Annotated in this window: 223 protein-coding genes, 1 tRNA gene and 1 riboswitch (2 of these 225 cut by a window edge); of the genes, 122 read left to right on the top strand and 102 right to left on the bottom strand. The window is 66.8% G+C overall.

Annotation, left to right across the window (positions count from 1 at the left end; translation table 11 throughout):
- The 3 genes in view from U1703_RS07075 to U1703_RS07065 are tightly spaced (at most 12 nt apart) and all read right to left on the bottom strand, a layout consistent with a single transcriptional unit that may run on beyond the window.
- On the bottom strand, positions 1-264 hold the 5' portion of the coding sequence (locus U1703_RS07075; RefSeq protein ID WP_332785116.1) for a hypothetical protein. 66 nt of this gene lie to the left of the window's left edge; 264 of the gene's 330 nt are visible here — the first part of the coding sequence; its start codon is at positions 262-264; its stop codon lies off the left edge, out of view.
- A 12-nt stretch (positions 265-276) separates the two neighbouring features.
- Positions 277-1,200, bottom strand: coding sequence for a transglutaminase family protein (locus U1703_RS07070; RefSeq protein WP_332785143.1), 924 nt, complete (start codon positions 1,198-1,200; stop codon positions 277-279).
- 11 nt (positions 1,201-1,211) lie between these two features.
- Positions 1,212-3,668: a circularly permuted type 2 ATP-grasp protein gene (locus U1703_RS07065; RefSeq protein ID WP_332785115.1), complete on the bottom strand. Its 2,457-nt coding sequence runs from the start codon at positions 3,666-3,668 to the stop codon at positions 1,212-1,214.
- Between the two features lie 164 nt (positions 3,669-3,832).
- Between U1703_RS07065 and pdxH the strand changes: the two genes are divergently transcribed.
- The 3 genes from pdxH to U1703_RS07050 are packed head-to-tail and all read left to right on the top strand — an operon-like array spanning position 3,833 to position 6,164.
- On the top strand, positions 3,833-4,414 hold the full coding sequence (pdxH, locus tag U1703_RS07060) for a pyridoxamine 5'-phosphate oxidase (protein ID WP_332785114.1): 582 nt from the start codon (positions 3,833-3,835) through the stop codon (positions 4,412-4,414).
- Entirely contained in the window at positions 4,411-5,361 is a 951-nt protein-coding gene (locus U1703_RS07055) for a cation diffusion facilitator family transporter (protein WP_320453314.1), read from the top strand. Before pdxH ends, U1703_RS07055 begins: the two co-directional genes overlap by 4 nt.
- Positions 5,361-6,164: a PhzF family phenazine biosynthesis protein gene (locus U1703_RS07050; RefSeq protein WP_332785113.1), complete on the top strand. Its 804-nt coding sequence runs from the start codon at positions 5,361-5,363 to the stop codon at positions 6,162-6,164. Before U1703_RS07055 ends, U1703_RS07050 begins: the two co-directional genes overlap by 1 nt.
- A gap of 193 nt (positions 6,165-6,357) precedes the next feature.
- On the opposite strand, the gene U1703_RS07045 is transcribed toward U1703_RS07050, so the two are convergent.
- Positions 6,358-9,744 carry a chromosome segregation SMC family protein gene (locus U1703_RS07045; protein ID WP_332785112.1) on the bottom strand — a complete coding sequence of 1,129 codons (3,387 nt, stop codon included), beginning with the start codon at positions 9,742-9,744 and terminating at the stop codon, positions 6,358-6,360.
- Positions 9,745-9,890: 146 nt separating this feature from the next.
- Between U1703_RS07045 and U1703_RS07040 the strand changes: the two genes are divergently transcribed.
- Entirely contained in the window at positions 9,891-10,127 is a 237-nt protein-coding gene (locus tag U1703_RS07040; protein WP_332785111.1) for a hypothetical protein, read from the top strand.
- 55 nt (positions 10,128-10,182) lie between these two features.
- On the opposite strand, the gene U1703_RS07035 is transcribed toward U1703_RS07040, so the two are convergent.
- Positions 10,183-11,460, bottom strand: a complete 1,278-nt coding sequence (locus U1703_RS07035) for an NAD(P)/FAD-dependent oxidoreductase (protein WP_332785110.1) — start codon at positions 11,458-11,460, stop codon at positions 10,183-10,185.
- Positions 11,461-11,493: 33 nt separating this feature from the next.
- On the opposite strand from U1703_RS07035, the gene U1703_RS07030 reads away from it, so the two are divergent.
- Complete coding sequence (locus tag U1703_RS07030; RefSeq protein WP_332785109.1) at positions 11,494-12,507, top strand: 4-hydroxyproline epimerase; 1,014 nt, start codon at positions 11,494-11,496, stop codon at positions 12,505-12,507.
- 231 nt (positions 12,508-12,738) lie between these two features.
- Here U1703_RS07030 and U1703_RS07025 read toward each other — a convergent pair whose 3' ends face one another.
- The 3 genes from U1703_RS07025 to U1703_RS07015 form a co-directional block, all read right to left on the bottom strand.
- Positions 12,739-13,935 carry a M24 family metallopeptidase gene (locus U1703_RS07025; RefSeq protein ID WP_332785108.1) on the bottom strand — a complete coding sequence of 399 codons (1,197 nt, stop codon included), beginning with the start codon at positions 13,933-13,935 and terminating at the stop codon, positions 12,739-12,741.
- Positions 13,936-13,987: 52 nt separating this feature from the next.
- Positions 13,988-17,317 (bottom strand): class I SAM-dependent DNA methyltransferase, encoded by a 3,330-nt coding sequence (locus U1703_RS07020; protein WP_332785107.1) that lies wholly within the window; start codon positions 17,315-17,317, stop codon positions 13,988-13,990.
- A 212-nt stretch (positions 17,318-17,529) separates the two neighbouring features.
- A complete protein-coding gene (locus U1703_RS07015) occupies positions 17,530-19,035 on the bottom strand; it encodes a S10 family peptidase (RefSeq protein WP_332785106.1) in 1,506 nt (501 codons plus the stop codon).
- A 149-nt stretch (positions 19,036-19,184) separates the two neighbouring features.
- On the opposite strand from U1703_RS07015, the gene uvrA reads away from it, so the two are divergent.
- From uvrA to U1703_RS07000, 3 genes are all read left to right on the top strand, one after another.
- Positions 19,185-22,085, top strand: a complete 2,901-nt coding sequence (uvrA, locus tag U1703_RS07010; protein ID WP_332785105.1) for an excinuclease ABC subunit UvrA — start codon at positions 19,185-19,187, stop codon at positions 22,083-22,085.
- Positions 22,086-22,359: 274 nt separating this feature from the next.
- Complete coding sequence (locus U1703_RS07005) at positions 22,360-22,770, top strand: glycine zipper 2TM domain-containing protein (protein WP_320453323.1); 411 nt, start codon at positions 22,360-22,362, stop codon at positions 22,768-22,770.
- 247 nt (positions 22,771-23,017) lie between these two features.
- On the top strand, positions 23,018-23,341 hold the full coding sequence (locus U1703_RS07000) for a hypothetical protein (RefSeq protein WP_320453324.1): 324 nt from the start codon (positions 23,018-23,020) through the stop codon (positions 23,339-23,341).
- Here the strand turns inward: U1703_RS07000 and U1703_RS06995 are convergent.
- The 13 genes from U1703_RS06995 to U1703_RS06935 all read right to left on the bottom strand — a co-directional run bounded on the left by U1703_RS06995 (position 23,329) and on the right by U1703_RS06935 (position 37,847).
- Complete coding sequence (locus U1703_RS06995; RefSeq protein ID WP_332785104.1) at positions 23,329-24,396, bottom strand: cell wall hydrolase; 1,068 nt, start codon at positions 24,394-24,396, stop codon at positions 23,329-23,331. The genes U1703_RS07000 and U1703_RS06995 overlap by 13 nt on opposite strands.
- Positions 24,397-24,570: 174 nt before the next feature.
- On the bottom strand, positions 24,571-27,411 hold the full coding sequence (locus U1703_RS06990) for a M16 family metallopeptidase (protein ID WP_332785103.1): 2,841 nt from the start codon (positions 27,409-27,411) through the stop codon (positions 24,571-24,573).
- Between the two features lie 25 nt (positions 27,412-27,436).
- Positions 27,437-27,649, bottom strand: coding sequence for a hypothetical protein (locus U1703_RS06985; protein ID WP_320453327.1), 213 nt, complete (start codon positions 27,647-27,649; stop codon positions 27,437-27,439).
- A gap of 22 nt (positions 27,650-27,671) precedes the next feature.
- Positions 27,672-28,802, bottom strand: a complete 1,131-nt coding sequence (gene tgt, locus U1703_RS06980) for a tRNA guanosine(34) transglycosylase Tgt (protein WP_332785102.1) — start codon at positions 28,800-28,802, stop codon at positions 27,672-27,674.
- Positions 28,799-29,296, bottom strand: a complete 498-nt coding sequence (locus U1703_RS06975; protein WP_332785101.1) for an EF-hand domain-containing protein — start codon at positions 29,294-29,296, stop codon at positions 28,799-28,801. Before U1703_RS06975 ends, tgt begins: the two co-directional genes overlap by 4 nt.
- Entirely contained in the window at positions 29,293-30,330 is a 1,038-nt protein-coding gene (queA, locus tag U1703_RS06970) for a tRNA preQ1(34) S-adenosylmethionine ribosyltransferase-isomerase QueA (RefSeq protein WP_332785100.1), read from the bottom strand. The genes U1703_RS06975 and queA overlap by 4 nt, the downstream gene beginning before the upstream one ends.
- Positions 30,327-31,070, bottom strand: a complete 744-nt coding sequence (locus U1703_RS06965; RefSeq protein WP_443025771.1) for a peptidylprolyl isomerase — start codon at positions 31,068-31,070, stop codon at positions 30,327-30,329. Before U1703_RS06965 ends, queA begins: the two co-directional genes overlap by 4 nt.
- Positions 31,071-31,308: 238 nt before the next feature.
- Positions 31,309-31,812 (bottom strand): pantetheine-phosphate adenylyltransferase, encoded by a 504-nt coding sequence (gene coaD, locus U1703_RS06960; RefSeq protein ID WP_332785099.1) that lies wholly within the window; start codon positions 31,810-31,812, stop codon positions 31,309-31,311.
- Positions 31,809-32,708 carry a polyprenyl synthetase family protein gene (locus U1703_RS06955; RefSeq protein ID WP_332785098.1) on the bottom strand — a complete coding sequence of 300 codons (900 nt, stop codon included), beginning with the start codon at positions 32,706-32,708 and terminating at the stop codon, positions 31,809-31,811. Before U1703_RS06955 ends, coaD begins: the two co-directional genes overlap by 4 nt.
- Positions 32,709-32,711: 3 nt before the next feature.
- Positions 32,712-32,951: an exodeoxyribonuclease VII small subunit gene (locus U1703_RS06950; protein ID WP_294204664.1), complete on the bottom strand. Its 240-nt coding sequence runs from the start codon at positions 32,949-32,951 to the stop codon at positions 32,712-32,714.
- 147 nt (positions 32,952-33,098) lie between these two features.
- The gene (locus U1703_RS06945) at positions 33,099-34,991 is read right to left on the bottom strand and encodes a sensor domain-containing diguanylate cyclase (RefSeq protein ID WP_332785097.1); all 1,893 of its coding nucleotides are present in this window, start codon (positions 34,989-34,991) and stop codon (positions 33,099-33,101) included.
- Between the two features lie 146 nt (positions 34,992-35,137).
- Positions 35,138-37,456: an ATP-dependent Clp protease ATP-binding subunit ClpA gene (gene clpA / locus U1703_RS06940; RefSeq protein ID WP_332785096.1), complete on the bottom strand. Its 2,319-nt coding sequence runs from the start codon at positions 37,454-37,456 to the stop codon at positions 35,138-35,140.
- Between the two features lie 196 nt (positions 37,457-37,652).
- Complete coding sequence (locus tag U1703_RS06935) at positions 37,653-37,847, bottom strand: DUF1192 domain-containing protein (protein ID WP_332785141.1); 195 nt, start codon at positions 37,845-37,847, stop codon at positions 37,653-37,655.
- A gap of 106 nt (positions 37,848-37,953) precedes the next feature.
- Between U1703_RS06935 and U1703_RS06930 the strand changes: the two genes are divergently transcribed.
- From U1703_RS06930 to U1703_RS06915, 4 genes are all read left to right on the top strand, one after another.
- Positions 37,954-38,958 (top strand): NAD(P)H-quinone oxidoreductase, encoded by a 1,005-nt coding sequence (locus tag U1703_RS06930; RefSeq protein ID WP_332785095.1) that lies wholly within the window; start codon positions 37,954-37,956, stop codon positions 38,956-38,958.
- A gap of 103 nt (positions 38,959-39,061) precedes the next feature.
- Positions 39,062-39,772: a hypothetical protein gene (locus U1703_RS06925; RefSeq protein WP_332785094.1), complete on the top strand. Its 711-nt coding sequence runs from the start codon at positions 39,062-39,064 to the stop codon at positions 39,770-39,772.
- A 186-nt stretch (positions 39,773-39,958) separates the two neighbouring features.
- Entirely contained in the window at positions 39,959-40,636 is a 678-nt protein-coding gene (locus tag U1703_RS06920; RefSeq protein WP_332785093.1) for a DUF1013 domain-containing protein, read from the top strand.
- 115 nt (positions 40,637-40,751) lie between these two features.
- On the top strand, positions 40,752-41,072 hold the full coding sequence (locus U1703_RS06915) for a hypothetical protein (RefSeq protein WP_332785092.1): 321 nt from the start codon (positions 40,752-40,754) through the stop codon (positions 41,070-41,072).
- A gap of 95 nt (positions 41,073-41,167) precedes the next feature.
- Here the strand turns inward: U1703_RS06915 and U1703_RS06910 are convergent.
- Positions 41,168-41,243: transfer RNA gene (locus tag U1703_RS06910), tRNA-Trp, on the bottom strand.
- Between the two features lie 307 nt (positions 41,244-41,550).
- Here U1703_RS06910 and rpsL point away from each other — a divergent pair.
- The 28 genes from rpsL to U1703_RS06770 all read left to right on the top strand — a co-directional run bounded on the left by rpsL (position 41,551) and on the right by U1703_RS06770 (position 60,216).
- Positions 41,551-41,922, top strand: coding sequence for a 30S ribosomal protein S12 (gene rpsL / locus U1703_RS06905; protein WP_058716507.1), 372 nt, complete (start codon positions 41,551-41,553; stop codon positions 41,920-41,922).
- Positions 41,923-41,988: 66 nt separating this feature from the next.
- Positions 41,989-42,459 carry a 30S ribosomal protein S7 gene (rpsG, locus tag U1703_RS06900; protein ID WP_320453338.1) on the top strand — a complete coding sequence of 157 codons (471 nt, stop codon included), beginning with the start codon at positions 41,989-41,991 and terminating at the stop codon, positions 42,457-42,459.
- Between the two features lie 147 nt (positions 42,460-42,606).
- On the top strand, positions 42,607-44,682 hold the full coding sequence (fusA, locus tag U1703_RS06895) for an elongation factor G (RefSeq protein WP_320453339.1): 2,076 nt from the start codon (positions 42,607-42,609) through the stop codon (positions 44,680-44,682).
- A gap of 134 nt (positions 44,683-44,816) precedes the next feature.
- Positions 44,817-46,007, top strand: a complete 1,191-nt coding sequence (gene tuf / locus U1703_RS06890; protein WP_320453340.1) for an elongation factor Tu — start codon at positions 44,817-44,819, stop codon at positions 46,005-46,007.
- 598 nt (positions 46,008-46,605) lie between these two features.
- Positions 46,606-46,914, top strand: coding sequence for a 30S ribosomal protein S10 (gene rpsJ, locus U1703_RS06885; protein ID WP_007406109.1), 309 nt, complete (start codon positions 46,606-46,608; stop codon positions 46,912-46,914).
- 283 nt (positions 46,915-47,197) lie between these two features.
- Positions 47,198-47,932, top strand: coding sequence for a 50S ribosomal protein L3 (rplC, locus tag U1703_RS06880; protein ID WP_320453341.1), 735 nt, complete (start codon positions 47,198-47,200; stop codon positions 47,930-47,932).
- Positions 47,933-47,935: 3 nt separating this feature from the next.
- Positions 47,936-48,562, top strand: a complete 627-nt coding sequence (gene rplD, locus U1703_RS06875; RefSeq protein WP_320453342.1) for a 50S ribosomal protein L4 — start codon at positions 47,936-47,938, stop codon at positions 48,560-48,562.
- On the top strand, positions 48,555-48,866 hold the full coding sequence (locus U1703_RS06870; protein ID WP_320453343.1) for a 50S ribosomal protein L23: 312 nt from the start codon (positions 48,555-48,557) through the stop codon (positions 48,864-48,866). The genes rplD and U1703_RS06870 overlap by 8 nt, the downstream gene beginning before the upstream one ends.
- Positions 48,867-48,870: 4 nt before the next feature.
- The gene (rplB, locus tag U1703_RS06865; protein ID WP_320453344.1) at positions 48,871-49,722 is read left to right on the top strand and encodes a 50S ribosomal protein L2; all 852 of its coding nucleotides are present in this window, start codon (positions 48,871-48,873) and stop codon (positions 49,720-49,722) included.
- 6 nt (positions 49,723-49,728) lie between these two features.
- The gene (rpsS, locus tag U1703_RS06860; protein WP_320453345.1) at positions 49,729-50,007 is read left to right on the top strand and encodes a 30S ribosomal protein S19; all 279 of its coding nucleotides are present in this window, start codon (positions 49,729-49,731) and stop codon (positions 50,005-50,007) included.
- On the top strand, positions 50,007-50,384 hold the full coding sequence (rplV, locus tag U1703_RS06855; protein ID WP_230481236.1) for a 50S ribosomal protein L22: 378 nt from the start codon (positions 50,007-50,009) through the stop codon (positions 50,382-50,384). The genes rpsS and rplV overlap by 1 nt, the downstream gene beginning before the upstream one ends.
- Positions 50,384-51,094: a 30S ribosomal protein S3 gene (rpsC, locus tag U1703_RS06850; protein WP_042491175.1), complete on the top strand. Its 711-nt coding sequence runs from the start codon at positions 50,384-50,386 to the stop codon at positions 51,092-51,094. The genes rplV and rpsC overlap by 1 nt, the downstream gene beginning before the upstream one ends.
- Positions 51,095-51,106: 12 nt before the next feature.
- Positions 51,107-51,541 (top strand): 50S ribosomal protein L16, encoded by a 435-nt coding sequence (rplP, locus tag U1703_RS06845; protein ID WP_007406071.1) that lies wholly within the window; start codon positions 51,107-51,109, stop codon positions 51,539-51,541.
- Positions 51,541-51,741, top strand: a complete 201-nt coding sequence (gene rpmC, locus U1703_RS06840; RefSeq protein WP_267435509.1) for a 50S ribosomal protein L29 — start codon at positions 51,541-51,543, stop codon at positions 51,739-51,741. The genes rplP and rpmC overlap by 1 nt, the downstream gene beginning before the upstream one ends.
- A 12-nt stretch (positions 51,742-51,753) precedes the next feature.
- Entirely contained in the window at positions 51,754-52,026 is a 273-nt protein-coding gene (gene rpsQ / locus U1703_RS06835) for a 30S ribosomal protein S17 (protein WP_294235109.1), read from the top strand.
- Between the two features lie 233 nt (positions 52,027-52,259).
- A complete protein-coding gene (gene rplN / locus U1703_RS06830; RefSeq protein WP_007406105.1) occupies positions 52,260-52,628 on the top strand; it encodes a 50S ribosomal protein L14 in 369 nt (122 codons plus the stop codon).
- Entirely contained in the window at positions 52,628-52,945 is a 318-nt protein-coding gene (gene rplX, locus U1703_RS06825; protein WP_332785091.1) for a 50S ribosomal protein L24, read from the top strand. Before rplN ends, rplX begins: the two co-directional genes overlap by 1 nt.
- Positions 52,938-53,519 (top strand): 50S ribosomal protein L5, encoded by a 582-nt coding sequence (rplE, locus tag U1703_RS06820; protein ID WP_058716513.1) that lies wholly within the window; start codon positions 52,938-52,940, stop codon positions 53,517-53,519. The genes rplX and rplE overlap by 8 nt, the downstream gene beginning before the upstream one ends.
- Positions 53,520-53,576: 57 nt before the next feature.
- A complete protein-coding gene (rpsN, locus tag U1703_RS06815) occupies positions 53,577-53,882 on the top strand; it encodes a 30S ribosomal protein S14 (protein ID WP_042491166.1) in 306 nt (101 codons plus the stop codon).
- A gap of 12 nt (positions 53,883-53,894) precedes the next feature.
- Positions 53,895-54,290, top strand: coding sequence for a 30S ribosomal protein S8 (rpsH, locus tag U1703_RS06810; protein WP_320453348.1), 396 nt, complete (start codon positions 53,895-53,897; stop codon positions 54,288-54,290).
- Positions 54,290-54,823, top strand: a complete 534-nt coding sequence (gene rplF / locus U1703_RS06805) for a 50S ribosomal protein L6 (RefSeq protein WP_320453349.1) — start codon at positions 54,290-54,292, stop codon at positions 54,821-54,823. Before rpsH ends, rplF begins: the two co-directional genes overlap by 1 nt.
- On the top strand, positions 54,823-55,179 hold the full coding sequence (gene rplR, locus U1703_RS06800) for a 50S ribosomal protein L18 (RefSeq protein WP_056430739.1): 357 nt from the start codon (positions 54,823-54,825) through the stop codon (positions 55,177-55,179). The genes rplF and rplR overlap by 1 nt, the downstream gene beginning before the upstream one ends.
- A gap of 1 nt (position 55,180) precedes the next feature.
- Positions 55,181-55,900: a 30S ribosomal protein S5 gene (gene rpsE, locus U1703_RS06795; RefSeq protein ID WP_320453350.1), complete on the top strand. Its 720-nt coding sequence runs from the start codon at positions 55,181-55,183 to the stop codon at positions 55,898-55,900.
- Between the two features lie 6 nt (positions 55,901-55,906).
- Complete coding sequence (gene rpmD / locus U1703_RS06790) at positions 55,907-56,083, top strand: 50S ribosomal protein L30 (RefSeq protein WP_307103004.1); 177 nt, start codon at positions 55,907-55,909, stop codon at positions 56,081-56,083.
- A 149-nt stretch (positions 56,084-56,232) separates the two neighbouring features.
- A complete protein-coding gene (rplO, locus tag U1703_RS06785) occupies positions 56,233-56,763 on the top strand; it encodes a 50S ribosomal protein L15 (protein ID WP_332785090.1) in 531 nt (176 codons plus the stop codon).
- A gap of 156 nt (positions 56,764-56,919) precedes the next feature.
- The gene (gene secY / locus U1703_RS06780) at positions 56,920-58,284 is read left to right on the top strand and encodes a preprotein translocase subunit SecY (RefSeq protein ID WP_320453352.1); all 1,365 of its coding nucleotides are present in this window, start codon (positions 56,920-56,922) and stop codon (positions 58,282-58,284) included.
- Positions 58,285-58,328: 44 nt separating this feature from the next.
- A complete protein-coding gene (locus U1703_RS06775; RefSeq protein WP_320453510.1) occupies positions 58,329-58,976 on the top strand; it encodes an adenylate kinase in 648 nt (215 codons plus the stop codon).
- A 361-nt stretch (positions 58,977-59,337) separates the two neighbouring features.
- Positions 59,338-60,216 carry a tyrosine recombinase XerC gene (locus tag U1703_RS06770; protein ID WP_320453353.1) on the top strand — a complete coding sequence of 293 codons (879 nt, stop codon included), beginning with the start codon at positions 59,338-59,340 and terminating at the stop codon, positions 60,214-60,216.
- 4 nt (positions 60,217-60,220) lie between these two features.
- Here U1703_RS06770 and U1703_RS06765 read toward each other — a convergent pair whose 3' ends face one another.
- Positions 60,221-60,826, bottom strand: a complete 606-nt coding sequence (locus U1703_RS06765; protein WP_332785089.1) for a DedA family protein — start codon at positions 60,824-60,826, stop codon at positions 60,221-60,223.
- A gap of 127 nt (positions 60,827-60,953) precedes the next feature.
- Here U1703_RS06765 and lepB point away from each other — a divergent pair, with 127 nt between their 5' ends.
- Together lepB and rnc are read left to right on the top strand one after the other, a co-directional pair.
- Complete coding sequence (gene lepB / locus U1703_RS06760) at positions 60,954-61,748, top strand: signal peptidase I (protein WP_332785088.1); 795 nt, start codon at positions 60,954-60,956, stop codon at positions 61,746-61,748.
- Positions 61,745-62,410, top strand: coding sequence for a ribonuclease III (rnc, locus tag U1703_RS06755; protein ID WP_320453356.1), 666 nt, complete (start codon positions 61,745-61,747; stop codon positions 62,408-62,410). Before lepB ends, rnc begins: the two co-directional genes overlap by 4 nt.
- A 138-nt stretch (positions 62,411-62,548) precedes the next feature.
- On the opposite strand, the gene U1703_RS06750 is transcribed toward rnc, so the two are convergent.
- The gene (locus tag U1703_RS06750) at positions 62,549-62,767 is read right to left on the bottom strand and encodes a hypothetical protein (protein WP_320453357.1); all 219 of its coding nucleotides are present in this window, start codon (positions 62,765-62,767) and stop codon (positions 62,549-62,551) included.
- Positions 62,768-62,903: 136 nt separating this feature from the next.
- Here U1703_RS06750 and era point away from each other — a divergent pair, with 136 nt between their 5' ends.
- On the top strand, positions 62,904-63,800 hold the full coding sequence (gene era / locus U1703_RS06745) for a GTPase Era (protein ID WP_320453358.1): 897 nt from the start codon (positions 62,904-62,906) through the stop codon (positions 63,798-63,800).
- A gap of 132 nt (positions 63,801-63,932) precedes the next feature.
- On the opposite strand, the gene queG is transcribed toward era, so the two are convergent.
- Entirely contained in the window at positions 63,933-64,982 is a 1,050-nt protein-coding gene (queG, locus tag U1703_RS06740) for a tRNA epoxyqueuosine(34) reductase QueG (RefSeq protein ID WP_332785087.1), read from the bottom strand.
- Positions 64,983-65,040: 58 nt separating this feature from the next.
- Between queG and U1703_RS06735 the strand changes: the two genes are divergently transcribed.
- The 3 genes from U1703_RS06735 (at position 65,041) to msrB (ending at position 67,767) form a co-directional block, all read left to right on the top strand.
- Complete coding sequence (locus U1703_RS06735; protein WP_332785140.1) at positions 65,041-65,961, top strand: ABC transporter ATP-binding protein; 921 nt, start codon at positions 65,041-65,043, stop codon at positions 65,959-65,961.
- Entirely contained in the window at positions 65,958-67,184 is a 1,227-nt protein-coding gene (locus U1703_RS06730) for an ABC transporter permease (RefSeq protein ID WP_320453360.1), read from the top strand. The genes U1703_RS06735 and U1703_RS06730 overlap by 4 nt, the downstream gene beginning before the upstream one ends.
- 85 nt (positions 67,185-67,269) lie before the next feature.
- Positions 67,270-67,767, top strand: coding sequence for a peptide-methionine (R)-S-oxide reductase MsrB (gene msrB / locus U1703_RS06725; RefSeq protein ID WP_332785086.1), 498 nt, complete (start codon positions 67,270-67,272; stop codon positions 67,765-67,767).
- A 169-nt stretch (positions 67,768-67,936) separates the two neighbouring features.
- Here msrB and U1703_RS06720 read toward each other — a convergent pair whose 3' ends face one another.
- The gene (locus U1703_RS06720; RefSeq protein WP_320453512.1) at positions 67,937-68,449 is read right to left on the bottom strand and encodes a CHAP domain-containing protein; all 513 of its coding nucleotides are present in this window, start codon (positions 68,447-68,449) and stop codon (positions 67,937-67,939) included.
- 207 nt (positions 68,450-68,656) lie between these two features.
- Positions 68,657-70,513, bottom strand: coding sequence for a M1 family metallopeptidase (locus U1703_RS06715; protein WP_332785085.1), 1,857 nt, complete (start codon positions 70,511-70,513; stop codon positions 68,657-68,659).
- A 98-nt stretch (positions 70,514-70,611) separates the two neighbouring features.
- Here U1703_RS06715 and U1703_RS06710 point away from each other — a divergent pair, with 98 nt between their 5' ends.
- A complete protein-coding gene (locus U1703_RS06710; RefSeq protein WP_332785084.1) occupies positions 70,612-71,019 on the top strand; it encodes an HIRAN domain-containing protein in 408 nt (135 codons plus the stop codon).
- Between the two features lie 93 nt (positions 71,020-71,112).
- Here the strand turns inward: U1703_RS06710 and U1703_RS06705 are convergent, their stop codons facing one another.
- The 3 genes from U1703_RS06705 to U1703_RS06695 form a co-directional block, all read right to left on the bottom strand.
- A complete protein-coding gene (locus U1703_RS06705) occupies positions 71,113-71,349 on the bottom strand; it encodes a hypothetical protein (protein ID WP_332785083.1) in 237 nt (78 codons plus the stop codon).
- Positions 71,350-71,702: 353 nt separating this feature from the next.
- On the bottom strand, positions 71,703-72,080 hold the full coding sequence (locus U1703_RS06700; protein WP_332785082.1) for a hypothetical protein: 378 nt from the start codon (positions 72,078-72,080) through the stop codon (positions 71,703-71,705).
- A complete protein-coding gene (locus tag U1703_RS06695) occupies positions 72,077-72,754 on the bottom strand; it encodes an EI24 domain-containing protein (RefSeq protein WP_332785081.1) in 678 nt (225 codons plus the stop codon). The genes U1703_RS06700 and U1703_RS06695 overlap by 4 nt, the downstream gene beginning before the upstream one ends.
- Before the next feature lie 143 nt (positions 72,755-72,897).
- Here U1703_RS06695 and U1703_RS06690 point away from each other — a divergent pair, with 143 nt between their 5' ends.
- Complete coding sequence (locus U1703_RS06690; RefSeq protein ID WP_332785080.1) at positions 72,898-73,890, top strand: adenosine kinase; 993 nt, start codon at positions 72,898-72,900, stop codon at positions 73,888-73,890.
- A gap of 129 nt (positions 73,891-74,019) precedes the next feature.
- On the opposite strand, the gene U1703_RS06685 is transcribed toward U1703_RS06690, so the two are convergent.
- The 8 genes from U1703_RS06685 to hisB all read right to left on the bottom strand — a co-directional run bounded on the left by U1703_RS06685 (position 74,020) and on the right by hisB (position 79,724).
- The gene (locus U1703_RS06685; RefSeq protein ID WP_320453366.1) at positions 74,020-75,558 is read right to left on the bottom strand and encodes an amino acid permease; all 1,539 of its coding nucleotides are present in this window, start codon (positions 75,556-75,558) and stop codon (positions 74,020-74,022) included.
- Positions 75,559-75,764: 206 nt separating this feature from the next.
- Positions 75,765-76,142 carry a histidine triad nucleotide-binding protein gene (locus U1703_RS06680; protein WP_320453367.1) on the bottom strand — a complete coding sequence of 126 codons (378 nt, stop codon included), beginning with the start codon at positions 76,140-76,142 and terminating at the stop codon, positions 75,765-75,767.
- An 18-nt stretch (positions 76,143-76,160) separates the two neighbouring features.
- Positions 76,161-76,475, bottom strand: coding sequence for a phosphoribosyl-ATP diphosphatase (locus U1703_RS06675; RefSeq protein ID WP_058752128.1), 315 nt, complete (start codon positions 76,473-76,475; stop codon positions 76,161-76,163).
- A 32-nt stretch (positions 76,476-76,507) separates the two neighbouring features.
- Positions 76,508-76,663, bottom strand: a complete 156-nt coding sequence (locus tag U1703_RS06670) for a hypothetical protein (RefSeq protein ID WP_332785079.1) — start codon at positions 76,661-76,663, stop codon at positions 76,508-76,510.
- 382 nt (positions 76,664-77,045) lie between these two features.
- The gene (hisF, locus tag U1703_RS06665; RefSeq protein ID WP_332785078.1) at positions 77,046-77,807 is read right to left on the bottom strand and encodes an imidazole glycerol phosphate synthase subunit HisF; all 762 of its coding nucleotides are present in this window, start codon (positions 77,805-77,807) and stop codon (positions 77,046-77,048) included.
- Positions 77,804-78,538, bottom strand: a complete 735-nt coding sequence (gene hisA / locus U1703_RS06660) for a 1-(5-phosphoribosyl)-5-[(5-phosphoribosylamino)methylideneamino]imidazole-4-carboxamide isomerase (RefSeq protein WP_320453370.1) — start codon at positions 78,536-78,538, stop codon at positions 77,804-77,806. The genes hisF and hisA overlap by 4 nt, the downstream gene beginning before the upstream one ends.
- Entirely contained in the window at positions 78,535-79,140 is a 606-nt protein-coding gene (hisH, locus tag U1703_RS06655; protein WP_332785077.1) for an imidazole glycerol phosphate synthase subunit HisH, read from the bottom strand. The genes hisA and hisH overlap by 4 nt, the downstream gene beginning before the upstream one ends.
- Entirely contained in the window at positions 79,137-79,724 is a 588-nt protein-coding gene (hisB, locus tag U1703_RS06650) for an imidazoleglycerol-phosphate dehydratase HisB (protein ID WP_320453372.1), read from the bottom strand. Before hisB ends, hisH begins: the two co-directional genes overlap by 4 nt.
- Positions 79,725-79,795: 71 nt before the next feature.
- Here hisB and U1703_RS06645 point away from each other — a divergent pair, with 71 nt between their 5' ends.
- Complete coding sequence (locus U1703_RS06645) at positions 79,796-80,281, top strand: SspB family protein (RefSeq protein ID WP_042486441.1); 486 nt, start codon at positions 79,796-79,798, stop codon at positions 80,279-80,281.
- 203 nt (positions 80,282-80,484) lie between these two features.
- Here U1703_RS06645 and U1703_RS06640 read toward each other — a convergent pair whose 3' ends face one another.
- The 3 genes from U1703_RS06640 to U1703_RS06630 all read right to left on the bottom strand — a co-directional run bounded on the left by U1703_RS06640 (position 80,485) and on the right by U1703_RS06630 (position 82,784).
- Positions 80,485-81,594 carry an RluA family pseudouridine synthase gene (locus U1703_RS06640; RefSeq protein ID WP_320453373.1) on the bottom strand — a complete coding sequence of 370 codons (1,110 nt, stop codon included), beginning with the start codon at positions 81,592-81,594 and terminating at the stop codon, positions 80,485-80,487.
- Positions 81,591-81,965: a fluoride efflux transporter CrcB gene (gene crcB / locus U1703_RS06635; RefSeq protein ID WP_320453374.1), complete on the bottom strand. Its 375-nt coding sequence runs from the start codon at positions 81,963-81,965 to the stop codon at positions 81,591-81,593. Before crcB ends, U1703_RS06640 begins: the two co-directional genes overlap by 4 nt.
- Before the next feature lie 99 nt (positions 81,966-82,064).
- Positions 82,065-82,784: a hypothetical protein gene (locus U1703_RS06630; protein ID WP_332785076.1), complete on the bottom strand. Its 720-nt coding sequence runs from the start codon at positions 82,782-82,784 to the stop codon at positions 82,065-82,067.
- Positions 82,785-82,943: 159 nt separating this feature from the next.
- On the opposite strand from U1703_RS06630, the gene U1703_RS06625 reads away from it, so the two are divergent.
- Positions 82,944-83,165, top strand: coding sequence for a hypothetical protein (locus tag U1703_RS06625; RefSeq protein WP_320453514.1), 222 nt, complete (start codon positions 82,944-82,946; stop codon positions 83,163-83,165).
- A gap of 82 nt (positions 83,166-83,247) precedes the next feature.
- On the opposite strand, the gene U1703_RS06620 is transcribed toward U1703_RS06625, so the two are convergent.
- Positions 83,248-83,811: a glycine zipper 2TM domain-containing protein gene (locus U1703_RS06620; RefSeq protein ID WP_332785075.1), complete on the bottom strand. Its 564-nt coding sequence runs from the start codon at positions 83,809-83,811 to the stop codon at positions 83,248-83,250.
- Between the two features lie 187 nt (positions 83,812-83,998).
- Entirely contained in the window at positions 83,999-84,307 is a 309-nt protein-coding gene (locus tag U1703_RS06615) for a glycine zipper 2TM domain-containing protein (protein ID WP_230481270.1), read from the bottom strand.
- 136 nt (positions 84,308-84,443) lie between these two features.
- Between U1703_RS06615 and U1703_RS06610 the strand changes: the two genes are divergently transcribed.
- On the top strand, positions 84,444-85,082 hold the full coding sequence (locus U1703_RS06610; protein ID WP_332785074.1) for a trimeric intracellular cation channel family protein: 639 nt from the start codon (positions 84,444-84,446) through the stop codon (positions 85,080-85,082).
- 117 nt (positions 85,083-85,199) lie between these two features.
- Here the strand turns inward: U1703_RS06610 and fumC are convergent, their stop codons facing one another.
- The gene (fumC, locus tag U1703_RS06605) at positions 85,200-86,591 is read right to left on the bottom strand and encodes a class II fumarate hydratase (RefSeq protein ID WP_332785073.1); all 1,392 of its coding nucleotides are present in this window, start codon (positions 86,589-86,591) and stop codon (positions 85,200-85,202) included.
- Between the two features lie 109 nt (positions 86,592-86,700).
- A complete protein-coding gene (locus U1703_RS06600) occupies positions 86,701-87,105 on the bottom strand; it encodes a glycine zipper 2TM domain-containing protein (RefSeq protein ID WP_332785072.1) in 405 nt (134 codons plus the stop codon).
- 166 nt (positions 87,106-87,271) lie between these two features.
- On the opposite strand from U1703_RS06600, the gene U1703_RS06595 reads away from it, so the two are divergent.
- From U1703_RS06595 to U1703_RS06585, 3 genes are read left to right on the top strand one after another with little or no spacing between them, the layout of a single operon-like run.
- Positions 87,272-87,937, top strand: coding sequence for an HAD-IA family hydrolase (locus U1703_RS06595; RefSeq protein ID WP_332785071.1), 666 nt, complete (start codon positions 87,272-87,274; stop codon positions 87,935-87,937).
- Entirely contained in the window at positions 87,934-88,152 is a 219-nt protein-coding gene (locus tag U1703_RS06590) for a hypothetical protein (RefSeq protein WP_332785070.1), read from the top strand. The genes U1703_RS06595 and U1703_RS06590 overlap by 4 nt, the downstream gene beginning before the upstream one ends.
- Entirely contained in the window at positions 88,149-88,832 is a 684-nt protein-coding gene (locus tag U1703_RS06585) for an ATP12 family chaperone protein (RefSeq protein ID WP_332785069.1), read from the top strand. Before U1703_RS06590 ends, U1703_RS06585 begins: the two co-directional genes overlap by 4 nt.
- A 185-nt stretch (positions 88,833-89,017) precedes the next feature.
- On the opposite strand, the gene gmk is transcribed toward U1703_RS06585, so the two are convergent.
- From gmk to rsmI, 8 genes are all read right to left on the bottom strand, one after another.
- Positions 89,018-89,677 carry a guanylate kinase gene (gene gmk / locus U1703_RS06580; RefSeq protein ID WP_332785068.1) on the bottom strand — a complete coding sequence of 220 codons (660 nt, stop codon included), beginning with the start codon at positions 89,675-89,677 and terminating at the stop codon, positions 89,018-89,020.
- Positions 89,678-89,757: 80 nt separating this feature from the next.
- Positions 89,758-89,967, bottom strand: coding sequence for a hypothetical protein (locus U1703_RS06575; protein WP_332785067.1), 210 nt, complete (start codon positions 89,965-89,967; stop codon positions 89,758-89,760).
- Positions 89,964-90,173, bottom strand: a complete 210-nt coding sequence (locus U1703_RS06570; protein WP_332785066.1) for a hypothetical protein — start codon at positions 90,171-90,173, stop codon at positions 89,964-89,966. The genes U1703_RS06575 and U1703_RS06570 overlap by 4 nt, the downstream gene beginning before the upstream one ends.
- A 206-nt stretch (positions 90,174-90,379) precedes the next feature.
- Positions 90,380-91,354 (bottom strand): glutathione synthase, encoded by a 975-nt coding sequence (gene gshB / locus U1703_RS06565; RefSeq protein ID WP_332785065.1) that lies wholly within the window; start codon positions 91,352-91,354, stop codon positions 90,380-90,382.
- 62 nt (positions 91,355-91,416) lie between these two features.
- Positions 91,417-91,779, bottom strand: coding sequence for a YraN family protein (locus U1703_RS06560; RefSeq protein ID WP_332785064.1), 363 nt, complete (start codon positions 91,777-91,779; stop codon positions 91,417-91,419).
- 3 nt (positions 91,780-91,782) lie between these two features.
- Positions 91,783-92,184, bottom strand: a complete 402-nt coding sequence (locus U1703_RS06555; RefSeq protein WP_332785139.1) for a hypothetical protein — start codon at positions 92,182-92,184, stop codon at positions 91,783-91,785.
- Between the two features lie 348 nt (positions 92,185-92,532).
- The gene (locus U1703_RS06550; RefSeq protein WP_332785063.1) at positions 92,533-92,901 is read right to left on the bottom strand and encodes an STAS/SEC14 domain-containing protein; all 369 of its coding nucleotides are present in this window, start codon (positions 92,899-92,901) and stop codon (positions 92,533-92,535) included.
- 48 nt (positions 92,902-92,949) lie between these two features.
- The gene (gene rsmI / locus U1703_RS06545) at positions 92,950-93,834 is read right to left on the bottom strand and encodes a 16S rRNA (cytidine(1402)-2'-O)-methyltransferase (protein WP_332785062.1); all 885 of its coding nucleotides are present in this window, start codon (positions 93,832-93,834) and stop codon (positions 92,950-92,952) included.
- On the opposite strand from rsmI, the gene U1703_RS06540 reads away from it, so the two are divergent.
- Positions 93,833-95,065: a penicillin-binding protein activator gene (locus tag U1703_RS06540; RefSeq protein WP_332785061.1), complete on the top strand. Its 1,233-nt coding sequence runs from the start codon at positions 93,833-93,835 to the stop codon at positions 95,063-95,065. The two genes, rsmI and U1703_RS06540, sit on opposite strands and share 2 nt — an antisense overlap.
- A gap of 257 nt (positions 95,066-95,322) precedes the next feature.
- Here the strand turns inward: U1703_RS06540 and hemW are convergent, their stop codons facing one another.
- On the bottom strand, positions 95,323-96,477 hold the full coding sequence (gene hemW, locus U1703_RS06535; RefSeq protein WP_332785060.1) for a radical SAM family heme chaperone HemW: 1,155 nt from the start codon (positions 96,475-96,477) through the stop codon (positions 95,323-95,325).
- Here hemW and U1703_RS06530 point away from each other — a divergent pair.
- Both U1703_RS06530 and U1703_RS06525 read left to right on the top strand, forming a co-directional pair.
- On the top strand, positions 96,476-97,093 hold the full coding sequence (locus U1703_RS06530) for a CAP domain-containing protein (protein ID WP_332785059.1): 618 nt from the start codon (positions 96,476-96,478) through the stop codon (positions 97,091-97,093). The genes hemW and U1703_RS06530 overlap by 2 nt on opposite strands.
- 32 nt (positions 97,094-97,125) lie before the next feature.
- The gene (locus tag U1703_RS06525; protein WP_332785058.1) at positions 97,126-97,512 is read left to right on the top strand and encodes a hypothetical protein; all 387 of its coding nucleotides are present in this window, start codon (positions 97,126-97,128) and stop codon (positions 97,510-97,512) included.
- A 138-nt stretch (positions 97,513-97,650) separates the two neighbouring features.
- On the opposite strand, the gene rdgB is transcribed toward U1703_RS06525, so the two are convergent.
- A complete protein-coding gene (rdgB, locus tag U1703_RS06520; RefSeq protein WP_320453395.1) occupies positions 97,651-98,277 on the bottom strand; it encodes an RdgB/HAM1 family non-canonical purine NTP pyrophosphatase in 627 nt (208 codons plus the stop codon).
- On the bottom strand, positions 98,274-98,990 hold the full coding sequence (rph, locus tag U1703_RS06515; RefSeq protein WP_320453396.1) for a ribonuclease PH: 717 nt from the start codon (positions 98,988-98,990) through the stop codon (positions 98,274-98,276). Before rph ends, rdgB begins: the two co-directional genes overlap by 4 nt.
- A 292-nt stretch (positions 98,991-99,282) precedes the next feature.
- On the opposite strand from rph, the gene hrcA reads away from it, so the two are divergent.
- Entirely contained in the window at positions 99,283-100,323 is a 1,041-nt protein-coding gene (gene hrcA / locus U1703_RS06510) for a heat-inducible transcriptional repressor HrcA (protein ID WP_332785057.1), read from the top strand.
- 12 nt (positions 100,324-100,335) lie between these two features.
- Positions 100,336-100,878 (top strand): nucleotide exchange factor GrpE, encoded by a 543-nt coding sequence (grpE, locus tag U1703_RS06505; RefSeq protein WP_320453398.1) that lies wholly within the window; start codon positions 100,336-100,338, stop codon positions 100,876-100,878.
- 51 nt (positions 100,879-100,929) lie between these two features.
- Here grpE and U1703_RS06500 read toward each other — a convergent pair whose 3' ends face one another.
- From U1703_RS06500 to U1703_RS06485, 4 genes are all read right to left on the bottom strand, one after another.
- Positions 100,930-101,583, bottom strand: coding sequence for a flagellin (locus tag U1703_RS06500; protein ID WP_332785056.1), 654 nt, complete (start codon positions 101,581-101,583; stop codon positions 100,930-100,932).
- A 102-nt stretch (positions 101,584-101,685) separates the two neighbouring features.
- Positions 101,686-102,456: a flagellin N-terminal helical domain-containing protein gene (locus U1703_RS06495; protein ID WP_332785055.1), complete on the bottom strand. Its 771-nt coding sequence runs from the start codon at positions 102,454-102,456 to the stop codon at positions 101,686-101,688.
- Between the two features lie 141 nt (positions 102,457-102,597).
- Positions 102,598-103,056: a vgr related protein gene (locus tag U1703_RS06490; protein ID WP_332785054.1), complete on the bottom strand. Its 459-nt coding sequence runs from the start codon at positions 103,054-103,056 to the stop codon at positions 102,598-102,600.
- A gap of 11 nt (positions 103,057-103,067) precedes the next feature.
- Positions 103,068-103,472, bottom strand: coding sequence for a copper chaperone PCu(A)C (locus U1703_RS06485; protein WP_332785053.1), 405 nt, complete (start codon positions 103,470-103,472; stop codon positions 103,068-103,070).
- Positions 103,473-103,684: 212 nt separating this feature from the next.
- Here U1703_RS06485 and dnaK point away from each other — a divergent pair, with 212 nt between their 5' ends.
- From dnaK to U1703_RS06465, 4 genes are all read left to right on the top strand, one after another.
- Complete coding sequence (gene dnaK, locus U1703_RS06480) at positions 103,685-105,583, top strand: molecular chaperone DnaK (protein ID WP_332785052.1); 1,899 nt, start codon at positions 103,685-103,687, stop codon at positions 105,581-105,583.
- A 173-nt stretch (positions 105,584-105,756) separates the two neighbouring features.
- A complete protein-coding gene (gene dnaJ, locus U1703_RS06475; RefSeq protein WP_320453403.1) occupies positions 105,757-106,890 on the top strand; it encodes a molecular chaperone DnaJ in 1,134 nt (377 codons plus the stop codon).
- Between the two features lie 130 nt (positions 106,891-107,020).
- Positions 107,021-107,839: a hypothetical protein gene (locus U1703_RS06470; RefSeq protein ID WP_332785051.1), complete on the top strand. Its 819-nt coding sequence runs from the start codon at positions 107,021-107,023 to the stop codon at positions 107,837-107,839.
- An 87-nt stretch (positions 107,840-107,926) separates the two neighbouring features.
- Positions 107,927-108,439, top strand: a complete 513-nt coding sequence (locus U1703_RS06465) for a thioredoxin family protein (protein ID WP_332785050.1) — start codon at positions 107,927-107,929, stop codon at positions 108,437-108,439.
- 186 nt (positions 108,440-108,625) lie between these two features.
- Here the strand turns inward: U1703_RS06465 and purB are convergent, their stop codons facing one another.
- Positions 108,626-109,942 carry an adenylosuccinate lyase gene (purB, locus tag U1703_RS06460; protein WP_320453405.1) on the bottom strand — a complete coding sequence of 439 codons (1,317 nt, stop codon included), beginning with the start codon at positions 109,940-109,942 and terminating at the stop codon, positions 108,626-108,628.
- A gap of 244 nt (positions 109,943-110,186) precedes the next feature.
- Here purB and U1703_RS06455 point away from each other — a divergent pair, with 244 nt between their 5' ends.
- Positions 110,187-110,615 carry an EF-hand domain-containing protein gene (locus U1703_RS06455; protein ID WP_332785049.1) on the top strand — a complete coding sequence of 143 codons (429 nt, stop codon included), beginning with the start codon at positions 110,187-110,189 and terminating at the stop codon, positions 110,613-110,615.
- A 333-nt stretch (positions 110,616-110,948) separates the two neighbouring features.
- Here U1703_RS06455 and U1703_RS06450 read toward each other — a convergent pair whose 3' ends face one another.
- Positions 110,949-111,596, bottom strand: coding sequence for a 50S ribosomal protein L25/general stress protein Ctc (locus U1703_RS06450; RefSeq protein WP_332785048.1), 648 nt, complete (start codon positions 111,594-111,596; stop codon positions 110,949-110,951).
- Positions 111,597-111,772: 176 nt separating this feature from the next.
- On the opposite strand from U1703_RS06450, the gene U1703_RS06445 reads away from it, so the two are divergent.
- Entirely contained in the window at positions 111,773-112,906 is a 1,134-nt protein-coding gene (locus U1703_RS06445; protein WP_332785047.1) for a hypothetical protein, read from the top strand.
- A gap of 63 nt (positions 112,907-112,969) precedes the next feature.
- Here the strand turns inward: U1703_RS06445 and U1703_RS06440 are convergent, their stop codons facing one another.
- From U1703_RS06440 to U1703_RS06420, 5 genes are all read right to left on the bottom strand, one after another.
- The gene (locus tag U1703_RS06440; RefSeq protein ID WP_443025769.1) at positions 112,970-113,851 is read right to left on the bottom strand and encodes a TraB/GumN family protein; all 882 of its coding nucleotides are present in this window, start codon (positions 113,849-113,851) and stop codon (positions 112,970-112,972) included.
- An 80-nt stretch (positions 113,852-113,931) separates the two neighbouring features.
- Positions 113,932-114,297, bottom strand: coding sequence for a hypothetical protein (locus tag U1703_RS06435; protein WP_320453410.1), 366 nt, complete (start codon positions 114,295-114,297; stop codon positions 113,932-113,934).
- Positions 114,298-114,386: 89 nt separating this feature from the next.
- On the bottom strand, positions 114,387-114,578 hold the full coding sequence (locus U1703_RS06430) for a hypothetical protein (RefSeq protein ID WP_332785045.1): 192 nt from the start codon (positions 114,576-114,578) through the stop codon (positions 114,387-114,389).
- Entirely contained in the window at positions 114,575-115,024 is a 450-nt protein-coding gene (locus tag U1703_RS06425) for a hypothetical protein (RefSeq protein WP_332785044.1), read from the bottom strand. The genes U1703_RS06430 and U1703_RS06425 overlap by 4 nt, the downstream gene beginning before the upstream one ends.
- Positions 115,002-115,205, bottom strand: a complete 204-nt coding sequence (locus U1703_RS06420; protein WP_320453413.1) for a helix-turn-helix transcriptional regulator — start codon at positions 115,203-115,205, stop codon at positions 115,002-115,004. The genes U1703_RS06425 and U1703_RS06420 overlap by 23 nt, the downstream gene beginning before the upstream one ends.
- A 258-nt stretch (positions 115,206-115,463) precedes the next feature.
- Here U1703_RS06420 and U1703_RS06415 point away from each other — a divergent pair, with 258 nt between their 5' ends.
- The 3 genes from U1703_RS06415 (at position 115,464) to ppdK (ending at position 121,346) form a co-directional block, all read left to right on the top strand.
- Complete coding sequence (locus tag U1703_RS06415; RefSeq protein ID WP_332785043.1) at positions 115,464-116,303, top strand: glycine--tRNA ligase subunit alpha; 840 nt, start codon at positions 115,464-115,466, stop codon at positions 116,301-116,303.
- Entirely contained in the window at positions 116,303-118,561 is a 2,259-nt protein-coding gene (gene glyS / locus U1703_RS06410) for a glycine--tRNA ligase subunit beta (protein ID WP_332785138.1), read from the top strand. The genes U1703_RS06415 and glyS overlap by 1 nt, the downstream gene beginning before the upstream one ends.
- 124 nt (positions 118,562-118,685) lie before the next feature.
- The gene (gene ppdK, locus U1703_RS06405; protein WP_332785042.1) at positions 118,686-121,346 is read left to right on the top strand and encodes a pyruvate, phosphate dikinase; all 2,661 of its coding nucleotides are present in this window, start codon (positions 118,686-118,688) and stop codon (positions 121,344-121,346) included.
- A gap of 263 nt (positions 121,347-121,609) precedes the next feature.
- Here ppdK and U1703_RS06400 read toward each other — a convergent pair whose 3' ends face one another.
- The 8 genes from U1703_RS06400 to U1703_RS06365 form a co-directional block, all read right to left on the bottom strand.
- Positions 121,610-121,975, bottom strand: coding sequence for a hypothetical protein (locus U1703_RS06400; RefSeq protein ID WP_332785041.1), 366 nt, complete (start codon positions 121,973-121,975; stop codon positions 121,610-121,612).
- 79 nt (positions 121,976-122,054) lie between these two features.
- Positions 122,055-123,059 (bottom strand): type II secretion system F family protein, encoded by a 1,005-nt coding sequence (locus U1703_RS06395; protein ID WP_332785040.1) that lies wholly within the window; start codon positions 123,057-123,059, stop codon positions 122,055-122,057.
- A complete protein-coding gene (locus U1703_RS06390) occupies positions 123,060-124,043 on the bottom strand; it encodes a type II secretion system F family protein (RefSeq protein WP_332785039.1) in 984 nt (327 codons plus the stop codon).
- A gap of 5 nt (positions 124,044-124,048) precedes the next feature.
- Positions 124,049-125,314: a pilus assembly protein CpaE gene (locus tag U1703_RS06385; protein ID WP_332785038.1), complete on the bottom strand. Its 1,266-nt coding sequence runs from the start codon at positions 125,312-125,314 to the stop codon at positions 124,049-124,051.
- Positions 125,311-125,970, bottom strand: a complete 660-nt coding sequence (locus U1703_RS06380) for a CpaD family pilus assembly protein (protein ID WP_332785037.1) — start codon at positions 125,968-125,970, stop codon at positions 125,311-125,313. Before U1703_RS06380 ends, U1703_RS06385 begins: the two co-directional genes overlap by 4 nt.
- Positions 125,971-126,020: 50 nt before the next feature.
- Positions 126,021-127,565, bottom strand: coding sequence for a type II and III secretion system protein family protein (locus tag U1703_RS06375; RefSeq protein ID WP_332785036.1), 1,545 nt, complete (start codon positions 127,563-127,565; stop codon positions 126,021-126,023).
- Between the two features lie 2 nt (positions 127,566-127,567).
- Positions 127,568-128,566: a Flp pilus assembly protein CpaB gene (cpaB, locus tag U1703_RS06370; protein ID WP_332785035.1), complete on the bottom strand. Its 999-nt coding sequence runs from the start codon at positions 128,564-128,566 to the stop codon at positions 127,568-127,570.
- Positions 128,567-128,618: 52 nt separating this feature from the next.
- On the bottom strand, positions 128,619-129,125 hold the full coding sequence (locus U1703_RS06365) for an A24 family peptidase (RefSeq protein WP_332785034.1): 507 nt from the start codon (positions 129,123-129,125) through the stop codon (positions 128,619-128,621).
- A 50-nt stretch (positions 129,126-129,175) separates the two neighbouring features.
- Here U1703_RS06365 and U1703_RS06360 point away from each other — a divergent pair, with 50 nt between their 5' ends.
- The 3 genes from U1703_RS06360 to U1703_RS06350 are packed head-to-tail and all read left to right on the top strand — an operon-like array spanning position 129,176 to position 131,780.
- On the top strand, positions 129,176-130,111 hold the full coding sequence (locus tag U1703_RS06360) for an alpha/beta fold hydrolase (RefSeq protein WP_332785033.1): 936 nt from the start codon (positions 129,176-129,178) through the stop codon (positions 130,109-130,111).
- Entirely contained in the window at positions 130,108-131,190 is a 1,083-nt protein-coding gene (locus U1703_RS06355) for an NAD(P)/FAD-dependent oxidoreductase (protein ID WP_332785032.1), read from the top strand. The genes U1703_RS06360 and U1703_RS06355 overlap by 4 nt, the downstream gene beginning before the upstream one ends.
- 59 nt (positions 131,191-131,249) lie before the next feature.
- The gene (locus U1703_RS06350; RefSeq protein WP_332785031.1) at positions 131,250-131,780 is read left to right on the top strand and encodes a hypothetical protein; all 531 of its coding nucleotides are present in this window, start codon (positions 131,250-131,252) and stop codon (positions 131,778-131,780) included.
- A 20-nt stretch (positions 131,781-131,800) separates the two neighbouring features.
- Here the strand turns inward: U1703_RS06350 and rnhA are convergent, their stop codons facing one another.
- From rnhA to ispH, 3 genes are read right to left on the bottom strand one after another with little or no spacing between them, the layout of a single operon-like run.
- A complete protein-coding gene (rnhA, locus tag U1703_RS06345) occupies positions 131,801-132,238 on the bottom strand; it encodes a ribonuclease HI (protein ID WP_320453427.1) in 438 nt (145 codons plus the stop codon).
- Positions 132,235-133,188, bottom strand: coding sequence for a homoserine kinase (gene thrB / locus U1703_RS06340; RefSeq protein ID WP_332785030.1), 954 nt, complete (start codon positions 133,186-133,188; stop codon positions 132,235-132,237). The genes rnhA and thrB overlap by 4 nt, the downstream gene beginning before the upstream one ends.
- A gap of 3 nt (positions 133,189-133,191) precedes the next feature.
- A complete protein-coding gene (ispH, locus tag U1703_RS06335) occupies positions 133,192-134,148 on the bottom strand; it encodes a 4-hydroxy-3-methylbut-2-enyl diphosphate reductase (protein WP_320453429.1) in 957 nt (318 codons plus the stop codon).
- Positions 134,149-134,275: 127 nt separating this feature from the next.
- Here ispH and U1703_RS06330 point away from each other — a divergent pair, with 127 nt between their 5' ends.
- The 5 genes from U1703_RS06330 (at position 134,276) to gcvPB (ending at position 140,105) form a co-directional block, all read left to right on the top strand.
- The gene (locus tag U1703_RS06330) at positions 134,276-134,926 is read left to right on the top strand and encodes a hypothetical protein (protein ID WP_332785029.1); all 651 of its coding nucleotides are present in this window, start codon (positions 134,276-134,278) and stop codon (positions 134,924-134,926) included.
- Between the two features lie 237 nt (positions 134,927-135,163).
- Positions 135,164-135,272, top strand: a riboswitch (glycine riboswitch).
- 163 nt (positions 135,273-135,435) lie between these two features.
- Positions 135,436-136,611 (top strand): glycine cleavage system aminomethyltransferase GcvT, encoded by a 1,176-nt coding sequence (gcvT, locus tag U1703_RS06325; RefSeq protein ID WP_332785028.1) that lies wholly within the window; start codon positions 135,436-135,438, stop codon positions 136,609-136,611.
- Positions 136,612-136,613: 2 nt separating this feature from the next.
- A complete protein-coding gene (gene gcvH, locus U1703_RS06320; RefSeq protein WP_320453432.1) occupies positions 136,614-136,985 on the top strand; it encodes a glycine cleavage system protein GcvH in 372 nt (123 codons plus the stop codon).
- Positions 136,986-137,193: 208 nt separating this feature from the next.
- Positions 137,194-138,552 (top strand): aminomethyl-transferring glycine dehydrogenase subunit GcvPA, encoded by a 1,359-nt coding sequence (gcvPA, locus tag U1703_RS06315; protein WP_320453433.1) that lies wholly within the window; start codon positions 137,194-137,196, stop codon positions 138,550-138,552.
- Positions 138,549-140,105, top strand: a complete 1,557-nt coding sequence (gene gcvPB / locus U1703_RS06310; protein ID WP_332785027.1) for an aminomethyl-transferring glycine dehydrogenase subunit GcvPB — start codon at positions 138,549-138,551, stop codon at positions 140,103-140,105. Before gcvPA ends, gcvPB begins: the two co-directional genes overlap by 4 nt.
- Positions 140,106-140,178: 73 nt before the next feature.
- On the opposite strand, the gene U1703_RS06305 is transcribed toward gcvPB, so the two are convergent.
- Positions 140,179-140,436, bottom strand: coding sequence for a SemiSWEET family transporter (locus tag U1703_RS06305; protein WP_320453435.1), 258 nt, complete (start codon positions 140,434-140,436; stop codon positions 140,179-140,181).
- A gap of 103 nt (positions 140,437-140,539) precedes the next feature.
- On the opposite strand from U1703_RS06305, the gene bluB reads away from it, so the two are divergent.
- Entirely contained in the window at positions 140,540-141,163 is a 624-nt protein-coding gene (gene bluB / locus U1703_RS06300) for a 5,6-dimethylbenzimidazole synthase (protein WP_332785026.1), read from the top strand.
- Positions 141,164-141,201: 38 nt separating this feature from the next.
- Here the strand turns inward: bluB and U1703_RS06295 are convergent, their stop codons facing one another.
- The gene (locus tag U1703_RS06295; RefSeq protein WP_320453437.1) at positions 141,202-142,098 is read right to left on the bottom strand and encodes a DMT family transporter; all 897 of its coding nucleotides are present in this window, start codon (positions 142,096-142,098) and stop codon (positions 141,202-141,204) included.
- A 92-nt stretch (positions 142,099-142,190) separates the two neighbouring features.
- Between U1703_RS06295 and proS the strand changes: the two genes are divergently transcribed.
- The gene (gene proS, locus U1703_RS06290; protein ID WP_332785025.1) at positions 142,191-143,723 is read left to right on the top strand and encodes a proline--tRNA ligase; all 1,533 of its coding nucleotides are present in this window, start codon (positions 142,191-142,193) and stop codon (positions 143,721-143,723) included.
- 113 nt (positions 143,724-143,836) lie between these two features.
- Here proS and U1703_RS06285 read toward each other — a convergent pair whose 3' ends face one another.
- Both U1703_RS06285 and rnr read right to left on the bottom strand, forming a co-directional pair.
- Complete coding sequence (locus U1703_RS06285; protein ID WP_332785024.1) at positions 143,837-144,805, bottom strand: glutathione S-transferase family protein; 969 nt, start codon at positions 144,803-144,805, stop codon at positions 143,837-143,839.
- Positions 144,806-144,981: 176 nt separating this feature from the next.
- Positions 144,982-147,180: a ribonuclease R gene (rnr, locus tag U1703_RS06280; protein ID WP_332785023.1), complete on the bottom strand. Its 2,199-nt coding sequence runs from the start codon at positions 147,178-147,180 to the stop codon at positions 144,982-144,984.
- 232 nt (positions 147,181-147,412) lie between these two features.
- On the opposite strand from rnr, the gene U1703_RS06275 reads away from it, so the two are divergent.
- Positions 147,413-149,908: a family 20 glycosylhydrolase gene (locus tag U1703_RS06275; RefSeq protein ID WP_332785022.1), complete on the top strand. Its 2,496-nt coding sequence runs from the start codon at positions 147,413-147,415 to the stop codon at positions 149,906-149,908.
- Here U1703_RS06275 and U1703_RS06270 read toward each other — a convergent pair.
- Both U1703_RS06270 and U1703_RS06265 read right to left on the bottom strand, forming a co-directional pair.
- Complete coding sequence (locus U1703_RS06270) at positions 149,892-151,832, bottom strand: glycoside hydrolase family 84 protein (protein ID WP_332785021.1); 1,941 nt, start codon at positions 151,830-151,832, stop codon at positions 149,892-149,894. The genes U1703_RS06275 and U1703_RS06270 overlap by 17 nt on opposite strands.
- Positions 151,833-152,065: 233 nt before the next feature.
- Entirely contained in the window at positions 152,066-153,859 is a 1,794-nt protein-coding gene (locus tag U1703_RS06265) for an ABC transporter transmembrane domain-containing protein (RefSeq protein ID WP_320453443.1), read from the bottom strand.
- A 225-nt stretch (positions 153,860-154,084) separates the two neighbouring features.
- On the opposite strand from U1703_RS06265, the gene U1703_RS06260 reads away from it, so the two are divergent.
- Positions 154,085-155,302 (top strand): polyhydroxyalkanoate depolymerase, encoded by a 1,218-nt coding sequence (locus U1703_RS06260; protein ID WP_320453444.1) that lies wholly within the window; start codon positions 154,085-154,087, stop codon positions 155,300-155,302.
- Between the two features lie 185 nt (positions 155,303-155,487).
- Here the strand turns inward: U1703_RS06260 and U1703_RS06255 are convergent, their stop codons facing one another.
- Entirely contained in the window at positions 155,488-155,967 is a 480-nt protein-coding gene (locus tag U1703_RS06255) for a pyridoxamine 5'-phosphate oxidase family protein (RefSeq protein WP_332785020.1), read from the bottom strand.
- A gap of 579 nt (positions 155,968-156,546) precedes the next feature.
- On the opposite strand from U1703_RS06255, the gene U1703_RS06250 reads away from it, so the two are divergent.
- Both U1703_RS06250 and U1703_RS06245 read left to right on the top strand, forming a co-directional pair.
- The gene (locus U1703_RS06250) at positions 156,547-159,477 is read left to right on the top strand and encodes an L-glutamate gamma-semialdehyde dehydrogenase (protein ID WP_332785019.1); all 2,931 of its coding nucleotides are present in this window, start codon (positions 156,547-156,549) and stop codon (positions 159,475-159,477) included.
- A gap of 48 nt (positions 159,478-159,525) precedes the next feature.
- Entirely contained in the window at positions 159,526-160,518 is a 993-nt protein-coding gene (locus U1703_RS06245; RefSeq protein ID WP_332785018.1) for a DUF2167 domain-containing protein, read from the top strand.
- Here the strand turns inward: U1703_RS06245 and U1703_RS06240 are convergent.
- A complete protein-coding gene (locus U1703_RS06240; RefSeq protein WP_332785017.1) occupies positions 160,500-161,672 on the bottom strand; it encodes a mechanosensitive ion channel family protein in 1,173 nt (390 codons plus the stop codon). The two genes, U1703_RS06245 and U1703_RS06240, sit on opposite strands and share 19 nt — an antisense overlap.
- Before the next feature lie 25 nt (positions 161,673-161,697).
- Positions 161,698-162,699, bottom strand: a complete 1,002-nt coding sequence (locus U1703_RS06235; RefSeq protein ID WP_332785016.1) for a DNA topoisomerase IB — start codon at positions 162,697-162,699, stop codon at positions 161,698-161,700.
- A 121-nt stretch (positions 162,700-162,820) separates the two neighbouring features.
- Here U1703_RS06235 and U1703_RS06230 point away from each other — a divergent pair, with 121 nt between their 5' ends.
- Both U1703_RS06230 and U1703_RS06225 read left to right on the top strand, forming a co-directional pair.
- The gene (locus U1703_RS06230) at positions 162,821-163,393 is read left to right on the top strand and encodes a type 1 glutamine amidotransferase domain-containing protein (RefSeq protein WP_320453449.1); all 573 of its coding nucleotides are present in this window, start codon (positions 162,821-162,823) and stop codon (positions 163,391-163,393) included.
- Positions 163,394-163,486: 93 nt separating this feature from the next.
- On the top strand, positions 163,487-164,413 hold the full coding sequence (locus tag U1703_RS06225; protein ID WP_332785015.1) for a right-handed parallel beta-helix repeat-containing protein: 927 nt from the start codon (positions 163,487-163,489) through the stop codon (positions 164,411-164,413).
- Here the strand turns inward: U1703_RS06225 and U1703_RS06220 are convergent.
- Both U1703_RS06220 and U1703_RS06215 read right to left on the bottom strand, forming a co-directional pair.
- On the bottom strand, positions 164,388-165,767 hold the full coding sequence (locus U1703_RS06220; protein ID WP_332785137.1) for a putative O-glycosylation ligase, exosortase A system-associated: 1,380 nt from the start codon (positions 165,765-165,767) through the stop codon (positions 164,388-164,390). The two genes, U1703_RS06225 and U1703_RS06220, sit on opposite strands and share 26 nt — an antisense overlap.
- Positions 165,760-165,912: a hypothetical protein gene (locus U1703_RS06215; RefSeq protein WP_332785014.1), complete on the bottom strand. Its 153-nt coding sequence runs from the start codon at positions 165,910-165,912 to the stop codon at positions 165,760-165,762. The genes U1703_RS06220 and U1703_RS06215 overlap by 8 nt, the downstream gene beginning before the upstream one ends.
- A 98-nt stretch (positions 165,913-166,010) precedes the next feature.
- Here U1703_RS06215 and U1703_RS06210 point away from each other — a divergent pair, with 98 nt between their 5' ends.
- Both U1703_RS06210 and U1703_RS06205 read left to right on the top strand, forming a co-directional pair.
- On the top strand, positions 166,011-167,234 hold the full coding sequence (locus tag U1703_RS06210; RefSeq protein WP_332785013.1) for a TIGR04063 family PEP-CTERM/XrtA system glycosyltransferase: 1,224 nt from the start codon (positions 166,011-166,013) through the stop codon (positions 167,232-167,234).
- The gene (locus U1703_RS06205; protein WP_332785012.1) at positions 167,231-167,911 is read left to right on the top strand and encodes a hypothetical protein; all 681 of its coding nucleotides are present in this window, start codon (positions 167,231-167,233) and stop codon (positions 167,909-167,911) included. The genes U1703_RS06210 and U1703_RS06205 overlap by 4 nt, the downstream gene beginning before the upstream one ends.
- A gap of 213 nt (positions 167,912-168,124) precedes the next feature.
- Here U1703_RS06205 and acnA read toward each other — a convergent pair whose 3' ends face one another.
- Positions 168,125-170,812: an aconitate hydratase AcnA gene (acnA, locus tag U1703_RS06200; protein WP_332785011.1), complete on the bottom strand. Its 2,688-nt coding sequence runs from the start codon at positions 170,810-170,812 to the stop codon at positions 168,125-168,127.
- 379 nt (positions 170,813-171,191) lie between these two features.
- Between acnA and U1703_RS06195 the strand changes: the two genes are divergently transcribed.
- The 6 genes from U1703_RS06195 (at position 171,192) to U1703_RS06170 (ending at position 173,915) form a co-directional block, all read left to right on the top strand.
- Positions 171,192-171,389, top strand: coding sequence for a hypothetical protein (locus tag U1703_RS06195; RefSeq protein ID WP_320453455.1), 198 nt, complete (start codon positions 171,192-171,194; stop codon positions 171,387-171,389).
- Positions 171,390-171,528: 139 nt separating this feature from the next.
- The gene (locus U1703_RS06190) at positions 171,529-172,089 is read left to right on the top strand and encodes a helix-turn-helix domain-containing protein (protein ID WP_332785010.1); all 561 of its coding nucleotides are present in this window, start codon (positions 171,529-171,531) and stop codon (positions 172,087-172,089) included.
- 47 nt (positions 172,090-172,136) lie between these two features.
- Positions 172,137-172,484, top strand: a complete 348-nt coding sequence (locus U1703_RS06185; RefSeq protein WP_320453457.1) for a hypothetical protein — start codon at positions 172,137-172,139, stop codon at positions 172,482-172,484.
- Positions 172,485-172,615: 131 nt separating this feature from the next.
- Positions 172,616-172,996 carry a hypothetical protein gene (locus tag U1703_RS06180; RefSeq protein WP_332785009.1) on the top strand — a complete coding sequence of 127 codons (381 nt, stop codon included), beginning with the start codon at positions 172,616-172,618 and terminating at the stop codon, positions 172,994-172,996.
- Positions 172,993-173,463 carry a hypothetical protein gene (locus U1703_RS06175; RefSeq protein WP_332785008.1) on the top strand — a complete coding sequence of 157 codons (471 nt, stop codon included), beginning with the start codon at positions 172,993-172,995 and terminating at the stop codon, positions 173,461-173,463. The genes U1703_RS06180 and U1703_RS06175 overlap by 4 nt, the downstream gene beginning before the upstream one ends.
- A gap of 83 nt (positions 173,464-173,546) precedes the next feature.
- Positions 173,547-173,915, top strand: coding sequence for a phasin family protein (locus U1703_RS06170; RefSeq protein ID WP_320453460.1), 369 nt, complete (start codon positions 173,547-173,549; stop codon positions 173,913-173,915).
- A gap of 315 nt (positions 173,916-174,230) precedes the next feature.
- Here the strand turns inward: U1703_RS06170 and U1703_RS06165 are convergent, their stop codons facing one another.
- From U1703_RS06165 to U1703_RS06155, 3 genes are read right to left on the bottom strand one after another with little or no spacing between them, the layout of a single operon-like run.
- Entirely contained in the window at positions 174,231-175,805 is a 1,575-nt protein-coding gene (locus U1703_RS06165; RefSeq protein WP_332785007.1) for an efflux transporter outer membrane subunit, read from the bottom strand.
- A complete protein-coding gene (locus tag U1703_RS06160; protein ID WP_332785006.1) occupies positions 175,805-179,032 on the bottom strand; it encodes an efflux RND transporter permease subunit in 3,228 nt (1,075 codons plus the stop codon). The genes U1703_RS06165 and U1703_RS06160 overlap by 1 nt, the downstream gene beginning before the upstream one ends.
- A gap of 7 nt (positions 179,033-179,039) precedes the next feature.
- Positions 179,040-180,227 (bottom strand): efflux RND transporter periplasmic adaptor subunit, encoded by a 1,188-nt coding sequence (locus U1703_RS06155; protein WP_332785005.1) that lies wholly within the window; start codon positions 180,225-180,227, stop codon positions 179,040-179,042.
- Between the two features lie 276 nt (positions 180,228-180,503).
- On the opposite strand from U1703_RS06155, the gene rpiA reads away from it, so the two are divergent.
- From rpiA to U1703_RS06120, 7 genes are all read left to right on the top strand, one after another.
- The gene (rpiA, locus tag U1703_RS06150; RefSeq protein WP_332785004.1) at positions 180,504-181,175 is read left to right on the top strand and encodes a ribose-5-phosphate isomerase RpiA; all 672 of its coding nucleotides are present in this window, start codon (positions 180,504-180,506) and stop codon (positions 181,173-181,175) included.
- 73 nt (positions 181,176-181,248) lie between these two features.
- Entirely contained in the window at positions 181,249-183,336 is a 2,088-nt protein-coding gene (tkt, locus tag U1703_RS06145; protein ID WP_332785003.1) for a transketolase, read from the top strand.
- The gene (gene tal, locus U1703_RS06140) at positions 183,336-184,457 is read left to right on the top strand and encodes a transaldolase (protein WP_320453466.1); all 1,122 of its coding nucleotides are present in this window, start codon (positions 183,336-183,338) and stop codon (positions 184,455-184,457) included. Before tkt ends, tal begins: the two co-directional genes overlap by 1 nt.
- 75 nt (positions 184,458-184,532) lie before the next feature.
- Positions 184,533-185,531 carry a phosphogluconate dehydrogenase (NAD(+)-dependent, decarboxylating) gene (gene gnd / locus U1703_RS06135; protein WP_332785002.1) on the top strand — a complete coding sequence of 333 codons (999 nt, stop codon included), beginning with the start codon at positions 184,533-184,535 and terminating at the stop codon, positions 185,529-185,531.
- Complete coding sequence (locus tag U1703_RS06130; protein ID WP_332785001.1) at positions 185,528-186,361, top strand: Cof-type HAD-IIB family hydrolase; 834 nt, start codon at positions 185,528-185,530, stop codon at positions 186,359-186,361. Before gnd ends, U1703_RS06130 begins: the two co-directional genes overlap by 4 nt.
- The gene (locus U1703_RS06125; RefSeq protein WP_320453469.1) at positions 186,358-187,104 is read left to right on the top strand and encodes an HAD-IIB family hydrolase; all 747 of its coding nucleotides are present in this window, start codon (positions 186,358-186,360) and stop codon (positions 187,102-187,104) included. Before U1703_RS06130 ends, U1703_RS06125 begins: the two co-directional genes overlap by 4 nt.
- 53 nt (positions 187,105-187,157) lie before the next feature.
- Entirely contained in the window at positions 187,158-187,610 is a 453-nt protein-coding gene (locus U1703_RS06120; RefSeq protein ID WP_332785000.1) for a biliverdin-producing heme oxygenase, read from the top strand.
- Between the two features lie 154 nt (positions 187,611-187,764).
- Here the strand turns inward: U1703_RS06120 and U1703_RS06115 are convergent, their stop codons facing one another.
- Entirely contained in the window at positions 187,765-189,918 is a 2,154-nt protein-coding gene (locus U1703_RS06115; RefSeq protein ID WP_332784999.1) for a histidine kinase dimerization/phosphoacceptor domain -containing protein, read from the bottom strand.
- Between the two features lie 201 nt (positions 189,919-190,119).
- Between U1703_RS06115 and U1703_RS06110 the strand changes: the two genes are divergently transcribed.
- The 5 genes from U1703_RS06110 (at position 190,120) to U1703_RS06090 (ending at position 195,610) form a co-directional block, all read left to right on the top strand.
- A complete protein-coding gene (locus U1703_RS06110) occupies positions 190,120-191,301 on the top strand; it encodes an acyl-CoA dehydrogenase family protein (protein WP_332784998.1) in 1,182 nt (393 codons plus the stop codon).
- A gap of 133 nt (positions 191,302-191,434) precedes the next feature.
- Positions 191,435-193,033: a carboxyl transferase domain-containing protein gene (locus tag U1703_RS06105; RefSeq protein ID WP_443025768.1), complete on the top strand. Its 1,599-nt coding sequence runs from the start codon at positions 191,435-191,437 to the stop codon at positions 193,031-193,033.
- A 5-nt stretch (positions 193,034-193,038) separates the two neighbouring features.
- Positions 193,039-193,311, top strand: coding sequence for a barstar family protein (locus tag U1703_RS06100; RefSeq protein WP_320453474.1), 273 nt, complete (start codon positions 193,039-193,041; stop codon positions 193,309-193,311).
- Positions 193,311-195,164 (top strand): acetyl/propionyl/methylcrotonyl-CoA carboxylase subunit alpha, encoded by a 1,854-nt coding sequence (locus U1703_RS06095; protein WP_332784996.1) that lies wholly within the window; start codon positions 193,311-193,313, stop codon positions 195,162-195,164. The genes U1703_RS06100 and U1703_RS06095 overlap by 1 nt, the downstream gene beginning before the upstream one ends.
- Entirely contained in the window at positions 195,161-195,610 is a 450-nt protein-coding gene (locus tag U1703_RS06090) for a MaoC family dehydratase (protein ID WP_320453476.1), read from the top strand. The genes U1703_RS06095 and U1703_RS06090 overlap by 4 nt, the downstream gene beginning before the upstream one ends.
- 101 nt (positions 195,611-195,711) lie before the next feature.
- Here U1703_RS06090 and U1703_RS06085 read toward each other — a convergent pair whose 3' ends face one another.
- Positions 195,712-197,769, bottom strand: coding sequence for a TonB-dependent receptor (locus U1703_RS06085; RefSeq protein ID WP_332784995.1), 2,058 nt, complete (start codon positions 197,767-197,769; stop codon positions 195,712-195,714).
- Positions 197,770-198,085: 316 nt separating this feature from the next.
- Between U1703_RS06085 and ccmC the strand changes: the two genes are divergently transcribed.
- From ccmC to U1703_RS06055, 6 genes are all read left to right on the top strand, one after another.
- Positions 198,086-198,811: a heme ABC transporter permease CcmC gene (ccmC, locus tag U1703_RS06080; RefSeq protein ID WP_332784994.1), complete on the top strand. Its 726-nt coding sequence runs from the start codon at positions 198,086-198,088 to the stop codon at positions 198,809-198,811.
- A gap of 97 nt (positions 198,812-198,908) precedes the next feature.
- Positions 198,909-199,343, top strand: coding sequence for a cytochrome c maturation protein CcmE (gene ccmE / locus U1703_RS06075; protein ID WP_332784993.1), 435 nt, complete (start codon positions 198,909-198,911; stop codon positions 199,341-199,343).
- Positions 199,340-201,274, top strand: coding sequence for a heme lyase CcmF/NrfE family subunit (locus U1703_RS06070; RefSeq protein ID WP_332784992.1), 1,935 nt, complete (start codon positions 199,340-199,342; stop codon positions 201,272-201,274). Before ccmE ends, U1703_RS06070 begins: the two co-directional genes overlap by 4 nt.
- The gene (locus tag U1703_RS06065; RefSeq protein WP_332784991.1) at positions 201,271-201,813 is read left to right on the top strand and encodes a redoxin family protein; all 543 of its coding nucleotides are present in this window, start codon (positions 201,271-201,273) and stop codon (positions 201,811-201,813) included. The genes U1703_RS06070 and U1703_RS06065 overlap by 4 nt, the downstream gene beginning before the upstream one ends.
- The gene (locus U1703_RS06060) at positions 201,810-202,187 is read left to right on the top strand and encodes a cytochrome c-type biogenesis protein (RefSeq protein WP_332784990.1); all 378 of its coding nucleotides are present in this window, start codon (positions 201,810-201,812) and stop codon (positions 202,185-202,187) included. The genes U1703_RS06065 and U1703_RS06060 overlap by 4 nt, the downstream gene beginning before the upstream one ends.
- Positions 202,151-202,813 (top strand): tetratricopeptide repeat protein, encoded by a 663-nt coding sequence (locus U1703_RS06055; protein WP_332784989.1) that lies wholly within the window; start codon positions 202,151-202,153, stop codon positions 202,811-202,813. Before U1703_RS06060 ends, U1703_RS06055 begins: the two co-directional genes overlap by 37 nt.
- Positions 202,814-202,817: 4 nt before the next feature.
- Here U1703_RS06055 and U1703_RS06050 read toward each other — a convergent pair whose 3' ends face one another.
- Together U1703_RS06050 and ald are read right to left on the bottom strand one after the other, a co-directional pair.
- Positions 202,818-203,030, bottom strand: coding sequence for a DUF3072 domain-containing protein (locus tag U1703_RS06050; RefSeq protein WP_320453484.1), 213 nt, complete (start codon positions 203,028-203,030; stop codon positions 202,818-202,820).
- A 231-nt stretch (positions 203,031-203,261) separates the two neighbouring features.
- Entirely contained in the window at positions 203,262-204,368 is a 1,107-nt protein-coding gene (ald, locus tag U1703_RS06045; protein ID WP_332784988.1) for an alanine dehydrogenase, read from the bottom strand.
- A gap of 126 nt (positions 204,369-204,494) precedes the next feature.
- Between ald and U1703_RS06040 the strand changes: the two genes are divergently transcribed.
- From U1703_RS06040 to U1703_RS06030, 3 genes are all read left to right on the top strand, one after another.
- Complete coding sequence (locus U1703_RS06040) at positions 204,495-204,938, top strand: Lrp/AsnC family transcriptional regulator (protein WP_320453486.1); 444 nt, start codon at positions 204,495-204,497, stop codon at positions 204,936-204,938.
- Positions 204,939-205,116: 178 nt separating this feature from the next.
- On the top strand, positions 205,117-206,790 hold the full coding sequence (locus U1703_RS06035; RefSeq protein ID WP_332784987.1) for an amidohydrolase: 1,674 nt from the start codon (positions 205,117-205,119) through the stop codon (positions 206,788-206,790).
- Between the two features lies 1 nt (position 206,791).
- Complete coding sequence (locus U1703_RS06030; RefSeq protein ID WP_332784986.1) at positions 206,792-207,748, top strand: hypothetical protein; 957 nt, start codon at positions 206,792-206,794, stop codon at positions 207,746-207,748.
- A gap of 404 nt (positions 207,749-208,152) precedes the next feature.
- Here the strand turns inward: U1703_RS06030 and ctrA are convergent, their stop codons facing one another.
- The 3 genes from ctrA to U1703_RS06015 form a co-directional block, all read right to left on the bottom strand.
- Positions 208,153-208,854 carry a response regulator transcription factor CtrA gene (gene ctrA / locus U1703_RS06025; RefSeq protein ID WP_320453519.1) on the bottom strand — a complete coding sequence of 234 codons (702 nt, stop codon included), beginning with the start codon at positions 208,852-208,854 and terminating at the stop codon, positions 208,153-208,155.
- 99 nt (positions 208,855-208,953) lie between these two features.
- Complete coding sequence (locus U1703_RS06020) at positions 208,954-210,048, bottom strand: AI-2E family transporter (protein WP_332784985.1); 1,095 nt, start codon at positions 210,046-210,048, stop codon at positions 208,954-208,956.
- The gene (locus tag U1703_RS06015) at positions 210,045-210,968 is read right to left on the bottom strand and encodes a LysR family transcriptional regulator (protein WP_332784984.1); all 924 of its coding nucleotides are present in this window, start codon (positions 210,966-210,968) and stop codon (positions 210,045-210,047) included. Before U1703_RS06015 ends, U1703_RS06020 begins: the two co-directional genes overlap by 4 nt.
- 141 nt (positions 210,969-211,109) lie before the next feature.
- On the opposite strand from U1703_RS06015, the gene U1703_RS06010 reads away from it, so the two are divergent.
- A complete protein-coding gene (locus U1703_RS06010; protein WP_332784983.1) occupies positions 211,110-211,844 on the top strand; it encodes a pirin family protein in 735 nt (244 codons plus the stop codon).
- Between the two features lie 30 nt (positions 211,845-211,874).
- The gene (gene wrbA, locus U1703_RS06005) at positions 211,875-212,477 is read left to right on the top strand and encodes an NAD(P)H:quinone oxidoreductase (RefSeq protein WP_320453492.1); all 603 of its coding nucleotides are present in this window, start codon (positions 211,875-211,877) and stop codon (positions 212,475-212,477) included.
- A 155-nt stretch (positions 212,478-212,632) separates the two neighbouring features.
- Here the strand turns inward: wrbA and U1703_RS06000 are convergent, their stop codons facing one another.
- Positions 212,633-213,415, bottom strand: a complete 783-nt coding sequence (locus tag U1703_RS06000) for a M15 family metallopeptidase (protein WP_320453493.1) — start codon at positions 213,413-213,415, stop codon at positions 212,633-212,635.
- Positions 213,416-213,464: 49 nt separating this feature from the next.
- On the opposite strand from U1703_RS06000, the gene U1703_RS05995 reads away from it, so the two are divergent.
- Together U1703_RS05995 and arfB are read left to right on the top strand one after the other, a co-directional pair.
- Positions 213,465-214,106, top strand: coding sequence for an RluA family pseudouridine synthase (locus tag U1703_RS05995; RefSeq protein ID WP_332784982.1), 642 nt, complete (start codon positions 213,465-213,467; stop codon positions 214,104-214,106).
- A 13-nt stretch (positions 214,107-214,119) separates the two neighbouring features.
- Entirely contained in the window at positions 214,120-214,545 is a 426-nt protein-coding gene (gene arfB, locus U1703_RS05990; protein WP_320453495.1) for an alternative ribosome rescue aminoacyl-tRNA hydrolase ArfB, read from the top strand.
- 236 nt (positions 214,546-214,781) lie between these two features.
- Here arfB and U1703_RS05985 read toward each other — a convergent pair whose 3' ends face one another.
- On the bottom strand, positions 214,782-215,159 hold the full coding sequence (locus U1703_RS05985) for a hypothetical protein (RefSeq protein WP_332784981.1): 378 nt from the start codon (positions 215,157-215,159) through the stop codon (positions 214,782-214,784).
- Between the two features lie 124 nt (positions 215,160-215,283).
- Between U1703_RS05985 and U1703_RS05980 the strand changes: the two genes are divergently transcribed.
- From U1703_RS05980 to U1703_RS05960, 5 genes are all read left to right on the top strand, one after another.
- Entirely contained in the window at positions 215,284-216,246 is a 963-nt protein-coding gene (locus tag U1703_RS05980; RefSeq protein ID WP_332784980.1) for an ArsR/SmtB family transcription factor, read from the top strand.
- Complete coding sequence (metF, locus tag U1703_RS05975) at positions 216,243-217,184, top strand: methylenetetrahydrofolate reductase (protein ID WP_332784979.1); 942 nt, start codon at positions 216,243-216,245, stop codon at positions 217,182-217,184. Before U1703_RS05980 ends, metF begins: the two co-directional genes overlap by 4 nt.
- A 247-nt stretch (positions 217,185-217,431) precedes the next feature.
- Positions 217,432-218,478, top strand: a complete 1,047-nt coding sequence (locus tag U1703_RS05970) for a homocysteine S-methyltransferase family protein (protein WP_332784978.1) — start codon at positions 217,432-217,434, stop codon at positions 218,476-218,478.
- 142 nt (positions 218,479-218,620) lie between these two features.
- Positions 218,621-221,221, top strand: coding sequence for a methionine synthase (metH, locus tag U1703_RS05965; protein ID WP_332784977.1), 2,601 nt, complete (start codon positions 218,621-218,623; stop codon positions 221,219-221,221).
- 435 nt (positions 221,222-221,656) lie between these two features.
- Positions 221,657-221,882, top strand: the start of a protein-coding gene (locus tag U1703_RS05960; RefSeq protein WP_332784976.1) for an EAL domain-containing protein. It continues 728 nt past the right edge of the window; the window shows 226 of its 954 coding nt (coding positions 1-226); its start codon is at positions 221,657-221,659; the stop codon falls past the right edge of the window.

Raw genomic sequence — 221,882 nt, 5'->3', positions numbered from 1 at the left:
CAAGGCCCACAGGACGGCGAAGAGCGCGATGTCATAGCTTCCACCGCGTCTCAGCAGGCTTGGACTGTGATAGAGTTTCTCGATCATGCAGCTGCGGCCGTGACAGCGGAAACCAAATGCATCCGGCCACCCCGTCTTCGCCGACAGCCAGATTTCCAAGCCCCCAAGAGTGGCGATCAGTGTCACCACCGCGATGGCGGCAATCCAGAAAAGGCGCGGTCCAGCGGTCGTGTGATGTCGTTTCAGATCGGAATAGCGTCCCATTTACACTGCCTGCTATGGCGCGGTCGTGGCAATGGGCGTGCCCGTGATGGGTGCAAGCTCCTCGACCGGCGCGACGTCGACGCTGACCTCCATCTTCTGCGCGCCCGAGCCCAGGACGACGCCGTCGACCGGCGCGATTTCGGCATAATCGCGGCCGACCGCGACGATGATATGGTCGCCCGCCATCCAGATGCCGTTGGTGGGATCGACCCCGACCCAGCCATGGTCCGGCCCGCACCAGATCAGCACCCAGGCATGGGTCGCATCCGCGCCGACCAGCCGCGCCTGGCCCGGCGGCGGCAGGGTGCGGATATAGCCCGAGGCATAGGCCGCCGGGATGCCCGCCGCGCGCAGGCCGGTGATCATGATCTGGGCAAAGTCCTGACAGACGCCGCGCCGCTGGCGAAAGGCCTCGGCCGGGGGCGTGTCGACCAGGGTCGCGGTGGGATCGAAGGCGAATTCGCGCTGGATTCGGCCCGCAAGCGCGAACCCGGCCTCCAGCGCGCCGCGCTCCGGCGACAGGTCGGCGGCGCACCACTGCGCGATGGCGGGGTCGAGCGGGATCAGGGGCGAGGGGAAGATATAGTTGGCGGGCCCCGCCGCCGACAGGTCGCGGCTGGTGCGGGCGAGCGCCGACACCTCCGCCAGCGTCGGGTCGCCGGGGGAGGGCATCGGCACCGGCCGGTCGACGACCATGCGCGCGCGGCTCTCGATCGTCAGGCTGCGCACCGGGCGGTCGACCACCAGCCTCGTGACATGCGCCAGCCCCGCCTCGGCATGGGCGGCGCGGGTGCGGCCGACCGGCTCGACGATCAGGTCGTAGGTTTCCAGCGTCTGGCCGGGCCAGTCGATCGGTTTCAATCGCAGGTTGCAGCGCGCATATTTGACCTGCGCACCGTAATCGAAACGGGTGATGTGGCGGATGTCGTAGATCATGCGTCCGCCGATCATGCCAGCGTCAGCCCGCCGGCGCGCAGGGGCTCGGCCCCTTGCAGGAAATATCGCCGCGCAATGGCTTCGGACAACAGGCCCAGCCGCCGTTCGACATCGCCCAGCGTGTCGACGTCGAGCGTGCGGGCATCCTGCGTCTCGACCGCGGCGCGGATCGCGATGGCCAGCGCCTGTTGCGGCTCGGCCATGTCGTCATCGGACAGGACGGGCAGGCGCGACAGGCAATCGGCGATGCGCGCAGTCTGATAGGCCAGTGCGCGCGGATTGTTCGAATCGAGCGCGACCAGATCGACCACGGCGACGCGCGCCAGGCCGGTGGGATAGCGCTGGCGATAGCTGATCTGGCTGTTGGCGAGGTCGAGCAGGGTGGACAAATCGTCCGCCGATGCCCCGGCCATGCCGAACAGCCGCGTCGCGCGCGCCACCGCCATCGCCCGTTCGACCCGGCGACCCAGGTCGTGGAAGCGCCAGGCGGTGGTCCGGACCATATGTTCGGCCGACAATCCGGCGATGGCGGCATAGCGGCGCTGGAGCGACCCCGCCCGGTCGAGCATCCCGACATGGCTGGGGAAGGGCGCCTCGAGCAATCGCACCATGTCGGCGGACAGGCGGTCGCGTGAGCCTTCGCTGATCCCGCGCGCCAGCCGATTGATCCGCGCGACCGAGTGCCAGCGCTCATCCTCCATCGCGGTGCGCGCGAACTGGGTGAGGGCGGCGCGGTGCAGGCTGTCGGGATGCGGCGCCGCGCCACCGCCGGTGATCAGGCCGACCAGCCGCCCGACGGTACGCGGGTCCAGCGCCGCGCCGCCATCCACGTCGATCGAATTGCCCAGCATCACCCGGATCGCGGCAAGCAACGCCTCGCCCCGCTCCATATAGCGGCCGAGCCAGAAGAAATTGTCCGCCACCCGGCTCGGCAGCGTCCCCGGATTGCGCCGGACGTGCAGCGAGTCGGGCGCGGCGAGCAGCGACATCGGCGCCACCGGCTCGGGCCCATGGATACACACATCAGCGGACCACAGGCCCTCGCCGATCATCGCGGCGGTCGCCTCCGGATGGTCGCCGATCCGGCCGAAGCCGCCGGGCATGACCGTCCAGCGCCCCTCGCCGTCGCGCGCCGCGAAGACGCGCAGGGTAAAGGGGCGCGGCGCCAGCTGGTCGCCGATGACCACCGGCATGGTCGACAGGCGCACCATCTCCTGCCCGACATAGTCCTGCGGGCGCTTGGCCATGTCATCAAGCAGGGCGGCGCGCTCGTCGGGCGACAGGCTCGCCCCCGGACGCGTGCCATCGGGCAAGCCGAGTGGCCTGGGGCCGAAGGCCGGGGCGATCAGCAGCGAGTCGAGATGCTCGGTCACATGCGTCGCCTGGTGTGCGCCGCCGCACCACCAGGTCGCGATATTGGGCAGCTTCAGCGGCTCTCCCGCCAGAGCCTGCGCGAGCGCGGGCAGGAAGGCGGAGAAGGCGGCGCTTTCCAGCACGCCCGCACCGGGTGCGTTGGCGATCACCACCTGCCCCTCGACATAGGCGTCGATCAGGCCGGGCACGCCGATCTGCGAATGGCTGTCGAACGCCAGCGGGTCGAGCATCCGGGGATCGACCCGCCGCCACAGTGCGTCGATCCGCTTCAGACCTGCGACGGTGCGGACATAGACCTGCCCCTCGATCGCGGCGAGGTCGGCGCCCTCGACCAGCAACAGGCCCAGATAGCGGGCGAGATGCGCCTGTTCGGGATAGCTGGGGTTGAACCGCCCCGGCGTCAGCAGGCCGATGCGTGGATCGGCGCGGCGGCACTGGGCCGCCAGCCCGGCGCGGAAGGCGGCGAAGAAGGGAGCGTGCCGCTGCACGTTCAGCCGGTTCTGCAGCCCGCCCAGGGTGCGGCTGACCGCCAGGCGGTTCTCCAGCGCATAGCCCGCCCCCGCCGGGGTGCGCAGATGATCGGCCAGCACCCGCCACTCGCCATCGGGACCTCGCGCCAGGTCGAAGGCGACGAAGCTCAGGTGATGGCCGCCCGGCGGCCGGACCCCGACCATCGGCCGCAGGAAATAGGGGCTGCCGGTCGCGAGCGCGGCGGGGATCAGCCCGTCGGCCACCAGCCGTCCGGGGCCGTAGAGATCGGCGAGGATCGTCTCCAGCAGGGCGGCACGCTGGATCACCCCGGCCTCGATCCCCGCCCATTCGCTGGTGTCGATCAGCAGCGGGACCGGGGAGACGGGCCAAGGCCGCTCGTCGGTTTCGCCGATGATGCGAAAGCCGGTGCCGATATCGGCGGCATGACGCTGTACCCGCTCGCGCGCATGGGCCAGGTTGCTGGCGACCGCCGCCAGTTCCTCCAGCATGGCGGTCCAGGCGGGGTCGTTCGATCCCGCCAGCACGTCCGCCCCGGCAGCGGCAGCGCGATAGGCGTCGATCCAGGCGGCGGCCTGCGCGGGGCTGTCCTCGGAGGGGTCCATCGCGTGCGAAAATCGCCGCATCGGCGCAAGGTTGCAACAGGCGATTGGTGATAGGGCCGATAGGCGACGGAAAAAGCGTCGGTTGCCAACCGCGAGGGACAGACGAGTCAGCGTTTCCGTTCCCGACATTGGTTTTCGCCAGGCACAGGCGTATGGGCGGGCGCATGGCTGACGATCCCTTTGCCCTGTTCGATGCGTGGCTTTCCGAGGCGCGCGAAAGTGAAGTCAATGATTTCAACGCGATGGCGCTGGCGACGGTCGGTGCCGGGGGCCAACCCTCGGTGCGTATGGTCCTGCTGAAGGGCCATGATCCGCGCGGCTTCGTGTTCTACACCAATCGCGAGAGTCGCAAGGCGCAGGAACTGGGCGCGGACAGCAAGGCCGCGCTGCTGTTCCATTGGAAATCGCTGCGCCGCCAGGTCCGTATCGAAGGCCCGGTCAGCTGCGTCGATGACGCCGAGTCGGACGCCTATTTCGCCAGCCGCGGCCGCGACTCCCAACTCGGTGCCTGGGCCTCGGACCAGTCGCGCCCGCTCGCCGACCGTGAGACGTTCGAGACGCGGTTCGAGGAGATGCGCGCCCGCTTCGAGGGCGGCGACGTGCCGCGCCCGCCGCATTGGGGCGGATATCGCGTGACGCCGCAGGCCATCGAGTTCTGGCTCGACCGCGAACACCGGCTGCACGAACGCCGCGTCTTCACCCGCACCAACGAAGGCGGCTGGAACGAAGGATTGCTGTTCCCGTGACCCAGGACGAACGCAAGAAGGTCATTCCGCTGGCCACCAAGGCGGCGCTGGCCAGCGTCGCGATGGCGCTGTTCCTGCTGGCGCTGAAGGGTTTTGCCGCGTGGCGGACGGGCTCGGTCGCGATGCTGGGGTCGCTGGCCGACACCGCGCTCGACCTGCTCGCCAGCCTTGTGACGCTGTACGGCGTCCGGCTGGCCGCGACTCCGGCGGACCATGACCATCGCTTCGGCCATGGCAAGGCGGAGGCGCTGGCGGCGCTGTTCCAGGTCGCGCTGATCACCGCATCGGCGGCGGGCATCGCCTGGCGCGCGGTGATGGCGCTGGGCGCGGACAACCCGACCAGCGATGCCGAGTTCGGCATCGGCGTATCGGTGATCGCGATTGCCGCGACGATGGTCCTGCTCGCCTATCAGCGCAGCGTCATCCGGCAGACGGGATCGGTCGCGATCCTGGCGGACAATGTCCATTACCAGTCGGACGTGCTGCTGAACGGTTCGGTGATCATCGCGATGGTGTTGGACCAGTATTTCGGCTGGCACGGCGCGGACCCGATCTTCGGCATCGCCATCGCGCTGTGGCTGGCCTGGGGCGCGTTCCAGGCGTCGTCGACCGCGATCGACCAGCTGATGGACAAGGAATGGTCCGACGATCAGCGCGCCGCATTCCTGGACGTCGCCGCACGCCAGCCGGGGCTGATGGGCATCCACGACTTCCGCACCCGTCGTTCGGGCAGTCAGGACTTCGCGCAGTTTCATATGGAGGTCGACCGCAACATGACGGTCGCCGCCGCGCATGACGTGGTCGAGGGGGTCGAGCGCGCGTTGCGCCGTGCCTTCCCCAAGGTCGAGGTGCTGATCCATCTCGATCCCGAAGGCCATGTCGATACCGACAATCCGCTGGTCGAGGCGGACGTGACCCCGCACTGGTTCGGCAAGCGGGTCTATTGATGCGCATCCCCTTCACCCAGGTCGACGCCTTTGCCGATACCGCGTTCGGCGGCAATCCGGCGGCGGTGATGATGCTGTCGGCATGGCCGGATGACGCGACGCTGCTGGCCATCGCGCAGGAGAACAACCTGTCGGAAACCGCCTTTCTGGTGGCGTCGGACGGCGGTGAGGCGGATTTCGAACTGCGCTGGTTCACACCGGGCGACGAGGTCGAGATGTGCGGCCACGCCACGCTGGCCAGCGGGCATGTCGTGCTGTCGTCTGATACGGTGCGTCAGCGGGTACGGTTCGCGACGCGCCATGCCGGGGTGCTGGAGGTCGCGCGCGACGGGCTGGGCTACAGCCTGACGCTGCCGGAACGTACGCCGTCGATCGAGCCCCTGCCGGGGGTGGCAGAGGCGCTGGGCGTGGACGGCGTGGTCGAGACGCTGCGCCACCCGGCGGGCTATGCCGTGGTCGTCGTGGATGCCGCCGATACGGTGCGGGGCTGCACGCCCGACTTCGCGGCCCTGGCGAAGGCGGGGCGCTATGTCGTGATCCTGACCGCGCGCGGCGGGGCGGGTGAGGCGGATGTGGTCAGCCGCGTCTTCGTGCCCGCCTTCGCGATCGACGAGGACCCGGTGACCGGCGCGGCGCATGCGGTGCTGACGCCGTACTGGACGAAGGAACTGGGCCGCGAGACCTTCGTGGCGGAGCAGGCGAGTGCGCGGGGCGGGCGGTTGACCTGTCGGCTGGACGGTGACCGGGTTGTGCTTGGTGGCGGCTGCGTGACGGTGATCGAGGGGACGTTCCTGCTGCCGTAAGGGCAGGGTGGGTTTTGACGTCGATCAGGCTAAACGCAGGTTTTGAGAATACCGCCGTTCCCCGGCGAAGGCCGGGGCCCAGGCTCCACCAAGTCCGTGGCGCGCCAGCCGATGCGGGGGAGGCCAAAGGCGCAGCGCTTTCGATAGCGCATGGCAACTGGACCCCGGCCTTCGCCGGGGTGGTTGAATAGGGCTACTCCGCCGCGAGCAACGTCTCCGCCGCCTGCAGGTCCACCGACACCAGGCGGCTGACCCCGCGTTCGATCATCGTCACGCCGAACAGCCGGTGCATCCGGCTCATCGTCACCGCATTGTGCGTCACGATCAGATAGCGCGTATCCGTCTCGCGCGTCATCCGGTCGAGCAGCCCGCAGAACCGGTCGATATTGGCATCGTCCAGCGGCGCATCGACCTCGTCCAGTACGCAAATCGGCGCCGGGTTGGTCAGGAACAGCCCGAAGATCAGCGCCACCGCGGTCAGCGCCTGTTCGCCCCCCGACAACAGGGTCAGCGACTGGAGTCGCTTGCCCGGCGGCTGTGCCATGATCTCCAGCCCCGCCTCCAGCGGATCGTCCGAATCGATCAGCGCCAGATGCGCCGAGCCGCCATCGAACAATGTCGCGAACAAAGTCTGGAAATGCCCGTTCACCGCCTCGAACGCCGCGAGCAGCCGCTGCCGCCCCTCGCGGTTGAGCAGCCCGATCGAACCGCGCAGCCGCGCCACCGCCTGGATCAGGTCCTCGCGCTCGGCGGCACTGGCCGCGCCGCTGGCCTCCAGCTCGGCCAGTTCCTGTTCGGCGACGAGGTTGACCGGGCCGATCCGTTCGCGATCGGCGGACAGCTTGTCATGCGCCGCCGCCTCGGCCTGCGGCGTTCCGACGCCCGCGCTTTCGAAGCCCAGCTTTTCGGGCAGCACCGGTGCGGGGCAGGCAAAGCGCTCGCCCGAGACGCGGCCCAGCTCGACACGGCGTAGCTCATGATTTTCGACCCGCGCCAGCGCACCCGCCCGCGTCTCGCGGGCCGCCGACAGCAGCGCATTGGCCCCGGCATGCGCGGCCTCCGCCGCGCGCAGGGCGCGTTCGGCTTCGGCTTCCTCGCCTTGCGTCCGCTCCGCCCCCGTCTTGGCGGTGTCGTGCGCCGCGGCGAGCGTGGCGATCTCCTCGGCCAGTTGCGCGGGTCGGTCGGCCAGCGTGGCGGCGTCGTCGTCCAGCGTCGCGGCGCGGGCGTCCATCTCGGCGATGCGCCCCGCCGCCTGGCCCGCCCGCTGGTTCCAACTTTCCACCTCGGCCATTGCAGCGGACAGGCGGTCGCGGGTCTGCGTCAGGCTGCGCTCCAGCGTCGTCCGTTCCGAACGCGCCAATGCCACGGCCGAGCGTGCAAGCTGCGTCTCGGTCTGCAACCGGGCGGTCTCCGCTGCGCTTTCGCGTCCATCGGGCAGCGCCGCCAGCGCATCGGCCGCGCGGGCGCATTCGGCCTGCGCCTCGTCCATCTCGGCGGCGATCCGCTCGGCGCGGGTGGCGAGGTCGGCGCGCTGGCCCGACAAGCGCTCGATCACCGCCTGCGCGCGGTCCTCGGCGCGCTGGGCATCGCGTAAGGCCGCGTCGGCGGTGGCATGCAGCGTGCGTGCGCTGGCGGCGGCGGCGCGGGCGCGGGCGATGCGATCCTCGATCACCGCGCGCGCTTCGGTCGCCGTCTGGACCGCCGCCTCCGCGCCCGCGCGCTCCGCCTCCAGCGCGGCCAGCCGGTTGCGCCGCTCCATCCGCTCGGCCGCCGCCGCGCCGCCGCCCTCGCCGATATAACCGTCCCAGCGCCGCAGCCGCCCCTCGCGCGTCACCAGCCGCTGGCCGACGCTGAGATGCTGGCCGGAATCGGCCTCGACCAGGAAGATCTGCGACAGGCGGCGGGCGAGGACCGGGGGCGCGCTGATCCGCTCGCCCAGCCGCAGCGTGCCGACCGGCGGGGCGGGATCATCGGGGGCCACGTCCGATCCGTGCCAGTCGGCCAGCGGCGTATCCAGCTCGTCACCCAGCGCCGCCGCCAGCGCGCGTTCGAACCCCGGTTCGGCCTGCACCTCGTCCAGCAAGCGGTCGCCGCCCTTGCGTGCCGTCGCGCGGGTCAGCGTCGCCGCCTCCGCCTCCAACGCGGCCAGCGCGGCGATGGCGCGGGCGCGCGCTCCCTCTGCGGCGTCGCGCTCGGCGGTGGCGGTCAGCTCGCTTTCCTCGGCCCAGCCGAGCGCGGCGTGGGCCTTGTCCGCATCGATGCGTGCGGCGGCCTGAACCGCGACGGCGGCTTCGCGGGCGGCCTCCTGCTCGGCCATGTCGGGCAGCGCCTCGATCGCGGCGGCGACCACGCGGGCATCGCGTTCGGCGCGCGCATGGCGGCCCTGCGCGGCGGCCAGCCCGGCCTCGGCGATGCGGCGCTCGGCGGCTTCGGCGGCCTGGGCCGACAGGGCGCGGGCGAGGGCGACCTCGGCATCGCGGTTCTTGCTCTCCGCCTCGGCCAGCAGCGCGTCGAGCCGGGGCATGGCCTGGGTCGCATGGGCGATGCGCGCGTCCAGGTCTTCGCATTCCTCGCCCAGGCGACGGATCGCGGCGGCGGCGTCGTGCGCCAGCGAATCTTCGCGCGCCCGGTCCTCGGCCAGCCGGGTGCGGGTGGTTTCCAGCTCCTCGATCCGGCGTTGCAGGCCGTGGCGGCGATCGCGCGCGCGGGACAGGGCATGCCCCGCCTCGCTGAGCGCATCGCGTGCGGCCAGCGCGGCGGTGCGGGTGCGGGTGGCGAGCAGCGCCGCTTCCTCCTGGCCCTGCGCGGCGATGCGTTCGGCGGCGGTGGTGTGGGCGACCTGCGCCTCGGCCGCTTCCGCTTCCGCCTTGGCGGTGGCGGCGGCCCCGGCGGCGTCGCGCCAGCGGGCGAAGATCATCCGCGCCTCGGCCAGGCGGATCTGTTCGGAGATCAGGCGGTATCGCTCCGCCGCCCGCGCCTGTCGCCGCAGGGTCGCGATACGCGCGTCCTGATCGGCGATCGCCTCGTCCAGCCGGGTCAGGTTGGTCTCGGTCGCGCGCAGTTTCGCCTCGGCGTCGCGGCGGCGGACGTGCAACCCGGCGATCCCGGCCGCCTCTTCCAGCATCGCGCGACGCTCGGCGGGCTTGGCGGCGATGACCGCGCCGATCCGGTTCTGGCTGACGAGCGCAGGCGAATGCGCGCCGGTCGCGGCATCGGCGAACAGCAGGGCCACGTCCTTGGCCCGCACGTCGCGCCCGTCGATCCGGTATGCGGATCCCGCGCCGCGTTCGATCCGGCGGACGATTTCGGTCTCGTCGCCTTCGCGTTCGGCCAGGATCGTGACTTCGGCAAAGTCGCGCGGCGGGCGGGTGGCGGTCCCGGCGAAGATCACGTCTTCCATGCCTGCGCCGCGCATCGACCGCGCGCTATTCTCGCCCATCGTCCAGCGCAGCGCCTCGAGCAGGTTCGACTTGCCGCAGCCATTGGGCCCGACAACACCGGTCAGCCCCGGCTCGATGACCAGATCGGCCGGATCGACGAAGCTCTTGAAACCTGAAATGCGAAGCCGCTTGATCTGCACGGACCCGGTCGCCGCTCCCCCGATGCGCTGTGGTTAACCGATAGCGGATGGGGGCGGGATGTCGAGGGGGAGGCTATCGACCGGGGGTCATCATGCGCTGACGTTCGCAGCATCTTATGATAGGATAGGTGTAAAGGGGCGCATGAATGCGGCAGGATATCTTAGCGGCTGGCGGTTTACTGTTAGTAAGCGCCTTTATTCTCATTCCAGCGTGGCTGAATGATGAAGTGCCCTGTAATCTGCCCATCAAGCCAATTACAAGAGATGGTCGGCCGTTCTTGTTTTGGTGGAATGTTGGACTTGGTGCGGTTGCCGGGGGCGTCGCTATGGCAATTCTAGTTTTTGTGGCGCTGCGTGTGCTTTGGGAGGCAGTGGTAACGTAGGCTCACAATTTCTTCTTCAAGAATGTTTTAAACGCAGCGTGTTAGCGGGGCGGGTTCAGGCAAATCTCGCTAGACCAAAAGCCTCTAGAGGCACGGACCGTGTGCCGCCATCCAGCAGCGCCGCCACCAACTCCCCCGTGATCGGCGCGAGGGTCAGCCCCAGATGGTTGTGCCCGAAGGCATAGGACACGCCCGTCGTCCCCGGCACCCGGCCGATTGCGGGCAGGTAATCCGGTAACGTCGGTCGCGCGCCCATCCAGGGCTTCGCATCCTCGCCGATCGGCAGGCCCAGCACGGCGATGTGGTGGCGCAGGCGGTTCCACTTGGCGGGGTCGGGCTTGGCTTCGGCGCGGGCGAACTCGACGATGCTGGCGGCGCGCAGGCCACCGGCGAAGCGGGTGACGATCATCGAGCGGTCCTCGAACACCACCGGGGGCAGGTCGGCGGGCCAGTCGACCTCGGGCCCGGTCTGGAGGTGATAGCCGCGTTCGGCGATGATCGGGGCCTTCAGGCCGAAGGGGCGGAGCAGCGCAGCGCTCGCCACGCCTGCCGTCACGACGATCTGGTCGGCGGTCAGGCGGCGGTCGTCCGAAAGGCGAACTTCGCCATCGCCGACCGCCTCTACCCGCGCGACGAGGCGGGTGCCGCCATCGGCCAGGAAACGCGCCGTTGAGGTTTCGGCGAGGCGGGTCGGGTCGGCGATCTGGCCGCTGCCCTCAAAGCGGATGCCGCCCGCGATGGGGGCGCGGACGCGGGTGCGCCAGTCTTGCAGTTCCGCCTCGGCCAGCGGGCGGAAGCGCGCGGTGCCGGTGTCCGCCGCCTGCCAGTTGGCGAGACCGCGCGCGGCGCTCTCGGGGGTTTCCCACAGGACGACATGGCCATGCGGGCGCAACAGCTCGGGCGCGCCGAGTGCGGCGACGTGGCGCTCCCATGCTGGCATGGCCTGGGCGAGCAGCCCGGCCAGCGCTCGATGCGCGCGTCCGTAGCGGGCGGGGCGGGCGGCCTTCAACAGGCGCAGCGAAAAGGGCAGCCAAGTCGCGATCTCACGCGGCGGCAGGGCCAGCGCGCCGCCGCGAAAGAACAGCCGCTTCGCGAACCCGCGCACCATCGCGGGCGAGGCGATCGGTTCGGCCTGTTCGGTCGCGATGTGGCCCGCATTGCCCCAGGACGCGGCACGCGGTGTGTCCTCCGCCTCGACCAGTGTGACCGTCCAGCCCTTGCGCTGGAGCGCCAGCGCGGTGGTCGTTCCCACCACGCCGCCACCGACGACGATGGCGCTGCGATGATCCGAGGCTGAGGCGTGATTTTCCATCTTGGGCATGAGCCCGGTCATATCGTATACGGATTTTACAGCAAGGGAATCCCGATGACGTCACCCACGATCCGCCATACCTTTTTCTGCATCGACGGCCATACCGCGGGCAATCCCGTCCGGCTGGTGGCGGGCGGCGCGCCGCTGCTGCGCGGGGCCAGCATGGCCGAGCGGCGGCTGGATTTCCTGGAGCGGTTCGACTGGATTCGCACCGGCCTGTGCTTCGAGCCGCGTGGGCATGACATGATGTCGGGCGGCTTCCTCTATCCGCCCTGCGAGCCCGACAGCGACGCGGCGATCCTGTTCATCGAGACCAGCGGCTGCCTGCCCATGTGCGGGCATGGCACGATCGGCATGATCACTTTCGGCCTGGAAAACGGCCTGATCACACCGCGCGAGCCCGGCAAGCTGAAGGTCGAGGTGCCCGCCGGCACCATCCATATCGAATATGAGAAGGAAGGGGCGAAGGTTACCGCCGTCCGCATCCGCAACGTCCCCGCCTATCTGGCGGCCGAGGGCATCCGGATCGATGTGCCGGGCTTCGGTCCGCTGACCCTGGATGTCGCCTATGGCGGCAACTATTACGCCATCGTCGAGCCGCAGGGGGCCTATACCGGGCTGGACGATCTGGGCGCGTCGAAGCTGGTCGAGCTGAGCCGCACGATCCGCGAGCTGGTGCGCGAACAGTTCGAGCCGGTCCACCCGCTCGAACCCTCGATCCGGGGGGTCAGCCATGTGCTGTGGGCGGACAAGCCTTCGGCCGAGGATGCCGATGGCCGCAACGCGGTCTTCTATGGCGAGCGGGCGATCGACCGTTCCCCATGCGGCACTGGCACCTCGGCGCGGCTCGCCCATCTGGCGGCCAAGGGGCGGTTGAGCGTCGGCGATCGCTTCGTCCACGAAAGCTATATCCGCAGCCGCTTCATCGGCCGGGTCGAGGAAGCGACCGAACTGGGCGGGCAGGCGGCGATCGTGCCGTCGATCCAGGGCTCGGCGGTGTCGACCAGCTACAACACGATCTGGATCGACCGCGAGGACCCGTTCTGGGCCGGGTTCACGGTGGTATAAGGCCGTCGTTCACGCGGAGACGCGAAGAAGAAGAGGTTCGCGCGGAGGCGCGGAGACGCGGAGGTGGGGGGACTCGCCGCGCCAGCGGCCTTGCACTCTCGGCCCGTTGACGATTCCAAAGCGCTGCCGCGCGGGTCAAAATCTCCGCGCCTCCGCGCCTCCGCGCGAACAAAAACCTTCGCGGCTTCGCGTCTTCGCATGAACCACCCCGGCGTCGGCCGGGGCGATCCTTCATCCCAGATCGTCGATCGCGGGCTGGGGCTGGGTGAACCAGGCCGCCCCGCTCTCGGTCACGTGGAAGTGATCCTCCAGCCGGACGCCGAAACGGTCGGGCACGACGATCATCGGCTCGTTGGAAAAGCACATGCCCGGCGCGAGTGGGGTCTTGTCGCCGCGCACCAGATAGGCGGGCTCGTGGATCGACAGGCCGATGCCGTGCCCGGTGCGATGCGGCAGGCCGGGCAGGCGAAAATCGGGGCCGAGACCGGAGCGCTCCAGGACCGCGCGCGCGGCATAATCCACCGTTTCGCACGGCGCGCCGGGCCGCACGGCGGCGAAGGCGGCTGCTTGCGCCTCCTTCTCGATATCCCAGATGCGGCGCACCTCGTCGCCGACCTCGCCAAACGCATAGGTGCGGGTGATATCGCTGTGATAGCCATCGACCAGCGTGCCGGTATCGACCAGCACCACGTCGCCGTCGCGCAGCACATCGTCCTGCGGCAGGCCATGCGGGAAGGCGGTCGAGCGGCCGAACTGCACCGCGCAGAAATAATTACCGGTCGACGCCCCCAGCGCACGGTGCGCCTGGTCGATGAAGCGGATGACGTCGGAGGCACGAATGCCCTCGTGCAGGATACGCGCGGCGCGGCGGTGGACCTCCAGCGTCATGTCCATCGCCTGTTGCATCAGCGCGATCTCGGCGGGCGACTTGATCGCGCGGCAGCCATCGACGACGGGCGCGCCGCTGACCAGCGTCACCCCCGGTGCCGCCTCGCGGATGCGGTCGACGAACAGGAAGGCCAGCGCCGGATCGATCGCCAGCGTCTTCGCAGCCCCCAGCGCATCCGCGACCAGCGCGGAGGGACTTTCATCCTCTTCCCACAGGCGGATATCGGTGGCGGAGATACTCAGGCTCGCCTCGAACGAGCCCAGTTCGAAGGCCGGGCAGATGAAGATCGGGTCGCCGCTTACCGGCAGCAGCATCGCGACCAGCCGTTCGGTCGCGCCCCAGGCGACGCCGGTGAAGTAACGGAGACTCGCCCCCGCGCCGATCAGGATCGCGTCTGCGCCCGCCTGCGCCATCAGTTCGCGGGCGCGGTCCATGCGGCGGGCGCGCTCTTGCGGGGTGATGACGGGGGCGGGGTTCGCCCAGGGCGACAGACTCGCCAGTTCGCGCTCCGCCGTCGATCCGCCGATCATCCCTGCCATGTCACTCGCTCCATTTCGTATACGTTTGGAGCGTCTAGCGCGGTTATCGCCCTCACGCCACCCGGCGCAGGCGATAGCCCTCGGGCCCCTGCGCGACATAACCCAGCCGCACCGCGCCCGCCAACGCGGCGGCGACCGCGCGTTCGACTTGGCGGCCTTGCGCGAAATGCTGGGCGATGGCGGTGGCGGACAGGCTGTGGTCGGTGCCGAGCAGGGCGAAGATGCTCGCGATCCGCCCGCCCAGATCGCGCGGGAAGGCGGGCTTGGCCAAGGCGGGCTCGGCCAGCGGCAGAGCGCGTTCGGCGGGGGTAAGCGGCGTCGCGCCCGCGCGGCGGCTCTGGAAGTCGGGGCGGAGCCATTGGACCCGGCCGCCGCGTTCCTCGGCCCGGCGCGCGGCGTTGAGCGCGACCAGCCGCTCGACCATCTCCGGCGCGGTGACGGTCGCGGGCCAGCCATAAGCGGCGATGACGGCGGCGTCGATCTGGTCGTGTAGCCGCGCGATCAGGTCGACCGATGCGGCGCGGCGCAGGTCCTCGTCCTCATGGGACAGAGACTCGCCCGCGATCAGCTTGGCGCGCAGATTGTAGAGGCCGGTCAGGGTCAGGTCCGGCACCGCCGCAAGGATGCGCTTGCGGGTGGCGTCGAGTTCCTCCGCCAGTTCGGCGATGGTCGAGCGAAGGGTTTCATCCAGTTCCGGAAATGCGAAGGGATCGAAACTCGTCGTCTTCACATAAACGGCCGGTTGGTCATAAACGCCCAGCATCCCCGCATTCGCCAGATACCAAGCCTCATGAACCGAGGAATGGAGAATGCCGAGTATCCAGGCGTCGGATGCGGCAATGCAGATCAGCTTGTTGTCGGGCAGCGTATCAGCGCTGAGGAACTGAAACAGGCGGTGCTTGGCTGTCTCCACCGTCGCAATATAGCGGGACAGTCCTTCCAGCGCGGGGCGGAGTTCCGTTCGGGGTTTTCCCAAGATCCACCACCTGTCCAGATAAGCCGCAGCATCGGCAGTGGGGGATTTTGCAAATTGTGCTTGTCGGCTGACACGGACAGTGCGCAGCAGATGGCCGTACACTTCGGGAAAGCGTTGCCGCACCTCGGCTTCGGACAGGCCGAGCAGGTCGATGACCATCGCCCCGCGGGTCCGGGCGGTCAGGTCGCGGCCATGGCAATAGGGGCGGATATGCTTTTCCAGTCCTTCGCGGCTTCCCAGACCGAGCAGCGTCGCCTCCGCCGGTGACACGATGAAGCCGGCACCGTGCAGTGACACTCCGCGCGAACACAGCCAGGCATTGGCGAGCAGCGGTTCCGCGCTGCCGACATTGGCGCCCACCGACAAATCCGCATTGATCCGCCCGATCGCCTCGACGAAGCGGATCGCGGGCGTGTCGCTGTCCAGCCCGCTTTCGCCCGCGATGCGCAACCGCCGCCCCTCGACCTTGCCGCGCGCGACCACCGTCATCGCGATCCGCACCATCGCCGCATCGGGCGTCGCCTTGGTCCAGGGATGATCGGGAATCGCCAGCAGGATCGACAGCGGCACCGGCCCCTCGATCGCGCGCGCGATGACGCGGCGACCGAAGGTCTGGGTGATCGAGTTGGTGGTGACGAAGCCGAAGCGGATCAGCGGAGATCCCTTCGCCGCCAGCGCCTGCGCCGCCCGGTCCCACCAATAAAGGACATAATCGGCGGCGCGCGGCATCTTCGGATAGGCGCGCCACAGCATCTCGGCCATGCCCTCGGGCAGCCGTCCGCGCAGGTCCTTGCCGCCGATGAAGGGCGGATTGCCGACGATGAACTCCGCCTCGGGCCAGGGGGCCTTCGTGCCCGAAGGGGTAAGCAGCGCATCCTGCGTGACGATCGACTGGACATCCTCCAGCACCGGGTCGGACACCTGCCCGCCATTGCGCAACTGCCAGCGAATATAGCCCAGCCACAGCACGAGCTGCGCAATGGCGGCGGCGCGGGCATTGACCTCGATCCCGTGGAAATTGCGCGGGTGCACCGTCTCGGTATCGAGGTGCAGGATCTCCTCGCCCGACAATTCGGCCAGCACCTCCAGCACCTCGCCCTCCAGCCGCTTCATCAGCTCCAGCGTGACGTAGAGGAAATTGCCGGTGCCGCAGGCAGGATCGAGCACCCGCGTCGTCGCCAGCCGCCGGTGAAAGGCGCGTACCCGCTGCACGGCGGCGCGGGGATTGTCGGTGCGCTCATTCTCCATCGCGCTCAGCACGTGCGCCCAGTCGTCACGCAACGGCTCCATCACGGTCGCGGTCACCAGCCGTTCGACATAGGCGCGCGGAGTATAATGCGCGCCCAGCCGCCGCCGCTGGTCCGGGTCGAGCGCCTGTTCCAGCAGCGTGCCGAAGATCGCGGGTTCGACATCGCGCCAGTCGCGCCGCGCGGCGGCAAGCAACTCGCCGATCTCCTCGCGGTTGAGGGGCAGCGCGTCGGCGGTGTGGAACAGGCCGCCATTAAACCGCCGGACGGCGCAGCGAAGCACATTGGCCTCGCCGCCCCGGTCCATCGAATGCCACAGATCCTCGATCCACGGCACGAAGGCATCGGGCCGCTCGCGCGCGTCGGACAGCAGGGTGACGAAGCCGCCCGCCGGGAGCAGCCCGCTATGTTCGGCGAACATGGTGAACAGGCAGCGCATCAGGAACAGCGCGACGCCCTCCGGGTCATGGCCGCGTTCTTCCAGCAGCTTGGAGATGCTGGCGAGGCGCGTCGCCACGTCGCGGGTGACGGCGGCGGCATGACGCGTGGGGTCGAGCGAGAGCGGCGCTTCCCAGATCGCCGCCAGCCTTTGCCGCACCGCTTCCTGGCGAAGATCGTCCAGCGTGATTCGAAAGCGGGCGCGATCGGGGAACTGCTTGTAATGTTTGCCCTGGCCCGAAAAGTCGGCGAACAGCTCGATCACCCGGCCGACATCGACCACGATCAGGAAGGGTGGCCAGCCATGCTCGACCGGCAGGGCGCGGGCATATTGCTCGGCCTGTTCGCGGGCGCGGCGCATCAGCACGTCCCATTGCCGCGAACGGGGTGCCGGGCCCGGTTCGTCGGGCAACAGGCCGGGCAGGAAGGGCGGCAATTTGGCGCGGGGGCCTTCGCGACTCTGCTTGGCCTCCAGCACGAAACAGCCGCGCTTGTAGAGGTCGATCCGCCCGCGCCGGTCCTCCTCCTCGCCGGGCAGGACGACGGCGCGCTCGAAGACATAGTCGTTGCGGGTGCTGGTGGCGTGGGCGGGATCGGGCGGGGCGACGCCGATGATCGCGCACAGCTCGGTCAGGAACAGCGCATAGTTGGCGCGCTCGGCCCCGCCTTCGCACGCCTGCCAGCGCCGGATAAACGCCTCGATCGCTGCCGCGGTCGCCATAAGTTGAAATCCTCCCGATGGCGATCATCGGGAGGATTTCGAAGGTGGGAAGGGAAGTTCCAATCCAGTTCGGTTCAGTCCCTGTTTCCGTTCCGCCTGAGCGAAGTCGAAGGTCAAGGAAAATGCCTTGCCAAGATCAGATCAGCGGGCGTGCGCTTCGACTTCGCTCAGCGTGAACGGCTGTTAGGATGCCTCCGTAATGGAGGCACAACTTATCCCCCATACATCGCCATCGCATCCCGCCGGAATGCCGCACCACTATCGGTCCGGCTATAGAACATATGTCCGCCCGGATAGACGTTCAACTTAACCCGCTGTGCTACCCCGTAGCTCGGCATCTGGTCGACGATCAGTCGCGAGGCGAAATAGGGACAGGACAGGTCGTCCCAGCCATGCACGATCATCACCTTCATCTTCGGATCGTTGGCGATCGCCTTGCGCAGGTCGGTGACGGGGGTGTCGTCGGGCTTGCCGCGATCCCAGGCGCTGTTCACGCTGTACGACAGCGCATGATAGCGCGCGTCGGTCTTCCAGCCGACCTCGCGCGTGACGAAATCCACCATCGCGCTGGTCGTCGGCGCGATCAGCGAGTCGAGCAGCGGGTCGTTGGAGCGCTGCTGCGACGACCAGGGGAAGGGGTCGAAGGCGGTGACGTTGGAGTCGTAGATGCTGCCGATGGTCGAATCGTTGCGGTGAATCTCACGCAGATAGGTCCGCGTATCGACCCGCCCGCCCAGCTTCCGGACCAGCGCGGGGTCGAGCCCGGTCAGCTCGCTGACGCGCGTCACGATGCGGTCCACGGCCTGGGTGTCCGACCGACCGCGCATCAGGTCGCGCAGGTAATCGCCACGCGCATAGGCCTCGACCCCCGCCATCGCCTCGGGGGTCAGCTTGCCCTGCCGCTCCAGCTGCGCGGCGGCCATCGAGGGCAGGTCGATCATCCAGGGCAGCGGCGACAGCGCGGTCGCGTCGTCGCCCGAGGCGGGGTCGAGATAGGGGGACACCATCACGAGGCCGTTCACGCCCACGCCGATCTGGGACTGCAATTCATAGGCGATACGGGGCGCCCGGTAGCCGCCATAGCTTTCGCCCATGATGTATTTGGGCGAGCGCAACCGCCCTTCCTTGACCAGCCAGTCATAGACGACCTTGGACAGATATTTGATATCCGGGTCGTTGGCGTAGAAGGCCTTCTTCGTCTCGGCCTCATCCACCAGGCTGCGGCTGAAGCCCGTGCCGACGGGGTCGATGAAGACCAGGTCGGTAAAGTCCAGCCAGCTATTGGGATTGTCGGTGGCGATCGGCGCGTCCGATGGGGCATCGCCCTGCGCGCCGAACGGCACCCGCTTCGGGCCGACCGCACCCATGTTCAGATAGACCGAAGCCGCCCCCGGTCCGCCGTTGAAGGCGAAGGTGACAGGCCGCCGGACATCGCCGCCGGGCACGGTATAGGCGGTATAGACGACCTGGCCGATCTCCTTGCCCTTGTCGTCGCGCACCGCGATCTTGCCCACGGTCGCCTTGTAGCTGACGACCCGGCCGCCGATCCGCGCGCTCTGCGTGATCGTCTTGTCCGCGGGCAGGGGCGGCAGCTTGGCGTCGTCGTCCTTTTTCTCGGTGGTGGTCGTGGTTTCGGTCTTTTCGGCCTTCTGGGCCAGCACGGGCGTGGCGGCGGCGGTCAGCAGCAACAGGGCGGTCAGGTGCAGGGTCTTGGGCACGTTTGGAATTTCCCCCTTCGGATAAGGCGTCGTGACGGATCATGATCCCATGTCCCGCGTTCCCGCAAGCCATCCCCCCTCGAAACACGCCGAACCGCTCCCTATCTCGCCTCTGGCCTTCCTCCCGGAACAGAAGTAGAACTAGCCCCATGCTGACCAAGATTTCCGTCCGCGGCGCGCGCGAGCACAATCTCAAGGATGTCGATATCGACATTCCCCGTGACACGCTGACGGTGATCACCGGCCTGTCCGGCTCGGGCAAGTCCAGCCTCGCGTTCGACACCATCTATGCCGAGGGGCAGCGGCGCTACGTCGAATCGCTGTCGGCCTATGCGCGCCAGTTCCTGGAGATGATGCAGAAGCCGGACGTCGACCATATCGAGGGGCTGTCGCCCGCCATCTCGATCGAGCAGAAGACGACCAGCCGCAATCCGCGCTCGACCGTGGCGACCGTCACGGAAATCTACGACTATATGCGCCTGCTCTGGGCGCGGGTGGGCATTCCCTACAGCCCGGCCACCGGAGAGCCGATCGCGGCGCAGACGGTCAGCCAGATGGTCGACCGGGTGATGACGCTGCCCGAGGGGACGCGCCTCTACCTGCTCGCCCCCGTCGTGCGCGGCCGCAAGGGCGAATATCGCAAGGAAATGGCCGAGTGGCAGAAGGCGGGCTTCACCCGCGTTCGCATCGACGGCCAACTCCATGAGATTGACGAGGCACCTGCGCTCGACAAGAAGTTCAAGCACGACATCGAGGTGGTGGTCGATCGCCTGGTCGTGCGCGAGGATATCGCGACCCGCCTGGCCGACAGTTTCGAGACCGCGCTGAAGCTGGCCGATGGCCTGGCCTATGTCGATCCCGCTGATTCGGTCGAACCCGCCACGCCCAAATCCGCGGTGCTGGGCAACAACGCGCCTGAAGGCCGCATCGTCTTTTCCGAGAAATTCGCCTGCCCGATTTCCGGCTTCACCATTTCCGAGATCGAGCCGCGCCTGTTCTCGTTCAACGCGCCGCAGGGGGCGTGCCCGGCCTGTGACGGGCTGGGCGAAAAGCTGATCTTCGACGAAGACCTGGTCGTCCCCAACCACGAACTGTCGATCAAGAAGGGCGCGGTCGTGCCCTGGGCCAAGTCCAATCCGCCCAGCCCCTATTATATGCAGGTGCTGGGCAGCCTGGCGCGCGAGTTCGGCTTCTCGCTGGAAACGCCGTGGAAGGATCTGGACGCCTCGGTGCACCAGGTGATTCTGCACGGCACCAAGGGCAAGGCGGTCACGCTGACCTTCGTCGACGGCAAGAAGTCGTATGACGTGAAAAAGCCGTTCGAGGGCGTGATCGGCAACCTGAACCGCCGGATGCTCCAGACCGAGAGCGCCTGGATGCGCGAGGAACTGGCCAACTACCAGTCGTCGCAGCCTTGCGAGGTCTGCCACGGCGCGCGGTTGAAGCCAGAGGCGCTGGCGGTGAAGATCGCGATGCAGGACATCAGCTATGCCACGCATCTGTCGGTGGTCGATGCGCTGGCCTTCTTCACCGGGCTCCCCGAGCATCTGACCGACCAGCAGCGCGCCATCGCCCAGCCGATCCTGAAGGAAATCGTCGAGCGGCTGGGTTTCCTGAACAATGTCGGGCTGGATTACCTGAATCTCGACCGGACCAGCGGCACCCTGTCGGGCGGCGAGAGCCAGCGCATCCGGCTGGCGTCGCAGATCGGATCGGGCCTGTCGGGTGTGCTGTACGTCCTCGACGAACCGTCGATCGGCTTGCACCAGCGTGACAACGACATGCTGCTCGCCACGCTGCGGCGGCTGCGCGACCTGGGCAACACCGTGCTGGTGGTCGAGCATGACGAGGATGCGATCCGCACCGCCGATTATGTCATCGACATGGGGCCGGGCGCGGGCGTGCATGGCGGAAAGATCGTCGCGCACGGCACGCTCAAGCAGTTGCTCAAGTCCAAGACCAGCGTGACCGCCGATTATCTGAACGGCACGCGCGAGGTCGCGGTCCCGACCAAGCGGCGCAAGGGATCGGGCAAGAAGCTGACCGTGCACAAGGCGACGGCCAACAACCTGCAGGGCGTGACCGCCAGCATTCCGCTCGGCACCTTCACCTGCATCACCGGCGTGTCGGGTTCGGGCAAGTCGAGCTTCACCATCGACACCCTCTATGCCGCCGCCGCGCGGTCGCTGAACGGCGCGCGCATCCTGGCGGGCAAGCATGAGAAGATCACCGGGCTCGACCATCTCGACAAGGTGATCGATATCGATCAGTCGCCGATCGGTCGCACGCCGAGGTCCAACCCGGCGACCTATACCGGCGCCTTCACGCAGATTCGCGACTGGTTCGCCGGGCTGCCCGAGGCGCAGGCGCGCGGCTACAAGCCCGGCCGCTTCAGCTTCAACGTGAAGGGTGGCCGGTGCGAGGCGTGCCAGGGCGACGGCGTGCTCAAGATCGAGATGCACTTCCTCCCCGACGTCTATGTCACCTGCGACGTGTGCCACGGCGCGCGCTATAATCGCGAGACGCTGGAGGTGAAGTTCAAGGGGCACTCGATCGCCGACGTGCTCGACATGACCGTCGAGGATGCCGCCGAGTTCTTCCAGGCGGTGCCGCCGATCCGCGACAAGATGGCGATGCTGGTCGAGGTGGGGCTGGGTTACGTCAAGGTCGGCCAGCAGGCGACGACCCTGTCGGGTGGCGAGGCGCAGCGGGTGAAACTGGCCAAGGAATTGTCGCGCCGGGCGACGGGAAACACGCTCTATATCCTGGACGAACCGACGACGGGGCTCCACTTCGAGGATGTGCGCAAATTGCTCGAAGTGCTCCATGCTTTGGTGGAGCAGGGCAATACCGTGGTGGTGATCGAGCATAATCTCGATGTTATCAAGACCGCCGACTGGATCGTCGATCTGGGCCCCGAAGGCGGCGTCAAGGGCGGCGAGATCGTCGCGGTCGGCACGCCCGAAGTGGTCGCGGCGGAACCGCGCAGCTTTACGGGCAAGTATCTGAAGCCATTGCTCGAGAAGCGGCAGGCGCAGGCGGCGGAGTGATGCTGGCCCTCTTCGACATCTGACAAACCATCTCGGCGAACGCTGGGATCCAGTTGGATAGGCGTCGGCGTGTCACGTTGATCGCGTTGCAACTGGACCCCGGCCTTCGACTTCGGGTGCGAGGCCAAGGGGGCTCCATCGGCATCGAGCGACGTCGAGGTGCACGTTCCGGCCCCGAACTTGGCACCCCCCATTCCCCGTAACCCACTTAACGTATCGCAACTTTTCCCCGCGCCGCGCGCTTCTGCCCGCATCACCCACAAGGGAGGATGAAATGCGTGCACTGACCCTCGGCCTGGTTGCGGCCGCGACGCTGGTTTCCGGATGTTCGACCTATGGTGGCGGTTTTGGCGGCGGCTATGGCGGCCCACGCTACGCCTATGACTATAACCGGCCCGACCCGGCCTATGGCGGCTATTACGCCGACCGATATTATGTCGACAACCAGCGCTATCGCGAGCGTCGCCTGAGCCGCAACGACCGTGTCTATGTCGGCCAGGACGGCCGTTATTATTGCCGCCGCAACGATGGCACGACCGGCCTGATCGTCGGCGGCATCGCGGGCGGTGCACTGGGCGCGGCGATCACTTCGGGCGGTTCGCAGACGCTGGGCACGCTGCTCGGCGCGGCGGGCGGTGCTTTGGCGGGTCGTGCCATCGAGCGGGACAACGTGCGCTGCCGCTGACGCGTATGCGGCACATTGGCTGATAAAGGGCCGGTCGGTCGCCTCCCATTCGGATGCGGCGGACCGGCCCTTTTGCGTATCGGGGTGAGCCCGTGGACGATGGCCGGGTGCGCGAAGATGAACGAACCCGCCTGACTTGCGACACTTGGTGACACTTTCGTCATGTTGCTGGGATGGCTTTGGGATGGGGCGCCCCCATATTGCGGATCGGGCCAGTTTTTGCCCGCTTATCAATGGGAGTAACATCATGAAGGCCATGATTCTTGCCGGCCTGGGGATCGCCACCATCGCCGTTCCGACGGTTGCCGATGCGCAGCGCTGGACCCCGATCGCCCAGCGCCAGGGCCAGCTGAATGCCCGGATTGACCAGGGTATCCGCTCGGGCGCGCTCAACCGGCGCGAGGCGGTTCGCCTGCGTTCGCAGCTTCGCGACCTGAGCCAGATGGAGTATCGCTATCGTCGTTCGGGCGGCCGCCTGGACGTGCGCGAGCAGCGCGACCTCGATCGCCGCTATGACGTGCTGAGCCGTCAGGTCCGCTTCGAGAAGAACGACCGCAACTACCGCCGCTGATCTGTTGCGACGGCCGCGCCCGGATCGATCGGGCGCGGTCCCGTCGGCCGGTCGATCGGACGGCCGCTATCCTTCCATTTGTCGAGGATCTGCCCCGATTGCGCGAGCTTTTCGGTGATGCCCGTGGTGCCGGTCGGTGCCACGGGCGTCGTCATTTGGGCGGCTCGCCGCGCGGTGGGCGACGGAGATGCCGCCGGGGCCTGGCCGGGCAGGGGAGGGACGGGCAGGCTGTTCGATACGGGCGGCAACGTCTCGGGACTGGCGGCCAAGGTCGGCTGAGGCACTGCGGCCGGAGGGGGCGGCATTTCTCCACCGGCATAGACGCGGTTCATCGCGGCCGCCGTTCCCCAATAGCCCTTCCACCGGTGGAACAGATGCGCGCCGACCATGTCGGTCATCACCATCGCCCGGTTCCAGGCCGGGGCGACGGCATAGGTGTGGTAATGGGTGGCGAGCCCGACCGGCGCGAAGACGCTGCCCGATAGGGCCGCCGCCGCGATCCGCGCGGCGCGCGACCACCCCGATGCGGCAGGCGTACGCGACAGGGCGCCGTCACACACGAAGCTGAACTGGCAATGCGCGCGCTCGACGCCCTGATAGACGACGCCGCACACCGTCGCCGGGAAGGCAGGGTGGCGGGTCCGGTTCAGCACGACCTGCGCCACGGCGCGCTGTCCATCGACGCTTTCACCGCTTGCCTCGTAATAGAGCGCTGCGGTCAGGCACTGCATGGCGCGCGCCTTGTCGATCGCGGTCGCACGACCCCAGCGGAATGGCGGTGCCGCGACGACGCCACTATCGCTCAGCACCGCGCCCGGCGGGATAGGCAGGTCGGGGAGGGCGACCGTTCCGGTGCTGCCGTCGCTCGCGGGAAAGACCTGTGGCGCGGGGGGGGCTGCGGCGGGCGACGGTGACGTCGCGGTTGCGACGGGGCGGTCGCCACCCTGCACCTTTGGTCGCTCCCCTCGCGCGACCAGCACCAGGCCGAACGCCAGCATCAGGCCGACCAGCAGCAGCCAGCCCTGCACCATCCGCCTTACCGTTCGCTTGGCCACTCGCAAGGCGTGGGATTCCCCTGATCGTCAATATTCGCCGCAAGCCCTATACCCGACAAGGTTAAGGATTGTGCGTATCGGCCGGGCGGCATCGCCGTTCTCCGCCTGGGGCAAGCCTCTGACGGCAACACCCCTCCACCTGTCTCGACGGGGTAGATGGAGGGGTTGCCAGGATCAGCGCAGCTTGGCCGAGTCCAGATTGACGGCGGCCGCCGGGATCACCTCGACATTGGGATGCGTCGTCTTCAGTGCGGGCAGGAACTGCTTGGCATCGCCGACGATGATGATGCTCGCCGCCTTGGGATCGAGCAGCGCGGCAGAGGCGGACTGGACCGCCGCCGGGTCGACCGCCTGGACGCGCGGGATGTAGCGGCCCAGTTCGTCGAGCGGCACGCCCTGCAGCGTATAGCCCGCCAGGATATCGGCGATGCCGTCGGTCGTCTCGATCGTCCGGCCGAACCCACCGACCAGCACCGCCTGGCGCGTCGCCAGTTCGTCCTGCGGCACGGGCGTGGAGCCCAGCCTGGACATCTCGGCATCGATCAGCCCGACGACTTCGGCGGCCGAGGGGTTCTTGGTCTGGGTGCGTGCCGAGATCATGCCGATGTCACGGCCCGCCTGTACCCCGCTGCCCGCGCCATAGGCCAGCCCGCGCTTGATGCGGATTTCCTGGTTCAGGCGCGACGAGAAGCCGCCGCCGAGCACGGTGTTGGCGACCGCCAGCGGATAATAGCGGTCATCGGCGCGGCGGATACCCGAGCGCGCGACGACGACGCCCGCCTGTCCGGCATCGGGCATATCGACGACGATGACGCGCGGCGCGGGGAAGGCGGGTTCGGCGGGCTTTGCGGCATTGGCCGTAGCGCCGGTCACGCGCCAGCCGCCCAGGTGGCGTTCGGCCAGGGCGCGCGCCTGGGCCGGGGTGACGTCGCCGACGAACACCAGCGTCGCCTGACCCGGCTTCCAGCTGCGCGCATAGGCGGCGGTCAGGTCGGCGCGGCTCAGCGCCTTCAGCGAGGCGGGCGTGCCCGACAGCGGCTGGCCATAGGCGCGCGTGCCGTACACGACACGGTCGGCGACCATCGCGGAGAGCTGGGCGGGGTTCTTCATCGCCACGTTCAGGCCGTCGATCGACTGAGTCCGGGCGCGGTCGATCTCGGCCTGCGCAAAGGCCGGGTGGGTTGCCACATCGGCCAGGATCGTCATCGCGGTATCGGCCTGCGCCGAGGGGACCGTCATGTCGATTGTCGCACCGTCGTCCGAGGCCCCGGCCGCGATCGATCCGCCCAGGCTTTCGACCGCGCGCGCGATCTCGGTCGCCGAGCGGGTCGTGGTGCCCTTGGTCATCAACTCGGCTGACAGGCTGCTTGCGCCCGCCTTGCCCGCCGGATCGGTCGCCGCGCCGCCCAGCGCGACCAGCGAAGCGGTGACGAGCGGCAGTTCGTGGCGCTCGACCGTCACGACGCGTAGGCCGTTGGCCAGGGTGGCGACGACCGGCTTTGGCAGGGTGGGGGCGATGGCGGGGCCGGGCGCGGGCGGCAGGATGCGCTGCCCTTCGGCGGCGGGGGTGACCACCGCGATATCGGCGGGCGGCGTCAGCGCGGCGACCTGCACCGTCGGCGCGATCTCGATCGGCATGACGCGAACATTGGCGGGGCGATCCGATTCGGGAAGATAGCGGATCGTCGCGCTCTGTTCGTCCTTGAGATAGGCGCGCGCGACACGCTGGATATCCGCCGTCGTGACCGTCTGAACGGCCGCGATCTGGCGATCGGCGGCGCTGGGGTCCCCGTCGACGATCACGCCGTTGGCGATCAGGTTCGCCCGGCCCTCGGCGGTTTCGCGCTGCTTCAGCGCGGCGGTCAGCAATTCGTTCTTCGCCTCGGCCAGTTCGGCGGCGGAGACGGGGGCGTCGCGCAGACGGGCGATCTCCTTCTTCAACGCCGCCTCACCCTCGGCGACCGGCTTGCCGCCCGCCATCATCGCATAGACGGCAAGGTTGCCGGTCGACTGCTTGGTGTCGAGGAAGGTCGAGGCCGACTGGGCGAGTTGGTCGCGGTACACCAGATCCTCGTACAGCCGCGAGCTTTCGCCCGCCGACAGGATGGCGTTCAGCACCATCAGCGCGGGCGTGTCGGCGCTGCGCTCGGGCGGGATGTGATAGCTGATCAGGACGGCGGGAAGCGGGACATTCGCCTCATAGACGCTGCGGGTGACCGCCTCGGTCCGCGGCGGTTCCTGCACGGTCACGCGCGGGATCGGATTGGCGGGGCGCTTGATGCCGGCGAAATACTGGTCGACCCAGCGGTCGAGCTGCGCGGGATCGAAATTGCCCGACACGACCAGCACGGCATTGTCGGGCCGGTAATAGGTGGCGTGGAAGGCGCGGACGTCATCGATCCCCGCCGATTCCAGTTCCTCCAGGCTACCGATGCCGGGGCGCGCGTAGGGGTGCACCGAATAGGCGAGCTTGGGGTAATAGATGGAGAACAGCTTGCCATAGGGCTGGGCGAGCGTGCGCTGGCGCAGTTCCTCCTTCACCACGTCGCGCTCGCTGGCGAAGCTCTTGGGCTCGACGACCAGCGCGGCCATGCGGTCCGCCTCGGCGAAGAGCAGGCGTTGCAGGTGATTGGCGGGCACCACCTCGAAATAATTGGTATAGTCGTCGGCGGTCGAGGCGTTGTTATAGCCGCCGACATCCTCGGTCAGGCGATCCATCTGTTCGGGGACGAGGTTGCGCGTCGCCTTGAACATCAGATGCTCGAACATGTGGGCAAAGCCTGAGCGGCCCTTGGGATCGTCCTTCGACCCGACATCATACCAGACCTGGACCGAGACGTTGGGCGTCGCGGTGTCGCGAATGGCATAGACGCGCAGGCCGTTGGGCAGGGTGCGCGTCGTGAACGCGATGGGCTTCACGCTTTCCGTGCGCGCCGGGCTTGGCGCGGTTTGCGCCCCGGCCAGCGAGGGAAGGGCGGCGACGCCGAGCAGGAGCGCGGCACGGAAAAGGCGCATGAAGATCCTCGTTATTGGAGACGGATTATTTGGACTTGTTGCGCGTGCCGTACAACACGGCGGCCGCGATCGCGGCCGAACCGATGCCGACACCCAGGCCGATCTTGCCCATCGGCCAGTTGCGCGTCTTTTCCTTGATCGAATCGGCGGTGGCTTCGGCGGCGGCCACGGCGTGATCCTTGGCCTCCTTGGCGGCGGCGAGGATCTCGTTGGGGGCGTCTTCGATACGATCGGTCATGTTACTCTCCTACTCGACCTGGTTAATCCCGGGCAGCGTAGCGCGCCCGGAAGTCGTCCGCAAAGGCCGTGAGGCGTCCCTCGGAAATCGCGGCGCGCAGATCGGCCATCATCTGCTGGTAGAACCAGATATTATGCTCGGTCATCAGCATCGCGCCCAGGATTTCCCCGGCACGGACCAGATGATGCAGATAGGCGCGGTTCCAGGTCGAACACACCGGGCAGCCACAAGCGGGGTCGAGCGGCCCCTGATCCTCGGCAAAGCGCGCATTGCGGATGTTGATCGGGCCCGCCCGCGTGAAGGCCTGTCCCGTCCGCCCCGAGCGGGTCGGAAGCACGCAGTCGAACATATCGACCCCGCGCTCGACCGCGCCCACGATATCGGTCGGCTTGCCCACACCCATCAGGTAGCGGGGCTTGCTGGCAGGAAGCTGGCCCGGCGCGAAGTCGAGGCAGCCGAACATCGCTTCCTGCCCCTCACCGACCGCCAGGCCGCCGATCGCGTAACCGTCGAAGCCGATATCGATCAGCGCGTCCGCCGACGCCTTGCGGAACCCCTCGTCCAGTGCACCCTGCTGAATGCCGAAGATCGCATTGTCCTCGGCATGTTGCCCGCCCGCGTCAAAGGCATCGCGGCTGCGCCTGGCCCAGCGCATCGAGCGTTCCATCGCGCTGGCCTGCACCTCGCGGGTCGAGGTGGTGGGCACCAGTTCGTCGAACGCCATGACGATGTTGGAGCCGAGCAGCCGCTGGATCTCGATCGAGCGTTCGGGGCTGAGCAGATGGCGGGTGCCGTCGAGATGGCTCTTGAACGCGACCCCATCCTCGGACCGCTTGGTCAGCTCGGCCAGGCTCATCACCTGATAGCCGCCGGAGTCGGTCAGGATCGGCCGGTCCCAGCCCATGAAGCCGTGCAGGCCGCCCAGCCGGTTCACCCGCTCCGCGCCGGGGCGCAGCATCAGGTGATAGGTATTGCCCAGGATGATGTCCGCCCCGCTGGCGCGCACGTCGCCGGGCTTCATCGCCTTGACGGTGGCGGCGGTGCCGACGGGCATGAAGGCGGGGGTGCGGATCTCGCCGCGCTTCATGGTGATGGTGCCGGTCCGGGCGCGGCCGTCGGTGGCGTGGATGGCGAAGGAGAAGCGGGCGGTCATTTTCTTCTGTCTCGGGGCGCGAGCGGGCCGGTGGGGCCATTGGCGTCGGCGGGAATGGTGCGGATGGTCAGCGCTTCGGCGCGGCTGATCGCGCCGTCATGGTCGCGGTCGAAGCGGGAGAACAGGCGCGAGAAATGCGCCTGCAACTCGGGCAGGGTGATGCGGTTGTCATTGTCCTTGTCGACATCGAACGGGCTGGGCAGCGCGTTGCGGTCGCCCAGCCAGCGTTCGGCCCAGTCGGCGAACTGGAGATAGCCGATCGAACCCCGATGCGCGGTGTCGATGGCGTCGTAGGATCGCTTGACCCCCGCCTCCATCTCCTCGCGCGTGGTCTTGCCGTCGCCGTCCGCGTCGAAGGCGGCGATCATCATCGCCACCGGCTCGACGACCATGGTGGCGGGCGTCTGTGCAAAGGGGGCGGGGCGGGCGGTGACCGTCACCGTCTGGTCGCTACCCGGCGTCGCCGCCTGGAGCAGCAGCGCCAGCCACATCATGCGGTACGTTCCGGCAGCAGCAACGAGGCATCGCCATAGGAATAGAAGCGATAGTCGTTCGCGATGGCATGGGCATAACCCGCCTGCATCCGATCGAGTCCCATCAGTGCGGAAACCAGCATGAACAAAGTCGAGCGCGGCAGGTGGAAATTGGTCATCAGCCCGTCGATGCCGCGAAAGCGATAGCCCGGCGTGATGAAGATCGCCGTATCGCCCTCGAACGGACGGATCACGCCGTCCTCTCCGGCCGCGCTCTCGATCAGGCGCAGCGAGGTGGTGCCGACCGCGATCACCCGGCCGCCACGCGCCTTGACGGCATTCAGCCGGTCGGCGGTGGCGGCGTCGATGCGGCCCCATTCGGCGTGCATCTTGTGGTCGACAGTGTCCTCTGCCTTGACCGGCAGGAAGGTGCCCGCGCCGACATGCAGGGTCAGCGTGGCATGCTCGATCCCGGCCGCCGCCAGCGATTCCAGCAGGCCCGGCGTGAAGTGCAGCGCCGCCGTGGGCGCGGCGACCGCGCCTGGCTCGTTGGCGAACATCGTCTGATAGTCGTCGGCGTCCTGCTCGGTGATGCCGCGCTTCTGGGCGATATAGGGGGGCAGGGGCATGGTGCCCGCCCGCTCCAGCAGCAACTCGACGGGCTCGTCCCCTGCGAAATCCAGCGCGAAGCTGCCATCCTCGGCCCTGTCGCGCGCGGTCGCGCTGACATCAGAGCCGAAATCGATGACGTCGCCGTCACGCAGCCGCTTGGCATTGCGGATGAAGGCGCGCCAGCGGCGCGTGCCCTCGCGCTTGTGCAGCGTCGCGCCGATCTTCGCCTCGCCGCGGATACCCTCGAGCTGGGCGGGGATCACGCGGGTGTCGTTGAAGACCAGCAGGTCCCCGGGGCGCAGGCACGCGGGCAGGTCGCTCACCCGCGCATCGCGGGTGGCGGCCTCTTCCAGAACCAGCATCCGCGCCGAATCGCGCGGGGATGCCGGGTACAGCGCAATCCGCTCGGGCGGCAGCGCGAAGTCGAAAAGATCTACGTTCACTTGGTGGCCGTTGCCGCCTTCTTGGCCGGGGTGGCCTTGGGTGCGGGGTGGCGCGCGGGAAGCGGCTTGGCCGCCGCACCCGGCAACGTCACCGGTGCGCCCAGGCTGGGCGCCGCCACGGGGGCGGGGACGAAGGCGGGGGGATTATCCGCCGCGACATAGGCGTGAATGATCTTGCTCGGGTTCGCGGGCGGCTCGCCACGTTCGATCTTGTCGACATATTGCATGCCGTCGATCACCCGGCCGAAGACCGTGTATTTCTTGTCGAGCGCGAAGCGCGGCTGGAAGACGATGTAGAACTGGCTGTTCGCGCTGTTGGGATCGTCGGCGCGCGCGGCGGCGACCGATCCGCGAACATGCGGCAGATAGTTGAACTCGGCCGGGATGTTGGGCAGCGACGAACCGCCGGTGCCGTCGCCCTTGGGATCGCCGCCCTGCGCCATGAAGCCGTCGATCACGCGGTGAAAGGCCAGGCCGTCATAGAAATGCTGACGGGTCAGCGTCTTGACTCGCTCGACCATCTTGGGCGCAACATCGGGACGCAGCCAGATCGTCACCCGCCCGCCGGTCGACAGGTCCAGCACCCACAGATTCTCCTTGTCGGTGATCGGTGGCGGCGGCAGCCGGTCCGCCACATTGGTCTCCAGCACCTGCGCCGCCTTGGCGGGGGTGCTGAACTTGGGTAGCACTTCGGCCTGTTTCTGCGCCTGCGCCGGAACGGCGATCGGGCTGGCCATCATCACGGCAAGAGCGGCGAGAACGCGCATCATTTCTCTACGACTAGGGGAAGAATGGGGAGGCTGTAGAGCATATCGCCCCTTGCGCCAATCTGAACCTTTGCGGCCATTATTATCCTCCCCGGCACGGGGAGGGGGACCATGCGCAGCATGGTGGAGGGGGCCGTGCGGCGAAGGCTGACCTATATGCCCCCCCCTCCGTCAGGGCTTCGCCCTGCCACCTCCCCGCGAGCGGGGAGGATCAGCTGCCCTTGCGGCCGATCTTTTCCACGCGGGCGGCGACATCCTGGCAGACGGACGGGGTGACGAACTTGGCGATGTTGCCGCCGTACATCGCGATTTCCTTGACCAGGCGGCTGGCGATGGGTTGCAGCGCGACGTCGGCCATCAGGAAGACGGTTTCGACCCGCGGATTGATCTGCTGGTTCATGCCCGCCATCTGATATTCATATTCGAAGTCGGCGACCGCGCGCAGGCCCCGGACGATGACCTTCGCGCCCTCGCGCTCGGCGAAATCCATCAACAGCGAATCGAAGGCGACGACATGAATCTCGCCCGCCACACCGGCGACCTCGCGCCGGACCATCGCCATGCGCTCTTCAAGGGTGAACATGGGCGATTTGGATGGATTGGTGGTGACGCCGATCACCAGCCGATCGACCAGCTTCGCGCCGCGCCGGATGATGTCCATATGGCCCAGCGTCACGGGATCGAAGGTGCCGGGATAGACGCCGATGCGGGTCACCGGTCGCGCTCCACCACATAGGCGGCGATGGCGCGCAGAAGATCGGCCTCGGGGCCATAGGCGCGCAGATGCTCGATCGCCTGCGCGACCAGCATCCGGCATTGTTCGCGGGCGCGCTCGACGCCCAGCAGGCTGAGGAAGGTCGCCTTGCCCGCATCCTCGTCCTTGCGCAGCTTCTTGCCCGCCGTCGCTTCGTCGCCCTCGGCGTCGAGCAGGTCGTCGGCAATCTGAAAGGCCAGGCCCAGATCATGGGCATAGCCGCGCAGGTGGGTGCGGCCCTCGGGCGGGACGCGGCCCAGGATCGCCCCCGCCTCGACCGCGGCGCAGATCAGCGCGCCGGTCTTCATCTGCTGAAGCCGGGTGACGGTGGCCAGATCGAACACCTGCCGCTCAGCCTCCAGGTCCATCTGCTGCCCGCCCGCCATGCCGCTGGGGCCGGAGGCGCGCGCGAGGTCGAGGATCAGCTCGGAGCGGACGAAGGGATCGGCATGGGTCGCGGGATCGGCCAGGATCTCGAACGCCAGCGCGTGCAGGCAGTCGCCCGCCAGGATCGCCGTCGCCTCGTCGAACGCCTTGTGCACGGTCGGCTTGCCGCGCCGCATATCGTCATCGTCCATCGCGGGCAGATCGTCATGGATCAGCGAATAGACGTGGATCGCCTCCAGCGCGGTCGCGACCCAGCCCGCCGTGTCGCGGTCGACCGCGAACAGACGGGCGGTGGCGAAGACGAGGAGCGGGCGCAGCCGCTTGCCGCCGCCAATCGCGGCGTGGCGCATCGCGGCATAGAGCGACGCGCGCGGATCGCCGGGATCGGCGAGCAACTGGGCAAAGCGGCGGTCGATGTCCTCGGCGACTTCGGCGAGGGCATCGGGCAGCGCGGCGGCGGTCAGCGTCACGCCTCAGCCTGCCTGAAACGGGCGGGTGCCAGCGGCCTTGCCCTCGGTATCGAGGCGGATCGCCTCGATCCGGGCCTGGGCGGCGTCGAGCCGTTCGGCGCAGCGCTGGCGCAGACGGTCGCCGCGCTCGTACAGGCGGATCGACTCGTCCAGCGTCGCTTCACCGCTTTCCAGGCGGCCGACGATGCGTTCCAGTTCCTTGAGAGCGTCCTCGAACGTCAGTTCTTCGATGGGCGTATCCATGACGTCGCTATGCGGCACACCCGCGACCCGCGCAAGGCGGCTCGCGCTTATCGCAGCCGGTTGACCGTCCAGGTGTAGAGAAACGAAACACCGAAAAGCCCCAGATCGACCGCCGCCTGCACGCGGTGGGGCGATCGGTCGCCCAGGTCATGCGTAATCAGGCGGATATCCGCGGTCGGATGGCGACACGCGAGCGCGATCAGCGCCAGCGTCAATCCCGCCATCATGATCCGTCGTTCGCGCAAACGCCCTTCTCCCCCGCCTGACAATACGCCTGGCGCGCGATGTCGGCAAGAGTGGCGCGGCCCCGCCCAGGCCGGGCGTCAGGCCGGGTGGCGGCATGGGAATGGTCGTGCCCCGGCAATGGCGGTCGCGGCCGCTCTTCTTGGCGGTGTACAGTGCCTGGTCGGTTTCGCGGTAGAGGTTGCGCCAGTCCGCCTCGTCGAGCATCGGTCCGGTGCACAGCCCCAGGCTGGCGGTGACCTTCAGCCCGGAGGGGTAGGTCGCGGCACGCAAATGGGCCAACAGCGTCTCGGGATCAGGTGCGCGCTCGGCATCGGCGAGCAGCGCGAACTCCTCGCCCCCGACGCGCGCGATCAATATGTCGGGGCCGACCGCTTCGCCCAGCGTGCGGGCGAAGATGCGCAGCACCTCGTCGCCGCCATCATGACCCAGCGTGTCGTTGATGCGCTTGAAATGGTCGATATCGGCCAGGATAAGCATCTGCGGCCCGCTGCGTCCGATCGCCTGATCCAGGAAGGCGCGGCGATTATAGAGTTCGGTCAGCGGATCGGTATCGGCCAGCCGCCGGGCGACGCGCTCGTCGGCGCGGGCCAGGTCGCGTTCGCGGCTGAGCAGATAGATGCGGTACGCCACGCCCAGGCTGGCGATCAGCGCCTCCAGGCCCATCGACAGCACGGTCGACTGGTCGATCCAGGGCCGCCACGCGATGATGTGCATGGCATGGAGCACGCGGAACATGCCCAGCGCGATCGGTATGCTCCAGGCGATGGCGAAGGCCCACAGGAAATTGCTCCGCAGCCGCGACGCGCGGACCAGCACCACGATCAGGAAGGCGAGCAGTATCAGGAAACCCATGACCACCGCCTGGTCGAGCGGTATGATCCAGCGCGGCGCGAGGATCGCGAAGGCGATGTTGGGCAACGCGATCAGGGCAAAGGTGACCGCCGCCAGCCTGTCCAGCCACCCCTCGAACACCTTGCGCTCGAAGAAGTGGCGCGAAAATATGACCAGGGTCAGCGCGATCGCACCCAGCATGATCGCGTTCAGCCGATGCCGCTCGTTATTGTCGAGCCAGGGCAGCCACTGGCCGATCATCCCGGACGACGACAGGGTGTAGCCGGTGATGACGAACAGCAGCAGGCAATAGACGGGCTGGAGCGGCTGGCGCAAAGCGGGCCACAGCGCGATATTGTACACCGCCAGGCCGATGACCACGCCGATGATGACGCCGTAGACCAGCCCCAGCGAGGATTCGACCGCCAGCATGTCGGCACGGATGCCGATCCGCGCACCGCGCACGACGCCGCGCATATTGGCCGCCCCGTGCGCCTCCCACAGCACCCTGACCGGCTGCGTCCCCTCGCGCGGCAGCGGAACAGCGATCATCGCGCCCAGCAGCAGATACGGCGCGGTCGTCGCGCTGGTGAAGGCGACGGTGCGGATGCCGCCATCGGCATACAGGATGTGCAGGGCCGTCGCATCCTGCCACGTACTGGCGAAGCTGACCGCCAGCCGGTCGCGCAGATCGCGGGATAGTCTGGGCAGGGGTTCGGACACCACCCAGTAATCGCCGACGCCGTAACGCGACTGGTCGTGGGTGCAGTCGAAGCCCCGCGGGCGGGTCAGCTGGATACGGGCGTCGTCGCCGGGCTGAATTCGGCGGATACAGGTCGATAGCGGCTCGCCAGCCTGCGCATGCGCCTCCGCCAACGGCCACAGGACCGTCAGCAGCGCGAGCAGCAACGCGCCTATGGTGATCGCCCCCGGCCCCTTCATATGTCCCATCTGACGGCCCAAGGCCCCAAAATACGGTTAACGGCCTATAGTATAAATCAGCTGTTACGCCCAGCCCGACCGGCGAGGGACATGAAAAAGGCCGGGTGTCGCCACCCGGCCCCATTTCGATTGCCGTCGATCCGGTCGCCCGGATCGGTCCGTCATGCTCAGTCCGCGTCGACCGAGGCGGGCTTGCCGCCCTTCTTGCGCGGCTTCTTGGGCGCGGCGGGCTCGATCGCGAAGGACAGCGCGCCGTCCTTCATCTTCACCGTCACCTCGCCGCCATGGACCAGCTTGCCGAACAGCAGTTCCTCGGCCAGCGGCTGCTTGATCTTCTCCTGGATCAGGCGGCCCATCGGACGCGCACCATAGAGGCGGTCATAGCCCTTTTCGGTGAGCCAGCTCTTCGCCGCCTCGTCCAGACTGATATGGACATGCCGGTCGGCCAGCTGGAGTTCGAGCTGGAGGATGAACTTGTCCACCACCCGCGCCACGACTTCGGGCGGCAGGTAGCCGAAGGGCACGATCGCATCCAGGCGGTTGCGGAATTCCGGCGTGAACATCTTCTGCACGGCCTGCTCATCCTCACCCTCGCGGGTGAGGTTGCCGAACCCGACCGTCTCGCGCGCCATGTCGGCGGCGCCCGCATTGGTCGTCATGATGATGATCGTGTTGCGGAAATCGACCGTCTTGCCGTGGTGATCGGTCAGCTTCCCATTGTCCATCACCTGCAACAGGATGTTGAACAGGTCGGGATGCGCCTTCTCGATCTCGTCGAGCAGCAGCACCGAATGCGGATTCTGGTCGACCGCATCGGTCAGCAGACCGCCCTGGTCATAACCGACATAGCCCGGAGGGGCACCGATCAGACGGCTGACCGAGTGACGCTCCATATATTCGGACATGTCGAACCGCTGGAGCGGGATGCCCAGGATCGTCGCGAGCTGGCGCGCAACCTCCGTCTTGCCGACGCCGGTGGGGCCGGTGAACAGATAGTTGCCGATCGGCTTGTCGGGATCGCGCAGCCCCGCCCGGCTCAACTTGATGGCCGAGGACAGGTTCTCAATCGCCGCATTCTGGCCGAACACCACGCGCTTGAGGTCCGTCTCCAGCATTTCGAGCTGCTGGCGGTCGTCGGTCGACACGCTTTTCGGCGGGATGCGCGCCATGGTGGCGATCACGGCCTCGATCTCCTTGGGCGTGATCGTCTTCTTGCGCTTGCTGACCGGGACCAGCATCTGCATCGCGCCGACCTCGTCGATCACGTCGATCGCCTTGTCGGGCAGCTTGCGGTCGTTGATGTAGCGCGCCGACAGCTCGACCGCCGACTTGATCGCATCGGGCGTGTACTTGACCTGATGGTGATTCTCGAACGCCGAGCGCAGACCGGCGAGGATCTTGATCGTGTCCTCGATCGTCGGCTCGTTCACGTCGATCTTCTGGAACCGGCGCAGCAGCGCGCGGTCCTTTTCGAAATGGTTGCGGAACTCCTTATAGGTGGTCGAGCCGATGCAGCGGATCGTGCCGCCCGACAGCGCGGGCTTGAGCAGGTTCGAGGCGTCCATCGCCCCGCCGCTGGTCGCGCCCGCGCCGATGACGGTGTGGATCTCGTCGATGAAGAGCACCGCATGCGGCAGCTTCTCCAGCTCGTTGACGACCGCCTTCAGACGCTCCTCGAAGTCGCCGCGATAGCGGGTGCCCGCCAGCAGCGCGCCCATGTCGAGCGAATAGATGACGGCCGGCTTCAGCACCTCGGGCACATCGCCCTCGATGATCTTGCGCGCCAGGCCCTCGGCGATGGCGGTCTTGCCGACGCCGGGATCGCCGACATAGAGCGGGTTGTTCTTCGACCGGCGGCACAGGATCTGGACGGTGCGGTCCACCTCGGGCCCGCGCCCGATCAGCGGATCGACCTTGCCTGCCTTGGCCTTTTCATTGAGGTCGACGGTGAATTGCTTGAGCGCGCTCTCGCCCTTGCCCTTTTCGGCGGGCTTGGCGGGCTTTTCCTCCTCTACGCCCTTGGGCGGGGTCGCATCGGCGGCTGCGGCACCCTTGCCGACGCCGTGGCTGATGAAGCTGACGGCGTCCAAGCGGCTCATATCCTGCTGCTGCAGGAAATAGACGGCATAGGATTCGCGTTCGGAAAACAGCGCGACCAGCACGTTCGCGCCGGTCACCTCGTCGCGGCCCGACGACTGGACGTGCAGGATCGCACGCTGGACGACGCGCTGGAACCCGCTGGTGGGGGAGGGGTCGGTCGCCGCCTCGACCTTCAGCGCGTCGAGCTCGGTGTCGAGATACTGAGCGACCGTCGCCTTCAGCTCGCCCAGGTCGACATGGCACGCTTCCATGACCTTCGAGGCATGGTCGTCGTCGATCAGCGCGAGGAGCAGGTGCTCCAGCGTGGCATATTCATGGCGCCGCACGGTCGCGGCTTCCAGCGCCTTGTGGAGCGTGGTCTCGAGCGCGGGGGCGAAAGATGGCATCTACGATACTCCTGACGAGGCGCTTGGGACTGGCGCTTCGTTTCGACCAATGTCGGGATGGTGGGGCCCGGCATCAAGCGGGGGTAACGCACGGCCGCTGAACAAAGCGTATCGTGCGCAAAAGGAAAAGATCGCGGCACGGCGCGGCAGGCGATCGGCGAAGCGGCGATGGCACGCCCGGCCGGTCGCGTCGCCCTCACCGCCTGAAAAGCGCGTCGGCGCTGGCGCGGTGGAGCGAGGCCCGCTCGATATGGCGGCGGGTGCGATCGATCTCGCCCTGCAGCGCCGCGATCCGCACCTCAAGCTCGGCGATCGACAGCGGATCCAAGTCGACGCGGGTCAGCGCCGTCAGGCTATCCGGGGTGCGGAGGGGGGAATCATCCTGGTCCATCACGGGATGCAGCGTTGACCCCAACGCCGCCGATGTCAATAACGGTACGGAACAGGCCAGGGCAAAGGGGCGGTAATTGGTGCACGCCGATAGCGATGTGAGGACAATGACCGACATTCCCGTCAGGATGACCGCGATCGACCCGGAAACGGCGGGCGGTCCAGAGGTTCTGGTGCCGGTCGAACGCCCGACGCCGACGCCGGGCGAGGGTGAGGTGCTGGTCCGCGTGGCCGCCGCCGGGGTCAACCGACCCGACGTCATGCAGCGCCAGGGCCTCTACCCGCCGCCGCCGGGCGCACCGTCCATTCCTGGGCTGGAGATTGCGGGCGAGGTTGTTGCGGTCGGCGCGGGCGTCGGCCCGGAAATGCTGGGCCAGCCGGTCTGCGCGCTGATCGGCGGCGGCGGCTATGCGCAATATGCGATCGCGGTCGCCGACCACTGCCTGCCCGTGCCGCATGGCCTGTCGATGGTGCAGGCCGCCGCTATCCCCGAGACGCTGTTCACCGTGTGGACCAACGTGTTCGAGCGCGCCTATGCCCGCGAAGGCGAGACGCTGCTCGTGCATGGCGGGACCAGCGGCATCGGCACCACGGCGATCGCACTCGGCGCGATCTTCGGGTTGACGGTGATCGTGACCGCGGGCTCGGACGAGAAATGCGTGGCGGCCGAAAAGCTGGGCGCGGCCAGGGCGATCAATTACCGGGCGCAGGATTTCGTCGAGGCGGTGAAGGACTTCACCGGCGGCAAGGGGGTCGACATCGTGCTCGACATGGTCGGCGGCGACTATCTGCCGCGCAACCTCCAGTGCCTGGCGGAGGATGGTCGCCACGTGTCGATCGCGGTGCAGCGCGGGGCCAAGGCCGAGATCCCGATCTGGGAAATCATGCGCCGCCGCCTGATCCTGACTGGCTCGACGCTGCGCGGGCGTGACCGTGCCTTCAAGGCGATGGTCGCCGACGAGCTGTCGCGGATCGTCTGGCCGCATGTCGAGGAGGGGCGGCTGCGCCCGGTGATCGACCGCAGCTTCCCATTTGCGCAGGTCGCCGAGGCGCATCGGCGGATGGAGGCGGGCGACCATGTCGGCAAGATCGTCCTGACCTTCGACACCTGATCCCCCGCACCCCGCTTTCCCGCGACGGACTTGATCCCGCTGCAAAAGATTGCAACGGATCGAACGACCGGATGGGTCGTTTTTCGGCGCGGAATTGGGGGGTATGTCGAGCATGCAGGTTGGTGGTCGGCTGGCGATCGCAATTCTGGTCGGGACGGCGGCAGGCATGGCCGTCACGCCGGTGCAGGCCCAATCCGCCCGCGACATCCTGACTCAGGCCTCCTTTGCCGACGGCGACGAAGCCAGTGCGTTGCGGCGCGTGACAAGCGCCTATAACGCGGCGCAGGCGGTCTTGCGGAGGTCGCCCGACGATCGCGAGGCGCTGTTGATGCGCGCAACCGCGCTCGGCTACCGCGCCAAGCTGACCGGCAATCGCAGCGACGCTGTATCGGCGCGCCGCCAGTTCGAGGCGCTGGTCGCGCAGAATCCGCGCGATGCCGAGGCGACGCTGGCGTTGGGTGCCTGGCATATCGGCGGGGTCAAGAAACTGGGGGCGATCATGGGCCGCGCGGCAATCGGGGCACAGCGGGGCGTGGGGCTCTCCGCGCTCGACCGGGCGGTGGCGCTGGGCGGCGACCGGGCGCTGTTCCCCGGTCTGGCGGCGCTGCTCCGGCTGGAGGTCGATCCCCGCGATCCGCGCGGGCGGACCCTGGTCGAGGCGGCGGCACGGGCGGGCGTGTCGAGCCCCATCGACCGGATCATGCAGCATGCGGCGGTGGCGATCCTCACCCCGCTGCGTGCCGGCGATACCCAGGCGACCCGCAGGCTGGCCTCGCAACTGCTGCCGTTCGGGCGATTCGACGACGATAATTGAGTCCGTGGCGGGCGCGACACCGGCCGGGGTGCCACTGGACGGCGTGGTAATGCCACTCTATGGGGCAATGTTCAGGCAGTCTGTGTCGCCGCACCTTGCTCTTGAGGGTGGTTTTCACTAGATTTGACCCCATGACGGCCGCTCCGCGAGGGGCGGCCCTTTTATTTTCCGACTGGAGTGATCCCCGTGGCCCAGCCGCTCATGCCCCATGCGACCGCTTCCTGGCTGGTCGACAACACGTCGCTCTCGTTCGAGCAGATCGCGGATTTCTGCGGCCTCCATATCCTGGAAGTCCAGGCGATCGCCGACGACACGGCAGCGACCAAGCTGACGGGTCGCGATCCCGTGCGCGCCCACGAACTGGCGCAGACCGAGATCGAGAAGGCGCAGGCCAATCCCGATTATCGCATGAAGATGATCAAGGGCCCCGAGCAGGTCCGCCGCACCAAGGGCCCGCGCTACACGCCGGTCAGCAAGCGCCAGGATAAGCCGGACGGCATCGCCTGGATCATCCGCAACCATCCGGAAATCTCGGACGGGGCGATCTCGAACCTGATCGGCACCACCCGCACGACGATCGCGGCGATCCGCGACCGCAGCCACTGGAACATCGCCAACATCACCCCGAAGGACCCGGTGACGCTGGGCCTGACCACCCAGCGCGAGTTGGACTCGGCGGTGGCCAAGGCGGCCAAGGCGACCGGCGGCAATGCGGAGGCGCAGCCGACCGACACGCGCCTGGAGGGCGATCGCGAGGCGCTGCTCGCATCGCTGCGCGCCGAGCGCGACCAGCAGAGCCGCGACGTCGACTCGGTCAGCCACAATGGCGACATGATCGATCCGCACTCGCTGTTCCGCAGCTGATCGACGGGCCCAGGCCCGGTGAAGGGGGCGTCCACCGACCGGGAGGGCGCCCCTTTTGCGTTGGGGGGAACGGCGGCTGGCCCATGCCGTTGAGCCTGATCGAAGGAGATCATCCATGACCGATCAGGAAAAGCGCAACCTCCAGTCCGTCGCCTCCAATCGCGGCGACAGCGGCGAAGTCTATGACCGCGCGGACGAGCGTGCGCTGGGGCGGGCGCTGCCTTCGGGGCGTGTCGCGCCCGAAGCCCCGGCGCCCGGTAACGGCAACGCCGGCACCGATCTGCCCGAAGACAGTGGCAAGCGCGCCTATGTCGATCCGAAGACTGGGGAAGTGCATGGCAGCGGGGCAGGGGCCGGTGGCGGAAACCCCGGTGACGAGATCGACGAGGTGGACCTCGCCACCCCGCCGGGCGTGGGTCCGCGCCCGGTGAACTAACGCCATTCCTCCCCTAGCAGGGGGGGGCGGATGCACACACGGAGGCGCAAACACCACCTAAGCGATGTCGCCAAATCCAACGATGTCATGAAAAGTGGCAGGAGTGCACGGACTCGAACCGTGGGCCCTCGGTTTTGGAGACCGATGCTCTACCAACTGAGCTACACTCCTGCGAGGCGGCCGCCACTAGCCCGACTGGCGGGACGAGGCAAGGGGCAAGTTTCGGTTTTTCGTATCGCGCCGGAAAACAGGTCCGGGGCCGGTTCTCCGGCGCGACATTGACCGCCGGGCGACTCCGGCGTATAGGCCGCCGCTGCACGAAGGCGATTTCTCGAGATTCGGGACTTATCCGTCGGGCAAGCTTGAACATTGCTGGATGCGAATGAGGGCCGGGCGAAAGCCGCGATGGCCCCTTTTTGTATTCCGAAGTGCTGTGATGGCTCCAGCAAAGTAACCTCATGGAAAGGTGAAGGCTTCAATGCCGACGATCAACCAGCTGGTCCGCAAGGGCCGCGAACTGCAGAAGGCCAAGTCCAAGGTCCCTGCAATGGAGCAGAACCCGCAGAAGCGCGGCGTTTGCACCCGTGTCTACACGACGACCCCGAAGAAGCCGAACTCGGCACTTCGCAAGGTGGCCAAGGTTCGCCTGACCAACCAGCGCGAAGTCATTTCGTACATCCCGGGCGAAGGCCACAACCTGCAGGAGCACTCGGTCGTGCTCATCCGCGGCGGTCGTGTGCGCGATCTTCCCGGCGTGCGCTACCACGTGCTGCGCGGCGTCCTCGACACGCAGGGCGTGAAGGATCGCAAGCAGTCCCGCTCGAAGTACGGCGCCAAGCGTCCGAAGTAAGCCGGTCGGGCCTGTTCGCAGGCTCCTCGACCATCCAAGGCTGAAGTTTTGTAAGGAAATACGAGAATGGCTCGTCGTCGTCGTCCCGAAAAGCGGGAAATTCTGCCGGACCCCAAGTTCGGAGATGAGGTCCTGTCGAAGTTCATGAATTCGGTCATGCTGGACGGTAAGAAGTCCGTCGCCGAATCCATCGTGTACGGTGCTCTGGAAACCGTCGAGACGCGCGCCAAGCGCGATCCGATCGGCGTGTTCCACGATGCGCTGAACAACATCAAGCCGGGCATCGAAGTCCGTTCGCGCCGCGTCGGCGGTGCGACCTACCAGGTTCCGGTCGAAGTCCGTCCGGAGCGTGCCCAGGCTCTGGCCATCCGTTGGCTGATCGGCGCGTCGCGCGCCCGTTCGGAGAACACGATGGCCGCGCGTCTGTCGGGCGAGCTGATGGATGCCGCGAACAACCGCGGCAACGCGGTCAAGAAGCGCGAAGATACGCACCGCATGGCGGAAGCGAATCGCGCCTTCTCGCACTACCGCTGGTAATGGTCTTGCGGCGGACCGGAATTATTTCCGGTCTGCCGCAACCTTTTCAGGGTGCGGTGCCGGCGGTCTTCCGCTGGTCACGCAAACAGCCTATATAAGGGGGAGCCGGGCCAACCGGCTCCCCCCTACGCTTGAGGAAGATCGATCATGGCCCGCAGCCATCCGCTCGAGAAGTATCGCAACATCGGCATCATGGCGCACATCGATGCCGGCAAGACGACCACCACCGAGCGCATTCTTTATTACACCGGCAAGTCCTACAAGATCGGCGAAGTGCACGAAGGCACCGCCACCATGGACTGGATGGAGCAGGAGCAGGAGCGCGGCATCACCATCACGTCGGCCGCGACGACCTGTTTCTGGAACGACAACCGCATCAACATCATCGACACCCCCGGGCACGTCGACTTCACCATCGAGGTGGAGCGTTCGCTCCGCGTGCTCGACGGCGCGGTCGCCTGCTTCGACGGCGTGGCGGGTGTTGAGCCGCAATCGGAAACCGTGTGGCGTCAGGCCGACAAGTACGGCGTGCCGCGCATGTGCTTCGTCAACAAGCTCGACCGCACCGGCGCCGACTTCTATTTCTGCGTGAACTCGATCATCGAGCGCCTGGGCGCGCGTCCGGCGGTCCTGTATCTGCCGATCGGCATCGAGGGCGGCTTCAAGGGTCTGGTCGACCTGGTCGAGAACCGCGCGATCATCTGGCTCGAAGAGTCGCTGGGCGCGAAGTTCGAATATCAGGACATCCCGGACGACATGGCCGAAAAGGCCGCGAAGTACCGCAGCGAGCTGATCGAAATGGCCGTCGAACAGGACGATGCCATGATGGAAGCGTATCTCGAAGGCAACGAGCCGTCGGTCGCTGACCTGAAGAAGCTGATCCGCAAGGGTACGCTCGAAATGGCGTTCGTCCCCGTGGTCTGCGGCTCGGCGTTCAAGAACAAGGGCGTGCAGCCTCTGCTCGACGCGGTCATCGACTATCTGCCGTCGCCGCTCGACGTTCCGGCCATCAAGGGCGTGAAGCTCGACGGCGAGACGCCGGACGAGCGTCCTTCGTCGGACACCGAGCCCTTCTCGGCGCTGGCGTTCAAGATCATGAACGATCCGTTCGTCGGCTCGCTCACCTTCGCGCGCATCTACTCGGGCAAGCTCGAGACGTCGTCGCAGGTCCTGAACTCGGTGAAGGACAAGAAGGAAAAGATCGGTCGTATGCTGCTGATGCATGCGAACAGCCGTGAGGACATCCAGGAAGCCTATGCCGGCGACATCGTCGCTCTGGCGGGCCTGAAGGACACGACGACCGGCGACACGCTCTGCGCGCAGTCGGCCCCGATCATCCTGGAGCGCATGGAATTCCCCGAGCCCGTGATCGAGCTGTCGGTGGAGCCGAAGACCAAGGCCGACCAGGAGAAGATGGGCGTCGCGCTCAATCGTCTCGCACGCGAGGACCCCTCGTTCCGCGTGACCTCGGACGCCGAATCGGGCCAGACCATCATCAAGGGCATGGGCGAGCTCCATCTCGAGATCCTGGTCGACCGCATGAAGCGCGAGTTCAAGGTCGAGGCGAACGTCGGTGCGCCGCAGGTGGCGTATCGCGAATACCTCAAGAAGCCGGTCGACATCGACTACACGCACAAGAAGCAGTCGGGCGGCACCGGCCAGTTCGGCCGCGTGAAGGTCAAGCTGACCCCGGGCGAGCGTGGTTCGGGCTTCGTCTTCAAGGACGAGATCAAGGGCGGTAACATTCCGAAGGAATATATCCCCGCGATCGAGAAGGGCTTCCGTGAAACCGCGGAAACCGGTTCGCTGGTCGGCTTCCCGATCATCGACTTCGAAGTCCTGCTGTATGACGGCGCGTACCACGACGTCGACTCGTCGGCGCTGGCGTTCGAAATCTGTGCCCGCGGCGCGATGCGCGAAGCGGCCCAGAAGTCGGGCATCACGCTGCTCGAGCCGGTCATGAAGGTCGAAGTCGTGACCCCGGAAGACTATCTGGGCGACGTCATCGGCGACATGAACAGCCGTCGTGGCCAGATCCAGGGCACCGACACGCGCGGCAACGCGCAGACGGTCGAGGCGATGGTCCCGCTGGCCAACATGTTCGGCTATGTGAATGCGCTCCGCTCGTTCACCCAGGGTCGTGCACAATACTCGATGCAGTTCTCGCACTATGACGAAGTGCCGCAGAATGTTGCGGACGAGGTCAAGGCGAAGATGGCCTAAGCATCCCCCGCGCCTCCGGGCAGCCGGAGGCGCGGGAAGACGCTAGGGGCTGGCAATCGCTTCAAACACCCGCTATGGGGCCGCGTTCGCGTGGCCTCGGATGCGGCACCGAATTCGATTCAGAAGGTAGGAAAATGGCAAAGGCAAAATTCGAGCGGAACAAGCCGCACCTCAACATCGGCACCATCGGTCACGTCGACCATGGCAAGACCTCGCTGACCGCCGCGATCACCAAGGTTCTGGCCGAGACCACCGGCGGCACCGCTGTCGACTTCGCGAACATCGACAAGGCTCCGGAAGAGCGTGAGCGCGGCATCACCATCTCGACCGCGCACGTCGAGTATGAGACGACGAACCGCCACTATGCGCACGTCGACTGCCCCGGCCACGCCGACTATGTGAAGAACATGATCACCGGCGCGGCGCAGATGGACGGCGCGATCCTCGTCGTTTCGTCGACCGACGGCCCGATGCCGCAGACCCGCGAGCACATCCTGCTCGCGCGCCAGGTCGGCGTGCCCGCGATGGTCGTGTTCATGAACAAGGTTGACCTGGTCGACGACGAGGAAATCCTCGAGCTGGTCGAGCTGGAAATCCGCGAGCTGCTCAGCTCGTACGAATTCCCGGGCGACGACATCCCCGTCGTCAAGGGTTCGGCGACCTGCGCCTTGTCGGGTTCGAACGACAAGTTCGGCAAGGAAGCCGTTCTCGAGCTGATGAAGCAGGTCGACGAATACATCCCGCAGCCGGAGCGTCCGCTGGACAAGCCGTTCATGATGCCGATCGAAGACGTGTTCTCGATCTCGGGTCGTGGTACGGTCGTGACCGGCCGCGTCGAGACCGGCATCGTCAAGGTTGGCGAAGAAGTCGAGATCGTCGGCATCAACGACACCCGCAAGACCACGGTCACCGGCGTCGAAATGTTCCGCAAGCTGCTCGACTCGGGCCAGGCTGGCGACAACATCGGCGCGCTGATCCGCGGCGTTGCCCGTGACGACGTCGAGCGCGGCCAGGTGCTCTGCAAGCCGGGTTCGATCAAGCCGCACACCGACTTCAAGTCGGAAGTGTACGTCCTGTCGAAGGAAGAAGGCGGCCGTCACACCCCGTTCTTCGCGAACTACCGTCCGCAGTTCTACTTCCGTACGACCGACGTGACCGGCACCGTCGAGCTGCCTGAGGGCACCGAGATGGTCATGCCCGGCGACAACGTCGCTCTGGGTGTGAAGCTGATCGCTCCGATCGCCATGGACATCGGTCAGCGCTTCACGATCCGCGAAGGCGGCCGTACCGTCGGCGCTGGCGTCGTCAGCTCGATCGACAAGTAAGTCTCGGGCGAAAGCCTGAAACTGCTTAGGAAAGGGCCGCTCCCGGCGACGGGGGCGGCCTTTTTCGTTTTGGGGCTGGGAAGGGCTGTCCTCACCCTTCCGGCGCTAAAGCGTCTCCCTCCCTCTTCCACCGGGAGAGGGAAGGGGGCCGCCCGCCAGCGGCGGGTGGGAAGGGTGAGGGCGGTGCTTGGCTCAAACCTCCGTTCGCATCGAGCGAAGTCGAAGTGCACGCCCGGCAGCCCGACCAGGGCATGGCCTTCGACTTGCTCAGGCTGAACGGCGGGTGGGATTCAAGATGTTTCGGGACGGGTTCCATCCCTCCCGACAAAAACCCGCCGCCACCCCCTTGCGGCACTCCGGGCATATGCGTATAGGCACACGCCTTGAGGGAATCGGCTGGCACCGGAAACACCGGAGTCGGCCTTTTGCTTTTAGTGAGGGCAGGGGTGGTTCGCCGCTCTTGCCGTAACCCAGAGTTTGTTTCGGCCCAGGGTCGCCTTCACGGCGGACGGTCGAGTGCCCGGTCGGATCGCCGATCGCACTCCTCGTCCATCGTGATGGAAACCGGACGGCCCGCTCTTTCGCATCGGTAGGGATCATGGACAGCAACATCCGCATTCGTCTGAAGGCGTTCGACCATCGCGTGCTCGATCAGGCGACCGGCGACATCGCCGACACCGCGCGCCGTACCGGCGCTCTTATCCGCGGTCCGATCCCGCTTCCGACGCGCATCGAGAAGTTCACGGTCAACCGTGGTCCGCATATCGACAAGAAGTCGCGCGAGCAGTTCGAGGTCCGCACCTACAAGCGGATGCTCGACATCGTGCAGCCGACCCCGCAGACCGTCGATGCGCTGATGAAGCTCGACCTCGCCGCAGGTGTTGATGTCGAGATCAAGCTGGCGTAAGAGAGCCAGCATTCCCGTGGTCGACGATTCCGTCCCACGGGATTTTGGCGTTTCCCGGCTCTGAAGCTGCCGGAAAACGCGCCGAGGTCGCTCCCGCGATCCGGCACTCTTAGGGATACCGCCCGGTGGTTTCGCGCAAGCGAGATGGTGCCGGGGCAGCGTCCCCCGTCTGACCGGTTCGCCGGTCGCCAGCCCGGGACGGGGGCTCGTTTCGCTTTAATCGGGCTGGATATGCCCCCCTTGAATGGTTCTTGGGGGCCTCTGTCGAGGAAGGAACAGGATCATGCGTACCGGCGTGATCGCGAAGAAGCTGGGGATGACCCGCCTGTTCCAGGACGATGGTCGGCACGTGCCGGTCACCGTCCTGGCGCTTGAAGGCGTACAGGTCGTCGCTCGCCGCGAGATGGATCGTGACGGCTATACCGCCGTCCAGCTTGGTGCAGGTGTCGCCAAGACCAAGAATGTTGCCAAGCCGCAGCGTGGCCACTTCGGCAAGGCCGAAGTCGAGCCCAAGCAGGTGATGGTCGAGTTCCGCGTGAACGAAGACGGCCTGCTGGACGTCGGCGCGGAAATCTCCGCCGACCACTTCGTCCCCGGCCAGTATGTCGATATCCAGGGTCGTACCCAGGGTAAGGGCTTTGCCGGTGCGATGAAGCGCTGGAACTTCGGTGGTCTGCGCGCGACCCACGGCGTCTCGGTCTCGCACCGTTCGCATGGTTCGACCGGTAACCGTCAGGATCCGGGCCGCGTCTTCAAGAACAAGAAGATGGCCGGTCACATGGGTGACAAGAACCGCACGCAGCAGAACCTGGAAATCGTGTCGACCGACGTCGAGCGCGGCCTGATCTTCGTCAAGGGCTCGGTGCCCGGCTCGAAGGGTGGCTGGCTGATCGTCAAGGACGCGGTCAAGGTTTCGCGCCATGCGGACGCCCCGTTCCCCGCCAGCATCAAGGCGGCCGCCAACAACAATGCTTCTGCCGAGCCTGCTCCGGAAGCCACCGAGAGCCAGGAGGGCTAAGTCGTGAAGGTCAAGGTTCAATCCTTCGCCGGCACCGATGCGGCGGATATCGAGCTCAACGACGAGGTCTTCGGCCTCGATCCGCGCGCCGACATCCTGCACCGCGTAGTGACCTGGCAGCTGGAAAAGCGTCGCGCGACCGCGCGCGGCACCCGTGAGCGCGCCGATGTCGCGCGTTCGGGCAAGAAGCTCGGTCGCCAGAAGGGCGGCGGTGTCGCTCGTCACGGCGATCGTCGGGCCCCCGTCTTCATCGGCGGTGGTAAGGCGCACGGCGCCCGCGTCCGCGACTTCAATCCGGGTCTGAACAAGAAGGTTCGTGCCCTGGGTCTGAAGATGGCGCTGTCGAGCCATGCCAAGGCCGGTTCGCTGATCGTGATGAACGATCTGGCGGTCGCTGGTAACAAGACGAAGACGCTGCAGGGCGATCTGGTGAAGCTCGGCTTCGGCAAGACCGCGCTGGTCATCGATGGCGACGCCGTCGAGACGTCGTTCGCACTGGCCGCAGGCAACCTGAAGGAAATCAACATCCTTCCGGCCGCTGGCGCCAATGTCTACGACATTCTGAAGCATGACACCCTGGTGCTGACGCGCTCGGCTGTCGAAAAGCTGGAGGCCCGTTTCCATGGCTAAGCAGCAGAAGGCGATCGATCCGCGTCATTACGACGTGATCGTGGCGCCGCACATCACCGAGAAGGCGACGCTCCTCAGCGAGCACAACGCCGTGGTGTTCAAGGTCGCTTCGGGCGCTACCAAGCCCGAGATCAAGGCGGCCGTCGAGGCTCTGTTCGACGTGAACGTCACCGGCGTGAACACGATCGTCCAGAAGGGCAAGACGAAGCGTTGGAAGGGTGCGCCCTATCAGCGTTCGGATATGAAGAAGGCGATCGTCACCCTCAAGGACGGTCAGTCCATTGACGTGACGACGGGGGTCTGAGGCGATGGCACTCAAGCATTATAACCCGACGAGCCCGGCCCGCCGCGGCCTGATCCTCGTCGACCGTTCGGCGCTGTGGAAGGGTGGGCCCGTCAAGGCCCTCACCGAAGGCAAGCGCAAGACCGGTGGCCGCAACAACAAGGGCCATGTGACCAGCCGCGGTATCGCGGGCGGCCACAAGCAGCGCTATCGTTTCATCGACTTCAAGCGTCGCCAGTGGGACGTCGAGGGCACCGTGGAGCGGATCGAATATGATCCCAACCGCACCGCCTTCATCGCGCTGATCAACTACGGCGCCGATGCCGAAGGCAAGGACAACGTTGCCTACATCATCGCGCCGCAGCGTCTGGCCGTCGGTGACAAGGTCATCGCGGGCAAGAAGACCGACGTGAAGCCGGGCAACGCGATGGAGCTGGGCCAGATGCCCGTCGGTACCATCGTCCACAACGTCGAGATGAAGCCCGGCAAGGGCGGTCAGATCGCACGTTCGGCCGGCACCTATGTGCAGGTCGTGGGCCGCGACAAGGGCATGGTCATCGTCCGCCTGAACTCGGGCGAGCAGCGCTACATCCATGCCAACTGCATGGCGACGGTCGGTGCCGTGTCGAACCCCGACAACGGCAACACCAACCTGGCGAAGGCTGGTCGCAACCGCTGGAAGGGCCATCGTCCGCTTACCCGCGGTGTGGCGAAGAACCCGGTCGACCACCCGCACGGCGGTGGTGAAGGCCGGACCTCGGGCGGCCGTCATCCGGTCACCCCGTGGGGCAAGCCGACCAAGGGTGCACGCACTCGTCACAACAAGGCGACGGACAAGATGATCATCCGTAGCCGTCACGCCAAGAAGAAGGGCTAACACGCAATGGCTCGTTCCGTTTGGAAGGGTCCTTTCGTGGACCTCCATCTCCTGAAGAAGGCCGAAGTGGCTCAGGACGCCGGCAGCCGCGCAGGTCCGATCAAGACCTGGTCGCGCCGCTCGACCATCCTGCCGTCGTTCGTCGGCCTGACCTTCAACGTCTACAACGGTCGCAAGTTCGTTCCCGTCTCGGTGAACGAGGACATGGTCGGCATGAAGCTCGGTGAATTCGCGCCCACGCGCTACTTCCCCGGCCACGCTGCCGACAAGAAGGGTAAGCGCTGATGTCCAAGCCCGCATCCCCCCGCAAGGTCGGTGACAAGGAAGCGCTGTCGGTCGGCACGCAGATCCGCGGTTCGGCGCAGAAGCTGAACCTGGTCGCGGGCCTGATCCGCGGCAAGAAGGTCGGCGACGCGATGAACATCCTCGCCTTCTCGACGAAGGCGATGGCCGTCGACGCGCGCAAGGTGCTCGCCTCGGCGATCGCCAATGCCGAGAACAACCACAACCTCGACGTCGACGCCCTCGTCGTCGCCGAGGCGTCGGTCGGCAAGTCGATCACGATGAAGCGTTTCGCGACGCGCGGTCGTGGCAAGTCGACCCGCATCCTGAAGCCGTTTTCTCGGCTCCGCATCGTCGTCCGCGAGCAGGAAGAAGCATAATGGGTCAGAAGAGCAATCCGATCGGCCTGCGTCTCCAGATCAACCGTACCTGGGACAGCCGCTGGTTCGCCGAAGGCCATGACTATGGCCGCCTGCTGCTGGAGGATCTGAAGATCCGCCAGTTCATCATGAAGACGCTGCCCCAGGCCGCGATCTCGAAGGTCGTCATCGAGCGTCCGGCCAAGCTGTGCCGCATCTCGATCTTCGCGGCGCGTCCGGGCGTGATCATCGGCAAGAAGGGCGCCGACATCGAGAAGCTTCGCAAGAAGCTTGGCGCGATGACCTCGTCCGACGTGTCGCTGAACATCGTCGAGATCCGCAAGCCCGAAATCGACGCCAAGCTCGTCGCACAGGGCGTCGCCGACCAGCTCGAGCGTCGTATCGCATTCCGTCGCGCCATGAAGCGTGCGGTGCAGTCGGCTCTCCGCCTGGGCGCGGAAGGCATCCGCATCACCTGCGGCGGCCGTCTGGGCGGCGCGGAAATCGCGCGTACCGAATGGTATCGTGAAGGCCGCGTTCCGTTGCACACGCTGCGTGCGAACGTCGACTATGCCGAAGCGCAGGCGCACACCGCTTATGGCGTGTGCGGCGTGAAGGTGTGGATCTTCAAGGGCGAGATCCTGGGCCATGACCCCATGGCGCAGGACCGGCTGATGATGGAGGCCCAGACCTCCGGCGTGCGCCCGGCGCGCGACGATCATCGCCGCTAAGGAACATAGAACATGCTGCAACCAAAGCGCACCAAGTTCCGCAAGGCCTTCAAGGGCCGCATCCACGGCGATGCGAAGGGCGGCACGAGCCTGAACTTCGGTTCCTATGGCCTTAAGGCCATGGAGCCGGAGCGGATCACCGCTCGCCAGATCGAGGCGGCTCGCCGCGCGATCACGCGTCACATCAAGCGCCAGGGTCGTCTCTGGATCCGCATCTTCCCGGACGTGCCCGTCTCGTCGAAGCCTGCCGAAGTCCGCATGGGCTCGGGTAAGGGTTCGCCGGAATTCTGGGCCGCCCGTGTGAAGCCGGGTCGCATCCTGTTCGAACTCGACGGTGTCGACGGCCCGCTGGCCGCCGAGGCATTCGAGCGCGCAGCGATGAAGCTGCCCATCAAGACCAAGGTCGTCGCCCGTCTGGGTGACACCTCGCACCTCGGAGGCGAGTAATGGCCAAGACTGAATATACCGGCCAGAGCGACGACCAGCTCGTCGAGGCGCTGGGCAACCTGAAGCGTGAGCAGTTCAACCTGCGCTTCCAGGCGGCCACTAGCCAGCTCGAAAAGCCCAGCCGGGTCAAGGAAGTCCGTCGCGACATCGCACGGATCAAGACCATTCAGGCGCAGCGCTCCGCTGCGGCTGCCAAGTAAGGACCGAGACACATGCCCAAGCGCGTGCTGACCGGGGTGATTGTCTCGGACAAGACCGACAAGACGGTCGTCGTCAATGTGGAGCGGAAGGTTAAGCACCCCCTCTACGGCAAGATCATCCGTCGGTCGAAGAAGTACCACGCCCATGACGAGGCGAACGAGTACAAGGCCGGTGAGACGGTGCGGATCGAAGAGACCGCCCCGATCTCGAAGCTGAAGACCTGGAAGGTCGTCGAGCGGGTCGATACCCACCTGACGCCCGAGCGGGCCTCGGCCGAAGGCTAAAAGCCTCTGATCTTCGACCCCGCCCCTTCGCTACGGAGGGGCGGGGTTCGGATTGAAGGCTGCCCTTCGGGGCAAATGAGCGGATTGGTCGAAGGGCATGGCGACTCGCTTGCCTTTCGCACCAGGAGTGGCTATGGGGCCTCTCCCCCTGGCGCGGTCCTCCGCGCCGGGGGTCGTTTTTTAAGGCGGGGTCGGGTCGGTATCCACCCCAGAAGAGAGAAGGAAGCGGATCCATGATCCAGATGCAGTCCAATCTCGACGTCGCGGACAACAGCGGCGCGAAGCGGGTGCAGTGCATCAAGGTGCTGGGCGGCTCGAAGCGCCGTACCGCATCGGTCGGCGATATCATCGTCGTCAGCGTCAAGGAAGCGCAGCCTCGTGGCCGCGTGAAGAAGGGCGACGTTCACCGCGCGGTGATCGTGCGTACCGCCAAGGACATCCGTCGTGCCGACGGTTCGGTGATCCGTTTCGACGGTAACGCCGCCGTGCTGGTCAACAAGAACGAGGAGCCGATCGGCACCCGTATCTTTGGCCCGGTCGTGCGTGAGCTTCGCGGCAAGAAGCACATGAAGATCATCTCGCTGGCTCCGGAGGTGCTGTAATGGCCGCCGCCAAGATCAAGAAGGGCGATCGCGTCATCGTCCTGTCCGGCAAGGACAAGGGCAAGACCGGCACCGTGTCGGTGTCGATGCCCAAGGACGGCAAGGTCGTCGTCGACGGCATCAACGTCGCGACCCGTCACCGCAAGCCGACCCAGGCGAACCCGCAGGGTGGCCTGGAGCGTACGGCAGCGCCGCTGCACGTCTCGAAGGTTGCGCACGTGACCGCCGATGGCAAGCCGACCCGCGTTCGTTTCGAGATGCAGGATGGCAAGAAGGTCCGCGTGGCCGTCAAGACCGGGGAGAAGATCGATGGCTGATTACAAGCCCCGCATGAAGGCTATCTACGAGGATAGCATCATCAAGGCGATGACCGAGAAGTTCGGTTACAAGAACGTCAACGAGATCCCCCGGATCGAGAAGATCGTGCTCAACATGGGCGTGGGCGAAGCGACGCAGGACAAGAAGCGCGTCGACCAGGCTGCTTCCGAGATGGAGCTGATCGCGGGTCAGAAGCCCGTCATCACCAAGGCGAAGAAGTCGATCGCGCAGTTCAAGCTGCGTGAAGGCATGCCGATCGGTGTGAAGGTCACGCTGCGTCGCGAGCGCATGTACGAGTTTCTGGATCGCTTCATCACGATCGCGCTGCCGCGCGTTCGCGACTTTCGCGGCCTGAACCCGAAGTCCTTCGACGGTCGCGGCAACTATGCCTGCGGCATCAAGGAACAGATCATCTTCCCCGAAATCAACTATGACCGCATCGACAAGGTGCGCGGCATGGATGTGATCGTGACCACCTCGGCGAAGACCGACGACGAAGCGCGCGAGCTGCTGCGTCTGTTCGGCTTCCCGTTCCCCAAGGAAGACGCTGCCGACGAGAAGAAGGCAGCGTAACCGGACTGCCCCCTCTCCACGCCGGGGAGGGGGTCCTTACAGAAAGAGCTTAAGTCCATGGCGAAACTGAGTTCAATCAATAAGAACGAGAAGCGTCGTGCTCTCGTCAAGAAGTATGCGGGCAAGTACGCGAAGCTGAAGGCGATCGCGAACGACCAGAGCCTCGATGAGACCGAGCGTCTGATCGCGCGCCTGAAGATGGCCGAGATCCCCCGTAACGGCAACCCGACCCGTATCCGCAATCGCTGCGAGATCACCGGTCGTCCGCGTGCGTATTACCGCAAGTTCCGTCTCGCTCGCGTCATGCTGCGTGAACTGGCCAACAAGGGCCAGATCCCCGGCGTCACGAAGTCGAGCTGGTAAGGACCATTTGAGATGGCAGTGACCGATCCCCTGGGTGACTTGCTCACCCGCATCCGCAACGGCCAGCGCGCGCGCAAGGACTCCGTCCTGACGCCTGCGTCGAAGCTGCGCGTCCGCGTGCTCGACGTGCTTCAGCGCGAAGGCTATATCCGTGGTTACAGCGAAGAGCAGATGGGCCCCGCGGCCGGCATCCGCATCGAGCTGAAGTATTTCGAGGGCCAGCCTGCGATCAAGCATGTTGCGCGCATCTCGAAGCCTGGCCGCCGTATCTATTCGGGCGCGCAGGAGCTTCCGCGCGTTCGCAACGGCCTGGGCATCACCATCGTGTCGACGCCGCGTGGCGTTCTGTCGGACGCCGAAGCGCGCGAGCAGAATGTCGGCGGCGAAGTCCTGGCGGAGGTGTTCTGATGAGCCGCATCGGTAAGAAGGCGGTCCCGGTTCCGGCCGGCGTCACCGCAACCATCGCCGACAAGGTGCTGAGCGTGAAGGGTCCCAAGGGTACCCTGACCATGCCGCTCGCCGACGAGATCACCTATGACGTCCAGTCGGACGCCATTGCGGTGCAGCCTGCCAACGCCACGAAGCGCGCTCGCGCGTTCTGGGGCATGCAGCGCACCATGGTGCAGAACCTCGTCACCGGCGTGACCGCGGGCTTCTCGAAGAAGCTGGTCATCACCGGCGTCGGCTACCGCGCCGCGGCCCAGGGCAAGAACCTGAAGCTGCAGCTCGGCTACAGCCACGACGTCAACATCGAGGTGCCGGAAGGCATCGAGGTGAAGACGCCGGACGCCACCACCGTCGAAATCAGCGGCGCGGACAAGCAGAAGGTCGGCCAGCTGGCCGCCGAGATCCGCCGCTGGCGCAAGCCCGAGCCGTATAAGGGCAAGGGCATCAAGTACGACGGCGAGTTCATCTTCCGCAAGGAAGGGAAGAAGAAGTAATGACCAAGGGTCTCTCTCTTTTCGAGAAGCGCCGTCGGCGCAACCGTACCGCGCTGCGTGCGCGTGCGGGCACCCGTCCGCGCCTGTCGGTGCATCGCTCGGGCAAGCACATCTATGCCCAGGTGATCGACGACGAGGCAGGTCGTACCGTGGCTTCGGCCTCGACGCTGGAAAAGGACGCACGCGGCCAGTCGGGCGCGAACGTCGCAGCAGCGACCGAAGTCGGCAAGCGCGTGGCCGAGATGGCCAAGGCCGCCGGCGTCACGCAGGTCGTTTTCGACCGTGGCGGCTTCCTGTTCCACGGTCGCGTCAAGGCGCTGGCCGAGGCGGCACGCGAAGCGGGATTGGAGTTCTAATATGGCTGACGAGAACAACGTAGCCGTTGCCGGTGCCGAAGGCGCCGCGCAGGACGCGACCCAGGGTCGTGGTCCCCGGGGCGGCCGTGGCCGTGGTCCGGGCGGCGGTGATCGCGGCCGCGGTGGCCGTGACGGCAACCGTGGTCGTCGCGACGATCGTCGCGGTGGCACCGAGGAGCAGGGCGAAGAGCTGATCGAAAAGCTCGTCCACATCAACCGCGTCTCGAAGACCGTGAAGGGTGGTAAGCGTTTCGGCTTCGCCGCGCTCGTCGTGGTCGGTGATGGCAAGGGACGTGCGGGCTTCGGTCATGGCAAGGCACGCGAAGTGCCGGAAGCCATCTCGAAGGCGACGGCCGCCGCCAAGAAGGCGATGGTCCGCGTTCCGCTGAAGGACGGTCGCACGCTGCATCATGATGGCAACGGCCATTTCGGTGCGGGTCGCGTGACGCTGCGTTCGGCGCCGCAGGGCACCGGCATCATCGCCGGCGGTCCGATGCGTGCGATCTTCGAGTCGCTCGGCGTTGCCGACGTGGTGACCAAGTCGGTCGGCACCTCGAACCCGTACAACATGATCCGTGCCACTTTCGAAGCGCTGGGCGACCAGTCCTCGCCGAAGGCGGTGGCGCAGCGTCGTGGCAAGAAGATCGCCGACCTTCTGGGTCGCGGTCACGGTGCCACCCAGCAGACTGCCGAGGCGGAAGCCGCGGCCGTCGTGGAGTAAGCGACCATGGCTACCATCAAGATCAAGCAGACCGGTTCGCCGATCCGCCGTACCAAGGACCAGCGCGCGACCCTCGTCGGCCTGGGCCTGAACAAGATGCACAAGGTCGCCGAGCTTCAGGACAGCCCTGAAGTCCGCGGTATGATCCGCAAGGTGCAGCACATGGTTCAGGTGGTGGACTGAGCCCTGTCGTCACGACAGACTCACATCCGTCACATTGAAGAGTGACAAACACGGGGAAGGGGGCTATGCGGCCCCCTTCCTTTTATCCAGCGGTCGTGATTCTGCGGAGTGACGGCCATGCGCGAAACAAGCGAAAGCGAGTGCAAATCATGAAGCTGAACGAACTTTTCGACAACCAGGGTGCCCGCAAGTCCAAGATCCGCGTCGGTCGTGGTATCGGTTCGGGCAAGGGCAAGACCGGTGGTCGCGGCGTCAAGGGCCAGAAGAGCCGTGAAGGCGTGTCCATCGCGGGCTTCGAGGGCGGTCAGATGCCGCTCCACATGCGCCTGCCGAAGCGTGGCTTCAACAACATCTTCGCCAAGGACTATGCCGAGGTGAACCTGGGCGCGATCCAGAAGGCGATCGACTCGGGCAAGCTGAAGGCCGAGGGCACGATCGACCACGCCGCGCTGAAGGCCGCCGGCCTGGCCCGTGGCGGCAAGGACGGCGTTCGTCTGCTCGGCAAGGGTGAGCTGACCGCCAAGCTGTCGTTCGTCGTGCAGGGCGTGTCGGCTTCGGCACGCGAAGCCGTGGAGAAGACCGGTGGTTCGGTCGACGTGCCGCACGTCGTGCCCGCCGCCGAGAAGGCCGCTGCGAAGAAGGGCAAGACCCGCGCCGCGAAGCTCGCCGCCAAGGCCTGAATCGGATAATTCCGCCGCTGTCGCGGGCAAAACGCCATGACGACAGCGGCGGATTTTTCATCCGGGTTAGACAAGCGCGTCTTCGCGCCTATATGAGCGGCGGGGCGGTTAAAAACGCATCCCGCCGTTTTTCGTTTCCAGGATAACGCAACAGCTATGGCATCCGCAGCCGACCAGATGGCGCAAAGCATCAGCCTGGCGAAATTCGCCAAGGCCACCGACCTCAAGAAGCGGCTGTGGTTCACGATCGGCGCGCTGATCGTCTTCCGCCTGCTCAGCTATGTTCCGCTGCCGGGCGTCGACCCGACCGCGCTGGGCCTGCTGAGCCAGAAGACCACGGGCGGCGTGCTCGACTTCTTCAATACCTTCTCGGGCGGTTCGCTCAGCCGCATGTCGCTGATCGCGCTTGGCGTGATGCCGTACATCACGGCGTCGATCGTCGTGCAGCTCGCGACCTCGCTCAGCCCGCAGCTCGCCGCCATCAAGAAGGAAGGCGAGAGCGGTCGCAAGAAGCTGAACCAGTATACTCGCTACGGCACGGTGTTGCTGACCGCGATCCAGGGATATTTCATCGCCGCGGGCCTCGAGACGCTGGGTGCCAGCCAGGGCATCCAGGCGGTGATCGAACCGGGCATGACCTTCCGCATCGCGGCGGTCATCTCGCTGATCGGCGGTACGATGTTCCTGATGTGGCTGGGTGAGCAGATCACCAGCCGCGGCATCGGCAACGGCGTGTCGCTCATCATCATGGCGGGCATCGTCGCCCACCTGCCGACCACGCTGATCAACCTGCTGGAAGGCGGCCGGTCGGGCAGCATCGACCCGATGCGCCTGATCCTGATCATTCTGGCGGTCGTCGTCCTCGTCCTGTTCATCTGCTTCATGGAGCGCGCCCAGCGCCGCATCCTGATCCAGTATCCCAAGCGTGCGACGCAGCGGGGCATGCAGGCCGATCGCAGCCACCTGCCGCTGAAGATCAACACCGCGGGCGTGATCCCTCCGATCTTCGCCTCGTCGCTGTTGCTGATGCCGCTGACCATCTCGCAGTTCGCCGGACAGCGCGTGGCGGGCGAGAGCCGCTGGGGCGACTTCATCATCAGCCTGAACCAGTATCTGCAGCACGGCAGCCCCGTGTACATGCTGCTCTACGGCGCGGGCATCATCTTCTTCTCGTTCTTCTACACCGCGGTTGTCTTCAACCCGGAAGAGACGGCGGACAATCTAAAGCGCTATGGCGGCTTCATCCCCGGCATCCGTCCGGGCAAGAACACCGAGACCTATCTGGATTATGTGCTGACCCGTATCACGGTCATCGGCGCCGGCTATCTGACGATCATCTGTCTGTTGCCGGAATATCTGGTCTCGGCGCTTCAGATCCCCTTCTACCTGGGCGGCACCAGCCTGCTGATCGTCGTCAACGTGACGATGGACACGGTAACCCAGATCCAGAGCCATTTGCTGGCGCATCAATATGGCGATCTGATCAAGAAGGCGAAGCTGAAGGGCGGTCGCCTGCGCTGAGGCGCGGGCGGATTACAGGGTAAAGAGGGGAGAGTGACGTGGGCGTGAACATCATCCTGCTGGGTCCGCCGGGCGCGGGCAAGGGAACCCAGGCGCAGCGGCTGGTGGCCAATCGCGGCATGGTGCAGCTGTCGACCGGCGACATGCTGCGCGCGGCGGTCAAGGCGGGCAGCCCCGTCGGGCTCCAGGCCAAGGCGGTGATGGACGCGGGCGAGCTGGTGTCGGACGCCATCGTCTCTGCGCTGATCGGCGAGCGGCTGGACCAGGCGGATGCGGAAGGCGGCGCGATCTTCGACGGCTATCCCCGTACCGCGGCCCAGGCCGAAGCGCTGGACGTGCTGCTGGCCGAGCGTGGCAAGTCGCTGGATCATGTGATCGAACTGGCGGTCGACGAAGAGGCGCTGGTCGAACGCATCACCGGCCGCTTCACCTGTGCGTCGTGCGGTGCCGGCTATCATGACAGCTTCAAGCCGACCCAGGTCGAGGGCGTCTGTGACGTCTGCGGCTCGACCGAGTTCAAGCGGCGTCCCGACGACAATGCCGAGACGGTGCGGACGCGCATGGCCGAATATCGCGCCAAGACCGCGCCGATCCTGCCGATCTATGAAGCGCGCGGCATCGTGACGCGGGTCGACGGCATGGCGGCTATGGACGCGGTGGGTGCCGAGATCGATTCGATCCTGGATCGCTGATCCGGGGCTTTCCGGATGACGGGAGGGGCGTTGCCGGGCGGCAGCGCCCCTTTTTCGTTGGGGCTGCTGACCGTTTTTCGCCTGAGTGCCTTCGCGGGTTATGGTCATGTCCGGGAAAAATGGGGAGTTCGACGAGCGCTGGTCTCGGTGAGACATCTTTCCCTCCCCCAGCCCCTCCCGCCTGCGGGAGGGGAGCGGACTGCGGCGGGTGTTGGACTTGCTCGAGGGGGTGCGTTGATCTTTCCGTCGCTCCGTTCAGCCTGACCGAAGTCGAAGGCCACGTGACAGCCTTTGGCGCGGTTCGGGTAATCGACAAGCGCTGCCTCTCGCGCTCGGCCCTTGCGTCGCCTAGACCGCTGGCATGACCGCCCTGATCGCCGACTATTACCGCCACCTCACCGTCGACCTGCGAAGGTCGGACCATACCGTCCGGGCTTATGTCACGACGGCCGAGCGGTTGTGCGGTTTCCTGAGCGAGCATTGGGGGCAGGCGGTGGATCAGGCCGCGCTGGCGCGGATCACGGCCGCCGACCTGCGCGCTTATCTGGCGCGGCGTCGGGGGGAGGGGCTGGCCGCTGCCTCGGCCGCACGCGAGTTGTCGGCGGTGCGGACCTTCCTCCATTGGACCGGGGTCGAGCCGCCCGCGCTGAAAGGGCCCCGTCGCAAGCGCAGCATCCCGCGTCCCCAGTCGCCCGCCGACATCATGGCGCTGGGCGAAGAGGTGGCGGAGGCGGCCGCCGAACCGTGGATCGCGGCGCGAGACTGGGCGGTGTTGCTGCTGCTCTATGGCGCGGGCCTGCGCATCGGCGAGGCGGTGGCGCTGCACGCCGATATCATGCCGCTGGGCGAGACGATCCGGGTGACCGGCAAGCGGGGCAAGACGCGGATCGTGCCGCTGCTCCCCGAATTGCGCGCGGCGATCGAGGCCTATGCGGCGCAGACGCCCTATCCGCTGCCGTCCGACGAGCCGCTGTTCCGGGGAGCGAAGGGCGGGCCGCTGTCGCCCGCGATCATCCGGCGTGCGGTGCAGGGTGCGCGGGAGCGGCTGGGGCTGGGCGGGCGGACCACGCCCCATGCGCTGCGGCACAGCTTCGCCACGCATTTGCTGGGGCGCGGGGCGGACCTGCGCCAGCTTCAGGAACTGCTCGGCCATGCCAGCCTGAGCTCGACGCAAATCTATACGGCGGTCGATGCCGCGCATCTGCTCGACGTGTACCGGACTGCGCATCCACGGGCGTGACGCGTTATCGCTCGCCGTGCGGCTTCCAGCGGATCACGCGCCATAGGTAACCGATCACGATCGCCACCGTCATGACGATGGCCGCCGGGCCGACATACCGGTTGATCGCTTCGAAATTGGCGCCCAGCCACAGCCCGGCATAGGCCAGGATCACGTTCCAGATGGTGCTTCCCGCAAAGGTCCAGATCAGGAACCTGGCCAGCGGCATCCGGGTGATCCCGGCGGGGAGAGAGATCAACGTGCGGAAGGCGGGCATGAAGCGGAAGACGAAGACGACCCACCCGCCATGCCGGACGAAGAACAGGTGCAGCCGCTCGACATCGCGCCACTCCATCGTCAGCCAGCGGCCATGCTTGTCGATGAAGGGCCGGAACCGCTCGTAACCGATATAGCGCCCGACCGCGTACCAGGCGTAATTGCCCGCCGTCGTGCCCGCCGTGCCCCACAGGATCAGCGGCACCATCTCCATCTGTCCACGCGCGACGGCCATGCCGCCCAGGCCCATGATGACCTCGGACGGAATGGGAGGGACGATGTTTTCCAGCGCCATCAGGAGGAAGATGCCGAAATAGCCGCCCCAGGCGATCAGGTTCACGATGAAATCGGTCATGCGTGCAGGGATGTACCGATAAGGGGGAAGGGCGGTTCCCCTAACCCCGCTTGGGCGACGACGAAAGGGCTGGTTGGCATGTCGCGCCCCTTGACGGCGGGTGCCGCTTTGCGCGAACCCGCTGGGCATGGCCGATACCTCCCCAAAGTCGGAGACAAAGGACACGCTGCGCTTCTTCCTGAAGCTGGCGCTGTTCGTCTTCATCCTGCGCAGCTTCATCGTGACGTCGTTCGTCATCCCGTCGGAATCGATGCTGCCGCGTCTGTTGATCGGCGACTATCTGTTCGTGACGAAGTGGAATTACGGCTATTCGCGCTGGTCGCTGCCGTTCGGCGTCCCGCTGTTGCCGGGCCGTATCCTGGGGCGCGACCCGACGCGCGGGGACGTGGTGGTGTTCCGCTCGCCCGGACCGGACGATCATGACGTCATCAAGCGCGTGATCGGCCTGCCCGGCGATACCATCCAGGTGACGAACGGCCAGGTCATCCTGAACGGCCGCCCGATTCCCAAGCAGCGGATCGCCGATTTCGTCCTGCCGCTGACGCCGAATTTCGGTTTCAAGGAATGCGGGCCGTTCGTCGACACGGTCGATGGCAAGCCCGTGTGCCGCTATCCCCGGTTCCGCGAGACGCTGCCGAACGGCAAGGCGTATGAGGTTCTGGACCAGGGCAATTTCCCCGATCGCGACGACACGGTACTGTACACCGTGCCCGCAGGGCATGTCTTCCTGATGGGCGACAATCGCGACGACTCGGCCGACAGCCGCTTCGCGCCGCCGGAGGGCATGGGCATGATCCCGATGAACCGGCTGGAGGGACGTGCCGCGATCACCTTCTTCTCAACCGATGGGTCGGCGGAGTGGATCAAGCCGTGGACCTGGGTGTCCGCCGCGCGCTGGAACCGGATCGGAGAAGGGTTTTGAGCCCGGTCGACACGTGGCTGGCAGGCGTGTTCGGCCGTGCGCCCGGCGACCCGACGCCGTTCCACCGCGCGCTGACCCATGGCAGCCAGGCGGCCGAGAATTACGAGCGGCTGGAATTTCTGGGTGACCGGGTGCTCGGCCTCGTCATGGCCGAATGGCTGTGGGAACAGTTCCCGGCCGAGCCCGAGGGGCAGTTGTCGCGCCGTCTCAACACGTTGGTGACCGGTGCGGTGTGCGCCGATGTCGCGCGCGACCTGGGCGTGCGCGATCATCTGCGCCTGGGCAAGCAGGCGCGTGACGACGGCGCGTCGGACAGCGACAATGTGCTGGGCGACGTGATGGAGGCGCTGATCGGGGCCTGGTATCGCGAGGCGGGGCTGGACGCTGCACGCACCTTCATCCGCAAGGCCTGGGGTGACCGGGTGCACGCGCAGGGTAAGGCGCCGCAACATCCCAAGTCCGCGCTTCAGGAATGGGCCGCCGCGCACAATCGCAAGGCACCGGAATATGTGGTGACCGATCGTTCGGGGCCGCATCACGCGCCGCGCTTTACCGTGACGGTACGGATCGGGCGGACGGCGGAGGCAAGTGCGTCGGGGGCCAACAAGCAGGAGGCCGAGACGGCGGCTGCCAAGGCGTTGCTGGTGAAGTTGAAGGCCTGAGGGAAGGGGCTGGGCGTGGGCTTCGACTTCGCGCAGCCTGAACGGGGGTAGGATTGGACGGCTATGACAACGGCCGTTCGGCCTGAGCGGAGTCGAAGGCCAAGGGAAAGCCTCGCCCCGCTCAGGCCGAACCCGGGATCAGCGCTTGGCGGCGGCCGCTTCCTTCTTGGCCTGCGCCTTGGCCCGGTGGTGGCCGATCGCACAGCCCGCGGCTGCGCCCAGCACCGCATGGCCCTTGCCGACGAAATGTCCGCCGACGCCGCCGACCGCCGCACCCTTCAGGCAGCCCTTGGCCGAGGCCGGGCCGGCAACCGTCAACAGCGCAGCCGCCGACAATGCGGTGAGAAGGGTCTTCATGGCATCTCTCCTTGCTCGGATATCGTGGATGAAAAATGCGCGCCCGGGCTTGGCCGTTCCGTGATCGGACCATTACATTGTGTCCATGTTGGCTGGCCGTTGCGGGAAGGGGGCAGGACCTGTACCGCTGGTCGCCATGACTGAACAACGTTGCGGCCTTGTGGCCGTCGTCGGCGCGCCCAATGCCGGCAAATCCACCCTCGTCAATGCACTGGTCGGCCAGAAGGTCGCGATCGTCAGCCCGAAGGCGCAGACGACCCGGGCCAAGCTGCTCGGTGTCGCGATCGAGGGGGATGCCCAGATCCTGCTGGTCGACACGCCGGGCATCTTCGAGCCCAAGCGCCGCCTGGACCGCGCGATGGTCGCCGCCGCGTGGGAAGGCGCGGAGGGTGCCGACATCCTGGCGCTGGTCGTCGACGGCAAGGGCGGGATCGGTCCCAAGATCACCGCCATCGCCCAGTCGATCGCACATCGGCCCGAACCCAAATACCTGATCCTCAACAAGGTCGACATCGCCGACAAGGCGCGGCTGCTGACCCATGCCGAAAAGCTGAACGAGGTCGTGAAGTTCGACGAGACCTGGTTCGTCTCGGCCCAGACCGGCGATGGCCTACCCGAGCTGAAGGCGCATTTCGCCAAGCTGATGCCCGTGGGGCCGTGGCATTATCCCGAGGACCAGGTGTCCGACGCCACCGAACGCGCGCTCGCCGCCGAGGTGACGCGCGAGCAGCTCTATCTCCAGCTCCATGCCGAGCTGCCCTATGCCAGCGCGGTCGAGACGGAATCCTACAAGGAACGCGAGGACGGATCGGTCGAGATCCACCAGCAGATACTGGTCGAACGCCCGACCCAGCGCGCCATCGTGCTGGGCAAGAACGGCGTGCGGATCAAGGAGATCGGCGCGCGCGCGCGGGCGCAGCTGTCCGAACTGCTGGGGCACAAGGTTCACCTGTACCTGCATGTGAAGGTGAAGCCGGGCTGGGACGAGGATCGCTCGGTCTACAAGGATATCGGGTTGGATTGGGTGGATTGATGTTTTGGGGGTGGTGCTCGGTGAGACACCGGGGCCCTCCCCCATCCCAGTTTCAGGTAAACGATGCCCCGCATCGTTTAGGTCATGCCGGGGGCATGACCGACCTGAAACTCGCCTGCGGGAGGGCCGGGACTAGGCGACCATCCCGCCCAGCCGCCCCAAAGCCCACTCCACCGCCTCCACCACCACCGGATCCGGGTCACCCAGCAACCCGCGCAACACCGGCACCAACTCCGCCGCCCCGCTATTCCCCGCCGCGATCGCCGCATTGCGCATCATGCGGTTCCGCCCGATCCGCTTGATCGGCGACCCCGAAAACACCTGTCGAAACGTCGCATCGTCGAGCGACAGCAAATCCCCCAGCTCCGGCGCGGTCAGCTCGGCACGGGGATGGAACGCCATGTTCGCCTGCGCGGCGGCCGCGAACTTGTTCCAGGGGCACACCGCCAGGCAATCGTCGCAGCCATAGATGCGGTTGCCGATGGCCACCCGGAACTCCTCCGGAATGGGCCCCGCATGTTCGATCGTCAGGTATGAGATGCACCGCCGCGCATCCAGTTGATAGGGCGCGGGAAACGCATCGGTCGGGCAGGCCCGCTGGCACGCATCGCACCGGCCGCAGGTGTCGCGCGCCACGGCATCGGGTTCCAGCTCCAGCGTGGTATAGATCGCCCCCAGGAACAGCCAGCTGCCATGGTCGCGGCTGACCAGATTGGTGTGCTTGCCCTGCCAGCCCAGTCCCGCCGCCTCGGCCAGCGGCTTTTCCATGACCGGCGCGGTATCGACGAAGACCTTGAGGTCGCACCCCGCTTCCTGCGCCAGCCAGCGCCCCAGCGCCTTGAGCTGACGCTTCACGACGTCATGATAATCCGCCCCCTGCGCATAGACCGAGATGCGGCCGATCCGCCCGTGATCGGCCAGCCGCATCGGATCCTCCGCGGGCGCATAGCTGACCCCCAGCGAGATGATGCTCTTCACCTCGGGCCAGAGACTTGCCGGGCTCTGCCGCTGGTGCGCGCGGTCGGCCATCCAGATCATCGATCCGTGCCGCCCCTCGGCCAGCCATTGGTGGAGCCGCGCGGTCGTCTTGGGCGCGGCATCGGCATGGGTGATGCCGACCGCGGCAAAGCCCAGTTCGGCCGCCTTCGCCTTGATCCGGGTTTCCAGCTTGTCTTGCGCCACATCCGCCCGCTACCACAGGGGATTAGGGAGGGACAATCGCGTGGATCATAACGGGCGAGTGGATCATCGCTGGGCGGTCAGCGCCTCGGGCCTCGCCAAGCGATTCGGAGACCGGCGCGTCGTCGACGGCGTGGATATCGCGGTGCCCGCGGGCGCGGTGTACGGGGTTCTCGGCCCCAATGGTGCGGGCAAGACGACGACATTGCGGATGCTGCTGGGCATCATCGAGCCGGACGAGGGGCAACGCAGCCTGCTGGGTTATGCCCATCCCCGCGATGCCAGCGATCTGGTCGGCTATCTGCCCGAGGAGCGCGGTCTCTATCCGGCGATGAAGGCGCGCGAGGCGATCGCCTTCATGGGCTCGCTGCGTGGTCTCGACTGGAAGACCGGGCGGGTCCGCGCGGGCGAACTGCTCGAACAGGCCGGGCTCGGCCATGCCGCCGACAGCAAGATCCGCAAATTGTCCAAGGGCATGGCGCAGCTCGTCCAACTGCTCGGCTCGGTCGTGCATCGGCCGAAGCTGCTGGTGCTGGACGAGCCTTTTTCCGGGCTCGACCCGGTCAACCAGGAACGGCTCGAGGCGCTGATCCTGGGCGAGCGCGACCGGGGGGCGACGATCCTGTTCTCCACCCATGTCATGGCCCATGCCGAACGTCTGTGCGACCGGCTGGCCATCATCGCCGGGGGACGCCGCCGGTTCGAGGGGACGGTGGACGAGGCGCGCGGCACGTTGACCGCCCGCGTGCGCTATCGGCCGCGCGACCCGGACCGGGTGACGCCCGAACTGCTGCCCGCCGATGCGGTGCGCGAGGGTGGGGACTGGCGTTTCCCGATGCCCGACGAGGGGATCGAGCCGGTGCTCGGTCGCTTGCTGGCGGCGGGAGCGGGCATCCTGAACCTGTCGATCGAGCGGCCCAGCCTGCACGAAGCCTTTGTCCGTATCGTCGGCGAACAGCCGCAGCAGGAGATCGCGGCATGAGCCCGACCCGCCGTCTGATACGTCAGACCATGACGATCGCGCGCCGCGATTTCATCGCCACCGTCTTCACCCCGATCTTCCTGTTGTTCCTGTTCGCGCCGCTGATCATGGTGGCGTTCAGCACCATTGGCGCGATGGGCGCGGCGCAGGCGGCGGACCATGGCACCGACCGGGTGCGGATCGTCGCGATCGTGCCGGGCACGGCGGCCACCGCCTTCGTCGCCGCCGATCGCGAGGCCCGCACCATCTTTCGCCGCGACGAGGAACCGCCGGAGCTGGTGACCCTGGCCCCGTCGCGCGATCCGGCGGCACAGGCGCGGGCGGCGTTCGAATCGCGTGATTATGACGCGACCGCCGTCCTTTATGGTCCGCTCGATCGACCGACCATCCTCTACGGCGCACGGGGTGCCCGTGCGGCGGATTATCTGGTGGTGCTGGCCGGTGATGCGCTGTCGGCCGAACGGCTGGGCGGGGCTTTGCCCAAGGTCACGCCGCAGAAACTGTCTTTCTCGCGCCAGCGGGCGACGCTGGGCGGGCAGAACCAGACCGCCTTCCTGGCGGTGTTCGGCGTGTTCTTCCTGACCCTGTTCCTGGCGGGGCAGGTCGTCGGCACCATGGCGGAGGAACGGTCGAACAAGGTGATCGAGGTGCTGGCCGCCGCCGTACCGCTGGAGGCGGTGTTCCTGGGCAAGCTGCTCGGCATGTTCGGCGTCGCGGTGCTGTTCATTGGTTTCTGGGGCACGGTGCTTGGCCAGGTGACGAGCGTGCTGCCGCCCGCCTTTGCCGGGATGGTCGGCGAATTGTCGCCCGCCATCGGCCTGCCGATGTTCACCGTGTTGTTCGTCACCTATTTCACCATGGCCTATCTGTTGCTCGGCTCGGTGTTCCTGACGATCGGTGCACAGGCCTCGACAATGCGGGAGATCCAGATGCTCTCGCTGCCCATCACCATCGTGCAGGTGGGCATGTTTACCCTGACCCTGAGCGGCCTGTCGCAGCCGGGTAGCTGGCTGGCGCTGGTGGCCGAGATATTCCCGCTCTCGTCGCCCTTTGCGATGGCGGGGGTGGCGGCGGCCAGCGATACCTTGTGGCCCCATGCGGTGGCGCTGGCCTGGCAGGCGTTGTGGGTGGCGCTGTTCGTGACGCTGGGCGCGCGGCTGTTCCGGCGCGGGGTGCTGCAATCGGGGAGCACACGGCCCTTCTGGCGGCGCAAGGGGGCGTAACACGCTATTCCTCCCCAAGCCTTGCTTGGGGAGGATTGAGAGTTGGGGCCTTATCTGGCTGGCATGGCCTTCCTATCTTCCACCTATGACCGCATCGCCTTCCGATCGCCGCGCTTTTCTCTCGCTGATGGGGCTTGGTGCCCTGGGCGCGGGGCTGTCCGCCTGCGGGCGTGAGGCGGAAGCGGCGGAGCGCTTTCCCATTGCGATGAGCGATGCGGCATGGAAGGCGAAGCTCGGCCCGGCGGCCTATGATGTCCTGCGCAAGGAAGCGACCGAGCGACCCTATTCCAGCCCGCTCAACAGCGAGCATCGCAGCGGCATCTTCGCGTGCAAGGGCTGCGCGCAACCGCTGTTTTCGTCCAAGACCAAGTTCGAGAGCGGCACCGGCTGGCCCAGCTTCTGGGCACCGCTGCCCCGTGCGGTGGGCACGCATAGTGACCGTTCGTTGATGATGGAGCGGGTTGAGGTGCATTGCAGCCGCTGTGGCGGGCATCTCGGCCATGTCTTCGACGATGGGCCCAAGCCGACGGGCAAGCGCTACTGCATGAACGGCGTGGCGATGACGTTCCGGGCGGGCGGGTAGGTTTTTCGTGGCCTTCGACTACGCTCAGGCTGAACGGAGTTTGGGGATTATGGGCGGAGCGGCATCGTTTGCCGCCAGTCCGAACCGTCGTTCACGCTGAGCGAAGTCGAAGCGCACGTTCCGCGCTATGGGCTGGGCGCTCTCGATCCCGCCGGGAAAAACGCGAAACTTACTGGATCGGCGCTGCGAAGGTCAGGACGCCCGAGACGCGGCCGCTGTCGCGCGAGGCGATCTGGGTGGCGGGCAGGTCGGCGACGCCGCTCTTGTGGCCCGAATAGATGAAACCCTTGGTCGGATAGGCCGAAGTGCCCAGGCCGCCATTGGGACCGTACCAGACCTTGACCATCGACCAGTCGTTGTTCGGCGAGACGTCGACGGCGCGGACGTCGCGCTCGATACCGCCGCGGCGCGACCAGTTGGCGTGGGTCAGGAGCACTTCGCGGTCGCTGACGACCTTGCTGACCATCGCGACATGGCCGACGCGCATCCGGTGGGTGGCGTCGAAGGCGAGGACCGAGCCTTCCTGTGGGGTGTGGCCACGCTCGTATCGACCCTCGGCCTGGCCCCACCAGGTGTTGGCGTTGCCGTGAAGATCGATGCCCGAGACTTCGCGGGCATAGGGTGCGCACTGCCAGAACTGGGCGGCAGCGGGAGCGGCCATCATCAGGCCGCACGATGCCATCAGCGCGAATCGCACTGCAAATGCCTTGAACTTCACGGTGACCCCCCGGTCGGAATGTCGGTGTGAGTGTCGATTAACCGGGGCTAAACGAGATGGAAAGGTGGCCGGGAACCATATCCGGTGAACGGTGTTGCGGCGGCGGTGACCCGAAAAATCGGCGGCGAAACGAGTTTTTCGTTCCTCGTTTCGCCGCCGACAGGGCTCGGCTTATCGTCCGAGCAGGCGATCCACCGTTACCTGCGTCACCGAATGATAGCCGGGCCGCGCCTTGTCATAGATTCGCCTGGCCAGCGCCTGGCCCCATTCGCCCTGTCCCTGAAGCTGCTGGAATAGCGGCGCGACGAACTTGCGGCGTCCCTGCGATGTCAGGAATTGCTCGGCCGACGCTTCGGCGGGCGGATAGCGATTGGCGAGCGCCAGGCGCAGCCAGGCGAAGCGGATCTCGCTATTGCCCGTCTCGTTCCAATGGAACCGCCCGTCGAGTGTGGCTAAGCGTTCGGCGGACAACTGGCGGGGCAGCTGGTCGAGGAAGCGGACATATTCCTGCGTCGTCACCTTGTCCGGCACTGCCGAGACGGGGCCACCGGCGGCGAACGCCTTGGCCGCCGCATCGATCGCGGGGAAGGCGTCGGAGCGGATATGGACCGCATTGGCGGGGATGCCGGGCTGATAGACCCATTGGTCGACGCCGATCCTCGCCTCCTCGCCAGGTTTCAGCAAATTCTTGCGCAGGTCGGCCAGGAAGCCCGCGCTGGTCTGCGGTTGGAAGGCGTGACGATCGAAATAGCCGCGCAGGTAAGCGTCCCAGCGGGCGCGGCCGACGACCGATTCTATCGTGCGCAGGAACGTCGCGCCCTTGTCATAGGCGATCTGCGTCATGCCGTCGTCGGGATCGCGCTTCGCATCCAGATCGAGGTGCAGCTTGGTGTCGGGGGACTGCGGACCACCGGCTTCCTTCACCGCGTTCTGCATGTCCGTCCAGGCGAGATCGGCCTCCATCGCGGCGCGGCGCTTGCCGTACATCGACTCCATGATCCGGTTCTCGAAATAGCTGGTAAAGCCTTCGTTGAGCCAGAAATCGTCCCAGGTCGCATTGGTGACGAGGTTGCCCGACCAGCTATGCGCCAGTTCATGCGCGATCAGGCTGACGAGACTGCGGTCGCCCGCCAGGACGGTCGGCGTGGCGAAGGTGAGCATGGGGTTTTCCATGCCGCCGAACGGAAAGCTGGGCGGCAGGACCAGCACGTCGTAGCGGCCCCAGCGATAGGGGCCGTACAGCCCCTCGGCCGCGGTCACGAACGTGTCGAGCCCGGCAAATTCCCACGCCGATTTGTCGAGCATGGCGGGCTCGGTCCAGATGCCGGTATGCGCGCTGAGCGGCTTGAACTTCAGGTCGCCGATGGCGAGCGCGATCAGATAGGGGGCTACGGCTTTGTCCATGCGATAGCTGGCGGTGTGGCGGCCATCCGCGCAGGGCGTCTCGCCGGTCCGCTCGCCACTCATGACGACGGTCAGTGCGCAGGGGGCGTTGACGGTCGCGTCCCAGGTCTGGCGGATGCCGGGGGAGTCCTGGGTCGGAATCCAGCTGCGGTTGAGGATCGCCTCACCCTGGCTGAACAGATAGGGCTGTTTCTTGCCCGCCGTCTGTTCGGGCGACAGCCATTGCAGCGCCTTGGCACCGGGCGCGGATGCATAGGCGATCTTGACCGTGCGATTGCCGTTCAGCGTGATGGTCAGCGGCGCGCCATGCACCTTGTCGGCGGCACCGACCATATAGGGCAGGGGGCGGTTCTGCGCGTCGGTCACGGTGACGATGCGCAGACCATTATCGTCGACGACTAACTGCTTGGCGTCGGGCCTGGCATCGACCGACAGGGTCGCGATCCCGCGCATTACATGGGTGTCGAAATCGGTATAGAGGTTCAGCGAGACATGCGTGACCCGCGCCTCCAGCGGACGGGCATGGCTGTGTACGTCGCGCGCATCGGGGCTGGTCAGGATCGGTGCGACGACAGGCGCAGGGGATTGGGCGGCAAGCAGCATCGCCAGGGAAGCCAGGGACATGGGCACTCCGAATGGGACAGGATGATTGCACCATAGCCGGATTGCGGGCGAATGGGAGGGCTCTGGAACGGCCCGGCCGTCATCACCAATTAGAGCAGATGGACGAGATGACATTGGCGGTGGTCGGGATAGACTTTTCCAACGACGACAGGGCGCGGAGCAATCGGCGGTTCGAACTGCTGGCGTCGGCGGCAGGCGATCCGGTCAGCCTGCGTCTCGAACCGCGCAATCGGCACGATCCCAATGCGGTCGCGGTGTTCAGCGCGCGCGACGTGCAGGTCGGTTATCTCTCGGCCGAGCGCGCGCCGATGGTCGGCGCACGGATCCGGCGCGGGGACGCGGTCACGGCGATCCATCAGGGGATCAGGGGATCGGTCGCCTATATCCGGGTCCGCTTCGGTGGAGGTATGCCCACCTTGCCGGAGATGGTCGAGGCGCGATCGGAGCCGGTCGCGCCGGAGGAAGACTTTCATCCCGATCCCGATGGACCCGAATGGGGCGCATGAACGGGGCAACAAAAAAGGGAGCCGAAATCGGCTCCCTTTCCCTCCGCCGGAGCGGTGAAAGTCCGGGCGGGGAGAGGCCCCCGCCCGCGACGATCAGTTGCTGTCCGCGTTGTCGTCCTTGACGATCGCGACAACACCGATGGCAACGACGCCAGCAGCGATGATCGCTGCCAGGATGCCACCGCCGGCGAGCTTGTTGCCCTTGGCGGTCGGAGCCGACGCGCGGACCGACTTCGAAACCGACAGGCTGGCAGCCGGGTTGGTCGGAGCAGCGGCAACCGGAGCAGCAACCAGAGCCGTAGCGGCGACGGCAGACAGGAACTTCATCATACTCATTCTCCCATGGCGAACGACCGCCAAGACGCGGCGTTGTTCGTCGTCCCACTAGCGCATACGCACGTGCTCGTAAATTTGTTCCTGCGCTGCACCATTTTTTTTGAAGCGACCGGGAACATTTTGCCACAGTCGGATTGTGTTAACCAATGCGTCAGCAGCCGCGCCCGTATCTATCGGCCGACCGCCCCGACCTCACCTGGATGCATCGCGCCTGTTCATTTCGACAGGCCGAACGGCGGGGGCGATGGTCGGGAACGTGCCCAGGCCCGCCACACCCGCGATCGCGGCGAGCGTGCTAACGACCATCAATCCCGCGGCGAAAAAGGCGATCCAAAGATCGCCACGTATCAGCGCCCGCCGTCGCGCCTGGTCAGGGCCGCGACACAGCTTGCCCGGTCGATCGCGCTGCCATCGGGCTCACGCGCGTCGATATAGGTCACGCGCGGCTCGGCCCCGTCCTTGGGGTAGAGATAGGCGTCGAGGACGCAGAAGCTGCCCAGGAACTGCAGCTTGCGCGCGGTGCCCTCCCGCACATCGGCATCGGGCGTGCCGAACAGTTTGGTCAGCGCGGCCGCATCCTGGCCGATGACACGTTCCAGTCCGACATTTGTATAGGGGACGGGCACCGGGGCCATGCCGCCGCGCACCGGGGCGGCGGTCTGCGGCACGGTACAGCCGCCGACGATGAGCAAGGGGATCAGGGCAAGCGCCGGAATGCGGATCACGCCTGTCGTCTCCTGTGAAAATAATGGGTCGCCATGCTGGCTCCCAGGACGGGGGCCAGCAGATTGAGCACCGGAACCACGAACAGGGCCGCCGCGGCAAGCCCCAACAGGAAGCGCGACGGACCGGTCGCCTTGCGCCAGCGTCGCATCGCCGCACCGTCCATGTGCCGCGCCGCGACCATGTCGCCCAGATCGCGCGACAACAACCACGCATTGACCAGCAGGAACGCCGCCGCCGTACCCACGCCGGTGACCAGCAGGGCGATATAGAGTGGCAGCAGGATCAGGTTGACCGCGACGACTCGCAATGCCGAGCCCAGTCCCATCGCCATGCCCCGGACGAAGGGCACCGGCCGGGCCTTGGCGAGGGCATCGGGATAGTGGCGCGCCTCGACCGCCGCGACGATATCGTCGGCGAAGACGCCGACCACCGCCACCGCCACGGCGCGAAACGCCAGCCACAGCGCCAGGAGCTCGACCACCAGCGTCAGCGCCGCCGACCATTCGCCCGCCTGCGCGCCCAGCCACTGGGTCAGCGCGGCGCGCACCGCCCACCACAGCCCGGCACCCGCCGCGGCGAACAGCGCGAAGGTGACGGCCAGCGAGCGAAGCAGCACCCGTCGGATCGCAGGATCGCCGAGCTGGCCGATCGACAGGAAAAAGGCGTGGAACATGGTCCACGGGATGACGCCGGGCGGGCGGCAAAGTCAATGCGCCGGGAAGGGGTGCGACAGGGGGCTCCGAAGGCCAGCTTGCGCGGGGGATGCGCCCTGACTAGGGCGGCGACATCACAGCTATTTTTCCCGGAGCCCCTTCCTTGACCAACCCCACTTACGACGTGGTGGCGATCGGCAATGCCATCGTCGACATCCTGAGTTCCGCCGAGGACGATTTCATCGCCGAGCAGGGCATGACGAAGGGCGCGATGCAACTCGTCTTCTCGACCGAAGAGGCCGACGCGCTCTATGCCAAGATGGGTCCGGGACGCGAGATTTCCGGGGGCTCGGCCGCCAACACGCTGGCGGGCATGGCCGCGCTGGGCGGCAAGACCGCGTTCATCGGCCAGGTCGCCGACGACCAGCTGGGCGACGTCTTCGCGCACGACATCCGTGCGGCGGGCGTCAAGTTCGACACGCCGTCGCGTCCCGGCCAGCCGACCACCGCGCGCTGCATGATCTTCGTCAGCCCCGATGGCCAGCGCACGATGAACACCTTCCTGGGGGCGTCGCACTATCTGCCCGCCGAAGCGCTCGACAAGGCGCTGATCGCCGATGCGGCGTATCTGTATATCGAGGGCTATCTCTGGGATCCCGAAGAGCCGCGCGCCGCGATGCGTGCCGCCATCGACGTTGCCCGCGCGGCGGGTCGCAAGATCGCCTTCACCGCCTCGGCCGAGTTCGTGATCGACCGTCACCGCGCGGACTTCCACGCGCTGATCGAGGGCGGCATGATCGACGTGATCTTCGCCAACGAAACCGAGATCGTCGCGCTGACCGAAACGGCCGATGTCGAGGCCGCCATCGCCTCGCTGAAGGACAAGGTCGAGACGCTGGTCGTCACGCTGGCCGAAAAGGGCGCGCTGGCGCAGCAGGGCGATGTGCGCGTGACGGTGCCTGCCCAGCCGGTCGACAAGGTCGTCGACACCACGGGTGCGGGCGACCTGTTCGCGGCGGGCTTCCTCTATGGCCAGACGCATGGCCAGGACCTGAAGGGCTCGCTGACCCTGGGCGCGGCGTGCGCGGCGGAAATCATCAGCCACTTCGGCGCACGGCCCCAGGTCGACCTGAAGGCGCTGGCCGCCAGCCTCTGAACGTCGATCCTCCCCAGGCGCCGCTTGGGGAGGGGGACCATCCCAAGGATGGTGGAGGGGCAGGGCCCCAGACGAAAAGGCCCGGAGGATCGCTCCTCCGGGCCTTTTCTCGTGCCTTGCGTCGGTCGATCAGCGATCGAGCGGCTTGGCGACTTCCGGCTGCATCGCGGGATCGTCGACCACGTCGATGATGCCACGCCCGACATAGCTGCGGCGACGGCTATAGCCGAAATAGATGACCAGGCCGATCGCGCCCCACACCGGCAGGACCAGGATCGAGCCCCAGTCGAGCGAGAGGAACAGATACAGGCAGCCGACGATCGCGAGCGGCGCGACGATCCACACCAGCGGGGTGCGGAAGGGGCGACGACGATCCGGATCGGTCCGACGCAGCACCAGCACCGATACGGCCACCATCAGGAAGGCGAACAGCGTGCCCGAATTGGAGTAATTGGCCAGCTTGCCGACCGGCAGGAAGGCCGAAGCGAAGGTCGCGGCCAGGCCGGTGACGATCGTGACCACATGCGGGGTCTTGTACCGGGGATGGACCTTGGCGAAGGCCTGCGGCAGCAGGCCGTCGCGTGCCATCGTGAAGAACACGCGGGTCTGGCCGAACATCATCATCAGGACGACCGAAGGCAGCGCCAGCGTGGCGGCCAGGCCGATCAGGTTGCCGATCTTTTCCCAGCCGATGGTGCGAAGGACATGCGCCAGCGCCTCCTTCGAGCAGGACAGCGGCTCGGCCACGCCGCCCGCGACGATCGCCTGGCAGCGCGCGGTCAGCTCCGACGTGCCGGGCGACAGCACGACACCGGCGGCATCGCGCACCGGCTGCGCGCCTAGCGGCGAGCCGATCGCCCCGGCCGAGACGAGCAGATAGAAGACGGTGCAGAACATCAGCGAGGCGATCAGGCCGATCGGCACGTTGCGCTGCGGGTTCTTGGTTTCCTCGGCGGCGGTCGACACCGCGTCGAAGCCGACATAGGCGAAGAAGATCGAGGCGGCGGCACCCGCCACGCCGGTCAGGCCGGTGGGCATGAACGGGTGGAAGTTCGCGCCGTTGATCACCGGCACCGACAGCGCGATGAACAGGGTCAGCGCCGCGACCTTGATGGCGACCAGGATGGCATTGACGCGCGCGCTCTCGGTCGTCCCGACGACGAGCAGCCAGGTGACGAGCAGCGAGATGATGACGGCGGGCAGGTTGATGTAACCGCCCGACGACGGGCCGTTGACCCACTCCATCGGCACGTCGATGCCCAGCAGGCTGCGGATCTGCCCCACCACATAGCCCGACCAGCCGACCGCGACGGCGGAAGCGCCGACCGCATATTCCAGGATCAGCGCCCAGCCGACCATCCAGGCGAGCAGCTCGCCCATGACGGCATAGGTATAGGTATAGGCCGAGCCCGCGACCGGCACCATCGAGGCCAGTTCGGAATAGCAGAGCGCCGCCACCGCGCAGACGAAGCCCGCCAGCACGAAGGACAGCATCATGCCCGGCCCCGCCTTCTGCGCGGCTTCGGAAGTGAGAACGAAGATACCGGTGCCGATGACGGCGCCGACACCCAGCATGGTGAGCTGGAACGCGCCTAGCGATCGTTGCAGCCCCTTCTTCTCGGCGGTCGCCAGAATGGCGTCCAGAGGCTTAACGCGCCCGAAAATCATGAATGTCCAATCCCCCCGAGGGAAGGGCGGCCCCGACATGGAGCTCGCCCGGCGTTTCGTGAATGATCCGGGAAGTTAGCTGCAATTTTATTACGTGCAATCCCTAAGACGCAGGGGATGCGGTAAGGGGAGGAGAAAGGCGGTGATTGCCGCCCTTCAATCTTGAACCCCTCCCGCAGGCGGGAGGGGCGTGCCAGGAGGTGAGGTCAGCGCGCCAGCATCGGCCCGAGCGGCTTGCCCGCCAGGATATGCACATGGAGATGCGGCACTTCCTGCCCGGCATCCGGGCCGACATTCGCCAGCAGCCGATACCCCGGCTGAACCACGCCCGCCTCGCGTGCGACATGGCCGACCGCGCGGACGAAGCCGGCGATCTCCGCGTCGCTGGCACGCGCCGAGAAATCGTCCCAGGATACATAGGGGCCACGCGGGATCACCAGGATATGGGTCGGCGCGTGCGGTGCGATGTCGTGGAAGGCGACCGCCCATTCGTCTTCATAGACGCGGCTGGACGGAATCTCGCCGCGCAGGATCTTCGCGAAGATATTCTGGTCGTCATAGGGAAGCGTGGCGTCGATCGGCATCGATGGTCTCCGTCGGATTCAGCGCGGGCGCGCGGCCTTTTCGTCATGCCCCGACACGCCCTCGCGCCGCGCCAGTTCGGCGCGGACGTCGTCCAGCGTGTGGCCGGTATCGGCCAAGAGGACGATCAGGTGGAACATCAGGTCGGCCGCCTCGGACACGATCTTGTCGGGCTGGGCCATGGCGGCGATGACGGTTTCGACCGCTTCCTCGCCCAGTTTCTGCGCGATCTTCGGCCGCCCCTTGGCGAACAGGCTGGCGGCATAGGAGGTGGCGGCATCGCCTGCGTCGCGGCGTGCGCGGATCGTGGCTTCGAGGCGGTCGAACATGTCCATGCCGGGCTGGGTGGCGCGACGCGGCGTCCGCGTCAATCCTTGCGGTTCCGGCGGCGCAGCGCACGACGCAGCAGCCAGATCGCGCCGATCGCGAAGACGAACAGCGCGATGTCCGACAGTTCCGGGTGGGTGCGGGGGCGGATGATGCCGCTATGGCCGTTGGCGGGGGTCATGATCGCTAGGGGCATGGGGCGAGTTTATCAGCGTCCGTCCGCCCGGTCATCCCGGGGATCTTGGTTCGCGCAGAGGCGCGGAGAGTCTGGTTTCTTGGCGGGCGTTCGCCTGCGTTTTTTTTTAGAAGGGAATGTCTCCCGATCGAAGGCTCGTGCCCGACAACCCCACCGCCGTTCAGCCTGAGCGAAGTTCAAGGCCAAGGGGATCCGGTTAGACAAGGGGCGGGGCGTGCGCTTCGACTTCGCTCAGCGTGAACGGAGTGGGGCGAGCGCCACGATCGGGAGACGAAAACGTCCCTTGGCTTACCCAGCCACTCGCCCCTTACCCAAACTCTCCGCGCCTCCGCGTCTCCGCGCGAACCAAAAACCTTCGCGTCCTCGCGGCTTCGTGCAAAACTCAATGCGCCCGAACCGGCACCCCCGCCGCCGCGAGGGCCCGGTGCGCATCCGCGATCGACGCGTCGCCGAAGTGGAAGATCGACGCCGCCAGCACCGCCGAGGCATGACCGTCTCGCACCCCTGCGACCAGATCGTCCAGGCCGCCGACGCCGCCGCTCGCCACCACCGGCACGCTGGTTCGGTCGGCGATGGTGCGAATCAGGTCGAGGTCATAGCCGCCCCGCGTGCCGTCGCGGTCCATCGAGGTGATCAGCAACTCGCCCGCGCCCAGTCCGGCCAGCCGCAAGGCATGTTCGACCGCGTCGATGCCGGTCGCGCGCCGCCCGCCATGGGTGAACACCTCCCAGCCATCCGCCGTGCGTCGCGCGTCGACACTGGCGACGCAGCACTGGCTGCCGAATCGCTCGGCGATGTCGGAGACGACTTCGGGACGGCTGACGGCGGCGGAGTTGACCGCCACCTTGTCCGCGCCCGCCAGGAGCAGTGCCCGCGCATCCTCCGCCGTGCGCACCCCGCCGCCGACGGTCAGCGGCATGAAGCACACCGCCGCCGTCCGCCGCACCACGTCCAGGATGGTGCCGCGCGCCTCATGGCTGGCAGTGATGTCGAGGAAGCAGAGTTCGTCCGCGCCCGCCGCGTCATAGGCGCGCGCCTGTTCGACCGGGTCGCCCGCGTCGATCAGGTCGACGAAGTTGACGCCCTTGACCACCCGCCCATTGGCGACGTCCAGGCAGGGGATGACGCGCGCGCGGACGGTCATGCGGACGCCGCCACCGACAGTGCCGCCGCGAGGTCGAGCCGCCCGTCATAGAGGGCCCGGCCGGTGATCACGCCCTCGACCCCGTCCTGATGATGGAGCGCCAGCATATGAATGTCGCCGATCCCCGCCACGCCGCCGCTGGCGATGACCGGAATCCGCACCGCGCGGGCGAGGTCGACGGTCGCGGACACGTTGCAGCCTTTGAGCATTCCGTCGCGGCCCACATCGGTGAACAGCAAGGCGGCGACGCCCGCATCCTCGAACCGGCGTGCCAAATCCTCGACCGACACGGTCGACACGTCCGCCCAGCCGCGCGTGGCGACCATGCCGTCCTTGGCATCGACCGCGACGACGATGCCGCCGGGATAAGCCTTGGCCATGTCGCGCACGAAGTCGGGGTTCTCCAGCGCCGCCGTGCCGATCACCACGCGCGACACGCCCAGATCGAACCAGCGCTCGACATTCTCCGGCTTGCGGATGCCGCCGCCCAGCTGAACATGACCGGGAAAGGCTTTGACGATCGCCTGCACTGCTTCGCCATTGACCGATTCGCCCGCGAACGCGCCGTCCAGGTCGACGACATGGAGATGCTGTGCACCGGCCTCGGCGAAGAGCATCGCCTGATGGGTGGGGTCGTCGCCATAGACGGTGGCGCGGTCCATATCGCCCTCGGCCAGACGGACCACCTGGCCACCCTTCAGGTCGATGGCGGGGAAGACGATCAAGCTCACGGATGCCACTCCAGGAAACGGGTGAGGAAGGAGAGGCCATAACGCTGGCTCTTCTCAGGGTGGAATTGCGCGCCGACCACCGTGTCGCGACCGATCGCGGCGGTGACAGGGCCATCATGGTCGGTGGTCGCCAGCACCTGCTGGCCGGTAAAGGCATAGCTGTGCAGGAAATAGGCCTCGCCCGGCACGATCAGCGGGTGCTCGCCAACGGGCCGGACATCGTTCCAGCCCATATGCGGGACCTTGGCCGAGGGATCGGTAGGCGCGAGTCGGGTCACGCGACCGGGAATCCAGCCCAAGCCCCGATGTTCGCCCATCTCGTCGCTGGCATCGGCGAGAAGCTGCATACCCACGCAAATGCCCAGGAACGGCCGCGCGCGGGTGAGGGCGGCGTCGCGCAACGACTCTTCCAACCCGTCGACGGCGCGCAGGTTCGCCGCGCACGCCCCGAACGCGCCGACACCGGGCAGGACGATCCGGTCGGCACGCGCGATCACGTCCGGATCGGCGGTGATGACGACATCCTTCGCCCCCGCCGCGCGCAGCGCATTGTCGACCGAGTGGAGATTGCCCGACTCGATATCGATCAGCGCCAGCGTCACAGCATGCCCTTGGTCGATGGGATGGCGTCCGCTTTGCGCGGGTCGATCTCGACCGCCATGCGCAACGCACGGGCCAGGCCCTTGAAGATGCTTTCGGCGATGTGATGGTTGTTGTGGCCGTGCAGCAGCTCGACGTGCAGCGTGATGCCTGCTTCCTGCGCAAAGCTGTGGAACCAGTGCTCGATCATCTCGGTCTGGAGCGTGCCCAGCATCGGATTGGTGAACGGCACCTTCCACACCAGCCAGGGGCGGCCCGAAATGTCGAGCGCGGTGCGGGTCAGCACCTCGTCCATCGGCGACAGCGCCTCGCCATAGCGAGTGATGCCGCGCTTGTCGCCCAGCGCCTTGGCAAAGGCCTGTCCGATCGCCAGCGCGCTGTCCTCGGTGGTGTGGTGCCCGTCGATATGCAGGTCGCCCTCGACCTTGACCGACAGGTCGATCAGCGAGTGCCGCGACAGCTGGTCGAGCATGTGATCGAGAAAGCCGATCCCGGTGGCGTTCTGATAGACGCCGGTGCCGTCGAGATTGACGGTGACGTCGATGACGGTTTCCGCGGTGGCGCGGTGGACGGTGGCAGTGCGCATGGCCTCCCCATAAACACCTATCCGTCCCATGCAATCTTGACCCGCGATCAAAGGCCGCTAGTCCAAGGGGCATGACCGAAGGATTGCCCGACAGCCTCATCCCCTATGACGACATCGTGCAGGAGGCCCTGCGCGCCGTGGTGGGGCGTGTGCTCGGCCCGGTGGCGGAGACGGGGCACCTGCCCGGCACGCACCATTTCTACATCACGTTCAAGACGCAGGCGCCTGGGGTGGACATCCCGCAGCGGCTGGTCGAGCGATTCCCGGACGAGATGACGATCGTCCTGCAGAATCGCTTCTGGGACCTGACGGTGGACGAGAATCGCTTCTCGGTGGGGCTCAGCTTCAACCAGGTGCCGTCGAAGCTGGTGATTCCCTATTCGGCGATCACCCGTTTCCAGGATCCCGAAGTCCAGTTCGAACTGGGCTTCCACGTCGCCGACGATCCGCAGAGCGATCCCGATCCGCACGGCTCGGCCGAGAATGACGAGCCGGTCGCCAAGCCGGTCGAGGACGGCAGCAACGTCGTCGCGGTGGATTTCAAGCGCAAGAAGTAAGGGGCGTCGCCCTTTCCCACGCTGGGAGAGGGCTCGCTCTATTAAATCCTCCCCTGCAAGGGGACGTGGCGCGCGAAGCGCGTCGGAGGGGTGTCCCGCTCTCGAAAGGGTGATACCCCTCCGTCAGAACTGGCACCCTGCCACCTCCCCTTAAAGGGGAGGAATTTACATTTTCCAGATAACGGACCGAAGCCTGGCGGCGATCAGCCCCGGCCTTCCTCGCGCGCACCGCGACCGCGCCGTTCACCGCGGCGTTCCTTGCGATATTGCTTGGCATGGGCCTTGGCGCGCTGCTTCAGCACTTCCTTGGGCGGCGGGCCGCGATCCTCGTCCTGCGGCAGGACGTCACCGCGAATCTCGTCGAAGCCCAGCTGGTTCATCGATTCGGCGAAGTGGGTGGGCAACTCGGCGGTCTGGTCGATGCGGCCGCCATCGGGATGGTCGACGCGGATGCGCCGCGCATGCAGGTGCATCTTGCGGCTGATCCCGCCGGTCAGGAACGCCGCCGCGCCGCCATATTTGCCGTCGCCGACGATGGGGTGGCCGATCGCCGCCATATGCACGCGCAGCTGGTGGGTGCGGCCGGTAAAGGGCTGCAACTCGACCCAGCAGCAGCTGTTGCCCGCGCGCTCGATCACGCGGTAGCGCGAGCGGGCCGACTGGCCGTTTTCCTCGTCGACATGCATCTTCTCGCCGCCGGTGCCCGGCTGCTTACCGATGGGCAGTTCGATCGTGCCATCGTCGATCGACGGCACGCCGATGACCAGCGCCCAATAGATCTTTCGGGCGGTGCGCCCCGAAAACGCCTTGGCGAAGAACGCCGCCGACCGCGCGTTGCGCGCGACGAGCAGCGCGCCCGAGGTATCCTTGTCGAGTCGGTGGACCAGCTTGGGCCGCCCCTCCGCCTCGAACTGGAGGGCATCGAGCAGACCGTCGACATGGGTGGTCGTCTTGGTCCCGCCCTGGGTCGCCAGGCCCGGCGGCTTGTTCAGGACCAGCGCGTCGCGATCCTTATGGATCACCATCTCGCGCGCGAACGACTCCTCGTCCTCGGACAGGACGTTGCGCGGCCGCATCGTCGGCTTGCTGTTGGCGACCAGGGCAGGTTCGGCCGGGGGCACGCGCAGCACCTGGCCCGCCGTGATCCGGTCACCCGGCGTCGCGCGCAGGCCATCGACACGCAACTGGCCGGTGCGTGCCCATTTGGCGACGGTGGTGAAACTGGTGTCGGGCATGTGCCGCTTGAACCAGCGATCCAGCCGGATGCCGTCATCGTCATAGCCGACCGTGAATTGGCGGACAGAGTCCGTCATGCGAAAATCCTCGTTATCCAGAGCCCCGCCCACAGCGCGGCCAGCGAACCGAACAACGAGAGCGCGACATAGGCCAGGGCCCATGTCACCTGACCGCGTTCGATCAAAGTGATGGTATCGAGCGAGAAGGAGGAAAAGGTAGTATAGCCCCCCAATATCCCGACACCGATGAACATGCGCCACCCTTCGGCCCCGCCCGTCCGCGCCAGCACCCCGGCAAGGATGCCCATCGCGAGACAGCCGACCCAGTTGACCGCAAGCGTGCCATAGGGAAAGCCGGGGCCGAGCGCATCGGTGAGCACCCGTCCCGTCAGATACCGCCCCCCCGAGCCCAGCGCGCCGCCCAGCATCACGAGAAGAAGTGGTGTCATGATCCTGTCGCCCTTAGCGCAACCGGGCTCGCTGCGCAAAGGACAAGCGATGGAGCAGGGGACGGCCCGGAATCGCTCCAGGCCAGGGCAGGGAAAAGGCTATCCGCCCCGCACCACCAGGTCGATGTCCGTGCCGCCGTCGCGTGGTGTAGCATAGACGATATAGGCCCCGTTGCCGCCGGTGCCGCCCAGCACATGTTGCGCGCCGTCCATCTTGTGCTCGGCCGACAGGCCTGCGCCGCTGGCCTTGGTATAATAATAGTCGATCACCTTCGCGGGCGGCGCGGCGGTGCGCAGGCTGACGATCCGCAGCGCGCAACCGTTGGCATCGTTGCCCGCCGCCTCCGCCACCTGCGCGCCGGGATAGGGGGGCAGGGCGGCGGGCAGGCGCTGGGCCCATCCGGCGGAGTAGCGCAGGCCCGACAGGCACGCGGCATTGGCGGCTTGCTGCCCCGCCTTGGCCGCCAGCGTATAGGCACCGGCCGAGGCACGGCATTCCGGGCAGTCGCGAGCCGCTGGGGGTGCGGATTTCAACGTGCGGGCATCGACCGGATCGGCGGGCGGCGGTGTCGAGGGCAGCTGGTCGCTAGGCGGCCGGTTCGGCGGGCGCAGCGCATTGGCGTTCGATGTCTGGGTCAGGCCGGGATCGACCATGATCTGCCCCGCCAGCGCCTCGCGCAGTTGCGGGTCACGCGCGGGATTGCCGTCGTTCATCGCGGCGAGTTCGTTGTCGAGCGCATTGAGCTGCGCATCGTCGTCCGGTCTGCCCCCGCATCCACCCAGGACCAGGCAAGCCAGCAAGATCAGAGTCGGTCGCATCCGGGCCATCATGGGGCGGCCATAGCATGGGGATGCGACCCGTTCCTTAATGTTTCCCCGATCGCGGTGGTCGAATCGCGGTGAATGGAATGCGGGTCGAACAACTTACGGCCGAACCGGTGCTTGTGCATCGCCGTGGCGGTTGCCATCTTGGGCGACATGCTGAACCTCTTCTCGATCCTTATCGGCCTGGTCGCGCTCGTTCTCGGGATCGTGCCGTTCCTGCCCTTTTTCGCCTGGGGCTATTGGTTCGTCATCCCGATCGCCGTGGTCGGCGCGGCGGTGGGCGCATTGTCGTCACGCGATACCGGGCGAAACCTCAACCTGATCCTGATCCTGATCTTCGGCCTGCGCCTGATGCTGGGCGGCGGCTTCATCTGATCGCATCGGCGGGCGGCGTCGGCGTACGCGAAACGGCCCGGCGGGTTTCCCCACCGGGCCGTGCCTCTGGTCGAGCGGCCGTTTAGCGGCAGCGTACCTGGCCGCGGTCGATCTGCTGGCCCAGCAGCGCGCCGCCGCCCGCACCGATCACGGTGCCCAGCAGGCGCGAACCGCCGCCCGCGATCACATTGCCCAGCGCGCCGCCCGCCAGACCGCCGATCACCAGACCGGTCGTGCCGTCATTGCGGCGGCAGTAATAGCGCCCGTTCATACCGCGATAGACGCGGTCGTTGCGACCGAGCGCGCGCGGCTCGTAATAGCGGCCGTCGCGATAATAACGCTCGGGATAATAGCCGCGCTGGCCCGGCTCGAACCGGTTATAGTCGTAGTTGCGCCAGCGGACATTGCGCATATCCTTGCGATAATCCTGGCGGGCATCGCGGATATCCTCGCGATATTCCCGGCGCGCCTCGCGCACGTCGCGCGGCGAATCGGCCCGGCGGACGTCGCGATTATAGTCGCGACGGGCATCGCGAACGTCCTCACGATATTCCTGGCGAGCTTCCCAGCCATTGCGCTGCGCTTCGGCAGGAATGGCGGTGAAGGCGGTGGCGACGATGGTCGCCGACAAGAGAGCGATACGCATTACTATACTCCCGGTGATGATGATTGTTAGAATGCGCGGTGATCGCTGTTGTTGCGTGAACCCAAGACTACTTGCCATTCACCGGGCAGACAGTCGTTTTGTTTGTCTTTGGGTAACGGAAACTGAAAAAGAAAAGGGCACCACCCGAAGGTGACGCCCCGTCTTTCCCACGCGTGGGATGATTGCCTTAGCGGCAGCGGCGGTTGCTGGTGCTGCGCTCGACCTCGCGACCGGCCAGCGCGCCGACGGCGGCGCCACCCAGCGTGCCAAGCGTACGGTCGCCGCGCGTGTCGATCGTACGACCCAGCAGCGCGCCCGCGACGCCACCCACGACCAGACCGGTCGTGCCGTCCGGCTTGCGGCAGCGGACGCGGCCGCGATCGTCACGCCATTCGCGGTACTTGTAGCGGCGCTGCGCGTCGGCGGCGGTGGCGGGCAGGACCAGCGAGGGAACGACCATGGCGGTGCAACCCAAGGCAAGCATCAATTTGCGCATATGGAACTTCCTTTCGAATTGATCTGATGCCGTAACGTCCCAATTCTACTGTCCGTTGCATGAACAGAAGATAACGTCGCGTTCATGTCCGGGACGCCCTTTCCGCAGGGGCAAAGCCGCTTTAGGGTCGCCACCGATGCTGCCTCAACCCACCGCCATGCTGCCCACCGTGATGCCCTGGCTCGACCTGGCGGGACTGGCCGTCTTTGCGGTGTCGGGCGCGCTGGTCGCGGCCAAGCATCGCCAGACGATGGTCACGCTCGTCTTCTTCGCGCTCATCACCGGGGTCGGCGGTGGTACGTTGCGCGACCTGTTGATCGATGCGCCGGTCTTCTGGGTCCATGACGCGCGTGTGCCGATCGTCTGCCTGGTGGCGGCGGTCGCGGTCTGGATGACCCCCGCACGCTGGTGGCGGGGCAGCGCGCTCGACTGGTTCGACGCGGTCGGGCTGGCGGCCTATGCGGTGTACGGCGCGGCCAAGGCCACCAGCTATGGGATACCGCCGGTGGCCGCGGCGATGCTGGGGGTCGTCTCGGCCTGTGTCGGCGGCATCATTCGCGACGTGATCGCGGGTGAGCCGTCGATCCTGATGCGGCCCGAACTCTACGTCACCGCCGCCGCGCTGGCCTCGACCAGCTATGTGGCGCTGATGCTGCTCGGCGTGCCGGGGGCGGGGCCGATCGCGGCACTGGCCGGGTTCATCCTGCGCGGGGCGGCGATCCATTACCGGATCGCCTTGCCTGCGTATCCCGCCAAGGAGCGAGACGGAGGGTGATGCCCTTGGGCTTCGACTTCGCTCAGCCTGAACGGGGGTTTGGGAAGACTACCCCCACGCTCCGCTCAGGATAAACTTCGGCGCAAAGCTCCGAAGTCGAAGGCTCCGCCCCAAACCTCACCGCCCCAGCATCAATTCCGGCCGCACCACCCGGTCGAAGGTCGCCTCGTCGACCAGCCCCAGTTCCAGTCCCGCTTCCTTCAACGTCTGCCCCTTCTGGTGCGCGTGCTTGGCGATCTTGGCGGCATTGTCATAGCCGATCTCGGGCGCCAGCGCGGTCACCAGCATCAGCGACCGGTCGAGCAGATCGGTGATCCGGTCGCGATTGACCGTCATCCCCTCGACCGTCCGCTCGGCGAAGCTCTCCATGCCGACCGCCAGCAGATGTACCGACCGCAAGACATTCGCCCCGATCAGCGGCTTGAAGACGTTCAGCTCCAGATGCCCCTGCAGACCGCCGACCGTGACGGCGGCGTTGTTGCCGATCACCTGCGCGGCGACCATGGTCAGCATCTCGCACTGGGTGGGGTTGACCTTGCCCGGCATGATCGAGCTGCCCGGCTCGTTGGCGGGTAGTTCCAGCTCGCCCAAGCCGGAGCGCGGCCCAGAGCCCAGCAGCCGGATGTCGTTGGCGATCTTGGTCAGCGCCACCGCCAGCACGTTCAGGGTCCCGTGCAGGTCGACCAGCCCGTCATTGCTGGCCAGCGCCTCGAACTTGTTGGGCGCGGTCGCGAAGTCGATACCGGTGGCCTCGGCGATTTCCGCCGCGATCGCCTCGGCAAAACCGTTGGGCGCGTTCAGTCCGGTGCCGACGGCCGTACCGCCCTGCGCCAGCGGCAGGATATTGCGGTGAAGCGTCCCCTCGATCCGGTCGCGGGCATTGGCCAGTTGCTGGACATAGCCGGAGAACTCCTGACCCAGGGTCAGCGGGGTCGCATCCTGCAAATGGGTGCGCCCGATCTTGACGATGTCATCCCACGCCTTCGCCTTTGCATCCAGCGCGGCGTGGAGGCGGTCGAGCGCCGGAAACAGCTGCTTCGTCACCGCCAGCGCGGCGGCGACATGGAGCGCCGTCGGGAAGGTGTCGTTCGACGACTGGCCGCGATTCACATCGTCATTGGGGTGAACCGGCGACTTGCCGCCACGCGTGCCGGTCAACATCTCGTTCGCGCGACCAGCGATCACCTCATTGGCGTTCATGTTGGACTGGGTGCCAGAGCCCGTCTGCCAGATGACGAGCGGGAACTGGTCGTCATGTCGTCCGTCGATCACCTCCTGTGCCGCCGCTTCGATGGCGTCGGCCTTTTCGCCGGAGAGGCCGTGGCCGCGATTGATCCGCGCGGCGGCCTTTTTCACGATGGCCAGCGCATGGACGATGCCGATCGGCATCTGCTCGCGCGCGCCGAACGGAAAATTCTCGAGGCTGCGCTCGGTCTGGGCGCCCCAATAGGCGCTGGCGGGAACCTCGATCGGGCCGATCGAATCGGTTTCGGTGCGGGTCTGGGTCATGGAGTGAGGGACTCACCGGCGCGCGATGGGTTCCGTACGAACAAAAACCCCGCCGACCAAGGTCGACGGGGTTTTGAAGCCAGGGGAGGGGACTTGCGGCCCCATCCCGTTAGCGGCGGCAATAGCCGGGGTTGTTCGACTTTTCGATCGCGTTGCCGGCCAGGGCACCTGCGCCACCGCCCAGGATCGTGCCGAGCGTACGGTCGCCCCGCGTGTCGATCGTGCGGCCGAGCAGGCCACCTGCGATCGCGCCGACGATGGTGCCCGTGGTGCCGCTGTTGCAGCGCTGGGGACCGCGATAGGCATAGCCGCGCTGGTCGTAATAGCCGCGATCACCACGGTAACCGCGATCGTAACGCGGGCCACGGTTGTAGCCATCTGCATAGGCATCGCCGTACGCGCGGCTGTCGCCATAGCCACGATCGTAATAGCGCTGTGCCGAGGCAGTGTTCGGAACCATGGCCGTGGCGCCGATGGCAAGGGCGGCGGCAGCGAGCGAGAGCTTTTTGAACATCACAATCTCCCTTGATCTTCAAACCGGCGGCGGCGGGATGATTCCCGTCGTCGTTGAAGAGCTTTTGCCCGATTCGCGATGTTCCAATGCTGAATGCGCTTGTTAGCTGTTGTTCATGCGAAACGTCATGCTTCCCCCGCCACGCCCTTGCCGATAGGAGGGGGCGATGACGCGCCCGCGCCTTGCCCTGTTCGATTGCGACGGCACCCTGGTCGACAGCCAGGCCAATATCTGCCTCGCAGCGGTCGAAGCCTTTCAGCTGTCCGACCTGACCCCGCCACCCGCCGCGGCGATTCGCCGGATCGTCGGCCTCAGCCTGGTCGAGGCGATGCGCGTGCTGGCCCCCGATGCGACCGACGCCGCGCACCACCGGCTGGCGGCGGATTACAAGGCCGCCTTCTTTCGCCTGCGCACGGCGGGCGCGATGGAGCCCGAGCCGCTGTTCGAGGGGATCCCCGCGCTGCTCGACCATCTGGCGGGCGAGGGCTGGCTGATGGGCGTGGCGACGGGCAAGTCCGATCGCGGGCTGGCACGGGTGCTGGCCGAACATGGGCTGACGCATCACTTCGTCACCTTGCAGACCGCCGACCGGCATCCCTCCAAGCCCGATCCGTCGATGGTCCTCGCGGCGATGGCGGAGGCGGGGGTCGCGGCGGGCGATGTGGCGATGATCGGCGATACCAGCTTCGACATGGCGATGGGCAAGGCGGCGGGCGCGTTCGCGGTCGGCGTCGCATGGGGATATCATGACGTGCACGATCTGGTGAACGCGGGCGCCGACGTCGTCGCGCAAGAGGTGGCGGACCTGCCCGCCCTGCTGGTGCGCGCATGACCGGCGGCGACCGCACGGCACGGCGCCACTGGTTCATCATCATGGCCGTCCGCCTGGTCGGCGTGGCGGGTGCGCTGTTCGGCGTGGTGCTCGCCTCGCGCGGGGTCACCTGGCCGCACAAGGCGTTGGGGGTGGCGATCATCTTCTCCGCGCTCGGCATGATCGCGATCGTACCGGCCGGGCTGGCGCATCGCTGGCGGAGTGGCGGCGAATGAGGCGGTTCTGGACCGACGTGACCGTCGATGCCGAACGTGTCGTGCGGCTGGACGACAAGCCGGTGCGCACGCCCGGCCGCGTGCCGCTGGCCCTGCCGACGCCCGCGCTGGCCGAGGCGGTGGCCGGGGAATGGCGCGACGTGACCGAGACCGTGGACCCGCGCGCCATGCCGCTGACCGGCCTCGCCAACGCCGCGATCGACCGGATCGCCGCCGATCCCGCGCCCTTCGCCACCGGGCTGGCGCGTTATGCCGAAAGCGATCTGCTCTGCTACCGCGCCGATTCACCGCCCGAACTGGTAGAGCGGCAGGATGCGGTGTGGAACCCGCTGCTCGACTGGGCGCGCGATCGCTATGACGTGCATTTCACGCTGGTGACCGGCATCATACATCAAGCGCAGCCGCCCGCCACCGTCGAGCGACTGGCGCAGGCGGTGGCGGCGCTCGACCCGTTCCGGCTCGCGGCGCTGTCGCCGGTGGTGACGATCACCGGCTCGCTGGTGCTGGCGCTTGGGCTGCTGGGGGGCGCGGCGGATGCGGACGCGATCTGGATCGCGGCGCATGTCGACGAGGATTTCCAGGCCGAGATATGGGGCGAGGATTATCTCGCCATCGAGGCGCGCGAGGCGAAGCGGCGCGAGTTCGACGCGGCGGTCCGGTTCCTGGGCGCGCTCGAGTAAACCGGGGATGCGTCGAAGGCCGGTATCCGGCATGGGCTTCGACTTCGTTCCGCCTGAACGGACTTGGGGGTGAATCAGTCAGGAGTGGGGCGGCTCACTTGGTATGCGTCTTCACCGATCCACTCCTCCGTTCGCACGGAGCGAAATCGAAGCGCACGGGACAGCGTCCGCCCGGAACGATGCCGTTACTTCGTCGTCAGCTTGCGGATGAACCCGATCAGCCCGGTCTGGCGCGAGCGCTTCAGGCGTTCGGCCTGCAGGATGGTCTTCACCCCCTGGAAGCACTGCTCGACATCGTCATTGACCAGGACATAGTCATAGCCGTCCCAGTGGCTGACCTCGTTGGTCGCGCGTGCCATGCGGGCGTCGATCACCGCGACCGTATCGGTCGCGCGGCGCTCGAGGCGCTGGCGCAGTTCTTCCATCGAGGGCGGGAAGATGAACACGCGGACCACGTCGCCGCCCGCGATCTGGAACAGCTGCTGCGCGCCTTGCCAATCGATGTCGAACAGCACGTCCTTGCCCGCCGCCAGCATCGCCTCGACCTGCGCGCGCGGGGTGCCGTAGCGGTTGTCGAAGACATGCGCCCATTCGAGGAACTCGTCATTCGCCACCATGCGGCGAAATTCCTCGAGACCGACGAAATGATAGTCCTTGCCGTCCACCTCGCCCGGCCGGATGCCGCGCGTCGTGGCCGACACCGACATTTGCAGGCCGTCATCATCGGCCAGCAGCTTGCGCGCGATCGTCGACTTGCCCGCGCCCGAGGGCGAGGACAGCACGAACAACATGCCGCGGCGCTTCAGCTTGTGGAGATCGTCGGGGTGGGCGTGCGAGTTGGGCATGTCTGCCTTTGACGCACGCAGTCGCAGCGCGTCAAGAGATGCTTGACGCGCTGCGACATAAGCTGGCCGAGAGGCGATGTTTAGAAGCGGTCACCCGTGACCTTGCCCGCCTTGCGACGGTCATAGGCCTTCTTGGCCGCATAGCCGCCGCCGAGCAGCAGGCCGAGCGGACCCAGGCGGCGCATGCCGCCGACGGCCAGCGCACCCAGCGCCGCGCCCTTCAGGCCGTTATTGCCGTCGCGGCGGCCGACTTCGCGCCCGACGAGCGCGCCAATGATACGTCCGATCATGCTGTCTCTCCGAATAGCTTGTTCTTGATCTCGCCCGCGCCGCGCAACACCGCCCAGCCCACCGCATAGGTGATGGCCAGCGGTAGCACGACTTTCAGGACATTGGCGGTCACCGCGCCGATGATCGCGCCGTCGGCGACACCGTCTTCGCCCGACATGCCGTCGATGGCGGCGCCCACCATGGCGCCGATGGTCGTTGCACCCATTGCCTATGCCCTTCGTTGCTCAGGGCAGGAAAAGCACGGGAGGGGCGATGGGTTCCGTCGATCATATCCTCCCCGGCACGGGGAGGTGGCAGGGCGAAGCCCTGACGGAGGGGGCGTGCCGGATAGGAAGTCCTGTGCGGCAATGCCCCTCCACCACCGCTTCGCGGAGGTCCCCCTCCCCAAGCATAGCGTGGGGAAGAATATGTTCAGCCCTTGGCCGCGACCCTGGCTTCGATCGCGTCCCAGATCAGGCCCGCCACATCGGTGCCGTCGAACTTTTCGATCGCGACGATGCCGGTGGGGGAGGTGACGTTGATTTCGGTCAGCCATTCGCCGCCGATCACGTCGATGCCGACGAACAACAGCCCGCGCCGCTTCAACTCCGGCCCCAGCACCGCGCAGATCTCGCGCTCGCGCTCCGTCAGCTCGGTCTTTGCCGCCGATCCGCCGACCGCCAGGTTGGAGCGGATCTCGCCCTCGCCGGGCAGGCGGTTGATCGCACCGGCGACCTCGCCGTCGATCAGGACGATGCGCTTGTCGCCCTTGGCCACGGCGGGCAGGAAGGCCTGGACCATATGCGGCTCGCGATAGGCGGTGTTGAACACCTCGATGAGTGCCGACAGGTTCGCGCCGTCGCGGCCGACCTTGAAGATCGCCTTGCCGCCATTGCCGTGCAGCGGCTTGATGACGATCTCGCCATGCTGCGCCAGAAACGCGCGCGCCTCGTCCAGCGAGCGGGTGACCAAAGTCGGCGGCATGAACTGCGGATAGTCGAGGACGAAGACCTTTTCCGGCGCGTTGCGCACGCTACGCGGATTGTTGACGACCAGAGTCTTCTCGCCGACCCGCTCCAGCAGATGGGTGGCGGTGATATAGCCCAGGTCGAAGGGCGGGTCCTGCCGCATCAGCACGACATCGGCCTCGTCGCCCAGATCCAGCTTCACCGGTTCGCCAAAGCGGTAATGGTTGCCCGCGACGCGCTGTACGGTGACGGGATGGGCCCGGACCCACAGATGCCCGCCCGACCAGTTGAGGTCTCCCGCATCGTAATGGAACAGCCTATGCCCGCGTGCCTGCGCCGAAAGCATCAGCGCGAATGTCGAGTCCCCGGCGATGTTGATCTGGTCCATCGGGTCCATCTGGACGGCGACGGTCAGCGGCTTGGACAGCAGCTCGGACATGGGGGTGTTCCTTCGTTCGGACGGGGCTTGGCCACGGCAGGTAATCGCTCCCCCGGCCGCTGTCACCCGCACCATGCGTTTTCGATGTGACGCGGCCGCGTGCCCGGCGCGAGCAGGATGACGTCGACCCGGATATCGTCGCCCGGCCCGGCATAGCTCGGCATCAACACCTCGGCCGCCGCCGCCACCCGCGCCAGCCGCCGTTCGTCGATCGCGAAGTCGAGCTCGGCGGCGGTCTTGCGCGTCTTCACCTCGACAAACGCGACCAGCGACCCGCGCCGCGCGATCAGGTCGACCTCGCCAGCGGGCGTCCGCACGCGGCGGTCGAGGATGGACCAGCCCTTGAGGCGCAACCACCAGGCGGCGAGACGCTCGCCACGTCGGCCTGCGGCTTCGGCAGCACGCCGCTGCACGCTATTGCGCATCCGTCATCCCCAGCATCTGGCGTGCAGATAAAGGGCAAGTTCGCGCGCATGTCGACCCCAATGGGGGAACAGCAGACGGAACGACCATGCGGCATCGTCCGCGCCTAAATTTGTAGCGTGCCACACGACTTGGCGCAGATCGCGGGTGATGTCGGCCAAATCGTCGATCGCATCCGCCATCATCAACGCCTCGTCGATCGAGGCCAGCGGATCTGTGACACGGTACAGGCCCAAATCTGGGAAACGCTGGGCCACGTCACGATACAGCGCCGCGCCATCGACGGGCGGGGGATCGTGGTCTTCGTCCGCGCAGTCCGCCATCGGGACGTCATGCGACCGAGCCAGCAGTCGATCGAGCGCCTGGGCCAGGGCCTCGATTGTCGGCACCTCGTCGCCCCACAACACAGACAGGAGATCATGCGCGACCTCGGCGGCGGACGGTGCATGACCAGGCTCAGGACGAGGCGTCATGCCGGGATGACGCTGACCATAGTGTCGATGGGTTCAGCATTGCGATGACCATCGGCACTATGGCTGAAGCGGAAGCGTTGCATCCGATAGGCTTGCTACCGGACTATCCCGCCGACAAGTCGAAATCGGGAAGGGCGCCAGGTTGGTTGATGGCCACTTATCGTCAGGACCGAAGGTGCGGCTTGACGCCTTCCTATACGATGGGGGCGAACCGACGTCTGAATTAGGGGGGGGCGTTCATTGTTGGCTGATAATCGGCGATTGACGCCGAGGCCATGTCGATCAGGCTGCCATTTCCTCCGGCGCGGTCAGCCAGGCCAGGCTGTCCTCGGCATTGTCGAAGACCCGCAGATAGGGTTGGGTCATCAGGCGTCGGATCTGTTGCCGCCCGATCGCGCTGCGGTTGACCATCGCGATGCGGCTGGCGCGGGGGAAGCCTTGGAGGGCCTGGTGGACCGTCATGATCGCATCCTTGGGCTGAACCGTCGTCGCGTTCATGTCGATGCGCAGGCGATAACCGGGCCGAAAGCCGCTGCGCCGGAACGCATCGATCAGTTCGCGGGCATAGCGTGTCGCGATCTCGGGCGTGAACAAGCCGGTCCACTGGATATCGAGCAGGTTGATGTCGTGACGGAATTCAAAGGCGTACAAGATGCGGCTCCCCAGTCCCATCCTGGACCGGGAAGCCTTGAGAAATCGCTAACGCCGCGTTGCCTGATCGTCGGACTTGCCGTCCTTCATGGCCAGCGCGCGAGTGTAGAGCGTCTTGCGGTCGAGCCCCAGCGCCTTGGCAACCTCGCTCGCCGCGCGGCCGACGGGCAGGCGGGTCAGCGCTTCCGCCAGCGCGGCGTCGGCGTCCTGTTCGGTGGCGGGCGGCGCTTCGCCCGGCGGCGCGACGACGATCGCGATCTCGCCCTTCGGCCCGCCCTCGGCATAGCGGGCGGCGAGGGTGGAGAGCGTGCCGGTCACGGCCTCTTCGAACTTCTTGGTGATCTCGCGGGTCACCGCCGCCTCGCGGTCGCCCAGCCCTTGCGCCAGCGCGGTCAGCGTCGCGGCCAGGCGGGGGCCTGATTCATAAAGGACCAGGGTGGCGCGGATCGACGCGATCTCGGCGATGGCGTCGGCGCGGGCCTTTTCCTTGGAGGGCAGGAAACCGGCGAACAGGAAGCGGTCGGTGGGCAGCCCCGCCAGCGTCAGCGCGGCAATGGCGGCGCACGGGCCCGGGATCGTCACCACCATGTGCCCCGCCGCGCGGGCATCGCGCACCAGCTTGTAACCAGGGTCGGAGATCAGCGGCGTCCCTGCATCCGACACCAGCGCCACCGCCTGGCTGGCCATGCGCGCGATCAGGCCGGGGCGGACATGCTCGGCATTATGATCGTGATAGGGCTGCATGGGCCGCTTGATGCCGATGTGGCGGAGCAGTCCGGCGGTCACCCGGCTGTCCTCGACGGCGATGAGATCGGCGTTCGTCAATATGTTGGCCGCCCGCGGCGACAGATCGCCGAGATTGCCGATCGGGGTCGCGACGATGTACAGGCCGGGTTCGAGAGTGTGTTCGGTTTGGGTCACGGGGATCGTCATGACAGAGGCAAGGCTGTTCGTACAACCGGGGGCCGCAGATTCGGGCGCTCCCAAAATCCGGCTGCAGCCTCTGGGGCGCAGCCTGGCGCTGGCCGCCACGCTGTTCCTGGGTGCGTGTCAGACGATCGTCCCGCGCGGACCCGTCGAGCCGCAGCCGACCGGGCCCAGCCCCGCCACGCCGCGTCCCTCGCGCGATGTCGAGGCAGGCCTGCCGCGCGATACCGCCCGCCACCGCGTCGCGCTGCTCGTGCCGCTGTCGGGCAGCAATGCCGGGGTCGGCCAGTCGATCGCCAATGCCACGATGCTGGCGCTGCTCGACGCGCAGGCCGACACGATCCGAATCACCAATTACGACACAACGTCCGGTGCGGCGGCGGCGGCGCAGAAGGCGATCGCGGAAGGTGCGCAACTGATCCTCGGACCGCTGCTGTCCGAGGATGTCCGCGGGGTCGCCCCCGTCGCACGCGCCGCGCGGGTACCGGTCATCAGCTTTTCCAACGATATCGGCGTGGCGGGCAATGGCACCTACCTGATGGGCTATACCCCGGCCCAGTCGATCGAGCGGGTCGTCGATTATGCACGCGGGCGCGGCGTCACGACCTTTGCGGGTCTGGTGCCCAACGGCCTGTATGGCGAGCGGGCGTCGACCGCCTTCCTGCGCGCGGTCGAAGGGGCAGGGGGGCAGGTCGTCTCGCTCCAGCCCTATGGCCGGGTGGCGGGCGGCATTGCCTCGGCGGCGCAGCGCCTGACCGCCAAGGCTCCTTATGATGCCGTGCTGATCGCCGATGGTGGCGCGACGGCGGCGGCGGCGGCCCCCATCCTGAAGCGCGGGGCGGGCGCACGGACCCGGCTGCTGGGCACCGAATTGTGGAATTCCGAATCCGGCATCGCCGCGCGCGCGCCGCTCAACGGGGCCTGGTTCGCCAGCGTCTCGAACAATCTCTACCGCCAATATGCCACCAAATATCGTGCCCGGTTCAGGGCGGCGCCTTATCGGCTGTCGAGCCTAGGCTACGACTCGGTGCTGCTGACCGTGCGTATCGCGCGCGACTGGCGGATGAACGCACCCTTCCCGGAAGCGCGACTGCGCGCGTCGGACGGTTTCTCAGGGATCGACGGTGCGTTCCGCTTCGGCCGCGACGGCGTGGCCGAGCGCGCGCTCGAGGTGCAGGAAATCCGCGACGGCACCGCCGTGACCGTCAGCCCGGCGCCAGCCGGCTTCGACGGCTGAGCGCGGTCTATTCGAATCTGGCAGGTAAAAAACAGGCCGGGATGACGAAGCATCCCGGCCCGAGTTGAGGGACGTCCGGGCCGACCGACTTTTAGCGCTCTTCGTGTCGGTCGTTGCGAAGTTGTCCGGGATCGACAGGTTCAGGACGTGGACGACGGACAAGCGCAATGTGGCGGTCGAATATCGACCGGGATGTTCCTTGATCTGTCGATATCGGCGATGGCGAGGCGGCGACCAATAACACGTCGCCCCGCCGGTCAGATCACCAGATCGCGCAGGATCGCGTCGAGAAGCAGGGCTCCTGCATCGGTCACGATCAGGCGGTCGGTGTCCTGACGGACAAGGCCTTGTCGCGACAGACGGGCGAGCGCGTCGGCGTCCACCATGATGCGTCCCTCCGCCAGCGCAGTGATGCGCGCCATCTCGACGCCCTCCGTCAGGCGCAGGCCCATTACCAGCGCCTCGGTCGCGCGGGTGACGGGGGCGAGGGTTTCCTCCGCCTCGATGCCATGGCCGTTGCGATCCACCGCGGCCATCCAGTTTTCGGGCTTCTTGCGCCGGACGGTCGCCGTGCCCTGACGGCGGCCATGTGCGCCGGGGCCGATCCCGGCATAGTCGCCGTAGCGCCAATAGGTCAGGTTGTGGCGGCTCTCCGCGCCGGGCCGGGCGTGGTTCGACGTCTCATAGGCGGGCAGGCCGGCCGCGGCGGTGATGGCCCGCGTCGTCTCGAACAGGTCGGCGGCGGCGTCGCCGTCCGGGATGACCAGCCGCCCGGCGGCCGCCTCGGTATGGAAGCGGGTGCCCGGCTCGATGGTCAGCTGGTAGAGCGACAGATGCTCGGTGCCATAGCCGATCGCGCGGGTCAGTTCCGCCTCCCAATCCGCCAGTGGCTGGCCGGGGCGGGCGTAGATCAGGTCGAAGCTGACGCGGCCGAACACGCTTTGCGCCGTCTGCAGCGCGCGCAGCGCCTCGTCGACACCGTGCGCGCGGCCCAGGAAATGCAGGGCCTCGTCATCGAGCGCCTGCACGCCCAGCGAAGCCCGGTTGACCCCGGCGGCTGCCAGGTCGGCGAAGCGGGCCGCCTCGACCGAAGAGGGATTGGCCTCCAGCGTGATCTCGATCCCCTCGGCAAAGCCCCAGTGGCGCTCGGCCGCGTCCAGGATCGCCGCCACCGTGGACGGCGGCATCAGCGAGGGGGTGCCGCCACCGAAGAAGATCGACGTCAGCCGCCGTCCGGGCAGCATCGTGGCTTCATGCGCCAGATCGGCGAGCAGCGCGTCGGCCCAGGCGGCCTGGTCCACCGACTCGCGGACATGGCTGTTGAAGTCGCAATAGGGGCATTTGGAAACGCAGAAGGGCCAATGGACGTAAAGGGCGAGGGGCGCGGCGGTCGGTGATATTGCGGAGGACATGATGTACTCCGATATGGCCGTGATGCGCACGCTTCGCCATCTCTTATCGCTTTGCCTGCCCGCCCTGCTCGCGGCGTGCGGGCTCCTTGGGGCGTCGGAGGCGGTCCGCGCCGAGGAGCAGCCTCCGCGCGTCGTCGAGGAAATGGCCTCGGGCGTGGCGGCGCCGCGCGGCGTCGGCCTGCTGCGCCAGGCGATGATGGACGGTCATCGCGGCGCGCGCGCAGCGCTGGGGCAGGCACCGTTGCGGTGGGACGAGGGGCTGGCCGCCAGCGCGCTGACCTATGCGCGGGAAATGGCGCGGACCGGCCGGTTCGAACATGCGCAGCAACCGCAGGGGCCGACGCGGCAGGGTGAGAATTTGTGGACGGGCACGCGCGGCGCGTATCGTTACGACGAGATGATGGGCCATTGGCTGGCCGAGCGGCGGCTGTTCACGAACCTGCCCGTGCCGCAGTCCAGCCGGACCGGCAAGTTCGGCGATGTCGGCCATTATAGTCAGATCGTCTGGGCGCGCAGCACGGCGGTCGGCTGCGCGATGGCCAGCAACAGGCGCGACGACTTCCTCGTTTGCCGCTATAGCCCCACGGGTAACGTCTTTGGCGAGCGGGCTTTCTGAATTCGCCGGGACGGACGAAAGGTGTGACGCACATGGCGAATCCGTATGACCCGATGGCATGGCTCGCCTTCTGGACCGCACCCGCCCGTTTCGCGGTGATGGCGGGTGAGGCGATGATGAGTGCGCAGAGCGTGATGGCGACCCGGATGGCGGCGATGGCGACCGGCACCTCGTCGGCGGCCGAGATGACGCTGATGGTCAGCGAGAAGGTCAAGGCGTTCGACCAGTCGGCCAGGGTCTGGAATCGCGACCAGGCCGCACTGTCGAAGTTGTCGCGTCGCGATCCGCGGGGCGGGATGCTCGACGTCTGGGAATCGATGGCACGTGCGATGCTGATCGGCGCGTCGATGCCGGTCCAGGCGATGACGCCGGTGCACCGGACGGTCACGGCCAACCAGAAGCGGCTGGCCAAGCGGTAGAATCTCTCCCTCCCCGGAACGGGGAGGGAGACCAGCCGCAGGCTGGTGGAGGGGGATCACTGCAAAGGGTTCACCTCGCGGAAGCCCCCCTCCGTCAGGCCTTCGGCCTGCCACCTCCCCGAAGCGGGGAGGATGTTTTTAGAATACCGCCTTCACCATCTGTCCGAATGCGTCGGCGCGGTGGCTGATGCGGTTCTTTTCGTCCTGGTCCATCTCGGCGAAGGTTTCGGTCCCACCGATCGGCTGGAAGATCGGGTCGTAGCCATGGCCCTTGTCCCCGCGCGGCGGCCAGACGATCGTGCCGTCGACGCGCCCCTCGAACCATTCGACATGGCCATCGGGCCAGCCGACCGCGAGTGCGCAGACGAAGTGCGCCGCGCGGCTCATGTCCGGCTCCTCGTTCAGCCGATCCTCGACCGCGCGCATCGCCATGGCGAAGTCCTTTTCCGGCCCCGCCCAGCGTGCCGAGAACAGCCCCGGATCGCCGCCCAGCGCCTCGACGCACAGGCCGCTATCGTCGGACAGGGCGGGCAGGCCGGACAGGTCGGCGGCGGCCAGCGCCTTTAGCTCGGCATTCGCCACGAAGGTCGTACCGGTTTCCTCGGGCTCGGGCAGGTCGAGGTCGCCCGCCGCGATCACCTCCATACCGTAAGGTGCCAGGAGTTCGCGAAACTCGACGATCTTGCCCTTGTTGTGGCTGGCCAGCACCAGCTTGCCGGGCGTCAGTTTGCGGATCGCCTGGCGGCCATTGCCTTCGCCGCTCATGCGCGGATCGCTTGCTCTTGCGCGGCGAAGATCTCGGTGCAGCCCATGCGCGCCAGACGGAGCAGGCGGAGCAGCGCTTCCTCGTCATAGGTCGCGTTCTCGGCGGTCGCCTGGACCTCGGCGATGTGGCCGTTCTCGATCAGGACGAAGTTCGCATCCGCGTCGGCGGCCGAATCCTCGATATAGTCGAGGTCGAGGACGGGCGTGCCCTTATGGATGCCGCACGAGACGGCCGCCACCTTGTTGCGGATCGGGTCGCTGGTCAGCTTGCCCTCGGCCATCAGCTTGTTGACCGCCATGCGCAGCGCGACCCACGCGCCCGAAATCGCGGCGGTGCGGGTGCCGCCATCGGCCTGGATCACGTCGCAGTCGATCGTGATCTGACGCTCGCCCAGCGCCTTCAGGTCGCAGACGGCGCGCAGGGAACGGCCGATCAGCCGCTGGATTTCCTGTGTGCGGCCCGACTGCTTGCCCTTGGCGGCTTCGCGGCTGCCGCGGGTATGGGTGGCGCGGGGGAGCATGCCATATTCGGCGGTCACCCAGCCTTCGCCCTTGCCGCGCAGGAAGGGGGGCACGCGCTCTTCGACGCTGGCGGTGACGAGCACCTTGGTATCGCCGAACCCGATCAGCACCGAACCTTCGGCGTGGCGGGTGAAGTTCGGCGTGATGGTGATGGGACGCATCTGGTCGGGCATCCGGCCGGACGGGCGCATAGTCTTCTCCTTGTTCCTTGGCGACTGCCCTAACCGCCCCCCGCGCGATGCGCCAGAGAGGACGGCGGCGATCGGAAGACGACGACCTTCTTCTCTGCGTCCTCTGCGCCTTTGCGCGAAATTTTCTCACGCGGAGACGCGGAGCCGCGGAGATTGTTTGGTTCTTCCTCCGCGTCTCCGCGCCTCCGCGTGAACCAATCTTTCCTTTTGCGCGCAGAGGCGCAGAGGACGCAGAGAGAAGAGTGTCTTCCGATCGCTTGAGCGGGCGGGCTGGCAACCCTACATTCGCGTCATGGCCACCCCACCGATCACCGAGTTGACCGACCGGGCGCGCAATATCTTTCGCGTGGTGGTCGACAGCTATCTGACCAGCGGCCAGCCCGTGGGGTCGAAGACGATCGCGCTGTCGGGGATCAACCTGTCGCCTGCCTCGATCCGCAACGTCCTCCAGGAACTGGAGGAGCGTGGACTTCTGGCGGCGCCGCATACCAGTGCGGGGCGGATGCCGACCGATGTCGGATTGCGGCTGTTCGTCGACGGCATGATGCACGCCATGGAGCCCAGTGCGCAGGAACGCGCCGCGATCGAGGCGCGGGCGGCGCGCACCGGCCCGGTCGAGGAGGCGCTGGCGGCGACGACGGCGGTGCTGTCGGGCCTGTCGGCGTGCGCGGGACTGGTGATGGTGCCCAAGCGCGAGATGAAGCTGCGCTCGATCGGCTTCGTGCCGCTCTCGCCGAGCCAAGCGCTGGCCGTGCTGGTCGCGGAGGACGGGGCGGTCGAGAACCGGGTGCTGGAATTGCCGCCGGGCATGACCGGCTCGGCGCTGATCGAGGCGGGCAATTATCTGTCCGCGACGCTCTCCGGGCTGACGCTGGCCCAGGCGCGCGAGCGGCTGGAGCGTGAGCTGGCGGCGGGGCGCGCGGCGCTGGACGGCGCGGCGCGGGCGCTGGTCGAACAGGGGCTGGCGGTGTGGAGCGAGGATGGCGAGCGGCGTCCGATCCTGATCGTGCGCGGGCAGGGGCGGTTGATCGATGCCGCCGCCGCCGCGGACCTGGAGCGGGTCCGCGACCTGCTCGACGATCTGGAGGGCAAGCAGGAGGTGGCGCACCTGCTCGACTCGGCGCGGGCCGGGGATTCGACGCGAATCTTTATCGGCGCGGAGAACAAGCTGTTCGCGCTGTCCGGATCGTCGGTGATCGCGCGACCGTTTCGTGGCCTTGACGGCCAGGTGGTCGGTGTGGTCGGCGTAATCGGGCCGACGCGGTTGAACTATGCCCGCGTCGTGCCCATGGTGGATTTCACGGCGGCAACGCTCGCCCGCATGATGGGCTGAACAGGGATTATGATGAGCGACAATACGACCAACGAGACCCAGGACCTGCGCGAAGAGACGGCAGAGGCCGCGCCGGAAGTGGCGGTGCAGGACCGAGTGGCCGAGCTGGAGAACCAGCTGGCCGAGGCCAAGCAGCAATATCTCTATGCCCAGGCCGAGAACCAGAATGTCCGCCGCCGCGCCGAGAAGGAAGCGGTCGACGCACGCAACTATGCCGCGACGTCGTTCGCGCGCGACGTCCTGTCGGTCGCCGACAATCTCCAGCGCGCGCTGGCGGCGATCCCGGCCGATCTGCGCACCGACGACAAGTGGAAGGGCCTGGTGACCGGCCTGGACGCCACGGGTCGCGAGATGGACAGCGTGCTGGGTCGTCACGGCATCACCAAGATCGAGGCGATGGGCCAGGCGCTCGACCCCAACAAGCACCAGGCGATGATCGAAATGCCCTCCGACCAAGAGCCGGGCACGATCGTCCAGGAAATGCAGGCGGGCTATATGATCAAGGACCGACTGCTCCGCCCCGCGCTGGTCGCGGTGGCGAAGAAGCCCGACTGATCGGGCGTTCGACGGCAAAACACGAAGGGCGGTCCGATGGGCCGCCCTTTTTTACTGGTTGAGCAGCTTCAGCACGTCCTTCTGGCTTTGCTGTGCCTGGGCCAGCATGGCGATCGCCGATTGCGACAGGATCTGTTCGCGCGCCAGATTGACCGACTCCTGCGAAAAATCGGTGTCGGTGATGCGCGACCGCGCTTCCGACAGGTTCGTCGAGGCATTGCCCAGATCATTGGCCGCCGATTGCAGCCGTGTCGCGCTGGCACCCATCTGCGCCCGCACCTCACTGACCGTACCGAGCAACGCGTCGATGCGCGTCAGGGTGTTGTCAATTCGGTAGCGGTTGGTGACGTTCAGCTCCTCGGCCATCGTGAAGTGCCGCCGCTCGGCATATTCCGCCGTGCTCTGCTGCGAGAAATAGCCGCCCTTTTCCGGATCGTACCACCGCGCCCCGCTGAGGTTCAGGACGGTCGTGCCGATATCCTCTCGCTGGATGGGACGACCGTTGAAATCGCCACCCGCCATGAAGTCCTGCATCGTCACGACATGCGATTTCGGCGGGATCGTGGCGGATTCGAACGACAGATAACGGCTGTCGTTATTGTCCACGCGGGTCGGATCGAACCATTGATCGCCATAATTCTGCGACACCGTCGTGCCGATATCGTCCCATGTGACCGCTCGCCCGGCGACCTTGGCCTTGGCCATGAAATCCCAGACCGTGATGGCGTGAAAATTGGTGGGGGAGATGGTGGTCGATGGCGACGTCAGCAGGAAGGGAAACTGCTTCGCCGCGCCGTCGGGGTCGTGTCACTGGTCGCCGATCTGTTGGGTCACGGTGGTGCCGATATCGTCGCGGGTGATCTCGCGCCCGGCGATCTTGCCCTTCGCCATATAGTCATCGAACGTCACCAGATGGGTTTCGGTCCCCGCCGCCGTGGCGGGACGGGTCAGGAAGATGCTGACCTCATAGCCCGGCCCCGGATCGCGCGAGGCGTGGAGCAGTGGATAGTCCCAGGTCTTGGCGGTCTTGTCGCGATCGAACTCGGTCGACACGGGATTGATGACCAGGGGAACGGTATTGGCCGCACCCGGCCCCCCCTGGATATCGAGCCGCACGGCATTGTCGATCACCTGGCCCTGGTCATCATAGACCGGCGCCTGGGTCCGGAACAGCGAGATGCCGTTGAACGAGGCGTTCTTGAGCGTGGCGTCGATATGGCTCGACAGCGCGGACATCTCGGTCTGGATCGCCAGCCGGTCCTTCGGCCCGTACGTGTCCGATCGCGACTGGATGGTCAGTTCGCGCAGGCGCTGGAGGATGTTGGTCGTCTCCGCGAGAAAGCCGTCGGCGGTCTGGACCATCGAGATGCCGTCCATCGTGTTGCGCACGCCCTGGGCCATGCCCATGATCTGTGCGGTCATCGAATTGCCGATGGCCATCCCGGCGGCATCATCCTTGGCGGAGGTGATCCGCTGGCCGCTCGACAGTCGGGCCATGACGTCGCTGATCGAGGTGTTGGCCCGCTGTGACGCCGCCAACGCCCGCAGCGCCGCACCGTTGGTGTTGATGACCGTCATCGCTCTTCGCATCCCCAACTCGCACGCGCCTTGCGCGTGAGGGCCCAACCCGCACGCGTCCCGCGCGTGAGGGCATGGTGATGACGGCGTTAACCAAGGTGCTGCAATCCGGGGAAATTCCGGCCGGGTTTTTCCCGGATATCAGGGGCCTGGAAAAGGGATCAGGCTGTCATATTGGGCTTTCGGCGGCGCGCCCGCGACCCGTGCGCCATGGGCCAGCAGAAAGGCATGGCGCACGATCTCGGCCTGCTGCTCCAGGCCATAGCGGCGGAAACCCTGGCCCGGCTTCAGCGCATAGCCGTAGCGGCAGAAGGGATGGCGCTTCAGCGGCAGGAAGATGCCCTGCTGATGCTGCCAGATATGGACCATCTCGTGGATGAACAGCCCCTGTTCGTGGAGCGGGCAGGCGCCGAAATCCTCCCGCCACAACCCGCCATCGGGGTGGAAATGAATGCAGCCGGTCGGCGCCATCACCGTGTCGCGCGGCTGGAAGAAGATCCATTTGGTCGGCGACAGGCGGACCTTCGCGTAATCGATCGCATCGCCGAAGACGCTGCGCGACAGGGCTTCTTCGGCCGGGGTGAGGGGGCGTTTGGTCATGGCGGCGGCGATCAGCTTTCCGGCGCGGGATCGCCCGCCGCGATCACCCGTGCCCCCTGGCGCAGGCGCGTGCCGTCCGAGAAGGTGAGCAGCAACGACAGGATGCGTCCGGGCTTCACGCCCGGATTCATGTTGTAGAACATCACATGCCGCCCGCCCGGCTGAAAGGTGACGGTGGCTCCCGCCGGGATGGGAACCGCATCGACCTTTTTCATGGCCATGCCGCCTTCGTGCATCTCGCTGCCGATCGCGACGTCGCTGCTGACGTCGATCAGGCTGACCGGCCTGGCGCCGCCCTTGATGGTGAAATAGGCGGCCGCGGGGCGTCCCGCCACGGCGGGCAGGCGGACCCAGCCATTGTCGCTTTCCAGCTTGGGCTGGGATTGGCACCCGCCCAGCAGGGCCGCGGCCGACATGGGCAAAAGCCCCCAAAAAAACGCTAGCCGCATGGCAAACCCTCCCGTTTCGGCAAATCCTGAGGCGACCCTAGGTTCCATCCAATCTTGCGGCAACAAATCGCCCACCTATATCCGGCTTCGTGAACGGGGTTTTCGGTTGCCGCTTTCGGGGCCGACGGGCCCCGGCATCTGACTTCCAGACTATGTTCTTGAGGGGCATTTAGAGACTTATGGCAAAAGTGATCGGCATCGACCTCGGCACCACCAACAGCTGCGTCGCTGTCATGGAGGGCGGCAAGCCCAAGGTCATCGAAAACGCGGAAGGCGCGCGCACCACGCCGTCGATCGTCGCCTTCGCCAAGGACGGCGAGCGCCTGATCGGCCAGCCGGCCAAGCGCCAGGCGGTGACGAACCCCGACAACACCATCTTCGCGGTGAAGCGCCTGATCGGCCGTCGCTTCGACGACCCCGTCACCAAGAAGGACACCGAGCTGGTTCCGTATTCGATCGCGCGCGGACCGAACGGCGACGCGTGGGTCAATGCGGGCGGCAAGGATTACAGCCCGTCGCAGATCAGCGCCTTCACGCTGCAGAAGATGAAGGAAACCGCCGAATCGTACCTGGGCGAGACGGTGACCCAGGCGGTCATCACCGTGCCTGCGTACTTCAACGACGCACAGCGCCAGGCGACCAAGGACGCCGGCCAGATCGCGGGCCTCGAAGTGCTGCGCATCATCAACGAGCCGACGGCGGCGGCGCTGGCGTACGGCCTGGAGAAGCAGGACGGCAAGACGATCGCGGTCTATGACCTTGGCGGCGGCACGTTCGACATCTCGATCCTCGAGATCGGCGACGGCGTGTTCGAGGTGAAGGCGACCAACGGCGACACCTTCCTGGGCGGCGAGGACTTCGACAACAAGATCGTCGAGTTCCTGGCGTCGGGCTTCCAGAAGGACGAGGGTATCGACCTTGCCAAGGATAAGCTGGCGCTCCAGCGTCTGAAGGAGGCGGCCGAAAAGGCGAAGATCGAGCTGTCCTCGGCCCAGTCGACCGAAGTGAACCTGCCCTTCATCACCGCCGACCAGAACGGCCCGAAGCATCTGGTCAAGACGATCACCCGCGCCGATCTGGAGCGTCTGGTCGAGGACCTGATCCAGCGCACGCTGGAGCCCTGCAAGAAGGCGCTGGCCGATGCGGGCATGAAGGCCGACGAGATCGCCGACGTGGTGCTGGTGGGCGGCATGACCCGCATGCCGCGCGTCCGTGAAGTCGTGAAGAACTTCTTCGGCAAGGACCCGCACACCGGCGTCAATCCGGACGAAGTCGTCGCCATGGGTGCGGCGATCCAGGCGGGCGTGCTGCAGGGCGACGTCAAGGACGTGCTGCTGCTCGACGTGACTCCGCTGTCGCTGGGGATCGAGACGCTGGGCGGCATCATGACCAAGATGATCGACCGCAACACGACGATCCCGACCAAGAAGAGCCAGGTCTATTCGACCGCCGACGACAACCAGAACGCGGTGACGATCCGGGTCTTCCAGGGCGAGCGCGAAATGGCGCAGGACAACAAGATGCTGGGCCAGTTCGACCTGGTCGGCATCCCGCCCGCGCCGCGCGGCGTGCCGCAGATCGAGGTCACGTTCGACATCGACGCCAACGGCATCGTCAACGTCTCGGCCAAGGACAAGGGCACCGGCAAGGAGCAGCAGATCCGTATCCAGGCATCGGGTGGTCTGTCGGACAACGACATCGACCAGATGGTGCGTGACGCCGAGAAGTTCGCCGAGGACGACAAGAAGCGTCGCGCCGAGGCGGAGGCGAAGAACAATGCCGAGTCGCTGATCCACACGACCGAGCGCCAGCTGGCCGACAATGGCGACAAGATCGACGCGTCGCTGAAGTCGGAGATCGAGGCGGCGATCGCCGAGACCAAGACGGCGGTCGAGGGTGGCAACCCCGACACCATGAACGAGAAGGCGCAGGCCCTCGCTCAGGTCGCGATGAAGATGGGCCAGGCCATCTATGAAAAGCAGCAGCAGGCCGAAGCCTCGCCCGCTGCCGACGCTGGTCAGGCCAAGCAGGACGATGTGGTCGACGCCGAATTCTCGGAAGTCGACGACACCAAGTAAGACCATCGGCCCGGTCCGCCTTCGGGTGGGCCGGGCCCCTGGCTGTTATTGCGAATACCGCCCCGGCATTTCCTCGGGGCATGAAGTGGCGAAGCGCTTGGGCGGTCGCTCCGTCCGGCCTGACGGCACGGTCGGCGGCCGCACCATCCACCAGCGCAGGGGCGAGACCGGGCATGAGCACGACGATCGACTATTATGAACTGCTCGAATGCGAGCGCACGGCGGACGATGCGACGATCAAGTCGCGCTACCGCAAGCTGGCCATGCAGTACCATCCGGACCGCAATGCGGGCTGCAAGGACTCCGAGGCCAAGTTCAAGGCGATCAGCGAAGCCTATGACTGTCTGAAGGACCCGCAGAAGCGGGCCGCCTATGACCGCTACGGCCATGCCGCGTTCCAGCAGGGCATGGGCGGCGGTGGCGGCGGCCATGGCGGCCAGGACTTCGGCGCCTTCTCCGATATCTTCGAAAGCGTCTTTGGCGAATTCATGGGCGGCGGACGCGGCGGCGGGCGGCAATCGCCCCGGCGCGGCGCGGACCTGCGCTACGACATGGAAATCACCCTGGAAGAGGCGTTTCACGGCAAGCAGACCGAGATCACCGTCGACGTCTCGGCGGCGTGCGACACCTGTGACGGCACGGGTGCCAAGGCCGGGACCAGTGCCAAGACCTGCCAGCAGTGCGGCGGTCATGGCAAGGTGCGCGCGCAGCAGGGTTTCTTCGTGGTCGAGCGGACCTGCCCGGTCTGCCAGGGCGCAGGGCAGATCATCGCCGATCCGTGCCCCGATTGCCGCGGCGAGGGGCGCGTGGAAAAGACCAAGACGCTGGCCGTCAACATCCCGGCAGGCGTCGACGAGGGCACCCGCATCCGCCTGTCCGGCGAGGGCGAGGCGGGCGCGCGTGGTGCCCCGGCGGGCGACCTCTACATCTTCCTCCATGTGAAGCGACATGCGATCTTCGAGCGTGAGGGCACGACCCTGTTCGCGCGTGCACCGATCAGCTTCACCACGGCCGCGCTGGGCGGTTCGCTGTCCATCCCCGGCCTCGACGGGCGCACGCACGAGATCAAGATCCCCACAGGCATCCAGTCCGGCAAGCAGCTTCGCCAACGGGGTGCGGGTATGCCCGTGCTGCAAGGACGCGGCACCGGCGATCTGGTCATCCAGATCGAAGTCGAAACCCCGACCAAGCTGTCGACCCGCCAGCGCGAACTGCTCGAACTCTTTCGCGAAACCGAAACCGGCGACGAATGCCCTGAAAGCCAAGGCTTTTTCGCCAAGTTGAAAAGTGTCTTTGCGGGCGAGTAGATTGTCGTCGAGCGTCACTTCACAATATTGCGTGTTGCGCGTCTTCGGCGAATATTTGTTTCGGTCGACTTGACTCCTGCGCCATGAAGGGATGACGATCGCATCGCGGCTTTTGGGAGGAAGTTCTGCGATGCGATGGCTGTTCGGATGCTTGGTGGCGCTAGGCGTGGTGATGACGGGGGCTGCCGCGGCGGACCGCAAACCGCAAAAGGCGGACAAGGTCGTCCTGCCAGATGGCGGTTCCTCCGATGAGATCATCGTTCGGGCGCTGAGCATCCCGCGTGACGAATTACCAGTCAATGTCCGCTGGGCGTCGGTCGACAACACCAAAATCAACATCGCCTATGAGCGTGCCGACATGTTCCTGGCCTGTGCTTTGACCAAGGCAAGCCGTGAATGGCTGCGCAAGGCGGTGGAAGGCCCGCCGGACTTCGCCAGCACGCAATATGCGCAAGGCATGATTATCTCAACAAATTGGGGATGCTATCCGCCGCCGGAATCAAGCCCGCCGTGGGACCCCGCACTTGCTGGGCAGAGTTTTATCGATCGTGGTATCCTGCTTGAGCGGACCCTGCGGCAGTTCGCGCCGGATGCATCGCTCGACGCTGCTCAGACCTTCGACCCGGTTGTCCGTGGGCGGTTCCACAAAGTCGAAACCGTGCACAATCGGTATCGGCAGAACCCCGAATTGTCCGGCTACGTTGTCGCCGCCTGCCTGGTCCAGACCCAGCCGGTACTGGCCACCCGCTTGGTTCGTGCAGAACAGGGCAGCGATCTGGTTCGTGGTCTGGAACAGGCGATGCTCGTCAATTCGCCTGAATGCCTGGAGGGTGTGAAGAAGCTTAGCATAGAGCCGACGACGTTGCGGCTTTATCTGGTCGACGCCTTTTATCGCTGGGTCCTGGCGGTTCGCAATGTGCCCTCACTGATCCCGGAGGGCGACGCATAGGCGTAACGTCATTGCAGCCAAGCAAAGCCATATTGCATTGCAGTGATGGTCACGCTCCAATGCCGCCGAACTAGGATGGAGATCGTCATGTCGCCGTGGAAAGCCATTTTGCCCCTGCTCGCCGCCTGTACGCTGCTCCCCGCCGCGGCGCCGGTGTCCGCGCCGCGCGTCGGCATCGCCAGTTTCGAGGCGTTGGCCAAGCCGTTGCCGCTGCCTTATCACGCCGGGGATGCCAAGGCGGCGATCGCGGCGGCGCGGGTGCGGGCGGTCAAGGCGCACAAGCGGGTGTTGATCGATCTGGGCGGCAACTGGTGCCTGGACTGCCGGTTGCTGGCGGGCGTGATGGAAACGCCGCAGATGCGGCCCTTCGTCGCGAAGCATTTCGAGGTGGTGACGGTTGATGTCGGCCGCTTCGACCAGAATATGGATATTCCGGCATCCTATGGGATCAAGGGGCGCCTGGCGGGTGTGCCCGCCGTGCTGATCGTCGATCCGAAGACGAACAAGCTTGTGAATGCCGGGCGTGAGACGGCGTTGGCCGATGCGCGGGCGATGACGCCGCAGGCGGTTGCGGACTGGTTGGCCGGTTGGGTGGGGTGATTTGAAACCCATTGGCCGGTCGGTATTGGACTGGCCGGGGTTCCCTCCCCCAACCCCTCCCGCCTGCGGGAGGGGAGTTATTTGGGGAACCGCTTTCCCATAACCTCTCCCCTCCCGCAGGCGGGAGAGGTTGGGGGAGGGGAGTCCGCTTCCAGCGTCACGACGCCATCGGGACTCCCCAAAACGTCACGACTCGCCGAACACCCGTGCGAAGATCGTGTCGACATGCTTGTAATGATAGCCAAGGTCGAAGCGCGCCTCGATCTCGTCCACCGACAGCGCCGCCGTCACGTCGGCATCGGCCTTGAGCAGCTCCATCAGTGACAGCTCGCCGTCGGACTCCCAGACCTTCATCGCGTTGCGCTGGACCAGGCGATAGCTGTCCTCGCGGCTCACGCCCGCCTGGGTCAGGGCGAGCAGAACGCGCTGCGAATGGACGAGGCCGCCCATCTTGTTGAGGTTCTTCTCCATCCGCGCTGGATAGACGACCAGCTTGTCGATCACGCCGGTCAGGCGGGCCAGTGCGAAGTCGAGGGTGATGGTCGCGTCGGGGCCGATATAACGCTCGACCGACGAGTGGCTGATGTCGCGCTCATGCCACAGCGCGACATTCTCCAGCGCCGGGGTGACGTAGCCGCGCACCATGCGGGCCAGGCCCGTCAGGTTCTCGGTCAGCACCGGGTTGCGCTTGTGCGGCATCGCCGACGAGCCCTTCTGGCCGGGCGAGAAATACTCCTCGGCCTCCAGCACTTCGGTGCGTTGCAAATGACGGACCTCGGTGGCCAGGCGCTCGATCGAGCTGGCGATCACGCCCAGCGTGGCGAAGAACATTGCATGGCGATCGCGCGGGATGACCTGGGTCGAGACGGGCTCGACGCTCAGCCCCATCTTCTCGGCGACATGCGCCTCGACGCTGGGGTCGATGTTCGCAAAGGTGCCGACCGCGCCCGAGATGGCGCAGGTGGCGACATCGGCGCGCGCCGCGACCAGGCGGGCGCGGTTGCGGTCGAATTCGGCATAGGCCTGGGCCAGCTTCAGGCCGAAGGTGACCGGCTCTGCATGGATGCCGTGGCTGCGGCCGATGGTCGGGGTCAGCTTGTGCTCCAGCGCGCGGCGCTTGATCACCGCGAGCAGTGCATCCAGGTCCTCGATCAGGATGTCGGACGCCCGCGCCAGCTGTACCGCCAGGCAGGTGTCGAGCACGTCGGACGAGGTCATGCCCTGGTGCAGGAAGCGCGCTTCCGGCCCGGTCCGCTCGGCGACATGGGTCAGGAAGGCGATGACGTCGTGCTTGGTCTCCGCCTCGATCGAATCGATGCGGTCGATGTCGAAGTCGCCGGCGGCCTTGTCGGCTTCCCAGATGCGCGCGGCGGCTTCCTTGGGAACAACGCCCAGTTCGGCGAGCGCGTCGGTGGCGTGGGCCTCGATCTCGAACCAGATGCGGAAGCGGGTCTGCGGATCCCAGATCCGGGTCATGGGGGCTCGGGAATAGCGCGGAATCATGGGGTACCTCTGGTCGTGGAATCGGCACGGGCGACCGTGCATCCCTTCGCGGAATCACGGTGTGCCGTGCCGTTAGCAGGGACGAGCCGAGCCTTCAAATCCGAAGATGCAATGCCCATATGGCATAATGTCGAACGGAATCGTATCACTAACGTTGTAGATGCGTGACCGATCTTCACAGTCATCGATCGAACCAGATTAAGGGAGAGACGAGATGATGAAATATGCTTTTCTTGCCAGCGCCATGATGGTGTCTACCCCGGTGCTTGCGCAGGTCGCTCCGACGCCAGCCCAAACCACACCGGCGGCGCCACAAACCGCACCGGCAACCGCCGCTGACCCGACGCAGACTGCGCAGCCAGCCGCAGGTGCCGCCACGCCGACCCAGGCGGCCCCGGCCGATGGCCAGGTCCAGGCGACGGGCAGCCAGATCGCACAGGTCGTGGACACCCAGTTCCCGACCTATGACAAGGATGGCGACGGCAAGCTGAACAAGACCGAGTTCGGCCAGTGGATGGTCGCGCTGAAGTCGCAGACCGATCCGTCGACCAAGGCCGATGCCCCCGCGACCAAGAAGTGGGTCGGCACCGCCTTTGCACAGGCTGACACGGACAAGGACAAGGAAGTGTCCAAGACCGAGCTGACCGGCTTTCTGAGCCAGGGTCAGGGCTGATCGGCCTGACGACATCGGAACACCCCCCTCCCTTCCGACCATCCCTGAGCGGGGATGCGGGGCCGCCGGACCGAAAGGTTCGACGGCCCTTTTGCCTCTCACACCCTCCAAATCCTCCCTATCGCTAGATGGGGAGGGGGACCGCGCCCGCAGGGCGTGGTGGAGGGGCGCGGCCTGCTGCTGGCGTTGCTGGCCCCTCCACCATCGCTGGCGCGATGGTCCCCCTCCCCAAGCGAGCTTGGGGAGGATTTGGGCACGAAAAAGGGCAGGGGCGTCGCCGCCTCCTGCCCTTCCTCTATCGTCCGTGCTCCCGTGGGGAGCAGCGACCGGCAATTACGCCTTGTCTTCGTCCGACTCGCCTTCGGCCGCAGCCTCGGCTTCGTCAGCGGCCTGGGCGTCGATCGCCTCGTCCTCGGCGGTCAGGACCGTCGGCGGAACGATGGTGGCGATCGCGAAGTCGCGGTCGTCGATGGCGGGCTCGGCGCCCTTGGGCAGCTTCACGTCCGAGATGTGGATCGAGTCGCCGACTTCCAGGCCCTTCAGCGAGATCGTGATCTCGGTCGGGATGTTCGCGGCGTCGACCACCAGCTCGATCTCGTGACGGGTGACGTTCAGAACGCCGCCAGCCTTCTTGATGCCGGGGCATTCGTCTTCGTCAGCGAACACGACGGGCACGGCGACCGTGACGGTCTCGTGCTCGCCGATGCGCAGGAAGTCGACGTGCAGCGGGCGATCGGTGACGGGATGGAACGCGACGTCCTTCGCCAGCGTGCGCTGGCCGTCCACCATGATGACCGAGGTGAAGAAGTGACCGGTCATCAGCGCCTTGACGAGGGCCTTCTCTTCGAGATGGATCGACGCGGCGGCCTTGTTCTGGCCATAGATCACGGCGGGGACGCGGCCTTCACGACGCAGCGAACGGGAGGCTCCCTTGCCAACCTGATCGCGCGTCTCGGCGGCGAGCGTAAGGGTGTCGCTCATTCCAGTTACTCCGAAACAAAATGAATAGGATTTCCCGACCACGCCTCCAGGGATGACCATGACCGGAAGCGGATGCGCTTAGCGGCAACACATGCAAAAGGCAAGCTGCGCGCTTGTCATGCAACGGTCTTGCGGGGCAGACTGTTCGGCAGACGATCACGGCAAGGGAGAAGGCCATGTTCGCTTGGGTTTCGGCATTGATGCTGGTGCAGACGGCACCGGCAATTCCCTCTTCGGAAATCCTGGTGCGCGGCGAACGCGCGGAAAATGCCCTGGCCAAATGCCTGAGTCGGTCCTGCACGGTGCCCGACGACGTGCGGCTGAGCATGGCGGTGGCCGAGGCCCAGTTCGGGCTCGGCCGATACCACGACGCGCGCGAAACGCTCCGCCGGTCGCTTGCCCGGACGCAAGGGGAGGTCGCGCGCTATCCTCGGCTGGTGGCCGCGCTGCATGAGGCGAATGCCACCGTCAATCGTCATATCGGCGACCAGGAAGCGTATAGCAGCGCGGTCGCCGCCCAGGCCGCTACCCTGCGCCGTTACCTGCCCGCTGACGACATGCAGCGTCGGCTGCTGCCGCTGACCCTGGCCGATGCATGGCTGGAGCGGGGCAATGTGAAGGCCGCGATGGGGCTGTACGGAGATGCCCAGCGACAGTTCACCAAGCAAGGCGACACGCGTCTGGCGGCCATGGCGGGATTGCGTCGCGTCGCTATTTTGTTGGGGCAGAAAAAGGTGGCGGAGGCTCGGAATGCCCTGGCCGCCTTGCCCGACGATGCAGTGGAAGACTCCTCGATCAAGGCGGTGCACGCTGTCCTGGCGTCACGCATCGCGCAAGCCATGGGCGACGAGAGCGGCATCGACCGGCTGATCGGAACGCTGCGCACGGCCTCGGACGAGGCTCCGATCTTGGTGCGCGAGGGACCGCCGGTTGCCGACCTGCGGGTGCAACCGCGTGACCGACAGACTCCGTTCGATCTGTCCGTCGACCAGGGCGCCGCCGTATCGAGCGATCCGATCCGCTGGGTGGACATCGGCTATCTCATCCGCCCCGACGGCACGGTCGGCGATGCCCAGATCCTGCGCGGGAAGGGCGATAGCGGCTGGGCTGAGCCCTATATCGAGTCCCTTACCCAGCGTCGCTATGCGCCGCCGACGCTGACCGATGGCCGCCCCGGCCTCTACCGGGTGGAGCGGCTGACCCGGCGGGCCAGGCTGATTGTGCCGACCGGCAGCTTCATTCGCCAGCCTGTGGGCCCGGTGACGGTCGAGCGGCAGGACCTGACCTATCCGGAAGTCGCCAGCAAATAGCCGGGGCAGGCCATCCGTCGCTCATGCGGGCGGCGGATGGCCCCGACCGGTCGACAGGCCCGGTCAATAGGCGATGCGCTGCGCCTTGATGCCCTGCTTGGCGAGTTGCGCCTGGACGCTGTCGCTGCCCGCCAGATGGCCCGCGCCGACGGCGATGAAGATGGTGCCGGGCTTGGCCATGCGCTCCTTGATCCACGTCGCCCAGCGGGCGTTGCGGTCGGTCAGCAGCGTCTTGGCGACCTCGGGCGAGTCCTTAAGGCTTTCGTTCATCGTCTTGGCCAGGGCGTCGGGATCGCCCTTGGCCCATTCGTCGACCATCTCGGCCATTTCCTCGCCCGCCTTGGGCAGGTCGTCGACCGTCGAGGTCAGGAAGTCGATCTGCGCCTGTTGCGACAGGCCGTTGAAATAGCCGATCTGCTGCTCGGCGGTTTCCAGCCCCGCGACCGGCTTGCTCGCTGCCTTGGCCGCGTCGGCCAGCACCGTCTCCGGCCCGTTCTTCGGATCATAGCCCAGCTTCTGGATCGGCATGAGCGACAGGGTGACGCCCGCCAGCCACGGCTTCATCCGGTCGAACGCCTGGGGCGGCAGGCCCGCATCGGTCACCGCCTTCAGATACGCGCCACGCTTGTCGGCGGGCAGTTGTTCGGTCAGCGACGGGCCGGACGTGATGATCCCGTTCTTCAGCACGATCTGCTGCATCGTCGCCTGATCGGGCTGCACCATCTCCAGCACCAACTGGTCGGACTTGTCGAAGGCCGTCTTTACCGCCTCGTCGAACCAGGACAGGCCGGGCTTCAGGACGTGGATGGTGCCGAACAGATAGATGGTCGTGTCGGCATCCTTGACGACCCAGAGCGCGGGATCGGCGTCGTTGGCGGCGGGCTTGCTCTGGGCGCAAGCGGGCAGGGCCAGCATCAGCGCGAGCGAGGTAAGGGCGGCTTTCATGATCGTCTTCATGGGATCAGGCTTTCGGAAAAGGAAGGGGCCGGATGGGAGGAAAGGCCGCAAGGGATAGGGGCGAGGGATCAGGCGTATTTGCGCCACAGCCAGACGATACTGCCAACCGTAAGCATCGCGCCGTACACCCAATCGACCTGAACCGGGGGCAAGACACCGCCGCGCCACAGGAGCCACCAGACGGGCACGCCCAGCCCGACCGTGTAAAAGCTGGCGACCGCGCCGTCGCGATAGGCCTGACGCTCATGCTCGTCGACCACCCGGTGCCAGCGCCACGAGATGATCGGTATGACAACGCCCCATAGCAATGCCATCACGATGGCGAACCAGAGCGGCAGTGGCGAGGTCCAAACGGCATGGTCGTCAAGTTTCCGGCCGTGGGGCATGGACAGAAGCGATACGGTCGCCAGCGCCAGACCGATCAAGCCACCCACGCCTCCCGAAAGTACGAGCAACCGGTGATTGGCGCGTTCGCTTGGGCCACGAGTGTCGCTTTTGCGGCTGTCGCGTTGGGATAGGTCGGTCATGGCCGCACCTCGATGGAAAGATGGACGGAGATATGCGGAATCATGGCCTCGCGCGCCACGATGCTGGCGGCCGGGATGTCGGCGGGGAGCAGGTGAACCGCCACCTCGCCCAGGCGACCGGTGCCCCAGCCGAGCAGCGACAGCGCGATGCCGCCGCCGATCGCCATATGGGTCAGGCGGCGGCTCATGACCGCACCCGCCGGATGCCGTAGAAAGCCAGCCCGATCATGACCGAGACACCCCAGCTATAGTCCTCGAAATCGGCCTGGCCGGTCTGCGCGCCGATGATGGTCAGCAGCGGGTGGAGGACGAAGTTCGCCACCCCGATCATGGCCCAGGTCTCGATCGCCAGCCGTCGCTGCATCTCGTCCGTTTCGCGCCAGTTGCGCCACGTCACGATACCGGCGACGATCAGCATGACGACGGCGGCAACCTGAGGCATCGGCCGGGGCAAGGGGGCCCGGGGACGATGGAGGAACCCGTCGATGAATCCCTCCAGGAAGGGCAGGCCGACCACCAGCATGATCGCCACGGCGATCAGCAGCATCCGCCGCCGCGTCCGGCGTGCCGCCCGCGCGGCCTCGCGGCTCTCGCCCCACAGGGCCTGCGCCTCACTCACCGTCTTGCTCGTCATCGAAAATCTCCTCGATCGGCATGTCGAACAGCCGTCCGATGCGAAAGGCGAGCGGCAGCGAGGGGTCGTACTTGCCCGTCTCGATGGCGTTCACGGCCTGGCGCGACACGTCCAGCCGCCCGGCAAGCTCCGCTTGGCTCCAGTTGCGTTCGGCGCGCAGCACTTTGAGGCGATTTTTCATCTCCACCTCCTCTTGCATGGTTGGCCTCCCTTGTCATCATTCCATGACCTTATGTCAGGTGACCATGACAAAGTGACAGTGAGTCGTGACTATGTCAACAACACCTGACAAAATATCATGGGTGGCTGACCATGCTCCGGGTGGCGCGGCGGCTCGCCTTGACCGCGAAAGGACCATCCGCCAAAGCCTGCCCCTATTATGCAGACCCGAAACGGAACCCCGGAAGGACCCCAGAGCGGGCCCATGTCCTTCCAGCGCATGATCCTCACCCTCCATGATTATTGGAGCGAGCGGGGATGCGTGATCCTGCAACCTTACGACATGGAGATGGGGGCGGGCACCTTTCACCCCGCGACCACGCTGCGCGCGCTGGGCCCGGACAGCTGGAACGCCGCCTTCGTCCAGCCGTGCCGCCGTCCGACCGACGGCCGCTATGGCGAGAACCCGAACCGGCTCCAGCATTATTACCAGTATCAGGTGATCCTGAAGCCCTCGCCCGCTGACCTGCAGGAGCTGTATCTGGGCAGCCTGGCGGCGATCGGCGTCGACATGACGAAGCATGACATCCGCTTCGTCGAGGACGATTGGGAAAGCCCGACGCTGGGCGCCTGGGGCCTGGGCTGGGAAGTCTGGTGCGACGGGATGGAGGTGACGCAGTTCACCTATTTCCAGCAGATGGGCGGATACGACATGAAGCCGGTCGCGGGCGAGCTGACCTACGGCCTCGAGCGGTTGGCCATGTATATCCAGGACGTCGACAATGTGTACGACCTGCGCTTCAATGATGCGGGCGTGAGCTATGGCGACGTCTATCTCGAAAACGAGAAGCAGATGTCGAAATGGAATTTCGAGATCGCCGACACCGAAACCCTGTTCGACGCCTTCCGCAAGGCGGCGGCGGAGTGCGAGCGCTGTCTGGAGGCCAAGCTGCCCATCCCCGCCTATGAACAGGCGATCAAGGCCAGCCACACCTTCAACCTGCTGCAAGCGCGCGGCGTGATCTCGGTGGCGGAGCGCCAGGCCTATATGGGCCGCGTCCGCGATCTGGCGAAGGGCGCATGCGGCGCCTGGATGGACAAGAATGGCTGGGCCGCGTGATGACCGATTTTCTGCTCGAACTCCGCTCCGAAGAAATCCCCGCCCGGATGCAGGTGGGTGCGCGGGAGAACCTCGCCAAGCTGTTCGCCGCCGAACTGGCGAAGGCGGGACTGTCCGCGGGTGAGATCGTCACCTATGCGGGCCCGCGTCGCCTGGCGCTGATCGCGCGCGGCCTTCCGGCTGCCACCGAAGCGGTGTCCGAGGAAGTGAAGGGGCCGCGCGCTTCGGCACCGCCGCAGGCGCTGGAGGGCTTCCTGCGCAAGACCGGGCTGACCCGCGAGCAACTGACCGAGCGGGACGGCGTGCTCTTCGCGATCACCGAAAAGCCGGGCCGCGCAACGGCGCAGGTGCTGGCCGAGGCGATCCCCGTGATCGTCCGCGCCTTCCCCTGGCCCAAGTCGATGCGCTGGGGCGCCGAGTCCACCTCGACCGAGTCGATGCGCTGGGTTCGCCCGCTGCACGCCATCGTGGCGCTGTTCGGCGGCGAGGTCGTGCCGTTCGAGGTCGCCGGGATCACGAGCGGCAACACGACGCGGGGTCATCGCTTCCATGCACCCGCCGAGATCGCGCTGACCGGTGCCGACACCTATGTCGAGCAGCTCCGCGCCGCCAGGGTGCTGGTCGATCAGGACGAGCGCGCCGCGATCATCCGTGACCGCGCCTCCGCGCTGGCCGCCGAGGCCGGGCTGGAGCTGGTCGAGGACGAAGGGCTGGTTGCCGAGAATGCCGGGCTGACCGAATGGCCGGTGCCGCTGCTCGGGCGCTTCGACGAAGCCTTTCTCGACGTGCCGCCCGAGGTCATCCAGCTGACCGCGCGGGTGAACCAGAAATACTTCGTCTGCCGCTCGGCCGACGGAAAGCTGGCGAACGCGTTCGTCTGCACCGCCAATATCGAGGCGACCGACGGCGGCGCGAAGATCGTCGAGGGCAATGGCAAGGTGCTGGCCGCCCGCCTGTCCGACGCGCGCTTCTTCTACGAGACCGATCTGAAGACGAAGCTGGACGATCTGCGGCCCAAGCTGGAAAAGATCGTCTTCCACGAAAAGCTCGGCACGGTCGCCGACAAGGTCGAGCGCGTGGCCAAGCTCGCTCGCTGGCTGGTCGAAGAGGGCATCGTCACCGAATCCCCCTCCCGCAGGCGGGAGGGGCTAGGGGAGGGCAGTGCCACGGGCGACGTCGCTCGTGGAGCGGTCCCCCCCCCATCCCCCCCCGTTTACGGGGGGGACGAGCTTGCCGATCTGGCGGAGCGCGCCGCGTACCTGGCAAAGGCCGATCTCGTCACCGGCATGGTCGGCGAATTCCCCGAATTGCAGGGCCTGATGGGCGGCTACTACGCCGCCGCGCAGGGCGAAGACTCGCGCGTCGCGGAGGCGGTGCGCGATCACTATAAGCCGGTCGGGCAGGGGGACGATGTTCCCACCGCGCCGGTTACGGTCGCCGTGGCGCTGGCGGACAAGCTGGATACGATTGCCCTGTTCTTTTCGGTAGGCTTGCCGCCAACGGGGTCGAAAGATCCGTTTGCGCTCCGCCGAGCCACGTTGGGAGTCATCGCTTTGATTGAACAAAACGGCCTTCGGTTGAGCATCAGGGATGCTGTGTCGATGGCTGTCGCTTCAGCTCAGGGCATTCCAGAGATTGGCTGGAAAATCGGCGAGGCCGGGGTGGCTTTGGCCATCGGCGCCCTGCCGTTTAAGTCGCTGGATAACTCGGTTGTCGAACTGCTGGGCAACCACTTTTATGCAGGCGCCGTCGCCAACTTCTTTGCTGAGCGCCTGAAGATTCAGCAGCGTGAGGCTGGTATCCGGCATGACCTAATTGATGCTGTCTTTGCGCTCGGTAGCGAAAACGATCTCGTCCGCCTGCTCGCCCGCGTCCGTGCGCTGCAAGCCTTCGTCACCACCGACGACGGCACCAACCTGCTCGCCGGCTATAAGCGCGCCGCGAACATCCTGAAGAAGGAAGGTGTCGAGGGCTACCAAGGCTGGACTGCGCCGACCTACACCCCCGAGCCCGCCGAGGCCGATCTGATCGCCGCGCTCGATGCGGCCGAGCCGAAGGCGGCGGACGCGGTGAAGGCCGAGGATTTCGAGGCTGCGATGGCCGCGCTCGCCTCGCTTCGTGCGCCGATCGACCGGTTCTTCGACGATGTGACCGTCAACGACGCCGACCCGGCCAAGCGGACCGCGCGCCTGGCGCTGCTCGCCCGTGTTCGGGCCGCCGTCCACACGGTCGCGGACTTCTCGCGGATCGAGGGATGAGTTGAGCCGGATCGGGAGACGGGGCGCGACGTTCCTGTCTTCCTATCCGGCAATATCGCCTTATTAACACCGACGCCTGTGTCCCCAGGGCGTCGGACGTGACGACCAGTAAAGGATCGAACCGATGACCTATGTGTACCGCTTCGGCGGCGGCGTTTCGGACGGCGGCAAGGGGGACAAGAATCTGCTTGGCGGCAAGGGCGCGAACCTGGCCGAGATGGCCTCGATCGGCCTGCCGGTGCCGCCGGGCTTCACCATCTCGACCGCGATGTGCACTCGCTATTATGAAGATGGCGAGCAGTTCCCGCAGGAACTGCGCGACGAGGTCGCCGACGGCATCGCGCATATCGAGGCGGTGACGGAAAAGCGCTTCGGCGATCCGGAAAATCCGCTGCTGGTCTCGGTCCGCTCGGGCGCGCGCGTGTCGATGCCGGGCATGATGGACACGGTGCTGAACCTGGGCCTCAACGACGAAACCGTCGAGGGGCTGGCCAAGAAGGCGGGTGACGAGCGTTTCGCCTGGGACAGCTATCGCCGCTTCATCCAGATGTATGCCGATGTCGTCCTGGAGCTGGATCACGGTGCGTTCGAGGAAGCGCTGGAGATCGCCAAGGAGGATAACGGCTTCACCCTCGACACCGAGATGTCGGCCGAGGACTGGAAGAAGCTGGTCACGGCCTACAAGGCTCTGGTCGAGGAACAGTGGGGCAAGCCCTTCCCGCAGGACGTGCATGACCAGCTTTGGGGCGCGGTCGGCGCGGTGTTCGGATCGTGGCAGTCGGAACGCGCCAAGGTCTATCGCCGCCTGAACGACATTCCCGCCGACTGGGGCACCGCCGTCAACGTGCAGGCGATGGTCTTCGGCAATATGGGCGATACCTCGGCGACGGGCGTGGCCTTCACGCGCGATCCGTCCAAGGGCGACCGCGCCTATTATGGCGAGTTCCTGATCAACGCGCAGGGCGAGGACGTGGTCGCGGGTATCCGCACGCCGCAGTACCTGACCAAGGCCGCGCGCGAGGAGGCGAACGCCAAGCCCGCCTCGATGGAAGAGGCGATGCCGGAGGTTTACGGCGAGCTGGCGGCCGTCTTCGACCAGCTCGAAACCCATTACCGCGACATGCAGGACATCGAGTTCACGGTCGAACAGGCCAAGCTCTGGATGCTCCAGACCCGATCGGGCAAGCGCACCGCCAAGGCCGCGCTGAAGATCGCGGTCGACATGGCCAATGAGGGCCTGATCACCCGCGAGGAAGCGATCGCACGCGTCGATCCGGCGGCGCTCGACCAGCTGCTCCACCCGACGCTCGATCCGAATGCGCACCGCGACGTGCTGACCAAGGGCCTACCCGCGTCGCCGGGCGCGGCGTCGGGCAAGGTCGTGTTCGACGCGGATGCCGCCGAGCGCGCTTCGGCGGCGGGTGAGGCGGTGATCCTCGTCCGTGTCGAGACGTCGCCGGAAGACATTCACGGGATGCATGCGGCCAAGGGCATCCTGACCGCGCGCGGCGGCATGACCAGCCATGCGGCCGTCGTGGCGCGCGGCATGGGGCGCCCCTGCGTCTCGGGTGCGGGCTCGCTGTCGATCGACAACAAGGCCAAGCTGCTCCGCGTCGGCAGCCGCGAAGTGCGCGAGGGCGACATCCTGACGCTCGACGGTTCGACCGGCGAGGTGATGGTCGGCGCGGTCGCGACCGTGCAGCCCGAACTGGCGGGCGATTTCGGCACGCTGATGGAATGGGCCGACCAGGTCCGTCGCCTGAAGGTGCGCGCCAATGCCGAGACCCCGCTCGATTGCCGCACCGCGCGTGAATTCGGCGCGGAGGGCGTGGGGCTGTGCCGCACCGAGCATATGTTCTTCGACGCCGCGCGGATCACCGCCGTGCGCCAGATGATCCTGGCTTCGGACGAAGCCGGCCGCCGTGCCGCGCTCGCCAAGCTGCTGCCCGAGCAGCGCGCCGACTTCACCGCGATCTTCGAGGTGATGGCGGGCCTGCCGGTGACGGTGCGGCTGCTCGACCCGCCGCTGCACGAATTCCTGCCGCAGCAGGAGGCCGAGTTCGCCGAGGTCGCCACGGCGGCGGGAGTGGACGTCGACACGCTGAAGCGCCGGGCCAACGAACTGCACGAGTTCAACCCGATGCTGGGCCATCGCGGCTGCCGCCTGGGCGTGACCTATCCGGAAATCTACGAGATCCAGGCGCGTGCGATCTTCGAGGCGGCGCTGGATGTTGCGGAAAAGTCGGGTGAGGCCCCGATCCCCGAGGTCATGATCCCGCTGGTCGCCACGCGCCGCGAGCTGGAGCTGATGAAGGCGGTGGTCGACAAGGCCGCGCAGGCGGTCTTCGCCGAGCGCGGCAAGACGGTCGAGTATCTGGTCGGCACCATGATCGAGCTGCCGCGTGCCGCATTGAAGGCCGGTGAAATCGCCGAGGTGGGCGAGTTCTTCTCCTTCGGCACCAACGACCTGACCCAGACCACGCTGGGTGTCAGCCGCGACGACGCGGCGCGCTTCCTGGGCGCCTATGTCGAGAAGGGCATCTACGCCAAGGACCCGTTCGTCAGCCTGGATGTCGAAGGCGTCGGCGAACTGGTCAGCCTGGCCGCCGAGCGTGGTCGAGCGACGCGGCCGGGTATCAAGCTCGGCATCTGCGGCGAGCATGGCGGCGATCCGGCGTCGATCGCCTTTTGCGAGCAGGTCGGGTTGGATTACGTCTCGGCCAGCCCGTACCGCGTGCCGATCGCGCGGCTGGCGGCGGCGCAGGCGGCGTTGAAGGCGCGGTAACGGGGGCTCGAGCGTTTATGGGGGCGGGGGAGTGTGACGGCGGCGCTCGCTTGTGGCTCTCCCTCCCCCATCCCCTCCCGCCTGCGGGAGGGGCGTGCCCAGCGGCGCGGGATGGCGCGATCTCGCGCCCAGGTTGGCGGCGCGGCGACGATGTAAACTTCGTTCAAGCTTCTCCCCTCCCGCAGGCGGGAGGGGCCGGGGGAGGGCAGGACGTCTCACCGAGACCATCGCTCGTTGCGCTCAACTACCCAAAGCCAAGCAAATCACCCGTGGGTCGAAACCCGGTTCCCGAAATCGAACCACCCGCGACGCTCGCCCACCGGATAGGCCGGACGCGCCGCGCTCGCCGCCGCCGGACGATAGGCCGGGGCGCGATCGACCACGGTCGTGGCAGCGACCGGCTGCGCCGTCGCCAGGCGCTGGTTTTCGCGTTCCAGCTCGGCGATCCGGGTTTGCGCCACCGACAGCTTGCCCTCGGTATCCTTCACCTGCGCGGCATGGGCGTCGCGCTCGGTGGCGTAGCGGGTGCGCCATTTGCGCCCGCCCGGATGGCTGGCTAGGCCGAACAGCCAACCGGCGATCAGGACCAGCCCCAGCACGGCGAATTGCGTGGTCGTAGTGAACAACATCGCGTCGATCCCATTCTGTTGAGTCAGGTCTGTTACGACTGATCAACGACTATCGGCTCGGCTGGTTGCGCGCGGGCACTCATTGCCCGGTGATGAGCGTATCCTTGATCGAGCAGGCGGCCGGACCCAGGATCACGACGAACAGCGTGGGCAGGATGAACAGGATCAGTGGCACGGTCATGATCGCGGGCAGGCGCGCGGCCTTTTCCTCGGCGCGCATCATGCGTTCGTTGCGGAATTCGGCCGACAGGACGCGCAGCGCGCTGGCCAGCGGGGTGCCGTATTTCTCGGTCTGGATCATCGTGGTGACGACGCCGCGCAGCGACTCGAGGTTGACGCGCATCGCCAAATTCTCCAGCGCCTGTCGCCGGTCGGTCAGGAAGCCCAGCTCGACCGAGGTCAGCTGAAATTCGTCGCCCAGTTCGGGATAGGCGCGGCGCAATTCGCGTGACACGCGGGCAAAGGCGGCATCGACGGTCAGGCCCGCTTCGGCACAGATGACCATCAGGTCGAGCGCATCGGGCAGCCCCTTGCGGATCGCGGCGGTCCGTTTGTCGATACGGTTCTTCAGCGCGAGGTCGGGTGCCTTATAGGACAGGATCAGGGTGCCCGCGACGATCATATAGCGGCTGAACCCGCTCCAGTCCTTGAAGCCGTCGGTCCCATAGACCCACAGCGCCATCAAGCCGCCCAGCACGATCGGCATGGCCAGGCGGCCGAAGATGACGGCGACCGCAAGATCCTTCGAGCGGATGCCGGCCTGGAGCAGGCGGGTCTGTACCGACTTGACCTGTTCGTCCTGCAGCATCTTCAGCGAGCCGAGAAGCTGGCGCATCCGCTCCAGCATGTCCGCCCGGTCGATCAACTGCGCGCGGCGGCGGCGGGCGGGGGTGGCGATCCCCGCCTTCAGATGCTCGCGCCGTTCGTTGAGCGCGCGGACACGCCGGGTCATCGGATCGCGGCTGCCGACCAGCAGATAGCCGGCGACCAGCAGCGCGAAGACGCACACGCCCCAGAGCAGCGGAACCAGGGTCATCGCATCGAGGCCGAGGATCGTGGGGGAAGACGAGGCGGGGGTGCTCATTCAGATCTCGAAGCTGATCATGCGGGACATGATGAACGCGCCCAGGCCCAGCCACACAAAGGCGCCGACGCCGATGATCATCAGGCGCGGATCGACGAAGAAGCGCGCCATATAGGGCTGGTTGATCATCCAGATGATGCCAAACACGAAAAAGGGCAGCGAGCCGACGATATAGGCCGAGGCCTTGGATTCGGACGACATCGCCTTGATCTTCAGCTTCATCTGCGCGCGCTTGCGCAGCACTTCGGCCAGGTTGGACAGGGTTTCGGCCAGATTGCCGCCCGTCTCGCGCTGGATGGCGATGGCGATGACGAAGAACTGGAATTCGGCGATATCGAGCCGGTCGGCGGTTTCCTGCAACGCGGCGTCCATCGTGCGGCCGATCCGCATCCGGTCGGCGACCGCGCGGAACTCCTCGCCGACGGGGCCGGGCACCTCGTGCGAGACGATTCCCATCGTCTCGGTGACGGGAAGGCCCGAGCGCAGGCCGCGCACCAGCAGTTCGATGGCGTCGGGAAAGCGCGCGATGAACTTGCCGACGCGCCGGGCGATCAACCGCCCGACCACGATATGCGGCAGCCACAGGCCCAGTCCGACGGCAAGGAGCAGCGCCAGGAAGAAGGGGATATGCAGGAACAGGCCGACGAACAGGAAGGCCAGCGCCACCGCGGCACAGGCTAGGCCGAACTGCCCCACCGTCCAGTCGCGCCCCGTACGGTCGAGCATCTTGCCCAGCCGCGCCGGGTTGGGCAGCAGTCGCCCGAACGCCTTGTCCATCTTCGTATCGGCGGCCAGCGCGATCCCGCGCGAGGCGGCGACGGCGGCGAAGCCCGGCTTGTCGATGTCGAGCGAAACGCGGTTGCGCAGCCCTGTCAGGCGACGCGCCTGCGCCCGCGACCGTCGGGGCGCGGAAAAGGCGGCGATCACCAGGACCAGCGACAGGAAGACGCCGGTCGCAAAGATCAGGGTCGCGAGCATCGACATCGCGGTCAGTCGTCCTTGGGCCGCTTGGGCATCAGGGCGCGGAAGTCGAACCGGTCGAGCAGCCCACGCCGCGTCGGGGTCGCATTCGCCGTCCCCTCGACCGAGGCGCAGATACGCTGGGCCAGATCGATCAGCGGTGCGACGGTGCGCGACGAACGCCCCTGCTCGGCCACCGTCTTGCCCATCTTGGCGGCCTGGACCATCAGCTTGAGGTCATAGGGGACCAGAATGTCGACCGGCCGCTCGATCGATCCCTCGAAGTCGGTCTGGGCGATCTCGGCTAGGGCGGCGGGCTGGACCCGGTTGGCGACGGTCAGCATGGTCGACTGGGGGGCGTGGATCTTCAGCCAGGAGAGCAGGCGGATCGTGTCGCGTGCCGCCGCCAGGGTGAATTCGGTGACCAGCACGATGGTCTGCGCGGCGGATACCAGCATCGGTTGCTGGATCATCATCCCGCGTGGCAGGTCGACGATCGTCGTCTCGAAATTGGCGCGCATCTCGTCCTGCAACTGCGCGAAGGCCATGCCGTCGGTCATGATCGGCGCGCCGATCGGGGCCTCGGCGGACAGGATGGCTAGCTTTTCGGACGCCTTGACCATGGCGCGTTCCAGGAACAGCCCGTCGATGCGGCTGGGATTGTCGATCGCATCGACCAGCCCGCGCCCCGGCTCGAGGTCGAGCGAGAGGGCGGCGGTGCCAAAATGCACGTCGAGGTCCAGGATCGCGGTGCGCCGCTCGAGCCGGTCGGCCATCAGCCAGCCGAGCGAGGTCGCGACCGTCGAGGTGCCGACGCCGCCGCGTGCGCCGACCACGGCGACGCTGCACGGGGTCTTTTCGGGAGTGCTGTCCGTCAGGCGCGGCACGTGCACGATGGTGCGGGCCTGGGCGATGGTATCGCGCAGCTGGTCCGCGCCGATCGGTTTCAGCAGATAGTCGTGCAGGCCGCTGCTCATCAACATGCGGTACAGCCGCACGTCATTGACCTGGCCGACCGCGATCACGACCGTGCCGGGCTCGCACACTTCGGCCAGGTTGCCAATCTCGGTGGTCGGGTCGGCCGTCTCGCTGAGGTCGACGAGCAGGATCTGCGGGCTGGCGGACACCGCCAGCGACTGCACCGCACCGCGAAGCCCGCCCTTGACGACGCGGTCGGGCGACCAGCCCTGTTCGAGGATCAGCGGGCGGATCGCCTCGGCAGTCCAGTCGTCGCAGACATAGGCCTGGAACGGATCGCGGATGGTCATCATGCCGGGTTTCCAGGGCGCGTTCACTGGCCCACCCCGCCGCTTGTCGGAGTGCCGCCGATGCCCGCCCCGCTGTTTACCGCACTGGCGTTGAGCAAGCGGGTGCCGCCATTGCCGGTGGGCGGCGCGGCGCGCAGCGCGTTGACCGCGCGCGACGCCATCGCCGGATCGGAGGTCGCCGGGCCGTCCGTCCCACGGACGAGATCGGCCGGATTGGCAACCATCGCGGCCAGGTTGCGATTGATCGCGCAGCCATGGTTGGACGAGGTCTTGCCCTCGAAATCGGGCGACGTCTCGCTGCGCAGGTCCGGGCAGCCGGGCACGACCGCGCGCGACCGGGTGACGATCACGCGGATCGTCGCGGGCGACACCGGGCTGCGCGGAATCGAAGAGGTCGGACCGGGCAGCAGACCATAGCGGCCGATCACCTGCGCGACCTCGCGATAGGCGGCGGGGCCTTCGCCTGCCGGATCCTCGATCGTCACCCGGTCGCCATAGCCCAGCCGCAAGTTGCGGGCCCAGCCGTCGAGCCGCCGGTCCTCATCCGCCGCCAGCCGTCCGCCCGACAGGCCGAGGTCGAGTGCATAGTCGGTCTGGGACACCACCGGTTGCCGCGCCGATTCCAGGTCGGGCTGGCCATGACCCATGCAGCCACCCGTCATCAGCAGGAGGCCGATCGGCATCAGGGAAAGCGGGGAAGGGCGCATGGGACGCGATATCCTTGGACGAGCGATCATTCGGAAAAGCCCGGAGTCGGGGTGGTCTTGCGGCCATGCGGGGCGACCGGCACCGCGGCGTGGGAACCCGCGACCGGGCGTTCCTCGACCGGGCGGCCCTGCACCGGCGGGGCCATGGTCGGCACCGGACGTGGATCGGCGCTGCCCGCGCCCATCCGGCCGAGCAGCACGCGCTCGGCATCGTTGGGCGAACGCTGGCCATCGGTCGGCAGGGCGATGTCGGACGGCGCGTTGACCGGCTTGACCAGATAGGGGGTGATGATGATGACCAGCTCGGTTTCGTTGCGCTTGAACGCGTTCGAACGAAACAGCGCACCGATCAGCGGCAGGTCACCCAGCCAGGGCGTCTTTTCGATCGTGTTGTCGCGCGAGTTGGACAACAGGCCGCCGATCATCATGCTCTGGCCCGAACCCAGCTCCAGCGTCGTCTCGGCGCGGCGGGTGGTCAGCGCGGGGATGGTCGTCCCGCTGATCTGGACCGAACCCAGCGACGTGATCTGCGACACTTCGGGCCGGACACGCAGCGAGATACGACCATCGGCCAGCACCGTCGGCGTGTAGGACAGGCTGACGCCGTAAGGCTTGTATTCGACCGATGTCGCGCCGAACCCGCTCGCCAGCGGAATGGGAATCTCGCCGCCCGCCAGGAAGGTCGCGGTTTCGCCCGACAGCGCGGTCAGGTTGGGGTTCGCCAGCGTCGAGACCTGACCCAGCGTCTCGCCAAGCTCGATCGTACCAAGCAAGTCCATGCCGAGCGCGCGACCCGCCAAGGCCAATGTCGTGCGCTGTACGCCGGTCGTGTAGGTGGTGTTGGTGACGGGGTTGCCCGCCGCATCCACCCCAGCTGTGATCGACCCGGGGTTCCGGCCCGACGAAACACCGAACATGAAGCCGCCGCTGGTGTCGCGGTTCAGCAGGTTGACACCGATCTGCTTGATGAAGCTGCGATTGACCTCGGCGATGCGGACCTGGAGATTGACCTGGAGCGGGGTCGCGGTCTTCAGGCGGCTGATGACCTTGGTATCCTTGCCGACATAGGCCTGGACCAGCCGTTCGGCCTCCGCGACGTCGTCGGGCGCCGCGACCGTGCCGGTCAACAGGATCAGGCCGTTCATCGGCGTGGCGGCGATCGTCGCCTCGGGCATGGCCAGCCTCAGCATGCGACCGATCGAATCGAGATTGTTGCCGACCCGCACCGTTGCCGCATAGACGACCGCGCCACCGCGTCCCGTCGCCGAGACGGTCGTCTCGCCGGGCTTCTTGCCGAAGATATAGAGCTGGGTCGGCGAGCGGACCTGCACGTCGGCGATGCTGTCGTCGGCGACGAACAGGTCGGTCATCGGCCGGGGCAGGGTGATCAGGCGCGCACGCCCGGTATTGATCTCCAGCGCGCCGGAGCCGTCGCTCGCGGCCTGCGCATCACCCGCCCCCGCAGGAGCAGGCGCAGCGCCCGCATCGACCGGTGCCAGGATCAACGGCGCCAGCACCAGCGCAAAGGCCGCGGTGCGCAGCGCGCGCCGCAGGATGGATCGGTGGCGCATCATCAATTCCTGACCCCCACGGGCGTGACGGTGGTGGTGTTGCCACGAGCAACGCGGACGGCGGGGCCCCGGAAGGCGGCGGCCTGGCCCGTCGCACCGGGCTGCACCATGGGTTGGCCGCCCTGCTGACCGACCATGGCGACGGCGGCGTTGTCGGTGCCCACGCTCATTCCGGCGGCACCCTGCTGGCGTCCGGGTACGGTGCGTCGCTGATAGCGGGAGATATCGCCACCGGTGACGTAGGAGGCGCGGTCGGCGGCGGGCTGCGCCGTGGCCCCGCCCTCGTCCTGCTCGGCAAGGGCGCGCAGCGACAGCGACAGCGTACCCACCGTCTGCGCGACGGCCAGCTGCTCGGCCATCTTGGGTGTCGTCTCGACGGTGACCGTGGTGAAGGTGTGGACGGCGATCTTGCCCTGTTCGCTGGTCGGTCCGTCGGTCCGCTGGTCGGTCGCCAGCACGCGCACGTTGCGCAGGATCGTCTCCGACACCTTCAGCGGCGGACCGTCGCCGCCACCCGCCACGTCCTGGGTCAGGACGACGTCGATGCGGTCACCCGGAAAGACGAAGCCCGCCACCGCCGTCTGGGCGGAGACGGGGACCGTCACCGCGCGCATCCCCGGTGTCAGCGCGGCGGCCATGAAGCCCCGGTCGCCCGGCTTTACCACCGACCCTTGCGTCAACGGCTGCCCGGCGGTCACGGCATAGCGCAGGACGGTGCCCTGCAGCTTGGTCGGATCGGTCTGGCCCTTCACATAATAGGCACCGGCGACCATGTCCTTGGGCCAGGGCTGGAACTTCAGGGCGGAGGGGTCGATGATCGTGCCCACCGGCAGGGTGCGGGTGGCGACCAGAACCTCGACGCGCGGTTCGGCGGGCTGGACGATCACGGCGGCCTCGGCCTGCGGCACGCTGCTGCCCGATGTCAGCGTCCGGGCGAATAGGGCGGTGATCCCCGCGATCATCAGGGCCCCGACCAGCAGTAGAATTTTGCGACTGTCCATCCTGCGTTCTTCGGCCTTGCCGCCAAGCCGGTATGCTTGGCTCTATCGGCCGTTAAGTATGCTGGAATGGGTTAAATATCGGTTCCCGCAGGACCAGGAGCGCCGCAACCGCGATGGCGACGCCGTACGGCACCTCGATTCCGGGCGTCTCGCCGTCCTCCCCGGTTCGCGCCTGGGGACGGCGCAGCCGCTGGCCGATCATCATGGCGATCGTGACCACGCCGCCCGCGATCGACATCAGCAGGATCATGCGGAACAGCGACGGCAGGGGCAGCCACAGGGCGATGGCGGCGATCATCTTCACGTCGCCGCCGCCCATCATGCCGATGCGAAAGGCTTGCGCGAATAACAGGAAGACGCCGATGGCCACCACGATCCGAAGCACCATGTCGGGCCAGACCGGCACGCCGCCAGCCCACCACCACAGCGGGGCGATCAGGGCGATCGCGATATTCTTGCGATCGGCGATCTCGCGGGTGCGCGCATCCTCGATCCCCGCCGACAGCAGCAGCAGGACGAACGCGGCGAGCAGCGCGATGCGGACGATGGTCCAATCCATGCGACAAGTCCCTAGACGGCGGGGCTTTCGAAACCGTAACCGGATGGGGAATGACCGATCGCTTCGCCCTTCGCCGTACCTTTCCCGCCGCCGCGACCCTGTCGCGCTGGCGGGCGCCCGATGGCTGGGATCATCGCCGCTTCGACTGGCAGGCGGATGCGCCGGTCGGGAGGCTGCTGTTCCAGACCGGCCGCGCCGATGTGATCGAGAAATATCTGGAGGTCTTCGCGCATCTGGTCGCGCTGGGGTGGAGCGTCACCGCCTTCGACTGGCGCGGGCAGGGGGGATCGGGGCGGCTGCTGGCCGACCCGCATGTCGGGCATGGCGGCAATTTTGCGGGGCTGGTCGGGGACCTGCGCGCCTTCTGGCAAGACTGGCGGGGCGAGGACGCCAGCGGCTTGCCGCATGTCCTTCTGGGGCATTCGATGGGCGGGCATCTGGGCCTGCGCGCGGTGGTGGAGGGGGCAGTCGATCCCGACGCGCTGATCCTGGTCGCACCGATGCTGGGACTGAAACTCCCTACGGGAATGCTGCTAGGTAGGGGGATCATCCGCCTGATGACGCTGCTCGGTCGGTCGGAGCGGGGCATCTGGGAGGCGAAGGACGGGCCGGGCCTGCACACTCGGCAGCGCAACCTGACCCATGACGTCGAACGCTTCGAGGACGAGGCGTGGTGGTATGCCAAGGCGCCCGAGCTGGCGCTGGGGCCGCCGAGCTGGGGCTGGCTCGATTCGGCGATGCGCTCGACCCGTGCACTGCTGCGCGATCCGCGACTGGACCGGGTGGAGGTGCCCACGCTGATGCTGGTGGCCGAGGCCGACCGGCTGGTCGATCCGCGTATCGCCATGCGCGTCGCCACCCGGATCGGGGCGCGGGTCGAGCGCTTCGGGCCCGAGGCGGCGCACGAATTGCTGCGCGAGGCCGACCCGGTGCGTCTTCGCGCGCTGGCCGCGATCGACCGATTCTTGGACGGGGTGCCCGCGTGATTCACGATATCGCGATCATCGGTGCGGGCATGGCGGGTGCCAGCCTGGCCGCGGCGATCGGGGCGCGGGCGCGGGTCATTCTGATCGAGGCGGAGGATATGCCGGGGCGGCACGCGACCGGGCGCTCGGCGGCCTTCTGGTCGGAAACCTATGGTGGCCCGGCGGTCCAGCCCCTGACCACCGCGTCCGGCCCGGCGCTGCGCGAGGGTGGGTATCTGACACCGCTGGGTTCGCTCCATATCGGGCGCGCCACGGATGCAGCGAAGGCCGATCGCTTGCTGGCCGATTTCGAGGGCAGCGGCGTCGACCTTTCGCGCGTCGATCCGGCGACGCGCATTCCTGGCCTGCGCCCCGAATGGGTGCACGGCGTCTGGGAGCCAAGCTGCGCCTATATCGATGTCGCCGCGCTCCATGCCGACTGCCTCGCGGCGGCGCGGGGCGCGGGGGCCGTCCTGCTGACCGATGCGGCGTTGCTGGCGGCCGAGGGGCGGGACGGAGTGTGGCATCTCGACACGCGCGCCGGGCGGGTGGCGGCACGGGTGGTGGTGAATGCGGCGGGCGCCTGGGCGGACCAGGTCGCCGCGCTGGCGGGCGTCCGGCCGATCGGCATCACCCCCTATCGCCGGACCATGGTGCAGCTGCGCACCGATCCGCCCGTGCCCGAAGGATTGCCGCATGTCGTCGACATGGCGGGCGGCTTCTACTTCAAGCCCGAGGCGGGCGGGCGGCTTTGGCTGACCCCGCATGACGAGAGCCCGAGCGTGCCGTGCGACATCGCGCCGGAGGAATGGGACGTGGCGGTGGCGATCGACCGACTGGAAAAGGTGGTCGACTGGCGCATCGCGGCGGTCGAGCGCCGCTGGGCAGGCCTGCGCAGCTTCGCCCCCGACCGCGCGCCGGTCTATGGCTTCGACGCGGATGTGCCGGGTTTCTTCTGGTGTGCCGGGCAGGGCGGCTTCGGCATCCAGACCGCGCCTGCGGCGGCCGCACTGGCGGCGGCATTGCTGCTGGGCGAGGGGGAGGTGCCTGCCGGTGTCGATCCCGACCGCTATGACGCGGGGCGTTTTTCTCTTCCTTGATCGTCAGAGTTGAATGAAACACATAAGTGTTAATTTTGCGGACGACCTGGGACGATCATATGCAGGGCATGTTCAATTGGCTTGAAAACCACGATAAGCTTGCAGGCTGGGCGCAGTTTTTAGGCGCAATTATCGCTCTGGTACTGACCTACGTAACTGCGTTTGCCCCACATTGGCGCAGAAAGCGTCAACTGCGCGCAGCAAGCGAGCGAGTTTTGTCTCATGGGTATGAGACTGTCGAAAGCTTTCATCGGACGTCAGCTTTCTTTTTGCCGCAACGCATCAACATCAGAGCGGCAACCACTTCCATGAGGAGCGTGATAAACGAACTTAACAAATTTCCCATTTATGAAATGGACAGTGGGCTGGATCAAGTTCGGGCGAGACGGATAGTCGCTATAAGCTTTATGCTGGAGGGGATATGCCTTATTCTCGATGATCTTGCAGAGCGTCTATCCGATGGCCAAATGTCTGTGGAAGATCGTGATTTTATGCGAGTATGGATTGGTGATCGTTTGAATATGATAGCGGATCTGTTGGCTGGAAGAAATCTGGAACGTCCCCAAGCTTCAGATTTTGTAAGCTCTTAGGTACTCCAAAAAAACGGAAACTATTTCCGAAACGTCTCCGCCGCATCGCTCGCCAGCTTGTCGGCGCGTTCGTTGTCGGGGTGACCGGCATGGCCCTTCACCCATTTCCATTCGATCTGGTGCCGCTCGGCCGCCGCGACCAGCGCCTGCCAGAGTTCGGCGTTCTTCACCGGCTTCTTGTCCGCCGTGCGCCAGCCATTGCGTTTCCAGCCGTGGATCCACTTGGTCAAGCCGTCCATCACATAGCGGCTGTCGGTCGACAGCGTGACTGCGCAGGGGCGCTTGAGGGCGTTCAGCGCCTCGATCGCGGCCATCAATTCCATGCGGTTGTTGGTGGTCAGCACCTCGCCGCCGGACAATTCCTTTTCGTGCGTGCCCGAGCGGATCAGCGCGCCCCAGCCGCCGGGGCCGGGATTGCCCTTGCACGCGCCGTCGGTGGCGATCTCGACGGGTGTCACAGTCCGGCCTTTCCATCGCGATAGGCGACATAGCGCCGCCAATAGGCCAGCGGGTCCTTGCGCGTCACCAGCGCGTCGGCGGGCGTGTTGAGCCAGTCCCAGGCGCGCGACAGGGCAAAGCGCAGGCACGCGCCCATGGCCAGCCGGGCGAACGCCGCGCGCTCTGCCTCGCTCAACGGGAAATGACGCCGATAACCCTCGACCAGCGCCGCGCCGATTTCGGGCGTGTAGATTTCGCCGCTGGCGTCGAAGCTCCAGGCCGAATGCATGACGGCCAGGTCGTAGATGCGGTAATCGGTGCAGGCGAAGTAAAAGTCGATCAGCCCCGTGACCCGATCGCCCAGCACCAGCACATTGTCGGGGAACAGGTCGGCATGGATGACGCAGGTGTCGAGGTCCTGCGCGTCCCAGCCGTCCAGCACGCCGTCCAGCGCCTCGCCCATGGCGTCGTGCAGCCCGGGTTCGATCCGGTCGAGGTCATGGCCGCATTGTTCGAACAAGGGCCGCCAGCTGGCATGGCCCATCGAGTTCTCGCGGTTCAACGGGAAGTCGGCAACCGCCCGGTGCATCGCGCCCATCGCATCCGCCGCCGCCAGCGCCTGGGCCGGGGTCGGATGCGACAGCGACACGCCGGTCAGGAACTGGATCAGGCAGGCGGGGCGGCCCGCCAGTTCCTGGATTTCCACGCCCTGCCGGTCCTTGATCGCGGGCGGGACGGGCAGGCCCTTGGCCGCCAGATGGTCGAGCAGCGCAAGAAAGAAGGGCAGGTCGCCCGCCGCCACACGCTTTTCGTACAGCGTCAGGATGAACCGCGCGGTCGTGGTGTCGACCAGATAGTTGCTGTTCTCGACCCCCTCGGCGATCCCCTTTGCGGAGATCAGTTGGCCAGCGTCATAGCGGGCCAGAAACGCGGACAGCGCCTCGGCCGAAACCTGCGTATAGACGGCCATGGTTCAGGCGGCCGCTTCCAGCCCGCGCGGCAGCTTGAAGGCGATCGTCTCGCGCGTCGTCTCTTCCTCGCGCTCGCTGACGGTAAAGCGCTCCGACAGGCGATCGACCAGCTCGCGGACCAGCAGCTCGGGCGCGGAGGCCCCGGCGGTCAGGCCCAGCGTCTTGACGCCGTCCAGGAACGCCCAGTCGAGTTCGGCGGCGCGCTGGATCAGCATGGCGCGCTTGCCCGCACGCTCGGCCACCTCGACCAGGCGCAGCGAGTTGGAGGAGTTCGGCGCCCCGATCACCAGCACCGCGTCGCACTCGGCGGCGATCGCCTTGACCGCGGCCTGACGGTTGGAGGTGGCGTAGCAGATATCCTCGCCGCGCGGGGCCAGGATGTTGGGGAAACGACGCTGCAACGCCTCAATCGTGGCGGCGGTGTCGTCGACCGACAGGGTGGTCTGGGTCAGGAAGGCGAGGTTGTCGGGATCGGCGGGCGCGAACGCCTCGACATCCGCGACCGTCTCGACCAGCGACATGGACCCTTGCGGCACCTGGCCGAAGGTGCCGATGACCTCGGGGTGGCCGGCATGGCCGATGAAGACGATGTGGCGACCCATCTCGACCAGCCGCTCGGCCTGGCGGTGGACCTTCGACACCAGCGGGCAGGTGGCGTCGAAATAGGCGAGGCCCCGGTTTTCGGCATCGGCGGGCACCGACTTCGGCACGCCGTGCGCGGAGAAGACGACATGCGCGTTGGCGGGCACCTCGTCCAGTTCCTCGACGAAGATCGCGCCTTTGGCCTTCAGGCTGTCGACGACGAACTTGTTGTGGACGATCTCGTGCCGGACATAGACCGGGCTGCCATGCTTTTCGAGCGCCAGCTCGACGATGCGGATCGCGCGGTCGACGCCTGCGCAGAATCCGCGCGGGGCGGCGATCAACAGGTCGAGCGGCGGCTTGGTGGCATCGGTCATGGCTGGGGTCGCGGCTGGGGTCATGGGACATGGCTCTACGCCATTGCTTGCGCGCGTCCAACCCGGTTCCTATGCTGGCGACCAAACCGGCATCCTGCTTCGGCATATAGAATAGGCGTTTCGACCTGTGAAAGCACCGCTCCCCGTTCTCGTCCTTGCGCCCGTCGCCCTTGCCCTTGGTCTGGGCGGTTGTGCCCGCACGGGTGAGATCGACGCCTCGGGCGGCATCACTGCCGTCCGCTCGGCCTGTCCGATCGTCGGCGTCGCGGCGGGGACCGGCGACATCACGCTGTTCAAGACGCCCGGCGCCACCGACGAACGCTCGATCGACCTGGTCGCCAACCTGACCGACGTTCGCGGCAACTGCACCGATGCGGCCGCGGACATCGTGACGACGGTCAGCTTCACGGTCGAGGCCCGCCGCACCGATACGGCGGCGGCGCGCGACGTGGTGCTGCCCTATTACATCGCGATCGTGCGCGGCGGCACGAACGTCGTCGCCAAGCGGGTCGGCCGCGTGAACGTCCACTTCGACGCGGGCCAGGCGCGTGGCCAGGTGGCGGGCGAGGCCTCCACCACCATCTCGCGCGCGGCCGCGACCCTGCCCGAGGACGTCCGCGAAAAGCTGACCCGTCGCCGCAAGGCGGGGGACGAGGATGCCGCGGTCGATCCGCTGACCAACCCCGAAGTGCGCCAGGCGGTGGCGAGCGCCAGCTTCGAGGCGCTGGTCGGGTTCCAGCTGACCGACGCGCAGCTGCGGTATAACGCGACTCGGTGATCTCTTATTCCTCCCCTGCAAGGGGAGGGGGACCATCCGAAGGATGGTGGAGGGGTGTCCCGCTATCGATGGGGTGACACCCCTCCGTCAGGGCTGCGCCCTGCCACCTCCCCTTCCAGGGGAGGAATGGAAAACGCTGCTATCCACACCTTTCCCGGCGCCCCCCACCGATCCCCGATTGACTTGGCCCCACCCGCCCGGCAGAGGGCGCGGCGTCGATGTCGGACATGTCCGACATAGGCGCGCGCGGGAGAGCGCCGGGTTCATCTTTCAGGTGACGAAAACCCGGCCGCCGAAGGAGCAACCACCCCGGAATCTCTCAGGCAAATGGGACCGCGCGATCGCCATCGACACTCTGGAAAGAGTGCCCGGCCTTCGGCCTTGGGCGCCACCGAAGGGGTAAGCCGGAATTTCCGGCGAAAGCTCTCAGGTTCCGTGACAGAGGGGGATCGGATCGGGTAAGGACATCTGCGTCCCTAGCCGACACCCTTTTGACGGAGACCGGCCCCGTGAGCGACACCGCAGACCTGAACGTAGAAGACGCCCCCGAGGGTCAGGAGATCATCCAGACGCTGCCGCTGGACGCATGGCATCGTGCGCGCGGCGGGCGGATGGTGCCGTTCGCCGGATACGAGATGCCGGTCCAGTATGAAGGCATCATGGCCGAGCATCTCTGGACCCGCGAGTCGGCCGGGCTGTTCGACGTCAGCCATATGGGCCAGGTGGTCTTCACCGGCGAGAACGGCCTTGGCCCCGTCATCACCGCGCTGGAAAAGGTCCTACCGGGCGACATTGCGGGCCTTGGCGACCGCAAGAACCGCTATTCGCTGCTGCTGAATGAAGAGGGCGGCATCCTCGACGACCTGATGGTGACGAAGCGCACCCTGGACGGCGCGGAAGAACTCTACATGGTCGTCAACGGCGCGACCAAATATGACGATATTGCCTATCTGCTCGACTTCATCCCCGACGACGCGACGCTGAATCTGCTCGACGAGCAGGCGCTGCTGGCGCTCCAGGGGCCGAAGGCGGTCGATGCGCTGTCGCGGATCGTGCCGGGCGTCGAGGCTTTGGTGTTCATGACCGCCGCCGACTTCACCTGGAACGACGTGCCGCTGTGGATCAGCCGCTCGGGCTATACCGGCGAGGACGGCTACGAGATCTCGATCCCGGCCGAGCACGCTGCCGCCTTCGCTGACCTGCTCTGCGAACAGGCGGAAGTGAAGCCGATCGGCCTGGGTGCGCGCGACTCGCTGCGCCTGGAGGCGGGGCTGCCGCTTTACGGCCACGACCTCGATCCCGAGACGACGCCGGTGATGGCCGATCTGGGCTTCGCGCTCGCCAAGAAGCGCCGCGAGGCGGCCGACTTCCTGGGTGCCGAGCGTATCCTGTCGGAGCGCGAGAACGGCCCCGCCGTCAAGCGCGTCGGCCTGACCGTCGCGGGTCGCCAACCGGTGCGCGAAGGCGCGTCAGTGGTCGCCGAGGACGGATCGGTCATCGGCCGCGTCACCAGCGGCGGCTTTGCCCCCTCGATGGGCGCGCCGATCGCCATGGCCTATGTCCCCACCGAGCTGGCGACGCCCGGCACGGTCCTCAAACTGCTTCAGCGCGGCAAGACCCATGACGCCACCGTCACGGCGATGCCGTTCGTCCCCCATCGTTACGTTCGTTCAGGAGCCAAGTGACCATGAGCCGCTATTTCACCGAAGATCATGAGTGGATCGACGTCGACGGTGATGTCGGCACGGTCGGCATCTCCGATTACGCACAGGGTGCGCTGGGCGACATCGTGTTCGTTGACGTCCCCGAGGAAGGCCGCGAGCTGACCAAGGGCGACGAGGCCGCCGTGGTCGAGTCGGTCAAGGCCGCGTCCGACGTCTATGCGCCCGTCTCGGGCACCGTGATCGAGGGCAATGGCCAGTTGGCCGACGAGCCTGCGCTGGTGAACAGCGATCCGGAAGGCGAGGGCTGGTTCTTCAAGATCACGCTGTCGGACGCGTCGGAACTGGACGCGTTGATGGACGAAGCCGCCTACGCCGCGTTCGTCGCGAAACTCTGATCCGATGCCCCTCCCTTCATAGGGGAGGGGTCTTCTTCCTCCCCTCCCGCAGGCGGGAGGGGTTGGGGGAGGGGAGTCGTTCTCCCCAAGCGACATCGCCTGCCGAAGCCGGGTGCCCTCCCCCGGCCCCTCCCGCTTGCGGGAGGGGAGAAGAAGAAGCCCTCCGCTCGGCGGCAGGGGCGAAGAGGAGGGCGGAGAAATGGAACGCATGCGCTACCTGCCCCTTACTTCGTCCGACCGTGCCGAGATGCTCTCGGTCATCGGTGCGGGCTCGGTCGACGACCTGTTCGTCGATGTGCCCGAATCCGCCCGCCTGTCGGGCCCCATCGAGGGCTTGCCCGCCCACGCCTCCGAACTGGCGGTCGAGCGGCACATGACCGCGCTGTCCCGCAAGAACATGGTCGCGGGCGACGTGCCGTTCTTCCTGGGCTGCGGCGCGTATCGGCACCATGTCCCCGCCAGCGTCGATCACCTGATCCAGCGCGGCGAGTTCCTGACCGCCTATACGCCCTATCAGCCGGAAATCGCGCAGGGCACGCTGCAGATGCTGTTCGAGTTCCAGACGCAGGTCGCGCGTCTGCTCGGCACCGATGTCGCCAACGCCTCGATGTATGACGGCTCGACCGCATGCTGGGAAGCGATCGGCATGGCGCGGCGCATCACCAAGAAGTCCAAGGCGATCCTGTCGTCGGGCCTGCATCCGCATTATGTCTCGGTCGCCAAGACCATGGCGAAGTACACCGGCGACACGCTGGAGACCGGCACCCCCGTCCTGACCGCCGAGACCGATATCGACCAGATGATCGCGGCGATCGACGGCGATACGTCGTGCGTCGTCGTCCAGTATCCGGATATTCTGGGCCGTATCGCCGACCTGACCCCGCTGGCCGAGGCGTGCCACGCCAAGAAGGCGCTGCTGATCGCGGTCGTGACCGAGCCGGTCGCATTGGGCGCGATCCGCAGCCCGGGCGAGATGGACGCCGATATCGTCGTCGGCGAAGGCCAGTCGCTGGGCGTCGGGCTCCAGTTCGGTGGTCCTTATGTCGGCCTGATGGGCTGCAAGGACAAGTATATCCGCCAGATGCCGGGCCGCTTCTGTGGCGAGACGGTGGACGCGGACGGCAAGCGTGGCTTCGTGCTGACGCTGTCGACCCGCGAGCAGCATATCCGCCGCGAAAAGGCGACGTCGAACATCTGCACCAATTCGGGGCTGTGTGCGCTCGCCTTCTCGATCCACATGACGCTGCTGGGCGAGGCGGGTCTGCGCCGGATGGCGGGGATCAACCATGCCAATGCCTGCCGCGCGGCGGATCGGCTGGCGAAGGTGCCTGGCGTGAAGCTGGTCAACGACGTGTTCTTCAACGAGTTCACGCTCGACCTGGGCCGTGAGGCACGTCCGATCGTGCGGACGCTCGCCGATCGCGGCGTGCTGGCGGGCGTGTCGCTCGGCCGGCTCTATCCGGGCGAGGATGCGCTTCAGAACGGATTGGTGGTGGCGGTCACCGAAACGGTGACGGCGGAGGATATCGAGACGCTTGCCCAAGCGCTTGAGGAGGTGCTGGCATGACGATCAACCAGAGCGGCTGGAAGCCCACGAGCCCCGAAGCCAATGAAGCGTCGGTCCCGGCGACCTTCACCGGCAACCGCGCGCTGATGCTCGAAGAAAAGCTGATCTTCGAGATTGGCGACGACAAGACGACCGGCGTCGACTTCGCGGACGGCGATGTCGCGGGTTCGCGTCTGGGCGATCTGTCCCGCAAGGCCCCGATCGGCCTGCCCGGCCTGTCGGAGCCGGAGACGGTGCGTCACTATACCCGCCTATCGCGTCAGAATTACGCGATCGACCTGGGGCTGTTCCCGCTGGGTTCGTGCACGATGAAGCACAATCCGCGCTTGAACGAGAAGATGGCGCGCCTGCCCGGTTTCAGCGACGTTCACCCGCTCCAGCCCGTCGACACGGTGCAGGGCGCGCTAGAGGTCATTCACCAGCTGGCGCACTGGCTGGTCACGCTGACCGGCATGACCTCGGTCGCGATGAGCCCCAAGGCGGGGGCGCATGGCGAGCTGTGCGGTATCCTGGCGATCAAGGCGGCGCTGGAAAAGCGCGGCGAGGGCGCGCGCAAGGTGATCCTGGTGCCGGAATCGGCGCACGGCACCAACCCGGCGACGGCGGCGTTCGCGGGCTTCTCGGTCGAGGATATCCCCGCGACCGCGGATGGCCGTGTCGATACGGCGGCGCTCAAGGCGCGGCTGGGGCCGGACGTGGCGGGCGTGATGATCACCAACCCGAACACCTGCGGCCTGTTCGAGCGTGACCTGAAGGACATTTCCGACGCGGTTCATGCGGCGGGCGGCTATGTCTATTGCGACGGCGCGAACTTCAACGCCATCGTCGGGCGCGTGCGTCCGGGCGATCTCGGCGTCGATGCGATGCACATCAACCTGCACAAGACCTTCTCGACCCCGCATGGCGGCGGCGGGCCGGGTTCGGGTCCAGTGGTGTTCTCGGAGGCGCTGACGCCGTTCGCCCCGCTTCCCTTCGTCGAGAAGACGGGCGAGGGCTTCCGCCTGGTCGAGGAAGAGAATGCCGACGACCATCATGCCGACAGCTTCGGCCGCATGGTCGCCTTCCACGGCCAGATGGGCATGTTCACCCGCGCGCTGACCTATATCCTCAGCCACGGCGCGGACGGTCTGCGCCAGGTCGCCGAGGATGCGGTGCTGAACGCCAACTACGTCCTGCGCAGCCTCGAGAACACGCTCGACGCGCCCTTCGCCAAGAGCGGCCCGTGCATGCACGAAGCCATCTTCTCGGACGAAGGCCTGGCCGAGGGCTTCTCGACGATCGACGTCGCCAAGGCGCTGATCGACGAGGGTTTCCACCCGATGACCATGTATTTCCCGCTGGTCGTCCACGGTGCGATGCTGGTCGAGCCGACCGAAACCGAATCGAAGGCGGCGCTCGACCAGTTCATCGGCGCGCTGGCGTCGGTGGCGGAGCGTGCCAAGGCGGGCGACCCGTCGCTCAAGACCGCGCCCCATTTCGCGCCGCGCGCGCGCCTCGACGAGACGCTGGCCGCGCGCAAGCCCGTGCTGGTGTGGAAGGACAAGGCGGCCTGATCCCGTAGCTGCCCTCACCCTTTCCACTCACCTTCGGTGAGCTGCGGAAGGGTGAGGGTGGTCTTGTCGCGGCTTACAAGGCCGTAAACAGACAGATCCCGCCCAGTATCACCCCGGGCGCATTGGCGAACACGATCGGCCAGTCCCGCTTCTCGCGCAAGAATCCGTACGCGACCCAGAGCGAACAGTTTATCATCGTCGCCAGCGGCTGAATCATCGACCCCTTGTGTCCCGCCAGATTGCGCTGAATCTGGTCGATATAGGACAGGTACATGGCCACGGCGGTTGCGGTGGCGATCCAGCCGAGCAGCATCAATTTCCGTTCGCTCACGGTATCGGAATCTCCTTAAATGGCTGATAAATCGATTGAAGCCTTGTCGCCTAACGCGCAACCCTGCGCGGATGCTCCCGCGTCCGGGCAGGAGCAGGGGGCGATGCGGTTCGACAGGGGGCAGGCGTCGACACTGGAGGCGATCCTGCGCTGGCGGCGCGACGTCCGCCACTTCCGAACCGATCCGATCACCGAGGATGTCCTGGCGCGCCTCGGCGAGGCGATGGCACTGGCGCCGTCCGTCGGCAATGCGCGGCCCTGGCGGGTTATCCGGGTCGAGGACCCCGCATTGCGCGCGGCGGTCCGCGCCGATTTCGAGCGTTGCGACAAGAAGGCGGCAGCCGATTATCGCGACGAGCGGGCCGCGGCCTATGGCGCGCTGAAGCTCGCCGGGCTGGACGCCGCGCCGGTGCAACTGGCGGTCTTCACCCATATCGACCCGGCGGCGGGCCATGGCCTGGGCCGGCGCACCATGCCCGAGACGCTGCGCCAGTCGACCGCGATGGCGATCCATACGCTGTGGCTGGCGGCGCGCGCGGCCAATCTGGGGATGGGCATGGTGTCGATCCTCGACCCCGCTGAGATGGAGCGGATCTTCGCGGTGCCGGAGGACTGGGCGTTCACCGCCTATCTGTGTCTGGGCCATGCCGAATGGGATGACGACACGCCGCTGCTCCACCGGGCGGGGTGGCAGGAAAATGCCCCGACGCTGTGGGAAGTGCGATAGCGAGATTCCTCCCCTGGAGGGGGAGGAATAATGGCGGATCAATCCTCCGCCGCGGCCGTACTCGTCTGCTGCTTGCCCAGCCTCTGCTCGCGCCAGACGATGAACAACCCGCTGGCGATGATGACAGGCGCGCCGTACCAGGTGCCCGCCGTAGGCAGTACTCCGAAGATCAGCCAGCCATAGACGGTCGCCCAGATCAGCCCCGAATAGTCCATCGGCACGACCGCCGCGACCGGTGCCAGCCGCGACGCGCCGGTCAGTGCCAACTGCCCCATGCCGCCCGCCAGCCCGATCGACACCAGCACCACCCAGGTCAGCGGATCGTGCGCCTTCAGGTGAAAGGCATAGGGCACGGCGATGAAGGGCAGGGTCAGGATGGTGAAGTAGAAGACGGTCGTCGTCGCGGGCTCGTCGCGCAACTGGCGCAGCACGATCGCGACGATGGCGACGAACATCGCCGCCATCAGCCCGACGCCCGCCCCGAACAGCGACATGTCGCTCGCCCCTGGCCGCACGACGAGCAGCACGCCCGCAAACCCGACCAGCACGGCGGCCCATCGCTGGATCCCCGTCCTCTCGCCCAGTACCAAGGCACCCAGCAGCGTGGCGAAGATCGGCACGGTGAACTGGAACGTCGTTGCCTCGGCCAGCGGTAACAGCATGACCGCGCCGAAGGTAAAGACCATGCCGACCAGACCGACCATCGCCCGCTTGGCATGGCCCTTCAGCCGGGCGGTGCGCAGGGATGCCAGCCCCGGTCCCGCCAGGACAAAGGCGAGCACGACCGGCAGCGCGCAAAGCTGTCGAAAGAACATGGTTTCGGACAAGGTCGCCCCGCGCGACTCGGCCAGCTTCACGAAGGCCGACATGGTCGACAGGAAGAAGATGGCGATCAGGCGCAGGCCGATGCCTTTGAGCACGCGGTCGCCGGTCATGCGGCGGTCCCTAACCTCTGCTGCACCGCGAAGAAACCCCGAACGCGCCCGCCCTCTTGGCGAAGGCGGGTCTTTGCCGCTATCGGGCGGGCATGAAGCATGCTCTGACCGTCACCCGCGACGCGGATTTCTCCGCCTGGTATCAGTCCGTCATCGCCGAGGGCGATCTGGCCGAGGAGTCCGGCGTCCGTGGCTGCATGGTCATCCGCCCCTGGGGCTATGGCATCTGGGAGCGTATCCAGCGGCTGCTCGACGATCGCATCAAGGCGACGGGGCATGAGAATTGCTATTTCCCGCTGTTCATCCCGCTCAGCTATTTCGAGAAGGAGGCCGAGCATGTCGACGGCTTCGCCAAGGAGATGGCGGTCGTCACGCATCACCGGCTGATCGCGGACGGCAAGGGCGGCCTGGTCCCCGATCCCGAGGCGAAGCTGGAAGAGCCCTTGGTCGTGCGGCCGACCTCGGAGACGGTGATCGGCACCGCCTTTGCCCGTTGGGTCCAGTCGTGGCGCGACCTGCCGGTGCTGATCAACCAGTGGGCCAATGTCGTCCGCTGGGAAATGCGCACCCGCATGTTCCTGCGCACCGCCGAGTTTTTGTGGCAGGAGGGGCATACCGCCCATGCCACGGTGGACGAGGCGCGGGCCGAGACGCTGCAGATGCTGGAGGTCTATCGCAGCTTCGCCGAGGATTGCCTGGGCGTGCATGTGATCGCGGGCGAAAAGCCCGAGAATGAGCGCTTCCCCGGTGCAGTCTCGACCTATTCGATCGAGGCGATGATGCAGGACGGCAAGGCGCTGCAAACCGCGACCAGCCATTTCCTGGGCGACAATTTCGCCAAGGCGCAGAATATCCGCTTCCAGAACGCCGAGGGCGGGCTGGATTATGCGCAGACGACCAGCTGGGGCATGACCACGCGCACGATCGGCGCGATGATCATGGTCCACGGCGACGATGACGGCATGCGCGTGCCGCCCAAGGTCGCGCCGTGGCAGGTGGTGATCGTGCCGATGCTGCGCGACCAGCCCGAGGACGAGGCGCTGCTTAGCTATTGCCGCGATCTGCAAAAGGAACTGGTGGGTGGGGCCGCGCTGGGCGAGCCGATCCGCGCCATGGTCGATGCGCGCGCGCAAAAGGCCGCCAACAAGCGCTGGAGCTGGGTCAAGAAGGGCGCACCGGTCGTCATCGAGGTCGGCGGCCGCGACATGGCGGGCGGCAACGTCTCGGTCATCCGCCGCGACCGGCTGTACCGCGCGGACGGCAAGCTCGACTCGGTCGTGCAGCCGCGCGGTGATTTCGTGAGCGGCGTCGCCGACCTGCTCGCCGACATCCAGGGCGAACTGCATCGCCAGTCGGCCGAGCGGCTGAAGGCGCAGATCGTACCCGTCGACGACTGGGCGAGCGTCGAGGCGCATTTCGCGGACGGCATCAAGAACCCCGGCTGGGTCGATGTCCGCTGGGCCAAGCCGACGGGCGACGAACTGGCGCAGGTGGTCGAGAAGCTGAAGGCCCTGAAGCTGACGATCCGCAATGCGCCGATGGGGCAGACGGGCTGCGATGACGGGCCCTGCATCTTCACCGGCCGTGAAGCGGTGGAGCGCGTGCTGATCGGTCGGGCGTACTAAGCAAACTCCCCCTCCCGCAGGCGGGAGGGGGTTGGGGGGGAGGGAAGGCCACAAGCGGCGGTCTCCGTGAGACGCCATGCCCTCCCCAAACCCCTCCCGCCTGCGGGAGGGGCTTAAGAGTTCACCAATCCCGCCCAGGGCAAATCCGGCCCGGCCGGCACGATGCCGGTCGGGTTCAACTCCAAATGGCTGGCATAGTAATGCGTCTTGATGTGATCGAGATGCACCGTGTCCGCGATCGCCGGGATCGCCAGCATCCGCTCGAGCAAGCCCTCCAGCGCCGGATAATCCTGCACTCGCCGCACATTGCATTTGAAATGCCCGTGATAGACCGCATCGAAGCGAACGAGCGTGGTGAACAGGCGGATATCCGCCTCGGTCATCCGGTCGCCGACCAGCCATTCGCGCCCCGTCAGCCGTTCCTCCAGCGTATCCAGTTCGGCAAATAGCGGCCCGACCGCTTCGTCATAGGCGTCCTGGCTTTGGGCGAAGCCGCATTTATAGACGCCGTTGTTTACCCGGTCATAGACGGTCGCGTTCACCGCATCGATCTCGTCGCGATGCTCTGGCGGATAATAATCGCCCTCCCGCGCGCCGAGCCCGTCGAACGCGGTGTTGAACATGCGGATGATCTCGGCCGATTCGTTGCTGACGATCGTGTCGCGTTGCTTGTCCCACAGGACCGGCACCGTCACCTTGCCGCTATAACCGTCGCGCGCGCGGGCATAGAGCTGCCACAGATAGTCCGAGCGGTGCAGGGGATCACCGGTGCCGCCATGCGTCGTGGCGAAGGTCCAGCCATTCTCGCGCATCAGCGGATCGACCACCGACAGGTCGATCATCGACTCCAGGCCTTTGAGTGCGCGGACGATCATCGTGCGGTGCGCCCACGGGCAGGCATAGGAAACATAGAGGTGATAGCGGCCCGGCTCGGCACGGTGGCCGGTCCGGCCTTCGGGGCCGGGCTCCCCATCCGCCGTCACCCAGTCGCGGAAACCGGAATCGGGGCGTTTGAAGCTGCCCTTCTCGTCCGACTTGAAAAGACCATCGGCGTGCCAGACGCCGTCCACCATATTGCCCATGCTTGATCCTCCTATGGGGGGAGGTACGCATGGGGGTGGGGGAGCGATCCCACTTTTCCGCCCCTGCAAGGGGAGGGGGAGCGGTGGTGGTGGGGGCGGGCCGCTAACGACGTCCGTTGCCGAAGCCCCCCTCCGTCAGCGCTGGCGCGCTGCCACCTCCCCGTACCGGGGAGGATTTACCGCCGCTTGCCGTTGTGGCGGATGTTCGCGGGCCGCCCGCGCCGTTTCAGCACCCGGCGCGGCTCGGGCTTGGCGCCCTTGCCGTCGGGCAGCTCGAAGCGCAGCGCCCCCGACACCGGATTCGCCTCGGCCAGACGCAGCGGCAGGCGCTGGCCCAGCTTGTAGATCTCCCGTGTCTTCTCGCCGAGCAGTTGCTGCGAGCCTTCGTCATAATGGAAGTAATCGCCGCCCAGGTCGCGGATCGGCATCAGGCCGTCGCCGCCCACGCCGTCGACGGTGGCGAAGAAGCCGAAATTGGTGACGCCGGTGATCCGCGTCTCGACCACCTGCCCGACATGCTCGGAGAGATAGGCCGCGACATAGCGGTCGATCGTCTCGCGCTCCGCCTCCATCGCGCGGCGTTCCATCTGGCTGATCGCAGTGCCCAGCCGCTCCATCTCGTCCCCCTCGGGCAGAAGGCCGCCTTCGCCCAGCTTGTATGCACCGACCAAGGCACGGTGGACGACGAGGTCGGCATAGCGCCGGATCGGCGAGGTGAAATGCGCATAAGAGCCCAGCGACAGGCCGAAATGCCCCTGATTGACCGGCGCGTAATAGGCCTGGGTCTGTGACCGCAGGATCTGCTCCATCACCTGCGGCTTGAACTCCGCATCGCCGATCTTGTCGATGATCCGGTTGAAGGTCGCCGGACGGATCACCTGTCCCATGGCGAAGGGAATGTCGAAGGTTTCGAGATAGTCCTTCAGTGCGACCAGCTTGGTGCGGCTGGGCACCTCATGGACGCGGTACATGACCGGGGCCTTCTTTGCCTCCAGCGCCTTGGCGGCGGCGACGTTGGCGGCGATCATGTAATCCTCGATCAGCCGGTGCGCATCCAGCCGCGCGCGTGGCGCGACCGACAGGATGCGGCCATTCTGGTCGAGCACCACCCGGCGTTCGGGCAGGTCGAGGTCGAGCGGCTCGCGATCGTCGCGCGCCTTGGCGAGTGCGGCCCAGCAATCCCAGAGCGGGCGCAGCGCGGTGTCGGTCAACGGGTGCGACAATTCGCCGTCGATGGCGGCCTGCGCATCCTCATAGGCGATGTTCGCCGCCAGCCGCACGACCGCGCGGGTGAAGCGGAACCCCTTGAGCTTCCCGTCCCTCGTGACCTGAAGGTGGCAGGCGAGCGCGGCGCGGTCCTCCCCCTCCTTCAGCGAACAGACATCCGCCGACAGGATTTCGGGCAGCATCGGCACGACCCGGTCGGGGAAATAGACCGAGTTGCCCCGCCGCCGCGCATCCTTGTCGATCGCCGAGCCGGGGCGGACATAGAAGCTGACATCGGCGATGGCGACGATGGCGCGCCATCCTTCCGGATTGGCCGGGTCGTCGTCGGGCGCGGCCCAGACCGCATCGTCATGGTCGCGCGCATCGACCGGATCGATCGCGACGATCGGCAGGTCGCGCAGGTCCTCGCGGTCGTCGCCCAGCGGCTGGCGCGCGACCCGCTCTGCTTCTTCGAGCGTTTCGGGCTGGAAGCGGTCGGGAATCTCGAACTTGTGGATCGCGATCAGCGAGAAGCTGCGCGGGGCGAAGGGGTCGCCCAACCGCTCGACCACCTTCGCGGTGATGCGCGGCGGACGGCCCGCCTTTTCGGCCAGCACCAGGTCGCCCGCCTCGGCATCGCCGGTGTCCGACACCAGCATCTCGCGCCGGTCCTTCTTGTCGACGGAGGTCAGCCAGAAGCGCCCCGCCTCCTCACGCAGCACGCCCAGCACCTGTTCGGAGGCGGGCGCGATCGTCTTCATGACATGCGCGATCCAGCCGCCGCCCGCTTCTTCGGTCCGCGCCAGCACCCGCTGGCCGATGCCGAGCGACCCGCGCTTGCGCTCGCGGATGCGCAGGCGGGGGATGGGGATGCCGTCCGCTTCCCAATGCTCGGGCTGGCCCCAGACATTGCCGCCGTCATCGACATCGACGATGCGCAGCACCGTCACCTTGGGCAGTCCGCCCATCTTGTGGAAGGCGCGACCCGGCGCGCTGTCGATCAGCCCTTCGTCTGCCATGTCCTTGAGCAGCGCCTTCAACCCGATCTTCTCCTGCGCGGACAGACCGAAAGCCCGCGCGATCTCGCGCTTGCCTGCCGGCTGGTCCGACTGTTCGATGAAGGCGAGGATTTGCTCACGGGTCGGCAGACCCGGCTGGGGTTTTTTCATGGGGGAGAGATAGGGGGTAGGGCGGGCGGCGTCACCCCTACAATCCTCCCCGGTACGGGGAGGGGGACCAGCAAAGCTGGTGGAGGGGGTGCTCCACACGGCGAACCCTATCAGGCGATCCCCCTCCACCACCGCTTCGCGGCGGTCCCCTCCCCTTGCAGGGGAGGATTGCGTCGCACGTCTTATCATGATCCAATGTAATACCAGTATGGCGTAGCGGGACGGGCAGAGCATGATGACTTTATGGGCTTCGGCCGCGATCCTGGCGGCGGCTCCTGCCACGCAGGCCGATCTGGACCGGCTCGCGGCCACGCTCGGCTATCGCTACACCATCCTGACCAACCGGCCTGCGTCCTGCCCGACCGGCACTGCGCGTTGTTTCGAGGCGGACATCGCCATCGCAGTGCCGTCGGACGCGCCCGCCCTGCCGGTCGAAATCCGCTACAGCCTGGTCAATCCGGTGTTGAAGGTCGACAGTGAAACCTTCGACAATCGCACGATCAACGGCGACCTGAACGTCCTGACGCTGAAGCCCGGCCGGTCGTTGACGCCGGGGCAGGTCTATCATGTGAAGCTGACCGGGCTGGGCGCGTTCTTCTCGCGCAACCATATGATGCCCAACGCGACGCTGGCGGTGGCGGGACTTGCGCCGCGCGTGATCGCCGCGACCCGGACCGGGACAGACGCCGAGACGGGGCTGGAAACCTTGCCCTTCGTGGCCCCCATGACCGACGAGGCGGCGCTGGCCCGCAGCGCGCCCGACGACCAGACCATGTGGCGCACGCCCGAGCGCGCCTTTGCCCTCTATGCCGAGCGCGGCGCGGCGACGCCGGTCGATGTGGCGATCCTGCCCCGGCCGGCGAAGGTCACGCGCCCGGTCGGTGCGCCGCTCGATCTGTCCAGGGGTTTGCGGGTCACCACCGACGGCTTTGCCCGCGCCGCCATCGCGCCCGCACTGGCCGGATTGCCGGTGGGTACGGTGCCGCTGACCATCCGCAGGCAGGCCGGGATCGCGGCGGAGGGGTATCGCCTGACCATCGGCCAGGGCGGCGTGACCATCGCGGCGGCGGATGCGGCGGGGGCGTCCTATGCTTTGCGCTCGCTGGCGCAGCAGATGGCGGCGGAGGGCACGACGCTCCGCCCGCTGATCGTCGAGGATGCGCCGCGCTACGGCTTTCGCGGGCTGCATATCGACCTGGCGCGTAACTTCCACAGCAAGGCCGAAATCCTGAAGCTGGTCGAGCAGATGGCGGTGTACAAGCTCAACACACTCCACCTGCATCTGGGCGATGACGAGGGCTGGCGGTTGCAGATCGCGAGCCTGCCCGAGCTGACCGAGGTGGGGGCCTATCGCTGTGCCGACCTGACCGAGAAGACCTGCCTTTCGCCGCAGCTTGGCGCGGACCCGTCCAGGGAGGCGCCGACCAACGGCTATCTGAGCGCCGCCGACTATTCGGAAATCCTGCGCGCCGCCGCCGCACGGCATATCGACGTCATCCCTTCCTTCGACATGCCGGGCCATTCGCGTGCCGCGATCCGTTCTATGGAAGTGCGCTACGACCGGCTGATGGCGAAGGGTGACAAGGCGGGGGCCGAGCGTTTCCGGCTGGTCGAGCCCGGCGACACCACCCGCTATTCCAGCGTCCAGCATTATGACGACAACACGCTGAACGTGTGTATCGACAGCACCTATCGCTTCATCGACGCGGTGATCGACGACATCGCGGCCCTGCACAGGGCGGCGGGGGTGCCGCTGACCACCTATCATATCGGTGCGGACGAGACCGCCGGGGCCTGGGTCCAGTCGCCCGCCTGCAAGGTGATGATGGCGAAAACGGACATGCAGCCCAGGCAGCTGGGGGCGTATTTCATCGAACGGATTTCGGCCGACCTCGCCAAGCGCGGCATCGCGGTCGCGGGGTGGAGCGACGGGCTGGGCCATACCGACCCGGCCAGGATGCCGCCCAAGGTCCAGACCAATATCTGGAGCAACCTGCACGCAGGGGGCGTGGCCGAGGCGCATGGCCAAGCCAATCGCGGGTGGAAGACGGTGCTGTCGATCCCCGATCTCGGCTATTTCGACATGCCCTATGCCGCCGATCCGAACGAAACCGGCTATGACTGGGCCTCGCGCGGGGTGGACAGCTTCCAGGTGTTCGGCTTCATGCCGGGCAATCTGGCCGCCAATGCCGCGCTGATCCCCGATATCCTGGCCCAGCCCAAGGCGATCGCCGACGCCGTACCGCTTCAGCCCGGTCGCAGCATCGCCGGAATCCAGGCGCAGTTGTGGAGCGAGACGGTGCGGCGCGACACCCAGGTCGATTACATGCTGTTCCCCCGCCTGCTGGCGCTGGCCGAACGCGCCTGGAGCAAACCGGACTGGGAGCCCGCTTATGCCGCCGGGACGGGCTATGCGCCGAACGATCCGCGCGTTGACCGCGCCCGACTGCTGACCGGATGGCAGGATTTTGCGGGCCGCATGGGCGTGCAGATGCGCCTGCTCGACCGGGCGGGCGTGACCTATCGCCTGGCCCCGCCGGGCGCGCGGATCGCGAACGGCAGGCTGGAGGCCAATGCCGAGTTTTCCGGCACACCGATCGAGTATCGCACCGGCGGCACGGCATGGCGGCGCTATGACGGGCCGGTGGCGGTGACGGGGGCGGTCGAGCTTCGCACCCGCACCCCCGATGGCCGCCGCGCCAGCCGGACGGTTACGGTTTCGCCGTAACCGCGATCAGGCCGGGCGCATCGGCGATGAACCGGTCGAGCACACCATCGGCGATCTTGATCGGCCCGTCGAAGCGCACCGCCCCCTTGATGCTCTGCACGGCGGCGGCCTGCGCGGCGATCCGCCTGGCATCGGCGAAATAGCGCGCCGCAGCGGCATTGCCGTGGTCGGCGGCGTCGAGCCCGGCGGCGGTCTGTCCGAGCGCGCGGCCCCAGAGCTGCATCGCCTCCAGCCACGGGGCCGCCTGTTCGGCAAAGGCCGGATCGACCACGCCCGCGCGGATGATGTCGGGCGCATCGGCCAGTGCATCGGCCTTGGCGTGCAACGCCGCCAGCGCCGCCCGGCGTTCGCTCTCGTCGCCATTGGCCAGCGCCTCGCGCACATGGTCGAGCAGCGCCTTCAGCCTGGGGGCCTGTTCCTGCCAGGGCTGGCTGCCGAAGGTGGGAGCCAGATGCTGGGTATCGAACAGCTCCAGCAGCGCGGCCGTCGCACGGGGCTCGCCCCCCGCCAGATCGCGTGCGGCATAGTGCCAGGTGCGGTCGGCATCATAACCCTTGTCGTTCCAGCCGAACGCCAGCACGCCCGTGACCGCGACCCGGCTGGGCGCTTCCTGGTTCATCGGGTTGGACAGGATACCGGTCAGCTCGGACGACAGCCCCGCCTCGCGCTTGGCATAGGGCGCGAGCAGCAGCCGCCCGGCCGAACTGGCATAGTCGTTGACCGGATAATTGTCCCACAGCAGCGTCTTGCGACCGAACGCCTTGGTCGCAGCCTTGGCATCGGGGATCGAGATGGCGGGGGGCACGACGTCGGTGCCGGTCCACTGCACGACGATGCGCGGGTTCAGATTGGCGCGGAGAGCGGCCTTATAGGGGCTTTCCTTGGCATCATAATATTCGGTCGGCACCATGATCAGCGGGCGCGAGGCAGGGTCCTGTTTCAGCAGGTCGGCCTGTACCGCATTCAGCAGCTTCGACTGGGCGACCCCGGCGGCCTGCGCACCCGAGGGGCCGAACGCGGCCTTGTCCGCCTCGCAATTCCACTTCTGATATTCGATGTCGTCGAGTGCGACATAGAAGCTGTGCACGCCGATCCCGCGCAAGGCCGCGAATTTGCGAAGCAGCGCCTGCTCGTCCGCCGGGTCGGAGAAGCAGATGCTCGGCCCCGGCGAGATGGCGTAGACGAAATCGACATGGTTCGCCTTGGCGCGCGCGGCCAGCGTCCCCAGCGCGTCCAGCGTCGCGGCGGGATAGGCCTCGCGCCACTTGTCGCGGGCGAAGGGATCGTCCTTGGGACTGTAAACATAGGTGTTGGCCTTCATCTGGCCGAGGAAGTCCAGATGCTTGGTGCGGTCAGTCATCGACCAGGGCTTGCCGTAGAAACCCTCGATCGTGCCGCGGATCGGCATGGCGGGATGGTCGCTGATGGTCAGCGCGGGGATGGCCTTGCGGGTCAGCAATTGGCGCAGGGTCTGCGCGGCGTGGAACAGGCCGTCCGCGTCATGCCCCGCCAGCGTGATGAGGCCGCCGGTCCCCGAGGCGAGGGCGGTCAGCGTATAGCCCTCGCGGGCGTCATCGGCGCTGGCCTTGCTGCGTGACAGGGCTTCGCGGACCAGCGCGGCGCTGTCCGGGCCGATCACGATGGTCGGGCGGTCGAACGAGGCGGGCAGTCGCGTGGCCGTGGCGATCTCGGTGATACCGGCGCGGGTCAGCAGGTCGCGGACCAGCGTGGCGGTCTCCGGCTCGGTGCCGGGCGCGACGATCAGCGTGACGGCACGGCCGAGCGGGACTTCGCCGGTGCCGAGTGTCATCGTGGCGGGGGCAGGGAAGATGGCGGGGAGGGTAACGGGGTTCGCCTGCACCGCCGGGGCCAGCATCGCCAAGGCGATCGCCGCGCCCGTCCATCTGTTTGCCGCCCGCGTCATCCTCGATCTCCGGTATTTAACTGGTATTGTCGAAGCCTAGGGGAGAGGGTGGCGGCCTGCAAGCACCATTAGGGTCGGCATTTCAGTGGTTTGGGGAGAAATGAAGCGTGGCCTTCGACTTCGTCCAGGCTGAGCCGGGCGAAGGTGAGGGATTTCGCACGGACCTCCGTCCAGCCTGAGCGAAGTCGAAGGCCCGGGGAATCCCTCCCGCCAATGGTATTAAACCGGGCCTATCAATCGTGAAACTGAAGGCTCGCCAACCGCGCATAGAGCCCACCACCCGCGATCAGTTGCGCATGTCGTCCCTGCTCGACGATCCGCCCGCCATCCATCACCACGATCCGCTCGGCCGCGCGTACGGTCGCTAGCCGGTGCGCGATGACCAGCGTGGTCCGGTTCGCCATCAGCCTTTCCAGCGCCTGCTGGACCAGCTGCTCGCTCTCGGCATCCAGCGCGCTTGTCGCCTCGTCGAGCAACAGGATCGGCGCGTCGCGCAACAGTGCACGGGCGATGGTGATCCGCTGGCGCTGCCCCCCCGACAGGCGCGCGCCCCCTTCACCCAGGAAGGTGTCCAGTCCCTGCGGCAGCGCGCGCAGGAATTCGGCGGCGTTGGCGGCTTCGGCGGCGGCCCAGAGTTCGTCGTCACTCGCCTCCCACCGGCCATAGCGCAAATTGTCGCGGGCCGAGGCGCCGAAGATCACCGTTTCCTGCGGCACCATCGCGATGCGCGCCCGGATCGCCGCCGGATCGGCATCGCGCAAGCTCACCCCGTCGAGCGAGATATTGCCCGATTGCGGATCGTAGAAGCGCTCGGCCAGCTGGAACAGCGTCGACTTGCCAGCGCCCGAAGGGCCGACCACCGCCACCGTCTCACCGGGCCGGATGTCGAGCGAGAAGTCGCTCAGCGCCGCGACCTCGGGCCGGGTCGGATAGTGGAACACCACATTGTCGAACCGCAGCGCGCCCATCGGGATGACCGGCAGGACGGCGGGGGCAGGCGGCGGGGCGATTTCCGGCTCTTCGGCCAGCAGTTCCGCCAGACGCTGCGCCGCGCCCGACGCGCGCAGTATGTCGCCCCACACCTCGGTCAGCGCCTGGAACGAGCCCGCCACCAGCATCCCCGTCACGACGAAGGCGGTCAGCGATCCGCCCGACAGCCGTCCGCTGGCGACGTCGGCCACGGCTTCCCACAGCAGGAGCGTCAGCCCGCCGAAGAACAGGCCGATCACCATCGCGGTCATCACCGCGCGCAGCAGGAAGCGCTTGCGCGAGGTGGCGAAGCCGTTGCTGACCGCCAGCTCGAACCGTTCCGCCTCGCGGCGTTCCTGCCCAAAGGCCTGGACGACCTTCATCGCCCCCAGCGTCTCGACCGCCGTCGCGCCGATGTCGGCAAGCCGGTCCTGGCTGTCGCGCGAATAGCTGCGCACCCGCTTGCCCAGGATCACGATCGGCAGGACGATCAGCGGGATGCACACCAGCAGCGACAGGGTCAGCTTGGGCGACAGCGCGAACAGATAGATCGTGCCACCGATCCCGATCACCGTGTTGCGCAATGCGATCGACACGGTCGAGCCGACCACCTGCTCGATGATCGCGGTGTCGGCGGTCAGGCGGCTGGCAATCTCGGAAGGGCGATTCTCCTCGAAATAGCGCGGCGCCAGGCGAAGCAGATTGGCCTGCACCGCGATCCGGATATCCGCGACCGTCCGCTCGCCCAGCCACGACACGAAATAGAAACGGAAGGCGGTGGCGATCGCCAGCACGACGACGACCGCCAGCAGCCCCTGGAAATAGGGCGCGATATCGCCGGTATCGGTGACGTTGCCGAAACCGTGGTCGATCACCTTCTGGAAGGTGCGCGGGATGAACAGGGTCGCGAGTGCCGCGACCGCCAGCGACAGGGCGGCGGCGGCCAGATGCCCCGGATAGCGCAGCGTGTAGCGCCAGACCATCTTCAGGTTGCTGAGGCGGCGGCTGGCCGGAACGGAGGGTTCGGCGGATTTGCGGGACGCGGCGGATCTGGCCATGCCGGGGGCCTAGCAGCGTGGCGGCATCCGCTCAACGCCGGGCAGGGCCCTGGACGCATCGTTTGGGCGCATTGGTGCGTTCTCCTGCTGACATGGCCGGCATCACCCCGTCATCGATGGCGCACTATGACCGATCGGCCATATTCTGGTCATCATGCGCAAACGGTTTCGTGGTAGATGGACGGCGATCATGGCTCCGTCCGGCGGAGCGCAGGGGAATCGACGATGCTGTACGACGCCTATGAAATGCAACGCTCGATGCTGGCGGGGGCCAGCGCCTTGGCCAATTTCGGCGCCGGGCTGCTCCAGAACCCGGCCAACCCCTTCGCCTATCTGGGTGGCGGCGCGATCATGGGATCGGCGCTGGAGGTCTTCGCCCACGCCGCCGCCCCGCGCGGCAAGCCCGCTTTCGGCCTGACCAAGACCGAGATCGACGGGCGTGAGGTGGCGGTCCATGAGGAGATCGTGCTCCGCAAGCCCTTCGGCCAGTTGAAGCGTTTCCGCCGCGAAGGCGTGGAGGACAGCCCCAAGCTGTTGATCGTCGCGCCCATGTCGGGCCATTATGCCACGCTGCTGCGCGGCACCGTGCAGCGGATGCTGCCGTCCTGCGAGGTGTACATCACCGACTGGCGCGACGCGAAGCTGGTGCCGCTGTCCGAGGGGCGTTTCACCTTCGACGATTATGTCGATTACATCATCGACTTCCTGACGGAAATCGGGCCTGGCGCGCATGCGCTGGCGGTGTGCCAGCCGTCGGTGCCCTGCTATGTCGCGGCCTGCGTCATGAGCGCCGACAAGCATCCCTGCACGCCGCGCACCCTGACCCTGATGGGCGGCCCGGTCGACACGCGCGAGGCACCGACGGCGGTGAACCTGCTCGCGACCGAGCGCCCCCATGCCTGGTTCGAGCAGAATGCGATCGCGACCGTGCCGATGACCTATCCGGGTGCGGGTCGGCGGGTCTATCCGGGCTTTCTCCAGCTGGCCGGATTCATGTCGATGAACCTGGGCAATCACATGATTTCGCACTGGGAGATGTTCAAGCATCTGGTCCAGGGCGACGGGGAGAGCGCCGACTCGACCAAGCGTTTCTACGACGAATATCGCGCGGTGTGCGACATGACGGCGGAATTCTACCTCCAGACCGTCGAGCTGGTGTTCCAGCGCCACGCCCTGCCCAAGGGCGAGATGTACCATCACGGCAAGCATGTCGATCCGGGTGCGATCACCGATATCGGCATCCTGGCGATCGAGGGCGAGCGCGACGATATCTCCGGCCTGGGCCAGACCCGCGCCGCGCTGACGCTGGCGACCAACCTGTCGGATGAGAAGAAGCGGTATTTCATGGCCGAGAAGGTTGGCCATTACGGCATCTTCAACGGATCCAAATGGCGCAACCGCATCGCGCCGGTGGTCGAGGAGTGGATCAAGGCCAACGGGTGAAGACGGCTTCCATCCTCCGTTCAGCCTGAGCGAAGTCGAAGGCCACGCGATGCCCGCAGCCAAGAGTGTGTGGCGAAAGCTTTCCCTTGGCCTTCGACTTCGTTCAGGCTGAACGGGCTTTGAAGGTATAGGGAAACGCCCGGAAGCCATGGCCTCCGGGCGTTTCGCATTCCGGTTTTCGCGATTTACGCGACCGAGCCGACCACCGCGTGGCTGGAGGACTCGTCCGAACGGATCGTGCCGCCGAACAGCATTTTCACCCGGCCCGACAGCGAAATGTCGGTTTCCCACAGCTCGGCCGAGCTGATGTCGAAGCGCAGCAGCGTCAGGTTGGGGTCCGACTTGCCCTGCGGAAACCAGGCCTCGACCTGATTGCTCCAGAGCTTATCGATCTGTGCGCGGTCATTGTCGACCGAGACGCGGCCTGCCAGGCACGCGAAGAAGTCGTGTCCCTTGCCAACGAACTGCGCCATCGCCTCGCCACCGCCCGCGATGCGGTTGTCGCGGCCTGCGAAGAAGAACAGCGTGTTGGGCTGATCGTCGTCGATCTGCGCGGTCATCGGTTCGGAATGCTGGCCGTCGTTCAGGCCGATCATGACGAACGGGCTGCTCTTCAGCTTGTCGAGGAACTTGGCGGCGATTTCCTGGGGGCTGTCGTCGGCCATCATGGCTCTCCTGTTCTTGGGGTTTGATTGGAAGAACGATGAGAGGGCCAGGATGGTTGCGGCGGTCCGCTCTTGTAGAATGGCTTTCTACAAGAGCGGCGCCTGTCACCAAATCAGCCGCTTGGTCAGAAGGGGTGGGCACGGCCTTGGTGCCGCGCTGTTACACAAAGGACCTTCTGATGACGATCAACGCGATCCTACAATTTCTACGCATCCTGCTTCAATTTGCGGAGTTGATCCTCCAAATCGTGGAAATGGTTCACTAGTGACATGCCGGCTGGGACTCGGGTAGCAGCCTGAGCCCCAGGGCTGTGAGCCTAGACTGCGGCAACGGTCAGGTGCACAGGAATGGCGGATGTCCGTCGCCCATCATGTCATACCAAATGTGAGAGTTAATCTCCAAACCGGATTGCCACGCCTCACCTCGTATCAAACGATACCCATTCCCCCAATTTCCCGCTAAGCGCTGGTCCATCACAGCATCGTAATGCGGTTCGCGGCGCACCTCGGTCGCGCCGGGCCGCTCGACCGGAACCTGGACCTATGACCTCTGCCGTTACCGCCGACGCGCGTAAGACCATGAAATCGCTGTATCGCGCGCCCGAGCCCGATGTTCTGAAGCCGTTGCTCGACCGCGCCGCCGCCACGCCGGAAGCGCGCGAGCGGATCATGGGCCATGCCTCGGGCCTGCTCGCCGATCTGCGCGCTGCGCAGAATCGCGGCTGGGTGAACCAGTTCCTCCAGGAATATCGCCTCAATTCGTCCGAGGGCGTGGCGCTGCTCAGCCTGGCCGAGGCGTTCCTGCGCGTGCCCGATCCCGAGACCGCCGACCTGCTGATCGCCGACAAGTTGGGCGAGGCGGACTGGCGCGCGCATACCGGGCGCTCGGCGTCGAAGCTGGTCAACTCCGCCACCTGGGGCCTGGTCGTCGGCCGCGCGCTGGTGGGCGAGGGCGAGGCGGGGCCGCTCAAGCGGCTGTTGTCGCGCGCGGGCGAGCCGTTCGTGCGTCAGGCGGTCGGCGCCGCGATGCGGATGATGGGCGAGATCTTCGTGATGGGCCGCACCATCGAGGAAGCGATGCGCCGCATGAAGAAGCCCGAGAACAAGGGTTTCACCGCCAGCTTCGACATGCTGGGCGAGGCGGCGCGGACGCATGAGGATGCGGAGCGCTATTTCGACGCCTATGTGAAGGCGATCGACGCGGTCGGTTCCGACCCGGCGGCGGGCCATTCGATTTCGGTCAAGCTGTCGGCGCTGCACCCGCGCTACGAACTGCCGCGCGCCTATGAATGCGTGCCCGCGCTGACCGACATGCTGGCGCAGCTGGCGCGGCAGGCGGCGGACAAGGGCATTGCCCTCACCGTCGATGCCGAGGAGTCCGAGCGGCTGGAGATGAGCCTGGACATCATCGGCGGTGTCGCGGCGCTCCCGGCGCTGAAGGGTTGGGACGGGTTCGGCATGGCGGTGCAGGCCTATGGCAAGCGCGCCCGTGCGGTCATCGCCTGGGCCAATGGCCTCGACCGGATCATGAACGTGCGTCTGGTCAAGGGCGCCTATTGGGACAGCGAGATCAAGCGTACCCAGGTCGAGGGGCTGGCCGACTATCCGCTGTTCACCCGCAAGGCGGCGACCGACGTGTCCTATCTGGCGGTGGCCAAGGACATGCTGGCGGCGGAGAATATCCGCCCCGCCTTTGCCAGCCACAATGCGCTGACCGTCGCGACCATTTTGGAATGGGCGGGCAACAGCCATGACTTCGAGTTCCAGCGGCTGCACGGCATGGGCGACGGCCTGTACGAGCGGCTGGTGCGTGAGCATGGCCGTAAGTGCCGCATCTATGCGCCGGTCGGCGGGCATCGCGACCTGCTGGCCTATCTGGTCCGCCGGTTGCTGGAGAATGGCGCGAACTCCAGCTTCGTGCACCAGCTCGCCGATGCGCGGCTGACCGAGGCGGAGATCCTCGCCGATCCGGTCGCCAAGATCGCCGCCGTGGGCGGTGCACGCCACCCGAGCATCCCGCTGCCCGTCGAGCTGTTCGCGCCGGGCCATCGCAACTCGTCCGGCATCGACCTCAGCGATATCGCGACGCTGGACGCGACGGTGAAGGCGGTCAATGCGCCCGCCGTGACGCCTGTGGCCGCCACGGCGGACGTGGCCTCGCTCGTCGCCCGCGCCCATGCGGCGTTTCCGGCGTGGAACGCGACGCCGCTCGACACCCGTGCGAACATCCTGGAAAAGCTGGCCGACCTGCTGGAGCAGGATCGCGAGCGGCTGATGGCGATCCTGGTGCAGGAGGCGTTCAAGACCATTCCCGACGCCATCGGCGAGGTGCGCGAGGCCGCCGATTTCTGTCGCTATTATGCGCAGCAGGCGCGCGCGCGGCTTGGCTCGGTGGAGTTGCCGGGGCCGACGGGTGAGCGCAACACGCTGCACCTCGAAGGGCGTGGTGTCTGGGCGACGGTCGCACCGTGGAACTTCCCGCTGGCGATCTTCCTCGGCCAGACGGTGGCGGCGCTGGTCACCGGCAACACCGTCATCGCCAAGCCCGCGCCGCAGACGCCCGCCATCGCGGCGGCGGCGGTCGAGCTGGCGTACCGGGCGGGCGTGCCGCGCGACGCGCTGCTGCTCGCGGTCGGTGGGCCGGATGTGGGCCAGGCGCTGACCGAGGATCACCGCATCGCGGGCGTCGCCTTCACCGGATCGACCGCCACCGCCAAGCGGATCGCACGGACCCTTGTGGCCGATGACGACCGCCCGATCGTACCGCTGATTGCCGAGACCGGCGGCATCAACGCGATGATCGTCGACTCGACCGCTTTGCCGGAACAGGTGGTGGCGGACGTCATCACCTCGTCCTTCCGTTCGGCGGGGCAGCGTTGCTCGGCGTTGCGGCTGCTGCTGGTGCAGGCCGATGTCGCGGACAATGTCATCGCCATGCTGAAGGGCGCGATGGAGACGCTGGTGCTGGGCCCCACGGGCAATCCGGCGACCGATGTCGGCCCCGTGATCGACCAAGCGGCCTATGACAAGCTGATGGCGTACCGCGCCGAGATGGTGACGCAGACGATCAAGACGCTCGACACGCCTGCCGAGGGCCTGTTCGTGCCGCCGACGCTGATCCGGCTCGACCGCGTGGAGGACCTGACCCAGGAATGGTTCGGCCCGATCCTGCATGTCGCGACATGGGAAGCGGGCACGCTGTCCGAGACGATCGCGAAGGTGAACGCCAAGGGTTACGGCCTGACCATGGGCCTGCACAGCCGCATCGCGCGCGCGGGTGAAGTGGCCGAGGCGGAAGCGGCAGTCGGCAATCTGTACATCAACCGCTCGATGATCGGCGCGGTCGTGGGCAGCCAGCCGTTCGGCGGCGAGGGCCTGTCGGGCACCGGGCCCAAGGCGGGTGGGCCGCACTATCTGTACCGCTTCTGCGCCGAGCGCGCGGTGTCGGTCGACACGACCTCGGCGGGCGGCAACGCCACGCTGTTGTCGCTGGACGAAGGCGGGATCTGACGATTATCCTCCCTCGTCCGCCACGGGAGGGCGGGCGAGGGGGGAATGATGAATTTGCGGGGAACGCGCGCCATTGCGATGGCGCTGATGCTGGCGGTCGGGGGCTGGTCGTGTGGGGCCATTGCCGCCGATCCGACGCCGGCGGCGAACAATGCCGAGGCGCAGATCAACGCCTTCGAACAGGGACTGCACAAGCAGACCGGCGATGTCGTGGTCGGTCCGGCCAAGGCGACGCTGCATCTGGGCGACCGTTATTATTTCCTTCCGGCCGAAGACGCCAAGAAGGTGCTGACCCAGATTTGGGGCAACCCGGCCGATGCGGTCAGCGATGTACTGGGCCTCGTCCTGCCGACCGGAACCACGGCGTCGGACAATGTCTGGGGTGCGGTCGTGACCTATGAGGACACCGGCTTTGTCAGCGACAAGGACGCCCACGCACAGGATTACGACAAGGTCTTGTCCGACATGCGCGAGGGGGCGGCGGAACGGAACGAGGAGCGCCGCAAGCAGGGCTTTTCGACGGTCCAGATCGTCGGTTGGGCGCAACCGCCCTCCTATAATGCGCAGGATCATTCGCTGGTGTGGGCGCGACAGCTGAAATTCGGCGACAGCAAGGGGCCGGATTCGCTCAATTATGATGTGCGCCTGCTCGGGCGGCGCGGTGTACTGAGCCTCAACATGGTATCCGACATGGCGCATCTGGACGAGGTGCGTGCGGCGGCGGCGCAATTCGGTCGCGCGGCCAGCTTCGACCGGGGCGAGGCCTATGCCGACTATGATGCCTCGACTGATAAGACCGCCGAATATGGCCTGGCGGGGCTGGTCGCGGCGGGGGCGGGCGTGGCGGCGGCCAAGAAGCTGGGCCTGCTTGCGATCGTGCTGGGCTTCGGCAAGAAATTCATCGCGCTGATCGTCGTGGCCGGGCTGGCCGTGGTCCGCTGGGGGAAGCGCCTGCTGGGCCGCAAGGAAGAGCAACCGGTCGAGTCCTTAGAGGAGGCTCCGCTTGAAAAGCCCGCCGGGGATCAGCCCCCGGCGGTGTGATGCACCTCGACCGGCTGGACCTGCGGATAGGGCATGACCAGCGTTCCGTCGGGCGCGGCGGTGTAGGTCGTCTGGGTGGGGTAGGGGATGGAAATCCCCTCCGCCGCGAACCGCTTCATCAGCGTGACCAGCACCCTGTTGCGCGTGGCGTGGGCGGTGGTCCAGTCGTCGCCGGGCACGTCGAACTGCAACACGAAATCCAGGCTCGACGCACCGAAGCTCTCAAAGCTCGACCGGGCGACCTTGCCGCCTTCGGCCTCGACGATCTCGGTCAGCATCTGCGGCACGCGGGCCAGCGTTTCGGGCGGGGTTTCATAGGCGACGCCGATGGTCAGCGACAGGCGGATATGGTGGCGCACCGTCTGGTTCTGGATTTCCTTGTCCAGCAGGTTGCGGTTGGAGATGATGCGCAACTCGCCGGTAAAGGCGCGGATGCGGGTCGACTTCAGGCCGATCGCCTCGATGATGCCGGTCGTATTGTCATAGGCGATCTTGTCGCCACGCCGGAACGGCCGGTCGAAGATGATGGCGAGCGCGGCGAACAGGTCGCCAAAGATGCCCTGCGCCGCCAGGCCGATGGCGATGCCGCCGACGCCCAGACCCGCGACCAGGCCCGTGACGTTGACGCCCAGATTGTCGAGAACCACGACCAGCGCGACCGCGAACAGCACCGCGGTCACCAGCAAACGGATCAGCCCCATGGCCGATAGCAGGGCTTCGCCCGAATAATGCTCCGACTGGGTGCGATGCTCGATCGCGCCCAGGATCAGTTCGCGCGCCCAGATCGCCGCCTGGAAGGTGGTGGCGATGGTGAACAGGAAGCTGATCGTCTTGGCGACCTCGCCCGGCGCGCCCGCATAGCCGGACACGAGTTGCGCCGCGAGGGTGACGATGAAGAACAGGTTGGTGCGCGCGATGGCATGGCCCAGGATCACGCCCCAGCCGCCCGCGAAAGAGGGGCGGCTGCACAGCCGGTCCCCCAGCCTGCGCACCCATAGCAGCGCCAGCACGATCACCGCGCCGAAGCCGATCGCGATCAGTACCTTCAGCCAGTAATCCTGCACCCATTGATAGGTGGCGTTGACGATGTCCCCGACCTGGTCGGGGATGCGGGAGCCGTCGAAGATCGGCGCCTTGGGCGAGGATTTCGCCATGGGGACTCCTTGGAATTCGGGGCGGTCAGGCCGCCTTGGTGGCCGGGGTTCCGGCTTCGAGAAATGCGATCAGCCCGCATTCGACGCGGGAAAGCCCGGAGCGGGCACGGGGCAGGCGCAGCGTCTTGCGAAACGCTGCCTGGCCCTCTTTGACGAGCGCGATCAGCGAAGGGTGGACATAGGATTTGCGCGCGATGGCGGGGGTGTTGCCGAGCTTCTCGACCACCGGTTCCAGCATCGCTTTCAGGCTGAGGTCCGCCTCGGCCAGTGCCAGCGCTTCGAACGCGGCGACGCTGGCGGCCCAGGTGCGGAAATGCTTGGCGGTGAAGTCGCATCCCGTCGCCTCGCGGATATAGGCGTTGACGTCCGACGAGGAGACGGGGTTCGCCTCGCCGTCCTCGCCTACCCAGGCGAAGAGATGCTGTTCGTCCAGGTCCTGGCAGCGCTTCACGAAGCTGGCGAGCGAACGGTCGGTCAGGGTCAGGTCGCGCATCTTGCCCGACTTACCTCGATAGCGCAGGCGCAGCGTCGTGCCTTTCACCTGGCCGTGCCGCTTGCGAAGCGTGGTCGCGCCGAAACTCTTGTTGCTTGCGGCATAGGCTTCGTTGCCGACGCGAAGATGGCCGTTGTCGAGCAACCGGACGACGGCGGCGACCGCACGGTCCTTGCACAGGCCACGTTTCTTCAGGTCCGCCTCGACGCGCTTGCGAAGCCGGGGCAGGGCATGGCCGAACGCGGCGCAGCGTTCATATTTGGCGGCGTCCTGGGCCTCGCGGAAATCGGTGTGATAGCGATATTGCTTGCGGCCCTTCTCGTCCCAGCCGACCGCCTGGATATGGCCGTTGGCGCGCGGGCAGAACCAGGCGTCCTTATAGGCGGGGGGCAGACCGATGCCGTTCAGCCGGTCGATCTCTTGCGGCTCGGTGATCCGCTCGCCCTTGGCATCCCAATAGGCCCATTTGCCCCGAACCTTGGTCCGGGTGATGCCGGGTTTGCTGTCATCGCAATAGACTAGACGGGTGGCCATCGCTCTCTCTCAGGTCATCTTTGCAAATGCGTCGCTGGTCGCTTCGTTCCGGAACGGCCGATGCGGTCATGGGTTCTGATGCTGGCTCCCCCAAGCCTTTCCCCGACAGGAGTTTTTCATCATGGCCGATCTTTCCCAGGCACGCGTCCTGATGCTCGCCGCCGACGGCTTCGAGACCGTCGAGTTGTTCAAGCCCCGCCAGGCGCTGGAAGACGCCGGCGCGAAGGTGACTTTGGCCTCGCTCAAGATGGACCCGATCCAGGGCATGGAGGGCGACATCAACAAGGCCGAAACGGCGACGCCCGACCTGACCGTCGATGAGGTCGATACCGACGATTATGACGCGCTGGTCCTTCCCGGCGGCACCTGCAACCCCGACAAGCTGCGCCTGAACGAGCGCGCGGTCGAGATCGTCACCGAGTTCATGGAGGACGACAAGATCGTCGCCGCCATCTGCCACGGCCCCTGGCTGCTGGCCGAGGCGGACGTGATCGACGGTCGTCGCCTGACCAGCTACCCCTCGATCCGCACCGACCTGTCCAATGCGGGCGCGGATGTGGTGGACGAGGAGGTCGTGGTCGACGGCAACCTGATCACCAGCCGCAATCCGGACGACATCCCCGCCTTCAACAAGGCGATCCTAACCGCGCTGGAAGAAGAGCTGGCCGACGAGGACGAAACCGAAGAGGCGTAATCCGCCTATCCCGTCACGGGACGATCACGGGCGTCGCATCCTGGCCATAGGCATGGCAGGATGCGGCGTCCGTTTGTTTTTCAGGAAGATATCATGCGCGTGGCACCCCTGCTGCTCCTCGGTCTGGCCTCCACCGCCGCACTTGCGCAAGGGGCATCGGGGCCGTTCAGCGTGGGCGGGCGCGGCTTCGGATCGCTTCAGGATGCGATCAACGCGATCGGCGAGGGCGAGGGCACGATCCGCGTCGCGCCGGGCACCTACCGCGAATGCGCCGTCCAGAATGCGGGCCGCATCACGATCGCCGCGACCGAGCCGGGCAAGGCGATCTTCACGCGCATCGCCTGCGAGGGCAAGGCGGCGCTGGTCATTCGCGGGCGCGGCGCGACGATCGACGGCATCGTCTTCAGCCATATCGAGGTGGCCGACGGCAACGGCGCGGGCATCCGCATCGAAAAGGGGCCGCTGGTGGTCAGCAATTCGATGTTCCTGGACAGCCAGTCGGGCATATTGTCGGCGGAGGACCCGAACGGGACGGTCGTCGTCGATCACTCGACCTTTTCGGGCCTGGGCCATGATCCGACCGGCACCGGCGCGCACGGCATCTATATGGGCAAGTATCGCAGCCTGCGGGTCATCGCCTGTCGTTTCGAACACGGGCAGGGTGGTCACTACGTCAAGACGCGCGCGCCCTATGTCGAGGTGCTCGACAGCAGCTTCGACGACAGCAAGGGCCACTCGACCAACTACATGATCGATCTGTCCAACGGCGCCAAGGGGCGGATCGCGGGCAATGAATTCGTCTTCGGCCGCGACAAGGACAATCACTCGACGCTGATCACCGTCGCGCCGGAGGGGGCCAAGAACGACTCCTCGGGCCTGGTGGTCGAGAATAATCGCGCGCGCCTGGCACCGGGGGCCGATTTCAAGCCGGTGTTCGTGGGCAACTGGGCGGGCGAGCCGCTGGTGATCCGGGGCAATATCCTGGGCGCCGGGATCACGCCGACGGCGCGGAAATGGTAGGATCGCCCGTGCGCAGTTGACGCCGGGGCGTCGGCTTGACCCGTCCCTCACGCGTGCGGCGGGCGAGATAGGTGTCCAGCCCGATCTGCGCGGCCATCATCTGATAGAGGAACGGGTTGAACGCGATCCCGACGAACGCGCCGCCCAGCAGATAGATCAGGTGGCCGTGCTGGAGCGCCCCCGCCAGTTGCCCGCCCCAATGAAGCGGATCGTCGGGCTTGCGATAGCGTCGGCGCAGCGCCTCCATGCGGAGGAGCCCCGCGACGTTGATGCCCAGCCACAGGAACAGCCCCGGCCATCCCTGTTCGCCCAGCATCTCGAAATAGCTGGAATGATAGGCGCGGGCGCGGTCGGTGGTGACCTGCTTTTCGACCGAGGCATTCTGCGCCGACCCCTCGACCTTGGTCAGGTCGTAGCGGACATTGTTCTGGAGATAGGCGTTGAAGCCGCCGCCGAACGGGTTGGACGTGGCATAGTCGAGCGTCCATTTCCACACCGCCAGCCGGGTCGAGGCGGACTCGTCGCCCTGATAGGAACGGATGGTGTCCATCCGCTTGGTATAGGAGGAGGGCAGGAGCGGGACGACCGCCATCCCGGCCAGGCCTATCGCGCAGATATACAGGACGCGCCGCTTCACGTCGCGCAGCATCAGGATGGCGAGCAGGCCAATGCACAACAGGCCGGTACGGGCCGTGGTGCCGACCGGGATCAGCAGGCAGGCGAAGATCAGCGCCGCGCCGAACAGGCGCACGCGGGCATCGGGGGGAAAGATCGTGCCGTGCTTCATCAGCCACAGGATGACCGGAATGACCGAAATCGCGACCGCCGAGATGATGCTCCCCTCGTACAGGCCGGTATTGTTGGTCACCATCAGGTTCAACTCGCCGTAACCGCCGCCCGAAAAGATCGTCTTGATGCCGCCGACGATGACGATCGAGGCAAGCGACAGGATCATGAACAGCAACAGCGCCTCGATCCGCAACCGGGTGCGCAGGGTCAGCGGCAGGAAGACGGCAAAGGCCAGCGCCTTCCACACCCAGCTCCATTTTTCCTGGGCCTCGACCGGGAAATCGGCCCCGAAAAAGGTGGTGAGCGCGCAGTAGAGCAGCAGCAACAGGATCGCCCCCTGCCGCGCGGTGAACCGGCTGTCGCGCTTGTCGTCGACCAGCGCCCAGGCCGCGACCGCCGCGACCGCCGCGATCAGCGAGATGGGCACGGTGTTCAGCAGGTAGTAGGTCAGCCGCTGGGGCGAGACGATGTCGATATAGATATAGGCGAGGACGAACAGGAACGGCCGCCTCAGGCCCATGGCGAACAGGCTGAACAGGAATCCGATCAGGAACAGGTCACGCATCGCGGTGCCACCGCGCATCGTCGGGCCGCTTGCGGTCGAGCGTGCGGGCGTCGCCCTCCTTGTCCAGGTCGCGCCGCGCCAGCAGCCGCCAGGCGGCCAGCAGCATCAGGCCATGGCTGACCAGCAGGGCAAAGGTATCGATCATTGCCCGTCCTTTCCCTGGCCGACCCGTATCGCTTCGGGGCATGCTTATAAACCGGCGGTTGACGCCACGTTAAGGGCTGGCATGACAGGTGCAACATCATGCGCATCCTGCATATTCTCGATCACGGCCTGCCGCTGCAAAGCGGTTACAGCTTCCGCACCCGCGCCATCCTGAAGGCGCAAGGGGCAGAGGGACATGAGGTCGCCGCCGTCACCGGGCCCAGGCAGGGAGCCGGGGCGGGCGGTGTCGAGACAGTCGACGGGTTGACCTTCCATCGGACCCCCGCCGCCGAACGCACCGCGCCGCGTGGGGCCTTGGGCGAGCTGGCGGGGCTTGCCGGTCACGTCCGGGCGATCGAGCGTGCCGTGGCGGCATTCCGGCCCGATATCCTCCATGCCCATTCGCCAGTGCTCGACGCGCTGGCAGGGCTGGTCGTCGCACGGCGGCGACGGCTGCCGCTGGTCTATGAAATCCGCGCCTTCTGGGAAGATGCGGCGGTCGGCAACGGCACCGGCGTCGAGGGCAGTGTACGTTACCGCGCCACCCGTGCGCTGGAAGGCTGGGCCTGTGCGCGTGCCGATGCGGTCGCGGTCATCTGCGAAGGGTTGCGCGGTGACCTGATCGCGCGGGGGCTACCCGCCGACAAAATCGTAGTGTCGCCCAATGGCGTCGATTTGACCCTGTTCGGCCAGCCCGCCCCGCGTGACGAAGCGCTGGCCCGGCAATGGGGGCTGGAAAACGGGGCCGAGGTGATCGGCTTCATCGGCAGCTTCTATGATTACGAAGGGCTGGACGACCTGATCGCCGCCATGCCCCGGCTGGTTCAGGCACGCCCCCGCGCCCGGTTGCTGCTGGTCGGTGGCGGGCCGATGGAGGCGGCGCTGCGCGCGCAGGCCGAACGCTCGCCGGTCGCCGACGCGATCCGCTTCGTCGGGCGCGTGCCGCATCACGAGGTCGAGCGTTATTATGGCCTTGTCGATATCCTGGCCTATCCGCGCAAGAAGATGCGGCTGACCGATCTCGTCACCCCGCTCAAGCCGCTGGAGGCGATGGCGCAGCGTCGACTGGTCGCCGCGTCGGATGTCGGCGGCCACCGCGAACTGATCGAGGACGGGCAGACGGGCACGCTCTTCCCGCCGGACGATCCGGCCGCGCTGGCCGATGCGCTGGCGGACCTGCTCGGGAATCGCGATATCTGGGACGCGCGGCGGGACGCGGGCCGGGCCTTTGTTGAAAAAGAGCGCAACTGGGCGTCGAATATTCGGCGTTACGAACCTGTTTACCAGCGATTGCTACGGGAAGGGCGGACCGGAAACCTATGACCTTCACCGCCACGCCCTCTCCCTACCGCTTTGCTCCCGCCTGGATCGGCGGCGGGCTCGGTCTGTTGCTGGCCCTGATGGTGATGATCGTGCCCGACTGGCGACTGGAATCGCTGGTCGGCCAGTTGGGACTGCCCGAAATCCTGTCGGCCGCGCAGCCGCCGCTGGGCTTGAAGGCGCGGGTTCTGCTCGCCGTGGTGGCGGGTGCCGGTGCGGGTGCGGTCGGTTGGGCCGCCGCCTATCTGCTGTGGGGACCGGGCGGGCTGCTCGCCGGGCGCGTCGCCGCCGATCGGCCGGACGACGAGGATTATGTGCCCAGCGTCCGCCGTTCGGACCGCCATCCCGACGCCCCGCCGCGTCGCCCGCTCCATGCCGCCGAACTCGGTGCACCCCCGCCACCGCCGATCGACGACGAGGCTGTCGAGCGGCCCTTGCCCGCCGATCTGGACCAGCCGCTATCGGCATTCGACCCGGATGCGATCCTGTCGGCCCCGCGCGAACCGGCGCGTGCCGTCAGGCCGCCCAAACCCATGCCCTTGCCGCCGATGCGCGAGTCCGCGCCGGAGGACCGGGGCGCCGCACTGCCGCTGCCCGACCTGAAGGACGAGTCGATCGAGACGCTGCTCGACCGGCTGGAACGCGAAACCGCGCTGCGCAAGTCGAAGCGGGTGGACTGAGGGAACGTCCCTTTTTCACTGTGTCGTTCCGCCCCGGCGGACGCCGGGGTCCAGTTGCGGTACGTGAAAAGCTGTCACCGCCGATTGCCCAACCTGCCAAAGATATCAGCTCGCTGCATCGCTGACTTTATCTCCGCGTGTCCGCGCCTTCGCATGACACGAAAAAGCCCGCCCGGATCGCTCCGGACGGGCTTTTCTGCCTTGTGACGGGTGTTACGCCGCCAGGTTGCGCAGCACGTACTGCAGGATGCCGCCGTTCAGGAAGTATTCCAGCTCGTTGACGGTGTCGATGCGGCACTTGGTCAGGAAGGTTTCGGTCGAGCCGTCCTTGCGGGCCAGGATCACTTCGACGTCCTGACGCGGACGAAGGTTCGCCACGCCCTGGATGGTGAAGCTTTCGCTGCCGTCCAGCTTCAGCGTCTCGCGGGTCACGCCCTCGGCGAACTGCAGCGGCAGGACGCCCATGCCGACCAGGTTCGAACGGTGGATACGCTCGAAGCTCTCGGTGATGACCGCACGCACGCCGAGCAGGTTGGTGCCCTTCGCCGCCCAGTCGCGCGACGAGCCGGTGCCATATTCCTTGCCCGCGACGATGACGAGCGGCGTGCCGTCGGCCTTGTGACGCATCGCGGCGTCATAGATCGGCATCACTTCGCCCTCATAGCGGGTCATGCCGCCTTCGATACCCGGCACCATTTCGTTCTTGATGCGGATATTGGCGAAGGTGCCGCGCATCATCACGTCGTGGTTGCCGCGACGCGCGCCATAGGAGTTGAAGTCCTTCTTGGCGACCTGATGCTCCTGCAGGAACGTACCTGCCGGGCTGTCGGCCTTGATCGAACCGGCCGGGCTGATGTGGTCGGTGGTGATCGAGTCGCCCAGGATGGCGAGCGGCTTGGCCTCGATGATGTCGGTGACGGGCTTCGGCGTCATCTCCATGCCCTCGAAATAGGGCGGGTTGGCGACATAGGTCGACGCGGCGGGCCACGCATAGGTGTCCGAGCCGGTCACTTCGATCGCCGACCACTTGGCGTCGCCCGCATAGACGTTGCCGTAGCGCGAACGGAACATCTCGTCGTCGATGTTCGCATCCATCAGGGTGCGGACTTCGTCGTTGGTGGGCCAGATGTCCTTAAGATAGACGTCCTGGCCGTCCTTGCCCTGGCCGATCGGCGTCTCACGCATGTCCTGCGTGACGGTGCCCTTCAGCGCATAGGCGACGACCAGCGGCGGCGAGGCGAGGAAGTTCGCGCGCACGTCGGCCGACACGCGGCCTTCGAAGTTGCGGTTGCCCGACAGGACCGAGGCCGCGACGATGTCGTTGCCGTTGATCGCCTTCGAGATCGGCTCGGCGAGCGGACCCGAATTGCCGATGCAGGTGGTGCAGCCATAGCCAACCAGGTTGAAGCCGATCGCGTCGAGGTCTGCGGTCAGGCCCGCCTTGTCGAGGTAATCGGTGACGACTTGGCTACCGGGGGCGAGCGAGGTCTTGACCCAGGGCTTGGGCTTCAGGCCCAGCGCGTTCGCCTTGCGCGCGACGAGCCCTGCGGCAACCAGCACGCTCGGGTTCGAGGTGTTGGTGCAGCTGGTGATCGCGGCGATCACGACGTCGCCGTCGCCGATGTCATGCGCACGATCCTCGACCGCGACGCGGACGGCGGCGTCCTTCTTGTACACCTTGGTGAGGTCGGCGTTGAACACGTCGTCCACTTCGGTGAGGATGACCTTGTCCTGCGGACGCTTGGGGCCTGCCAGCGACGGGACGACCGTCGACATGTCGAGTTCCAGCGTGTCGGTGAACAGGGGGTCGGCGGCATCGTCATGACGCCAGAAGCCGTTGGCCTTCGCATACGCCTCGACCAGCGCGACATTCTCGTCCGAACGCGCGGTCAGGCGCATATAGTCGAGCGTCTTGTCGTCGATCGGGAAGAAGCCGCAGGTCGCGCCATATTCCGGCGCCATGTTGGCGATCGTCGCACGGTCGGCGAGCGTCATCGACGACAGGCCGGGGCCGTAGAACTCGACGAAGCGGCCAACCACGCCCTTGGCGCGCAGCATCTGGGTGATGGTCAGCACCAGGTCGGTGGCGGTGATGCCTTCCTGCAGCTTGCCGGTCAGCTTGAAGCCGACGACTTCGGGGATCAGCATCGACACCGGCTGGCCCAGCATCGCGGCTTCCGCCTCGATCCCGCCGACGCCCCAGCCGAGCACGCCCAGGCCGTTGATCATCGTGGTGTGGCTGTCCGTGCCGACCAGCGTGTCGGGATATGCGATCGTCGCACCGCCCTTGGCATGGTCGCCCGTCTCGGTCGAAGCCCAGATGGCCTGGCCGATATATTCCAGGTTCACCTGGTGGCAGATGCCGGTGCCCGGCGGAACCACCGAGAAATTGTCGAGCGCCTTCGATCCCCACTTCAGGAACTCGTAACGCTCCATGTTGCGCTGGTATTCGAGGTCGACGTTATCCTCGAACGCCTGCGGCGTGCCGAACTCGTCGACCATGACCGAGTGGTCGATGACGAGGTGGACGGGAACCTGCGGATTGATCTTGGCCGCGTCGCCGCCCAGCTTGGTGATCGCGTCGCGCATCGCGGCGAGGTCGACCACGCAGGGAACGCCGGTGAAGTCCTGCATCAGCACGCGGGCCGGGCGATACTGGATCTCGCGGTCCGAACGCTGGGTCTTCTGCCAGTCGACGATCGCCTGGATATCCTCGCGCGTGACGGTCTTGCCGTCCTCGAAGCGCAGCAGGTTTTCCAGCAGCACCTTCATCGAGAAGGGCAGGCGGCTGATATCGCCAAGCTGCTCGGAGGCCTTGGCGAGGCTGTAGTAGTCATAGGTCTTGCCCCGCACGTCGAGCGTCGAGCGGGTGTTCAGGCTGTCCTGGCCTATCGCAGTCATGGGCGTCCCTTCTTGGTCGAGCCGGGCACGCCCAGTGGGACACGGCAGCATGCAGCCGCGAGCGGGCGCGCCGGGGATAAATCCGGTTGACGAGGGCGCCTTAGCAAGGGGTGGGCCGACAGGGAAGGGCGCGGCGTGCGGAATCGGGGATTTGCGCCAACCATATGGTGTCCCGTCGCAACCGTGGAAAAAGCGTGGAACAGGCATGACGAATGACGGGTTGAGCCGTCATGATGGGAGTTCGGACAATGTACGGCGTCACGGATATGCGATCCTCCGCTCTTGCGGATACCGCGCAGCGCGGGCCGGCAGGATGTGATCCCATGCCCGGCGGTCCAGTCGCCGTGATCGGGCGCCCGGCCCGCTTGCGGTGGTGCCAATGACACAGCACCCGCCGCGTACGCCCCGCCGCCCGGACCAGATCGTCGCGGTCGGCCTGTTGACCCAGCGCGACCTCGACGTGTTGGGCTCGGGCTTTCGCCGGTCCTTCCCGGTCAGCGAGGATACGGCATTCGACGACCTGCTCCACGCGCTCGATTCGATCGAGGCGATACAGGTCCCGAATCGCCGCGACTGATCGTTCTGATCGATTAACCATGATCTTGGCCGCCTGATCGCCTTCGGATTGGATGTGGAAGCGCTTGGCGGTAGAGCCCTGTCCCGGCTAATGCGGCATTCATGCCTGGACGGATCCTCCGGCACAGCCGGAAAACACAATGACCCCCGAACGCTTCGCCCTCCTCACGCGCCGCCACCGCGAATGCCTGCGCGGCGTCAAGGCACTCAAGGGCTCGAAGGAAATCGCGATCGAGTTGGGCTTGGGCAAATCCACCGTCGACAGCTATCTCGCCGAGGCCGTTCGCCTGCTCGGCGCACGCAATCGTCGCGATGCCGCGATTGCCCTGGCCGAGTATGAAGCGTTGGAGGGGACCCCGTCATTCGACCAAGTCCCTGAAATCGAAGAAAACCCTACCCCCGATAAAATCATACCCGATTCTGCGGGGCTGGTTTTCGAACCGGCCGCCATGCCAGTGACGATCTCACCGGATGGGAGTACGGTCGGCGGGGCGGTGAAGGACGGCCATGTCCAGACATCGTCCCGCTTGCTCCTTCCGATCCGGCGGCGAGGTCAGACCCGCAATGAGATGACGGTGGCCGAAAGGCTACTCTGGGTTCCCACGATCGCCATCGCGCTCGCCATCGGCTTCGGCATGCTGGCGACGGGGCTCGACGTGATGACCCGCGTGATCGGGCGTGTCTCCCACCTTGCCGGTTGAACAATACCCGCAAACGCTTGGGCGGCGGGGGGCGCGGAGTATGAACAATGACGGCAGAGCATGAGGCGGCGGTCCAGGTGACCCAGCTGTTGTGGAAACTCGAAAACGAACTCGACGCGGCCTTTGCGACGGCGGGCGCACTGGCGACGGCATTGCCGCGTGCGCGGTCCGAGGCGCGGCTGTCGGCCGTGGTAGGGCAGCATGCCTTCGAACAGCTCAGCCAGGCTCTGATGGCGATCGGCCAGGCGCGCGGCCATGCCGTACAGAGCCACCGCGTTCTGGAGAAGGTGGGCAAGACGATCGGTTTCGACGCCGACGACTATGGCGACACCCGTCCCAAGCCGCCGTCGGTCACGGCCGACATCGTTCCCGTTCCCCTGCGCGTCGCGGCCTGACGGGGCACCTGGCGCATGTCCGTTCCGGTCATTCCTTCGCGACGTGCGCCATGATGCATATTTATATTTTTCATATCCTTCAGGGCTTGGTGTGTCTTTACGCGCTGACCTTTGGGGGGCGGCCGGAAAGAGTGACGGCGATCATGTTGTTCCTCGCCTCGATCGCGACCTGGCTGTTGCCGTTCAATCCCTTGACCAGTTTCCAGCGGGTCGAGAGCTTCGAGCTGGCGATCGACCTGACCCTGATGGGGGGGCTGATCACGGTCGCGCTGCTGGCGAACCGGTTCTGGCCGCTATGGCTGGCCGCGCTACATCTGCTGGCGATCGGCATACACGGGGTGCGCGGGTTCGATGCCGGACTGATGCCGTGGATGTATGCCGCGGCGGGCGGCAAGCTGGCCTATCCGATGATCGCGCTGCTGGCGGCGGGCGTGCTGCGCCATCGCCAGCGCCTGGCGCGCTATGGCAAGGATGTGGACTGGATCCTGCCGTGGCGGGGGGTACGATCGTGACCGACCTGCGCCTGCTGCACTGGCCCGAACAGGATCGGGCCAGCTTTGCCCATTTCACCACCGTCATGACGGACGTCCAGGCGCGGATCCGGGCGATCTCCGGCGAGGTCGGGGGCGTCCCCGTGCCGCGACCGCCGCGTGTGCCGACGCCGCGCGAATGCGCCGCGATGATCCTGAAGCACCGCCGCGACGTGCGTGGGCTGGCGGGGGACGATGGCGAGTTGTTCGGCGATCCGGGCTGGGAGATTACGCTGGCCGTCTATGATGCCGAGGGGGCGCTCGACGATGCCGCCATCCTGGAGCGGGCTGGGCTGTCGCCGACGGGTACGGTCGGGCCGCGCTGGATCGCCCTGTTGATCCAGCGGGGCTGGATCGTGCGAGATGCGGCTTCGTCCGACGGGGCGGGGCATCTGCGTGCCACCGAAAAGGCGGAAACGATCCTTTCCCGCTATTTCGCACGGCTGTGATTTCGCCCTGCACGGTGGCCCCGTGCAACTCCCCGGCGGGCCAATGGTTCAAGCCGAACGGCAGTTCACGAGGAGAGTATGCAATGGCCGAGGATATGGGGAATGGCGGCGGCGCCGGCGCGATCGGTGGCGACATGGGCGCGGGTGCCTTTGCCGACCGGATGAAGGGCGCGGGCGAAGCGATGCAGGCATCGGGCCAAAAGATCGCCGAGGGCGGATCGGCCGTCACGATGAAGATGCTCGATCAGGCCGAAACCAATGCCCGCGAAGCCTTTGCGGCGATGCGCGAGGCCGCCTCGGCCCGCGATCTGTCCGAGGTGATGCGGATCCAGGCGGAATTCATGCGCGAACAGGGCAATCGCTCGATGTCGCAGGCGCGCGAGATCGGCGAGATGATCGTCCAGTTCGGCCGCGACTCGATCGGCGCGGTGCGCGGGTCGAAGCAGGACTAAGCGCGTCGCCATTCCCTTCCCAAAAGGAAGGGTGGCAGAGATGATGGAGGGGTGTCTCGGCCGGTAGGTTCACCTTGCCTCAGGATCGGGAACACCCCTCCACTGAAGTTTGATCCACCAGACCAGACCTGTCGCGTTACCACCCCGGCGGAGGCCGGGGGCCAGTTGCGAAGGTTTCATCGATGGAGCGAGCCGGACCATCACCACGGCACCTCCGACTGGATCCCGGCCTTCGCCGGGGTGGCGTTTCGGATTGGATGGATCAAACTCCAGGTTTTGCCTGGCGCCTCTAGTGGCGAGGGCCTAAGCTGAACGTCAGTTGCCCGGGCTTACCGGCACCGGGCCATTGGGCGTCGCCTCCAACAGTGAGTCCCCGCCCAGCACGCGGTACAGCGTCACGCGATTACTGGCGGCGGTCAGCTGGGTTGCGACCACGGTACGCTGTGCCGAATAGAGCGAGCGTTGCGCGTCCAGGGTGTTCAGGAACTGCGTCACCCCGCCGCGATAGCTGGCATCGGTCAGCCGATACGTGTCGCTCGCGGCGTTCAGGAAGCGGCGATTGGCACCGAGCTGGTCGTCGATCGTACCCTGCCGCGCCAGCGCGTCGGCGGTTTCCTGGAATGCGGTCTGGATCGTCTTTTCATAGGTCGCCAGCGCGGCGTCGCGCTCCGCCTTCGAATATTCGACGTTCGCCACGCCTGCGCCGGCCTGGAAGATCGGATAGCTGACCGACGGTGCCACCGAATAGTTGAAGCTGCCGCCCGAGAAGAGTGAGGTCAGCGCGGTGCTGGCAAAGCCGACCAGGCCGGTCAGCGAAATGCGCGGGAACAGCGCCGCCCGCGCCGCGCCGATCTGGCCATTGGCGGCGCGCAGCAGATATTCGGACTGCACCACGTCCGGACGGCGCAGCAGGATTCCCGAGTCCAGCCCGGCGGGCAGCGTCGCGACGGTGGGCGCGGCTTCCTCGATCGAGCGGGGCAGGAGCGCGGTGTCGATCGGCGCACCGACCAGCAGTTGCAGCGCGTTGACGTCCTGCGCGACCGCAGTCTTCTGTTGCGCCAGATCGGCCTGGGCGGTCGCCAGCACCTGTTCGGCCTGGCGCAGATCGGTGCGCGGCGCGATGCCGCCCTCCAACCGGGCGCGGGTCAGCGTGACGCTGCGCTCGGCACTGCTCGCGGTCTGTTGCGCGATGGCGAGCAGGCTCTGGTCGGCACCATAGGTCAGCCACGCATCGGCGATGTCGCCGACCAACGTCAGCCGCGTGGCGCGTGCCGCCGCCTCGGTCGCGAAATACCGGTCGAGCGCGGCGCCGGTCAGCGAGCGGATGCGGCCGAACAGGTCGAGTTCGAAGGCGGTCGTGCCCAGATTGACCGACCAGGCGCTGCCCGACCCGCTCGTGGTGGAAACCGCGCCGCCGGTCCCGGTGCCGCCGCTTCCGACGCCCGTACCGACACCGGTCCCCGTGCCCGTACCGCCGTTGCCGGTCCCGTTACCCGTACCGCCGCCGGTATTGCCGATCGCCTGGCTGGCCGCGCCGCCCGAGCCACGGTCGGTATAGCTGTAGCGGCCCGTCGCATCGACCTGCGGGAACAGGCTGCCACGCTGGATGCGGTACTGCGCACGGGTCGAGGCGATGTTGGCCGCCGCCAGCCGCAGGTCGCGGTTGTTGGCCAGCGCCTGGGTGATCAGCCGCTGCAACCGGGTGTCGCGAAAAATGTCGCTATAGCGCACCGTGGGCAGCGCGGCTTCGGACTGGCGGAGATAGGCGTCGCCGACCGGCCAGGACGGCGGCACCGGGGTGGCCGGGCGGACATATTTCGGGGCCAGCGAGCAGGCCGACAGCGCGGTCGCACCGAGCAGCAGTGCGAAGGAGGGGGACAGGATACGCATCAGGCCTTCTCGGCTCCGCTTTCGGGGGCAGGCTTATGGCCCGCGCCATGCTCGCTCATCGGCTGCCCGCGCAGGCGCGCCAGGCCGTTGCGGACCGAACGACGGACCAGCACGAAGAACAGCGGGATATAGAAGATCGCCAGGACCGTCGCGGTCAACATGCCGCCGATGACGGCGGTGCCGATCGCAATCCGGCTGTTGGCGCCCGCGCCGGTCGAGATGGCGAGCGGCAGCACGCCGAAGATGAAGGCGAAGCTGGTCATCAGGATTGGCCGCAGACGGATCTTGGCGGCCTCCAGCGCGGCGTCAATGACGCGTTTGCCCTGTTTCTCCGCCTGTTCGGCGAATTCGATCATCAGGATCGCGTTCTTCGCCGCCAGCCCCATCGTCGTCAGCAGACCGATCTGGAGATAGACGTCGTTGGTCAGGCCGCGCAGCGTCACGAACGCCACCGCCCCGATCAGGCCGAGCGGAATGATCAGCAGCACCGCGAACGGGATCGACCAGCTTTCATACAGCGCGGCGAGGCACAGGAAGACGACCAGGATCGACAGGCCGTACAGGATCGGCGCCTGCCCGCCCGACAGGCGTTCCTGATAGGACAGGCCCGCCCAGGCGATTGAGGTGCCGGGGATTTGCGAGGCGAGCTCGGTCATCCGCTTCATCGCATCGCCCGAGCTGTAGCCCGGCGCGGCCGATCCCTGGAATTCATAGGACGGGATGCCGTTGAACCGCGACAGGGTGGTCGGCGCCACGCCCCAGTTGATCGTCGAGAAGGACGAGAAGGGCGCCATCTGCCCGCTCGACCCGCGCACGAACCACTGCTTCAGGTCCTCGGGCTCGGCGCGGTACGGGGCATCGCCCTGGACATAGACGCGCTTCACGCGACCGCGATCGATGAAGTCGTTGACATACTGACCGCCCCAGGCGGTCGACAGGGTCGAGTTCACCTGCGCTTGCGTCAGGCCCAGCGCGGACAGCTTCTGCTGGTCCAGGTCGACGCGCAGCGTGGCGATGTCGGGCAGTTCGGTCAGGCGGACCGAGGCGAGCAGCGGGTCGGCATTCGCCTTGGCCAGCAACTGGTCGCGGATCGCCTCGAACTTCTCCAGCGGCATGCCGGAGATGTTCTGCAACTCCATGGTGAAGCCGTCCGACTGGCCCAGGCCGCGAATGGCGGGCGGGACCAGCGCGAAGATCTGAGCGTCGCGAAGGCCGCGGAAGGCGCCCGAGGCACGCGCGGTGATCGCGTCCGCCGCGTTTTCCTTGCCCTTGCGGTCCTTCCAGTCGACGAAGTTCATGAAGCCCTGGCCGGTATTCTGGCCGCTGGTGCCGCCGCCGCCGCCGCCAGCGACCGTGAACAGGACCGAGACGTTCTTGCCCTCGTTCTTGGCGAAATACTGCTCGACCTGGCGCTGCACCTCCATGGTGCGGGCCTGGGTGGCACCGGCGGGCAGGCGGAACTGGATCAGCGCCGATCCCTGGTCCTCGGTCGGCAGGAAGCCGGTGGGCAGGCGCAGGAACAGCACCGCTAGCAGCGCCACGACGCCGGCATAGATCAGCAGGAACAGCCATTTGCGGTCGACGACGGTGCGCACGGCGGAGGTGTATTTCTCCACCGTCCATTCGAAGCGCGAATTGAACCCGTCCTTGGCGCGCTGCAGTCCGTGCGCCACGCGCGGGAACCTGCGGTCGAGCCAGGCACCTTCCTCGGCCTCCTTGGACTTCTGCTTCAAGAGGGTGGCGGTAAGCGCGGGCGACAGGATGATCGCGACCAAGACCGACAGGATCATCGCCGAGACGATGGTGATCGAGAACTGGCGATAGATCACGCCGGTCGATCCGCCGAAGAACGCCATCGGCAGGAACACCGCCGACAGGACGAGCGCGATGGCGATCAGCGCGACGCTGATCTCGTTCATCGACTCGATCGTCGCCTGGCGCGGCGTCATGTCGGGATTTTCCTCGAGCAGACGCTCGACATTCTCCACGACCACGATCGCGTCGTCGACCAGCAGGCCGATCGCCAGCACCAGCCCGAACAGGGTCAGGGTGTTGATCGAGAAGCCGGCCAGATAGAAGACCGCGAAGGTCCCCAGCAGCACGACGGGCACCGCGATCGTCGGGATCAGCGTGGCGCGCCAGCTTTGCAGGAAGACGAACATGACGATGACGACGAGGATGATCGCCTCGACCAGCGTCTTGACCACCTCTTCGATCGACAGCTTGATGAACGCGGTGGAGTCGTTGGCATAGGCGACCTTCAGGCCCGCCGGAAAGCCCTTGGCCACGCGGGCGACCTCGGCCTTGACCAGTTCGGCGGTCTTTAGCGCGTCGGCGCCCGGTGCCATCAGCACGGCGATGCCCGCACCCGGATGCTGGTTGATCCGGCTGACGGCGGCATAGCTTTCCGCGCCCAGTTCGATCCGCGCCACGTCGGACAGCTTGACGGTCGCGCCGTTGTTCAGCGTCTTGACGACGATCTGGCGGAACTGCTCGGGCGTCTGGAGCCGCGACTGCGAGGTCACGGTCGCGTTCAGCATCTGGGTCGATGCCGACGGGGTGCCGCCGACCTCGCCGGCCGCGACTTCGGTATTCTGGTTCTGGATCGCGGTGATGATGTCGGATGGCATCAGCTGATAGGAGGTCAACTGCTGCGGGTTCAGCCAGATGCGCATCGCATATTGCGACCCGAACACGTTGGTGTCGCCGACGCCCTGGATACGGCCCAGCGGGTCTTGGAGATTGGAGACGAGATAGTCGGCGACGTCCTGGTTCGTCATCCGGTCCGTCTCGTCATAGACGCCCGCGATCAACAGGAAGTCGGGGTTCGACTTGCGGACGACCAGGCCCTGTTGCTGCACCTGTTGCGGCAGGCGGGCGACCGATTGCTGGACCTGATTCTGGACCTGCACCTGCGCGATGTCGGGATCGGTGCCCTTGGCGAAGGTGGCGGTGATCGTCACCGAGCCGCGGCTGGACGAGGACGACTGGAAATAGAGCAGCCCGTCGATGCCGGTCAGCTGCTGTTCGATGACCTGCGTGACCGAGTTCTGCAGCGTCTGGGCGGATGCGCCGGGGAAGGTGGCGCGGATCGACACCTGGGGCGGCGCGACGTCCGGGTATTGCGCGATGGGCAGCCCCATGATCGCGCCGACGCCCGCCAGCATGACGATGATGGCGAGGACCCAGGCGAAGATGGGACGATCGATGAAGACGCGGCTGAGCATTGTCCGGTCAGCCTGCCTTGCCCTTGGCGGCTTGCATCTTTTTCATCTGCTCGGGCGAGGGGGGCTGGACCTTTTGCGGGCTGTTGGCGGGCACCGCGCGCACGCTTTGGCCGGGGCGCAGATTGGCCAGGCCCTGGGTCACGATCCTGTCGCCGGGCTTCAGCCCGTCGGTCACGACCCAGAAGGCGCCTTGCGTGCGTTCCGCCGTGACCGTCTTCTGCTGAACCTTGTCGTTCGCGCCGACGACGAACAGGGTCGCATTGCCCTTTGCGTCGCGCGCGATTGCCTGTTGCGGGACCAGATAGGCGCTGGTGTCGATCGCCTGCGCGAACTGGGCGCGCACGAACATGCCGGGCAGCAGCAGCCCTTGCGGATTGGGGAAGCGCGCGCGCAACGTGACCGTGCCGGTCTGCTGGTCGACGACCGCTTCGGCGAACTCGACCCGGCCGGTCTGGCCATAGTCCGTACCATCCTCCAGCTTCAGCTTCACGTTGGCGCTGGCCGGGATCAGGCCGTCGCGCGCCGACAGGCTGCGGCGCAGCGACAACAGGTCGCCGGCCGATTGCTGGATATCGACGAAGATCGGGTCGAGCCGCTGGATCTGCGCCAGCGGATCGGTCTGGCCCGAGCTGACCAGCGCGCCGACGGTGAACAGCGAACGGCCGATGCGGCCCGTGATCGGGGCGGGGACGGTGGTGAACTGCAGGTTGACGCGTGCCGTCTCCAGCGCGGCGCGGGTCTGCGCCACCTGGGCGGCGGCCTGGCGGGCGCTCGCCTGGGCGTTGGTCAGGTCCTGCTTCGAGATCGCCTCGATCTGCGCCAGCGGGCGATAGCGTTCGGCAAGCGTGCGCGTGGCCTCGGCATTGGCCTGCGCGCTTTGCAGGTTGGCGGCGGCCTGGTTGACCGAAGCCTTATAAAGGCGCGGGTCGATCTCGTAGAGCGGCTGGCCGCGCTTGACGAGGGTGCCCTCAGTAAAGAAGCGGCGACGGATGACGCCGGTCACCTGCGGGCGGACGTCCGAGCTTTCAAAGGCGGTGGTGCGTGCGGCGAGTTCGGTCACGATCGGGGCGTTGGTCGGCTGGACGGTGACGTATCCGACGGTCGGCGTCTGCTGCTGGCCACCGGCACCCTTGCCCTTGGCCCCGTCCTTGTTTCCGCCGCCACACGCCGATACGCTCACCAATGCGAGAGCCATGGCCGTACCGGCAAGCACCGGGCGCCCGCGAAAACCTGCAAAGTTCAATTCGTTCACCTGCCTGAGATTTGCCGCGGAAACGGCCCGCGCCTTAATGCGCGAACCGGCAAAACGTTGCTGACACGTGTCAAGTTGCACGATCGAGGCTCGAAAAGGCAAGTCATGATGACCTGTCGGACCCACCTTAATTGTCGCAACTTGTCGCGGTGCGGCAAAAGCGCGAACCTGTCGGTCCTTGGTGGAGCCTTTGTGTTTCCGAAGCATTTTCAAAGGGACATGACGACGCCCGACACCGATAAACGCTTGGCCGCGGCCGCCGCGGTCGATGAAGTGTGCGACAATATGCTTGTCGGCCTGGGCACGGGGTCGACCGCCGCCCACGCCATCGCGCTGCTCGCCGAGCGCCGCCTGAACATCGAGACGGTGGCGACCTCGCAAGCCAGTGCCGACCTGGCAACCCGGTTGGGCCTGAAGGTTCGCCCGTTCGATGCGGTCGCGCGGATCGATCTGGCGATCGATGGCGCCGATGCGATCGACGGCCGGTTGCGCGCGGTGAAGGGTGCGGGAGGTGCGATGCTGCGCGAGAAGGTCGTTGCGGCATCCGCCGACCGGATGATCGTCATCGCCGACGGATCGAAGCGGAACCGGCGGCTTGGCGCGACGCCCCTGCCGGTCGAGGTTTTGCCTTTTGCGCGGGGTTTTGTCTCGCTGCGGCTGGCGCAGATCTTCGTGCGCTGCGTCGAGCGGCCCGATTACCGGACCGACAATGGCAATGTCGTGATAGACGGACATGGTTGGGACGACAGCGCGCCGCGCAGCCTGGCCGATGCGTTGATGGCGATCCCCGGCGTCGTCGGCCATGGACTTTTCCTGAGTGAGGTCGATGCCGCCTATATTGCGGATCAGGGGATCGTTACCCGGCTGGAACGGGGATCGAACCCGCGCTAAGGCGACCCACGCATGGCAACCAGAGCGAGCGCGGAAGCGTTCGATCGCACTTACAGAGGATGAGGCCAGTTTCATGACCGATGCCACCACCACCGCCGTGGCCGACAGCCATCTCCATGAGGACGGCTCGATCGAGCGCCTGACCATCGACACCATTCGTACCCTGTCGATGGACGCGGTGCAGCAGGCCAATTCGGGCCACCCCGGCACGCCGATGGCGCTGGCCCCGGTCGGTCACACCATCTGGTCCAAGTTCCTCCGTTACGACCCCGCGCACGCCGACTGGCCCAACCGCGACCGCTTCGTGCTGTCGGTCGGCCATGCCTCTATGCTGCTCTATTCGCTGATCCACCTGGCCGGGATCGAAGAGATCGACGCCGAGGGCAAGAAGTCGGGCAAGCCCGCACTGAGCCTGGAGGACCTGAAGGGTTTCCGCCAGCTCAACTCGAAGACGCCGGGCCACCCCGAATATCGCCACACCACCGGCGTCGAGACGACGACCGGCCCGCTGGGTGCCGGCTGCGGCAACTCGGTCGGCATGGCGATCGCCGAGCGCTGGCTGGCGGCGCATTTCAACCGCGAGGGTTTCCCGATCTTCGACCATGACGTCTATGTCGTGTGCGGCGATGGCGACATGATGGAGGGCGTGGCGTCCGAGGCCGCCTCGACCGCCGGGCACCTGAAGCTGTCGAACCTCTGCTGGATCTACGACTCGAACCAGATTTCGATCGAGGGCAGCACCGAGATCGCGTTCGACGAGGATGTGGGCAAGCGGTTCGAGGCCTATGGCTGGAACGTCATCCATGTCGACGACGCCAATGACGTCGCCGCGCTGACCGCCGCGCTCGACACCTTCAAGGCGACCACCGACAAGCCGACCTTCATCGTCGTGAAGTCGGTGATCGGCTATGGCAGCCCCAAGGCGGGCAGCGAAAAGGCGCATGGCGAGCCGCTGGGCGACGACGCGATCCGCGCCACCAAGAAGGCCTATGGCTGGCCCGAGGACGCCAAGTTCCTGGTGCCCGACGGCGTGTGCGACGCGTTCCGCAGCGCCATTGAGGGCCGTGGCAAGCCGCTGCGCGACGAGTGGGTCGCGATGGTCGACAAGTACCGCACCGAATATCCCGAGCTCGCCGCCGAGCTGGACGCGATGCTCTCTGACAAGCTGCCCGAGGGCTGGGACGCTGACATCCCGGTGTTCGAGGCGGACGCCAAGGGCGTTGCCAGCCGCGATTCGGGCGGCAAGGTGCAGAACGCCATCGCCGCCAAGGTGCCGTGGCTGATCGGCGGTTCCGCCGACCTCGCGCCTTCGACCAAGACGCTGATCAAGGACGGCGGCTCGTTCCAGGCGGGCAGCTATGAAGGCCGCAACATGCACTTCGGTGTGCGTGAGCATTCGATGGGTGCGATCGTCGACGGCATGGCGCTGTCGCACCTGCGTTCGTACGGCGCGACCTTCCTGGTCTTCTCCGACTATATGCGCGCGCCGATCCGTCTGGCCGCGATCATGGAGCTGGGCGCGACCTTCGTCTTCACGCACGACTCGATCGGCGTGGGCGAGGATGGCCCGACCCACCAGCCGATCGAGCATCTGGCGACGCTGCGCGCGATCCCCGGCCTCGACACGATCCGCCCCGGCGACGCGAACGAGGTTGCCGAGGCCTGGCGCTGCGCCGTCGAGTCGGCCAGCCACCCGACCGCGCTGATCTTCTCGCGTCAGGCGCTGCCGACGTTGGATCGTTCCAAATACGCACCGGCTTCGGGCGTCAAGAAGGGTGGTTATGTGCTCGCCGATTGCGACGGCACGCCCGACCTGATCCTGATCGCGACGGGTTCGGAACTGTCGCTGGTGGCGGATGCCTATGAGACGCTGACGGCCGAGGGCAAGAAGGTCCGTGTCGTCTCGCTGCCCAGCTGGTATCGGTTCGAGATGCAGGACGCCGCCTATAAGGACAGCGTGCTGCCCAAGACCGTGACCAAGCGTCTGGCGGTCGAGCAGGCCGGGTCGATCGGCTGGGACCGTTATGTCGGGTTCGACGGCCGGACGATCACCATGTCGACCTTCGGTGCCTCGGCGCCGCTCGCCAAGTTGCAGGACAAGTACGGCTTCACCCACGACAATGTCGTGAAGGTGGCCCGCGAAATGCTGGAGACCAAGTGATGAGCAAGCTGTCGGAACTGGGCGCCAAGGGCTGCGCCCCCTGGCTCGATTTCGTCGATCGCAAGTTCCTCGAGGCGAAGGGGCTGGAAAAGCTCGTCGCCGAGGACGGGCTGACCGGCGTCACCTCCAACCCGTCGATCTTCGAAAAGGCGATGGGGCATGGCGACGCCTATGACGCCACGCTCGCCGCCTTCGACAAGGAAAACCCCGGCGCGGCGACCATCGACCGGTACGAGCATCTGGCGATCCAGGACATCAAGGCGGCGGCGGAAACGTTGAAGCCCGTCTACGACAAGCTGGACGCCAAGGATGGCTATGTCAGCCTGGAGGTGTCGCCCTATATCGCCGACGACACCGACGCGACCATCGCCGAGGCCGAAAAGCTGTGGCACGCGGTCGATCGCCCCAATTTGATGATCAAGATTCCGGGCACCGATGCGGGCGCGCCTGCCATTTCGGCGACCATCGCCAAGGGCATCAACGTCAACGTCACGCTGCTCTTCTCGGTCGACGCCTATATCAAGGTGGCCGAGGCCTATGCCGCAGGGCTCGAAGAGCGGGTGAAGGCCGGGCAGCCGATCGACAAGATCGCCAGCGTCGCCAGCTTCTTCATCAGCCGCATCGACTCGGCGATCGACAAGAAGATCGACGATCGCCTCGCCGCCGGTGACGCGGAGTCGGACGCGCTGAAGGCCGTGCGGGGCAAGGTCGCCATCGCCAACGCCAAGATGGCGTATCAATGGTATCTGGACTTCCTGAAGTCCGACCGCTGGCAGGCGCTGGCCGCCAAGGGCGCGCAGCCGCAGCGTCTGCTCTGGGCCTCGACGGGCACCAAGGACCCGTCCTTCCCTGACACGCTGTATATCGACACGCTGATCGGCCCGGACACGGTCAACACCATGCCGCCCAAGACCATGGACGCCTTCCGCGACCATGGCACGGTGGCCGAGACGCTGACCGCCGATATCGACGAGGCCAAGCATGTTCTGGCCGAGGCCGAGCGACTGGGCCTGGACCTGAACGGCGTGACCGACACGCTGGTGGCCGAGGGGGTCGCCTCCTTCGTCAAGGCGTTCGACGATCTGCTCGGCGCGATCGGGCAAAAGCAGCCGGCGGCCTGAGCCTCCCGGCGGCCCCCTCCCCAGATACGGGGAGGGGGCCTTTTTACTTTCTCATGTCAGTAATGGAGTTCCCGCATGAAGATCGGTCTGGTCGGCCTTGGCCGCATGGGTGGCAATATCGCGCGTCGCCTGATGCAGGCCGGGCATCAGGTGGTGGCCTGGGATCGCAGCGACGAGGCGGTGCAGGCCCTCGCCAAGGACGGCGCGGAAGCCGCGACCGGGCTGGAGGACATGGCCGGAAAGCTTGCCGACCCCAACCTATCTTCTAGGGCGATCTGGTGGGTGATGCTGCCCGCCGGTGGCCCGACCGAGGACACGATCGCGCAGATCGCCAAGCTCGCGCGTGACGGTGACGTCATCATCGACGGCGGCAACAGCTTCTACAAGGACGATATCCGCCGCGCCAAGATGCTGGCCGAACAGGGCATCCATTATGTCGATGTCGGCACCTCGGGCGGCGTCTGGGGCCTGGAGCGCGGTTATTGCATGATGATCGGTGGCGACAAGGAAACGGTCGATCATCTCGACCCGATCTTCGACGCGCTGGCGCCGGGGCTGGGCGACATCGTCCGCACGCCGGGCCGCATCGCCGACAAGGTCGATGAGCGCGCCGAGAAGGGATACATCCATGCGGGACCTGCGGGAGCGGGTCACTTCGTCAAGATGATCCACAACGGCATCGAATACGGCCTGATGCAGGCCTATGCCGAGGGCTTCGACATTCTGAAGTCGAAGAACAGCGACAAGCTGCCCGAGGACGAGCGCTTCGACCTGAACCTGACCGACATCGCCGAAGTGTGGCGTCGCGGCAGCGTGATCTCGTCCTGGCTGCTCGACCTGACCGCGATCGCGCTGGCCAAGGATGAGATGCTCGACCAGTTCTCGGGCCATGTCGCGGACTCGGGCGAGGGCCAGTGGACGATCGACGCGGCGATGGAAGAGAAGGTCCCGGCCAACGTCCTGACCGCCTCGCTCTTCGCGCGCTATCGCAGCCGGGTCGAGCACACGTACGGTGACAAGGTGCTGTCGGCGATGCGCTTCGGCTTTGGCGGCCACACCGAAATCCCGCAATGAGCGATCCGGTTTCCGGGCCGATCCGGCTGGTCGTGTCGGACGTCGACGGCACGCTCGTCGACCCCGACAAGAAGCTGCGCGCCGCCACCATCGCCGCCGTCAGGCGGCTGGAGGCGGCGGGCGTGGGCTTCACGATCATCAGCGCCCGGCCGCGTTCGGGGCTGGGCTGGCTGGCCGACGAATTGGCGATCGATGCGCCGATCGGGGCGTTCAACGGCGGCACCGTGTTCCGTCGCGACGGCTCGGTCGATGCGCGGTTCCGCGTGCCGGTCGAGGTGGTCCGCGACGTGCTGGCCATGGCGGCGGACAATCCCGTCGCCATCTGGGTCTTCGCCGACGACCGCTGGTACGCCAGCAAGGCTGAGGGCACCCATGTCGAGCATGAGCGCAAGGCCTCGTCGCAGGAGCCGGTGATCACGCAGGACTTCGTCGCGCTGGTCGACAAGGTCGACAAGATTACGCTGGTCAGCGACGACGCCGAACTGCTGCGCGGCCTCCATGAAAAGGCGAACGCCGCGCATGGCTCGGCGGCGACCATCGCCCAGTCGCAGACCTATTATCTCGACGTGACCGCGCTTGAGGCCAATAAGGGCGACGGCGTGGCGACCCTGGCCAAAGCATTCGGCGTCTCGCTGGAGGAAGTGGCGGTGCTGGGCGACCAGGCCAACGACCTTCCCATGTTGACCCGCGCTGGGTTACCAATTGTCATGGCGAATGCACCGGACGCTGTTAAGGAACAGATCTCGGTACACACCCGTTCCAATGCCGAGGATGGCGTAGCCTATGCCATCGACACCATCATCATGCCCAGAATTGGAGTGTCTTCATGAAGCAACTGGTTGCGTTCGACCTCGACGGTACGCTGGCCGAAAGCAAGCAGCCCCTGGGCGAGCCGATGGGGGAGGCGCTGGCCGACCTGCTCGACGTCGCGCATGTCGCCGTGATCTCGGGCGGTGACTGGCCGCAATTCGACAAGCAGGTCGCGAGCCGACTGCCGGAGCGCGCCGACCGTACCAAGCTGTGGCTGATGCCGACCACGGGCACGAAGCTCTACACCTATCAGGACGGCAAGTGGACCCCGGTCTATGCCGAGCTGTTCGACGACGCGACCAAGGCCAAGATCCTCGAGGCGTTCGACGCCTCGCTCGAGGCGACCGGCTTCGTGCCCGAACAGACCTGGGGCGAGCGGATCGAGGATCGCGGCAGCCAGATCACCTTCTCCGCGCTGGGCCAGCAGGCTCCGATCGACGCCAAGGAACATTGGGATCCCAAGTTTGAGAAGCGCAAGATCATCCAGGCCGATCTCAAGCAGCGCCTGCCGGGCCTGTCGATCAACATGGGCGGTGCGACCTCGATCGACATCACCCGCGAGGGCGTCGACAAGGCCTATGGCCTGAAGAAGCTGCGGGATGCGAGCGGCATCGAACTCGACGCGATGATGTTCATCGGCGACGCGATCTTCCCGGGCGGCAACGACTATCCCGCCAAGGAACTGGGCCTCGACACGGTGCGCGTGCGCGACCCGGAAGAAACGCTGGCGGTCATTGCGGGGATCGTCGCCTGCCTGAAGTAAGTGATACCGCCTCCACCGCCCTGCGCGCCCGGACCGGTCCCGCGCATGAGGCGGTGGATGCCGCCTACGGCGCCTATCGGCTGGGCGATCGGGAAAGCTATGCGGCGTTCCTGATCGCCCACGCACGCGCGCTGCCCGCCGTCGAGGGATGGCTGGCGGATCACCAGATCGGGTTTGCATGGCGCGCCCGACGGGATGCCCTGTCGGCGGACCTGGCGGCGCTGGGACGGGACATGCCCACCCCCCTGCCTTTCGATCTGGCCGATGACGAAGCCGCTCGCTGGGGTGCGCTTTATGTGACCGAAGGCTCGCGGCTGGGCGGCGTGATGCTGGCCCGGCAGGTGGGGGAGGGGTTGCCCAAGGCCTATCTGGAGTCCGGCTTCGGGCCCGGCGAGTGGCGGGACTTTCGCCATGCGCTCGACGCGGCGGCGGAGGATGATGCCTGGATCGGCCGAGCGGTGGAGGCAGCGGAGCAGGTCTTCGCGTTGTACGGGAAAGCCGCATAACCAAACCTGCCGTTCAGCCTGGGCGAAGTCGAAGGCCAAGGGCGACCACCCTCACCCTTCCGGCGCTTCGCGCCTCCCTCCCTCTCCCAATGGGAGAGGGAAGGAGCCTGCCGGCGATAGCGGGCGGGAAGGGTGAGGGTGGTACGGTCTTCCCTCAATCCGCAATCGGCGCGATCACGATCGCTCGCAGGCCAGGCTGGTTATCGTCATATTCGATCGACCCGGACAGCCGCTGCATCATCGCCGCCATCATCCGGCTGCCGAACCCGCGTCCCTGGCCGGGGTCCTCGGCCGCCTTGCCGCGACCCTCGTCCGCGACGATCAGGCGCAGGCGGTTGCCATATTGCTCCAGCGTGATGGTCACCGGACCGGCTGCGCCGTCATAGGCATACTTGGTCGCGTTGATGATCAGCTCGGTCGTCACCAGTCCCAGGTTGATCGCCCGGTCGGTCGGCATCAGCACGGGGGAGAGGTCGAGCCGCATCATCGCGGCCCATTCGCGGCCCATCGACTGTTTCATGTCGCCGACCAGATCTTCCAGATAGCGTGCCAGGTCGACGGTCTGGATCTGGTCGTCGCGGTACAGGCGACGATGGACCAGCGCCACGGCGGCCAGCCGCGCCTTCGCCTCGTTCAGCTGTTCGCGCACACGGGAATCGTCGGCCGCCTTGGCCTGGAGAGACAGGAAGGACGAGACGAGCTGGAGGCTGTTCTGGACCCGGTGGTCCACCTCCTTCATCAGCACGTCCTTCTGGACCAGCAATGCTTCCTTGTCGTCCAGCGTCCGCTGGAGCGCGGCGTTCAGGCCGCGCAGGCGGTGGTTCTGTGCCGCATCGTGAAGCGCGCGGCGCAGGCGATGCGCGGCCTCCACCTCTTCCATCGTCCAGCGCCGCGAGCGGCCGCACACCGTTTCGCGCCAGCTCTCGAACGAGGTGCGCGGGTTCAGCGTGGCATCGGGGGTCAGCGCGACCGACTTGTGCGGATTGCCCGCCCATTCGACCTCTTCGACATGTTCGGCGCGGAACCAGAGCAAGGTGACGCCGCCATCGACCAGCGGTAGTGCCATCACCCCGGCGGTCGTCGCCAGCGGCGCGGCCTCGGGCATCAGCTTGGGCAGTTCGTGCGTGAAATATACGTCGCCGCCGCCCCGGATCGCGGTCCATCCGGCGATGTCGAGGATCGCCAGTTCGGGCGGGCAGGTGCCGTGGGACTGCACCTTGCCCCGATCGACGATCGCAAAGCCCGTCGCGCCCATCATCGCCATCATCTCGGGCATCAGGCGGCGGATGGCGGGGACCAGGTCGCCCATGCCGATGATCCGCGGCAACAGGTTGTCTTCCGCCGCGCGCAGGCGCAGGCGCTCGCGGTAGAGTTCGGCCTCTTCCTTCGCCCGGACCTGCCGTGCCAGCGCACTTGCCAGCCCGGCGGCGGCGGCACGCAGTTCGGGCGACAGGCGGCGGGGGGTGTAGTGATGGCACGCGATCATGCCCCACAACAAACCGTCCTTGACGATCGAGATCGACGCCGACGCCGCCACGCCCATATTCTTCAGATAGCGGACATGGACAGGCGATACGCTGCGCAGGCTGACATCGCTCAGGTCCAGCGTCTCGAACCCGTCCGGCCGGATCGGGGCGGGGACGTAATCGACATCGGGGATGCTGCGCGTCTTGTTGCGGACATAGAGAGCGCGCGCCTGTTTCGGAATGTCGGACGCCGGGAAATGATGGTGGAGAAAGGACGGCAGATTCGCCGACCGCGCCTCGGCCACGACACGCCCGGCATCCTCGTCCAGGAAGCGATAGAGCATGACCCGGTCGAACCCGGTCAGCATCTGGAACGTGGTCGCGGCCCGGTCGAACAGCATCGGCAGGTCCGCGGTCCGCTCGAAGCTGGTGACGGCGGCGTCGATCCAGCTGAGCGCGCTGCCCTTGCCCCAGGGGGCATCGACGATGCCCGGTTCCAGCTCGATCAATACCCGCTCGCCCGCGACCCGGTGCGCGGTCACCGAAAAACGCTGGGCGATGCCGTCGACCGGCACGCCGGCGACCGCGGTGCCGGGGCCGATCGGCATGGTGGCCACCATCTGTGCGACCTCGTCGCCCAGAAGAGCGGCGAGCGGTCGACCAAGCCATTCGGGCGCCAGCCGATCCTCGATGGCGCCAGCCCCCGCGATCACGTCCAGGGTCCTGGCGTCCACCACCAGCATCAGGCCGTGGGGCTGAATAGCCCCGGGGATATGAATGGGCTCCCGATCGCAGGCGGTGATATCCAGGCTTGGATCGGTCGTGACGGAGCGCGTGGCCATCAGGCGAATAATTCCTCTCGGCCGATCACATGCCGGGTTTCATACGGGGTTGCAAATACTTGGAACGTGCAAACGATCCGATTTGGGATTGGTCGTGATCCCGTGTCGGACGATGGAACGAAGGATGGAACGAAGATTGCGCGTTTGGGTAATTTCCGTTTAAGGCAAGGCAACGGACTCAAAGAGCCGCTTGGAGAGGACATGATCGAAGATTTCGACTTCGCGCTGGGCGAAAGCGCGGACATGATCCGTGAGGCGACGCGCCGTTTCGCGACCGACCGGATCGCGCCGCTTGCCGTGCGGATGGACGCGGAAGACTGGTTTCCCCGTGACATATGGCCCGAAATGGGCGCGATGGGCCTGCACGGCATCACGGTCGCGGAGGCCGATGGCGGGCTGGGCCTGGGCTATCTGGAACATGTCGTCGCGATCGAGGAAGTGTCGCGCGCTTCCGCGTCGCTTGGCCTGTCCTATGGCGCGCACTCCAATCTGTGCGTCAACCAGATCAGCCGTTGGGGCAATGCCGAACAGAAGGCCAGATATCTCCCCGGCCTGATCTCGGGCGAGCATGTCGGCAGCCTGGCCATGTCGGAGGTATCGGCAGGGTCGGACGTCGTGTCGATGAAGCTGCGCGCAGTGAAGGCCGAGGGCGGCTGGGTGCTGAACGGCACGAAATTCTGGATCACCAACGCGGCCTATGCCGAGACTTTGGTCGTCTATGCCAAGACGGGCCAAGGAGAGGGAGGGGGCGGAAGCCGGGGCATCACCGCCTTCCTGATCGAGAAGGACATGGCCGGGTTCTCCATCGGCCAGAAGATCGACAAGATGGGCATGCGCGGCAGCCCGACCGCCGAGCTGGTCTTCAACGACTGTTTCGTGAGCGACGCACAGGTGATGGGCCCGGTGAACGGCGGCGTCGGCGTGCTGATGAGCGGGCTGGATTATGAGCGCGCGGTGCTGGCGGGGATTCAGCTGGGCATCATGCAGGCGTGCCTCGACGTGGTGGTTCCTTACGTCCGCGAGCGTCGCCAGTTCGGCCGGGCGATCGGGGAGTTCCAGCTGATCCAGGCCAAGATCGCCGACATGTATGTCGCGCTCAATTCGGCGCGCGCCTATGTCTATGCGGTGGCGCGGTCCTGCGATGCGGGGCGGACGACGCGGTTCGACGCGGCGGGCGCGATCCTGCTGGCGAGCGAGAATGCGGTGAAGGTTTCTCTCGAGGCGATCCAGGCGCTGGGTGGTGCTGGTTATACCAAGGACTGGCCGGTCGAACGCTTTGCGCGCGACGCCAAGCTGCTCGACATCGGCGCGGGTACGAATGAAATTCGCCGGATGCTGATCGGGCGCGAACTGATCGGCAAGCTCGAAAAGGTGGCGCAATGAGCACGATTTCATTCCTCCCCAAGCTTTGCTTGGGGAGGGGGACCATGCGAAGCAGGGTGGAGGGGCAAGCCCCTCGCCCCTCCACCACCGCTTCGCGGCGGTCCCCCTCCCCATCAGAGATGGGGAGGAATTGATGGGGGCAGTGATACCCTCGCGGCTGTCGCGCGACGATGCGGCGTTCCGTACCAACGTCGATCACAATCGCGCACTGGCCGAACGTTTGCGTGCCGACGTCGCTAAGGCCGGCTTGGGCGGTAACGAAGCCTCGCGCGAGCGCCATGTCGCGCGCGGCAAGCTGCTCCCGCGCGACCGGGTGGAACAGTTGCTCGACGCCGGTTCGCCTTTTCTCGAGATCGGCCAGCTCGCCGCCAACGGCCTGTACGACGATGCCGTCCCCGGCGCGGGCGTGATCGTCGGGATCGGTCGGGTCCATGGCCGTCAGGTGATGATCGTCGCCAATGACGCGACGGTGAAGGGCGGCACCTATTACCCGCTGACCGTCAAGAAGCATCTCCGCGCGCAGGAGATCGCGCTCGAGAACCGGTTGCCCTGCATCTATCTGGTCGACAGCGGCGGCGCCAACCTGCCGCATCAGGCGGAGGTCTTTCCCGACCGCGATCATTTCGGCCGCATCTTCTTCAACCAGGCGCAGATGTCGGCGGCGGGTATTCCCCAGATCGCCTGCGTCATGGGAAGCTGTACCGCGGGCGGCGCATACGTCCCCGCCATGTCCGACGAGACGGTGATCGTGCGCGGGCAGGGGACGATCTTTCTCGCAGGGCCCCCGCTGGTGAAGGCGGCGACGGGCGAGGTCATTTCCGCCGAGGAACTGGGCGGCGCGGACACGCATGGCCGCAAGTCGGGCGTGGTCGATCATGTCGCCGAGAATGACGATCACGCGCTGTCGATCGTCCGCGATATCGTGGAGACGCTGCCGCCGCAGGCGATGCCCGACGTCAACCTGGCCGAGGCGGACGAACCGCTCTATCCGGCCGAGGAACTGTACGGCCTGATCCCGCAGGACGTGCGTGCGCCTTATGATGTGCACGAGGTAATCGCGCGGCTGGTCGACGGATCGCGCTTCCACGAGTTCAAGGCGCTGTACGGTGCCAGCCTGGTCTGCGGCTTCGCGCATATCCATGGCAAGCCGGTCGCGATCCTGGCGAATAACGGCGTGCTGTTCTCGGAAAGTGCGCAGAAAGGCGCGCATTTCATCGAACTGGCGTGCCAGCGGCGTATCCCCCTGCTGTTCCTTCAGAACATCTCCGGCTTCATGGTCGGTGGTCGCTATGAGGCGGAGGGCATCGCCAAGCACGGCGCCAAGCTGGTGACGGCGGTGGCGACGGCGCAGGTGCCCAAGATCACCGTGCTGATCGGCGGCAGCTTTGGCGCCGGCAATTACGGCATGTGCGGGCGGGCTTACTCGCCCCGCTTCCTGTTCACCTGGCCCAATGCGCGTATCAGCGTGATGGGCGGTGAACAGGCCGCCAGCGTGCTGGCGACCGTCCACCGCGATGCGGACAACTGGACGCCGGACGAGGCGGAGGCGTTCAAGGCCCCCATCCGCCAGCGTTACGAGGACGAAGGCAACCCCTGGTATGCGACCGCACGGCTGTGGGACGACGGTATCGTCGATCCGGCCCAGACGCGGGACGTGCTCGGGCTGGCGCTGGATGCGTGCCTGAATGCGCCCGTGGCGGAGGCACCCCGTTTCGGGGTGTTCCGGATGTAATGGCGATGGATTTGACCATCGACGGCGCGACCGTGGTGGACGAGGCCGATTTCCATGCCCGTATCCGCGAAGCCTCGGGCGTCGAGTGGTATGGCGGCAGCCTGGATGCGCTGTTCGATTTGCTGGTGGCGGTCGTGAAGCCGCCGATCACGCTGTCTATCACCAACGCGGCGGCCGCACGCAAAGTGATCGACGCGCGGTTCGATCGTATCCTGACCGTGATCCTCGACGCGGTCGCCGAACGGCCGGGTGCCATCATGTTGAAGCTGGAATCCTGATGATGAAGAGCCTCCTCATCGCCAATCGCGGCGAGATCGCCTGCCGCATCATCCGCACCGCGCGCGAAATGGGCCTGCGCACGATCGCCGTCTATTCCGAGGCCGATGCACAGGCGCTGCACGTGCGTCTTGCGGACGAGGCCATCCTCATCGGCCCGGCCCCTGCGCGGGAAAGCTATCTCGACGCCGCGCGCATCCTGGCCGCCGCGAAGGACAGCGGGGCCGAGGCGATCCATCCCGGCTATGGCTTCCTGTCGGAGAATGCCGAGTTCGCCGAAGCCGTGATCGCCGCCGGGCTGGTCTGGGTCGGGCCCGACCCCGACAGCATCCGCGCCATGGGCCTGAAGGATGCGGCCAAGGCGCGCATGATCGCCGCGGGCGTCCCGGTCACGCCGGGCTATCTGGGCGAGGACCAGAGCCCCGACCGCCTCGCCGCCGAAGCCGACAAGGTCGGCTATCCCGTCCTGATCAAGGCGGTCGCGGGCGGCGGTGGCAAGGGGATGCGGCGCGTCGACGATCCCGCCGCCTTTGCCGAGGCACTGGCGTCCTGCCGTCGCGAGGCGGCATCGTCGTTCGGCGACGACCGCGTACTGATCGAGAAATACATCCTGTCGCCCCGCCATATCGAGGTGCAGGTCTTCGGCGATCGCCAGGGCCGGGTCGTCCATTTGTTCGAGCGCGACTGCTCGCTGCAACGCCGCCACCAGAAGGTGATCGAGGAAGCCCCCGCGCCGGGCATGGACGATGCAACGCGCGACGCCGTGTGTGTTGCCGCCGTCCGCGCCGCGCAGGCTGTCGATTATGTCGGAGCGGGCACGATCGAGTTCATCGCCGACGCCTCCGAAGGCCTGCGCGCCGACCGGGTCTGGTTCATGGAAATGAACACAAGGCTTCAGGTCGAGCATCCCGTCACCGAAGCGATCACCGGCGTCGATCTGGTCGAATGGCAGTTGCGCGTCGCGGCGGGCGAGCCTTTGCCGATGGCGCAGGGCGACCTGTCGATCAACGGCCATGCGATCGAGGCGCGGCTCTATGCCGAGGACCCGGCCAAGGGCTTCCTGCCCGCGATCGGCACGCTGGAGGTGTTCGACCTTGGCGACGACCCCGCCATCCGCATCGACACGGGTGTCGAGGAAGGCGCGGAGATCACCCCCTGGTACGACCCGATGATCGCCAAGGTCATCGCCCATGCCGACACCCGTGACGAGGCGCGTGAGGCGCTGGCCGATGCGCTGGACGAGGCGGTGATCTGGCCAGTGCGCACCAATGCCGGGTTCCTGGTCGAGGCGCTCGACCATCCCGATTTCGCGAGCGGCAATGTCGACACCGGCCTGATCGCACGCGAGGGCGAGACGCTGATGCCGCCGACCGAGCCGTCCGAGGAGGCGCTGGCCGAGGCGGCGGCGGCTTTGGTCGGGGCGGACGTCCTGTCCGGCTTTCGCCTCAACGCCGCGCCGAAGCGGACCGGCTGCTTCCTGCTCGACGGGCGGGCCATCACCGTCGATTTCAGCGAGGCGGGCGAGGTGCCTGCTTCGCCGACCGACGAGGTGCTGATCTCCGAAGGTGGGCAGAGCTGGTCCTTCACCCGCTGGCGCGCCGATGGGCTGGCGGCGGGCGGCGCGGGCGACGGTGCGATCCTGTCGCCCATGCCCGGTCGCATCATCGCGGTCGCGGTCGCCGAGGGTCAGGCGGTGGGTGCGGGCCAGCCGCTCGTCACGCTGGAGGCGATGAAGATGGAACATGTCCTGACCGCGCCCTTCGACGGCATCGTCACCGACCTGACGGCCGAGACGGGCGGGCAGGTGGCCGAGGGCGTGGCGCTGGTCCGTATCGTCGCGGAGGATGCGGCATGAGCGGACGCTTCTTCGACGAATGGGTGATCGGCGACCGGATCGAGCACCCGATCCGCCGGACCGTCACCGAGACGGATAACCTCCTATTCTCGACCATGACCCATAATCCGCAGCCGCTGCACATCGACGCGGAGGCGGCGAAGGCCAGCGAATTCGGGCGGATTCTCGTCAACGGCACCTTCACCTTCTCGCTGATGGTCGGCCTGTCGGTGGGGGAGACGACTCTGGGCACGCTGGTCGCGAACCTGGGCTATGATGAGCTGGTCATGCCCGCACCGGTCTTCCTGGGCGACACGCTGCGTGCGACGAGCGAGGTGACGGCCCTGCGCGAGAGCAAGTCGCGGCCCGGCGCGGGGCTCGTGACGTTCCGGCACGAGGCGCTGAACCAGCGCGACGAAGTGGTGTGCCGGTGTTTGCGGACGGCATTGGTGAAGAAGCGGGGATAGGGTGGGGCGTGGCCTTCGACTTCGCTCAGGCTGAACGGTTGGTTGGAATAGACAAACTCCCAAAACTCCGTTCAGCCTGAGCGCAGTCGAAGGCCAAGGCATTACAGTCGCGTTCGAACCCCGATCCACACGGTGCGCGGCGTCGCCCGCTCGATCAGCCCCGCGCCGCTATACGCCGCTTCCACCCGCGCATCGGCAAGGTTTTCCGCCCGCGCTTCGATCAGCCAGCCACGAAACGCCGGTACCGCCGCATAGGCGTCCAGCGTCGTCGCGGGGGCCAGCGAGCGGATATTCTGGTCGTCCTCGAACTGTCGACCGACATGGCGCAGCGTCCCGCTGAGCACCGCACCGCGCCGCTCGACGGCGAGCGTGCCGGAAAACTGGTCGCGCGGGGTCTGTGCCGGGCGAAGGCCGTCGAGCGGCGCGGCGGTGCCCGACGCCTCGACCCGCGCGCCGATATGCGACCAGGACCCACGTGCGTTGACCGGGCCATAGGTCCAGTTCGCCTCCAGCTCGAAGCCCTGCGACCGGATCGCGTCGAGATTCTGCCGCATCCGGTACACGCCGTTCGCCGCGACGAAGCCGACGCCGGGGAACGTCCCCGGCCCACGCCCCATCGTCACATTGGCGATCGCATCGGTCAGCCGGTTGAAGAAATAGGTGCCCGACAGCCGCAGGCCTGCCGCCGGGATCAGGTCGAACCCGCCCTCGATCCCTTCGACCCGCTCGGGGTTCAACGCGGCGTTGGCGGCGGTGGCATCCGCCCCGGCGCGGAAGGGGCGGTAGAGTTCGTTGAGCGTCGGCAAGCGCCACCCGCGATAGGCCGCCGCGCGCAGGGTCAACGGCGTGAATGGGCGCACCGCCGCGCCCAGCCGTCCGGTGAATTCCTGCCCCGACCGATCGGGGAAATCGGTGTCGGTCAGCACCGCGCCGGTCGCCAACACGCCCTCGTCCAGCCGACCGTTGCGGATGCGCCAGTCGTCCACCCGCGCCGCGGCCGTGACGGTCAGCACGCCTGCCTCCACGCTGCCGTCCGCGAACAGCCCCATGGTCCGCGTCGCGCCGCCCGCTTCGCGCCGCCGGGTGGGGAGGCCCGCGACATAGGTATAGAGTTCCTGCGTCCGCCCGCTGGTGTCGCGAACATCGCCTCCCAGACGCAGTTTCACGGCATCGCCGAGCGGCGGCGACACCTCGATCCGGCCGCCCAGTCCGGTGGCGGGCACGCTATACTGGTCGAGCGTCAGCGTCGCCGCCGTGCGCGCGGCATTGACGCTGGCATAGCGCGAGGCGAATTGCCGGGTCTGGACATAGGCCAGCGCCGACCAGCCCCAGGCCCCGCGCCCGACCAGCCGCACGCTGGCATCCGCACCGTCCGAGCGGTTGTCGGTAAAGTCCGTCCCCCGGTCGCGCGCATCGTGGAAGGCGGCCAGCGTCATCTGCAATTCGGTCGAGGGTGCGATCCCGACGACGCCACGCGCCGCCCCCGAATATTGTTCGTAAGGGGCGGGTCGGTCGGCGGGGCCGCGCTGTTCCCGGACGATGGGCGTGAAGCCATCGCCGCGCGCATAGGCGCCCGAGACGGTCAGGAAGCCGCCGTCGCGAACCAGCGAGGCCGAGCCCTGCGCATCGACCGAATCGCGGCTGCCATAGGACAGCGCGAGATCGAGCGGGGAGAGCTGGTCGGGCGTTGCGCTGTCCATCTCGATCGTCCCGGCCAGTGCGCCCGGGCCCCAAAATCCCGAACCGCCCCCGCGCGTCACGCGGATGCGGCCGAGCCGCCCGGTCGCATAGGCCGGAAAGACCACCCAGCCACCGAAAGGATCGGCCTGCGGCACTCCGTCCAGCACCAGCAGCGCCCGGCTCGACGCATTGCCGCCCAGGCCGCGCAGCGTGATCCCCTGCGACGTGGGATGCGCCGAGCGGCTGTCCGAACGGCGAAACTGCTGCAGTCCGGAGACATCGGACAGGACATTCTCCAGCCGCTGCGAGGCGTTCTGCGTGATCCGGTCGCGGTCGATCGTCACCACGTCCAGCGCCCGGTCGCCCGGCTGGTCGGCCAGGCCCCGGCCGGTGACGATGATGGTGTCGATGGTCTGGGCGGGGAGGGTGGCCGGGGCGAGAATGAGGGCGAGCAGAGGCAGGCGGTGGATGGCAGGCATGGTGTGTGGTGGTCCCCTTTGCTCCCTTGATAGGGATGTCACGGAGTGAAGACGAATAATGACGTCAACAGGTCCACGGATGTGTGACCCACGCCCCTCCCGCAAGCGGGAGGGGATGGGGGAGGGAAAGCCACAAGCGACGGTCTCGGTGAGACTTCATTCCCTCCCCAAACCCAGTTTCAGATAAACGATGCCCCGCATCTTTTAGGTCATGCCGGGGGGATGACCGACCTGAAAGTCGCTTTCGAGAGGGACGTGAAGAAGAAGGGAGAAGGCGGATGACGCGCTCGAAAAACCCCCTTACAGTCCCGTCATCGTGGCCACCCTACACACCCTCGCCAACCCTGCGCGTTTCCTGAAGATCGCTCGTCCGCTGACCGGGATTTTCCTGGGGCTGGGCATCGTGCTGATCGCGGTTGCGGTCTGGGCGGGGCTGTCGCTGACGCCGCCCGATTATCTTCAGGGGGAGACGGTGCGAATCCTCTACATCCATGTGCCCGCTGCCTGGCTGGGCATGGCGGGGTGGAGTGGGATCGCGGTTGCCAGCCTGTCGCTGATCGTGTGGCGGCATCCGCTGGCGCAGGTCGCCGCGCGCGCCATAGCCTGGCCGGGCGCGGTGTTCGCTGCCCTGTGCCTGGCGACCGGATCGATCTGGGGACGGCCGACCTGGGGGACGTGGTGGCAATGGGACGGGCGGCTGACCTCGATGCTGCTGCTGCTGTTCGTCTATCTCGGCTATATCGCACTCGCGCGCGCGGATGCCGACCGGGGTGGCGACGGGCGGATCCCGGCTTTGTACGGACTGGCGGGGACCGCGCTGCTGCCGGTCATTCGTTATTCGGTGGTGTGGTGGAACACGCTGCACCAGGGCCAGTCGATCGGGCTGACCGGCTCCAGCATCGACAAGTCGCTGCTCTGGCCGCTGCCCATCGCGCTCGCCGGCTTCACCTTCCTGTTCGCGGCCATCGTGCTGATGCGGATGCGCACCCTGCTGGCGCAAGCCAAGGCCGAGGCGCGGATGCGCCGGATGGCGCGCGCATGAACCAGATGGCCTTTGTCGCGGCGGCCTATGCGGTCATGCTGGGTGGCACGGGTGCGCTCACCCTGATCAGCTATCTGGCGATGAAGCGCGCCGAGAAATGACGCCCAAATCCCAACGTCTCACGCTGGCGCTGCTCGCTTTGGCCGCGATCGTCGCGGCGGTGCTGCTCGCCATGTCGGCGATGAAGGATCAGGCGGCGTTCTTCTACACCCCCTCCGACGCGAAAGCCCAAGGCCTGCCGCTGGGCAAGGCGGTGCGGCTGGGCGGCATGGTCGAGGCGGGGTCGGTCCGCCGCGCCGCCGACGGCGTGACGGTGCGCTTCGTCGTGACCGACGGCCGGGCGACGACCCCGGTGACCTTTGCCGGGATCACGCCGGACCTGTTCCGCGAGAACTCGGGCGTGGTAGCGGAGGGACAGTTCCAGCCCGATGGCCGTTTTGTGGCGACCAACCTGCTCGCCAAGCATGACGAGAAATACATGCCCCCCGAAATGGCGGGCAATATGCACGAGAGCCGGAGCCTGGAGCCATGATCGCCGAGGCGGGCCTCGCCGCGCTGTGGTTCGCCGCGATGCTGGCGGGGTTGCAGCTGTTGTTGGGCGTGCTGGCGCTGCGGCATAGGCACGCGGCGGGTGAGCAGGCGATGGCGGCGATCGGCCCGGTCGCGATCGTGCAGGGCGCGCTGGTCGCCATCGCCATGGCGGCGCTGATCACGGTGTTCCTGAACACCGATCTGTCGGTCAAGCTGGTCGCGGAGAACAGCCATTCGGCCAAGCCCTGGATCTACAAGTTCGCCGGAGCCTGGGGCAATCACGAAGGGTCGATGCTGCTCTGGGTGACGATCCTGGGCGCGGGCGGCGCGCTGGTCGCGTGGAAGGAGCGGACGCTCGACCGGGCGACGCATGTCGCGACGCTGGCGGCGCAGGGCGCGATCGCGCTGGGTTTCTATGCCTTCCTGCTGTTCGCCTCCAACCCGTTCGCGCGGTTGAACCCGGCGCCGATCGAGGGGCAGGGGCTGAACCCGCTGTTGCAGGACCCCGGTTTGGCCTTCCATCCGCCGACGCTCTATGCGGGTTATGTCGGGCTGTCGGTCGCCTTTTCCTTTGCGGTCGGGGCGTTGGTGACAGGGCAGGTCGGCCCGGCCTTTGCCCGGGCGATGCGGCCCTGGGTGCTGGGCGCATGGGTGCTGCTGACCATCGGCATTACGGCGGGGTCATATTGGGCCTATTATGAACTGGGCTGGGGTGGCTGGTGGTTCTGGGACCCGGTCGAGAATGCCTCGCTGATGCCGTGGTTGGCGGCCACCGCCTTACTCCATTCGGTCAATGTGCTGGCGGCGCGCGATGGGCTTCGCGCGTGGACGGTGATGCTGGCGGTCGTCGCCTTCTCGATGTCGATGATCGGCACGTTCCTGGTGCGCTCGGGCATCCTGACCAGCGTTCATGCCTTTGCCGTCGATCCCCGGCGCGGGGCCTTCATCCTGGCGCTGCTGGGTCTGTATATCGGCGGGGCGCTGGCACTGTTCGGCGCGCGGATCGGGCAGGTGCGGGCGGGGCGCAGCTTCGCCTTTGTCAGTCGTGAGGGCGGGCTGGTCGTCAACAACCTGCTGCTGTCGGTCATCCTGGGCATCGTGCTGATCGGCACGCTCTATCCGCTGATCGCCGCCGGGTTCGGGGTGCGCCTGTCGGTCGGGCCGCCCTTCTTCCACGCCGCCGCCGGGCCGATCGCGCTGGTGCTGGTCGCCGTCATGGCGGTGGGGCCCATGCTTCGCTGGCGGCAGGATCAGGCCGAGGCGGTGTTGATCCGCATGTTGTGGCCGATGGTCGCGGCGGCGGGGACGTTCGCGCTGCTGCTGACGTTGAGCGGGGGGATGAGCGTCCTGTCGCTGCTCGGCCTGTCCTTCGGCGTCGGACTGGTGGTGGCAAGCGTCCTGCCGATCACCCGGCGCAACTGGCGGCGCACGCCGCTGCCCATCTGGGGCATGGTCATCGCCCATGCCGGGATCGGCGTCAGCATGATCGGCATGGCGTGCGACAGCGCCTTCACCGCCGAGCGGCTGGTCGCGCTCTATCCGGGGCAGGCGACGGTCGTCGGGCCGTGGCGGGTGCAGCTCGACCGCATCTATCCCAATGTCGGTCCCAACTGGTCCGCGCTGGATGCCAAGCTGACCGTGGCGCGTGACGGCGCGGCCGAGACGCTGCGCCCGCAACAGCGTTTCTTCACCGATCCGCCGACCACGACCAGCGAGAGCGCCATCGCGACGCATTGGGACGGGCAGCTCTACACGGTGCTGGGGCAACAGGATGCCGCGACCGGCCGCTGGCAGCTTCGCCTGTGGTGGAAACCGTTCGTGACGCTGATCTGGTTCGGCGGCATCATGATCGCGCTTGGCGGCGCTCTGGCGCTGTTCGGCCGCTGGTTCAAGGGCTGGCAGCAGCGCCGTCGGGAGGCGCTGTGGGGATGACGTCCGGGGGCAAGACGCGCTGGCTGATCTGGGTGCCGCTGGTGGCGTTCGCGATCCTGTTCGTGGTGGTCGCGACCGGGCTGATGCGCCCGTCGGACACGACCGTCCATTCGACGCTGGTGGACAAGCCGCTGCCCGACTTCCGTCTCGACCCGATGGTGCCGGGCAAGCCGGGCCTGGCGAGCGCGGACTTCGGCAAGGGCACGCCGCGCCTGCTCAACGTCTTTGCCAGCTGGTGCATTCCCTGCATCGCCGAAGCGCCGCAGCTGATGGTGTTGAAGGCCAGGGGGGTGCCGATCGACGCCATCGCGATCCATGACAAGGGCCCCGCCATCACCGATTTCCTGCGCCGCCACGGCGATCCCTATGCCGCGATCGGCGACGATGCGCGCAGCCGGGTCCAGCTGTCGCTCGGCTCGTCGGGCGTGCCCGAGACGTTCCTGATCGACGGGCGCGGGCGGATCGTGCGGCAATATATCGGCGACATCCGCGCCGATCAGGTCGACCAGATCGTCCGCGACGTGAAGGCGGCGCGATGAGTCTGTCGCTCGCCCTGCTGCTCGCTGCGGCTGCGCCCGCACCCGATTACGGCAATACCCAGCTGCCCGACCCCCATGCCGAGGCGCTGGCCCGCGCGCTGATGGGCGAGCTGCGCTGCGTCGTGTGCCAGGGCCAGTCGATCGCCGACAGCGACGCCGACATGGCCGCCGACATGCGCGCGCTGGTCCGCCAGCGGATCGCGCGCGGCGAAAGCCCGACCGCGATCCGCAACTGGCTGATCGAGCGTTACGGCGATTATGTCAGCTATGATCCGCCGCTGTCGGGGGCGACCGCGCTGCTCTGGGCCACGCCGATCCTGTTGCTGGCAGTGGGCGCATGGATCGCGCGGTCGACATTCCGGAGGCGGCGCTGATGGGCTGGTTGATCCTGTTGGTCCTCGCCGCGGGTGCGGTGGTGCTGGCGCTGGCCTTGCGTTTCCCACGGCCGCTCTGGACGATGCTGGGCGCGGCGCTGGCGCTGGGCGGCGTGGGTTATGCCTGGCAGGGGCGGCCGACGCTGATGGCCGCCGCGCCTCAGCCGCGCCCCGATCCGCTGCGCGATGACGATGCGATCGCCGATCTGCGCAACCAGTTGATCGGCCGTTTCGGCGAACAGGCGCAGATGTTCATCGCGGCCGATGCGCTGTCCCGATCGGGCGACAAGCGGACGGCGGTGAAGATCATGCTCGGCGCGGTCGGCGGGGCGCCCACCAGCGTTCCCTATTGGACCGAGCTGGGCAATGTCCTGTTCGCGCATGACGGCTATCAGATGTCGCCAGCCGCGCAGTTCGCGTTCCGTCGTGCGCGGCGGCTGGGGCCGAACGATCCCACGCCGTTCTTCTTTGAAGGACTGGCGTGGATGCGGGCGGGCGACTTCCGCAAGGCGCGGCTGCTCTGGGGCCTCGCACTGCAAAAGTCGCCCGCCGATGCCACCTACCGTCCGGCAATCGAGCAGCGGGTGATGCTGCTCGACCAGGCGATACGGATGATGGAGCGATAGGGGCTTACTGGCCCCGGCCGGTTTTTTCCTGCAGCGCGTCGATACGCTTGGAGGCATCCGCCTTGGTCAGCGTGTCGTCGAACGCCTCGCCGGCTTCCTCGGACAGGGTCTTCAGATAGCTGGCCTGGGCACCGGTCATCTTCTCGTCGCCGGTGGTCCAGTCATCCGGGTCCTTCTCGGCGTTGGAGAAGGGTTCGCTCTTGGGGTTGTCGGTCATGGCGTGATCCTTTCGACGGGATCAACGATGACGTTCGCTGTACGTTCCGGGGTAAAGAGTGGGAAAGGGCAGGACGTGCATTTCCAGTTCGCTCGGTGAAACGGGGAGTGGCCACCCGCGAGTCGCCCGTTCAGCCTGAGCGAAGTCGAAGGCCACGGACGCGCCGATATGGCGGAGGTCCGGGCATGCACTTCGACTTCGCTCAGTGCGAACGGAGCTTGGCCGGGGTGTTTAGCCCGCCCAAGCCTCGAACGGCAGGTCGAGCGCTTCGGCGACCGCTGCGTGGCGGATCTTGCCGCCAGAGACGTTCAGGCCGCCCGCCAGATGCGGGTCCGCCTTCATCGCGGCCTCGGCACCCATGTTCGCCAGCTTGACCGCGAAGGGCAGGGTCGCGTTGTTCAGCGCGAAGGTCGAGGTGCGGGCGACCGCGCCGGGCATGTTGGCGACGCAGTAATGGATCACGCCGTCGACCTCGAACACCGGGTCCTGGTGGGTGGTGGCGTGGCTGGTTTCGAAGCAACCGCCCTGGTCGATGGCGATGTCGACCATCACCGAGCCGCGCTTCATGGTCTTCAGCATGTCGCGGGTGACGAGCTTGGGCGCGGCCGCACCGGGGACCAGCACCGCACCGATGACGAGGTGTGCATTCTTCACCGCCGCAGCGATCGCCGCCTTGGACGCATAGGCGGTCTTGATCTGGCTGGAGAAGAACATGTCCAGTTCGGCCAGGCGGTCGTTGTTGATGTCGTAGATGGTGACGTCGGCGCGCAGGCCGACCGCCATCTGCGCCGCGTTCACGCCCGAAACGCCGCCGCCCAGGATCGCGACCTTGGCAGGCGCCACGCCGGGCACGCCGCCGAGCAGGATGCCACGGCCGCCCTGCTGCTTTTCCAGATAATGCGCGCCGACCTGCACCGCCATGCGGCCCGCGACTTCCGACATCGGCTTCAGAAGGGGCACGCCGCCACGGGGCGAGGTGACCGTCTCATAGGCGATGCAGGTCGCGCCCGACTTCATCAGGCCCTGGGCCTGCGGCTTGTCGGCGGCGAGGTGGAGATAGGTGAAGAGGACATGGTGCGGACGCAGCATCGCGACCTCGACCGCCTGCGGCTCCTTCACCTTCACGATCATCTCGGCCTGGTCGAACACTTCGGCGGCGGTGGCGACGATGCGCGCGCCCGCGTCGATATAGTCCTGGTCCTCGAAGTCGATGCCGGTGCCCGCCTTGGTCTCGACGATCACCTCATGCCCGGCGGCGACCAGCTCGGCGACCGATGGCGGGGTCAGGCCGACGCGATATTCGTGGTTCTTGATTTCCTTGGGGACACCGACGCGCATGGGACTCTCCGTAAGAATGTTGGACCGATAGTAGCGCCGAACGGGCGGGAGAGGTGTGCAAAGCCGTCCCATGAAGCCCAATCATTCGGGATTTTCTTGCGCCGTACGGCGGTGTAGCAGGATGAAATGTCCGACGCGATCGACCGCCGCATCCTGGCCCAGCTGGCCCGCGATTCCGACCTGACCAGCGCCGCGCTGGGCGAAAAGGTCGGCCTGTCCGCCAGCGCCGCGCATCGGCGGGTTTCCCACTTGCGCGAAAGCGGGGTCATCACGGGCTATCGTGCGATCCTCAGCCACGAAGCGCGCGGGCGGCCCTCCACCGTCATGGTCAACGTCACGCTGAAGGACCAGCGGCAGGAAACGATGGCGGCGTTCGAGCGCGAGATACTGCGCTGTCCCGAGATCGTCGAATGTTTCCTGATGAGCGGCGAGGCCGACTACATGATACAGGTCGAGGTTCGCCGCGACGACAGTTACGAGCGTATCCACCGTGAGACGCTGGCCCGCCTGCCTGGAGTGACGCGGCTGGCCTCGCACTTCGTCATTCGCGAGGTGGTGCGGCGGTCCTAGGATCCTCCCCGGCACGGGGAGGGGGACCAGCCACAGGCTGGTGGAGGGGGCGTGCGGCAAGGGGCGTCCTTTGCGGCAAGCCCCCCTCCGTCAGGGCTTCGCCCTGCCACCTCCCCGCGAGCGGGGAGGATCGTTACCCACCTTCCCACCCGGCGCGACACCCGATAGGGATCGGCCCATGGCAAAGCTGGCTTTCTCGTCTCGCATTCTCCGTACCACGCTCACCGCGCTGGCGATCGCGCTCACTCCGGCGGCGGCATTGGCCGAGGCGCTGGTCGACAATGTCACCGGCCTGACGCTGGACAAGGACGGCAAGGTCGTCCGTTTCACCGGGCTGCTCCTGACCCCGGACGGCAAGGTCGTGAAGCTGCTGTCCGCCAAGGACAAGCGCCCCGAAAAGCTCGACTGGCGCGCCGACATGAAGGGGCGGGTGATGCTGCCCGGCTTCGTCGATTCGCACGGGCATGTGATGGCGCTGGGCTTCCGCCAGATCGAGCTGGACCTGGCCCCCACCAAGTCGCTCGACGAGGCGAAGGGGCGGATCGCGGCTTATGTCGCGGCCAATCCGGAGCGGAAATGGATATTGGGCGGCGGCTGGAACCAGGAAAGCTGGGCGCTGGGTCGCTTCCCGACCGCCGCCGACATGGACGCCGCCGTCTCCGACCGTCCGGTCGTGATGGAGCGCGCCGACGGCCATGCGCTCTGGGCGAACAGCGCGGCGATGAAGGCGGCGGGGATCACCGCCAAGACCGTCTCGCCCGCCGGTGGCCGGATCGAGAAGGTCGGCGGCCAGCCCTCGGGCGTGTTCGTCGATGCCGCGATGGCGCTGATCCAGAAGGCCATCCCGCAGCCGCTGGCCAAGGATCGCAACGCCGCCTTCCTGAAGGCGCAGAACGAGTTGCTGGCCCATGGCATCACCGCGACCGCCGATATGGGGACGACGCTGGACGAGTGGATGACCTATCGCCGGATGGGCGACGCGGGGAATCTGCGTGTCCGCATCATGAGCTATGGCGGCGGTGTCGAGGATACGGTGCGGATCGGCGGCACCGGGCCGACGCCGTGGCTCTATAACAACAAGCTGCGGCTGGTCGGCGTGAAGCTGTACGGCGACGGCGCGCTGGGGTCGCGCGGCGCGTGGCTGAAGCAGCCCTATGCCGATGCGCCGGGCCAGACGGGCCTGGGCTTCATGAGCGACACCGTCATCCGCAACCTGATGAGCCGCGCGGCGATGGACAAATATCAGGTCGCCGTCCACGCGATCGGCGACCGCACCAACGCGCAGGTGCTCGACGCGATCGACGAACTGGCCGAAACGTACAAGGGCGACCGGCGCTGGCGGATCGAACATGCGCAGGTGGTCGATCCGGTCGACCTGCCGCGCTTCGGCAAGCACGGCATCGTCGCCTCGATGCAGCCGGTGCACGAGACGAGCGACCGCCAGATGGCAGAGGCGCGGCTGGGCCCGGCGCGGCTGACCGGTGCCTATGCGTGGAACACCATGTTGAAGAACGGCGCGACGCTGACCTTCGGTTCGGACTATCCCGTCGAGAGCCCCGATCCCTTTGCGGGCTGGGCCGCGGCGATCACGCGCCAGGGCCCGGACGGCCAGCCTTATGGCGGGTGGCAGCCGCAGGAGATCATCGGTCGCGAGGCGGCATGGCGCGCCTTCACCATGGACGGTGCCTATGCCGGGTTCGCCGAGGATCTGTTCGGGCGACTGGGCGCGGGGCAACAGGCCGATTTCATCATCGTCGACCGCAACCCCCTGGACATCGCGCCCAGCGAGTTGCGTGCCACCCGGGTCGAGGAAACGTGGATCGGCGGACAGAAGGTGTGGGAGCGCCGTTGACATGATGCCGGCGCGGCGGCGGGTGCTGACGCCCCTGATGCTGTCGCTGGTGGGGGCGAGCGATCCGCCGCCTATGGTGCGCGAGGTGCCGGCCGATGCCCGCGTGACGATCACCGTCGATGGGCACGAAGTGCCCGCGCGGATCGGACCCGGTCTGCCGAGCTTTTTCTACCTGCCGCGCGTGCGGGCCCAGGCGCTGTTCGGGGATGACGCAAAGATCGGCGGCAAGGGGTTCACGCTCTTTTCCGTCGGTCCGGCCTCTTCAGCGCGGATCGGGCCCGTCGTGGTGCCGGGGCGGGCGCGGCGCGCGTCCATCGGGGCGGCCGGTGCGGCGGCGCAGGTCAACTGGGTCAAATGGTTCGAAACCGACGCCTATCCCGGTGACGAGGCCTTGGGCGGTCCGTTCGCCCTTCCCGAGCCAATCATCCGCTTCACCCTGCGCCCCGCGCAGCCCGGTGAGGTGGAAGCGACGCTGCCGCTCGCGGCCCGCTATAATTGGTGGCTGGCCAGCGTCGAGCAGGCGATCGGCGGCCATGACGTCCTGTTCGCCTTCGCCCCGCAATTTCCCCGCACCGTCGCCAGTGCAGCGGCGGGCGCGGCGATCGGCCGGGCCCAGGGGGCACGGTTCGACGGTGCCGTCGAGCCGGTCCCGATCTCCCACGGCGTCCGCCGCCCCGCGCGGCCGGTGCAACTGGCCCAGCCGCTGGCGCTGGGGCCGCTGCGGATCACCAGCCTGCTGGTCCGCACCCATGACTATGGCGCGGCGACTAATATCGATCCCAGCGAGGCGGACGGTCTGGACGCCGACAATCGCGATGTCGTGGTGAAGGGCAAGCGGACCAAAAGCCGCCCCTCCTACGTCGTCTATGTCGGGGCGGATGTCCTGAACGGATGCTCGTCGATCACCTATGACAAGCCGGGGCGGGCGGTGACGCTTCGCTGCCGGGTGGTGAGGTAGGGCTGGGGCGTCTCTTTATAGCAGGATGACATGAGGTAGACTCCCCCCTCTCCTTCAGGGGAGGGGTTGGGTTAGGGCATCACCCCAAGGTTTGTCGTTTGTGGAAGCGCCCCACCCCCGGCCCGTCCCCTGGAGGGGAGGGGTGGGGCAAGCTGACGTCATCGTGCTTTAGGTTTACGCGGGGGTGTGGACTCCCTTAACCCCCGTTCAGGCTGAGCGTAGTCGAAGGCCATGGTTAGACCTGCGTGGCAGGGGGGCAGGGCACACGCCTCAACTTCGTTCAGGGTGAACGGAGGTGGGGTTGTGCCCTTACCCAGCCCGCCCGAAAATGACCGCACCGCATCGTCGCCCAACAAAAAAGGCCGATCCTCGCGGACCGACCTCCCTCGCAACGAATGGCGAAATCAGGCGACTTCGGCCTGCTCCACCTCGTCGGGTTCGCGCAGGACATAGCCGCGGCCCCAGACGGTCTCGATATAATTCTCGCCCTCGCAGGCCAGGCTGAGCTTCTTGCGCAGCTTGCAGATGAAGACGTCGATGATCTTCAGTTCCGGTTCGTCCATGCCGCCATAGAGGTGGTTCAGGAACATTTCCTTGGTCAGAGTCGTGCCCTTGCGGAGCGACAGCAGCTCCAGCATGGCATATTCCTTGCCGGTCAGGTGGACGCGGGCATTGTCGACCTCGACCGTCTTGGCGTCCAGGTTGACCGCCAGCTTGCCGGTGCGGATGATCGACTGCGAATGGCCCTTCGACCGGCGGACGACCGCGTGGATGCGCGCGATCAGTTCTTCGCGGTGGAACGGCTTGGTGACGTAATCGTCGGCGCCGAAGCCGAAGCTGCGCACCTTGGAGTCCATCTCGTTGATGCCCGACAGGATCAGCACCGGGGTCGCGACCCGTGCGACGCGCAGGCGCTTCAGCACGTCATAGCCGTGCATGTCCGGCAGGTTCAGGTCGAGCAGGATGATGTCATAGTCGTACAGCTTGCCGAGATCGAGGCCTTCCTCGCCCAGGTCGGTCGTGTAGACGTTGAACCCTTCGCTGCCGAGCATCAGCTCGATCGCCTTGGCCGTGGTCGGTTCGTCCTCGATCAGCAATACGCGCATCGACAGTCCCCATTTGCGAGTGATCGCCCCCATGCCCCGGCGACCTTGTCCCTGATTCATTAACCAACGTGGATGTGAACGCAAAAGGTTAATTCGTCCCTAACTCGGACTCTTCTCCTCCGGCTCGACCCGTGCGCCGGGGCCCAAAAGGCTTTGATGTTCCACCGCCGGAATGTCCTCGCCCAGCACCTCGCGCAGATACAGGCTGCGGATCAGGGTAAAGGCGACGATCAGCAGCGCGGCGGAGAAGAACAGGCCGAACAGGCCGAAGATCGTGCCGATGCCGATGATCGCGAACAGGGTGACGGCGGGCGGGATGGCGACGACCCGGCTGGTGACGAAGGGCGTGATCGCATTGGTCTGGACCAGCCGGACGACCGCGAACGTGATCAGCGTGCCGATGATCGCGCCGTTCCCCCCTTGCGCGGCCAGGCCCAGCGCGGGCAGCATCGCGGCGATCGGGCCGACATAGGGGACGAACTCGCTGAGCCCGGTCAGCAGGCCCAGCGCGGCGGCCGACGGCACCCCCGCGATCGCCAGGCCGACGCCGACCAGCACGCCCATTGTCGTCATCTGGATAAGCTGCGCGCGCAGCCACAGCCGCAGCGTCGATCCGGTGTCGAACAGCGCATCCTCCATGGCGGGACGCATCGACCGGGGGATCAGCAGCAGGAAGCCACGCTCATAGACCTTGGGATCGGCGGCGAAGAACAACGCGCCGACCAGCAGCAACAGGCAGTTGAGGACGAACTCGCCCGCGCCCGAGACGATGCCGCCGATATCCTGCGCGACGCGACTGCCCGCATAGGCGGCACGCACGGCGTCGACGATCTTGGCCCCGACCGGCGATTGCGAGGCCCAGGCGGCCAGCTGGTCGATCAGCATCGGCAACTGGGTGACCAGCGTGTTGAGCTGCTGGCGAAAGGCGACGCCGAACAGCCAGGCCAGGAAACCCAGGATCGCCAGCACCGTCGCGATCGACAGGGTCAGCGATCGCTTCGGCCCGATGGGCAGGTGATCGGCATAGAGATCGGCGATGGCATGGATGACGATCGCCCCCAGCACCGATCCGAAGGCCAGGATCAACAGGTCGCCCGCCCGGAACAGCGCGGCGGTGACGCCCAGGATCAGCAGGGTCAGGACGATGCGGCGGATGAAACGCGCATCGCCATCGTCGGGGTGCAGCCGGTTCATCGGGCTGTCTCCGCCGCCTGGGCGAGGATGCAGGGGTCGCGCACCCGGTCGGCGAGCCACGTGATCAGCGCCTCGACCCGCGCGGGCCGCAAGGGGCTGGGCGGGGTCAGGAGATGAAGGCCGACCGGCGGCGGGGTCCAGTCCTCCAGGATCGCGACCGCCCGGCCGGAGGCGAGATGCGGCCCGATGATGAATCCGGGAAGCCGCGCGATGCCCAGGCCCGCCAGCACGGCGGGAACCAGCGCATCGCCGCTATTGGCGGTCAGCGGCCCTTGCGCGCGCACCGAAACCTCCGCCCCGTCGGCGCGGCGAAACCGCCAGGGCCCGGTGATGTTGGCATAGCCGAGCAGCCGGTGCTCACCCAGTTCGTTGGGATGGGTGGGCGTGCCATGCTCGGCCAGATAGCCGGGCGAGGCGACGACATGCGTCGAAATCCCGCACAGCCGCCGCGCGCGCAGCGAGCTGTCGGGCAGGTCGGCGATGCGCAGCGCGATGTCATAGCCTTCGGCGACGATGTCGACCCGCGCATCGGACAGGCTGAGTTCGATCTCGATGCCCGGATGCGCGATCAGGAAGTCGGCGATGACCGGCGCGATGTTGGTCACCCCGAACGACATGGGCGCGGCCAGCCGGATACGCCCGGCCGGGGCACTGGCGGCGTCACGCGCGGCCTCCTCGGCGGCGCGCGCCTCGGCTAGGATACGCGCGGCATGTTCGGCCAGCGGCTTGCCCGCCTCGGTCAGCGCCAGGCGACGCGAGGTGCGGTGAAACAGCGACTGGTTCAGCTGCGCCTCCAGCCGGGTGATCGCCTTGGAGACGGTCGCCTTGGACAGGCCGATCGCATCGGCGGCGGCACTGAACGAGCGATGTTCGACCACGGCGGCAAAGATCGCCCAGGCTTCCAGATCCGGCAGACGCATCGACACCCCTCATGCCTGTCGCGCGACCCGGCAGCGGTTCGGCTTCGCGCTACAATGAACGTGGAAACGATCGGTTTCCAGCGTTTCCGTTTACGTACCCCCAATCGCCCCTATCTTGTGGTCAACCAAGGGAGAAATTCCATGACTGCCATTATTGCCGACGCCGACATCGATCGGGGCATCGACCGCCGCAGCTTCGAAAGCCTGGGCCATGCCAATCATGGCTGGCTGGACGCGCGGCACCATTTCTCGTTTGCCAATTATCATGATCCCGCCCGGATGGGCTGGGGCGCGATCCGGGTGTGGAACGACGACGTCATCGCCCCGAATTCGGGGTTCCCGCCGCATCCCCATGCCGACATGGAGATCATCACCTATGTCCGCACCGGCGCGATCACGCACCAGGATTCGATGGGCAATGTCGGCCGCACCGCGGCGGGCGACGTGCAGGTGATGAGCGCCGGTTCGGGCGTCCGCCATGCCGAATATAATCTCGAGTCCGAGCCGACGACGCTCTTCCAGATCTGGATCGAGCCGCGCAGCCGGGGCGGCCAGCCGAGCTGGGGTGCCAAGCCCTTCCCCAAGGGCGAACGTTCGGGCCGGTTCGTGACGCTGGCCAGCGGGTTCGAGGAGGATGGCGACGCGTTGCGCATCCGTGCCGAGGCGCGTGTCCTGGCCGCGACGCTGCGTGCCGGGGAAAGCGTCGAGCATAGCGTTGGCGAGGGGCGTCACGTCTATCTCGTCCCCGCCACCGGCCGGATCGAAATCGACGGTGTGCCGTTCGCGGCACGGGACGGTGCGGCACTTTCGGGTGGCCGGACTGCGACGATCACCGCGGTCGAGGATGCCGAGATCGTCCTCGTCGATTCCGAATAAGTTTCAATTTTCTACAAGGGAGTATCTGACATGGCGAAGGTTCTGGTCCTGTATTATTCGTCCTATGGCCATATCGAGCAGATGGCCGACGCCATCGCCGAGGGCGCACGCGCCGGTGGTGCCGAGGTCGATATCCGCCGCGTCGCGGAAACCGCCCCGGCCGAGGTGGTCGCCGCCGCGCACTTCAAGACCGATACCGCGCATCCCGAGATCGAGGGGCCCGACGCGCTGGTGAACTATGACGCGATCATCGTCGGCACGCCGACCCGCTATGGCCGGATGGCCAGCCAGATGGCGTCCTTCTGGGACACGACCGGCGGCGTGTGGGTGAGGGGCGGTCTGGTCGGCAAGGTCGGCGGTGCCTTCACCTCGACCGCCAGCCAGCATGGCGGGCAGGAGACCACGCTGTTCTCGGTCCTGACCAACCTGATCCATCACGGCATGACAATCGTCGGCTTGGACTATGGTTTCCAGGGGCAGATGGGCGTCAAGGAAGTCCATGGCGGCACGCCTTACGGCGCCTCGACGCTGGCGGACGGCGATGGCAGCCGCCAGCCGAGCCAAGTCGACCTGGACGGCGCCCGCTATCAGGGCAAGCGTATCGCCGAGACGGCCGCCAAGCTGTTCGGTTGATTTAAGGAACGGGGGTGCCGAGAGGTGCCCCCGTTTTCCCATTTGGTGGGGGCGGAACATGGCCTTCGACTTCGCTCAGGCGGAACGGCTGTTGGGAGTAATCCCCGCCCCCAACCTCCGTTCAGTCTGAGCGAAGTCGAAGGCCACGCCCAACCCTATCGCCGCATACCCCGCTTCTTCACCGGCGTCGGGGGAACGACCACCGGCACCACCGGCACCGGCGGCTGGCTTGTCATCATGACCTTCAACGGATCGCGGATACCCGGATTGGCCGGAAACTGCGCGCGAGCCCTGGCGAACACCGCTCGCGCCTGCGCCGCTCCCGGTTCGGTGAGGCTGGTGCCGACCCAGCGCCAATGCCACGGCTCCCACTTCACCCGCTGCGTATTTCCCGCCGGGAAGCTCATTTCGAAACCGAAGCGTGGCGCATTGGCGATCAGCCAGCGAGCGGCCGGGGTCGCGGCCATGCAGGCCTCGGCATCCGGGCAGCCGCGCGCCGGGCGCACGGCGAAGTCGATCGCATAACCCGTCGCATGTTCGCTATGTCCGGCCGGGGCGACCGACGCGGCGCGCTCGGCCGCCGACACGCTGGCGTCGCGGCAGAAGACGTTGCGCTGGCGCGCGACCTCGCGGTGGCAGGACAGGCCGCGCAGCGTGCCGCCGACCGACGGATCGGCCCGGGCGGCGTTCAGCAGCCGCTGCAGGTCGGCGATCATCGCGCGGTGCAGGCGGCAATAGGGCTTCAGCCCGAAACCGGCGGGGGCGGGGACGATGTCGCCCGGTCCGGCATCGGCATAGGGGAAGTGCCCGGCCACCCGTCCGTCGGGACCGGGCGGCGGCAGCGCGCCGTCGCAGGTCTGCGCCTGCGCGACGACCGGCATCGCGGCGATCGAAAAGAGTGCCAGCAGGCGCGGGAAAGCGGCGGTAATGGTCGGCATGACGCGTGCGGCTCTGGCATGTCGGCGCTGGCGGTGGCAAGGGAGCGTGATGCACGGAGATCGCGTTCTATTCATCGACGGCGAAGCGCTGGTGATCGACAAACCAGCGGGCTTGCCCGTCGACCGGCCCCGCAACGGGTCGATCAGCCTCGAAAATCATCTGGAGTCGCTGAAATTCGGCTTCAAGCGCTGGCCCCATGCGGTCCATCGGCTGGACCGCGACACCAGCGGCTGCCTGCTGCTGTCGCGCAATCCCAAGGCGCATGCGCGTTTCCAGCAGGCGTTCGAGGCCGGGCTGGTCGAGAAGCGCTATCTGGCGGTGCTGAACGGTTTGGTCGAGGGGGAAGGGATGATCGACCTGGCCCTCGCCAAGGTGTCGACGATCGAGGAAGGCTGGCGGATGGTCGCCGATCCGGCGGGCAAGGCGGCTCGTACGGCCTGGCGTGCGCTGCGCCATGAGGATGGCCGCACGCTGGTCGAATTCCGCCCCGAGACCGGGCGTACCCACCAGATTCGCGTCCACGCCGCCACCGGCTTGGGCGCGCCCGTCGTCGGCGATCCGGTATACGGCGCGGGCGAGGAGGGCGGGATGTTGCTCCACGCCGCCAGCCTGACCGTGCCACGTGGCGAGAAGGACCCGATCACCGCGGAAGCACCGATCCCCGAACGCTTCGGCATCTTCCAGAACTGAGGCCTGCCCTGCGATGGCGCTGATTCCCGTCACCCGCGCCATCGCGATCGACGAGCGCGAGATCGCCGAAAGCTTCACCCGCGCGTCCGGGCCGGGTGGTCAGCATGTGAACACGACCGACAGCGCGGTGCTGCTGCGGTTCGACGTGGGCGGCTCGCCGAACCTGCCGGAAGCGGTGAAGATGCGCCTCGCGGTGCTGGCGGGCCAGCGCCTGACCAAGGACGGTGTGCTGACCCTGCGCGCCGATGCCAGCCGGTCGCAGGAAATGAACCGCCGCGAGGTGCGTGAACGGTTGATCGACCTCATCCGCGAGGCGACCATCGTGCCCAAGAAGCGGCGGCCGACCAAACCCACGCGCGCCTCGCAGACCCGGCGGGTGGATGCCAAGAAGGGGCGCGCCCAGGTGAAGGCCGGGCGGGGGAAGGTCCGGTTCGACTGAGGGTTGGGTATCGAGCCCTGAGGGGCGCGTTCTCAGATGAAGGCGGAGCTGGGCACTGAACCCCGTTCAGCCTAAGCGAAGTCGAAGGCCACGCCCTATTCCTCCCCAAGCTCGCTTGGGGAAGGGTGGGCATTCCCGCTTCCGCCATCGGCGACACCCCTTCGTCAGGCCCGACACAAAAAAACGGGCCGACGAAATCTCGCCGACCCGCTTTCCTGATCCCGAAGGATGCGTCCTTAGCGGCGGACATCCTCGCCCGCGCGGACCAGCGCGTTGCCGGTCGCCTGGCGGGCATTGTCTGCGCCGTTTTCGATCTTGTCACCGGCGCGGTCCAGATTGCGGTCCAGTTTGTCGCCCGCACGGTCGGCCTGCACGGCGGCGCGGTCACCGGCGCGGTCGAGCTTGTCGCCCGCCTTGTCCATCGCGTTCTCGGCGGAATTCAGCGCCTTGGCGGTCGCGGCCTGAACATCGTCGGTGGCATTCTGGGTCGTCGCCTTGGCGTCTGCGGCGATGGCGTCGGCGGCCTGCTCGGTCTGCTTCTGGCTGTTTTCGCTGCATGCGGCCAGCGACATCGCGGCGGCGCCCGTCAGGGCGAGGATCATGGCCTTCTTCATCGCAAACACTCCCGTTTCAACTGTTGATCGGCGTGCCAACGCAGATCAACCATTTCGGGTCCGTGCCGGGCGAAATGAGTTCATTCCGTTGACCACATATAAAGATATCTTTATATCGTGATCCATGGCCAATGCGCTCGAAATCTTTCGCGCCCTCAGCGATCCGACGCGGCTGCGCATCCTGGCGCTGCTGCGGTCGATGGAGCTGTCGGTGGGCGAACTGGCGCAGGTTCTGGGGCAGAGCCAGCCGCGCGTCAGCCGCCATGTGAAGATCCTGGTCGATGCCGAACTGGCCGAGCGGCGCAAGGAGGGCAGCTGGGTCTTCGTGGCGCTGGGCGACCGCGAGGCGGTGGAGCCGATGGTGGCCGCGATGGATCGCTGGACCGCCGGGACGCCTGACCCCTGGGGCGTGGCCGATGTCGCGCGGCTGGCGGCGGTGCGCGCCGACCGGGCGGCCAGTGCGGCGGCCTGGTTCGAGGACCATGCGGGCGAATGGGACGCGATCCGCTCGCTCCATGTCGCGGACAGCGAGATCGAGGAGGCGATGGCGGGCCTGATCGGCGACGGCGATCTGGGCACGCTGATCGATATCGGCACCGGCACCGGGCGGATGCTGGAACTGTTCGGCGACCGCGCCGATGCGGCGCTGGGCATCGATCGCTCGTCGGAGATGCTGCGCCTGGCCCGCGCCAAGCTGCACGGGCGCGCCAATACCGAGTTGCGGCAGGCGGACCTCTATGCGTTGCCCATGGGTGACGGCGCGGCGGATATCGCGATCCTGCACCATGTCCTGCACTTCGCGCAGCAGCCGGGGGCGGCGATCGCGGAGGCGGCGCGTGTGCTGGGGCCGGGCGGGCGGTTGCTGATCGCCGATTTCGCGCCGCACGATCGCGAGGAATTGCGGCAGAAGGCGGCGCATAGCCGCCTGGGCTTTGCCGACGAGCAGATGGCTGGCTGGTTCGGCCCCGCCGGGCTGGCTTTGGCCGATACCAGGACGCTGGAGGGCGGTGAACTGACCGTCAAGCTGTGGCTGGGTGTGAAGAAAGGGCTTCGGCCCGTCGAGACGAATAGGGTGAAGGCGGCATGACGAACACGATCCTGACTCAGGGGGAGGCTGCGCTGGCGCATGAGGAACCGCTGTTCGCCAATGTCGGCGGCGATATCGCGGTCAGCTTCGAATTCTTTCCGCCCAAAACGGAGAAGATGGACGCGCAGCTATGGGACGCGATCCGCACGCTGGAGCCGCTGGACCCGCGTTTCGTCTCGGTGACCTATGGTGCGGGCGGCACGACGCGGGAGCGGACCCATGCGACCGTCGCGCGTATCCAGCGGGAGACGACGCTGGCGGCGGCGGCCCACCTGACCTGTGTCGAGGCGACCCGCGAGGAGATCGATCAGGTCGCGCAGGAATATTGGGCGGCGGGCGTGCGGCATATCGTGGCGCTGCGTGGCGATCCGCCTGCCGAGGGCGCGCGCTTCGTCAGCCATCCGGGCGGGTATGAAAATGCCGCCGATCTGGTCGCGGGCCTGAAGAAGCTGCACCCGTTCGAGATTTCGGTCGCGGCCTATCCCGAATGCCACCCGGAATCGACCGACCAGTCATCCGACCTCGACAATCTGAAGCGCAAGATCGATGCCGGGGCGACCCGTGCGATCACGCAGTTCTTCTTCTCGCCTGAAGCCTATTTCCGTTTCCGCGATGCGGCGGCGGCGGCGGGGATCACGGCCGAAATCCTGCCCGGTATCCTGCCGGTGTCGAACGTCGCGCAGACGCGCAAGTTCGCCGCGATGTGCGGGGCGAGCATCCCCGACTGGATGGACCGTCTGTTCGAGGGGCTGGACGATCATCCCGCCGCGCGCCAGCTGGTCGCCGCCACCATCGCCGCCGAGATGTGCCGTCGGCTGTATGCGGGTGGGGTGAAGGGGTTCCATTTCTATACCCTCAACCGCGCCGAACTGGCCTATGCGATCAGCCATTTGCTGGGCGTGCGGGGGAAGAAGGCCGAGGCCGTCGCGGCGGCGTGATGTTAACGCTGCAGGGGTAGGGCGCTACGGCAGGCTGCATGGCTTGTGGCTTTCCCTCCCCCGACCCCTCCCGCCTGCGGGTGGGGAGTGATGAAATTGAGGGGCGGGGTCGGCGAAAGCGCATGACCAACGACCAAGGCACGCCCCTCCCGCAGGCGGGAGGGGATGGGGGAGGGTAGGCCACAGGCGAAGGCGCTTGAGGTCCTTCACTTCGGACGAAACGCTCGCACCGAGCAGGAGCAAGACGATGACGACCCGCGACACCTTCCTGGCCGAAGCCGCCAAGCGCATCCTGATCACCGATGGCGCGTTCGGCACCGAGATCCAGAACTGGAAGCTGGACGAGGCGGCCTATGCGGGCACGCTGGGCCTGACGCATGACCAGAAGGGCAACAACGACATCCTGGCGCTGACCAAGCCCGAGGTGCCCGAGTCGATCCACCGTGCCTATTTCGAGGCGGGGGCGGACATCGCCGAGACCAACACCTTCTCGGCCAACCGGATCAGCCAGGCCGATTACGGGGCCGAGCATCTCGTGCGCGAGATCAATGTCGAGAGCGCGAAGCTCGCCCGCCGCTTGGCCGACGAATATCAGGCCAAGGACGGTCGCCCCCGCTTCGTCGCGGGCGCGATCGGGCCGACGAACAAGACGCTGTCGCTGTCGCCGGACGTCAACGATCCGGGCTATCGTGAGATCGACTTCGATTACCTCAAGGACGTGTACCGCGAACAGATCGACGCGCTGGTCGAGGGCGGCGCGGATTTCATCCTGATCGAGACGGTGTTCGATACGCTGAACGCCAAGGCCGGGATCATGGCGGTGATCGAGGCGGGCGAGGCGCTGGGCCGCGAGATTCCGATCATGCTGTCGATGACGCTGACCGACCTGTCGGGCCGCAACCTGTCGGGCCATACGGTCGAGGCCTTCTGGCACGCGGTGCGCCATGCCAAGCCGCTGACCATCGGCCTGAACTGTTCGTTCGGCGCGGAGCAGTTGCGCCCGCATGTGAAGACGCTGAGCGAAATCTGCGACACGCTGATCATGATCTATCCCAATGCCGGACTGCCCAACGAACTGGGTGCCTATGACGAGGCCCCCGTCACCACCGCCGGGCTGGTCGGCGAATGGGCGGTTGAGGGGCAGGTCAACGTGCTGGGCGGCTGCTGCGGCTCGACCCCTGCGCATATCAAGGCGATCGCCGACAAGGTGAAGGGCATGCGCCCCCGTACCATCCCGACCCCGCCGGTCATCACCCGCCTGGCCGGGCTGGAGCCGTTCACGATGGCGGCCTGAAGATCCTCCCCGGCACGGGGAGGGGGACCAGCCGGAGGCTGGTGGAGGGGGGTCTCCACTAGCGACATCATTTGAGGAGACCCCCCTCCACCAGCTTCGCTGGTCCCCCTCCCCGCGAGCGGGGAGGATTTGAGAAGACATCATGACCCAGACCGCCTCCTCCACCAATTTCGTCAATGTCGGCGAGCGCACCAACGTCACCGGATCGGCGGCGTTCAAGAAGCTGATCCTGGCGGGCGACTATGCCCGCGCGGTGGAGGTGGCGCGCAGCCAGGTCGAGAATGGCGCGCAGGTGGTCGACGTCAACATGGACGAAGGGCTGCTCGACGCCGAATTCGCCATGACCACCTTCCTCAAGCTGATCGCCGCCGAGCCGGACATCGCGCGCGTGCCGATCATGATCGACAGTTCCAAATGGAGCGTGATCGAGGCGGGTCTGAAATGCGTGTCGGGCAAGCCGATCGTCAATTCGATCAGCATGAAGGAAGGCGAGGAATCCTTCCTCCATTACGCCCGCCGCTGCATGGCGTATGGCGCGGCGGTGGTCGTCATGGCGTTCGACGAGGTCGGGCAGGCCGACACGAAGGACCGCAAGGTCGAGATTTGCGCCCGCGCCTATGAGCTGTTGATGGGCATCGGCTTCCCGCCCGAGGATATCATCTTCGACCCCAATGTCTTCGCGGTCGCGACCGGCATCGAAGAGCATAACAATTACGGCGTCGACTTCATCGAGGCCTGCCGCGAGATCAAGGCGCGTTGCCCCCACGTCCATATCTCGGGCGGCCTGTCGAACCTGTCGTTCAGCTTCCGCGGCAACGAGCCGGTGCGCCGCGCGATGCACTCGGTGTTCCTGTACCACGCCATCCCGGCGGGCATGGACATGGCGATCGTCAATGCGGGCCAGCTCGACGTGTACGACACGATCGACCCCGAACTGCGCCAGGCGTGCGAGGATGTGGTGCTCAACCGTGACCCGGACGCGGGCGAGCGGCTGGTGGCGCTGGCCGAGCGCTATCGCGGCACCGATGCGGTCGCCGAGAAGCAGGCCGCCGAATGGCGCAGCCTGCCCGTGACCAAGCGGTTGGAGTATGCGTTGGTCAAGGGCATCGACGCGCATGTCGTCGACGATACCGAGGAATGCCGCCAGCAATTCGCGCGGCCGATCGAGGTGATCGAAGGGCCGCTGATGGACGGCATGAACGTCGTCGGCGACCTGTTCGGATCGGGTAAGATGTTCCTGCCGCAGGTGGTGAAGTCCGCCCGCGTCATGAAGAAGGCGGTGGCGCACCTGCTGCCCTTCATCGAGGCGGCGAAGGAGCCGGGTGCCAAGGGCAAGGGCAAGATCGTGCTTGCGACCGTGAAGGGCGATGTCCACGATATCGGCAAGAACATTGTCGGCGTCGTGCTCCAGTGCAACGGCTTCGACGTGGTCGATCTGGGCGTCATGGTCCCCTGGTCGAAGATCATCGCGGCGGCGAACGAGAATGACGCCGACATGATCGGCCTGTCGGGCTTGATCACCCCCAGCCTCGACGAGATGGTGACGGTGGGCGAGGAGATGCAGCGGGCGGGCATGACCATGCCGCTGCTGATCGGCGGCGCGACGACGTCCAAGGTCCACACCGCGCTGCGTATCGCGCCCGCTTATACGGGGCCGGTGGTGCACGTCCTCGACGCATCCCGCGCGGTCGGCGTGGCGACGACGCTCGTGTCCGATACCCAGCGCGACCCGTATGTCGCGCAGGTCGCCGCCGATTACGAAGCGGTCCGCAAGGCACGCGAGGGCAAGGGCGCCAATGCACTCCTGCCGCTGGAGGAGGCGCGCGCGCGTGGCTTTGTCGCGGACATGGCGCTGAAGGCCGGTGACCCCCGCCAGCCGGGTGTCCATGTCTATCAGGACTGGGACCTGTCCGACCTGCGCGACTATATCGACTGGACGCCGTTCTTCCGCGCCTGGGAACTGGCAGGCAATTTCCCCGCCATCCTGACTGACGAAGTGGTCGGCGAGAGCGCCAGCGGGCTCTATGCCGATGCGCAAGCCATGCTCGACACGATCATTGCCGAGAAATGGCTGACCGCGCGCGGCGTCGCCGCGCTCTGGCCGTGCCGCCGCGATGGCGACGACGTGATCCTGACGGCTGGGGCCGAGGAAACCCGCATCCCCTTCCTCCGCCAGCAGATCGCCAAGCGCGAAGGCCGCGCGAATATGTGCCTGGCCGATTTCATCGACCCTGCGGGCGACTGGATCGGCGGCTTCGCGGTCGGCATCCACGGCATCGACGCGCATATCGAACGGTTCCGCGCAGGCCATGACGATTATAACGACATCCTGCTGAAGGCACTGGCCGACCGTCTGGCCGAGGCCTTTGCCGAGCGGCTGCACGCGCATGTCCGCACCGACCTGTGGGGCTATGCGGCGGGCGAGCAGCTGACCAACGAGGCGCTGATCCGCGAGCAATATCGCGGCATCCGCCCCGCGCCGGGCTACCCGGCCTGCCCGGAGCACAGCATCAAGCGCACCCTGTTCGACCTGCTGGGCGCCGAGGACGCGGTCGGGCTGGAACTGACTGAGAGCTTTGCGATGCTGCCGACGGCAGCGGTCAGCGGCTTTTACTTCGGTCACGGACAGGCCGAGTATTTCGGCGTCGCGCGAATCGGCGAGGATCAGGTGGTCGATTATGCCGCACGGCGGGGCGTCGACGTGGCGCAGGCTACGCGTTGGCTGCGGCCCAATCTCGATTAACCATCCGGCCTATATCGGACAAGATGTTGATCCGGATATAGAATGGCGTTTCGCAAACGATATTGGGAATCAGTCTTAAAAAGAGGGTTAACGGTTCTGCCCTATCTTTCTGGGCCGTTTGAACAATGGTAATTCCAACGCCATCAGATGGGATGCGTTCACTGGGGCGTTGGGGCTTGGTGTTCTGCCTATTGAGGAGGGCAGTTCAAATTGCCGGAGGGGTATCACGACGTCGAGGTTAGCAATCTCGCGTTGATCGATGCATGCTGGGGTGCATCCGTCGCCGATCAGGTGGTCGACCATATTCAGATGCGGCTGCATCATGCCGGGCTACGCGTTACGCAAGGGGCCGGGCGGGGCCGCTTTCGGCTCGTCTGCAACATGCGCAGGCCGGGTGTCGTCGATCATCAGAGCCTGGCGGAACTGCCCTATCGCTTGTCCGCCGAGCCGATTTCGATCGAGATAGCCGCCAATCAACAGGCGGCGGCGGTACATGCCGTGGTTTCGTGGGAAGGCGACAATCTGCCGCGCTATCGCGCGCCGCGCGACATCCAGATCGATCATCAGGAACGCTGGTTCGCGATCTACAAGAGCGATATGCAAATCGTCGCCTATCTCTTCCGCTGTATGCGCGAGGGGCGGCTGGCACCGCATTGGCAGG

The sequence above is a fragment of the Sphingomonas flavida genome (assembly GCF_036663655.1).
Taxonomy (GTDB): Bacteria; Pseudomonadota; Alphaproteobacteria; order Sphingomonadales; family Sphingomonadaceae; genus Sphingomonas.
Note: the sequence above shows the minus strand (reverse complement) of the source record. Positions and strands in the feature narration are given on the sequence as shown.

What these genes read in the sequence shown, in the direction of transcription:
- U1703_RS06640 (WP_320453373.1), bottom strand. Translation starts at nt 81,594, where the DNA reads ATGACGGACTCTGTCCGCCAATTCACGGTCGGCTATGACGATGACGGC.
- pdxH (WP_332785114.1), top strand. Translation starts at nt 3,833, where the DNA reads ATGGCTGACGATCCCTTTGCCCTGTTCGATGCGTGGCTTTCCGAGGCG.
- U1703_RS06560 (WP_332785064.1), bottom strand. Translation starts at nt 91,779, where the DNA reads ATGCGCAATAGCGTGCAGCGGCGTGCTGCCGAAGCCGCAGGCCGACGT.
- U1703_RS06020 (WP_332784985.1), bottom strand. Translation starts at nt 210,048, where the DNA reads ATGAACCGGCTGCACCCCGACGATGGCGATGCGCGTTTCATCCGCCGC.
- U1703_RS06490 (WP_332785054.1), bottom strand. Translation starts at nt 103,056, where the DNA reads ATGACCAAACGCCCCCTCACCCCGGCCGAAGAAGCCCTGTCGCGCAGC.
- rpsN (WP_042491166.1), top strand. Translation starts at nt 53,577, where the DNA reads ATGGCGAAACTGAGTTCAATCAATAAGAACGAGAAGCGTCGTGCTCTC.
- U1703_RS06275 (WP_332785022.1), top strand. Translation starts at nt 147,413, where the DNA reads ATGATGACTTTATGGGCTTCGGCCGCGATCCTGGCGGCGGCTCCTGCC.
- rplN (WP_007406105.1), top strand. Translation starts at nt 52,260, where the DNA reads ATGATCCAGATGCAGTCCAATCTCGACGTCGCGGACAACAGCGGCGCG.
- ppdK (WP_332785042.1), top strand. Translation starts at nt 118,686, where the DNA reads ATGACCTATGTGTACCGCTTCGGCGGCGGCGTTTCGGACGGCGGCAAG.
- U1703_RS06495 (WP_332785055.1), bottom strand. Translation starts at nt 102,456, where the DNA reads ATGACGGTCATCAACACCAACGGTGCGGCGCTGCGGGCGTTGGCGGCG.
- U1703_RS06040 (WP_320453486.1), top strand. Translation starts at nt 204,495, where the DNA reads ATGTCCGACGCGATCGACCGCCGCATCCTGGCCCAGCTGGCCCGCGAT.
- U1703_RS06070 (WP_332784992.1), top strand. Translation starts at nt 199,340, where the DNA reads ATGATCGCCGAGGCGGGCCTCGCCGCGCTGTGGTTCGCCGCGATGCTG.
- rph (WP_320453396.1), bottom strand. Translation starts at nt 98,990, where the DNA reads ATGCGCCCGTCCGGCCGGATGCCCGACCAGATGCGTCCCATCACCATC.
- U1703_RS05970 (WP_332784978.1), top strand. Translation starts at nt 217,432, where the DNA reads ATGACGACCCGCGACACCTTCCTGGCCGAAGCCGCCAAGCGCATCCTG.
- U1703_RS06035 (WP_332784987.1), top strand. Translation starts at nt 205,117, where the DNA reads ATGGCAAAGCTGGCTTTCTCGTCTCGCATTCTCCGTACCACGCTCACC.
- U1703_RS06470 (WP_332785051.1), top strand. Translation starts at nt 107,021, where the DNA reads ATGCGATGGCTGTTCGGATGCTTGGTGGCGCTAGGCGTGGTGATGACG.
- U1703_RS06155 (WP_332785005.1), bottom strand. Translation starts at nt 180,227, where the DNA reads ATGGCTCTCGCATTGGTGAGCGTATCGGCGTGTGGCGGCGGAAACAAG.
- U1703_RS06710 (WP_332785084.1), top strand. Translation starts at nt 70,612, where the DNA reads ATGGACGAGATGACATTGGCGGTGGTCGGGATAGACTTTTCCAACGAC.
- U1703_RS05980 (WP_332784980.1), top strand. Translation starts at nt 215,284, where the DNA reads ATGGCCAATGCGCTCGAAATCTTTCGCGCCCTCAGCGATCCGACGCGG.
- U1703_RS06445 (WP_332785047.1), top strand. Translation starts at nt 111,773, where the DNA reads ATGTTCGCTTGGGTTTCGGCATTGATGCTGGTGCAGACGGCACCGGCA.
- hisB (WP_320453372.1), bottom strand. Translation starts at nt 79,724, where the DNA reads ATGCGCACTGCCACCGTCCACCGCGCCACCGCGGAAACCGTCATCGAC.
- U1703_RS06615 (WP_230481270.1), bottom strand. Translation starts at nt 84,307, where the DNA reads ATGCGCAAATTGATGCTTGCCTTGGGTTGCACCGCCATGGTCGTTCCC.
- U1703_RS06610 (WP_332785074.1), top strand. Translation starts at nt 84,444, where the DNA reads ATGCTGCCTCAACCCACCGCCATGCTGCCCACCGTGATGCCCTGGCTC.
- U1703_RS06235 (WP_332785016.1), bottom strand. Translation starts at nt 162,699, where the DNA reads ATGGCCACCCGTCTAGTCTATTGCGATGACAGCAAACCCGGCATCACC.
- U1703_RS06395 (WP_332785040.1), bottom strand. Translation starts at nt 123,059, where the DNA reads ATGAGCACCCCCGCCTCGTCTTCCCCCACGATCCTCGGCCTCGATGCG.
- U1703_RS06770 (WP_320453353.1), top strand. Translation starts at nt 59,338, where the DNA reads ATGACCGCCCTGATCGCCGACTATTACCGCCACCTCACCGTCGACCTG.
- hisF (WP_332785078.1), bottom strand. Translation starts at nt 77,807, where the DNA reads ATGACCGTCCGCGCGCGCGTCATCCCCTGCCTGGACGTCGCCAATGGG.
- U1703_RS06015 (WP_332784984.1), bottom strand. Translation starts at nt 210,968, where the DNA reads ATGCGTCTGCCGGATCTGGAAGCCTGGGCGATCTTTGCCGCCGTGGTC.
- U1703_RS06205 (WP_332785012.1), top strand. Translation starts at nt 167,231, where the DNA reads ATGACCTTCACCGCCACGCCCTCTCCCTACCGCTTTGCTCCCGCCTGG.
- uvrA (WP_332785105.1), top strand. Translation starts at nt 19,185, where the DNA reads ATGCTGACCAAGATTTCCGTCCGCGGCGCGCGCGAGCACAATCTCAAG.
- U1703_RS06130 (WP_332785001.1), top strand. Translation starts at nt 185,528, where the DNA reads ATGAGCGATCCGGTTTCCGGGCCGATCCGGCTGGTCGTGTCGGACGTC.
- U1703_RS06170 (WP_320453460.1), top strand. Translation starts at nt 173,547, where the DNA reads ATGGCCGAGGATATGGGGAATGGCGGCGGCGCCGGCGCGATCGGTGGC.
- dnaJ (WP_320453403.1), top strand. Translation starts at nt 105,757, where the DNA reads ATGAGCACGACGATCGACTATTATGAACTGCTCGAATGCGAGCGCACG.
- U1703_RS06230 (WP_320453449.1), top strand. Translation starts at nt 162,821, where the DNA reads ATGGCCGATCTTTCCCAGGCACGCGTCCTGATGCTCGCCGCCGACGGC.
- U1703_RS06695 (WP_332785081.1), bottom strand. Translation starts at nt 72,754, where the DNA reads ATGTTCCACGCCTTTTTCCTGTCGATCGGCCAGCTCGGCGATCCTGCG.
- U1703_RS06195 (WP_320453455.1), top strand. Translation starts at nt 171,192, where the DNA reads ATGACACAGCACCCGCCGCGTACGCCCCGCCGCCCGGACCAGATCGTC.
- secY (WP_320453352.1), top strand. Translation starts at nt 56,920, where the DNA reads ATGGCATCCGCAGCCGACCAGATGGCGCAAAGCATCAGCCTGGCGAAA.
- tal (WP_320453466.1), top strand. Translation starts at nt 183,336, where the DNA reads ATGAGCAAGCTGTCGGAACTGGGCGCCAAGGGCTGCGCCCCCTGGCTC.
- tuf (WP_320453340.1), top strand. Translation starts at nt 44,817, where the DNA reads ATGGCAAAGGCAAAATTCGAGCGGAACAAGCCGCACCTCAACATCGGC.
- U1703_RS06295 (WP_320453437.1), bottom strand. Translation starts at nt 142,098, where the DNA reads ATGACCGGCGACCGCGTGCTCAAAGGCATCGGCCTGCGCCTGATCGCC.
- gcvPB (WP_332785027.1), top strand. Translation starts at nt 138,549, where the DNA reads ATGACGATCAACCAGAGCGGCTGGAAGCCCACGAGCCCCGAAGCCAAT.
- U1703_RS06270 (WP_332785021.1), bottom strand. Translation starts at nt 151,832, where the DNA reads ATGACGCGGGCGGCAAACAGATGGACGGGCGCGGCGATCGCCTTGGCG.
- gshB (WP_332785065.1), bottom strand. Translation starts at nt 91,354, where the DNA reads ATGTCCGAGCTGCTGTCCAAGCCGCTGACCGTCGCCGTCCAGATGGAC.
- glyS (WP_332785138.1), top strand. Translation starts at nt 116,303, where the DNA reads ATGACCGATTTTCTGCTCGAACTCCGCTCCGAAGAAATCCCCGCCCGG.
- U1703_RS06750 (WP_320453357.1), bottom strand. Translation starts at nt 62,767, where the DNA reads ATGAAGACCCTTCTCACCGCATTGTCGGCGGCTGCGCTGTTGACGGTT.
- rpmD (WP_307103004.1), top strand. Translation starts at nt 55,907, where the DNA reads ATGGCTACCATCAAGATCAAGCAGACCGGTTCGCCGATCCGCCGTACC.
- U1703_RS06115 (WP_332784999.1), bottom strand. Translation starts at nt 189,918, where the DNA reads ATGGCCACGCGCTCCGTCACGACCGATCCAAGCCTGGATATCACCGCC.
- rplP (WP_007406071.1), top strand. Translation starts at nt 51,107, where the DNA reads ATGCTGCAACCAAAGCGCACCAAGTTCCGCAAGGCCTTCAAGGGCCGC.
- U1703_RS06430 (WP_332785045.1), bottom strand. Translation starts at nt 114,578, where the DNA reads ATGAGCCGCCGCCTGACCCATATGGCGATCGGCGGCGGCATCGCGCTG.
- U1703_RS06060 (WP_332784990.1), top strand. Translation starts at nt 201,810, where the DNA reads ATGAGTCTGTCGCTCGCCCTGCTGCTCGCTGCGGCTGCGCCCGCACCC.
- ctrA (WP_320453519.1), bottom strand. Translation starts at nt 208,854, where the DNA reads ATGCGCGTATTGCTGATCGAGGACGAACCGACCACGGCCAAGGCGATC.
- U1703_RS07025 (WP_332785108.1), bottom strand. Translation starts at nt 13,935, where the DNA reads ATGGCAGGGATGATCGGCGGATCGACGGCGGAGCGCGAACTGGCGAGT.
- acnA (WP_332785011.1), bottom strand. Translation starts at nt 170,812, where the DNA reads ATGACTGCGATAGGCCAGGACAGCCTGAACACCCGCTCGACGCTCGAC.
- ccmE (WP_332784993.1), top strand. Translation starts at nt 198,909, where the DNA reads ATGACGCCCAAATCCCAACGTCTCACGCTGGCGCTGCTCGCTTTGGCC.
- U1703_RS07035 (WP_332785110.1), bottom strand. Translation starts at nt 11,460, where the DNA reads ATGACCGGGCTCATGCCCAAGATGGAAAATCACGCCTCAGCCTCGGAT.
- U1703_RS06620 (WP_332785075.1), bottom strand. Translation starts at nt 83,811, where the DNA reads ATGCGTATCGCTCTCTTGTCGGCGACCATCGTCGCCACCGCCTTCACC.
- U1703_RS07020 (WP_332785107.1), bottom strand. Translation starts at nt 17,317, where the DNA reads ATGGCGACCGCGGCAGCGATCGAGGCGTTTATCCGGCGCTGGCAGGCG.
- U1703_RS06260 (WP_320453444.1), top strand. Translation starts at nt 154,085, where the DNA reads ATGCTGTACGACGCCTATGAAATGCAACGCTCGATGCTGGCGGGGGCC.
- U1703_RS06110 (WP_332784998.1), top strand. Translation starts at nt 190,120, where the DNA reads ATGATCGAAGATTTCGACTTCGCGCTGGGCGAAAGCGCGGACATGATC.
- U1703_RS06705 (WP_332785083.1), bottom strand. Translation starts at nt 71,349, where the DNA reads ATGATGAAGTTCCTGTCTGCCGTCGCCGCTACGGCTCTGGTTGCTGCT.
- U1703_RS06985 (WP_320453327.1), bottom strand. Translation starts at nt 27,649, where the DNA reads ATGACCGATCGTATCGAAGACGCCCCCAACGAGATCCTCGCCGCCGCC.
- tgt (WP_332785102.1), bottom strand. Translation starts at nt 28,802, where the DNA reads ATGACCGCCCGCTTCTCCTTCGCCATCCACGCCACCGACGGCCGCGCC.
- U1703_RS06930 (WP_332785095.1), top strand. Translation starts at nt 37,954, where the DNA reads ATGACCGACATTCCCGTCAGGATGACCGCGATCGACCCGGAAACGGCG.
- U1703_RS05985 (WP_332784981.1), bottom strand. Translation starts at nt 215,159, where the DNA reads ATGAAGAAGGCCATGATCCTCGCCCTGACGGGCGCCGCCGCGATGTCG.
- U1703_RS06975 (WP_332785101.1), bottom strand. Translation starts at nt 29,296, where the DNA reads ATGATGTGGCTGGCGCTGCTGCTCCAGGCGGCGACGCCGGGTAGCGAC.
- grpE (WP_320453398.1), top strand. Translation starts at nt 100,336, where the DNA reads ATGAGCGACAATACGACCAACGAGACCCAGGACCTGCGCGAAGAGACG.
- rplC (WP_320453341.1), top strand. Translation starts at nt 47,198, where the DNA reads ATGCGTACCGGCGTGATCGCGAAGAAGCTGGGGATGACCCGCCTGTTC.
- U1703_RS06685 (WP_320453366.1), bottom strand. Translation starts at nt 75,558, where the DNA reads ATGATTTTCGGGCGCGTTAAGCCTCTGGACGCCATTCTGGCGACCGCC.
- U1703_RS07005 (WP_320453323.1), top strand. Translation starts at nt 22,360, where the DNA reads ATGCGTGCACTGACCCTCGGCCTGGTTGCGGCCGCGACGCTGGTTTCC.
- U1703_RS06630 (WP_332785076.1), bottom strand. Translation starts at nt 82,784, where the DNA reads ATGCGACCGACTCTGATCTTGCTGGCTTGCCTGGTCCTGGGTGGATGC.
- U1703_RS06925 (WP_332785094.1), top strand. Translation starts at nt 39,062, where the DNA reads ATGTCGAGCATGCAGGTTGGTGGTCGGCTGGCGATCGCAATTCTGGTC.
- rpsG (WP_320453338.1), top strand. Translation starts at nt 41,989, where the DNA reads ATGGCTCGTCGTCGTCGTCCCGAAAAGCGGGAAATTCTGCCGGACCCC.
- U1703_RS06965 (WP_443025771.1), bottom strand. Translation starts at nt 31,070, where the DNA reads ATGATGGCCAGCCCGATCGCCGTTCCGGCGCAGGCGCAGAAACAGGCC.
- U1703_RS06265 (WP_320453443.1), bottom strand. Translation starts at nt 153,859, where the DNA reads ATGGCCAGATCCGCCGCGTCCCGCAAATCCGCCGAACCCTCCGTTCCG.
- dnaK (WP_332785052.1), top strand. Translation starts at nt 103,685, where the DNA reads ATGGCAAAAGTGATCGGCATCGACCTCGGCACCACCAACAGCTGCGTC.
- U1703_RS06465 (WP_332785050.1), top strand. Translation starts at nt 107,927, where the DNA reads ATGTCGCCGTGGAAAGCCATTTTGCCCCTGCTCGCCGCCTGTACGCTG.
- U1703_RS06165 (WP_332785007.1), bottom strand. Translation starts at nt 175,805, where the DNA reads ATGCGTATCCTGTCCCCCTCCTTCGCACTGCTGCTCGGTGCGACCGCG.
- U1703_RS06600 (WP_332785072.1), bottom strand. Translation starts at nt 87,105, where the DNA reads ATGTTCAAAAAGCTCTCGCTCGCTGCCGCCGCCCTTGCCATCGGCGCC.
- U1703_RS06055 (WP_332784989.1), top strand. Translation starts at nt 202,151, where the DNA reads ATGGATCGCGCGGTCGACATTCCGGAGGCGGCGCTGATGGGCTGGTTG.
- rdgB (WP_320453395.1), bottom strand. Translation starts at nt 98,277, where the DNA reads ATGAGCGGCGAAGGCAATGGCCGCCAGGCGATCCGCAAACTGACGCCC.
- U1703_RS06010 (WP_332784983.1), top strand. Translation starts at nt 211,110, where the DNA reads ATGACTGCCATTATTGCCGACGCCGACATCGATCGGGGCATCGACCGC.
- rplF (WP_320453349.1), top strand. Translation starts at nt 54,290, where the DNA reads ATGAGCCGCATCGGTAAGAAGGCGGTCCCGGTTCCGGCCGGCGTCACC.
- U1703_RS06570 (WP_332785066.1), bottom strand. Translation starts at nt 90,173, where the DNA reads ATGGGTGCAACGACCATCGGCGCCATGGTGGGCGCCGCCATCGACGGC.
- U1703_RS06915 (WP_332785092.1), top strand. Translation starts at nt 40,752, where the DNA reads ATGACCGATCAGGAAAAGCGCAACCTCCAGTCCGTCGCCTCCAATCGC.
- proS (WP_332785025.1), top strand. Translation starts at nt 142,191, where the DNA reads ATGAAGCATGCTCTGACCGTCACCCGCGACGCGGATTTCTCCGCCTGG.
- U1703_RS06400 (WP_332785041.1), bottom strand. Translation starts at nt 121,975, where the DNA reads ATGTTGTTCACTACGACCACGCAATTCGCCGTGCTGGGGCTGGTCCTG.
- purB (WP_320453405.1), bottom strand. Translation starts at nt 109,942, where the DNA reads ATGATTCCGCGCTATTCCCGAGCCCCCATGACCCGGATCTGGGATCCG.
- U1703_RS07070 (WP_332785143.1), bottom strand. Translation starts at nt 1,200, where the DNA reads ATGATCTACGACATCCGCCACATCACCCGTTTCGATTACGGTGCGCAG.
- U1703_RS06525 (WP_332785058.1), top strand. Translation starts at nt 97,126, where the DNA reads ATGGCGAATCCGTATGACCCGATGGCATGGCTCGCCTTCTGGACCGCA.
- gmk (WP_332785068.1), bottom strand. Translation starts at nt 89,677, where the DNA reads ATGCCCAACTCGCACGCCCACCCCGACGATCTCCACAAGCTGAAGCGC.
- U1703_RS06680 (WP_320453367.1), bottom strand. Translation starts at nt 76,142, where the DNA reads ATGCCGATCGACGCCACGCTTCCCTATGACGACCAGAATATCTTCGCG.
- crcB (WP_320453374.1), bottom strand. Translation starts at nt 81,965, where the DNA reads ATGACACCACTTCTTCTCGTGATGCTGGGCGGCGCGCTGGGCTCGGGG.
- U1703_RS06240 (WP_332785017.1), bottom strand. Translation starts at nt 161,672, where the DNA reads ATGGCGAAATCCTCGCCCAAGGCGCCGATCTTCGACGGCTCCCGCATC.
- rnr (WP_332785023.1), bottom strand. Translation starts at nt 147,180, where the DNA reads ATGAAAAAACCCCAGCCGGGTCTGCCGACCCGTGAGCAAATCCTCGCC.
- metH (WP_332784977.1), top strand. Translation starts at nt 218,621, where the DNA reads ATGACCCAGACCGCCTCCTCCACCAATTTCGTCAATGTCGGCGAGCGC.
- U1703_RS07040 (WP_332785111.1), top strand. Translation starts at nt 9,891, where the DNA reads ATGCGGCAGGATATCTTAGCGGCTGGCGGTTTACTGTTAGTAAGCGCC.
- ald (WP_332784988.1), bottom strand. Translation starts at nt 204,368, where the DNA reads ATGCGCGTCGGTGTCCCCAAGGAAATCAAGAACCACGAATATCGCGTC.
- rpiA (WP_332785004.1), top strand. Translation starts at nt 180,504, where the DNA reads ATGACGACGCCCGACACCGATAAACGCTTGGCCGCGGCCGCCGCGGTC.
- U1703_RS06990 (WP_332785103.1), bottom strand. Translation starts at nt 27,411, where the DNA reads ATGCGCCTTTTCCGTGCCGCGCTCCTGCTCGGCGTCGCCGCCCTTCCC.
- bluB (WP_332785026.1), top strand. Translation starts at nt 140,540, where the DNA reads ATGCGGTTCGACAGGGGGCAGGCGTCGACACTGGAGGCGATCCTGCGC.
- U1703_RS06645 (WP_042486441.1), top strand. Translation starts at nt 79,796, where the DNA reads ATGACCGAAGGATTGCCCGACAGCCTCATCCCCTATGACGACATCGTG.
- rpsQ (WP_294235109.1), top strand. Translation starts at nt 51,754, where the DNA reads ATGCCCAAGCGCGTGCTGACCGGGGTGATTGTCTCGGACAAGACCGAC.
- U1703_RS06085 (WP_332784995.1), bottom strand. Translation starts at nt 197,769, where the DNA reads ATGCCTGCCATCCACCGCCTGCCTCTGCTCGCCCTCATTCTCGCCCCG.
- era (WP_320453358.1), top strand. Translation starts at nt 62,904, where the DNA reads ATGACTGAACAACGTTGCGGCCTTGTGGCCGTCGTCGGCGCGCCCAAT.
- U1703_RS06225 (WP_332785015.1), top strand. Translation starts at nt 163,487, where the DNA reads ATGCGCGTGGCACCCCTGCTGCTCCTCGGTCTGGCCTCCACCGCCGCA.
- hemW (WP_332785060.1), bottom strand. Translation starts at nt 96,477, where the DNA reads ATGTCCTCCGCAATATCACCGACCGCCGCGCCCCTCGCCCTTTACGTC.
- cpaB (WP_332785035.1), bottom strand. Translation starts at nt 128,566, where the DNA reads ATGGACAGTCGCAAAATTCTACTGCTGGTCGGGGCCCTGATGATCGCG.
- U1703_RS06210 (WP_332785013.1), top strand. Translation starts at nt 166,011, where the DNA reads ATGCGCATCCTGCATATTCTCGATCACGGCCTGCCGCTGCAAAGCGGT.
- U1703_RS06530 (WP_332785059.1), top strand. Translation starts at nt 96,476, where the DNA reads ATGATGTACTCCGATATGGCCGTGATGCGCACGCTTCGCCATCTCTTA.
- U1703_RS06365 (WP_332785034.1), bottom strand. Translation starts at nt 129,125, where the DNA reads ATGGATTGGACCATCGTCCGCATCGCGCTGCTCGCCGCGTTCGTCCTG.
- fusA (WP_320453339.1), top strand. Translation starts at nt 42,607, where the DNA reads ATGGCCCGCAGCCATCCGCTCGAGAAGTATCGCAACATCGGCATCATG.
- U1703_RS06870 (WP_320453343.1), top strand. Translation starts at nt 48,555, where the DNA reads ATGGCTAAGCAGCAGAAGGCGATCGATCCGCGTCATTACGACGTGATC.
- U1703_RS06500 (WP_332785056.1), bottom strand. Translation starts at nt 101,583, where the DNA reads ATGGCCAAGGCCAAGGTCGCCGGGCGAGCGGTCACATGGGACGATATC.
- U1703_RS06285 (WP_332785024.1), bottom strand. Translation starts at nt 144,805, where the DNA reads ATGGGCAATATGGTGGACGGCGTCTGGCACGCCGATGGTCTTTTCAAG.
- U1703_RS06220 (WP_332785137.1), bottom strand. Translation starts at nt 165,767, where the DNA reads ATGCGTGACCTGTTCCTGATCGGATTCCTGTTCAGCCTGTTCGCCATG.
- rpsC (WP_042491175.1), top strand. Translation starts at nt 50,384, where the DNA reads ATGGGTCAGAAGAGCAATCCGATCGGCCTGCGTCTCCAGATCAACCGT.
- rsmI (WP_332785062.1), bottom strand. Translation starts at nt 93,834, where the DNA reads ATGACGATCCCCGTGACCCAAACCGAACACACTCTCGAACCCGGCCTG.
- U1703_RS06190 (WP_332785010.1), top strand. Translation starts at nt 171,529, where the DNA reads ATGACCCCCGAACGCTTCGCCCTCCTCACGCGCCGCCACCGCGAATGC.
- U1703_RS06090 (WP_320453476.1), top strand. Translation starts at nt 195,161, where the DNA reads ATGAGCGGACGCTTCTTCGACGAATGGGTGATCGGCGACCGGATCGAG.
- msrB (WP_332785086.1), top strand. Translation starts at nt 67,270, where the DNA reads ATGACCGCATCGCCTTCCGATCGCCGCGCTTTTCTCTCGCTGATGGGG.
- U1703_RS06595 (WP_332785071.1), top strand. Translation starts at nt 87,272, where the DNA reads ATGACGCGCCCGCGCCTTGCCCTGTTCGATTGCGACGGCACCCTGGTC.
- gcvPA (WP_320453433.1), top strand. Translation starts at nt 137,194, where the DNA reads ATGCGCTACCTGCCCCTTACTTCGTCCGACCGTGCCGAGATGCTCTCG.
- U1703_RS06440 (WP_443025769.1), bottom strand. Translation starts at nt 113,851, where the DNA reads ATGAAAGCCGCCCTTACCTCGCTCGCGCTGATGCTGGCCCTGCCCGCT.
- U1703_RS07000 (WP_320453324.1), top strand. Translation starts at nt 23,018, where the DNA reads ATGAAGGCCATGATTCTTGCCGGCCTGGGGATCGCCACCATCGCCGTT.
- rplB (WP_320453344.1), top strand. Translation starts at nt 48,871, where the DNA reads ATGGCACTCAAGCATTATAACCCGACGAGCCCGGCCCGCCGCGGCCTG.
- U1703_RS06625 (WP_320453514.1), top strand. Translation starts at nt 82,944, where the DNA reads ATGCTGAACCTCTTCTCGATCCTTATCGGCCTGGTCGCGCTCGTTCTC.
- rpmC (WP_267435509.1), top strand. Translation starts at nt 51,541, where the DNA reads ATGGCCAAGACTGAATATACCGGCCAGAGCGACGACCAGCTCGTCGAG.
- U1703_RS06030 (WP_332784986.1), top strand. Translation starts at nt 206,792, where the DNA reads ATGATGCCGGCGCGGCGGCGGGTGCTGACGCCCCTGATGCTGTCGCTG.
- U1703_RS06730 (WP_320453360.1), top strand. Translation starts at nt 65,958, where the DNA reads ATGAGCCCGACCCGCCGTCTGATACGTCAGACCATGACGATCGCGCGC.
- rplE (WP_058716513.1), top strand. Translation starts at nt 52,938, where the DNA reads ATGGCTGATTACAAGCCCCGCATGAAGGCTATCTACGAGGATAGCATC.
- rpsH (WP_320453348.1), top strand. Translation starts at nt 53,895, where the DNA reads ATGGCAGTGACCGATCCCCTGGGTGACTTGCTCACCCGCATCCGCAAC.
- thrB (WP_332785030.1), bottom strand. Translation starts at nt 133,188, where the DNA reads ATGGCCGTCTATACGCAGGTTTCGGCCGAGGCGCTGTCCGCGTTTCTG.
- rpsS (WP_320453345.1), top strand. Translation starts at nt 49,729, where the DNA reads ATGGCTCGTTCCGTTTGGAAGGGTCCTTTCGTGGACCTCCATCTCCTG.
- U1703_RS06455 (WP_332785049.1), top strand. Translation starts at nt 110,187, where the DNA reads ATGATGGTGTCTACCCCGGTGCTTGCGCAGGTCGCTCCGACGCCAGCC.
- rpsJ (WP_007406109.1), top strand. Translation starts at nt 46,606, where the DNA reads ATGGACAGCAACATCCGCATTCGTCTGAAGGCGTTCGACCATCGCGTG.
- U1703_RS06050 (WP_320453484.1), bottom strand. Translation starts at nt 203,030, where the DNA reads ATGACCGACAACCCCAAGAGCGAACCCTTCTCCAACGCCGAGAAGGAC.
- lepB (WP_332785088.1), top strand. Translation starts at nt 60,954, where the DNA reads ATGGCCGATACCTCCCCAAAGTCGGAGACAAAGGACACGCTGCGCTTC.
- U1703_RS06105 (WP_443025768.1), top strand. Translation starts at nt 191,435, where the DNA reads ATGGGGGCAGTGATACCCTCGCGGCTGTCGCGCGACGATGCGGCGTTC.
- U1703_RS06950 (WP_294204664.1), bottom strand. Translation starts at nt 32,951, where the DNA reads ATGGATACGCCCATCGAAGAACTGACGTTCGAGGACGCTCTCAAGGAA.
- wrbA (WP_320453492.1), top strand. Translation starts at nt 211,875, where the DNA reads ATGGCGAAGGTTCTGGTCCTGTATTATTCGTCCTATGGCCATATCGAG.
- U1703_RS06250 (WP_332785019.1), top strand. Translation starts at nt 156,547, where the DNA reads ATGAAATCGCTGTATCGCGCGCCCGAGCCCGATGTTCTGAAGCCGTTG.
- U1703_RS06450 (WP_332785048.1), bottom strand. Translation starts at nt 111,596, where the DNA reads ATGAGCGACACCCTTACGCTCGCCGCCGAGACGCGCGATCAGGTTGGC.
- rpsL (WP_058716507.1), top strand. Translation starts at nt 41,551, where the DNA reads ATGCCGACGATCAACCAGCTGGTCCGCAAGGGCCGCGAACTGCAGAAG.
- U1703_RS06255 (WP_332785020.1), bottom strand. Translation starts at nt 155,967, where the DNA reads ATGGCCGACGACAGCCCCCAGGAAATCGCCGCCAAGTTCCTCGACAAG.
- U1703_RS06185 (WP_320453457.1), top strand. Translation starts at nt 172,137, where the DNA reads ATGACGGCAGAGCATGAGGCGGCGGTCCAGGTGACCCAGCTGTTGTGG.
- U1703_RS06125 (WP_320453469.1), top strand. Translation starts at nt 186,358, where the DNA reads ATGAAGCAACTGGTTGCGTTCGACCTCGACGGTACGCTGGCCGAAAGC.
- U1703_RS06245 (WP_332785018.1), top strand. Translation starts at nt 159,526, where the DNA reads ATGAATTTGCGGGGAACGCGCGCCATTGCGATGGCGCTGATGCTGGCG.
- tkt (WP_332785003.1), top strand. Translation starts at nt 181,249, where the DNA reads ATGACCGATGCCACCACCACCGCCGTGGCCGACAGCCATCTCCATGAG.
- U1703_RS06670 (WP_332785079.1), bottom strand. Translation starts at nt 76,663, where the DNA reads ATGCCCCTAGCGATCATGACCCCCGCCAACGGCCATAGCGGCATCATC.
- U1703_RS06420 (WP_320453413.1), bottom strand. Translation starts at nt 115,205, where the DNA reads ATGAAAAATCGCCTCAAAGTGCTGCGCGCCGAACGCAACTGGAGCCAA.
- U1703_RS07030 (WP_332785109.1), top strand. Translation starts at nt 11,494, where the DNA reads ATGACGTCACCCACGATCCGCCATACCTTTTTCTGCATCGACGGCCAT.
- U1703_RS06485 (WP_332785053.1), bottom strand. Translation starts at nt 103,472, where the DNA reads ATGTCGGCCGCGGCCCTGCTGGGCGGGTGCCAATCCCAGCCCAAGCTG.
- U1703_RS06380 (WP_332785037.1), bottom strand. Translation starts at nt 125,970, where the DNA reads ATGCCGATCGGCCTCCTGCTGATGACGGGTGGCTGCATGGGTCATGGC.
- U1703_RS06160 (WP_332785006.1), bottom strand. Translation starts at nt 179,032, where the DNA reads ATGCTCAGCCGCGTCTTCATCGATCGTCCCATCTTCGCCTGGGTCCTC.
- fumC (WP_332785073.1), bottom strand. Translation starts at nt 86,591, where the DNA reads ATGACCCAGACCCGCACCGAAACCGATTCGATCGGCCCGATCGAGGTT.
- U1703_RS06575 (WP_332785067.1), bottom strand. Translation starts at nt 89,967, where the DNA reads ATGATCGGACGTATCATTGGCGCGCTCGTCGGGCGCGAAGTCGGCCGC.
- U1703_RS06415 (WP_332785043.1), top strand. Translation starts at nt 115,464, where the DNA reads ATGATCCTCACCCTCCATGATTATTGGAGCGAGCGGGGATGCGTGATC.
- U1703_RS06000 (WP_320453493.1), bottom strand. Translation starts at nt 213,415, where the DNA reads ATGCCGACCATTACCGCCGCTTTCCCGCGCCTGCTGGCACTCTTTTCG.
- U1703_RS05995 (WP_332784982.1), top strand. Translation starts at nt 213,465, where the DNA reads ATGCACGGAGATCGCGTTCTATTCATCGACGGCGAAGCGCTGGTGATC.
- U1703_RS07065 (WP_332785115.1), bottom strand. Translation starts at nt 3,668, where the DNA reads ATGGACCCCTCCGAGGACAGCCCCGCGCAGGCCGCCGCCTGGATCGAC.
- U1703_RS06765 (WP_332785089.1), bottom strand. Translation starts at nt 60,826, where the DNA reads ATGACCGATTTCATCGTGAACCTGATCGCCTGGGGCGGCTATTTCGGC.
- U1703_RS06215 (WP_332785014.1), bottom strand. Translation starts at nt 165,912, where the DNA reads ATGATCGATACCTTTGCCCTGCTGGTCAGCCATGGCCTGATGCTGCTG.
- U1703_RS06675 (WP_058752128.1), bottom strand. Translation starts at nt 76,475, where the DNA reads ATGGACATGTTCGACCGCCTCGAAGCCACGATCCGCGCACGCCGCGAC.
- U1703_RS06590 (WP_332785070.1), top strand. Translation starts at nt 87,934, where the DNA reads ATGACCGGCGGCGACCGCACGGCACGGCGCCACTGGTTCATCATCATG.
- rplR (WP_056430739.1), top strand. Translation starts at nt 54,823, where the DNA reads ATGACCAAGGGTCTCTCTCTTTTCGAGAAGCGCCGTCGGCGCAACCGT.
- rplX (WP_332785091.1), top strand. Translation starts at nt 52,628, where the DNA reads ATGGCCGCCGCCAAGATCAAGAAGGGCGATCGCGTCATCGTCCTGTCC.
- U1703_RS06360 (WP_332785033.1), top strand. Translation starts at nt 129,176, where the DNA reads ATGACCGATCGCTTCGCCCTTCGCCGTACCTTTCCCGCCGCCGCGACC.
- U1703_RS06585 (WP_332785069.1), top strand. Translation starts at nt 88,149, where the DNA reads ATGAGGCGGTTCTGGACCGACGTGACCGTCGATGCCGAACGTGTCGTG.
- U1703_RS06350 (WP_332785031.1), top strand. Translation starts at nt 131,250, where the DNA reads ATGCAGGGCATGTTCAATTGGCTTGAAAACCACGATAAGCTTGCAGGC.
- ispH (WP_320453429.1), bottom strand. Translation starts at nt 134,148, where the DNA reads ATGACCGATGCCACCAAGCCGCCGCTCGACCTGTTGATCGCCGCCCCG.
- arfB (WP_320453495.1), top strand. Translation starts at nt 214,120, where the DNA reads ATGGCGCTGATTCCCGTCACCCGCGCCATCGCGATCGACGAGCGCGAG.
- U1703_RS06935 (WP_332785141.1), bottom strand. Translation starts at nt 37,847, where the DNA reads ATGGACCAGGATGATTCCCCCCTCCGCACCCCGGATAGCCTGACGGCG.
- U1703_RS06065 (WP_332784991.1), top strand. Translation starts at nt 201,271, where the DNA reads ATGACGTCCGGGGGCAAGACGCGCTGGCTGATCTGGGTGCCGCTGGTG.
- U1703_RS06390 (WP_332785039.1), bottom strand. Translation starts at nt 124,043, where the DNA reads ATGTCGATGCTCGCGACCCTGATCTTTGCGACCGGCGTCTTCCTGTCG.
- rplV (WP_230481236.1), top strand. Translation starts at nt 50,007, where the DNA reads ATGTCCAAGCCCGCATCCCCCCGCAAGGTCGGTGACAAGGAAGCGCTG.
- rpsE (WP_320453350.1), top strand. Translation starts at nt 55,181, where the DNA reads ATGGCTGACGAGAACAACGTAGCCGTTGCCGGTGCCGAAGGCGCCGCG.
- U1703_RS06425 (WP_332785044.1), bottom strand. Translation starts at nt 115,024, where the DNA reads ATGACGAGCAAGACGGTGAGTGAGGCGCAGGCCCTGTGGGGCGAGAGC.
- gcvH (WP_320453432.1), top strand. Translation starts at nt 136,614, where the DNA reads ATGAGCCGCTATTTCACCGAAGATCATGAGTGGATCGACGTCGACGGT.
- U1703_RS06095 (WP_332784996.1), top strand. Translation starts at nt 193,311, where the DNA reads ATGATGAAGAGCCTCCTCATCGCCAATCGCGGCGAGATCGCCTGCCGC.
- clpA (WP_332785096.1), bottom strand. Translation starts at nt 37,456, where the DNA reads ATGCCATCTTTCGCCCCCGCGCTCGAGACCACGCTCCACAAGGCGCTG.
- rplO (WP_332785090.1), top strand. Translation starts at nt 56,233, where the DNA reads ATGAAGCTGAACGAACTTTTCGACAACCAGGGTGCCCGCAAGTCCAAG.
- gnd (WP_332785002.1), top strand. Translation starts at nt 184,533, where the DNA reads ATGAAGATCGGTCTGGTCGGCCTTGGCCGCATGGGTGGCAATATCGCG.
- U1703_RS06540 (WP_332785061.1), top strand. Translation starts at nt 93,833, where the DNA reads ATGACAGAGGCAAGGCTGTTCGTACAACCGGGGGCCGCAGATTCGGGC.
- U1703_RS06720 (WP_320453512.1), bottom strand. Translation starts at nt 68,449, where the DNA reads ATGGCATCGTGCGGCCTGATGATGGCCGCTCCCGCTGCCGCCCAGTTC.
- metF (WP_332784979.1), top strand. Translation starts at nt 216,243, where the DNA reads ATGACGAACACGATCCTGACTCAGGGGGAGGCTGCGCTGGCGCATGAG.
- U1703_RS06375 (WP_332785036.1), bottom strand. Translation starts at nt 127,565, where the DNA reads ATGCGCCACCGATCCATCCTGCGGCGCGCGCTGCGCACCGCGGCCTTT.
- U1703_RS06715 (WP_332785085.1), bottom strand. Translation starts at nt 70,513, where the DNA reads ATGTCCCTGGCTTCCCTGGCGATGCTGCTTGCCGCCCAATCCCCTGCG.
- U1703_RS06100 (WP_320453474.1), top strand. Translation starts at nt 193,039, where the DNA reads ATGGATTTGACCATCGACGGCGCGACCGTGGTGGACGAGGCCGATTTC.
- U1703_RS07050 (WP_332785113.1), top strand. Translation starts at nt 5,361, where the DNA reads ATGCGCATCCCCTTCACCCAGGTCGACGCCTTTGCCGATACCGCGTTC.
- hrcA (WP_332785057.1), top strand. Translation starts at nt 99,283, where the DNA reads ATGGCCACCCCACCGATCACCGAGTTGACCGACCGGGCGCGCAATATC.